Origin of the sequence: Pontibacter aquaedesilientis, from assembly GCF_014773225.1 — a bacterium.
GTDB lineage: Bacteria > Bacteroidota > Bacteroidia > Cytophagales > Hymenobacteraceae > Pontibacter > Pontibacter aquaedesilientis.
In genome coordinates, this window is record NZ_JACXAJ010000002.1 from 173,015 (window position 1) to 403,700 (window position 230,686).

Sequence of the window (230,686 nt, forward strand, 5' to 3'; positions counted from 1 at the left end):
CCCAGGCCTCTGTCCATCAGTTTGCGGAATGGGTATAGCTCGGTGGAGTCGAGGCGGATGCGGGAGAAGTTGATCAGCGGCAGCCCGTAGTGCGAGTCCACGTTTGTGTCGCCGTGGCCCGGGAAATGCTTGGCGCTCGCAATAATGTGGTTGTCCTGCATACCCTGCATATAGGCCAGTGATTTGCTGGCCACATTGTATTTGTTTTCGCCGAAAGAGCGGAAACCGATCACCGGGTTGTTGGCGTTGTTGTTGATGTCCACGGTCGGGGCGAAGTTTACGTGCACACCCAGTCGCTTGCACTGGCGGGCAATCTCGGCCCCCATTTCATAGATCAGCCTTTCGTTGTCGATACCGCCCAGCGCCATCTGGTATGGGAAACGAACCGTGCTGTCGAGGCGCATGGCCAATCCCCACTCGCCGTCAATGGATACCATCAGCGGCACTTTGCTTTCCTGCTGGTAGCGGTTGGTCATTTTGGCCTGGCGTACCGGGCCACCCTGGAAGAAAATAACACCCCCTACTTTATAAGTTTTAATGATGTTGCTGATCGAGTCGATGTGCGCCTGGTTCTTGTTGGAGTACACCGGAATCATGATGAGCTGCGCGATGCGCTCTTCCGGTGTCAGGGTTTTCATCACGGAATTGACCCAGCGTTGGTTGGTAAGTTGCAGGAAGTCAGCGTCGCGGCCGGGCATAAAAGTGGCTGCGCTGGCTTTTTTAGCAGCGGCTTTGCCGGAGTTTGCTTTGTTGGTCTGGCCCTGTAGGGTGTTTGCGCTGAAAATCAGCAACAGCACAAAGGCCAGCGAGAAGTAGTGATAAGGTTTCAAAGTGATTTAGGTTAATTTTATATCAGATACACTGCAATTTAACAGAATTCGGGGTAATGTATTTTTATTTGCGGTATTTTTTTAAATTCCTGCAAATAAAAGCAATATTAGGGGCGTCATCAGAATTTGATTTGAATTTATATATTTACTTCATAAGTAAAAAATACATGAAGCGTCTTTCCGTTCAGTTACTTAGTCTTTTGCTGTGCTGCGCCGCCTTTGCCAGCTGTACTACTAACCCGTATGCCGCCACCAACAAGTCGTATAAGAAGCAGGCCAAAGCCTATGCCAAATCGCTGCGTGCTATACCTGCCGCCCCGACCGGCGAGTATACCTATCCGCAAGGCGACCATTGGGTGGGAACCACCAACTTCAACCTACGCAAACCAAATTATGTGATCATTCACCACACGGCCCAAAACTCCACCGAGCAAACCCTGAAGACGTTCACCATGCCGTCCACCAAAGTGAGCTCGCACTACGTGATTGGCCGCGATGGCAAGGTATACCAGATGTTACACGACCACATGCGCGCCTGGCACGGCGGGGCAGCCAAGTGGGGCAACAACACCGATCTCAATTCTTCTTCCATCGGTATAGAACTCGACAACAACAGCTCCGAGCCTTTTCCGGAGGAGATGATCACCAGCCTGATCGCTGTATTGGGCAAGCTTAAAAAAGAACACGGTATACCTACTGAGAACTTCGTTGGCCACGCTGACATCGCCCCGGTGCGCAAAGTAGACCCGAGTCCGCTGTTCCCCTGGAAGACGCTGGCCGACAACGGCTTTGGGCTGTGGTATGACGAAGATGTGCTGGATAAGGAACAAGTGCTGCGCGAAGTGCCTGTTGGAGGAGAGAATGACACAACTCCTTTGCTCGTGATGGAGACAGTGCCGAAGTACACGCTGCCTGAGCACTTTAACCCACTCGACGCCCTGCGCATTATCGGCTACGATGTGCGTAATCCGGAGGCGGCCGTGCGTGCCTTCAAGATTCACTTCATCCAGACCGATGTTAATGCGCCACTGACGGAGGATGAGAAACTGATTCTGTATAACCTGTATCAGAAGTATTTGTAAATTGGGATATTAAACCGACGCACCTTGATTATGACCAAACCCCCACTCACCCGCTATACCTTGCGACTCATCCCTTACCTCAGCCTGCTCTTCCTATTCGGCTGTGGAGCGGCCAAACCTGTGGCGGAAGCGCCTGCGCCTTACGGACCGGCGGAGATTCAGCGACAGGTGATGGAGGTAGCGGCTTTGCAGCAAAGTTTTGTGGGCTTTGTGCTGTATGACCCGGAACTGGGCAAGGCAGTGGTGGAGCACAACGCCGATAAGTATTTTGTGCCGGCTTCCAACACGAAGCTGTTTACGTTTTATGCGGCTTCCAAAATGCTGGGCGACTCTATACCTGCGCTCAAGTACGTGGCCAAAGGCGACTCGCTGCTCTTCTGGGGTACCGGCGACCCGACCTTCACGCACATGGACCTGCAGAACAACATCGCCTACGACTTTCTGAAAAACCGCAAGGAGAAACTCTACTACATCGAGGCACCCATGACCAGCACGCCCTTCGCCACCAACTGGGGCTGGGATGACTACAATTACTACTACCAACCGGAGCGCAGCCCTTTCCCGGTTCACGGCAACATCGTGAAATTCAAAAAAGACAGCACCACGACCTATACCACCACGCCGTCTTTCTTCAAAAAGCACGTTAAGCCCGATACCTCCAAAAATGCGCACCGTGACACCTTCCGCAGGGCTTGGCGCACCAACGACATTGCTTACAACCCGAAGCGTGCTGCTGTTGCCTTCTCGCAGGAAGTGCCATTTATCACCTCCCCTGAGCTGACGGTGCAGCTACTCGCCGACACGCTGAAGCGCCCCGTGAAACTGGTGAAGCGGCCTATACCTGCCAATGCCAAAACACTTTATGGTCTGCCTGCCGATACCGTATTCAAACGCATGCTGCAGGTAAGCGACAACCTGATGGCCGAGCAATTGCTGGTTTTGAGCTCCGGCACTTTGTCTGACACGCTGTCGGTAGAACGGGCCATCAAACACGCTATGAAAACCTACCTGTCTGATTTGCCGGACGCACCGGTATGGATAGACGGCTCGGGCCTCTCGTCCATGAATATGTTCACGCCACGCAGCATTATTGCCCTTTTGCAGAAAATGCATGCCGAACGCCCACGGGGAAAATTACTTCCTATGCTGGCAGTAGGCGGCAGACCGGGTACTTTCCGGAACATTTACAAAGCCGATGTGCCGTTTGTCTTCGGTAAGTCTGGCACACTCTCGCACGTTCACAACCAAAGCGGGTACATCCTCACGAAGAGCGGGAAATTGTTGCTATACAGTTTTATGAACAACAACTTTAAAACATCCTCGTCTGAAATCAGAAGCGCCATGGAACGTATTATGACGGAGGTGCATGAGAAGTATTAATATAAACAGGAAGCCCTCGCTTGCGTGAGCAGAGTAAACAAAGAAATAACAACCAACAATTACAACCCATACCTGACCACACAAACAGATAGATACTATGGTGAAACTAACGATACGCTCCTTTGACCTGCCGCTGCGGCATACCTTTACCATTTCCTACGACTCGCGCGACGTGCAGCCGACCCTGATTGTCGAGCTGCAGCATGGCGAGCACAAGGGTTATGGCGAGGCCACCAGCAATCCGTACTATGGCTTCACCATCGAGAGTATGACCGAAGCGCTGGAGAACATCCGTGAGCAAATCGAGTCTGCCGATCTGACTTCGCCAGAGGAGTTCTGGGCACAGATGCAGCCTTTGCTGGCTGATAATCCGTTTGCCCTGTGTGCGCTGGATTTGGCAGCAAACGACCTGTTCGGCAAAATGAAAGGGCAGCCGCTCTACAAAATCTGGGGGCTCGAGGCAAAGAACATGCCGCTCACGAACTATACGATCGGCATCGACACGGTGGACAACATGGTGAAAAAGCTGCAGGAAATGCCCTGGCCGCTTTACAAAATCAAGCTGGGCACCAAAGAAGATGTAGCTATCATCAAAGAGCTGCGCAAGCATACCGACGCGATTTTCCGTGTAGACGCCAACTGCGCATGGGGTGTGGAGGAAACCATTGAGAACTCAAAGCAACTCAAAGAGTTAGGTGTGCAGTTTATCGAACAGCCCATGAAAGCCGATGATCTGAAAGGCATGAAACAGGTATACGAGCGCTCCGAACTGCCCCTGATTGCCGACGAAAGCTGCATCACCGAATCCGATGTAGCCAAGTGCCATGGTCTGTTCCACGGCGTCAATATCAAACTGGTGAAGTGCGGCGGCCTGACGCCTGCCCGCCGTATGATTGCTGAAGCGAAGAGTTTGGGTATGAAAGTGATGGTGGGTTGCATGACTGAATCCAGCATAGGTATATCGGCCATCGCACAGCTGCTGCCTATGCTCGACTACGTGGACATGGACGGTGCCCTGTTGCTGAGCAAGGACATCGCCACGGGGGTGACCATTGAGCAAGGAAAGGTGAGCTACAGTGAAAACGTAAACGGCACTGGTGCCACTCTGATAGGGTAATGGCGAATAAGGTATACACAGACCAACTGCCGGGTCGTACCTTGGTGGTAAATGGAGAGGAGTTCCTGTTTTTCAGCGGGACGTCCTACCTGGGTATACCTGTCAACGAACAATTCAGAAATTGCGTGCTGGAAGGGATGGCCCGCTACGGCACCAACTACTCCAGTTCACGCAACTCCAACCTGCAGCTGCGAGTGTTCGAGGAAGCAGAGGATTATCTGGCAACCTATACAGGATCTGAAGCCGCCTTCACCATGTCGTCAGGTTATCTGGCGGGTCAGGCGCTGGTGCAAACCTTGCAGGGAAGTGGATATTTTATCTATGCCCCCAACACGCACCCGGCCCTTTGGCGCAGCACCGCCGACGAAGTTATCGGCGACTACGATGCCTGGGTTGGACCCATGCTGGAGCAAGTGCAGGGTTCGAAGGAGGAGCATATCATACTTGTCTGCAACTCCCTCGATCCGCTCAAGGCCCGTAACCATGGGTTCAGCTGGCTAAGCGCTTTGCCAACCGACAAGCAAATTACCCTGGTTGTGGACGATTCGCATGGCTTTGGCGTGACGGGAGAAGACGGGGCTGGCATTTTCGCACAGCTAAAGGCTCGGCTGCAACCGAACGTGCGGTTGGTGGTGGCGAGCTCGATGGGCAAAGCTTTGGGTATACCTGCCGGCATGGTGCTGGGTGATAAAGCGTTAATAGATAAGCTGCGCCACAGTCATTATTTCGGCGGCGCTTCCCCGGCTATACCTGCCTATTTGTATGCTTTTCTGCGTTGTGAAACCGTTTTCAAAGAAGCCCGGCAAAAGCTGTTTTCGAATATTGAGTATTTTCTGAAGCATTTGGAGCACCCAGCGCAATTCAGTTACTTTGACAGATATCCGGTATTCGGGGTACACGAGCATCGCTTAGCGGCATACTTGCAGGAGCGTGGGGTCATCATTTCCAGTTTTCGGTATCCGACACCTGCGGATGACCCGATTACACGGGTTATTTTGAGTAGTGCGCATACGGAAGGGGATATTCAGCGAATAACGGGGTTGATTAATGAGTTTGTAAAGGTATAGCTGATACCTAATTGTAGCAATGGCAGTTTTGTCTGTCAACTAACCTTGTTTCATAGCTTCGCCTGTGCGGCGGGCACCTACTTTTTTTCTTGACAAAAAAAGTAAGCAAAAAAGTCAAGACGATTTTAAACTCGCTGACCGCTCAAACACAAAATCGTCGGTGGTGCAACTGGCTCAAGCTGTTCATTTCATAGCATGCGTGCAAGTTAGTCTTCTAATGTGTACTGTACCGGTGGTGTATGCTATAGAGCTTAAATCTGGTAACCGGTAACAGCGGAAAATTCCCCTATTGGGGTAGGGGCTCGCTAGAAAGAAAGGGGTAGGGGTATGTTAATTCAAGTTATATCCCACACAGATGCTATTGAATCTATACCCAGTCCTTGGGTGGGGGTAGGGGCCCTCGAAAAAGAGCGTCTTGTAGGTTTCCGGTATCGCGCAGCGATATTGCGACCGTCAGGGTAGCAAAGGAAAGATACACAGCGCGATGCCAAAGGACGATGCCCCGCGGCTTTGAGCGCATCAAATAAGAAATGAAATAATAGGTGTAATAGCACTGGATAGGCTGATACTAAAAGGAAAGACTTTATAGCTCAAGCAACAGTTAATTTAAACAAAAGATCCCTTTACAGGAAACCGTCTACTTTATGGAAGAAACCACTACCCCAGCACCCCTCATCACCAACGATGCCGTTGTGCTGGGCATCCTCGTCGTCATCCTCGCCATCATTTTCAAAACTGCCTCCAGCGATAGGGCCGTATTCCGGAAATTCTACTCGGTAGTGCCTGCGCTGTTGCTGTGCTACCTCATTCCGAGCTTACTCAACTCACTCAATATTATCTCCGGCGAAAAATCTGCGCTGTATGGTGTCGCGTCAAGGTATCTGTTGCCGGCGAGTTTGGTGCTGTTCACCATCAGCCTCGACTTAAAGGAGATCTGGAAGCTGCGTCACAAAGCAGGGCTCATGTTCATTACAGGTACGGTCGGCATTATGCTAGGCGGTCCGCTGGCGATACTCATCGTCTCCACTTTTGCTCCTGATATTGTGGGTGGGCAAGGACCTGATGCCGTGTGGCGGGGGCTAACCACCATAGCCGGCAGCTGGATCGGGGGCGGTGCCAACCAGTTGGCGATGTTTGAAGTGTTTAAGCCTAGCCCCAATCTGTTCTCTGCCGTAATCGCCGTAGATGTGATCGTGGCCAATGTCTGGATGGCAGTGTTGCTGTACGGAGCCGGTAAATCAGACCGGGTGGATAAATTCTTCAAAGCGGACAGCTCTGCCGTAGAGAACCTGAAAAATAAGATCGAGCGCTACCGTCAAAGCATTATGCGGGTTCCTTCGCTGCCCGACATCATGCTGATAGCGGGTATTGGGTTTGGCCTGACGGGCTTAGCGCATTTATTATCTGATATGATTGCACCCTGGATCCAAACAAACGCTCCGAATTTAGCCCGTTTCAGCCTCACGTCCGGCTTCTTCTGGCTGGTAGTGCTGGCCACAACTTTTGGCATGCTGCTGTCCACTACCAGGGCTCGCAACCTGGAAGGTGCCGGAGCCTCGCGTGTGGCAAGTGCCTTTCTATACATACTGGTGGCCACCATCGGTATGCAGATGGACGTGACAGCCATTGTTAGTCAGCCTGGCCTGTTCCTGGTGGGATTAATCTGGATTTCTATGCACATGCTGCTGCTCTTTATCGTGGGCAAGCTCATCAAAGCGCCGTTTTTCTTCTTGGCAGTGGGCAGTCAGGCCAATGTGGGCGGTGCTGCTTCGGCTCCAATTGTGGCTGCGGCGTTTCATCCGGCCCTGGCGCCGGTGGGCGTACTACTCTCGATCCTGGGATATGCAGTGGGAACCTACGGCGCTTACATATCAGGTATACTGATGCAGTTGGTTGCCCCCGAATAGCGAATTTTTATAACGCGATAAGTGTTTAGTGTATAATGTTTCATCAAGGGCCTTGTGCGAACGATGCTATTTAGAACCAATACTATGATTAAAAATAACCCGCTTGTGCTGTTGCTTTTACTGGTGCTGTCTTCCTGCGCCGGTATGCAAAGCACACCTTCCGAGTCTACTGTTGCGACCAACACAGCAGTTGCTGCCTCTCCTGCGCAAACATATATCGATGCCGTGCGCCAGCAGTTTGCTCCTGATAAGCGTGTGGCGCTGTTTGATGTTGAGACTAGTGGCAGTGTGCTGCGCGGCGAAACCAACATACCCGAAGCGAAAACCGATCTGCTGAAGCGACTGCAAGCAGCCAATGTGTCGTTTGTGGACAGCATTCAGGTATTGCCGGAAAGCGAACTGGAAGGCAAAAACTTTGCGATCGTGACGATCTCGGTAGCTAACCTGCGCTCACAGCCAAAGCACTCAGCCGAACTGGCCACACAGGCCACCATGGGTACGCCGCTACAGGTATGGAAAAAGCAGGACGGCTGGTACCTGGTGCAGACACCTGACCAGTACCTGGCCTGGGTTGATTATGGCGGTATTGCACTGATGGACCAAGCCGCTTTCACCAATTGGCAGCAAGGCAAAAAGCTCATCTACACCAAGACCTACGGCTTTGCCCATGCCACGCCCGACAGAAAGGCCACCACCGTTTCGGATATGGTGTATGGCGATGTGATGGTGCTGAAAAACAAGACGAAAGATTTTTATGAGGTCATGTTCCCGGATGGCCGCACAGGCTATGTGTCTGCTGCTGAAGCCATGGGCTTTAAAGAATGGGTAGCAAGCCGCAAGCCTAGCGAGGAGAATCTGGTAGCGTCGAGTAAGGAGCTTTTGGGTTTGCCATACCTGTGGGGTGGCACGTCCGTGAAAGGGATGGACTGCAGTGGTTTCACCAAAACCGTTTTCTTTATGAACGGGCTGGTACTGCCGCGAGACGCTTCGCAGCAAATACATATTGGCGAACTGGTAAATACTGATAATGGCTGGGATGACCTGCGTCCGGGTGATCTGCTGTTTTTCGGCGTGCCTGCCAAAGACGGTAAGTCAGAGCGCGTAGTGCACGTAGGTATGTGGATCGGCGGTGACCAGGAGTTTATCCATTCCGCCGGCCGGGTGCGCATCAACAGCATGAATCCTTCGGCAGCCAACCACGATGCCTATGAGCTGGGCCGCTTCCTGCGTGCTAAGCGTGTTTCTCCGGAAGCAACCTTAGTGGATTTGCGTGAAAAGCCGCTTTACGAATAAGGTATAGAATCAATGCATGTGAGAGGCAGTGGCGAAAGTCACTGCCTTTTTTTATGCGTCATTTCGTGCGTAACGAGAAAGCTGTTATTAGTAATAAATCAGAAATCCCTATAATAGCTAACATCGTAATTAATTATTTTTTGATAGAATTCGAAGATGATTCATAAAATATTTTTTCAATTAAATTATGCTTTTATAAAAAAATAGCAAAAGTATTTGGTTTTGTTTGTCGAATCGCCGTATTTTATGTTATCACACGGAACAATAAGGCATGAGCGCATTCCTGGCATTGGAAGAAGGATATCTGGAGAAGCTGAACCACGTGGAGCGGAAGAAGCATCTGCAGAAGATAAAGATCGTGCGCCACCTGTATGTGAAAGGTGCACGCTCCAATGCAGAGATCTGCAATCGGTTTAGTATCAGTTCGCCAACCTCCATGGCTTTGCTCAACGAACTGCTGGCCGAAGGCCTCGTTGAAAAGCAGGGAAGAGGCGAATCGGTGGGCGGGCGCAAGCCGGAACTGTATGGGTTGCGCAACAACTCGCTTTTCGTGCTGAGCATCGAAATGGAGAAGTTCAGTACCCGCATGGCCATTTTTGATGGCAACAACCACAACATCACAGGTTCCCATACCTTCCCGATACGGCTTTCCAAAAACCTGACTGCAGTGGACGAGCTGCACCACCACGCCAATAGCCTGATCCTCTCATCAGGTATAGATACCGACAAACTGATGGGGATTGGCTTGAGTCTGCCGGGGCTTGTATCTTCCAAGGAAGGGGCCAGCTATACCTACCTGTTGACCGGGCAAAATGAAATGCCTTTGCAGGATTTGCTGGCTCTGAAATTTAACAAACCGGTCTATATCCAGAATGACGTGAAAAGCGCCACACTGGCCGAGTACCGCTTTGGCGCAGCGCAGGGCAAGCGCGACGTGTTGGTGCTCACACTGGATTGGGGTATTGGCCTGGGCGTTATCACAGACGGAAAGCTGCGCATCGGCACCTCCGGTTTTGCAGGTGAGTTCGGTCACATTCCTTTCATAGACGACGGCGTGTTGTGCCATTGCGGTAAGCGGGGCTGTTTGGAAACAGTGGCTTCGGGCAGCGCTTTGGCTCGTATGGCCCGCGAAGGGATGCAGGCTGGGCAGGAAACCTTGCTGAAGGAACTTTCGGGGCAGGAATTGGAGAAAATAGAACCGCAGGCCATTATACAGGCTGCCAACGAAGGCGATCAGTTCGCGATCAACATGCTGGCCGAAACAGGGCGTAATCTGGGCAAGGGCATTGCTATGCTGATTCAGCTTTTCAACCCGGAGCTGATCATCATTGGCGGCAAAATAGCCGAAGCGCGACAGTACATCACCACCCCGATACAGCAATCCATCAACACCTACTGCATGACGCAGCTGCGGGAGCGCACCGAGGTCGCACTGTCCCAACTGGGGCAGGAGGCAGGTATACTGGGGCCGGTGGCCACGGTGATGGAGCGCATTTTTGAGCATCGCATTGAATCAACCAAATAACGAAACACAACATCACATTATAGCACACTAGAAACTATGGCTCGATTAAATCTTCTGGAAGAAACCCGATTTGAGAAGCTTCCGGTTACCATTTACCCCGATGAGTTTGTCGCCTCCGTGAAAGTCGCCCAGCGCATTGCGGAGCTGATCAGGTATAAGCAGGGACGAAACGAGAAAGCCGTGCTGGGTCTTGCCACCGGTGCCACGCCTGTTAAGGTATACGCCGAGCTGGTGCGCCTGCACCGCGAAGAGGGCCTTAGCTTCCGCAACGTCATCACGTTCAACCTGGACGAGTACTACCCGATGCAGCCAACGGCGGTGCAGAGCTACGTGACGTTCATGAACGAGAACCTGTTCGATCACATCGACATCGACAAAAATAACGTGCATATACCGGACGGTACGCTACCGCTCGAAAGAATACATGACTACTGCCTGGAGTATGAGCGCAAAATAGAATCGCTTGGTGGCCTGGATCTTCAGATTCTGGGTATCGGCCGTACCGGTCACATCGGTTTCAACGAGCCGGGTTCTGCACCAAACTCCGGTACGCGCCTGGTTACCCTCGACGACCTGACACGCCGCGATGCCTCCCGCGACTTCGGTGGCAAGGAGAACGTGCCGCGCAAAGCCATCACCATGGGCATCGGCACCATCTTCAAAGCCCGTGAGATCATCCTGATGGCTTGGAGCGGCAAGAAAGCGCCGATTATCAAAAAAGCAGTGGAAGGGGAGATATCGAGTGATGTGCCGGCTACCTACCTGCAGCTGTCGGACAACGTGGAGTTTGTGCTGGATGTGGACGCTGCTTCGGAGCTAACCCGCTTCAACACGCCATGGCTGGTGAAGGACTGCGTGTGGGATGAAGCCCTGATCAAGAAAGCGGTGATCTGGCTGTCGGAGGAGGTGCAAAAGCCGATCCTGAAGCTGACCGAAGAAGACTACAACAACCACGGGATGGCACAGCTGGCCACCGAAAAAGGTCCGGCTTACGACATCAACATAGATATTTTCAACAAACTGCAGCGCACGATCACCGGCTGGCCTGGTGGCAAGCCGGGAGCCGATGACAGGCAGCGCCCGGAACGCGCCGAGCCGGCCCGCAAGCGTGTGGTGATCTTCTCGCCGCACCCGGATGATGATGTGATTTCGATGGGCGGGACTTTTATCCGCCTGGTAGACCAAGGGCATGACGTGCACGTGGCGTACCAAACGTCGGGCAATACCGCCGTTTGGGACGATGACGTGCTGCGTTACATGGAGTTCGCGATTGACTTCAATAACAGCATCGGGCAGGAAACCGCTCATTTGGAAGAGATATACGAGAACATGCGCACCTTCCTGGAAGACAAGCAGCCAAATCAGCTCGATTCGCAGGAGATACGGGATGTGAAAGGCTTTATCCGGAAGAGCGAGGCTATTGCAGGCGCCCGCTACGCTGGTCTGGAAGACGATCACATCCATTTCATGGCGCTGCCTTTCTACGAGACCGGTAAAACTGTGAAGAAACCGGTAACGGATATCGACGTGGAGCTCACTATGGAGTTGCTACAGAAAGTGAAGCCGCACCAGGTGTTCGCCGCCGGCGACTTTGCTGACCCGCACGGCACGCACATTGTATGCTTCAACATTATACTGACTGCCCTGTCGCGACTGCGTGAAACCGAGGAGTGGGCCAAAGATTGCTGGCTGTGGATGTACCGCGGTGCCTGGCACGAGTTTGCGACGCACGAGATCGAGATGGCCGTGCCGTTGTCGCCGCAGGAAGTGGAACGCAAGCGCAACGCCATTTTTAAGCACCAGTCGCAGAAGGACCATCCGGTGTTCCCGGGCGACGACGAGCGTGAGTTCTGGGTGCGTGCTGAGGAGCGCAACCGCGAAACCGCCAAGAGTTATGACGACCTGGGCCTTGCCAACTACGAGGCCATGGAGGCCTTTGTAAGGTGGAAGTTCTAAATTGATTTGAAACAGCTAAATTGGGGCATTCGCTCTGATTTAGCTGTTTCGTTTAATACCGCCAGTTTAGCGGTAGCGCAACTGGTGGATGGGTATGAGGCCAGTTTGTAACTGGCGTAGTGACGGCTTTTAAGGTATAGCAACCAGTGTTGTTTCATAGCTTCGCCTGTGCGGCGGGCACTCACTTTTTTTCTTGATAAAAAAAGTAAGCAAAAAAATCAAGACGATTTTAAACTCGCTGACCGCTCAAACACAAAATCGTCATTAGCGCACCTGGCTAAGGTTGTCTATTTCATAGCTGTCGTGCGAGTTACTCTTTCAATGCGTGCCAGTGGTCTGTGCTACAGGGCTTATACCTTTTAATTGGCAGCTACACAAAAGTCCCCCTTTGAAGGGGGCAGGGGGATGACAATCAGCCTTTACCATTTTTCATGAGCAACTCGAAAGTACTGGGTATAGACATCGGAGCCACTAAAATGCACGCAGGCGTGGTGCAGAACGGCAGCATTTTACAGGAAGTGAAGTTCCATACCTCGGCGCAGGCATCGCAAGCGCAGATCGTTGCGGAGCTGATTCAAGGTATAGCCCCGCTGGTAGATGCCGAGGTGACAGGTATAGGTATCGGTGTACCGGGGCTGGTGGATGAAGCGAAGGGCATGGTGTGCGATGTGCAGAATATACCTGCCTGGAAAGAAGTACACCTGAAGCAGCACCTGGAGGAGCATTTTGGCATACCGGTATACCTGAGCAACGACGCGAACTCCTTTGCCGCCGGCGAGAAAATATACGGTCAGGGCAAAGCGTTTCGTAACCTGGTCGGCATAACACTGGGCAGCGGGCTGGGCGCTGGCATCATCATCGACCATAAACTTTACTCCGGAACGCTTTCTAGTGCCGGAGAACTGGGTGGTGTGCCATACCTCGACAAAACCATAGAAGACTATTGCAGCGGCAAGTTTTTTGTGGCGGAGTACGGCATGGCGGGTGACGAGCTCTATACCCTGGCGCAACAGGGTCACGCTCCGGCGCTGGAGGCTTACAAAGTATATGGGCAGCACCTGGGTAGCGCCATCAAAGTGGTGCTATACCTGCTGTCGCCGCAGGCCATTTTCCTGGGCGGCTCCATCAGCAAGTGCTATCCTTTATTTAAAGAGACGATGCAGCAAAGTCTCGCTGACTTCCCGTTTAAAGCGGTGGCCAGTCAGTTGCATATCGGTGTTTCCGAATTGGACAATGCGGCCGTATTGGGTGCTGCGGCGCTCTTCGAACTCAAAAACCAACAGAAGCATCAACTACAATCCGCCTAGGTATGGACTTCAGAAAAAAACTACTCACCCTTGCCTTCACATTTGCCAGCATGGCAGGTATAGCCGGGCTATCGCCAGCTCAGGCGCAAGTAAAACCGGAGTCGCTGGCGCTGATACCGCAGCCCGTAAAGCTCACCACCCAAAAAGGGAGCTTCCTGGTGCAGCCGGCTACCAAAATTTATGTAGACCCCAAGAACGAGGACCTGTTGCGGGTAGGCGAGTTCCTGGCGCAGCACATTGAGCAATCGATTGGCCACAAGCCGGAGTTGCTCCAGAAAAAGCCGAAGAAAAAGGACACGAACCTGATTTACCTGACTCTCGCTACAGAGAACGATACCCTGGGCTCCGAAGGCTATACCTTGAGCGTGAACCCAAGTCGCATCACACTGGCCGCCAAAAAGGCAAACGGGACTTTTGTAGGTATACAAACTGTTCGCCAGTTGCTTCCAGCCAAAAAAACTTCACAGTCGGCGCTTATACCTGCGCTCCAGATCGTGGACAAGCCCCGCTATACCTGGCGCGGCATGCACCTCGACGTGACCCGGCATTTCTTCCCAGTGGAGTTTGTGAAGCAGTACATCGACTACCTGGCCATGCACAAGATGAACACCTTTCATTGGCACCTGACCGATGACCAGGGTTGGCGCATCGAAATAAAGAAGCACCCGAAGCTGACCGAGGTTGGTGCCTGGCGCGACAGCACCCTGATCGGACATTACTGGGATCTGCCTCAGACCTACAAAAAGCAGCGCCACGGCGGTTACTATACCCAGGAGCAAATAAAAGAAGTGGTGGCGTATGCGCATGACCGGTTTATCAACGTGGTGCCTGAGATCGAAATGCCAGGCCATGCGCTGGCGGCCCTGACGGCTTATCCGGAGCTGTCGTGTAGCGGAGGACCTCACAAAGTTGAGTCGAAGTGGGGGATTTTTCCTGACATTTTCTGCGCTGGCAATGAGCAGAGCTTCACTTTTCTGGAAGATGTGCTGACCGAGGTGATGGATCTCTTCCCGAGCAAAATCATCCATATTGGCGGCGACGAGGCACCCAAAACCCGCTGGAAGCAATGCCCGAAATGCCAAAAGCGCATCGCCGACCAGGGCCTGAAAGACGAACACGAGCTGCAGAGTTATTTCATTCAGCGGATTGAGAAATTCATGAACAAGCATGGCCGTACCATCATCGGCTGGGATGAAATCCTGGAAGGCGGCCTGGCGCCCAATGCTTACGTCATGTCGTGGCGCGGCACCAAAGGCAGTATAGCCGCCGCCAAGCAAAAGCACTACGTGGTAATGTCTCCCGGTACCCACCTGTACTTCGACCATTACCAGGGCGAACGCGACCTGGAGCCAGTTGCCATACATGGTTACAGCACATTGGAAAAGGTATATGGCTTTGAACCAACGCCCGCTGAACTTTCTGCTGAGGAAAAGAAGTACATTCTGGGAGCACAGGCCAACGTCTGGACCGAGTACATCCCCACAACAGAGCATGTCGAGTACATGGTGTTTCCGCGTATAGCCGCCCTGTCGGAAGTGCTGTGGTTGCCAGCGAAGCAAAAGGACTGGAAGAGTTTTCAGAGCCGCATGCAGGAGCAGTACAAACGCTACGAAGCGATGGGTATCAACTACTCGAAAAGCGCCTTCAATGTGCGCCAACAACTACAGGTAGACACCGCGAGTGGCGTTGCCAGAGTGACTTTCGCCACCGAAGCGGCCAATGTGAAACTGCACTATACCCTGGACGGCTCTGAGCCAACGGTCAGGTCGCAGGTATACAACGGCACATTCGCACTGAGCAAGACGGCGACCATCAAGGCGGGTGCTTTTGTGGAGGGCAAGCTGGCCGGAAAGGTGAGCACCAAGACATACGAAGCGCACAAAGCTCTGGTGAAACCGGTCACACTGGTCACACCGCCTCACCAAAGCTTCGATAACAAGCCTAAGATGGTGAACGGCCTGAACGGTTCCACTGACCAGTACGACGGCCACTGGACAGGTTTCCTGGGCACGGATATGGAAGCGATTATAGACTTGCAGAAGGTACAGCCCATCACCAGGTTGAGCACCAGTTTTATGCAAAACATCGGGTACCGTATTTTCCTGCCAACGCAGGTAGAGTATGCCGTTTCGGGAGACGGCAAGAACTACACCACCGTGGATGTGATCACCAATCCGAACCCGTTGGATGCGGAGGGCATCATGACGCATGAGGTCGCCACTACTATACCGCTCACCAGAGCCCGCTATGTGAAAGTAACGGCTAAAAACGTGGGAGTGAGCCCGGAAAAGTACCCATCTGCCGGCCAGAAAACCTGGTTGATGGTGGATGAGATTGTAGTGGAGTAACCGAAATTAGTTTTATATTGTACCTTGATCCCGGCTTAAAAAACCGCAACCAGATCTTGCACCTTATTTATACCTTAAAACAAGAATGACAAAAGTAGCCCCTTCCACAAACGACAAGACCGGGCAGATGAATGCGTCGGGCGGATACATGCGCTCGATCATTATCATCGGTTCTCTATTCTTTATCTTCGGCTTCGTCACCTGGCTGAACTCCGTACTGATTCCATACCTGAAGATCGCGTGCGAGCTGAATGATTTCCAGTCTTACCTGGTGGCTTTCGCCTTTTACATTTCCTACCTGGTGATGGCTATACCTTCGGCCTGGGTGCTGAAGAAGACGGGTTTTAAGAAAGGCATGTCGGTTGGTTTGCTCATCATGGCAGTAGGTGCCGCTATTTTCGTTCCGGCAGCCATGAGCCGTATCTACGAACTTTTCTTGCTGGGGCTGTTTGTACAGGGCACGGGTCTGGCTGTGCTTCAGACGGCGTCTAACCCTTACGTTACTATTTTAGGCCCGCTGGAGAGTGCTGCCAAGCGCATCAGTATCATGGGTATCTTCAACAAAGTGGCCGGTTCGCTGGCGCCCATCGTGCTAGGTGCTATCGTACTGTCCAATGCCGATGCGCTGGTAGATAGCCTGGGCACGATGAGCGTTGCCGAGAAAGCCGCTGAACTGGATGCGCTGGCTGCGAAAGTGATCACACCATACCTGGTTATAGTTGCGGTGTTGATCGTGCTGGCCGTGCTTATTTACTTCTCTTCACTGCCTGAAGTGGACACGGACCAGGAAGACGAAACGGTGGCTGCTGCCAATACCAATAAAAAGAGCATTCTGCAGTTTCCGCACCTGCTCCTGGGTGCATTTGCCTTATTCCTATATGTGGGCGTCGAGGTAATGGCCGGCGATACCATCATCAGCTACGCGGCCTACGGACAGGGTATCCCTTTCACAGAAGCGAAGTTCTTCACCTCTGTAACCCTGATTGCCATGATCATTGGCTACCTGATTGGCATAGTGGCCATTCCGAGGTTCATACGTCAGGAAAAGGCCTTGCAGGTTTCGGCGGTGCTGGGGGTGCTGTTCTCTATTGCCGCCATCATGACGGATGGGTACGTGTCGGTATTATCCATTGCGCTGCTAGGCTTGGCCAACGCCCTGATGTGGCCAGCCATCTGGCCGTTGGCACTGGCGGATCTGGGCAGATTTACCAAAATCGGATCTTCTTTCCTGATCATGGGTATAGCCGGTGGCGCTATTCTGCCGCTCATTTACGGTGCCCTATCTGACTCGATCAACGCGCAGCAGGCCTACTGGATCATGGTGCCATGCTACCTTTTCATTCTGTACTACGCCATTGCGGGCCACAAAATCCGGACGAAGTAATCCTAAACGGAACAAATAAAAACAGGAGCCGCTGCAAAGGGGCTCCTGTTTTTATTTAAGGTATAGCCAAAACTCTTTACACGCCCAGAAGAGGACGTAACGAAAGGTATATCGCCAATTTAGACTTTCTATATAGTATTTGGCAAGATTGTTGAGTCTTGCATGGCAGCAGTGTTGGTCACTTCTGAGCCGTCTGTAGCGGATGTGTTGTCGTCACAGGACGAGAAGAGGGCAACTATGAGTAAGGTCAGCAACACAAACCCGTATATTCTGTTCAGCATGGCTTCGCAATTTAGGTTGCGCCAGTCGGCTGGCGTTTGGTTAATTACGCATATACCGTTATGTCGGATGCACCGGCTGACATATTAATTTATGCGAAAACAGGCAGGTATAGGATGGTGCCAATTCTTTTTTAAGCTTTAATCAGAATTGCATTGCGTATAGATCAAGACTGCTTTGGATATTCAGCTGATTGTATACTTTTGTGCGGAATAAATGCGTTATCACCCTTAAATTCAATATAAACTACCATGCAAAGCCTTCGACTTTTTCTCCTGATTGTATTGTCTGTTGCCACGATGGCTTCCTGTACAACGTCCCGCAAAAAGAACAGCAATACCGGGCAGGTAATTATCATCAAGGACAGCAAGTCTGCACGCCACGGCGGCTATAAGAAAGGCTGGACCAAGAACCCGAACAATCCCCATCACCCGCACACCACTAATCCGGGCCACACCAAGCACAAGAAAGGTAAGGATGGCGGTACGGTGATCATCGTAAACAACAACACATCCGTTAAGCAGGCATCGCCGAAAGGCAAACCCGGCAAAGGCGGTCATCACAAGGATGATCACGGCAAAGGCAAAAAAGGCGGAAAGGGTAAGAATTAATGCTCCCGGAATTCATGGGGTAACTTAAGGCAAAGGCAGGTCCGGAAGGGCTTGCCTTTTTTGTGCCCTTGCGCATGATGGTTTATCGTGGAAAAAGCAGGGTTTGTATACAGAAAAGCGGGACAGGTATAAACAATCTGTGTCATGAAACTACGCTTTTTAGATGGAGAACCGTTTCCAGTTTTTACTTGTGTTGGAGGCATTTGCGCAAGCCTTTTCTGGGCGATGAAATACAAACCTAAATCCTGTTATACCTTTTGTCAATTTGCTGCATACGGCAAGGCTTCGACCTGATATATGCAGCAAATTTGCGTCTATACCTTTATAAGGCTTGCTTGCGTATAGGCAGCTATGGCAACAGCAAACACACACTACACCCGCACACCACAGTCCGAGAACCTGAAATGGGTTGACCGGGTTACCAAACTCATGGACAACCAGTTTCGCCTGCCGGGAACCAACTGGCGGTTTGGCCTCGACCCAATTCTGGGCTTGTTCCCTGTGGTGGGCGATCTGGCTTCTTTTGGTGTGTCGGCTATGCTGATCCTGACCATGGCCCGTTATGGGGCTAGCGGTAAAATGGTGACGCTGATGCTGCTCAACATTGCGGTCGATGCGCTTTTTGGCAGTATCCCCATACTTGGCAATATCTTCGATCTCGCCTTTAAGGCAAATGAACGCAACGTGCGCATGCTGCGTGCCCACTACGAAGAAGGCAAATACCGGGGCAGCGGGAAGCACATTGTTATTGGTGTGATCATCGGTATCGTTGTTGTGCTGGGGCTGTTGTTGTGGGCAATCTGGGAGATGTTCACGTTGCTTTATGAACGTTTGGGAGATTTCCTTTAAGCCTTCCGAGTGCCTGTGCCACCGCTAGCGCTTTGTGTGCGCTGGCTTCCTTGTCTTTTATCTCCAGCATGATGTCCATGTTTATACCTTCAGTTTCTACCAGGAAGTCATGGAACAACTCTTCTCCGATGCTTTGCACATGTTTGCCTCTGCGCTCTCCGGGTGCCTGGGCGCTGTAATCTACCATCAGGATGCCGTCCCGCTCGGGGTGCCATGTCTGGGCAGCTAACATAGCCGCTTCCCGCATAGGCTCGCCGTTGTTCACGCACTCGTGGTGCAGGTTGTCGAAAATAATGGGCATGCCGGTGAGCTCGTGCAGCACCAAGCAATCGGCCAGGCTGTAGGTGCGGTCGTCGTTCTCGACGCAGAGCCGGGCTTTTACTTCCGCTGGCAGACTGGTATGGTATACCTCGGCAAATCGATTTATGGCTGATTCCTTATCGCCGTAGGCACCGCCCCCGTGTATCTGCAATTTGGCCGTTGAGTCAAGCCCCATCAGATCGAGAATACTGCCCTGGTATACAAGCTCTGCTATACTGTTTTGTACGGTGGTGGGGTTGGGGGAATTGAGCACCACAAACTGGTCCGGGTGCATGGAGATGCGCATGTTGTTGTTCTTGATGTAACTGCCCAGACGGCGCAGCGTCATCTTAAAATGTTCCTGCCATTTGTACGTGTTGATGGGGTGAGAGGCAAATGGTACCAGGTCGGAGGTCAGCCGGAAAAACAGTAGGCCATGGTTGACATTGAACTCCAGGATGCGACGCAGGCAAGCCAAGTTTTGTTCTACGGTCTCGATGAGTCGCTCTTCGGAGTAAGAGGCCAACCGAAAAGTACGGGACGAGGAGCAGTCCAGGGTCTGGTTGATGCAAGGGTATCCGATCTTCATAGCTTATAAGGGTATAGGTGTTTTCCTAACCTACGCAGAAGTGGATTGTTTGAGCTAAAATTGCTACTTAATCTCGTAGCCGGTATTATCCTTGAAAAACCGATTGTAGTTGTCCTTCTCCTGCTTGCGCCGCTTCAGTTCCTCGATCAGCAGGAGCTGCTGCAGTTTCTGGTTCTGTTTTCCTTCTTTCGAAAACATATCGTAGAGCAGCGAAATTGGGTTTAAGGGGGTAGGGGCCACTGGAGGCGGAGGTGGACCGGGTTCCATGTCAGGCTGGTAGCCGGGACGCTTCACATAGTCCGGTTCCTCGCGCTTCATGTTACGAAGGGCACGCTGTATCATCTCTTCGGAGGGGCGACTGGTCACTTCCACTTCCCCGAGCATCACGCTGTCCTGCTGCAGTACAATGTTCACCCGGAATTCCGAAACAGGAAGCTTTCGGGGCAGGTATAGGAGCGGCTTAAATCCTATGGCCCTTATCAGCAGCGTGTCGCTTTGGTCAACGTCAATCAGAAATTTGCCGTCTTCATCTGACACAACGCCAAACGTGGTGCCATAGCGGATAATGCCCGCTCCGGGCACGGGCGTGGTTTTGTCGGCCTGTAGGATAGTGCCGCTTATACGCACGGTGCGCTGCGCCAGGGTAGGCAAGGCGCATACTAATAGCAGGCAGGTCAGTAAAAAGAAAAGCAGTGGGTGTCGGAGCATGTTGCTGCATGGGGCCATTCCAGCGGTGGCCATAGATTAAAGTCAGTACGCCGAAAACGGTTAAATAGTATGCCAAGCCCAAATTATTTCTGCAAGCGTTGGCCCGGGCTTTAAAGGTACTAAATTTTGGATAACCCTGGAGGGACATAAATAGCGAAAGCCTGTAGCTACGGGCGCTACAGGCTTTCAATACTGCTTTACGAGATCAGAAATGCTTAGTTTTTCTTCTCTACCTTTATTTTCTCGGTCTCGGTTTTTATTTTCATCTCATCGCCGTCGCGCTTGATTTTGGTATCGCCGGACTTGTATTTCGTTTCATCGCCTTCCACCTTCAATTTGGTGTCCGTGGCGTCGTTCTTATACTTCATCTCGTCGTAGTTGGCGCGGTTCTGCTGATACATCGTATACTGCTCTGGTGTCAGGATGGCCTTCAGTTCACGGTCCGTATCGGCAATGATAATCTCACGCTCTGCGTTGATATCGGCTGTGTTTGTTCTCATGTTTGTGGTGCCACCGTTGTTTTCCGCGCGATCCTTGTTAACGGTCGCCATATTGTCCACATCTTCTGCGACGCCACCCATGCGATTTGTCTCGCTGTAGTTATAGTTGCCTTCCAGTTCGTTCAGGCGTTTCTCATGCTGATACAATACCTGCTGTACCTTGTTTTTGGTGTCAGGATCAAGCTTCATGTCAGTTGCCATTCGGCCAGACACACGCTCTGAGTTCTTAACCCAGATAGCTTCTGCATCCTGTTCTGTCAGGTCATCACCATACCCTCTGATGTGCGTCGGGTTTACATCCCCATCCAGATTGGCGTCTGCTACCTCATGTGTCGTGCCCCTGTCTTCAGAACACGAAGCAAACATCATTGCACTTACTATTGCTATAGAATAAAATACCTTTTTCATGATTCAAATTCTTTAAGTTAAACTTAAAATGTGCAGCTTGATTTAGTTGTAAATAGTATAAAACAAATTTTTGCACTCTAGGCATTTACGATTCCAGTTTAAATAAGTTGGTACTTTGTCCAAAACTGTAATGAGAGAATAGTATCGTGTGGTACATTAAATACTCTTTGAAGCCTTCCAATGAATTACTAAGTCAAAGAACATCGCAAAATTATTTTACATTGTTCCTGGGTTTAGTAATATAATAAAATGTATATGGCGGTATAGGTATAAAAAAAGAGCCGGCAAGGTATGCCGGCTCTTTAGGAATGCAGGGAAAAACTAGCTTAGCCTTTTTTGAGTTCGAATACAGTGATCTCAGGAAGGAAACCTACCCGTCCCGGATAGCCGATAAAGCCAAGGCCCGTGTTCACGTAGAGGTGTTGCTTGCCACGCTTGTACAGACCTGCCCACTGCTCATACACATACTGCACCGGGCTCCACTTCAGGCCAGGTACATTCACCCCGAACTGCATGCCATGGGTATGGCCCGACAGGGTTAGGTCAATATCCGGGAAGTTTTTATTGATTTCCCCGTCCCAGTGCGATGGGTCGTGCGAAAGCAGTACCTTAAACGGACTGTTCTCAGCGCCACTGTAGGCCTTGTTCAGGTCGCCGTACTTCGGGAAGCCGGCACGATTGCCCCAGTTTTCGACTCCCAATATGGCGATATGCTCGCCGTCCTTCTCGATACGGCGGTGCTCGTTCATCAGAATCTGCCAGCCCATTTTGCCGTGCGCATCCACCAAAGTTTGTAGGTTCTGGCTCTTGGCCTCACGACTCTCCCAGGATACATAGTCGCCATAATCATGGTTGCCAAGCACGGAAAAGACGCCCTGTTTGGCACGGATCTCTTTGAGCGTATCCATGTGCGGTACTAGTTCGGAGGCTACATTGTTTACCAGGTCGCCGGTGAAAAATACCAAGTCGGCTTCCTGCTTGTTAATGAGCTGCACAGCCTCTCTGAGCGGTTCGGTGGAGGTGAAACTGCCCGTGTGCAGGTCAGATATCTGCAGCATCTTAAAGCCATCAAAGGCCTCCGGCAGATCGGGGAATCGTAGCGTTATCCGCTTCACACGGTAATCGTAGGCGCCCTTCACCATGCCGTAGATAAAGGCTGTGAAAGGTATAGCCGCCACCATCAGGCCCATCTGGTTAAGGAACCTGCTGCGCGATGGGTCAAAGGTGTCTTCCCCGCTGTTGGCATTGTTGAGCACGATCTTGCCCAGTCGCAGCACATCGTCAACGAACAAGAAGAGCACCACTACCAGCTTGGAGGCAAATATGATGAAAAGCGTACTGGCCAGGTATGTCTTGAAAGCGTCGGGAGGCGTGCCCCTTGTGAAGGAGGCCATCGCAAAAGTACCGGCCGTGATGGCAAAAACTGCCCAGTAAAGGATGTAGATAATACGTTGCGTGGAAGCGGCCAATCCCTGGGTGACCGTACGGATAGCCTGAAATACATAATAATCCACCAGGAACAGTATGAAGATGACCACTCCTATTGTTAAGAATCGTTGCATGTTTTATGGTTGATGCCGACTAAGAACAGCTAAAGCCAGCGTAAGTTTAAAATTGGATAGAATTGAAAAAAAGTGCGCGGACGGTCCGCTTTCCATGAACTATTTTCAGATGAAACAGATTCACTTATCATCTTTTATCTAACAAATTCTGTACCGTAGTGGAAGAAAGACCGGCGACTGCACAATTGACATACGACACCGCCACACTCAACATCAAGACCTGGGCCGAAGAAGACCGTCCGCGCGAAAAACTGCTGCTGAAAGGCAAGGCCGCCCTGAGCGATGCTGAACTGATTGCCATCCTGATCGGCTCCGGTACCACCAAGCTGACGGCTGTGGATGTGGGCAAGATAATACTGGCTGCCGTGGGCAACGACCTGAATGAACTGGCAAGGCTGTCTGTAAAGGACCTGACAAAGCATCCGGGTATAGGCGAGGCCAAGGCTATTTCCATTGTGAGTGCGCTGGAACTGGGCCGTCGACGCAAAGAGACTGCCGCAGCCGCCAAGACCCGCATCACCTGCTCCACCGACATCTACAACTACATCAAACCGCAGCTGCTGGACCTGCCGCATGAGGAGTTTTGGGTGATTTTGCTCAATCGGGCCAATGTGGTCATGAAAAAGGAAAGCATCAGCAGCGGGGGAGTGGCTGGTACCGTGGCCGACCCGAAAATGATCTTCAAAAAAGCCATTGAGCAGCTGGCCAGTTCAGTCATTCTGGTGCACAACCACCCCAGCGGCAACACCAAACCCAGCGCCGCCGACATCTCCCTCACCAAAAAAATGAAGGAAGCGGGGGCTTTCCTGGATCTGCCGATCCTTGATCACATCATCTTTACCGACAACGACTACTACAGCTTTGCGGATGAAGGACTTCTTTAGTTAGAAAGTTGAGAAGTTTGGAAGTTAGAAAGTTAAGTGACATGGAAAGAGAATCTAATTTTGCTTTTGGAGAGGCTATGAAAAAGCGCTCCAAAGATTTCGCTTTAAGGACAGTCCGCTTGTTTCAGGCATTACCTAAAAGTGCAGAAGCATATATAATGGGGAAACAGGTGCTTCGCTCGGCAACTTCAGTTGCTGCAAACTACCGGGCTGCCTGTCGCGCTAGGTCTGGCGCCGAGTTCGTAGCTAAAATAGGCATTGCGCTTGAAGAAGCCGATGAAACCCAATTTTGGCTGGAACTACTCGAAGAGTCAGGAATAGTAGCAAGCAGTAAAATAATGCACCTAAAACAAGAAGCTGGCGAGCTAACTGCTATTCTTACCAGCATCAGGAAGTCAGCCTCAAAAAAGAAGAACTAATAACTTTTTAACTTCCAAACTTCCCAACTTTCTAACTTTCTAACTCTCCAATATTTCCTTCACCCGCCCGACTTCACCAGTCTCTAGCTTCACTTTGATGCCGTGCGGGTGGTTAGGAGACTTGGTGAGGATAGTCGCTACATAACCCTCGGTCAGGTCGCTGGTACGTTGGTCTTCCTTGAGCACGATGTTCACGTGCGATCCTATTTTGATATGGCTGCGTTTAGTGCCGTCCATGGTATTTATTGCTTGGGTTGCGGTTTAGGGATAATGTGCAGGAATGTCTCTTCGTCGTTTAGGCTCCAGCGCACAGGGGCTGTCGCGTCCTGCTTTACCACTTCTACTTTTTCTACCTGGTCGAGGTTGGCTAAAATCAGGCTGGTGTCTTTTATGAGTTGGTTGTTGATGACAACCCGCAGGATTTGCTGATCGGCAGGTATACGGAACCGGGTATAGATGCCTTGCAGGTTATCCAGCTTTACAGTCGGCTTTGATTTGATGAGTATTGCGCCGTCTTTCGCTTTGTCGCCGAATGTGTTTGTGGCATGCTCGTCTTTCAGCACTTTGATACTTTCGATGTTTTCGGGCGCAATCAATGCTACACTCGGTTGTGCGATCTGTTGGCCGTTAAGTTGGATATAAGGCTGCAGGCTCTTTACCATCATTTGGTTTTGCCGCGCCTTCGGGTGAATTAATTCTTGTTGCGCAAAAGACGGTAGACTGCAGCCTACTAATAGGAGAGAGAAGATAAGTTGTAGCATTTTGAAGATCCGCTTATTGAAGTATTAAATCCAAACGCATATTTCAGAAATGTTTTTTCTTGCAATATCTGGTACCCAACATTCATCTGCAGGATAACCAACTGGAATCAATAGGAACGGCTTTTCATTTGCGGGCCTATTCAATATTTTTGACAGAAAATTCATCGGACTTGGTGTATGGGTTAACGCCACCAATCCTGCGTTATGAATTGCAGCAAGCAGGAAGCCACATGCAATTCCACAACTCTCGGTCACGTAATAATTTTGATGTTTGCGATTATCCTTTTCGAATTCATAGCTTCTTTTAAAAACGACAATAAGATAAGGCGCAACTTCCAGAAAAGGCTTATGCCAATCTGTACCTAAGGGCAATAAATCACGGAGCCATTCATCTGTCATTCTGCTTTCATAGCTGTCTTTTTCTTCTTTTTCTGCAGCTAGACGTATTTGCTTTTTAATTTCAGGATCTTCAACGACACAAAATGTCCAAGGCTGTTTGTGCGCGCCTGATGGAGCTGTGGATGCTGTGAGTAGAATAGTTTCAATTATTTCTTTGTCAATTGGCTTGTCTGAAAATTCCCGAACAGACCTTCGGGTATCCATCCAGTCATAAAATTCCTGACTTCGATTAGCCATTTCATTATTAGTGTAAGTAGTCTTTGTATAGGAGACAAATGGAAACCCGTTGATATTTTTAGTAGGCATTTTCTCTTTGGGGATTTATAAGTAATTCGATTTTGTCAAGGTAATTAACGGATTGTGTAGCCGAAGCCCTAGCTGAACAAGGGTTAAGGCTGCACTGGGTTATATGCGGTTTTGCTTTTTTCTTCCAAGACTATAATTTGATTGAAAGCTCTAGATGTCCGCCTAAACCCAGCTCGATGATTTTTTTTAAGGTCGATAAACGCACTTCTTTGATATTATTTTCAATTTTGGAGATATAGGATTTAGAAGTTCCAACTTTTGCCGCTAACTCTTCTTGAGTTAAACCTTTCTCTATTCTGGCTTCATGAATTAAAGCGCCAATTTTGAAGTTTTCGTATCCTTCTTCCAATACGTCACGCTTCTTAGTTCCTACTTTACCGTAGTGCTTATCTTTGAACTGGTCGAGTGTCAGGATGTTATTATTTTTCGCTTTCATATTCTCTTTTGATTTTTAATGCTTTTCAATTTCTTTCTTCGGCGTCTTTTGGGTTTTCTTCTGGAAGCCATTAGCTAGAACCACTAATTTGCCTTCATCGAAAAAACAGAAAATCCGGAAGATATCACTTCCTTGTTGTAGCCGGACCTCAAAGAGTCCGTCAGTATTTTCTAAATGCTTGAGATAGGTTTCAGGCACCCTTTCAAGTTCTTCGATTAAGTCAAGAGTCCAGATAATTTTATCTTTCATCTTATCCCTTTGCTTTAAAAAGAACTCTTGAAAGTAGTCTTTGTAGAAAATTATACTCCGATGTTTTCTGTTATTATTCACGAAGCAAAGATACAGAAAGTTGTCCTAAAGTGAAACTTTGTTAAAATAGCAATACATAATTTGAAATCACATATAACTACTGTGCAAACGTCACTATGACGTTTATCCGCCGTATATGCTGATATGTTTTAAGCTATTACCGCTTATGCTTCCGAATATTCATCCACATGCTAAGAACCGCCAAAGCTAAGCCAGCCCAGATAAAAGCCCAGCCGACGTATTTGCTCTCGAAGAAATGACCGATGTTGATAACAGCACCGGCTACGGCCAGCACCACCGCTATAATTCCAATCAAATTGAAGGATTTCATATTCTTTGCACAGGTATAGGTATAAGTCAGGGATAAACCTTTGCCCCAAGAAAGATACATAGAACCCACTTAATATTCTCCCTCCCACCGAAACTTTTTAACTCCCCAATTCCCTGTCTTTTATCGCAGCCACCTTAACCACCTTGGCCGTGTATAGGCAACGGCCCCCATATCGGGCGAGGCAGTTGGGTTAAGTTTATGCCCGACAATGTCGTGCGTGGCGGATGTAAAGGGCATCGGTACAGGAACGGCTATGCCTTTTCTCAAGAGTGGCGATTTTCTCTGCAGGCTATACCTGTCACGCAATTTCTGCCAGTCAAGCGGATAGCCGATCGTGCCGAGAGTGCCGGGTGCTGTCAGGTGTGGGTTGGCTGTTATACCTGTCGGGTTACCACTTACTGTTTCCTGTCCGGTGCCTTGCCGAAAAGCCTCAAGTGAGGTATGGCTTTTTTTGCCCCAGATGAAGGTGTAGGCACCGTTTTCGCTGTAGTAGGCGTTTTGCTGAAAGGAGACATCCAGGGCAGTTGTATCAATAGTCTCAACCAAAGGCGCACCGTTGCGGCTGTAGAAGATGTTGTTGAAAAACTGCACACCGTGGTGCTCGCCACTTTTGAAAAGAACCCCTCCGCCCGAGGGTGCTATACCCTTGTCCGCGAAGATGGTGTTGTTATAGATGAGCAGGTCGCGGTTGCCGCCGTTGTTGTGTTGGTCGGCCACCCAAAGCGTGATGCCTTTGTAGCCGTTTTTGCGTCCGTCGTTTTCCGAGATGTTATACCGGATGACGTTGTTGAACATGGGCCGCGCCCACTCAAACTGTGCAATCAGAAAGCCGGCGCCGTCGTTGTCGTGCGAGTAGTTGTACTGCATCACCGAGTTGGTCACGCCGCCATCCAGGTCGAAGCCGCCGCCGTCGCAGCCGCCGCCCGCGCTCATGTTATAGACCTCGTTGTATTGGATGACAATGCGGTTGGCATCCCAGGCCCAAATGCCGACCGAACCGCCGCAGTGCGTATTGCCCAGACCGGAGCTATGCACCACGCTGTGCTCAATGGTGCCGCCCTCTACATCCGACAGCACAATGCCGCTGCCGCTGTGCTTCTCGGGAAGGGGCAGGCCGTATACCTGGTATACATGGCAGTGGCCGACGTAAACGTTGCTGTGTGCGTAGCCTTTCTTGTGCTGGTCAAACGCTCCCCAGGTGTTTATACCTTCCAGGCCGATGTCGTGCACGATGGCGTTTGTTATCCGCACGTCGCTGAAACCGCTGTTGCCGCTTCCGCCGCCTATCGTTATACCTGACTTCCCGAAACCGCTGATCTCTACCTGGTCGATTGTCACCTGAGGCAGTTTTATGTCGCCGGGGAGGTCGTTGTAGAAAAGGATACTGCTGTTGCTGTTGGTTTTATAGCTGCTGCCCTTAAAGTTCAGTTCCCGGACCTCCATACCCGCCACGTTATGTGCATACAAACCAAAGCTCGTGTCGGCGTCGATGGTGGCGCGGCCTTCCCCGAACGAACTGATGACAAGCGGTGCTTCTGAATTTTGCAAGTTGCCTTTGTGGAAGTACAGCTTTCCCCGGAACTCGTTTCCTCCCTCAAACAGAATAGTGTCGCCGGAGGTATAGCGGTGGCGGTTAACCTGCTCTATGCTGCGCCAGGCCGTTTGGGGCGAAGTGCCGGGGTTTGTGTCGTTGCCTTTGGGACTGATGTAGTAGGTATGCGCCAAGGTATAGGATGCTGGTGAAAACAAAAAGAGGAAGGTCAGTAAAGCGATCGCCTGTTTCATGAAGGGTTAGCGTTGGGTGAAGGTATAGCACGGGGCGACTATGTCCTAAGTCATAGCCTATTTCTTTTGTTTGGTTGTCGGCAGCTCCAATTCCGACACATGCAGCAGTCGCAGCATGGAGGTCTTCTTGTGTTGGTGCTCCTGCATGCGCTTCAGGATGTCGTCGAGCAGTTCGATGGCGCGCAGCACAAAGGCTCCTTTGTTGAGCATCACGCAGTCGGCGCGTTGCGACATGGCCGCATCGGTTATCTCGGCGCGGGAGGGTCTTCCTTTTTTGGAGAGCGACTCCAAAACCTGGGTTGCCCAGATCACAGGGATGTGCGCCGCTTCACAAAGCCAAAGGATCTCTTCCTGCACCTCGGCCAGACGCTCCCAGCCACACTCCACCGCCAGGTCGCCACGGGCGATCATCACACCGGCCGGATGGGTTTTCATGACGGTGAGCAGCAGGTGCGGCAGGTTTCGGAAGCCTTCTTTTGTCTCAATTTTCAGTACGATGCCCAACTTATGGGCCTTGAGCCGCTTCAGCTCTTGGTGCAGGTCCTCGATCATCTCCGGCTGGTTGACAAACGACAGGCTGACCGCATCGGCATGCTTCACCACAAACGACAGGTCTTCGCGGTCCTGTTGGGTTAGGCCTTCCAGTTGCAGCTTGCTCTCGGGCAGGTTAATGCCTTTGTCATACAGCAGCTTGCTTCCCGTTTCTTTGGCCTGTGTGATCTTCACGAGCAACGCATCCTCGCTCACGTCCATGATCACACCCTCTATCTTGCCATCGTCGAACAAGATAGGCTGGCCGTTTTTCACGTGGCTGAACACCTCAGGCAATGTGCAGGCAATGTGGGCTGGTTTGATAATGTGGCCTGCTGCATCATACAGGGCCGGTTCTCCGGGTACCTGCTCTTTCGTCAGGACCAGCAAATCGTCTTTTCGCAGCGTGATGGGCGCTATGCTGGCTGGCAAAGCGCCGACCAGGGTGGTCCGCTCCAGGGCAGTCTTTTTTTTGATGGTCAGGCTGGTGCCGGTGCCAATGTAGGAGGTCTTGAAAAGGTGGGCCACCACGCCGCTGCCTTTCCGCTGTATCACGGTGAAGGTTCGCTTGCGCCCGCGCGTGTCGCTGAACTTCAGCTTGTCCCCTTGCTGCAGCTGCGCGAGCCAGGCCGCGTCGACGGGCAAGGTAGCGTCCACGGGTACTTCGCTTGGCGTTCCGGGCGGGGCCAGCCATACCTTGGCCGGCGATACCAGCTGGCCCAAGGCATTCTGGATGGGGCGTATCGGCAACAGGGCAGGGCCGGGCTTCAGCGGACCGGTTCGAAGCTTAGGGCCCATCAGGTCCATTAGAATTTTGCAGTGCCTGCCAGTTTCCTTTTCGGCTTTTTGGATTGACTGCACCATGCTGCGCCACACTTTCTCGCTGTCGTGGGCGCAGTTGATGCGGGCGCAGTCCATGCCGGCCAGCAGCATGCGCTTCACCAGTTCGTGGTCGTAGGCAAGGTCAGTGGAGAAGGTGACCATGATGCGGGTGTTACGCTTTTCCGGGGCAGGGCCGAGCAGCTCCTTGGTATGGCTGTCCAGCAATTCGCTGCTCTCGGTGTACGAAACCGCTACTTGTTTTTTGATGGGCGTGCAATCCAGCAAATGGCAAAGCATGTCGCGCACGGCCTGCAAACTCGCCAGCACATGTCCTTCTGCCCGCCCCAGCGACGAAAGGCCCAGGCTTGCCAGACCCTCCTGCAGCTTTCGGATGTCGTGCTGGCGCAGCGAGAGGTAGTGTAGCAGGTTACGGGCGCTTTTGCTGAACGAAGGATGCACTTGCCGGATGGCGTCGCTGAATTTGGTTTCCAGTTCAAGTGCGTCCTGGTGCAGTTTGTCAAGCTGCGCAATCAGTTCTCTCAGGTATTTTTCGTCAGGTTGCATAGTGGGAATCGGGGCCATACTATCAAACTGGCGTGACAGGTATAGGGTTGCTTATACCTTAAAAACTGTTCTTCATGGCCTTGTTCAATGAGGTAGAGCTCCAGTAGCCGCTGGCGATGATGCGCCGGATCGAGTGCAGCGGGTCTTGCGGGTCGCGTTTGCCGGCCAGCTGAAAAGCTCCCTTTATGCCGCGCTGCTTCAGTTCAGGTATAGCCTCCGGGTTCCAGAGACCAAAAGGGTAGGCAAAGTATTCGGTTGGCTTGCCTGTTATCTCTGCCAGTTGGCGCGATGGTTTCTCGATCTGCGTGATCCAGTCCTTGCCTTCATACTTCTTCACGTTGTGGTGGTCCCAGGTATGCGAACCGATTATGTGGCCTCTGTCAGCCAGATCCTTCACCTGCGCCTTGCTCATGTAGTTGGGGCGGCCCAGCGATACGGTCATGATAAAGAACACGCCCTTGAAGCCATACTTTTCCAGTTCGGGCGCTGCTACGGTGTACTGGTCCAGGTTGGTGTCGTCGAATGTGAGCATCACCGGTTTGGCGGGCAGGGTTGCGCCAGTGGTCAGGTAGGCCATGAGTTGGTCGGGCAGCACGGTCTGGTAGCCGCTGTCGGCCAGCATTTTGATATGCTCCCGGAAGCGCTCTTCTGGTATAATGTAATCCTTGGCCGCTTTGGAGTCTTTTTCGCGCCAGTCGCGCACTTGGTGGTAGCACAGGATAGGTACCTGTTGGCGGGTAATAATGGTCTCGGCATCGGCGGTGGAACTGGCGATTACAGCTGCAGGCCGGACCGACTCGGCAGGTATAGCCGCCGGCGAATTCAGACTGTCGGGTTCTGGTATAGTGCTGTCTTTATTTTCTGAAGCAACAGGTATAGCTGTGGCGACAGGCGACTGCGATTCTGCTGATTTGTCTTCCTGCACACAGGACGTAAAACCGATGAACAAAGCCAGGAGCATGGTGTAAACGGGTGAGCGGAGCGGGGTGTACGGGTATTTCATGGTAAAATTGGTAAGCGGTATAATGTTAGCGATTATTTGGATGCCTTCACATCAACCGGATAGAAAAAATCAGGGTGAATTTGTAAGCAAAAAGCGCTACCTTAAGATTTGAATCCCAGACTACTCAATAACGCCTCCGTCTATACCTGAACCCGTCTATGGCAGCCATCCCTTTCAACCGTCCAGCCATGTTGCACCAGCTCTCCGAAGTGCCCAAGTGGGATGTCGTGGTGATTGGCGGTGGATCGACCGGTTTAGGAACAGCCCTGGATGCGGCTTCACGCGGGTATAGAACCCTTTTGCTGGAACAGTCCGACTTTGCCAAGGGCACCTCAAGCCGCAGCACCAAACTGGTGCACGGTGGGGTGCGCTACCTGGCGCAGGGCAAAATCAGGCTGGTGTTCGAGGCCCTCCGGGAGCGCGGCCTTTTGCTGCGCAATGCGCCGCACCTGGTGACAGTGCAGCCCTTCGTTATACCTTGTTACAGCTGGTGGCAGCTTCTTTTTTATGGCTTAGGTCTGACCTTTTATGATTTATTGTCCGGCAGGTATAGCCTGGGTAGAACCTCTTGGCTGAACAAAAAAGGCGTGCTCAGGCGAATACCCACTATCCAGTCTAATGGGCTCAGGGGAGGGATCATGTACTACGATGGGCAATTTGATGACGCCAGACTGGCCCTGAGCATCGCCCAGACCTGTGCCAAACAAGGCGGTACCTTGTTAAATTATGTTAAAGTCATTGGTTTGATAAAGCAGGCAGACGGAAAAGTAACTGGCGTAAAAGCTCAGGACGTAGAAAGCGGGCAGGTATACACGCTTCAAGCCAAAGCCGTTGTAAATGCTACGGGTGTGTATGTCGACGAGATCCTGCAACTGGATGAGCCCGCCCAAAAGCCACTCGTGCTGCCAAGCCAGGGCGTGCATGTAGTACTGCACAGTTCTTTTCTACAAAGCGATACGGCGCTCATGATCCCTGAAACGCCTGATGGCCGCGTGCTGTTCGCCATACCCTGGCAGGGGCATGTGATGGTGGGCACAACCGATACGCCCCTGCAAACACTCAGCCTGGAACCGGTTGCCTTAGAGGCCGAGTTGAATTTTATCCTGCAGACTGCTGGAAAGTACTTGCATAAAAAACCGACCCAACACGATGTGCTGAGTGTGTTCGCCGGTTTTCGTCCGCTGGCAGCACCAACCCATGAAACCGGTGCTACCAAAGAGATTTCCCGCAGCCATAAATTACTCACAGCTCCATCCGGACTTGTCACAGTTACAGGGGGCAAATGGACCACCTACCGCCAAATGGCCGAAGATACTGTCAATGCGGTTGTCAAAATAGTTGACTTGCCTGCCAGACCCTGTGTTACCCATACCTTGCCTTTGCACGGGTATACAACAAACCGGTATGCCAATGGCCTGGAAGGTTATGGAAGTGATGCCGCAACCCTTGAAACACTTGCCCAGACTGACCCTGCCCTCACGGAGAAACTGCACGAAGACTTTGATTGCACAGTCGCGCAGGTGGTGTGGGCGGTGCGGTTCGAAATGGCCCGAACAGTGGAAGACGTGCTGGCCAGGCGGCTACGTGTTTTGTTTCTCGATGCCGAAGCTGCCATGGCCATGGCGCCGCGGGTAGCATCTGTCATGGCGGCAGAACTGGGCTATGACAAGGTATGGCAAGAGCGGCAAGTAACGGGTTTTCTGGCTTTGGCCCGGCAGTATTTGTCAGTGAACATTGCCAGGGAACAATCGTTAGCCGGAATTTAGCAGTGCTTGGCATCAGCTATACCTGAAGTAATCTTTTCCTTTACTTCCTCCCCATAATTTTCCGAAATTGCAGCAAAATAAGCTATTCTAGCTATGCAACGACCTTTCAAGTTTATCATCATGGCCGGCATTGCGCTGGTGCTGTTCTATTTCGTGCGGGAGTCATTCCTGAGCGATGACAATTACCTGATTCCGCTACAGAAAGAGCGCGAGGACAAAGATCTGTCATTCCGAAGCCGCAGCAACAGCCCTTTTGAGGAAGCCGACCGTCGCAGCTTTTCCAACTTGGCATACTATGAGCCCAATCTGGATTACCGGGTAAAGGTGCAGCTGGAGGAACTGGAGCAGAAAGACACCCTGCACATGCCCATGACCAACGGCAGCACCGAGCCATACCTGCGCTATGCCATCGCCAGCTTTGAGCTCGAGGGGCAACCACAGCGGCTGACACTCTACAAAAAAGTGAGGGAACCGAAGGAAGAGCTTTTCGTGCCTTTCACGGACAAGACCAATGGCTTCGAAACCTATGGCGGTGGCCGCTACCTCGATGTGCCCTTCAAGGAAGGCGCCAAAACGGCAACTCTCGACTTTAACCGTGCCTACAGTCCCTTTTGCGCTTATAACGCGGAATATGTGTGCCCGGTGCCACCCAAAGACAACCGCCTGACGGTGGCTATACCTGCCGGGGAGAAGGTATATGAAAAGCCGCACGCGGGAATAGAGTAAAGCGGGACATAAGAGGCAGGACACAGGACACAAGATTCACATATTACCTCTATGGCTGTTCCAGATGTGCAATCCACCTGCCTGCCAATAGCTACTGTCTTTGCTAAGCGGATTGCAAATCCGCTGGTAAAAAAGCTTCCGGATTGCAAATCCGAAAGAGCGGCAGAAGGGTGATCGGGATCCATAATTTAAATGAAAAATTAAAATCTTGTGTCTTGGGTCCTATGTCTTGTGTCTGCACCCTGTGTGCACAACAAAATAATCCTTAATTTTGGGGAATTGGCTTCCTGCAACAGGCGGCTATACCTTAACAACACAAATAACCATGCTGATTTCATTCGACTGGCTGAAACAACTCATTCATATAGATAAAACCGCCGAAGAGACGGGTGCCTTACTGACGGGCGCAGGCCTGGAGGTGGAGGCGATCCACAACTTCGATCAGGTAAAAGGCGGCTTAGAGGGCATCGTGATAGGGGAGGTACTTACCTGTGAGCGTCACCCGGATGCTGACCGCCTGAGCGTAACAACTGTGGATATCGGTACGGGTGAGCCAAGCCAGATCGTGTGCGGCGCACCAAACGTGGCCGCCGGACAGAAAGTGGTGGTGGCGACGGTGAACAGCACGCTATACCCAACTGGTGGGGAGGCTTTCAAAATCAAGAAATCCAAGATTCGTGGAGCTGCTTCGGAAGGGATGATTTGTGCAGAAGACGAAATCGGCGTAGGCACCTCGCATGCCGGCATCATGGTGCTCGACACCGATTTGCCGAACGGTACGCCAGCCGCCGAGTACTTTGGTCTGGGCTCCGACAAAGTATTTGAGATCGGTCTGACACCTAACCGTGCCGACGCTGCCTCGCACCTGGGCGTGGCCCGCGACCTGAAAGCCCTGTTGCGTGTGCCCTATACCTTGCCTTCGGTAGAAGATTTCAAAGTAAACAACACATCCCGCCCAGTAGCGGTGGAGATTGAGAACATAGCCGCTTGTCCGCGCTATGCCGGCGTAACGGTGAGTGGTGTGAAAGTTGGTCCTTCGCCTGAGTGGTTGCAGAAACGCCTGCGTGCCATCGACCTGGCCCCGATCAACAACATCGTGGACGTGACCAACTATGTGCTGCATGAATTGGGACAGCCCCTGCACGCTTTCGACGCGGACAAGATCAAGGGAAATAAAATCTTCGTGAAGACGGCAGAGGCAGACAGCACGTTTGTGACGCTGGATGGGGTGGAACGCAAACTCAAAAGCAACGATCTGATGATCTGCAACGCCGAGGAGCCGATGGCGATCGGCGGGGTATTTGGTGGGAAAGAGTCGGGTGTGAGTGAGGAAACGACCAGTATTTTCATCGAAAGCGCCTATTTCTCGCCAGACTATATTCGCCGCACAGGTATGGCGCACGGCCTCAAAACCGACGCGTCTTTCCGTTTCGAGCGCGGCACTGACCCGAACATGGTGATTCTGGCACTGAAGCGTGCGACTTTGCTGGTGCAGGAAGTAGCGGGCGGTGAGATCAGCTCCGAAATTGTGGATGTATACCCGCAGCCTATCCAGCATCTGGAGTTAACGTTGGACATTGCGCGTGCCCATACCCTGATCGGCCAGCACATCGGGGCAGAGCGCATGAAGAACATTCTGACGGACCTTGGTATAGAAATCACAAGCGAAACAGAAGAAAAACTGCATGTGTCGGTGCCGCCATTCAAGGTGGACGTAACCCGTGAAGCTGACTTGGTGGAGGAGATTCTGCGCATCTACGGCTTCAACAACATTGAGGTGAGTGAGCACATGGCCACTGCGTACATGGCCAGCTTCCCGAAACCAGACCCAGAGCACATGACCGGCACTATTCTGGACTATATCTCTGCCAACGGTTTCCACGAGATCATCACCAACTCCATTGCCAATTCCAAATATTACGCCGCCGGCGGAGACGAGGAGATGGCGGGACTCGTGAAAGTGCTCAACTACAATAGCGAGGACCTGGATGTGCTGCGCAAGACGATGGTATTCTCGGGTCTGGAAGTATTGCGCTACAACATTAACCGCCGCCAGCGTGACCTCAAGGTATATGAACTGGGCAAGGTATACGAACAAGTGGAGGGCGGTTACAAAGAGAGCCGCAAACTGGCCCTGTTCATGGCCGGCAACACAACGGCCGAAAGCTGGAAGCAGCCTGCCATGAAAATCGCATTCCATGATCTGGCCGGTTTGGTGCAGAACGTGCTGCAGAAACTTAACGCCGCCGACTTCGAAGTGCAGGCATTGGAGCAAAGCCGTTACATGCGCCAGGGCATAGCCTATGTGAAGAACGGCACCGTGATTGCGCAGGTAGGTATGCTGGACGCTGCCGTAACCAAAGCCATGGACGTGAAGGAGCAGGTATGGTACGCCGAGTTGAACTGGGACTATCTGCTCAAAAAATACAAAGACAAACTGGTAGCCGAGGAACTACCGAAGTTCCCGGAGGTACGCCGCGACCTGTCGCTGGTGCTGGACAAAGCCGTTACGTTTGAGCAGGTGAAACAAATCGCCCTGCGCACCGAGCGCAAGCTGCTGCAGAACGTGAACGTGTTCGATGTGTACGAAGGTGACAAGATAGAGGCGGGCAAAAAGGCCTATGCCCTGAGCTTTACGCTGCTTGACAAACAGCAGACACTAACCGATAAAGTAATCGATGGAGTGATGAACCGCCTGATGCAGCAATTCGAGAAACAACTAGGAGCTATTATCCGCAAATAGTTATGGCAAAGGAAAAACAACTTCAGCAGCTGCAGTCCATCGAGGATAAAGTGCGCAAACTCCTGAGCAAACATGCCGACGTGCAGGAGAAGCTTGCAGCCGCCCAGGAAGAAATTAAGTTTATGGAGTCGCTGTTAGAGGAAAAGGAGCAGCAAATAAAAAATTTTCAAAATCAGGAGAATATTGTTAAAATTGTAGACACGATAGCAGGAAACACTGCAAATTCGACAGAGTTAAAGCTGAAGTTAAACGAATATATCAGGGAAATTGATAAGTGTATCGCTTACTTGCGTGATTAGCAGGTTGTTGTGAAAAAAGCAGGCTGACAGCAAACTTGGCGGCTGCCACAGCAAACACATGCACACGGAAGTAACCCTAAACTATAAGAACGCAACGGATGGGTGAATTAGCAATTAAGATTCGCATCGCAGAACGCGAGTATCCGATGCGGGTGAAGGAAGAAGAAGAAGAAAGGCTTCGGGTTGTAGGTAAACTTTTGAACGAGCGTCTGCGCTTTTTCAAAGACCAGTTTGGCATACAGGATAAGCAGGATCTGCTGGCGATGGTCGCCTTTGAGACCATGGTGGACAAGCTTAAAATGGAGGATGAGAAAAACGCTCATCAGACCAAAGTGGGAGAACAACTGAGCGTATTGGACGATCTCTTATCAAGTAAGTAAACATATTCCGAGGCGGCTTCCCAGGCGGCCTCTTTAACTACAGTGTGGCCCCAATGGCCGCTTCACTGTCCTGCTGCAGGTGCTGCTATAGTTTTTATCAACCATAAAAGCTTATAGTTATGCCCGATATTTTATCCATTTTAATCACAGCCCTTATTGCGCTCGGTGTGGGCGTGTACATAGGGCGTGTCCTGCTGCAAAAGGTATACAAGCAGCAGGAAGAAGCCGCACGCCAAAAGGCAAAAGGCATCATACGCGAAGCCGAACTGAACGCCGAGAGCATCAAGAAAGACCGCATGCTGGAGGCTAAGGAGAAGTTCCTGAAGCTGAAATCAGAGTTTGAGGAAGAATCGAACAAGAAGAAGAACATCATCATCCAGAACGAGAACAAGGTGAAGCAGCGCGAACAGCACGTTGCCAAGCAGATGGAGCAGACCAAGCGTCGCGAAGCCGAACTCGATAAGGAGAAAGAAGCGCTCGACCACCAGCTGGAAGTGCTCAAAAAGCGTAAGGAGGAAGTGGAGCAACAACACCACGAGGTGGTGGCTCAACTTGAGAAGATCGCCGGTCTGACTGCCGCTGAGGCACGTGAGCAGATGGTAGAGGCCCTCAAGAACGAAGCCCAGTCCCATGCCTCTTCCTATGTGAAGGACATTGTGGCCCAGGCGAAACTCACCGCTACCAAAGAAGCCAAGAAGATCGTGGTGGAGACCATCCAGCGTACCGCCGCCGAGCATGCCATCGAGAACTGCGTTTCTGTTTTCAACATCGAAAGCGACGACATCAAAGGCAAGATCATCGGTCGTGAAGGCCGTAACATCCGTGCTTTGGAAGCCGCCACTGGCGTGGAGATCATCGTGGACGATACCCCGGAGGCCATCATCATCTCTGGTTTTGATCCGGTTCGCCGCGAGATCGCACGTCTTTCGCTGCACCGTCTGGTGGCTGACGGTCGTATCCACCCGGCCCGCATTGAGGAGGTAGTAACCAAAACCCGCAAAAACATTGATGAGGAGATCGTCGAGATCGGTGAGCGTACTGCCATCGATCTAGGTATACACGGTCTGCACCCGGAACTTATCAAGATGGTGGGCCGCATGCGCTTCCGTTCATCTTACGGGCAGAACCTGCTGCAGCACTCACGCGAAGTAGCCAACCTGTGCGCCACCATGGCTGCTGAGCTTGGTCTGAACGTGAAACATGCGAAGCGTGCCGGTCTGTTGCACGACATTGGTAAAGTAACGCCGGACGAGCCGGAATTGCCACACGCGATCATCGGGATGGAGCTGGCCAAGAAATACAAGGAGCATCCAGACATCTGTAACGCCATCGGCGCTCACCACGACGAGATTGAGATGACGGCCATGATTTCTCCGCTGATTCAGGCCTGCGACGCCATTTCCGGTTCAAGACCGGGCGCACGCCGCGAGATCATGGAGTCGTACATCAAACGTCTGAAAGATTTGGAAGCAGCTGCCGTATCATTTGACGGGGTGAACCAGTGCTACGCCATTCAGGCCGGCCGTGAGCTCCGCATCATGGTAGACGCCGACAACGTGACTGACGAAAAAGCGGCACAGCTTTCTTTCGACATCTCACAGAAGATCGAAAAGGAAATGCAGTACCCGGGCCAGATCAAGATCACGGTTATCCGTGAGATGAGAGCTATCAGCTACGCAAAATAAGGTATAGCTGCTATACCTGAGTAAATAAAAAGCCGCCTGCTATACCTTAGCAGGCGGCTTTTTTTGTTGAAATCCGGGCTGTTCCCGATTAGCTTAGGAAGGCTTTGAGCATCCAAAGCGTCTTTTCATTCTCGTTGATGTCCTCGCTTACGAGTGCTACCGTACCTTCGTCATCGCGCTCGGCAGCCAGCGCTAGGATATCACGTTCCAAATTCACAATGACAGACAGGTTCTGGTGGGTCGCTTCCACAGTCTCACGATCGCCGCTCAGGTTCGATTTTTCCGCAATGCTGGACACCCGCAGGTAGTCCGAGAAGGTATGCAAGGGTTTCTGCCCAATGGTGAGGATGCGCTCTGCCAAAGCGTCAATGCGAGTGAGGGCATTATTATACAGCTCCTCGTACTTGGCATGCAGCTGGAAGAAGTGAATCCCTTTGATGTTCCAGTGAAAGCCTCTCAGATTCTGGTAGTAGATATGATAATTTGCCAACAGTTCGTTCAGTTTGTCGGCAATCTCCACAGCATCCTGTTTTTCTAATCCGATGTTGGTTAGTTTATTCATAGTCATGTCAGTTATTGTTCGATAGTGTTTACAAATGTCAGGTTTCCAATATTATCAATCAAATCAATTGTAATTATGAGTATATAGAAGCTTTCTATATATTAGCAGTAAGCGGATTAAGAGCTGGGCTGGAATTGAATCGTGATGCAATCCCTGCCATAAGCTCCTGTCATCTTACCCCTATACGTTTAAGAACATGACACTGGTACAACTGGAATACCTTTTGGCGGTCGACACGCACCGTCATTTTGCCACGGCGGCAGAGCACTGTTTTGTGACGCAACCTACTTTGAGCATGCAATTGCAAAAGCTGGAAGAAGAGCTGGGCGTGCAGCTGTTCGACAGGAGTCGGGTACCGGTACGGCCCACTGAATTAGGGAAAGAGGTGATAGCGCAGGCGCGGATTGTGGTTGCCGAGTCGAAGAAGATAGGAGAGATCGTGCAGAACCAGAGAAAGGAGCTGTCTGGTGAGCTCCGGATCGGCATTATCCCCACGCTGGCCCCTTACCTGATTCCCCTTTTCGTGACGAGCTTTATGGAGAAGTACCCGGAAGTGCGGCTGGTCGTGCAGGAACTGCTCACAGAAGAGATCGTGCAGAAGCTGGGGCATGAGTTATTAGATGTAGGACTGTTGGTGACTCCCCTGGAAGATAAAAGCATAAAGGAACTGCCGTTGTTTTATGAAACGTTTGTGGCCTACATCAACCCGGGCCATCCCTTGGCAAAGAACACATCCATTGCACCCGAGCAACTGGACATGGACGAGTTGTGGGTACTCCATGAAGGCCATTGTTTCAGAAGTCAGGTGCTCAATATCTGCAACCGGGGAGGAGGAAAGGCCTCGGCTTCTGCAGGCCACTTCGACTACAAGAGCGGTTCACTGGAAACACTCAAGCGCATTGTAGAGACTCAGCATGGACTTACGCTGTTGCCCGAACTATCGGTATTGGATATGCCCAAAGAGAAACAGGCACTGGTGCACACCTTTCAGGAACCGCAGCCGCAACGGGAGGTGAGCCTGGTGGTGCACCGCAGCTTTTTAAAGAAAAAGCTGATCGATGCGCTACAGCAGGAAATTGTGGCCGCTGTACCGCAGCATATCCGAAGCCGCCAAAAAGAGCAGGTTGTGAAAGTGAGGGGAGTTTAGAAGTTAGAAAGTTAGAAAGTTTAGGAGTTTGAGAGTTTAGGAGAGGTCGCGACTTGTCTGAATCGTGCACATGCTATCCCTATCCCTATCCCTATCCCTATCCATGCCTTGCTAGGGTCAAATGCAAAACGGGCTGCCTTTATGGGCAGCCCGTTTTTATAATTTATACCTGATGTAGGTATAGCAAATCAAATTAAGCGTTGATCATGCCAGCGTTTTTCAGCACCTCTACCATGGTAGCGCCGATCTCTGCCGGAGAATCTACTACATGGATACCGTTCTCACGCATGATCTTCATTTTAGCGGCAGCTGTGTCGTCAGCACCACCAACAATCGCACCGGCGTGACCCATACGACGGCCAGCAGGGGCAGTTTGGCCAGCGATGAAACCAACTACTGGCTTCTTGTTGCCCGTCTCGCTGATATACTGCGCAGCCATGGCTTCGTAGTTACCACCGATCTCACCGATCATCACGATCGCGTCTGTTTCTGGGTCTTCCATTAGCAACTGTACCGCATCTTTGGTAGGCGTTCCGATGATCGGGTCACCACCGATACCAATGGCAGTTGATACACCAAGACCAGCCTTCACGATCTGATCAGCGGCTTCGTAGGTCAACGTACCCGATTTAGACACGATACCGATACGACCTGGCTTGAATACGAAACCTGGCATAATGCCAACCTTCGCCTCACCTGGCGTGATCACACCCGGGCAGTTAGGGCCGATCAGGGTTACGTCTTTGCCTTTCAGGTAGTTTTTGGCCATCACCATGTCCTTCACAGGAATACCTTCAGTAATCGCAACGATTACTTTGATGCCCGCATCAGCTGCTTCCATAATCGCGTCGGCAGCGAAAGCCGGTGGCACGAAAATGATAGAAACATCGGCGCCTGTTCTATTTACAGCTTCTTCCACTGTGTTGAAAACCGGTAGGTCCAGGTGATTGTTGCCACCCTTGCCTGGCGTAACACCACCCACTACGTTGGTGCCGTACTCGATCATCTGAGAGGCGTGAAAAGAACCCTCAGAGCCTGTGAAGCCCTGTACGATCACTTTCGAATCTTTATTTACTAAAACACTCATGTGTATCTTATTAAGTTGATGAATGATGGTCTAAAATAAGGTAGTGCAAAAATAGGCTTTTTTGTGGCGCTTCCAAAAAATAGTTATACCTAATATAGGCCGCCAAAGCCGGTGTACGGAACGGTAGAAGCTATACCTGCTGTTATGGAGTAGGGATCATTCAGGCCGCTACTGGCTGGTCTCTCAACTATAATTTTAATTACTTACCTTTGCCCCCAAATCCTAAAAGCATTCCAATGAAGTATCTGAATCATATTACCGAAGCAATCGGTAACACACCACTAGTGAAGCTCAACAATGTGGCGAAAGGCCTGAAGCCGACCATTTTGGCGAAGGTGGAGTACATGAACCCTGGCAACTCCGTGAAAGACCGTATGGCGATCAGAATGATCGAGGACGCTGAGAAAGCGGGCATCCTGAAGCCGGGCGGCACGATCATCGAGGGTACATCCGGTAATACAGGTATGGGGCTGGCGCTGGCTGCCATCGCCAAAGGATACAAGTGCATTTTCACGCTTGCCGACAAGCAGAGCAAGGAGAAAATGGATATTCTGCGTGCTGTTGGTGCCGAAGTGCGCGTGTGCCCAACCAATGTGGCGCCGGATCATCCGGATTCTTACTACTCTGTGGCCAAGCGGCTGAACGAGGAGATCCCGAACTCTTTCTACCCGAACCAATACGACAACATGTCTAACTGGGCGGCACATTATGAATCAACTGGTCCTGAAATCTGGGAGCAGACCGAAGGCAAGGTAACCCATTTCATCACAGGTGTGGGTACAGGTGGTACCGTGACAGGCATTTCCCGATACCTCAAGGAGCAGAATCCGGGAGTTGTGACGGTTGGCATCGATACCTATGGCTCTGTGTTCAAAAAGTACAAGGAGACTGGCGTTTTTGATGAGAAGGAGATCTACTCCTACGCCACAGAAGGTATAGGGGAAGATATCCTGCCGAAGAATGTGGATTTCGACGTGATCGACGCGTTTGTGAAAGTAACCGATAAGGACGGGGCTTTGATGACACGCAGGCTGGCTAAGGAGGAAGGACTGTTTGTAGGCTGGTCTTGCGGCACAGCGGTACATGGCGCTATTGAATATGCCCGAGAAAACAACCTGACGGAAGACGACGTGATTGTGGTGCTACTGCCTGACCACGGTACCCGCTACCTGGGTAAGATTTACAACGACGATTGGATGAGAGCGCAAGGCTACATGGACTAGTCCTGAGGTTTTATAAATTACCCAAGAGCCTGAAACGCAAGTTTCAGGCTCTTTTATTACCTACTGTTCTACCCCTTTTGCATTCGTGCTGTCCTGTTGCCATGCTGCTTGTGGCCCGCCTACCCAAGCAAGTAACCCCCTCACTATCCTGAAGGTTGATGTTGCCCGGTAAGGCTTTCTGCCAAGTGCCTGTGATAATTAGGTGTCGCTCTGAGCTTATTAAGCCATGCCCTGTGTTTGCCTACCTAAAGTAATTTTCTGCATAAAAAGTGATCGCAGTACTGCGAAAATGCGTGTTCCGTTTCGGTACGAATAATTTGTAAGCTTATACCTTTTCATCTAAATAGCCTGAACGCATACCTCTTGAAAATTTTAGTACTAAAGTTAAAGAAGATTCTATAGTTTTGTATGTTGCCAACAGTGGCCTGGGCTTTGCGCTGCAACAACCACAAAGAAGCTAAGTGACTGCATGATTAAATGAGGGGAAGCCGTGCAGTTCTCTACAGTGTAAGGCGTATTCTGGATAACTATTCTGGCATAGATAAGTTAAACCCGGAGGTTGGTATGGCGCAGACTACACAATCCGCTTCCCGTGTCCAGGAATAAGAGCCGAAATTTAAGCATGAACATGAAAAAATTAACAGGTGTCCTCTTGATCGATGATGATGACACTACCAATTTTTTGAATCAGCGACTACTCGAACGCATGCAGGTGACAGACAATATCCGCACGTTTGTGAACGGTAAGCAGGCTTTCGACTATCTATACAATGTAAGCAACAACAATTACGAGAAGACCGACAGAAACTATTTTCAACCTGAGCTGATCTTCCTGGACATCAGCATGCCGGTGATGGACGGATTTGAGATGCTGGACCTGTATGAGCGGCTTAACCCCGAGTTCAGGGAAAAGATCGTGTTGGCCGTACTGACAACCTCTACCCACCCACAGGACACGTATGCCGTTCAGAAGTACTCGGCAGACTACCTGACAAAGCCTTTGACGGCCGATAAGGTAAAGGCGCTGCTGGACAAACATTTTGACGCGGACGGCAATAAACTGTAATCCTACTAAAAGTATAAAACAGGCCGGTATATAAGGTTGTCACAGACCTTATATACCGGTTTTTTGTGCCTGGCACAGACTCACTCCAAGTAAACTCAGCGCAGACTAAAAGGAGAAGCCAAAGTTAGACTTGATCAGTAGGTTCAGGACCACGCCCATGCCAGCCAATAACAGCCCAAGGCCAATTAGCTTTTCCAGATTCTGAGCCGGTGGTCTGTGCTTCTTCATCAGGTTGCCCGCTAATGCACCTAGTGCGAAGGCCGCCATCAGGGGGAGGCTACGGCTCCAGAGCACGTTGCCTAACAGGTAGTGGCTAATAAAACCAGTGAAGCTTGTGATTACCAGGATGAAGAGCGAAGTCGAGGTGGCAATCTGTGAAGGCATCCGGAACAGCTTGATCATCATAGGCGTTTGCAGGAAGCCACCCCCAATGCCGAAAAGCCCTGCAATGATGCCAGAGGCAAACCCGAACACAGACACGACCCCGCCATTGAGTCGGTAAGCCAGGTGCTTGGCCCTGTTCTTCCGGATAAAAGAAGTGGGTGCCCGGCGGATTCGGTACATCATACCTGAATGTCGCGCCAGTTTTTTCTTTTTAGGAATCACCATAAACCCGCCCACCACCAGCACAAAAAGCGCAAAGATGATCTGCAGTTCGGATACAGGCAAAAAGGCCACCATAAATGCGCCCAACACGGTGCCCATCACAGCCGGGAATTGTATGAGTGAGCCCACCAGGTAGTCGATACTGCGGTCGCGGAGGTTGAACACGGAGGCGATGATAGACGCCGGCACCAAAGCCGACATAGTGGCACCGATAGCGATCTCGATGTTGTAGCCGAAAAAGATAATCAGGATAGGGACCATGAAGACGCCCCCCCCGAATCCGATAATGGTACCAAACCCGCTGACGAGGGCGCCTACTATAAAAATGATAAATTCTTCCATTCGCAAAAGCCCCGCAGGGCTGGGGTCCTATACCTTAGATGGCAGGTATTCTATTCTGCTACAGGTACGAATTTAAAGTCATCTCCGTTAAATAATCCTTTGTCACTGAGTTTGAGCGACGGTATAACCAGTAATGCCATAAAGGAAAGCGTCATGAAAGGCGACGCCAGTTTGCTGCACATGTCCTTGCTCATGCGGTCGATGGCAGCATAAGCTTCGGCCACTTCGTACCCATCTGCCGCCGACATAATGCCAGCCACCGGCAACGGTAGAAGTCGCTCGTTCTCTCCATCCACAGCGACTACCCCGCCTTTAGCTTCAATGATCAGGTTCACAGCGCGGGCTAGGCTCTCATCATCCACTCCCACCGCGATGATGTTGTGGGAGTCGTGCCCCACCGACGAGGCAATGGCACCACGGTTTATACCTACGTTTTTGATAAAAGCAACGGCAGGCTCGGCGTTCTCATACCTGTTCACCACCGTGATTTTGAGAACATCCTGCGTTACATCCGATTCGATAAAACCATTTACGGTCTTTGGCTCAGCCCATACCTGGTGTGTGATCAATTGACCGTCAAACGCTTCGATCACCCGTATCTTCGAGGCATCGTCAGCCGCAAGCCGGAACTGCTCCGGTTTCTTTGGCGCTGTGTTGAAGTTATTGATCTCCTCGCTTGGCGTGAAAGCGATCTTGGATTTCCCATTGTCCGCTACCAGTTCACCGTTGATGTAAGTGGCCTCTATACCGAAGTTATCCAGGTCGTCAACCACGATAAAATCAGCCGGGTCGTTTTCACGCAGCAGACCGACTTCCAGTTTGTAGTGCGCTACCGGGTTCAGGCTGGCGGCACGCAGCACCTGGAACAGGTCATGGCCCTTGGCCAGCGCCCGTTTCACGAGCAGGTTCAGGTGACCCTCCACCAGGTTATCGGGGTGCTTGTCGTCGGAGCAGAACATGATGCTGTCCGGGTGGCTGGCGAGCAAAGGTATAAGCGCTTCGAAATTCTTGGCGGCGCTGCCTTCCCGTATGAGTATTTTCATGCCTACGGCCAGCTTGTCAATCGCCTCTTCGGCTGTGAAGCACTCGTGGTCGGTCGTGATGCCAGCCGATGCGTAACGAGCCGCCTGCTCGCCGCGCAGACCGGGCGCATGGCCATCCACGGCTTTGCCATACTTCTTTGCCAGTTCTATCTTCTTCATCACCACCGGGTCGCGGTGCAGCACGCCGGGCCAGTTCATCATCTCGGCCAGGTACTTTATTTCGTCCCGCTGAAACAATGTCTCAATGTCGGCAGCCGTTATCTCAGCACCAGCTGTTTCGAAAGGTGTGGCAGGTACGCAGGAGGGGGCTCCGAAATAGAATTTGAAAGGTACTTTCTTCCCGTTCTCCACCATGTATTCCACGCCTTTTATACCTAGCACATTGCCAATCTCGTGCGGGTCCGACACAGTGGCAACGGTGCCGTGTGGCACGGCCAGTCGGGCAAATTCGGAGGGTACCAGCATCGAGCTTTCCACGTGCACATGGGCATCGACAAAGCCCGGTAAAATATAACGAGTTGAGGCTGTGGCTTCACGAACTATTTTAGAAATATGGCCGTTTGACACATGGACCGTGCCTTCATAAATCTCTTGCTGGTGCAGGTCTATGATGCGTCCGCTAACGGTAAATGGAGTATGCATGGCAGGAATGGCTTAGTGATATAAATTGCCTTTGTAATAGGGTTTGAACCCTAAAATTACTTTATATTTGCATTAAATTCAGTCGTTTTGAGAAAGATAATTTCATATTTGGTGCTTGCTGCATTTCTGACCACTGGCACGCTGGCGGGCTGTACAGCTAAAACACCCCAGCAGAAAAAGACGGCTGCATACATGAAAAAAAGCAAACGTGGCAACACGCCATGCCCTTGCGATTCCAACTAATTCCGAATAGCTTGTCATGAAAAAAATCGTAATCGCCATTGATGGCTACTCTTCGTGTGGTAAAAGTACAACTGCGAAGCTGGTAGCCGCTGAACTCGGGTATGCCTATATCGACACGGGTGCGATGTACCGCGCGGTTACACTTTACTTCCTGACGCACCACGTGAGCCTGACCAACCCCAAAGAGGTGAACGACGCCCTGGATAAGATCGACATCACGTTTCACTACAACCCAAAAGTCAAAAGAAACGAAGTGTTTTTGAATGGCCTGAACGTGGAAGATGAGATACGCAAAATGTACATCTCCAACCAGGTGAGCGAGGTGAGCGTGGTAAAGGAGGTGCGCCATGCCATGGTTGCCCAGCAGCAAAAGATGGGCAAGAAAAGAGGCGTGGTAATGGACGGACGCGATATCGGAACTGCCGTGTTTCCGGATGCGGAGGTTAAGATTTTCATGACAGCCGATGTGGATACCCGCGCCAGGCGCCGCCAGGATGAGTTGCTGGAAAAAAAGCAGCTGATAAACCTCGACGAGATCAAGGAAAATCTGCTGAAGCGCGACCTGATCGACTCAACCCGCCAGGAGAGTCCTTTGCGTCGTGCGGATGACGCTTTTTTGCTGGACACCTCGCACATGACCATTGACGAGCAGGTAGAGTTTGTACTCAATAAAGTGACTTCCCGTATCTTTAACGGCGAGTATGCATTGCAGGAATAGAGGTATAAGGAAATGAACGTAACGATAGATAAGAATTCCGGTTATTGCTTCGGCGTGGAGTTCGCCATCCAGATGGCGGAGGACGAGATGGAGAACTGCGAGGAGCTCTATTGCCTCGGCGATATCGTGCACAACAGCATGGAAGTGAAGCGGCTTTACGAAAAAGGGCTCCGCATCATCGACCGTGACCAACTCAAAGAACTACGTGACTCCAAAGTGCTTATCAGGGCGCACGGCGAGCCGCCGGAAACTTATAAGATTGCATTAGAAAACAACATCGAGCTGATCGACGCTTCGTGCCCGGTCGTGCTCAAGTTGCAAAACCGCGTGAAGCACGCCTTCGACACAGATAAAACCAAGGGTGGACAGATCGTGATCTACGGTCAGGTGGGCCATGCAGAGGTCATCGGTCTGGCAGGGCAAACGGGCGACGAGGCCATCATCATCACCACCGAAGAAGATTTGGACAAGATAGATTTCTCACGTCCTGTCACACTCTTCAGCCAAACCACCAAAAGCACGAAAGGCTTTTACCATATCAAATCCCTGATCGAGGAGCGCATCAAGCAAGCCAATCAGGACAGCACGGCTTTTAATGCCAACGACAGTATTTGCCGTCAGGTATCAAACCGCGAACCGCAACTGACTAAGTTCTCAGCCGAGCACGATGTGATCATATTTGTAAGCGGCAAGAAAAGCTCCAATGGCAAAGCACTTTACAGTGTGTGCAAGCAGCACAACCCGAACAGTTACTTCGTCGAGAATGAGGAGGAACTGGAGAAGGCATGGTTCGAAAATGCGGAGAGCGTAGGTATATGTGGGGCGACGTCCACTCCCATGTGGCTCATGCAGCAAGTGGCCGATAGCATCGAAAAAATGACGCTGCAAGAGGTATAGCAGTAGACACATACTGAAAACCATTTTCATTTTTACTACTTTTGGGCCTTGCTTCTGCAAGGCCTTTTTTTAATGAATCATCCCGCATGAAACGTATTTTACGCTATTTTCTGAACGGACTCCTGATTGTGGCTCCTTTTACCATCACCGTTTGGATTGTGGTAGCCATTATCGACTGGCTGAACAGCATGTTCGACCTGGGTATACCTGGCTTGGGTATCTTGCTGATGTTCGTACTGCTGACTATTATTGGCTTTATCAGTTCATCCTTCTTTGTGAAGCCGTTTTTTGTCATTACGGGGCGTTGGTTCAATAAAGTACCTCTTGTCGGCATTGTTTATTCCAGTATCAAGGATTTGTTTGACGCCTTTGTGGGCGATAACCAGAAGTTCAACAAGCCCGTGATGGTGAAAATGTCGGAAGATTCGGACAACCTGAAGTTTGGGTTTGTAACGCAGGAGACGCTCAGCACCGTGAACGTGGAAGAAAAAGTGGCGGTGTACTTTCCGCACTCTTACAACTTTTCGGGTGAGCTCTTTGTAGTGCCCAAACGAAACGTGGTATACCTGGACGCGCCAAGCAGCGATGTGATGAAGTTTATTGTGTCAGGCGGGGTATCCAGGCTATAGTCAGGCTAAATAAATCTTCTGATCTGTTAAACCTTATTGGTATGCATGCCGAATAAGTTTAAAAGAATCTCTTTGCCAATTTAGAATGCCTTACATTGTTCACGAAGGAACCAAGCTGCACTATCGAGTGCTGGGCCACGGCAAACAGCCTTTGCTTGCTTTCCATGGCTATGGCCAAAGCAGTGGCTATTACCTGCCCATGCAGCAGGCGCTGGGCAGCGACTATACCATCTACGCCTTCGATTTGTTCTTCCATGGGCAAAGCACCCTGCACAAGGATAACATGCCGCTCGACAAGGATTTTCTGCAGGAGTTGATCAGCCTGTTTCTTCAAAAGGAAAAGGTAGAGAACTTCTCGTTGATGGGCTTCAGTATGGGAGGGAAGTTCGCGCTTACCCTCGTGGAGCGCTTCCCCGAGCGTATTGAGGAGCTTTTTCTGATCGCGCCGGATGGCATCAAGACCAGCTTCTGGTACAACATTGCCACCTACCCCGGTTGGCTGCAGCAACTCTTCAAACGCACGGTGCTCAAACCGGAGCCTTTTTTCAAGCTGCTTAACGTGCTCAATAGGTATAACATGATCCACAAAAGCCTGGTGCGCTTTGCCCGCTTCCAGATGGACAGCACCGAAAAACGCCTGCGGGTATACCGCAGCTGGATCGGTTTCCGTGAGCTCAACTTCGACATACGCCAGATCGTGCGCCTGCTCAACCAACGGCAAGTGCCTGTGACCATGTTCCTGGGTGAGTTTGATCAGATCATTTCTCCCAAGCGGGTAAGTATATTTGTGAAAGCTCTGCAGAAAGGGGAACTCATTGTACTTAAAACTGGGCACTCGCACCTGCTGCAGGAGGTGGCGGAGTTGCTGCATGCGAAGAAAACAGGGCATAGTCCGTCTTCATTCCCAGATACCTAAGGTATAGCGATTTGTAGGTATAAATTGTTTGTTCAACTTGCATTGTTTCATAGCTTCGCCTGTGCGGCGGCACTCACTTTTTTCCTTGATGAAAAAAGTAAGCAAAAAAATCAAGACGATTTTAAACTCGCTGACCGCTCAAACACAAAATCGTCGATTGTGCACTGTGCTGATGTCATCTGTTGCATAGCAATTTGTTCTATAGTTCTCATGCAAGTTACTCTTACAATGCGTGCCAGTGGTTTTTGATAATTACGACAAGGCTAATACTTGCAAAATTTCAATGGCAGGAATTCCCCGCCTTAGACAAGGAGGGGCTAGGGGTGGTTGGATACGCAATTACAGAAAGTCCCCCTTCGAAGTCGAAGATCCCGAACATGATTCGGGAGGGGCAGGGGGATGAAAATCATGCACAGGTATACAGCCAACTACAACGCTTATACCTACCAACTGGTGATAACAGATTCCCCCCTTAGACAAGGAGGGGCTAGGGGGGGACCCGGCACTTCGAAACAACTTCACTACAGGGGGTATACTTTAGATATAACAGGGTGCACAGCTCCCCTCCTGTTTTTAGGAGGGGCTGGGGGGAGGTAAAATCCTATGTATCCTTCCTAATCCTGAAAATCCTGATCCCGATTCGTTGAACGTAAAGCATTATGCTTAAATTGGCCTTCGATGAAAGAGGAGAACCTAAAAAAGCCCAAACCAGAGAAAAAAATCATCGGCAGGCGCGAGATGGTGGCCTTCCCCGAGTTGGATATCGACGAGATAGAGGCCAAGATAGATACCGGTGCTTATACTTCGGCAATACATTGTTCGGATATACATGAAGAAAACCGCCCCGACGGAACTAAAGTTATCTGCCTGGACTTATTAGACCCATCTCACCCGCAGTACAACCACAAAAAACTGACGTTTTCTGATTACTCGCTGCGCGATATACGAAACTCGTTCGGAGATGTGCAGGAGCGCTACGTTATCAAGACCAAGATCAAGTTTTTCGATGAATTGATTGAGGCGGAGTTTTCGCTCTCGGACCGCAGCGATATGAAATACCCCGTGCTGATCGGGAGAAAATTGCTCAAGGGTCGGTTTATTGTAGATGTTTCCCGTAAAAACATCTCACTCAAATTCAACAACAAACAAAAGAGAAATAAATAGTATTTATGAAAATAGCGATTCTCTCCCGCAACCCGAAGCTGTATTCTACCCGGCGCTTAGTGGAAGCAGCTCAACAGCGTGGGCACGAAACTGTCGTACTCGACCATTTGCGCTGTGACCTCGTGATCGAACAGGGCGACCCGCACATCCTCTACAAGGGAGAACGCTTGACTGATATCGACGCAATCATTCCGCGAATTGGAGCTTCTGTTACCTTTTATGGCACAGCCGTAGTACGCCAGTTTGAGATGATGAAAGTGCAAAGCGCCGTGGATTCCCAAAGCATCGTGCGCTCCCGCGACAAACTACGTAGCCTCCAGATCCTTTCAAGAGCAGGCTTAGGTATGCCCAAGACCGCTTTCACCAACTATTCCAAAGAAACCTCGGGACTGGTGAAGGAAGTAGGGGGCGCACCGCTGGTGATCAAGTTGCTGGAGGGCACTCAGGGACTCGGCGTCGTGCTGGCCGAGACCAAAAAGGCGGCCGAGTCAGTGATCGAGGCATTCCATAACCTGAAGGCCCGTATTATTGTGCAGGAGTTTATATCAGAGGCAGGTGGCGCCGACATTCGTGCCTTCGTGGTAAATGGTGAGGTGGTAGGTGCCATGAAGCGACAGGGCAAGGAGGGCGAGTTTCGCTCTAACCTGCACCGTGGCGGCAATGCCAGCCTGATCAAACTCACGCGCCAGGAAAAGGCTGCTGCCCTGCTGGCTGCAAAGTCATTGGGTCTGGGTGTGGCTGGTGTCGATATGCTGCAGTCCAAACGCGGACCATTGATTCTGGAAGTAAACTCATCGCCAGGTCTGCAAGGTATAGAGAAGGCCACCAACAAAGACATAGCCGCCAAAATAATAGAGTATGTAGAGGGGCTGGCCCAAAAGAAAAAACCGAAGAAAGTATCTGCCAAAAGAGTAAAGGAATAGCATGCCCGAAACCATTAAAATAAACGGGGTCTCCATTGACCGCGGTGAGAAAGTATTGACCCGACTGGTGATTTCCAAGCTGCCGAGCGGGACCGTAATTGATATTCCGGTGTATGTGTTCCGGTCGGTGCACGATGGGCCGGTGCTGCTACTGATGGCCGGTATGCACGGCGATGAGGTAAACGGTACTGAGATCATACGCCGCATGCTCACGCGCAAAATGCTGTACCCGCTGAAAGGCACCATCATTGCGGTGCCCATCCTGAACATATACGGCTTCCTGAACTTCTCGCGCGACGTGCCCGATGGCAAAGATGTGAACCGAAGTTTCCCGGGTAACAAGGAAGGGTCGCTGGCCAGCCGCGTGGCGCACCGCTTCATGAAAGAAGTGATGCCCTATATTGACTACGGCGTGGATTTCCATACAGGCGGCTCAAGTCGGGGCAACTATCCGCAGATACGCTGCGTGCTGGCCGAACCAAAAAACCAGGAACTGGCCGAGGCCTTTTCTGCGCCTTTTACCATGAATGCTACGTACCGACAGGGTTCGCTCCGAAAAGAAGCCGCCAAATTGGGCAAGCAGATTCTGGTATATGAAACCGGTGAGGCCCTGCGTTTTGATGAACGGGGTATAACGATGGGTATAGAAGGAACGCTGCGCCTGATGCAACACCTGGGTATGGCAACCAAAGCCCCTGCGGCGAACGAGCCGAGCATTATTTGTATGAAGGATACATGGGTGCGCGCCAAAAACGCAGGCCTGTTTCGCAGTCAGATAAAAGAGGGGGAATACGTGAAAAAGGGACAGATTGTAGGATCAATTACGGACCCTTATGGGGAGATGGAAGTGCGCTTGTACGCTCCGGCGGCAGGTTATATAATCGGGCTCAACAACATGCCAGTAGTGAACCAAGGTGACGCCTTAGTGCATATCGCTTTCTGAGAAATAGAGTAATCGTTTGCGGGTTTAACCGGTTTATCGTCCTAACAGAGAATTGTTAGGACGATAAACCGGAATAGATAAAAGAAGGGCCCGCTGCATCTGCAGCGGGCCCTTCTTTTATTTAGAATTTCAATAATTAGAATACGTAGCGTACGTGCAGGGCTGAATCCCAGTAGCCGCCACCGCGCGGTATGTTGAAATAAGGCTTGATGTCCGCCCCGATGGTGAAAGGAATGTCTCGGATGTAGTACTCCAGGCCCAAAACACCATCAACACCAAAACTCACCACATTGTCATCGTAATGCTCATCGTAGTGCTTATGATGGCGCACATAGTAATAGCGCCCCTCATGGAAGCCGACATGGCCACCCAAACCATAGTACCACTGCAGGCCTTTTGCATTAAAGGCTGGCGCGTGTTTTTCGTAGAGCACCGTGACAACACCGCCCCTATGTCTGAAGTTAGTGCTTAGGATACCCTCGATGGCAGCGTCGCTCTTGATGAAATGCTTAATGGTAAGACCGGAAGCAACGCCTCCTCTAAAGCCAATGCCAGTTTTGTACAGCTGTGCCTGAGCACCGAAAGCCAGCGCCATCACCAATGACAAGGTGAATCCAACGCGAAGAAGTGTTTTCATTGTTCTATAAAAAAGTTAAATATGCTGCTCGCCAGCTAGTAACATCCTGCCGGCAGGGTGCAAAATTATAACTTCTAACGTTGTTACAAACTAATATTATATCCAGGTGCAAAAATTTAGGTCGGTTGCTTGTAGGATTGCAGATAGGCCGTCTTGGAAGTGCGCTTGCCAATCAGCTTGAAGAAAGTTATAAACTCTTGTTTGTCAAGCTGCAAGGCTTTGGCGAAGGCGTCTTCTTCATCTGATTTCTCATAGTCTTTGATGTAATGCTCCCGCACCAAATGTGCCTCACTCAATTCCTGAGCCACCTCAATGTGTACAAGTCCCGTCTTCTCCCATAACTTGCGCCACCAATCTATGGTGTGAATAAAGTACCAATAGTTCTGATAATCCTCTTGCAGGAAATCCGGGGCCTGCTCAGGGGTTTCGATCTCGTTTCGGAAACACACATCCACAATGGCGATATGGCCCTGGGGTTTGATGAAGCGGGCAATGTAAGGCAAGTACTTCTCGTCGGTGCCGAAATAGGTATAGGAATCCACCACGATCACGGCATCGAAATACTCTTCAGGAAATGGCAGGGAACGGGCTTCCATCTCGAGCGGAAACACCTTGTCCTCGCAGCCCTCGCTGCGTATGCGCTCGTAGTTGTCGCTGGCTGACACGGCTTCGTCCACAGCCCAGACGGTAACCCCAAACTCCATGGCCAGGAAAATGGAACTGATGGCTTTGCCGCAACCCAGGTCCAACACCCGCATACCGGGCTTCAGGTCCAGGGACTTGGTGAGGCTCTCGAGGTTGAAGAGTACGTTCTCGCCCATGGAGTGCTTGCGCACCCACTCAGGGTCGTACTGCGAGGCTTTCGGGAAGGCGTGTCGTATGCTTTTCGGCGGCATAGGTATAGGCATAAGGTGCCTTGCAGCTTACGAGGAGAGGAAAGGTATAGTTAGCTACCCAATCGCTCTATTTCGTCCGAAAGGTATACTTTATCGCCTTTCTGGTTTTGGGCAGCAGCCTCCAGCATCGCTTTGGCAACTGTCTCGGCTTGGATAGGGCGGTACTTACGCAGCGGCCCGATCATGAGGGCAGAGAGAGGCCGCATGATCTTAGCGCTGATTTCCTCGCCTGTGCGGTGCTCCTCCCGCTCACCTAGCAGGAGCGAAGGCCGGAAGATGTGCACGGCGGTAAAACCCATCTGACGGATATCGCGCTCCATCTCACCTTTCACCTTGTTGTAGAATATGCGGGAATCAGCGTCGGCACCCATAGACGATACCACCAGGAATTGTGTGGCCTTTTTTTCGAGGGTTACTACTGCCAGCTTTGTCACATAGTCGTGGTCGACTTTATAAAAAGCCTCCTTGCTGCCCGCTTTTTTGATGGTAGTGCCCAGGCAGCAGAACACATCATCTGCCACCAGTTCAGACTTAGCCTTTTGCAGGTTGTCGAAGTCAACGATCTGTTGGTCGAGCTTGGGGTGGATAACAGGCAGTTCGCGGCGTCCGATAGAAATCACCTGGCTATACCTGTCCGTTAACAGAATAAGGCGTAGCAAGTGGCTGCCCACCAGGCCGCTGGCTCCGGCAATTAGTGCGGTTCGGGTTCTGTGCATGTGCGATTGATTACGCTGAAAGTACGTGATTCTTTGCTATATAGGCTGAAAAATATAATACTTTCCTGCAAATAACCCGATAACCCGCAGGGTTCGTGTGGCCAGACCTACAGGCTTCAACCTGTAAGGTATAGCGATGGATTTATTCGTCAGCTTTGAGGCGAATGCTGTCTTCGTCGATCTCGATCTTGCCGGCTTTGTACAGCCCTCCGATCGCTTTTTTGAATGTCTTCTTGCTCATGCCCATGATGCGGTAAATCTCGTCGGGGCTGCTGCTGTCCGACACGGGCAGGTAGCCTTTGGCCTTCTCAAGCACCTCCATGATCTTGTCGGCCGCCTCGCTGGACTCGCTCAGGCCGGTGGTGCCGGGCTTGCGCAGGGTGACGTCAATCTTGTTGTCAGGGCGGATGGTCTTGATATAGCCTCGGATCTTGTCGCCCATGTGTAGCTCTTTGAACACCTCGTTTTTGTAGAGCATACCCATATAGCGGTTATCGATGATCACCTTGATGCCGATCTCGGTAAAGCCGGCTACCAGCAGCTCCACTTCCTGGTTCTCGGTCAGTTCGGTGGCGGCCTCGTCGTTGTGCAGGTATTTGCCGAGTTTGGTAGTGCCTACTATGCGGTCGGAGGTTTCGTCGAGGTATACATACACGCAGTATCTGCGTCCGGGGCGCATTTTGTCCTTCTGGTTGTGCAGCGGTACGAGGAGGTCTTTTTCCAGGCCCCAGTCCAGGAAGGCACCGAAGTCGGTGCTGTCTTTGCAGGTAAGGCAGGCGAACTCGCGCACGGTGGCGTTTGGTATAAGATTGGTGGCAATCACACGGTCTTCGGAGTCGCGGTAGACAAATACTCTTACCTTGTCGCCTACTTGGGCACCCTCCGGAATGTACTTGCGGGGCAGTAGGATGTCGCCGTCTTCAGAGGTCAGGTATACGCCGAAGTCCACTTCACGCGCTATCTCCAGTTCGTTGTAATTGCCAAGATCTACCATGGTATTGCTTTGATAAGTATAGAATGCTGCAAATATAGTGAAACCATTTCAGGTATAGCCTTTCGGATTCAGTTGTACCTCTTATACCTGTAGGCAGGGGCAAAAGGATACACTGTGTCAGGCGAGTGATCAGTCTCCTGTGTGAGGCTCCTTCAAATTAGAACAGAACAGGCAGCCCGCGCGGGCTGCCTGTTCTGTTGCCAGTAAGATAAATGAAACTTAGGCTTTTGCCTTCTTAGTGGTTTTGGCCTTTCCGTTCTGCCCTTTGGCCTGCTTGTCTTCCTCCTCCATGATGTCATCCGGCGTGGCGATCAAGCCGATGGACAGGCCGTCTTCCCCCAGGAAGTGCTCAATGTGGTGGCAGCGATCCTCGGTCTTGATCAGTATGCCCTCTAGGAGCGCCTTGGTGGCGAAATCCTCGTGTTGAAAAGCCAGTTTGATGGACTTGCGCAGTTCCACTGCGATGGTCTTCTCATCCTCCATGTCTTTCTTGAGCATTTCCCGGATACGGAACACGCCTTCTTCCTCATGCGCAATGTAGGACAGTTCCATCTGCTTAGCCGGGTGGCAAGTAGGGCAGTAGCCCATCACCGTCAGGCGTTCGGCAATTGCATCGTATTGCTCATGTATCTGGGTATAGTGGTCTTCAAAAAACAAATGAAGGTCACGGAACTGTGGGCCTTCCACCATCCAGTGGTGCTTGTGGTATTGGTTGTACAGGGTGATGAATGACGACAAATGACGGTCCAGCTCTTTGGCCATAGCCGTTGCCGTGATCTTAGACAGCCCCACCGGGTTGCCTTCATATTCTGATTTTTCTCTTAGCTTTTCCATGTTCAGGGTTTGTGAATTTGTCTGTGTTTGTACAGGAATTAGCTCAAAAGGATACAGAAATTTACCTGAACTCGGCTATACCTGGCTGCGTGAAGCGAAAATCAGCGAAGTCGTAGTAGGGGCGCGAAGACTCATAGATGCGGAAATTGCTGAAGTCTTCGTTTTGCGGAATTTTAGGGTAGTAGCCCACCAAGATCTGTATCGTGCTGAACGAGAGGTACTCGTTGCGGAAGCGTATACCTGCCCCGAACCCGCGATACGGCGTGTTCCTGAAGGGCGAGCTCTTGTTGCCGTACGACAGCCAGGCCACATCTGCGAAAGCCACCGTCGCCAGTCGGAAGCCGAACAGCGAGAAAGGGGTATAGAGGTTGGCCTCGTAGTTGAGCACCACCCGGCGGTTGCCCCTCAAAAGCCCCGACCGAAAGCCCCGGAGCCCCTCTTCATTGTTGATGGAAAGCAGCTCCTCCGGGTTGCGGTTGATTCCGATCGTGCTTCGCCCAAGAATGAAGTGACGGAGCTTCCAGTTGCCGTTTTCGTACAGTCGCGTAAAATAAAGTGACTCTAACTCCAGCATGCCCTGTTCCCAACTGCTGCCCCTGATAAACGAACCATAACCGGCTCGGCTATAGAAGTAGCCAAAGTCCTTGTTATACCTGGCAAAGGAAACATCAAGTCCAAAGTATCGACGATCAAAAAGGTCGCCCCGCTCATAGCCGTACGCAGCAGAGATCAGGGTGCCGGCCGGAATATCCTCCGTTCGGCCAAAGCCATACAGGTAACGGTCTTTGTAATAGCGGCGCACACTGTAACCCACGCTGCCCATTACCAGCATGTTGTCCTGGAAGTTCTCGGTAGGTTTGGTGTAGTAGTTTGTGTTGATGAAGCGCAACGCCGTAATGAGCCTGCCGCGGGGCTCGAATCCCAGATTGTAGCTTTTGAACTTAAAAGAGCGGCCCAGCCAGAAGTCCTGACGGTGGTAACCCAGGTCCGCAAAGCGCTGCACGGTGTCCTCTGGTACAGGCGGTAGCAGCAGCAGCTCGTCTATCTGACTGGCCCCGGCGGCCCCGGCGTATCGGGTATTGGTGGCAAAGAAGTCGCGGCGCACAAAGGCGCTTTTCTCCTTGTAAAAGTTCTCGTTGATGTAGGTGAGGTCTGCCCTGACGTAGGTGTTGCCAATGTTTTCGACAGTATAGCCCCCTGTCGCTTCCCAGGGCCTGGGAGCGTTCATGTTGAAACGATAAGAGCCACGCACTTGATGGCCCAGCCCCAGAAAATTAAGCTCCCGCAAGGCAATGCGCCCCGCCCCCGACGAGGGGGTGTAAGACCCCGAACCGCCCAGGCTGAAGATGTCTTTGGTAATGACCAGCACATCCACACTGTCCTGGGTGGTGGTCCGTTCGTCCACGATAATGCGGGCGTCGAGCAGGTAGTCGGTCTGGCGCAGCAATCGTTCTGATTCGACGAGGGCAAGTGGCTCGAGTGGCTGCATACTGCGGAAAAGGAGCTTATTACGCACCAGGTGGCGACGTGTTTTGATGTGCAGCGAGTTGCCGGCTTTCTCCAGAAAGCTCTGCGGAATCCGTGTGGTGTCGTTGATAGAATAGCCAAGCGCATCCAGTGTCATAATGTTGACATTCCGGACAATCTTGTAGTTATGCCGCTCATATTCCCGCTGGATCAGCTCGGCGTCCAGCCCGATCAGTTCTTCCTCCCGACGGTCAAAGACAAGGATGGCCTTCAGGAGCTTGCCCATGATGGTCTTGCGATGAGAGATCTCACGCAGGTTGCTCATTACCCTTTCATCAAACTTCTGTTTCGTGGAGTCGATTGGGGTCGCTAGTGTGTCCTGCCGAGTCGGCACCTCTTGCGCAAAGGCCATACCCGATAGCAATAGCATGCCCAGAAGGCATATGGGTACATGGCGAAAAAAGGTCAGATGTGGAAAAGCCATGGAATATCAGGGCGCAAACTCAGGTATAATCAGCTATTGTACGGAAGAACCTACTAAGATAACGTTTTCTGCTGTCATCGGTAGGGTAAGTCCGAAAATATCAATTGCTAAGTTGTGCTAATTATTTTAGTTAATAGCGATGTGGATAGTTTGTTGATAAATATAAATGCTAAAAATATTGGGTTTTTTAAGAATATAGTCGTAATTTTAAAACCGTTAAGAGACTAGAAACCAGTATATGGATAGCAAAATAAGCGATAAACTAAAAATATTAGCAGACGCGGCAAAGTATGATGTTTCCTGCTCTTCCAGTGGTGGCAAACGTAAGAATGATAACAAAGGCCTGGGCAATGCAGAGGGTATGGGTATCTGTCACAGTTACACAGAGGATGGGCGCTGCGTCTCGCTGCTTAAGATCCTGCTGACCAACTTCTGTATTTTTGATTGCGCTTATTGCGTGACCCGCAAAAGCAACGATGTGCAACGCGCCGCCTTCACGGTGCAGGAAGTGGTGGACCTGACCATTAACTTTTACCGACGCAATTACATCGAAGGGCTATTCCTGAGCTCTGGCATTTTCAAGAACGCAGATTATACCATGGAGCGCTTGGTGCGGGTGGCCAAAAAGCTGCGCCAGGAGCACAAGTTTAATGGGTATATCCACCTGAAGACCATACCTGGTGCCAGTGACGAGCTCATCAAAGAAGCCGGCCTGTATGCTGACCGCCTGAGCGTGAACATTGAGTTGCCGTCGGAAAAGAGCCTGCAAAGCCTGGCACCGGAGAAGAACTACGGCGAGATACTGGTTCCGATGGGTTCCATCAAAGACCAACTGGTGCAGGCAAAGGAAGAGAGCAAACTGTTTAAATCGACGCCTAAGTTTGCGCCGGCTGGCCAAAGCACGCAACTGATTGTGGGCGCCACCGCCGAAAGCGACCAGCAGATACTGCAGCTCTCGGACCAGCTCTACAAAGGGTATAGCCTGAAGCGGGTATACTACTCGGGCTATGTGCCGATAAGCACCGACAGCAGGCTGTCAATTATCACGGAGCCGCCCATCATTCGGGAGAACCGCATCTATCAGGCCGATTGGCTCATGCGCTTCTATGGTTTCGACGTGAAGGAGATCGTGGATGAGCAGCACCCTAACCTGGACCTTGACATTGACCCGAAGTTGTCGTGGGCACTGCGCAATCGACACGCCTTCCCGGTAGAGATCAACACAGCCGATTACGAAATGATACTGCGGGTGCCAGGTATAGGCGTGAAGTCCGCCAAGAAAATTGTGTCGGCCCGCCGGTTTGCCCCTTTGCAGTTTGACCACCTGCGCCAAATGGGGGTGGTGCTGAAGCGTGCAAAGTATTTCATTACCTGCCAGACCCGCAGCCTGCAACGGCAGGACTTTGACTCAGAGCAGCTTCGCCGCAAAATCCTTTTTGGCGATGGCTCGGTTCGCAGCGCCCTGCTCACCCAGCAACTGGATCTGTTCCGGCAGGTAGGCTAATAATAAACTATTGATGATGGCAGAGGCGAAGGAGAGTAAGTTAAGTGACTTGTGTAATCAACCGAAGCATACACCTTTTCAACCTATTCAAAAAACGATGAGAAATTCAAACAAAGTTGCCCGTGTTTCCTGCTGCTGCAAACTCAATATGCTGGTGCCGCACCTCCAGAGCCTCGCTTCCAGAATGCAGGCCGACAGCAAGCGTGAGAAAAGCCGCGGGAACTACATTGCCCAACAATAACTGAAACTGTCTGCCTGTGTATTTCTATACCTACGACGGATCCTTTGAGGGATTGCTCACGGTTGTGTTTGAGGCCTACGAACGGAAGGCCTGGCCTACTGCCATCGAGCAGGAGCACTTGGCGCAGCCTTCCATGTTTGGGGAGAACATCCGGGTGGTGACCGATGAGCAGAAGGCAAGCCGCGTGTGGCAAGGGTTGCAGCGTAAACTGTCAGCGGCGGCACTGGAGTCGCTGTACTATACCTACCTGTGGGAGCAGGCAGGCTTCGAGCGTTTGATTTTTGACTATGCACGGCTCGTGTTCGACTCTGCAGAGAGCGTAGAGGGAAATTACACAGCCCCATTCATCTTGCAGGTCCAGCAGATTTACAAGCAAGTGCACCGTGAGAAACATCGCATGGAAGCATTCGTGCGGTTCCAGAAAACGGCTGATGGACTCTTTTATGCCTCCGTCTCCCCAGACTTCAACGTGCTCCCGCTTATTGTGCGCCACTTCGAGAAACGCTATGCTGACCAGCGCTGGGCCATTTATGATACCATCCGCCGGTACGGAGTATATTATGATTTGAAGAAGACAGACTTTGTGCAATTAGAGAACCCTGGCCTCACCCCGAAGCAACAAGGCGTTCTGAAAGCCAGTGAGTACGACGAGAACGAGACAAAGTACCAGTTGCTGTGGCAGGTGTACTTTGATAACGTGAACATACCGGAGCGCAAGAATCCCAAACTGCATTTGCGCCATATCCCTAAACGCTACTGGAAGTACCTTTCGGAAAAGCAACCGCGTTTACATTAAATTCTGACGGACGGTAAGGGGCTGTGGCTCAAGGCGTATTCATAACAGGGGATGCATTAAGTTCTATCAAGGCCCAAAAATTCGCAACACAAGACAACCTGCAAGGCCAATTTGGAGTATAAACCAATATATAGATATTTTTATTGATAAAATGAGCGGCAGTTTCCCCACTATCTGACAGTTGGTATGAATTACTTGCTGCCATTCACTTTTTGGAAGAACGATGAATACACGCGTACGAAAAAAACTCATTCAAGTAGCCCGTGGACGTGCTCACCTGATGTCATTTCAAAACCTGATCCAGGAGGCCGAGCTAGGTCTAAATCTGGAGAACTCCTACGAAAAATCACAGCTTAACGAAGTTATCGACGAGATATCGGAATCAGAGCATGCCGCCGGGAGGCCCCTTTTGAGTGCGCTGGTACGAGTGAAAGGGCGCCAGAACCAAGGCGACAGCTTCTTTAAACTTTGTGAGCGCCTGGGATATGGCGACTGGAAAAGCTTGAAAAAAGACCACGAGTTCCTGGAAGGACAACGGCAAACCTGCCGCGAGTTCTGGCAGGACAGTAAAAACTTCTCATCCTACCTTTAATACTGTGTAAAGAGGCAGGTCCGCCCGCATTCCCTGGGCCTGCTTCTTTACTTCCCTCTTACTTTTACATCTACTATTCTGCCCTCGGCCGACACCTCGCCGTTGGTGTATACCTGATATTCCATAGGTAAAATCAGGCCCTTTCCTATGGGGTTGTACTCCTTAAAGTCAGTGTATTGCAGCATGGGGTTTGGCTCATGCGCCTCGTGCCAAGCTAAGGCAAGTACTCTACCCGTTTGTTCAGACAGAAACAAACGGGCTTTCTGTGTTGGATTAAAAGGGTTGGACACAAGCAATTCGTTTGCCGTGCTGTTTTTGTATTGGCAATTGCGTTTAAACTCAAACATAGAATTTCCGTTTTGCAACAGCATTAAAAAATTAAGAAAGTAGTTACGCTCCAGCTGTTCTTTTTCATCTTCAGGCAGTGGTGTCCGTACGCCGTCGATTACCTGCCAGGCACCGGAACCGCTCAGGGTTTTGACAATTGAGATGCCTTCGGAAGAAGTTGTAGCCGTGAGCTGCCTGTTCTTAATATCCAGGTAATAATTTGTTCGGGTAGTGGCGGGTGGCACGTTCGTGTAATCCGTCTCCAATACACTGTACTCCAAAGTACCCAATCTGCTCAGGCTTCTTTCCCCTCCATGTGCCTTTAACATCTCTTCCCGGATGGATTCAGATCGGGCCTTCTCTCTGCCCGAAGGTTGAGCATACAGAAAACCTCCCGCCAACAGGGTTACTGCCAGTAGTATGGTTTTCTTTACTCTTGTAGGCCAAAAGCTAACAAGACCCGGGAACATCGATATTATATTATTCAATATGTTTAATTATTAATTTTATTGGTATTGTTATATTGAAGCAAACGTGAATAAAGCCAATAAGTAAAGGCAGAAGTGAAAAAAATTTTGGAAAAACTGTACAAACTTCAGTTCTGTGTTTGACTATATAGAAGAATATTGTTTCTTTTATATATCGGTTTGTTGCATGGCTCCCTCGGTAAAGGCTTGCTTATGCTGAAGATTTACAGCACTCCGAAAACTATAAATTGCCAACGTAATTCTATACCTTCATTAGCCTATGAAATCACAAACCTCTACTCTTTTTGTAGCTCTTGCTATGCTCTTTTGTGTGGGATTCACACAGGTGTTGGGTCAAAGTCAGCCAGCCAAGTTTGGCAAGCTCGATGACGCCGAGCTCCACATGCGTACCTATGACAAGGACACCAGCGCGGCCGCCGTCGTGCTTTCTGACTACGGCTTTTCGTATTTCACCTATAACAAGGGTTTCAAAGTCATATTTGAGCGCCATACCCGTATCAAGGTACTGAAGAAGTCCGGCTACGATGCAGCCAACGTGTCTGTGCCTTACTACCAGCGCAACTCCAACAAGGAAAACGTCTACAACATCAAAGGCTATACCTATAACCAGGAAGGAGACAAGGTAACAAAGGATAAACTGGAGTCGAAGGCCGTGTTTGACGAGCAGACCAGTGAAAACTGGTTTGCCAAGAAGTTTGCCATGCCCAATGTGAAAGAGGGTTCTGTGATCGAGTATTCCTATACCATCTCGTCAGATTTCCTGTACAACCTGCGCGAGTGGGAGTTCCAGAGCACCATACCTGTAGCGTACAGCGAGTACAATGTGCGCATACCCGAATACTTCTACTACAAGCAGGAGCAGCAAGGCTACCTGCGGTTCGACGTGTCGACCGTTGAGCGAGGCAGAGACCGCTTCACCGTCACCTGGTCGTCGGAGATTACGCCAGGTATGGGGGGCGGCCGCACCTCCGGTGGATCAAGCCAGGTGGAGGCAAACAACGAGACATTCCGCTGGGTGATAAAGGATGCGCCGGCGTTACGTCCTGAGAGGTACATCACCACGCTCAACGACTATAAGTCCAGAATCGATTTTGAACTGCAAACAGTGAAGTACCCAGGCAAACTGCCAGAGGTAATGACCGGCAACTGGAACCAGGTGACAAGCGATTTGTTGAATGCGGAGCGTTTCGGCAGCCAACTCAACCGAAAGGGATTCTTTAAGGCGGAGGTGGCCGCCATCACGGCCCAGCACAGTAAACCAGAGCAACAAATGGCTGCCATCCACAGCTTGGTGAAAAGCACCGTGAAATGGAACGGCAAAAACAGCTACTATACCACCGGGCCAATCCGCAAGGCGTTTGAGAGCCGCACGGGAAGCGCCGCCGACATCAACCTGATGCTGACCGCTATGCTGCAGGATGCCGGGCTGGATGCTGCCCCGGTGCTTCTCAGCACAAGAGAGCACGGACGCGTGCCGCAAGGCTCTCCAATGCTCAGCAAGTTCAATTATGTGGTAGCCCACGTCAACCTAGAGGGCAAAGACTACCTGCTCGATGCCACCGACCCGCTGTTGCCTGCCGGCATGCTGCCTGTGCGATGCCTCAACGGACAGGGGCGCTTGATCAAGAAGGAGGACCAACGCTGGGTAGCGCTCACTCCTGCAGGCAACAACACCAAGTTCTTCAATGGCGACCTGACCGTCAACCCGAACGGTGGCATGACCGGAAAGGTAACCGAATCGAGTGCTGGTTACAACGCCCTGAGCCTCCGTAAGTCCATTTTGGACGAAGGAGAGGAGAAGTATGCCGAAAAGCTAAGCAAAGAAGTAGGGAACTACAAGGTGGAGAAGCCGGTGTTCAGCAATGTGTTGGAGCTGGGCAAGGTGCTTAACATTGACTACCGTCTTTCGGCCAGCGGTAACGGCCAGCCCGTGGATGTGATCTACCTGAATCCGATGCTGGGCCAAGGGGAGACGGATAATCCGTTCAAGCTGGAGGACAGGGTATACCCGGTCGACCTGGCCGTTCCAATCGACTATACCTACATCTGCCGTTTTAATCTGCCAGCCGGATACGACCTGGACGAGGCCCCGAAAAGCACTGTGATCACGCTCCCGGAAGATGGGGGCAAGTTCATGTACATGATCCAGCGTGAGGGCAACATGGTGCAGGTCATGAGTAAGATCAACATCCTGAAGCCGGTATACTACGCCCCGGAGTACCCATACCTGAAGGAGTTCTACGCTCAGATTGTGGCCAAGCACGCCGAGCAGCTCGTGCTTAAACGGAAATAAGAATACAGCCAATGCAAGGCAAAAATTACAAGACCTAATATGAAACTGAACTTTTACACCTTGTTACTGGCGGTTTGCCTGCTTTTTGCCTCCCAGGCACAGGCCAGGCCTGACAACCCCGATCTTCTGAAAGGGGCCAACGCCATTGTGGAGCTGGAGGAAACCGTCTTTACTGTTAACTCCCTTAGCAAAGGCACCACCCGCGTCAAAACCGTCATCACGATCCTGAATGAGGGTGGAAAAGAGCATGCCAAGCTCTACGTTCCGCATGACAAGCTAAACAAGGTGGACTTTTTGAAAGGGACGAGCTATGATCGCAATGGAAAGAAGATCAAGAGTCTGAAGAACAGTGATATAAAGGATGTAAGTGCTAGTAGCGCGGACAATGAGGTGCTGCATAACCGCATCATGTACGCCGACCTTACCCATTCGATATACCCGTACAAAGTAGAGTTTGAGTACCAGACCACTTCCAGCAACATGCTTTTCTACCCGGCCTGGGTGCCGCTGGGGAGTAGTAAAACCTCAGTGGCAAAAGCTACCTTCCAGGTACTGATGCCCAAAGGTGTGAAGCTGCGCTACCGCGAAAGCAACCTGCCGCAAAAAGTGAAGCAGGAGGCCACGGCCACACACGATGTGTATAACTGGGAGATCAGCAACCTGGCACCCATAGAGAGCGAACCGTATGGCCCCAACATGTTGGAGATCCTCCCGATGGTGCGCACGGCGCCTTCTGATTTTGAGGTGCAGGGCTACAAAGGCAACATGGAAACCTGGGAGTCTTATGGCAAATGGGTGAGCAAACTGAACGAGGGCCGCGACGTCCTTCCGGAGGCAACCAAAAAGAAGCTGCAGACCATGGTGGCAGGTATAGACGACCCGATGGAGAAGATAGGCAAGGTATACAACTACCTGCAGTCCAACACCCGATACGTATCCATACAGTTGGGATTGGGTGGTTGGCAGCCTTTCGAGGCCAGCTTTGTGGATACCAAAGGCTATGGCGACTGTAAGGCGCTGACCAACTACACGCAATCCATGCTGCAGGCAGTGGGTATTCCTTCCATTTATGCGCTGGTGAACGGTGGCTCCAATGAGCGGGCTGTCCTGACCGACTTCCCGAGCAGCCAGTTTAACCACGTGATCCTCTGTGTGCCCATGAAGCAGGACACGCTTTGGCTGGAATGCACCAGCCAGTTCGAGTCGGCAGGTTTCTCGGGCAGCTTCACCGGCGACCGGCATGCCCTGCTTATCACCCCGGAAGGCGGCAAACTGGTGAAAACACAGACCTATACCGCCCAGGACAACCTGCAGAGCCGCGTTGCCACCGTGAAACTGGACGAAACCGGAAACGGTGTGGCCCAGGTGCAGACCCGCTATACCGGGGTGCAACACGAAGATCACCGTGACATTCTGCATCACATGTCCCCCGAAGAGCAACGCAAATGGCTCTACCGCAACATCGAGATACCCGCCTTCGACCTGAAGAGCTTTGCCTTCGATCTGAAAAAAGGGCGTATGCCAGAGGTAAGCGAAAAGTTGGAGCTGAGTCTGCGCCAATGCGTGACGATGAGCGGCAAACGCATGTTCCTGACCCCGAACCTGATGAACCGCTGGAGCACACTGCCACAGAATACCGGCAAGCGCCAGTGGGAAGTGGTGCGCACCACCGCCTATACCGACGTGGACACAGTGGTCTATGAAATGCCAGCAGGCTATACCCTGGAATTCAAGCCCAACGATACTTCTTATACCACGGCGTTCGGGAGTTACAAGGCGAGTGTGCAGGTGAAGGGCCGGGAGGTAAGGTATGTGCGCACGCTCCAAATGCACAAAGGCCGGTTCGATCCGGAGGTATACCCCACTATGGTAGAGTTTATGAACAACGTGTACAAAGCCGATATGCAGCAGCTGGTTTTTGTGAAAAACGTGCAGTAAACCAGTTAACCAAATCTCTTGACGCAGCCCCGTGAAATTTTTTTCATGGGGCTGCGTCTTTTCTGGGCTCCCACCGTCCTCAAGGTAAGACAAGATCAGAATCACCTTAAAAAAGACAAAGCCATGAAAAGATTTCACGTAAATGTTCGCGTTAAAAGCCTGCCGGAATCAGTGGGGTTTTACACGGCCCTCTTCGGAGCTGAACCAACTGTAGTTAAAGAAGACTATGCCAAATGGATGTTGGAAGACCCGCGCATCAACTTCGCCATTTCGCTTCACCCGGAAAACGCAGGTATAGAGCACTTGGGTATACAGGCCGAAAGCGAAGAGGAGCTGGCAGAGGTATACGGTCGCCTGAAAAATGCGAAAAGCGCCATCCGGGAAGAAGGTAAGTGCACCTGCTGCTACGCCAAGTCAGAGAAATCCTGGATCACAGACCCACAGGGTGTGGACTGGGAGGCCTTCTATACCTATGGAGAGTCTACTGTATACGGCGAGGGTATCAACGCTCGTTCCGCTGCCACAAACCAGGAACTGCCGTTTAGTACAAAATAAAACTACAAGGCCGTGCCGCGGTTGGTATACCTGTACCATACCCAGCACGGCCTGTTTTGTTCCCCCAAAGGGCAGAACGGAAGGTCTGCGGATTCCTGTTTTTATTCGTAAATTGAGTAGATTCGCCTGTTTACAGCCATTCAATTCTTCTTGCTATGGAAAATAAAAGCTGCTCTACCTGTTCGGATAACCAGGTTGCCAAACCAATAGACACCTGCGCCGCTGTAGCGCCTGTATACCTGGAATACGAGGCAAAACTCCGGAGCTTCGTGATAAAACGCGTGCACGACAAAGACGAAACCAACGACATCCTGCAACAGCTTTATGTGAAGCTCTACAAACACTGCGAACAGCTGCCGGGTGTGCGCAACCTGAACGCCTGGCTTCACCAGATCGCCCGGAACGCCGTGTACGATTACTACCGCGGGCAGGGCCGTCTCCTGCCGATGGAGGACGAAAGCAAGTTAGAGGAAGCGTTGCGCCAAGAGCCAGAGAGGGAAGAGACGGAAAACCTGATCTTACCTTTGCTCACTATGCTCCCTGCAGAATATGCCGAGCCATTGCGTCTGAGTGAAATCGAAGGTATCAGCCAGAAAGAGATCGCCGAACGGTTGGGGATGTCCTATTCGGGGGCTAAGTCCCGGGTGCAGCGCGGTCGTCAGAAACTGAAGGAGCTTTTTGTGGAGTGCTGCCATCTGGAGCTTGACAGGAACGGTGCGCTGATCAGCGCCACGGCAAAGGAGAGCTGCAAGCCTTTGCAAACACAGTTAAAGGGGAGTAGAAATTAGAATCTATACCTTGTCTGTACTTTAATGTCCGATCTCCTGGGTCCTTCAATCGTCTCCAAGCCGGAACCGACTGTTTTTTGATTTCGGTAGTGCGTCAGCCCGTACTTTACCCAAACATCCATTTTACGCATCGGCCTGAACTGCAGCAGGGCATACAGGCGGGTGCCTCTGCCACTAATAGCAGGTATAGAGAAAGCATAGAGCACATCCCGTTCAAAAGCATACTGGCGGGTCTCGTAATCGTCGGTGTCGAAGATGGCATAACGGGTGCTCAGCCGAACCTTGTTGAAGTTGAAGTTAAGGTCCTGGGAAATAAAGTACCCCTCTGTCTGCGGTGACTCCAGCTCGAAGCTGCTGAACTGCACCCTGGAGCGGAGGTTGATCACTGGTGTAGGCGAAAACTCATAATATAGCAGGTAGTTCTTGCGATTGGCCTGCCCCACATAATCCATGCTGGTGATATTGTCGGAGACGTTGCGGCCTTTGCTCTCGGCTCTAAACTGGGCGTAGAGCGAACTTTGGCGGTTAGGGCGGAAAAGGAGGCGCAGCAGGTACTCGTCGCCATGCGAAGGAGCGTCTACCCGGTAACGCAGCCATGGGAAGCGAAAGCGGTCATAATAGGCAGTGAGCTCCCACTTTGCAAAGGGTTTGATTTTGATACCTGTGTAGAAGCCCTGCTCGTTGATGTTGCGGGTACTTTCCCCAAAAGCACCGCCATACAAGGTATGGAAATCGCGGGCATAATAGCGGTAGAGCATGGCCAGTTCCACTTTGTTGGAGAGGTTGGCCGTCAGTCCGTTTACGGTGCCCAGACCACCGCTCCCGGAAATAGCCGTCTCACCGAACAGGTATAAGTTCTGCCAGGTATAGGCGTAGTTGGTGCCGACGTTGTAGTTGCTCTTGCCACTAAACTCGAAGCGCTGGTAAGGCAGACCGGCCTTCTGAATAGGAGAACTGTAATGGGTCGCCACCGCCGTTATTCCGGCCAGCAAAGTGCGGTTGCTGCTTTGGTAAGTCGCATTGCCGCCAACAATTTGTTCCCGCACCCGCCCTTTGTTGGCCAGTTCGGTGGGGGTTCGGTGAAAGCCCGAGGTCTGTATACCTGTAAAGAAATCGCCGGAATTGTCCAGCGTGTCGAGTTGCGCCCGCAGGTTGGCATCTACCGGCTTTCTCGACACAAAGCCCGTTACGTCAATCCGGCCCAGGGTATAGGTGACAGCCGCCCCACGGTAAAAGGCATGCTCCAGCACCGAACTGTAAGGCCGTATACCTATATTCGGACGGCTGACTGTGGTGATGGTCTCGCTGCCCTTGCCCACGGTATAGCCCGACGAAAACAGCAAGCCCTGCCCAAACTGCAACTGGTAATCGCCGAGTGCGATCGACTTGAACTTCCCCTTATTGTAGAGCTGCAAATGTGCTGAGTAAAAATCAAAACCGTATCGGCGAGTGTCAGGGTTCCAGGTAAATTGCTCACCTGCGTCTTTCTCAGCGGTAAAGCCCAGGCTGTAGTCGCGGGTATGGCTCACGCGGTAGCGCATCAATACTTTGTCAGGCGAGCCGAGGTATCGGGTTGTTGAGCGGCTGCTGGTATCCACCAAGGTATAACCTCGTCGCTCCTGAAGGGTGCGCTCGTAGCGGATAATCAGCGCGTTGTTATCTTCGCCCACAATGCGCTGCAACAGCGGGCGCTGGTCTGCATAGAGGCCAGTATCAGCCACCCTTACAAAATAGACCAGTTTGTAAATCGTGATCAGGTCGAAGTCAGGTATAGCCTGCAGTTCATAAATGCTAAGCAGAGGTCCGTTTTCCTGGATGTGGCGGAAGAAGGACGTGATTTGCGGACGGGACAGTATGTAGAGCGAGGCGAGTTCTTCGGGCGTGGTGCGGTTCAAGTCGATGGGGCGCTGGAAATATTGGAAAAGCGTTTCATAAAAGTCTTCGTAAGGCACATTGTCGTCTTCCTGCTGCGCAAAAAGCTCTTGCACAAACAGGTCAAAGTCAAAGGTTTGACGCGGATAGTCCTGTGCCTGCAGCGGCCCTGTCAGAAATAAAATCAACCAGCAAAGCAGTATACATCGTACCATAGGCATCAGCTTACCCAGAACAATTAAATCAGTACTTTAGGGCTACTTTAGCCTTGTCATTAAAGTTGTGCTCACCTAAAAAAAACTGCATGGAGCTCTTTCATATTTTCTCTGCCATTCTGGTTATATCGGCCATATTTGCTTACATCAACCAAAAATTCATCAAGCTGCCCGGGGCCATTGGCCTCTTGATGGCCGGCCTGCTGCTTTCGGTGCTGGTGCAGGTTTTGGGCGAGGTTTCGCCGGGGTTCGAGGCGCTTGTGGAGGGTCGCCTGCGCGAGATAGACTTTTCGGAGGTGCTGCTGGAGTTTATGCTGAGTTTCCTGCTGTTTGCCGGAGCGCTGCACACCGACCTCGAAAAGCTGGCCGCAGCCAAGTGGCCTATACTTGTTTTCGCAACCATCGGGGTAATGATCTCCACTTTCATGACGGGTACCGCCTTTTACTACCTGCTGCAGTTGTTTGGCCAGCCCATCGAGTACATTTACTGCCTGCTGTTTGGGGCGCTTATCTCTCCCACAGATCCTATTGCCGTGCTGGGCATCCTTAAAAAAGCCAAAATCCCTAAGTCGCTGGAGGTGAGCATAACCGGCGAGTCGCTCTTTAACGATGGGGTGGGCGTTGTGGTGTTCCTCACCATTTTTCAGATAGCGCAGCAGGGCATCACAAATATAGAAAGCTCTTTTGTGGTCGAACTCTTTGTGAAAGAAGTAGGTGGCGGCATCGGCCTGGGCTTGCTGATCGGTTACATCGCCTACCATTTCATGAAGCGCATAGACCATTACCAAACCGAGGTGCTGATCTCCCTGGCAGTCGTGATGGGTGGTTACAGCCTGGCACAGCAGTTTCACTTTTCGGGTCCGCTGGCCATGGTGGCGGCGGGTTTGTTGATCGGCAACCAAGGCACTCAGTTTGCCATGAGCAAGATCACGGCCGATTACCTTACCAAGTTCTGGGAAATGGTGGATGAAGTGCTGAATGCCGTACTGTTTGTGCTGATAGGGCTGGAACTGATGCTGATTCCTTTCCACACCGAATACGTCCTGATCGGTATCATTACGACGGTGGTGGTGCTGGTGGTGCGGTATATTGCTTTGGCGATTCCCTCGTATACCCTCCGCTTTAACAGGGCGTTCTCGCCTTACACTCTCCCCATCATGACCTGGGGCGGACTGCGGGGCGGTATTTCCATTGCGCTGGCCCTGGCGCTTACCCCTGTCATGCACCGTGAGCTTATTGTTGCCATCACGTATGCGGTGGTGTTGTTGTCGCTCACGATACAGGGACTGACCATAGAGCCCTTCATCAAGCGGCTATCCCGTGAAGTAAAGGCTTAGATTTTCTGGCTGCGGCTAAGCTGATATGCTACCGAGAGATGATGGCTGATTCCTAAAAGCGTGGTCGTGCCGAAGGCATAGTCGGCAAGCAGGTGCCATGCCCGAAACCCAAGCCCGAAAGTGGCGCGGTTGGTCAGTGTGCTGAAACCAGAGCGCAAGGCCACTTTCTCTTGCAGTAACTGATACTCTATACCTGCCTTGAAGTTGGCGGGGAAGTCAATGTGCTTTTCGGTTTCGGCGAGTAAGAGGATTTTCTGGTATGGCCGATAGCCTAATCCCGCTTTCATGATGGTGGGCAACCGCTCATCGTCAAAAGCAGCCAGCCTGGCCTGGTTGATGTTGTAGGCATACGCTCCGAAATACAAGCCCGGCACCACCTCAGCCTGTCCACCCACCGACAGTGCCACGGCTTTGCGACTGCCATAGCCTTCGGCGGCCACCTGCCACAGGTCGGCCTTTGCGCCTAAACTGAATTGTCCCAGCTTATGGCCTATACCTATGCCCACATGTTGCTGGCTAAAGAGCTCATCGCCAAAACGGCTCAGGCTCAACCCGTAATTGCCATACCTGGCAGTGGGGTATACCGCCTGCAGAGCCACCGTCGAAAAAGCCCTGACGCCAAAGCGGTTCTCCATATAAGCTCCTACCTGCACCTGTTCCAGATTGCCTATACCTGCCACATTGTTGTTGAGCGCCCAGAGGTCAGGCAGCGTGACAGAGGCATTGCCCAATGCGGCGGCACGCGCCCCGGCAGGCACATCGGCCTGGGCCTGCGCAAGGCAAGGCAGCAAAAGAAGCAACAGGAAGTTAAGTTTGTTTTGTAGACGTCGCATTATCTCATGCGGTGTAGTTTTATAGCTAAAGTGCTATGTACGAGGGGATAGGGGGTGGGTTGCTAGGATCCGGATTTTAAAGGATTTTAGAATTGATAATGTCGGAGGGGACCGTATAGACCTCACAGCGTCTCCCAGACCTGTGAGTGTCTTCACCAACTGTGGTGATTATCACAGTAATTATATCCATACCTATCCGCACACTGTACCTTAGCTATACCTGTCTTTAACTATCTTACTTAATAGCCCGCAAGACACCCCGAATCAAGTTCGGGATCTTCGACTCACAGGTCTGAAGACGCTGTGAGGTCCTTACGTTTCCCTCCGACATTATCAATCCTGAAAATCCCTAAATCCTTTAATCCTGATTCAGGCAAAGAAAAAGGCGCTGAGGAATATCCCCAGCGCCTTTGCTTTACTCGGTTAAGAGTAGCTCAGCTTAGTTTTTCACTTCAACTTTAGCTCTTTTCTTACCGTCTTTTTTCTTGATCTTCACTGATTTTTTACCAGCAGCCAGATCGGCTTTCGCTTCTTTCACGGCAGCGTTCAGCAGTTCGATGGAGCCATTGTCAGAAGCGCTTGCAGCCACACCAGCGTCGGCAGGGCCTGGGCTGTCTGTATTGACAATGGTCATCTCGTTGATCAGGTTAGATGCGCCAGCGTACTTATCCACCATGAAGAGAACATAGTTGGCGCTCACGTTGATGCAACGCTTGTAATCTGGGTCGTATACCAGGTCGCCGGTCATTGCTTCCCAGTTGCCGTCGAAGGCCAGACCGATCAGCTCACCTTTGCCGTTGATCACCGGAGAACCGGAGTTACCGCCCGTGATGTCGTTGTCGGTGATGAAGTTCACGATCAGTTCGCCATCCTTGTTGGCATAGCGGCCATAATCTTTGGCTTCGTACAGTTGCTTCAGTTTGGCAGGCACGATGAACTCCTCGTTGTTAGGATCTTCTTTCTGCATCACACCCTCCAGGGTTGTGAAAGTCTCATACGTCACGCCGTCGTAAGGCTGGTAGTTCTTCACAGATCCATAGCTCAGACGAATAGTTGAGTTGGCATCCGGGTAGTATACCTTGTCCGGGTTCATCTGGCGAAGACCCGCTACGTACAAACGGTTGGCTTTGGCCAGCTTGGCGCTACTAGCGGACAGTTTAGGCGCAATGTTCTGCTGGTAGTTCTCCATGATAGCGCTTACCAACTGGAAGGCCGGGTCGTTTGCCAGCTGCTTCTGCGTTGGGTTAGCCAGGAACTGGTCTACCTTCTGCTTGTTCACTACAAAAGAGTTGCTGTAGATATAGTCGGCCATTTTGTTGAAATCACCCTTATACTTGGCCACCATCTGCTTGAAAGCATCTGCTTGCTGGTCTTTCGGGATGTCTTCAGAGTAGTACTTCATCATGGCGGCAAATACCTTTTTGTCGGTGGCCATGTTGTAGTCTTTGAAGAAGGCGTCGGCTCTTGGCTTCAGGTCTTCAGCTGCTTTCTTGGCTGCCTCGGCGTTGCCAGACTTCAGGGCATTGTTCAAAGCGGACATGCGGTAAGCAAATAGGAGAGACTCTGTGCCCAGCACGGCTTCGTTCAGGTATACGTTGCCGAGGTTATACTTTTCGATTTCCTTGTAGGCCTCGTTCATGTCGTTCAGGGCGCTGCCATACATCGCTTTGCGCTCTGGGTTTGCATCAGCCCAGGCCTGGAATTTCTTCTCATCAGCCTGCTTGCCTTCCACAGTCTTCATGCGCTTGATGCCTTCGTTCTGACCGATAGAGTATTTGTAGTAGTTGGCAGTAGAAGCATACTTAGACGCGTATTGAATGCGTGTCGCGTCGCTCTTGTCCATGTCTTCTTTCCACAGACCTAGCTTCTTGTCACGCAACTTAATGCGCGATTTGTTCAGCTGGTTCACGTCCAGGATCAGACCTTCCGAAGTCATGAAACGCTTCGTGCGGCCCGGGAAACCGAACACCATCGCGAAGTCGTCTTGCTCCACACCACCAATGTTGATAGGCAAATGGTGCTTCGGCTTGTAAGGCACGTTTTTCTCTGAGTAGGCGGCTGGCTTGCCGTCAGGTGACATGTACACACGGAACATAGAGAAGTCGCCGGTGTGACGTGGCCACATCCAGTTGTCGGTGTCGCCACCAAACTTACCAACGGCAGATGGAGGCGTACCTACCAGGCGCACGTCGTTGAAGCGCTCGTACACAAACAGGTAGTACTCATTGCCGTTGAAGAAGTCGCGCACATAGGTCACATACTGACCGTTGTCGCTGGCCTCTTTGGCAATCGCCTGGGCACGCTGCGAAGCAAGCTTCATGCGCTCTTCCTCAGGCGTGTTGTTATCAATGCCTTCCAGCACTTTACCGGTCACGTCGTCCATGCGCACCAGGATGTCCACGAATAAGCCTTCGTTTGGAAGTTCCTGCTTGCGATCCATAGCCCAGAAGCCGTTGGTCAGGTAATCGTTCTCAGGCGTGGAGTGTGACTGGATCTGGCCGTAACCGCAGTGGTGGTTGGTTAGCAACAACCCTTCGGCGGAGATGAACTCGCCCGTACAGAAGCCACCGAACTGCACAATAGCGTCCTTAAGGCTGGAGTTGTTCACGTTGTAGATTTCTTCGGCAGTTAGCTGCAAGCCTTTTTTCTGCATGTCAGCGTGGTTCAGGCGCTTGATCAGCATCGGCAGCCACATACCTTCGTCTGCTTTGGCGAAGGGAACGCAAAGCGAAACTAAAAGAAGGAGTGAAAGGATTCTTTTTAACATGAATTTTTGTTTAGATTAGTTAAACTGTGACAAATTTATCTAAAAATTGCGTTACCTAACAGTTGTTCGGCAAATAAAACGCTCCAAATTCATCTCATGACCTGGCTTTTCAAGAAACTTTTGCTCGCACTCATCTGGGTGTACCGCCATATGATCTCCCCCCTAAAGCCAGCCACTTGCCGCTACAGCCCAACCTGTTCGGCTTATGCCTTGGGAGCCGTGAATAAGCATGGTCCTTTTAAGGGAGGTTGGATGGCGCTCAAACGCATTGGCCGCTGCCACCCTTGGGGCGGAAGTGGGTATGATCCGGTACCGTAAGCTTAATGAGGCAGGGAGGTTAGTATCCGGCGCAATCGGAGGCTGGCACGTTTACACCGCCGGCCTGTTCGTAAACAACCTGCGCACCCAGGTGGCTGGCGTAAATCAGGTAAGCGGAGCCGAGCAGCATGAGCAGGAGGGTGAGCAGGCGGAGTGCCCGTAGGTATACCCTGACGATGTGGAGGGAGAGGAGCAGTTGCAAGGCCACAGCCGCCGTAAAGAGCCAAGCCAGGTTAAGGGAAGCCGATTCATGGCGTTTAAGCAGGGTTGGGTCGCAGATTTTGCGGGCCACGATACCCTCGGCCATATCGCCAGTATAGACGGCGATCCAGACAGTGACGCCCCCCACAAAAAGTAATAAAGAACCAACCTTCTGCCAGAAAAGCTGCTGCTCACCTTTTATCACGGCTGCGACCACTTTGGCTACCGTGGCAAAAAGCAACAGCGCTATCGGGAAGTGCAGGGTGAGCGGGTGCCAGATTTCCGTTCGCCAGAAGGTTGGTTCCATGCTAAAGGCTATTCCAGTATTTTAACAGCAATAGGGTCTAGTCTATTGCCTACTTTCTCTACCTGCACTTCAACCCGGCTACCTTCTTTCAGGTGCTCGAATGGCGCTGTTTCCCCACCATGCGTCAGGGTCGTGTTTTCTGTGAAGTACAGCTCCAGCATTTTGTCGTCATCCGTCTTCACGTAGATCTCAGTTTTGTCCGCTTCTACTTCGTGTACTACGCCCTGGTAAGTGCCAGATTCTACTACATCCGTTTTCTCTTCGCAACCATAGAAGAAAGGCGCAACCGCCACGAGTGCGGGCAGGATCATTTTTTTGATGTTCATAATTTTTTCTGTTTTAAGGTTAATCAAATATAGTCGAAAATATAAAAGCCCGGCTGTCTATACCTACATTTATAGCTGAAATTGCAGGGTGACGTAGTAGTTGCGTGCATCCGAAGGGATAATGCCCGGCCCTGGGTAACCTGTGGCGCGGCGCGTGAAGTAGCGGTTGTCTGTCAGGTTGTTAACACCAGACTCCAGCGTGAAACGCTTATAGGTATAGCTGCCCGAGAGGTCCATCACCCAATAGGCAGGTATTTTGCCGACTACAGCTGTTACATCCATTTGGCCCTGCTTCTCGCCTGTGTTATCCGCGTCAGTGTATTGGCTCGAGGTATAGGCATACTGGTAGGACAACTTGAAATTGTTGCGCTTAAACGAAAGACCGGTTTTGGCAATAAGTGCTGGAGCCAACTCTACTTGATTCCCATCAATGGCTTTATCATCGCTTACATACTTGGTGTTCACCAACGTAATGTTTGAGAAAGCCGAGAGGCTGGAAGGATGCTCTTTGCCTAGGTATAGCTTCAGCAGGTCTGCTTCGATGAAGGTTTCCAGACCAACATTTCTGGAGAAGTCTTTGTTGGTGCGTAGGAGATAAATTTGATTGTTGATCACTTTGTTTCTGATACCAATCCGGTTATCATAAGCAAGGTAAAAGAGACTCGCGTCATAATTCAAAAGGCCGCTGATGTTGCCCCTAAACCCTAAGTCGACGTTGAAACCAGTTTCGTCCTGCAATTCCTGGTCTACGAGCTGGTTCGGATTGATCACCCGCATGTCGTTGAAGTTGATAGCCCGGTAGTTTTGGGACAAATTTCCATATACCTCCATTTGCTCAGAAGGTTTGTAGCTTAGTCCGAGACCCATCAGAAACACGTTGCGCGTATTACTGCGGTCTTCCGGCACTACATTGTCATAGATAATATTGCCCGCCTGGTCCGTTTTTACATCGCGATAGCTTCCTTCGGCATTGGTGTTGATCCACTCGTAACGTATACCTGGCGTTATGCTGAATTTCGGGGTGATGTTGAAAATGTTCTCTGCAAACAGGGCAGCATTGCGGCTCAGGTAATCGTAGTTGGAGGCGTTGGGAGCTCCTGTCTCCGAATAAAATCGGAAGTCAGCGTCTGAACCAGCGGAGCCATCACCCTGCTGCTGGTCGGTAAAGCCACGGTAGTAGCGGGCACCAACCAACAAGGTTGAGAAGGTCTTGCCCAGGTCATAGCGGTGAATCAGCCGCGTTTCGTTGCCGAAGTTGTTAAACTGATCCTGCAGCAGAAGACGTGGCTGTGTTGTGTCGTCCAGTCGATTGATCTTACCCATATAGCCTAAGGCATCGCGCTGGGCCAGTAGTCCAAAGTTGCGCACGTTGATCTTGGTGCGCTCACTTATGCGGTAGTCCATGGTCAGGGCCAGCAGGTTCCAGTTAACCTTAAACCAGTTGCGGTCTCGTACCGACTGGCGCGCATTCTGGTTGAAGGCCGCGTCTGTCAGGCCGCCCGGCTGCTGTGCCAGGTAGTCCATGTAGGTATAGTTGAACCCCAGTTCCAGTCTGTTGTTAGGCTTGTAATGTACAGAGCCGAAGGCGGTATGGGCGTCAAAGCCCGAGTTCTCGCGCCAGCCGTCGCCGCGCTTGTACTGGTAGAAACCATAGTAATGCACTTTGCCCTTGGCCCCGCCAATGCTGTTATAGGTGTTCAGGAAACCCCAGGAGCCTACCGTCTGGCGGCTTGTCAATTCAAAAGGTTTGTCTTCGGGCCCTTCTTTCATCACAAAGTTGATCATCCCGCCAAACTGGGTACCGTACTGCAGCGATGCCGCGCCGCGCACCACTTCGATGCGGTCCAATGCCTCGGTTGGTGGGGTATAATAACTTTCGGGATAGCCCAGAGCGTCAGCTGAGATATCATAGCCGTTCTGGCGGGTGTTGAAGTTGGAAGTGCGGTTCGGGCTCAGGCCACGCCCGCCTATACCTAGTTGCAGGCCGGCGCCGTCGCTCTCCCAGATGTTGAGGCCAGCCACTTTGGCAAACACCTGGCGGCTGTTGTTGGTGGCTTTGTTGGCGGTGATGTCGTCCAATACCACCACTTCGCTCTTTTTACCCTCATAGATAGCTGTTCCCTCCACTGAGTTCAGGCGGGTAATGCCGAAGGTCTTCTCGCGTTCCCCCTTCACGTTAACTTCCCGCAGGCTGCCTTCCAACGGCTTTAGCTCAAAGCGGACAGAAACGTGAGCGTCGCTGACAGTGACTTGCTGCGTCTGGCTGCCCAACCCAATGCTGTAGGCGGTAAGGGTATAGGTGCCGGGCGAAAGGTTTTTAATGAAGAATATACCTTTGGCATCGGCTTTCGTAATGCTGCCATTGTTTACCAGCAGCACTTCAGCCGCAGGGGCTGCTTCTTTGGTGCCAGCATTGGTTACTGAGCCGGAAATAGTAAAGGTCTGTGCAAACGTGAGTTGCAGGCTGCCTAAGAGGAATAATATAGAGAGCTTAATGCGCATTTTATTTCAGCTGCCCCACAGTTTTTGGCTGCAGTGCGTTTTGTTCAAAAGGTAAAATCCAGTGCTTGTGGCGGAAATTATCCGTTGCCGCTGCCAGATTGAAATTCGGATCAATCAGCAGGCGGCTGCCACGGCCGTTCATGGTAACATAAGCCTCGGCGCGTACCTCGGGGTCCGCTATACCTTTGGCCTTGAAATCATCGCGGAGAATGTGGGCAAATTGCAGCAGCATGTCGGGCTGCGTAGCCATCATCTTCTCCTGGTTCACGGTCAGGTAATCCAGATTATGAATCTCTGTCTCCTGACCAGTTTCCGGGTCGCGCACATAGAAAAAAGCTGTCCCGGCTTTCTCCATCAGCATCACACGCCACGAAAAGCGGTAACCCTGCTCCGTCCAGAACAACTTGTCGGGGTATAGCAAAAAGCGCCACGGCACCACCACCTGCACAAGAAAGTGCAGCGCAAGCAGGCCGAGCAGTATACCTTGTGCCGGTCTGGAAACGGGTGCAAATATCGTGGTTTCCGACGGCTTTACCTTAGCTATGCCCCGAAGTATTTTGAGTATCTTCTCGTGGAAGCCAGCGGAGAAGAAGATTAGCGTGCTTAGCATCATGATGTAAGGGAACATGCCGATCTGGAAAAGCACCGCGGTGAGCACGTGAAACACCACCACCGTGAAGTAAGCCAGCAGACGGCTTTTGCGCCAACTCAAGAAGAAAGGAATGGTGAGATCGTAAAAGGCACCGAACCAGCAAAACAGGAACGCCACCCATACCTCGTCGAACAGAGGGCCGATCAGGGGAAGATGCGCATGGGCAGGTAACCAGTGGCGCAGTGGCATCGCCTCAAACAGCCAGTCAGGGTTCAGCTTGGCCACGCCGGCATAAAAGTAAACGAGTCCCAGCTGCATCTGAAAGATCAGCACGGTCCAGCGTGGCACCTGGCTCACCCATAGTTGTGGCCTGCGCAGCACATCGAGGGAAAAATGGCGGTGCGCCGGCACGAGTACCATCAGTAGCGCCACCACGCTCACGAAGTAGTAGTGGTTCAGGTAATTGGTTTTGTCGATGAGCTCGACATAGGTAAAGCTGAGAAAGAAAATGACAGCTGACCAGCGGTAAAAGAGCCCCAGCAGAATACCCAAGGCTGAAAAAGCCATCAGGCCAAACAGCACATACATGCCTGTTTCGCCCAATGGCTTTACCCATTCAAATCCATAAAAAGGAAAGTATACTTTAGGCGCTACATAAAGTTCGTGCACCCACCCTTTCGCCACAAAGCGTACAATGCTGCCCAGCATCATCCCTCCAAAGATAATGCGGAAAACTGCCAACGGAGCGGCAGAAACCGGGGCTGTAAGCTGTGCTTTCAGGTTTTGAAGCATACCAGGTTGTTAACTAGTCTCCGTCGTTGTCTGTGTATGTAATGGTCACGCCCAAGGCGGCAGGCATATCGGTTTTAACCAGCACGATCAGCTTTTGCAGTTCGTCATATACCTTAGTAACGGCCTGCGGGCTGCTGGTGACAGCCTGTGAGAGCGGGACCGGAACAGCAGCTACTGCCGCAAGGGCGGCATCAAACTGCTGGATAATGGCCGTTGACAGATTTTTGTCGCCATACTTGGCGTCTACATGGTCCAGGTAGTCATCCAGTCCCGGGCCATTGGCACCTGCGGCTGACTGCCCCATAAAAGTTGCTTTCAGCGCTTTGAGGTTGCGCTCCAGCAGAGCAAGTGAGTTTTGGCTGTAGTAAGCCTCCACTCTGTCCGGCACCGGCGTGTTGGCCGAGAACCTACCCGATGGAATGCCCACCTTCGCACGTTTTGTCAGGTCTACCTCAAAGTTAAACTGGTTCACTAAGTTACCGATGGAGCTGCCCACGGCCGTTCCTCCAGTTTCTTTGAAGTTTTTGGCGGTGTTTCCTGTTGTCCAGGCGGTATGCGTGGCCTCTGCCGCGTCCTTGATCAGGTTGGTGATGTCCTGCAGGTACTTTCTGCGGTTGGCGGCGTTGGCAGCAGTGGTAAATCGGTCTACCGTGGCGGCATCGCTTGCCTGACCATACAGCAGGTAGTCCAGTGCCGGAAACCCCTTGGCAGACAGGTTGGCGGTGGTCTGCAGGTTGTAGTTGCCGCTGCTGATGTTGTTCTCCACCTGGCTGGTGGTAGTTGGGTAGATGTTCAGGTTACTGCGCAACAACTGCTCATCGGCCGGTCCGAATCCATAGGCGCTCACATCCTGCCAGGCCAGGTATGCTTCCTGGTACTCTTTGCGGGCATTGGTGAGTGTCGTGGTGCTTGGGCTGGCCGTGAACGCTGTAACGGCGGAAGCCATCTCGCCAGCCTCTGTCTTAAATTTCTGATATCCTGGAATGATCAGGTTATCGGCATAGTTTGTAAGCATGGCCTGGCGATCATACTCCGTTTTAGGGCCGGATTCTCCTTCGCTTGAGCCACAGCCAGCTAGTGCTCCCAGACAAGCCAGGGCGGCGGCGTAGGTATAGTTTTTTAGTGCTGTCATCGTAATTAAGCTGAAAAACAGCAGCCAAGACATAAAAAATGCCGTGGCTGCTGTCAGATTTAATGGTTATATGCGTTGCGGCAGTCCATGTATTATAACTGAGACTTGATGCTGTCCATACCGTAGGCTGCGCTAATGATGTCGATCGCAGCGTTTATATCAGCGGCTGTGGTGTCGTAGAAGTTGTTGCCGAGCTTGGCGATAGCCTCCTGGTGCTTGGCGTCAGTGATCTTACGGTCAGATTTAAACTTCAGGCTCACAATAAAGCCCATGGCCTCTGACAGGTAATGGCTTTTTTTGGCCTGGTCGGCTATATGGGTTTTGGCTAGGTTCAACTCTAGAATAGCAGAAGCAGCAACCAGTTTTTCCCACTCGGCACGGATAGTGGCCACGGCCTCATCCTTGCCTTTCATATCCTTCGCAGAAATGGCGGCACGTCCTTTTAGGAAAGCGTCCATCAGGGCTTTGTTACTGCCCAGGCTTGGGTTGACTTTGTTGCTGTAGTTGGCCCAGAATTTAAGATTGGTCAGGTTAGTAGGGAAGTCCACGGGAGCGCCAAAGTAACCGAAAGCTTCATCAAAGTGATGCTCCATTTTGGTGCCTTCACCGGTAGTTACAGTAGAGTTATCTACAGCAGCGCCTATTTTGGCTTCAGTCAGGTAAGACTCTACCGCCTGGAAATAGAACACCGCGCCCATCAGGCCTTTCTGGATGATCTGTGCTGGCTCTACCCCGTTGGCGTCCACCAGGTATTTGGTGCCCTCAGCAGTGGTCAACAGACCGGCTTTGCCCTTCAGGGCGGGAGTTCCGGCAGATAGGCTGGCGTTGGCGGCTGCATCGAAGTAGCTCTCAAACAAAGACTGGGCGGAAACAATCGTCTTATCTTTTAGCTGCTTGCCCGAAGTGTTCAACCTTGCCTCTGAGAAGGGGGCGTTCACGTTGGCATACATGTTTTTCATCTTATCGGCTTGAAGCAGTGCCCCGGTGTTGCCCGTCTTCACGTAGGCGTCAAGCTCTGACAGCATGCTCATGCGATCTGTCTGACCAGAGTAATTTACGTTTTCAAAGTTGTATGTCTGTGGAACAGTGTAAGATGGGGAATCATCTTTGTCCTTAGAACAGGATGAGAAAAGGGAGCAAGCCGCTAAACCAGCTATCGCAAGTGTCTTTGAGCTTAGATTGTGAAGCATAATATCAAGTATGTTTATTTAGACTGATTATAAATATGCTGCAAAACTAATAGAGCGGGCTTAACGTGGCAAGTATTATTTAGAATAATTTTAAATAAGTAAATTGATTTATTTATAATACCTTGATTTTTAATAATTTGTGTGTTTTTAAGGAGGTCTGATTCCTGAAGGGTAAAAAAGCAAAGAGCTATATGCACCTGAATTCCTATACCTGAATAAGTGAATGCCTCACTGCCAAGGCAGGCAATGAGGCCCAGTTGAGGTAGTTTGTGAGGGTGCTTAAAAGATGCTTTCTATACCTGAGTTTAGTTAATCTACCATAATTTCAATTTTTATACCTGATCCGGGAGGCCAATGCATACAGGGTTGGGTTGCTAGAGTAGGAGTATCTGCACTATGCGATAGGAAGTGGAAGGCCGTGCATGCGCAGGAAAGACAACTTATCCCAATACCCGCGTTGCAGCTTTATTTTATCATCCAGCACATGGAAGAAGCCACAACCTCTCAGCCCCAACGGGTCTTTCCACTCCAGTATCGCCCAGTCACCATCCTCAAACAAGTGCTCCACGATACAGGTCATGTCGGCAGTCGCAAATTCCTGGGCAAACATCTCCTTTATCGCTGCCTTGCCCACCACTGGCTCATTAGCCACCTGATGATTTATGGCGTCATCATGGTATAGCTCGGCCAGCGCTTCGGCATTACCTTGATTAAAAAGTGCTACCCATTGCTGTGTCAGTTCTTTTGGTCGCATATTCAGTGTAAATAAAAAAGATATGCCTGTATAGGAAAAGGGCTTCAGGTTATACCTTAGGTTTGCTGCACATATTTCATCAGCTGCTTTACCATGTTTTCTGCGGTGCTGGCATAGTCGTCCTGGTATTTTTTGAGGAGTTCCTCGCGGGTAGGTTTCTGATCTTTGGCCTGCTTTTCCCAAAGCACCGAAAGCGAGGCATATGGCGGCAGCACCATGCCCACGGCGTTGTAAAAGTTGCTGACATTGGCAATAATATGCTGTGCACCGTCCGAGTCACCCGTGATCACGATGCCACCCACCTTGCCCTCTAACCTGGATCTCTTGCCTTCTAGAATCTCGTCATGCAATTCGTCAAGGCGCTCGATCACCCGCTGAATTTCCGATGACTGGTTGTTCCACCAAATGGGCGTAGCGAAGATAATGATATCGGAACTGAGGATCTGTTTGAGAATGCCGGGCCAGTCATCACCCGTGCCCATATCGCTATAAGTGCCTGCCAGGATGTTATGCTCCACCAGTTTGATGATGATGGAGTCGATGTTCTGTTTTTTGAAATAGCCCGCCAGAAATTCGGAGAGAACCTCCGTGTTGGACAAGCCTTCTTTTTTGAGTGTACCGAGGAGTATGATTGCTTTCATAATCTATCTACTCCAATTGCTGGATTAGAGTTGGTTAGTTTCTAATCGCTATACCTGTCACTTCACCACCTCTTTCATCCATGCACTGATCGTCTCCATTGCCACCGGTGCCATCGTCTCCTCAATAGAGCCATACTCGGTATGGAGGCCGGTGACGGCAGTCTGGAAGAGGTGGTTGAGGCCCTGCAGTTCTTTTACGGTATAGCGTTTGTTGCCGCCTGTTTTCAGGGCTTTCTCGGTAGCGGCCAGGTTGGTTGCGGCAGGCACTTGCAGGTCTTTGCTGCCGTTGAGGGCGAGCACGGGCATACGCAGTTGACGTAGGGTAGGGGCCGGATCGTAGGCCAGGAAGTAGCGCATCCACGGCATGCTGAGCTGGGTCACCAATGCTTTCTCGCTTTCTGCTGTCAGTCCCAAAAGCTGCTTTACCTCTTCAGTCATGTTAATTTTTGCATCCTGCTCCAAGGTCATGATTTTCTTAGCGGCCTCGGCTATATCTGCCTCGGTAGCGGCAACCTCAAACTGGGCACGGCGCAGCTTGAGTAGTTGCTGCAAAGGTGCATCAGGTATGCCAGAGGCTTTGTAAAGGGCCTCGTTTTGCGACACCAATAGCTCGGCCCCGCGCACGCCGTTCCCAGCCATCAGCACAACGAAGGCCACCTCTTTATTAGCGGCAGCTACTTTAGAGGCTATCAGCGCACCTTCGCTCAGGCCCAGGAGTCCGATCTTTTTCGGGTTGATTTCTTTTCTGTCTTTCAGGAAGGTATAGGCTACCTGTGCGTCCAATGCAAAATCCTGTGTAGTTGCCGTGACAGCATTGCCTCCTGATTTGCCCACTCCACGGTCATCTAAGCGGAGCACGGCAAAACCCTGGCGGGTGAGGTGGTCGGCCAATACCAGAAAAGGTTTATGCCCCAGTACGCTCATGTCACGATCTTGCTGCCCGGAGCCGGTGAAAAGGATCACGGCGGGGTGCGGGCCTTTGCCCTGTGGCAGCGTCAGGGTGCCGGCAAGTGTTATACCTGCCGCTTTATTCGCCACGGTCACTTCCTGCTCCTGGTAAGGATATGGCCTCACAGGCTCCTGCGGCTTACGAACAATCTCTACAGCTCCTTTCTTGATTTGCATCGGAAAAGTCTGTCCATTCTGTTTCCAGTAACCATTTATAGTTTCCGGGCCAACCAGTTTGCCGGCGTATATTCCACCTATGGCACGAATGTTCAGGTATAGGCTGTCTTGCGATAGTTTTACCTCCTGCACCGGAATGCCTTTGGCGCCCTGTTGCGGGCTGTCCATAGTGGCAACGAGGGAGCCGTTTTCACTCATGCTGATATGTAAAACCAGCGGGAGTCTCATGCCGCTGACGCTGAGAGCTCCGTTCCAGGTGCCGGTCACTTGCTCAGGCTGGACAGGTTGTTGGGCCAGGGCTACTAAAGGAGCACTAAGAAGCAGAAGGAGGAGAAGAAGTCTGTTCATGGTGAGAATTGATTTTGAGTTAGGGTTATACCTGTTGAGTTACTTACAGCCGAAGAAGCAAGATTTATCCTAATCGTTGCTCTTTGCGGTACGCCACAAAAGAATAGGCAACCGGGATGAGCACGACGAGCGCCATAATGGCCACAAAGATGATGTGCTGCACCTCGGATAATGGAAGCACAGCCAGCAGCATGAGTAGAATGCCGCCTATGATCCAGAGAATGCCGCCGAGTCGGTGGGTTTTGCGCCATACCTGCTCGCTCTCCAGCGTCCAGGGAGTACGGATGCCGATAAAGTAATTGGGCTTGACGGCCTGAAAGTAATTACCCAACGCAATGATCAAGCCCCCAATCAGGAGGAACAGGATATTGGGCGTAAAGGCCTCCGGGTGCAGGGCATTGTAGATGATGAAGCTGGAGATCGCCGCCATGAAAAAGACCAGGATGAATCGTAGTTGGTGGTATTTACTGCCCATGTACTCCAGTTTGCGCTTCGGGTCGATGTGCGGCACCACCAGCAGGATGATATTGAGCAATGCCGTAGTGCCTATAACAATGAAAATCAGCATTGGTTTGTCGGCCCAACCGTCTGCCTCGCCTTTTAGGTTAAAATGCACCGGAACGCGCTCTGGCAGGTCGCTCCACACAAAGGCCAGGTATACCAATGGCACCAGCACAATCCCCCAGAGGATGAGTTCTTTTGTTCGATTAGTTGGTTTCATCTTAGTCAGCTCTTAAATTGATAATCCATTTCATGATGTCATCCAGCACGGTGGTGTTGAGGGAGTAAATCACAAACTGCCCCTTTTTTTCAGACGTCACCAGCTCGGCCTGGCTCAGGATGTCGAGGTGGTGCGAGATGCTAGGCTTGGTTATATGAAAAGCCTCTGCAATGTCACCGGCGGTCAGGTCCTTCTCCTTCAGCAGATGAAGAATTTCTCTGCGGGTAGGGTCGTTGAGGGCTTTGAAAACTTTGTTCACTGTTTTGTTAGGTATTTAGACAAATGTCTAAATATTATACTGAAATGCAACCAAACGGGTTAACAAATCTTTAGTTTAGGTTGATGACGGCTGTTTCACGAAATGCCTACCTTTGACCAGGGATGTGATCTAATGTGTTAACGCTCTGTATTATGCAAAAAAGTAAAGTTTATATCCATATTTATGGATAATTTTTATTATATTAGTACTCCCGAATATTATTAAAGGTACAAGCGTGTTCAGATTTCACTCACTTTCAAGTTTAGTTTTCCTCCCGGCATTATTGCTTATCTTAATAACAAGCTGCAGCCAACAGCGACAAGATGCCGTTACCTCCGAAAGCCAGGAACTGGCTTATGAGGAAAGTATAGACCAATGGCACCGGGAGCGGGAGGCTGAGCTAAAATCGGCTAACGGCTGGCTTACCCTGGCCGGGCTCTACTGGCTCGACGAAGGTGACAACACGTTTGGGAGCGGAAAAGGCAACGACCTGGAGTTTCCGTCAGGCAAAATTCCTGAAAGGGCAGGGGTTATCACACTCAGAGGAGATAAAGTAAAAGCCAAATTCGCGGCCGGAGTAGACATCCACGTTAATGGAAAACGGGTGCAGCAGGTCCTCATGTACGCGCCTGACCTGGACACCGTGCCCGAGCTTGCCCATGGTCCGCTCACCTGGTTTGTCATCAGGCGTGGCGATAAGTACGGTATACGCCTTCGCGACCTGCAAAACGATGCCCTGATCCACTTCAAAGGTATAAAACGCTACCCTGTTGACGCCAAGTGGCGAATTGAGGCGAAGTTCGAGCAGCACGCCACCCCCCGTAAAATCGCCATCACGAACATTGTCGGGCAAACGTCTATGCAGGACTCGCCGGGCACACTGGTGTTCACGCAAGACGGGAAGCAGCACCGGCTGGACGCTTTGCTGGATGGGGACCAGCTGTTCATCATCTTTGCAGACAAAACCAATGGCGTGGAAACCTACGGAGCCGGGCGCTACCTCTACACCGACAAACCCGGCCCGGATGGCATCACGGTGCTGGATTTCAATAAAGCCACCAACCCGCCCTGCGACTTCGTTTCCTACGCAACCTGTCCACTGCCCCCGCGGCAGAACTTCCTGTCCCTTAGCATTGAAGCAGGCGAGAAGTCTTACGGAGAGTATTGATCTAGACTTGTTTGATAGCTGACCAGCTTCCTTATGCTATGCGGATCAGGGGCGTGGTGTTACTGCCCGTTTGGCCCCTTCGCGTAGGGATGGCTTATGCTGCCCGTCACATCCATTAGCGGTAATTTGCCACAGTTCACTGGCGCGTATACAGTTGTAAATTACAGCAAAGTGACCGGGCGGAAATGTATAGGGAACGTTGACAACATCCGCAAAGAGTGTGACAGTCAACGCGAACCTATACCTGGATAACCGTGTAAAATAAGTTGCTGTTGTTTTGCGGAGACCAAAAAAAAGTGTTGGAACTATTCGAAACATATACCTGTTTATATATAGTTCTGGAAATATTAAAACGAGAAAAAACATATGATTACAGAGACAATGTCTAATTCAATTATCACGAGAGATCACCTGGCGAAAGCCATGACTTATACCCAATACAGAGAACTGATCGACACATTGCTGGCCAATAATAAAACCACGGGTTCTAACCACTCGGAGGCGATGGTGGAGTATACCCGCATGAATGCACAGCGTATGCGCCGCGTAGAGAAAACCACCGTGCTGGACAATGAGCTGGTAGACCTGATGCTGAGCGTGCAGAATAAAATGACCTGGGTGATTCTGACGGAAGCCTGGTGTGGCGACGCCGCCCAGAGTGTTCCTGCCCTGGTGAAGATAGCCGAAGCCTCTCCATTGATTGATGTGAAATTGCTGCTCCGTGACGAGAACCCGGCATTAATGGATGCTTACCTCACCAACGGGGGCCGTTCTATCCCTAAGCTGATCGTGCTGGACGCAGATACGCTGGAGGAAATCGGTACCTGGGGGCCACGACCGGAGCCTGCGCAGCAACTGTTCTTGGACATGAAAGCAAAGGATGTGCCTTATAAAGAGTTTGTGGAGCAACTGCACGGTTGGTACGGCAAAGACCGCAGCAAAACACTGCTACAAGAGTTCAAACAACTGATACGCAGCTGGGCCCGACTCCAAAGCCCGGAAGAACAACCGATGGAACGGTTATAAGATATATAGATAATGGAAGAGGCGACCCGAGGGTCGCCTCTTTTCGTTTATACCTGTAGTAGGCATCCAAACCAGTCGCCAGCCATCGGCAGTTCTTCGGGCTATTTTTCCACCATCACTTCTTTAGTACTGTCACGGAAACAATCTTATCGCCTACCTCCAACTGGTGCACCACGTCCATACCTTGCACCACTTTGGCGAAGATGGTATAGCGCCCGTCCAGGTGAGGGGTAGGGGAATGGGTGATAAACCACTGGTTGCTTTCGGTGTCCTTTCCGGCGGAGGCCATCCCTACATACCCTTCGCGATAGTGCAAGGGCGCAAACTCCGATCGGATAGAATAGTCGGAACTGCCCCAGCCATCGCCGCGTTTATCACCGCCTTGAGCCACAAAGTTGGGCACAACCCGGTGAAAGTACAGGCCATCGAAGAATTGCCCGCTGGTTAGTTCCACAAAGTTCGCTACCGAGCCCGGAGCATCTTCCACAAAAAGCTGTAGCGTAATGCCGCCTTTCTCTGTCTGGATGAGCACTTGCTGGTCTGGTGCGATAGACTGAACCAGTTTCCAGTCGATGGGGTGCGTAAACGGGTTTTTGGGCGCAGCGGACTGCTCCTTGCCGCTCAGGTAATCAATCGTTTTCTGGAGTTCGATGTTGGTTTCCATGTCGCGGGGCAGCACCAGTTTCTGCTGCGCCTGGGTCAGGAAGGCATAGTCCTGAAACAAGTCACGATAGTTGAGCTTGGGATCGCGGATGACGCCCGCCGCCAGTCCTACCAGAGCCACATCGCCGGAAGCTATACCTTGTTTAATGATAGCCGCAAAGTCTTGTTCCATTGCCTTCGGGAAGTCCGGCTGCTGACGCATGGAGGTTAGGGCCTCCATTCCATAGGTCGCGATAACCGGCGCAGGGGCGGCAAAAGTCTGTTCGGCTATAAATTTGTAATTGTTGTAATCGGCAGAAAGGGCTCTTAAAAGGTGGGCCTTGTCATAAGGATTTTGGTTATTCCGGTAGAGCTCCTGGTACTGCTTGCTCAGTGGGGCTTTTTGCTGACTGTTGCGCAGTATCACCCAGATCAATCCGGCTCTTACGCGTCCGTCCTCCACCTTTTCCAGGGCTTTCTGGAGGGTTGAGGTATTCACGCCACTGGGATTTGCCTGCAGAAACTCTGCGGTAGCTACAGCCGTGTTAATGTTCTTGTCCGTCAGCCCAGCCACGATCGCTTCCTGGACCTCCTCAAACTCCAACCCGGCCATCGCGCGTATGGCGCTTAGGCGCACGCGGTAGTCGGGGTCGCTCAAGGCTATACCTGAAAGCACAGGGGCTTTGTCGCGAGCCTTCACTTTGGCGAAAGCCTGTGCCACCGCCATACGCACCTCCGCCGATTCATCCGATGTGGCGGCTGTGGTCATCTGCTGCAGGTAAGGCGATAGGTCCAGTTTAGGGGTGCGGGCCAACATGTGCGCCGCCGCCAGGCGTGCCTCATAAGGGGCATTGCCAGCAGTCAGCCATTCCACTGCCTTTTCGATGCCCTGCGCATTGTATACCTGGCGCAGGCCGGCCCGGTACAGTCCCCAGGCCTGGCCCGCTAGGGCGGTCTCATGAGGCGCCTTGTAATTGGCCAGAAAAGCCACGGCAGTCGCATCGCCTATTTTCCCCAAAGCCTCCAGCAGTTCGGCCTGCACTTGGGGTTGCCGTTCCTGGTTTAGGTGCCGTATGATGGCGCTCTGTGCTTTTTTGTGCCCCGTCTGACCCAGGGCGTAAGCAACAGCCACCCGAATGCTGGTTGTTGTGTCCGAAAGCGAAGTGAGCAGCTGCGGAATGGCGAGCGTGTCCTGCACCGAAGCGAAAGCGATGGCAGCTTCCTGCCTGTACTGCGGTTTCGGATGATTCAGGAAGGGAAGCAGTTCCGCCGTTTTACGCTCGTCCTGCAAGGTATACAGTTGCTGCAGTGTGGTTTCAGCAAATTTGTTGAGCCCTTGTGGTGCGGGTTGAGGGCTCTGGTGTGGTGGCTGTTGGCAGCTGGCCAGAGCGGCTAAGGCTAACAAGCAGGTATAGCTTTTTCTCATGTATATCTATATTGAAGTTTCAATATACTAAAACCCCCGGATATGGCTCGCAGCGCAGCGTGATTTTTAAGATTCGAGCAATGCTTGCTTTCATAAGTATATATTATTTATTATATTGAATGCTTAACTAGAAAAAGTCTATGCAGGAAGTTCGCATACGCTTGTTTTCCAGATTCTATAGCGTGAGGTCGAGAGTCGAGCGTGCTTTGCTTTTACTGGCTTTGTTATCGGTCGCGCTGCACGGCTGGCTGCTCTTCCAGCTGATAGCCGTCCGGGACTTGCACTCTGCCATGACGTTCCTATACCTGTTTAGCCTGCTGCCATTCTCCCTTTTTTTGGGCTCGGTCTGGCTCGACCGCAACCCCGGATACCAGCGACACCTGACACTGCTTGCTACCGGAGTGCGCTATCGGCTGGGGTTTATGCAGCGGGAGCAGGAGTTTGACTGGGAAGAGATCGAACTGATCGAGCTGAATAATGCTGTGGTTGTGTTTGAACTGAAGAACGGGGAGCGGCACGAGGTAAAACTGGCGTCAGTGGATAAAGAAGCGATGTGGCAGAAGGTAAAGTCGAGACTGGAAGGTATAGCAGCCGACAAAGACATTGAGTATAGGTTGATTTAATAGAAATTCCATAGCCATGTATGTAAACCTCTATCCGAACCAGGCGCTTAAAAGGACTAAACGGGTACTGCTGTGGGGCGGTGCCTTTATGCTGTTAGGAGGCGTGGTCGCCTTGCTGAGCGAAATGGTATGGCAGGAGCAACCCCGCTGGGCTTGGGTCATGGCCACCTGCCTGTTAATCGCCTCTGCCGCATGGGCTATGGCTGTTGGCGCCGGAAAGCTGCACCTCAAAGACGCCTATTTCTCCATGACGCCAGAACGAATCAGCTACCGCCTGAACCTCTATAGTCCGGAGCGTGTGATCTACTGGAGCAGTATCGATAGTATACAGGCTTCCATCCACACCTTGGTTTTCGAACTCAAAGACAGCAAACAGGTAGTGATGCGCCTCGGAAATATCCAGTGTAACCAAACCGCTAACCATGTCAGTGTCAGTATACAGCTGGCCGCCGTTCAGCAGCAGGTGGAGGTGAACCAGGTTAAGCCTAAAGCGCAACAGGTGAACTGATTACACTTGGAGGCCGTTCCGTAAGAGGTGTCTCTCAGTGAATCAAACCTAGTTGATATTCACTTCCGCACCAAAACCGTGTTAAGTACAAACTTGCGTTTTCTTTGCAAATCGGTGTATGGTTAACCAGTCGTCTCGGCTATTTTACCATCACTTTAGTTGGATTCACAACAAAAAACAATTTGCACTTAATTAATTTATTTTTATATTAAACTCATTGTTATGCATGCCGTAAGGTTAGGCAACAATGCTATACCTGATTTGTATTTAAATTGGACAGCTTAAGTTCTGAGGTATGAATTTAAGTGGAGAATCATTACCGAGCTTGATATGTATATTAGTCTGTATTCGGCCAAGCAAATAAAGGAGATCAAAGAGTCAATGCTTTGGCTGGGTCTTTTTATGCTGAGCGGTGGTTTGGCGGCACTTCTTCATGACATAGCCATAAGGGATGAAACTCGCTGGTACTGGGCTGGAGCGGCATTCATAGTATTGCTCACTGGTGTGCTGCTGGTGGCTCTAGGTACTAACCGCCTTCATCTCAAAGAAGCATATTTTTCCATAACTCCGGCCAGCATCAGTTACAGGTTACACCACTTCAGTCAGCATCAGATGATCTGCTGGCGGCAAATAGCAGGTATACAGGTGTCGGAAAGGTACGTGTTATTCGACCTCCACGGTGGCAGGCAGGTGCTCCTGAGGCTCAAGGCTATCCACAGCAACAATGTCGCCAGCCAAGTGGCAGCAGGCGTACAGGTGGCGGCGCTCGAGCATCGGGTAACGCTGAACGGGGTGCGATTCAATGCCCACACTACCACCAGCGCCGGATTCTGACTTAAATGTTATAACGCAAGCCTCTTCTCATGCCGTCGGCATCTTTATTTTCACCTTTGCTTCAAACCCTAACGCCTGTCGTGGCCAGCGTCAAATCTGAAAGGCAGGCTTGTCACTTGCCCTTTTTGTGCGAACATACCGGTTGCTTTTAGGTACAGTTCTAGTATCACAACATTTGTTTTCTGAAATTTGCAGCTTGATTGATTTTATGGCTGAGCAGAAAACACGTGTGTATGGACTTCAATTTGGATTGCTGTGCTTAAGCTCCTTTCTCTTTTTTGCAAGTTTCAACATGATCATTCCGGAGCTGCCGAACTACATCACGAAGTTGGGCGGTGGCGAATACAAAGGACTCATCATTTCGCTTTTCACGCTGACTGCAGGTCTTTCGCGCCCTTTTAGCGGACAGCTGGCCGACAAAGTGGGCCGTGTGCCTGTTATGCTGGTTGGTGGGGCAGTTTGTATTTTTTGTGGATTTCTGTACCCCATCACAGGGACGGTGGCCGCTTTTCTGCTTCTGCGCCTGGTGCATGGCTTCTCCACCGGCTTTACGCCTACGGGCACTGCCGCTTATGTTGCCGATATCATCCCGATGGAGCGGCGGGGCGAGGCCACCGGACTGCTGGGACTTTCCGGAAGCTTGGGTATGGCAGCTGGCCCGGCCATGGGTGCCGCCATTGCCAATAGCTATTCGCTCGATGCCATGTTCTATGCCTCCTCAGCTGCGGCGTTCCTGTCAGTGGCAGTGGTGGCCCGTATGCACGAGACATTGGATAACCCCAACCGTTTCCGGATGGGCCTGCTGAAGATTTCGCGCAGCGAGATATTCGAGCCCCGCGTGCTGGATCCCTCCATCGTGATGCTGCTCACGGTTGTTTCCTATGGCGTTATCCTGACCATCATCCCCGATTTTAGCGAGCACTTGGGCATACAGAACAAAGGACTTTTCTTTACCAGTTTCACGCTTTCTTCGCTGGCGATCCGTTTTCTGGCTGGCCGGGCTTCCGATAAGTACGGCCGTATTCAGGTACTTAAAGTAAGCACCTTCCTGTTGGTGGTGGCAATGGGACTGATTGGCTGGTCCACCACTGCAACCGGGTTGTTGCTGGCCGCTGCGGTTTTCGGGGTGGCCGTTGGCATGAATTCTCCGACTGTTTTCGCCTGGACCATCGATCTGAGCCATCCTTCCCACCGCGGCAGGGCCATGGCTACAATGTATATAGCCCTGGAAGCAGGTATAGGCATAGGCGCCCTGGCCTCGGGCTGGCTCTATGCCAACGACACCAGTATGTTCCCGGTTGTTTTCTGGACAGGCGGAGCATGTGCGCTACTGGCGTTTTTGTACCTGATTTTCATTGTTAAAAATAAGGTATAACATTCAGGTAGGCTACTTCGGAATGGGCCCCAACAGTGGGTATTACATTGCACAGAGGTATAACAACACCAAGTCCCGAACAGGCAGGTTAAACGTTTAAACCCTTCCAACTAGGGTTTAACAACACAGTTCTCCGTCACCAGACGCGTGCGTATGCCTGTCGAACTGAAAGCGCCTCAGGCCTCGAGGAATTTTCTAAGGCATGCACCTCAAACAACTAAGGCATCGCTATAAATTCATGCTATACCTATACACGCCCTGTCAGCATACCGTATAGATTACTGTTGTATAAACCCTGGTGTGAAGCATGGCTTCAGCAGCCTGTTTTTGGCGCAAACTTCAGCCAGCACCATTTGTTCATTTAATCTTATGACAGCAATCAACCAAGCCTTTGTCGAGCATCTTACGAAAGTGCACCAGCAGTCGCGCCATGTAGTGCCTCACTCCATGAGCTGTGCTTTCCTGGACGGAGTGCTTCAGCTGCTTTTCCCCTCCCTGTCCGAACGGTCTTTCGGATCGCGCTCAGAAGTAGAGGCCTACCTGATGTTGCTACGCGCTGACCTGGAGCAAATACTTTTCAGGATAGAGGAGCGGCTGCCGGACAAGCCGAATGAGATTGCCGCTGCTTATTTCGAGGCCTTGCCACACCTGCAGCAGCAACTCAACGACGACGCCGCTGCAATTGAGGCAGGAGACCCCGCTGCTGTGAATGTGGATGAGGTTATCCGGACGTACCCTGGTTTCTTTGCCGTGGCCGTATACCGGTTGGCGCATGAGTTCTGCAGCATGGGTGTGCCTTTGCTGCCACGCGTGTTATCCGCGTATGCCCACACCAAAACAGGTATAGACATTCACCCCAAAGCCCACATCGGCGCTCGTTTCTGCATAGATCATGGTACTGGCGTTGTAATTGGCGAGACGACCTTGATTGGTGATGATGTGAAGGTATACCAGGGCGTAACTTTAGGAGCTCTAAGCGTGGAAAAGTCGATGGCCAATATCAAGCGCCATCCCACCATTGAGGACCAGGTGGTGATTTACGCCGGGGCAACCATACTGGGAGGCAACACGGTGGTCGGAAGAAACAGCATCATTGGGGGAAACGTGTGGCTGACCGAGAGCGTGCCCCCCTATGCCCGGGTGTACCACCGGCCTCAGATAAAAGTAAGTTATTACAACGACCCGGCCGAAATTCTGAATTACTCAATTTAAAGACATAGAACACAAATGAAAGCGAAAGATATTCTGGAGACGATAGGGAAAACACCCCACGTCCGCATAAACAGGCTGTTTGGAGACAAGGCTGAGGTATGGATGAAGCTGGAACGAGCCAATCCCAGTGGGAGTATAAAAGACCGCATAGCGCTGGCCATGATTGACGATGCTGAGACCAAAGGCCTATTGAAAAAGAACAGCGTGATCATAGAGCCTACCTCTGGCAACACGGGGGTCGGGTTGGCGATGGTGGCAGCTGTTAAAGGGTACCACCTGATACTGGTTATGCCCGAATCGATGTCGATAGAAAGGCGGCGGCTGATGGCGGCCTACGGGGCCAAGTTGGAGCTGACACCCCGTGAGAAAGGTATGAAGGGTGCTATTGAGCGGGCACGCGAAATGCTGGACGAACATGAAAACTCCTGGATGCCCATGCAGTTCGACAACGAGGCCAATACCCAAGTGCATATCGAAACCACAGCACAAGAGATTCTGGCTGATTTCCCGGAAGGCTTCGATTACCTGATCACCGGGGTCGGCACGGGCGGGCACATCACTGGGGTTGCGAAAGTGCTCAAACACCATTTTCCAAACCTGAAGGTATACGCTGTGGAACCGGCTGCCTCCCCCGTGCTCAGCGGCGGCCAGCCTGGGCCACACCCCATCCAAGGTATAGGGGCTGGTTTTGTGCCTGGCATTATGGACACCAGCCTGTTGGACGGTGTCGTGCCGATAGCAGCCGACGATGCCTTCGATTATGCCCGAAGGGCAGCCATGGAAGAAGGAATCTTTATCGGAGTTTCGTCGGGAGCCTCATTGGCGGCGGTGCAGAAAAAACTCGATGAGGAAATAAAAGAAGGGGCCCGGGTGCTTACCTTTTGCTACGATACCGGGGAACGCTATTTGTCGGTGGAGGGCTTATTCGTCTGATCGCAGTTTAGTCGCATGCAGCCTGCTGTCTATACCTAGTAGGCGGCAGGCTGCGTGCGTGCAGACTAGGCAGCCAGAAGCTCCTGTATGTCTTGTTGCAGAGACTCCTTTGCCTTTTGTAGCTGGCCATCGTTCATGTTTCTTTCCAGCACCTGGAATACCGACCTGAAGGCTGCCGTTATCTCTTCGTCCTGCTGAAAGTCGTTGTTGGCGGCGAAGGCATTTTTGCTCCGGATGTAATTGACCCACTCGTGCGCGTCCCGTATTCTGACAGGTACTTTATTGAGGTCATACTGGTCGAAGTATATACCTTTCCAAAAGACGGGGAGCTGGGAGGCAAAGTGAACAGCCTCGGGTACAGGTAACCTGTCGCGCATGGCATGGAGCACAGCCCTGAAAATCCGCCCTGCCTTGTTCATATCGTCGGTATCTAGTTCCGCTGCCACCTCTTGCAGCAGTACCGTTGCATTCTTGATGTTGTCTTCAAAGTTAAATGGCATAGTTCCCTCCTTCTTATGATGGTTGCATCCTATAAGGTACGTCCGAAAGCGGGGCATGGTCTAAAACCAAGGCTGGACTTGGCAGGGCATTGTGCTTATCAAACCCTGGCAACGAGCTGGCCCATAGTTTGGTATAGGCCGACTCATTGCAAAAGGAGGTTTGAGATTCTATTTATTGGTTTCTGGTGTTAGCAATTCGGTGCTCTGCCAATGCACTTTCTTTCATTGCCGTTACCATGGAGGAAGTAGTTTTCTCCAAAGCATTTTCAGGAGCGTAGGAGTTTGTGCTAACTTTCTTTTTGCCCTTTTTAGTTGATTTTAAGATGGCCTCGGCAGCCACAAGCTTCGTTTGCAATTCGCAGGCTACTGGTCTTGCCGGTATACAGTAACGCTGCATTCTGAAATCAGTCATTTCGTACCTGAGTTTTCCATCTTCCAGCTCAAGGGTCAGGGTATACCCAAGGCGTTGCTTTTCGGTCGTAGTGCCATCATCTACAATGATATCGGTAAAGGCTTTGCCACTCAGTCTGCCTGTATCATCCGTTACAAGCTGCATGGCATTTTCCCCAGCGCCATAGGTATTGTAAAAAGCCTTCATGCGCAGGTATAGTTCTGCTTGCGACACACCTTTGGCGTCGATCAGGCCGGTATAAATAATGTGTCCGGACTTCTTATCAATCGGGGTCGAATTTTGAGCAAAAGAAGAGAAAGAAACCAGGAAAATCAAAAAGGGTAGAAAGTGTTTCATAGGGCTTTATAGCTATATGGTTATAAAACACTTTACGAATATTTAATAATTAAAAAGTGGATATAAAGTATGCAATTTGTGGTTTTATGAACAAATTGTGTAAAAAACCCTTGGTTTTTGATTTTATACGCTTTGATTTTAAGGTAGTTAGGAAGAATTGTCTTGAGACTGCTTTGAGTGATTAAGTGTTGTGGGTTTTAGTTAGGTGTTTCTCCCGGCGTTATACTGTGCCAGCCTGATCTCCATGTCCTGGCAGCTGCCCACATAGTAGTGGTCGGTTTTCTTAGAGTAAAGTATATAGGTATAGTAGGCCATCAAACAAAAAAGGCAACCCGTATAGGTTGCCTTTGTGGAGAATATCGGAGTCGAACCGATGACCTTCCCGAAAGCCTTCGGGACGCTCTAGCCAGCTGAGCTGATCAGATACTCGATATACCTGCGGCTTTTTTTTCTTTTAATTTCTGTTTCCCTTGCTCTCGCCAACTGGCTTGTTGGGTAAGTTTCACTATACCTTAATACCCATGGAGCCCCTGCTTTGGTGGATGTGTTTCTGCCTGCGTTGTGCTGTGCCAGCCTGATCTCCATGTCCTGGCAGCTGCCCACATAGTAGCGGTCGGTTTTCTCAGAGTAAAGTATATAGGTATAGCAGGCCATCAAACAAAAAAGGCAACCCGTATAGGTTGCCTTTGTGGAGAATATCGGAGTCGAACCGATGACCTCTTGCATGCCATGCAGGAAAAGTACCTTTTCTGCTACTTTCATCTAATTTCATTCTGTTACAAAACCCTTAAGTGGAACGCTTAAGAGCCTATATCTGTTTCTTCTAATATCATCTGTTTTCATTTATTTTCTAACTCTGTGTGCAAATTGTGTGTGCAAATTTTACTGAAAGCTTATGTTTGATTACTCAGATAACGGAATCACAGTATCCGCAATGTTGGATACCAGGAGAGCTAACAAATTAGGGTTATTTCCTGCCAAAATACGTGTCACTTACCAACGGCAACGCCAATATTATTCAACAGGAAAGTGCTTGGCTGAAGATGACTGGGAAAAGTTGCTTAACAGTAGAAGCAGGGAGCTGAACGAGATAAGAAGCTCTATACAGGTTACAGCTGAAAAGGTACGAGACGCTATTAAGGAGCTTATTAAAAGTGATACGTTTTCATTTGAAGCATTGAATAAGCGACTGGGAAATGCAACGGGGGATACGCTGAATACAGCTTTTACAGCTAAAATTGAAAGCCTGAGAGCACAAGGCAAAGTAAGTACTGCAGACTGGTATAAGTATACGCTCCGTAGTATTAAGCTATTTGCTGGTAAGCAAGTTAAATACTCGCAGGTTACTATTGATTGGCTCCAGCGGTATGAAAAGAGTTTACTTAAAGAAAACAAGAGCTACACTACTATATCAATGTACATGCGTGCTCTGCAAGTAATCATAAATGAAGCAAAGTCTGCAGGTGTAATCAAACCCTCCCAGCATCCGTTTGGTAAGGGAAAGTATGAAATACCACAACACGAGGGGCGAAATATTGCCTTGACTATTGGAGAGATTGCTAAAATAGTGGACTACCAGTGTAAGACGGAAACAGAAGAAAGGTGCCGTGATTTGTGGTTTTTCTCTTACCTCTGCAACGGTGCCAACATTACAGATATATGTAAGCTCAAATTTTCAAACATCGACAATGGGGAGATTTCCTTTTACAGACAGAAGACAATAGCCAAAGCAAAGAAGAAAAAACAAATACATGCTGTAATCACACCCGAGATGCAGGCTATAATTGAGAAGTGGGGAAACAGCAACTCTGAGCCTAATAACTATATTTTCTCTTTTCTACTTGGTGATGAAACTCCTGAAGATGAAAGGCGCATCATAAAAAACATAACGAGCCTGATGAATAAGAAGATGAAAGACATTGGTAAGGAGTTAGGGATAGGTAGTATTAGCACTTACACAGCTCGGCACAGTTATGCTACCGTACTAAAGCGCTCGGGTGCCAATATGGCCTATATTTCTGAAACACTGGGGCATAGTGACTTGAAAACCACTGAAAACTATATGGCAAGGTTCGAGAAAGAAGAACGTTTGAAGAATGCTGCACTACTGACAAATTTCAAAAAAGCATCTTGATATGGCAGCCTCCATTACTTACAGGAATTACAATGTATTTATTCAGGAGTATGAAGAAGCTTTAATAGAGATAAGCAGTCAATTGAATGGCTTCGTAAGTGATTCCCGTAAAATTTATGCTTATCGTTCGAACAGCTATGAAAGGTTCTTGGAAGAATTTGAGGAGGTAATCATTAATAATTTGGAGCATGGTGCCTCAATTAAGTCATATATGGCTAAAGTGTACTATGAGGGTGTATGCCGTCTTTTGTTGCGATTTCAAATGCTGGAGGCAAGAATGCTGGCATCACTTAATGAAGATTGGGATAAGGCCCTTAAGAATGAAACATTTATTGTCATTCGAACCGCTTATATTGATAACCTATCTTTCTTAGCAGGTCACATCTTTTCTTTGAATCAAAAGCACGCTATAGCCCCTCTCAAATTATTTACCCAAGTAGAACTCAAAGATTTTAACATTTCGGGTGAGTATATAGGTGGGAATGTTGACAAGGTACCGCCTAAAGCGAAGCCAACCGTAAATCTGACCCTTAAAGATATATGGCGTCCTAACAGCTCGGGGAATAAGGATGAATATGATGCTCTGATTGAATATTTGAAGGAAGAAAACTTAGATATTGAGGGGCCATTCATCACTGAGCAAAGGGGCCAACTGCATTGGAATAAAAACCCTCAAAAAGGATGGATACAATACATTGCAGCTCTTGTTCATATTTGTATCAAGAAGAAGTGGATACTTGACCAATACTCAGCTCCGCAGTTAGCAAGCATACTAAGCAACACCTTTAATGTAAGATTCAACCATAAGCCGCTTCAGCAAGTCGCGGCTTCACCTACTGAAGCAAAATATCTAAAACCATTTAAGGATTTACCTGCTAATCTCTAATCTACCTGAATTACCTATTGTTACTGATGGGTATTTCAGGTAGGAAAAGCGCAAAAAAATGCTATATTATTGTAGGCAGAAACCAAAACTAATTCTGCCATGTACACGCATAATCCATTTCAAGAAATCGCTGTTAGATTAAGTAGAATTGAGAATTGCCTTAATACACTTAAGGAGAAAACCAATTCATTATTACCACCCTCCAACTCGGAATTACCCGATACTTGTAACTTTATTCAAGCGCTCCAATATTTGAATGAAAGAGGTTACATCATCAGCAAATCCAAATTCTATAAGCTCACAGCTTCCGAGAGCATTCCGCACAAGCGCTTTGGCAATCGGTTGGTTTTTTCCCATGCGGAACTACTGAAGTGGGTAGAGCTCCAAACTGTGCAGAAGAATACCTGCCGTGAAGCAACCCTCCAGTTATCCAAGAGTGCCAATAGAAAGAAAGGAGGTCGCAATGGCTAATTCCGAAATAGTTAGAATGATGAAAGCGTTTAATGTCAGCCAGGAGGAAATCGACCGACATGAGAAGTCTGTAAAATCAAAGGTGCTTCTTTTGCGAATGCTGGATGAAGCAATAATAAACTTGCATGAAGACCTGCCATATCCGAAGAAATGCCTTGAGATGGTAGAGGATGATGGCGAGTCCTTTACACTAGGGACGCTCGGTAATTTCTCGTTAATCATTGGCAAAGCTAAAAGCAGGAAGTCCTTTTTAGTAGGAGTGGTTTTGGCGGCAGCCTTAGGTAAGCAACTGGCAGAATTTAAGCTGACGAACCACTTGCCGCCTGATAAAAGAGTAGTACTGCACTTCGATACAGAACAGGGAGCGCACCATGTGCAACAAGCTGCTAAGCGAGTATTGAGCCTGATAGGAGTGAAGAGTGCAGCTAATCTGCGTCCCTATTGTCTACGGAAATATACTCCCAGGGAGCGGTTAGAGATGATTGAGCATGCTATTCGCAATACACCTAACGTAGGGTTTGTAGTCATAGATGGAATCCGTGACTTGGTCACTTCTATTAATGATGAAGAAGAAGCCACAATGCTGGCAAGTAAACTGCTTAAATGGACAGAGGAGCTAAACATACATATAGTATGTGTGCTGCATCAGAATAAAGGCGACAATAATGCAAGGGGGCACCTTGGTACCGAGCTTCAAAATAAAGCGGAAAGTGTAATTTCTGTTACTAAGGATTCTAACAATAGAGATGTATCCATAGTTGCTCCTGAATTTTGCCGTGACAAAGAGTTTACGCCTTTTGCTTTCGAAATTGATGATGCTGGGTTACCAAAACTTGTTAATAACTGGAAGCAGAAGCAGGAGAGTAGAAGTAGTAGGATTACCTCACCAGCAGAGGTGCCTTCAGATGTTCATGATAAGGTGTTGTCTGAAGTTTTTGCTGAACAGGACACTTATAACTATACTTCCCTTTTCAAGGCAATAAAAAGCGCTTTAAGAAATCAAAAGATAAATATTGGGGATAATACCGCAAAAGACTTTGTAGCTTACTATCAAGAAAAAGGGAGTGTAGTTAAAGAAGGTAAGAGCGGAAGCAGAGCATCATTTTACAAGTTGGTTAAGTCACCAGTTTAATAACCAGTTTAGTGCCTACTATATATAGGCACATAAACTGGTAAACTGGTTGAGTAACCGATTTAATAAACTTGTTTAAACTGGTAAATTGGTTTTGTAAGTTAATTACTGGAAGTAACTCTGTTATACAAGTGAGGTGTTTAGAGAATTACGTTTTCCATTCCGTTATTGCTAAGAAGTCGGAATTTTCCATGTGGTATTGTAATAACTTTTTAGCCGTTTTTTCATCGAATAAAAAAGGATACTAATGATACTGTAATAAACCCTTTTAAGTATCCTATAAAATGTGAGAGTTAAAGATCATTATACCCTTTTCCTGTTTAAACTTCTCTGCAGCTTCCTTGCTTTCAAACTTTAAAGCATGTTTTACCTTGTTGGTATTCGGGGTGTAAGTTTTTGAAATATGATGTGCATAGGCACCATGCAAATAAAACGGGTTGCCATCAACAATCGTCTGTAAAACCCACTTCCCGCTATACTTCTCCATATAGTCTTTGGAACCGATGTAACTATTGATCCTGTCTCTGTAGGTATTCCTGCTGTTCATGTTTCTGTAGAGTTTGGTGTAAATGGATATAACGCATCATTAAAGGTGAAGAGTTACTATAAGTACGTTGCCAACACCGCCTACTGCAATAAATAGGGGTACCCGTACCCCCTTGAAAATCGTTTTCCCACCCCCCCCCCCCCATTACATATACAGTCCAAGGCAAACAGCCTTTTATATTTTTTTTCTAAATTTTTTTCAAACATCAATTTATTGGTTTTTAAGATATTACTGTACAAATGTAAAAATAGTAGACTGATTACTGAAAAATAAAATTTGGCAGATATAGATTAATGCTATATGTTTGTAGAGTGATTACTGAATAAAATAATATGAAAGTGCTACTGAAAGAACTTGTCGCTATACAAACTGGGGTATATGCTAAGACAGCACCAAGTGGTAACGCTACTTACCTGCAAGCCAGTATGTTCGACGCCTTTGGGAAACTGCAGGTGGGTATAGTGCCTAATGTAGTGATTGAGGGTGGTCTAAGCAGGCACCTGTTATCAGAAAGTGATGTGCTATTTGTAGCTAAGGGTGCCAATAATTTTGCTGTAGAGTACGATGCTGTCATGGGGCAGGCTATCGCATCATCCATATTTTTAATCTTGAAGCCTATGAAGAAAAGCGTTCAACAAGTATTGCCAGCCTACCTGGCTTGGTACCTGAACCACCCAATTACCCAAACTCAATTGAAGCACCAAGCAAGGGGTTCTTCAATACCATCTATTTCTAAGAAGACGCTGGAAGAGCTGGAGATTCCCTTGCCAAGCTTAGAGCGGCAGCAGCAGGTGCTTAGGATTCAGCAATTAAGGAATAAGGAAAAGCAGATTATACAGCGGCTGGAAGTGCTGCGAGAGCAACAAATACAAAGTCAACTATTATTAGCGGTGCAACAATAATATTAATTTATATAATGGGAAAGAAAATTACACAGCAAGAGATAAATAACATTGTTTGGAAGGCATGCGACACCTTTAGGGGCGTGATTGACCCAAGCCAGTACAAAGATTACATCCTAACCATGCTTTTTCTGAAGTATGTGAGCGATGTGCATAAAGACAAGTTTAGCAAGTATTTAGAGAAATATGATGGGGATAAAGAGCGTGCCGAGCGTGCTATGCGCCACGAGCGCTTTGTGGTACCGGAGCATTGCACCTTCGACCACTTGTATGAGAATCGTAATGAGAGCAACATTGGTGAGCTGATAAACATTGCCCTAAATGACTTGGAAGAAGCCAACCGTGAGAAGCTGGGTGGTGAGGATGGTTCGGGCATATTCCGAAATATCGACTTTAACTCCAGCAACCTGGGTGATGCCAAAGATAAAAAAACACGCCTTAAAAACCTGCTAACCGACTTCAGCAATTCGAAGTTAGACCTGCGCCCTTCGCACCTTGCCGGTAACGATATTATCGGAGATGCATACGAGTTCCTTATCTCACATTTTGCCTCTGATGCTGGCAAGAAAGCTGGAGAGTTTTACACACCAAGCGAGGTTTCTACGCTACTTGCCAAGCTAACCAAATCGGCACCGGGGGCACGTATTGCTGATATTACCTGTGGCTCCGGCTCGCTGCTGATAAAGGCAGGCCGTGAGGTAGGCTCTGATAACTTCTCGCTTTATGGGCAGGAGGCCAACGGCAGCACTTGGGCTTTAGCTGTGATGAACATGTTCTTGCACGGTTTTGATAATGCTACGGTACGTTGGGGCGATTCTATCCGAAACCCAAAACTGAAGGAGGGTGATGCCTTGATGAAGTTTGATACAGTAGTAGGTAACCCACCTTTCTCGCTGGATAAGTGGGGTGCTGATGAAGCCGCTGCTGACCCGCATAACCGCTTTTGGCGTGGGGTGCCTCCGATAAGTAAAGGCGACTGGGCTTTTATCTCACACATGATCGAAACCACTTACGAGGGCAAGGGCAAGGTTGGTGTTGTAGTGCCGCATGGCGTGCTTTTCCGTGGCTCCTCTGAGGGGAAGATACGCCAAAAGGCCATTGAAGAGAATTTACTGGAAGTGGTGATTGGACTGCCTGCTAATCTCTTCTTCGGTACGGGCATACCGGCTGCCATACTCATCTTTAACCGTGGTAAGGGTGCTAACAAAAATGTGTTGTTTATAGATGCTAGCCAGCGCTACGAGGCAGGCAAAAACCAGAACAAACTGCGTGAGCAGGACATCAACGATATTGTGGATACTTACCGTCGCTTTAACGGTGGAGAATTAGAGGCCGGTGTAGTAGAGGAGAAGTTTGCCTATGTAGCCACCTTTGACGAGGTGAAAGAGAATGAATATAACTTGAACATCCCACGCTACGTGGACACCTTTGAAGAGGAGGATGCCATAGACATACAAGCCGTGCAGCAGGAGATTGATACGCTGGAAGACGAGCTGGCAGCGGTACAGCAAGAAATGAAAAGCTATTTGGAAGAATTAAGCCTATAAGCTATGCAGACAAGTTTAGAGTTAAATAAAGTTCAAGGGCATAATCAAGTTATGAAGCTTAATTCTCCAAGTGACTGGTGTGAAGAGGAGTTAGGTAAAGCTGTTAAGAAAAAGATTAGATATGGAATTGTGCAGACTGGTGAAAACTTAGAAGAGGGTGTTCCATGTCTAAGAGTAATTGATTTGGAATATGGTATTATAGATAAATCTAAACTAATTAAAACTTCGGTTAAAATAAGCCAACAATACAGAGACTGTATTCTAGAAGTCGGCGATATCGTATTTGCGCTTAGAGGTGAAATTGGTAAAGTAATACTTATAGATGAAAACCTTGCAGGTATAAATATTACTAGAGGCGTTGCTCGGATAAGTGCTAAGTCAGAAATTGATTCAAATTATCTTTATTACCAGCTTCAATCACCTAGTGTAAAAAGTAAAATAGCGCTACAGGTCAATGGTACTTCCCTTAAAGAGATTCCTATAAATGGATTGAAGAAAGTGGTTATATCTTCTCCTAAATTCCTCCAAGAGCAACGCGCCATAGCCGCTATACTTTCTACTTGGGACAAAGGCATTGAGAAACTGCAGCAGTTGATAACTGCCAAGCAAAAGCGCAAGAAATCCCTCATGCAACAGCTTCTTACTGGTAAAAAGCGGTTTAAGGAGTTCACAAGTGAATGGCAGGAAGTAAAGTATGGAGATATACTGAAGAAAGTTTCACGTCCTGTGATTTGGGATGACGAAGAGTTATTTAACCTTATTAGTGTAAGAAGAAGGTCAGGAGGGTTATTCCATCGCGAAAGTCTATATGGGTACCAAATTTTAACGAAAAGCCTTTTTACTGCTAAAGCAGGAGATTTTCTTATCTCCAAAATGCAGATTCTTCATGGTGCTTCAGGACTCACAACAGAAGAATTTGATGGAATGAAAATATCGGGTTCATATATCTCTGTTGTTGCGAAAAACCCTGAACAACTTGATATGGAGTTCTTTAGCTGGCTGTCCAAGTTGCCATACTTCTATCATCAGACTTATATAGCGAGTTGTGGTGTGCACATAGAGAAGATGACTTTTGACTTTAAGACATTCTTAAAGCTATCAACCCATTTGCCGTCTACTGAAGAGCAAAGGAAGATTGTAAACGTTCTAAATGCTTCCGATAAAGAAATAGAAACTCTGCAGCAAAAGCTTAGCGCCCTGAAGCAACAGAAGAAAGGTTTGATGCAAAAGCTCTTGACGGGCCAAGTGCGGGTAAAAAGGAAATTATAGAAGTATGAATATAGAGGTGTACTGTGATGAAAGTGGATTAGAGGCTTTGGCTAATAAGACTGCACATAAATATGTTGGCATAGGCGGTATATGGATTCCTGCGGATAAACGTGCAACTTTCAAGGAACAGCTAAATAGAATTAAAGCTGCACATAACATTCATAGTGAAATCAAATGGAAGAAGGTATCTCCAAAGTACATAGATTTTTACATAAACCTTATTGATTACTTTTTTGCATTAGATTTTCTGAGATTCAGAGTCATCTTAATTGAAGCTCAGAAGGTCGATAATTGCTCCTATAATGACTCTGATAATGAGCTAAGCTTTTACAAGTTTTATTATCAGCTCCTGCACCACTGGATATTCGACTATAACCAGTACGACATTTTTTTAGACCTCAAAGTAAATCGGAACAAGGGCAGGCTTAATGAACTTCATAGAGTGTTAAGTAATGCCAACCTTTTTTCCAAAATAAAGCAGGTGCAGGGCTTGCCGTCGGAGCAATCAGCAGGAATCCAATTGGCAGACTTTTTTACAGGGCTTGTGACTTCAAAGATGAACAATGAGGTAAGTGAATCAGCTAAGTTCAAGCTTATCAAGTATGTTGAAAAAGAGTATTTGAGAAAAGAGATAAACCACACTTCTTATACCGAAGAAAAGTTCAACATCTTCAAGATAAACTTAAGAGGGGAGTGGTGATGGCATACAAAAAGATCAAAGCCCATAAGATGTCGGAGGCACAGCTTCGACAATTATGGAAACAGACTTATTGCTGCGCCTCACTGCCTATTCATACCTTAGATGGTGTGCAAGTAAAATTCTACGAAGATATGTTCGACCACGCATTTTATGAAAGCGATAAATGGAAAGAGAAGGACAAAAGCATTTTGTCGCTAAATAGGTGTGAAAAAATGCTGTGGATAAAAGAAGCATTAGAGGATGCAACGGCAGCTTTAAAGCAAGGTTGGGACAAGAAGACGAAAAGCTATAGTAATAACCGAAGAGTCGCCTTAGTAAAAGGCAACTATGTTGTTATTATTATGTTCGTGAAAAGAAGGATTGCAAGGTTTGTTACAGCTTACGAAATTGATGTAGATGACAACCTTGGTAAGTTTAAAGATGGGCCAGACTGGGCAGGCCACAATGATTGGTTATAAATAAAAAAGAACGCTGTTTACTGGTACAGCGTTCGAAACCTTTGCAATTCCCATACTCAAGGTAAAGGCCAGTACAAAAGTACTACTTGTATTTGATTAACGCAAATTGTTTGCCAAAAGTTTATTATCCAATGGAAACTCCCTCTTTTCTCGAAGACCACATCAGTCAAATACCTGCGCTACAGTTTCTGCAGAAAGTAGGCTATACCTACCTGACACAGGAAGAAGCGTTGCAACTGCGAGGTGGCAAAACCACGGCGGTATTACTGGAGTGCGTGCTACGTGAGCATTTGGAGCGCATCAACAGCATTACCTACAAAGGTGAGAGCTATGATTTTGTAGACAGCAACCTCAAGGCAGGTATACAGGCCCTTAAAGATGTGCCAATGCAGGATGGGTATATGGCAGCCTGTGAGCATGTGTATAACCTGCTTACGCTGGGAAAGGCCTTGGAGCAAAGTATCGAGGGAAACAAAAAGAGCTATACTCTGCAGTACATCAATTGGCAGGACTGGAGTAAAAACGTGTTTCACGTTACAGAAGAGTACAGCGTCATGCGGGCTGCCAGTCAGGACCATTACCGTCCTGATGTTGTATTGTTTGTAAATGGTATACCGCTTTGTGTTATCGAGTGCAAGCGCTCCGATATGAAAGACCCGCTGGAGCAGGCTATTTCTCAGCACCTGCGCAATCAGCAGGAAGACGGCATACGCTCTCTTTATGTGTATGCACAGCTCTGCCTTAGTATTGCTACCAACCAAGCGGCCTATGCCACCAATGCCACACCGCCCAAGTTTTGGGCACAGTGGGAAGAGAAGCCAGCGGGTAGAACCAAACAGGAGAAAGAAACCTCTCTGTTAGCATACAAGCAAGAGCTGCAAGTTTTGAAGAATCAGCCGCTGCAGCCTGAACAGCACAAACACTTGTTTAGCGGGCGCTATGCCTATGTAAGACATCATTTCGAAGCGTTGGAGAAAGATGAGGTACGATTTACCAAACAGGATGAATTGTTATATGGGTTGTGCAGTCCGCAGCGGCTGTTAGACTTAATTTATAGCTTTATCGTGTTTGATGGGGGTATCAAGAAAGTTGCCCGATATCAGCAGTACTTTGCCATTAATAAAATCAGCAAGCGTGTGCACCACATTCAAGGCGGTAAGCGCCAAGGGGGTGTTATTTGGCACACACAGGGTAGCGGCAAATCCCTTACCATGGTGATGTTGGCGCAAGCCATCGCCATGGACAAGAGCATTACCAACCCTAAGATTGTACTTGTAACAGACCGTACTGACCTTGATGACCAAATCAGCACCACTTTTAAGAAGTGTGATATGCTGGTAGAGCGGGCCAAGACAGGAAAGGACCTGGCAGAGAAGCTACAGAGTAAGAGTGATGCTGTAGTTACGACCATCATCAACAAGTTTGAAAAGGCAGTCAACAACATAAAGCAGCCGCTCACTTCACCTAACATCTTTGTGCTGATCGATGAAGGCCACCGCACCCAGTACGGCACCTTTAACGTGAAAATGACGCAGGCCCTACCAAACGCCTGTTTCATTGCCTTTACCGGTACGCCTTTGATGAAAAAGGAAAAGAGCACCGCTTCCAAATTTGGCGGTATCATAGACGAGTACCCGGTAACCAAGGCAGTAGAAGATGGTGCTGTAGTGCCTATTCTGTATGAAGGCCGTCATGCTTTTCAGCAGGTAAGCGCCAACGCAATCGACAATTACTTCCAAATGGTATCGGAGTCCCTTACCGATTACCAAAAGGCTGACCTAAAGAAGAAATTCAGCCGTGCCGACCAGCTGAACCAGGCTGAGCAGAAAATGTACGCCATTGCCTGGGACATCAGCCGCCATTACCGCGACAACTGGCAGAGTAAAGGCGAAAAGGGGCAATTCAAAGCACAGATGGTTTGCCCTAATAAAGTCGCTGCCATCAAATACAAAGAATACCTGGATGAAATAGGCTTGGTAAGCTGTGAACTGGTTATATCAGGACCCGACGAAAGAGAGGGTGAAGACAGCGCTTTTGGCAAGTCAGAGGACAAGGTAAAGCAGTTTTGGGCCAAGATGATGAACGAGCACGGCACCAAGGAAAAGTACGAGCAAAACATCATCAGCCGCTACAAGCACCAGGAAGAGCCCGAGATTATCATAGTAGTCGATAAGCTCCTGACAGGCTTTGACGCGCCTAAAAATACGGTGCTCTACATCACACGAAACCTGAAAGAGCATAAGTTACTGCAGGCTATTGCAAGGGTAAACCGTCTATACCCAGGTAAAGATTTCGGCTATGTAATAGACTACTATGGCATATTGGGTCAATTAGACGAAGCGCTCAACACCTATTCAGGCTTAGAAGGCTTTGATGAAGATGAACTGGCAGGCACCCTTACCAACATCATTGAGGAGGTAAAGAAGTTGCCACAGCGCCACTCCGAGCTATGGGATATCTTTAAGGAAGTGCCGAATAAGCGAGATGCTGAAGCCTATGAAGAGTTGCTGCGAGATGAAGCCCTACGCTCTACTTTTTACGATAAGCTTTCCATTTACGCCCGTACCTTAAAAATAGCGCTTTCATCGCTGGAGTTTGTAACCAAAACAGACCCGAAAGAAGTTGACCGATACAAAGAAGACGCCGCTTTCTTCCTAAAGCTTCGAGCCTCCGTAACCCAGCGCTATTCTGATACAATCGATTTCAAGCAATACGAGGGGCAAATTCAGAAGCTTATCGATAAGCATATTCAAACAGATAGGGTTGAGACAGTAGTAGAACTGGTCAACATCTTTGACAAAGATAAATTTGAACTGGAAGTAGAAAAGGCCATCGGAGATGCCGCCAAAGCAGACCGCATTGCTTCACGTACAGCCAAGCACATTGCCGAGAAGATGGAAGAAGACCCCGCTTTCTACAAGAAATTCTCGGAGATGCTGAAAGAGACGATAAAGGAGTACGAAGAGAAGCGTATTTCAGAAGCCGAATACCTGAAGCGGGCCAAAGAGATGATGGACGCAGTGCTGTCCCATACTGATAATGAAATACCTGCACCGCTCCAGCACAAAGAAATTGCAAGAGCCTATTTTGGCCTCTGTCAGGAGTCTTTGTCTGAAAAGATAGAAGAGCAGGCGAAGCGGCAGGAAGTTTCTGTTGCCACCGCCCTTGCCATTGATGCCATCATGAATGAAACCATCCTGGACCAGGGGCACCCCAAAATTGACTGGCACAAGAACAAAGACTTGTTAGGCAAACTCAATATTGATATTGGGGATTACCTGATTGACGAGGTACGGGATAAACATAAGGTGCCCCTTTCATTTGGTGAGATGGACGCCATTGCAGAGAAGTGTATTGAGGTAGCAAAGATTAGGTATAAATGATTCAAGATAGCATACAGTTTGGCTCTAAAACTATTGATTTTAAGCTTGTTTACAGTGCCCGTAAAAGTTTAGGTATATCCGTTACCCCAAACATGGAAGTGCTTGTAAAAGCCCCCGCAGATGCCCCAATCGATAAGATAAAGCAAAAGCTACGGGACAAGGCACCTTGGATTTTAAAGCAGCAAAGCTTCTTCCTAACCTTTCACCCAAAGACGGCACCTAAGAAGTATATGAGCGGTGAAACACACCTATACTTAGGCAGGCAATACAGATTGAAAGTGATAGAGGGGACCTTAAATGTGGTAAAGCTGAAAGGCCGCTTTATTGAGGTAACCTGCACAGAAAAGGGTAGGGCAGAAGAGCTTCTGAAGAAGTGGTACCTGGAGCATGCCCGTGTACGGTTTAAGCAATATGCCGCTCCATGGATTGAGCGTTTCAAGCTTTATAATGTAGAGCCCTCCAGTATAGTTTTAAGGGAGATGCCCACCCGTTGGGGCAGCTGCACACCTAAAGGTAAAATTATTTTGAATCCCGAGCTTATCAAGGCGCCCAAAGGCTGTATTGAGTATGTGATAGTGCACGAGCTTTGCCACTTAGTGCACCATGACCATACGCAGAAATTCTTTGACCTGCAGGAAAAAGAAATGCCCGGCTGGGAGAAGTGGAAGATGCGGCTGGAGGTGTTGTTAGCGTAGGTGTTAAGGGGGCGAATAATAATGTTAAAGCCACATGTAACAGTGTGTTTTCATTATTACATGTGGCTATTTAAAAACTGACTCTGTTACTGAAAAAGTATTGAGATGGTTTGTGATGGATTATTTGCCGTTAGTACTCTTTATAATCTCAATGATTTTATTAGGGGATTCTGCTTCTGCATCAGCTCCCATATAACCTGTGTGCTGGCTTGAGAAAATTGAATGGGTTGCTTCTAACAAAATAGCATTCTTTGTTTGTTGGTCTGTGGCAGCATTCGTAAATGATTGGAAAGTAGCTAAAGCATTATGTCTATGTTTATTAACTACATGATTATGCCGATGTGCTTTATAGTTTCTTGCACAAATAGATAGTAAGTAAAATAGAGTGCTAATTATCAATATCTTATTAAAGATATATTGAGCTAATTCATATTTGAAAGCTTCTGATTTTGCAGCTTCAACATTAATTGAGTTTTCATTAGATATGACCTCTTTTAGTAGCAGGTTATAGTCAGGTTTAACAGCAAACTCCATTAAGTAAATTATATACCCAACTGCAGCTATAATTATTAGTAGTAAAGCTCCAAACCAAATCCATGATTGTTTATTATGGTGTTTAGCTTCTCTTTCGAATATGTCATAATGCTTAGCCACACCTGCCTCCAGTGCTGTTCTTCTTGCTGCATCTGTAGCTTGTTTAGCCTTAGTGACTTCTTCTTTCATTTCTGCTTGAAAAGTCTTTCTATCCTGCTCAAAGATTCTTTTAATACCTTCGGCCTCAGCATTAGCATTTTTGTGAAGCCCCTCTAAAAGAGCTTTAAGCTCTGATATCTGCTTCTTAAAATCAGGTGCATTAGCTAAGCTGGAGAGAGTTACAATCACTATGCTCTTTAGCTCTGACTCTATTGCTTCAAGCAATTTGAGTATATGACGAGTATTGTCATTGTTGCTCAAAATAACTCCATCAGTGGATAATTGCTGATAAGCGTCATTAACCGGAGGGCTCTCTAAAATAGAAAGCAGTTGTCTGATATTATCATCTAATTGAGTTCCTGAATCTTGTTCTATAAAATGTCTTATTTCATAGAAGGATGCATATACTTGGTTAAGTTTTAAGTTTAAGTTCTCTAAAACCTTTCGAGGTTGTAAAATGAGCGCTTGTTCATTTATAGAATCAGCTAATGTATGAATAGTATTAAACTGGTCTCTAACTTCTTGCTTTCTAAGGAAAGAAGCAGTGTGCCCAGCGTTTTTTATTTTATTAGATGTAGTCCTAATCTTTCCTAACGCTTGTAATTTTATTTGAATTTTAGAAGCGAGTTCTTCCTGCTGCAGTGTTTCTTCTAAATAGTCCTTTGTTTTTGACATATGATTAATTGTAAGTACAACAATAGCAATGGATGAATTTCTATCTATTCTATTAGCATAGATGTAATAAATATAGATGTAATAAATAAAGAGTTAAGCAAGAAAGTGTAAGGGCGTGTAATACTTTACTTGTGTGCAAATTGTGTGCACAAAAAAAGGCACTTACGAATTTTATTTCATAAGTGCCTGATTATCAGTGGAGAATATCGGAGTCGAACCGATGACCTCTTGCATGCCATGCAAGCGCTCTAGCCAGCTGAGCTAATCCCCCAAAATGTTTGAACGAACGGAGTAAAATTGCTGACCTTCCCGAAAGCCTTCGGGACGCTATAGCCAGCTGAGTTAATCCCCCGTTTGAGTGTCACAAAATTAGAACAAATTTTGAATATGCAAAAACTGAGACGCTATAATTTGCAAATAAAAAAGGCGGGACATTTGTCCCGCCTTTTTTTGTAATGAGAAATAAAGTCTACTAGAAGCTGTAGCGAAGACCAAGCTGAAGTCTCCATGTGCTGCTTGTAGTGATTACATCCTCGAAAGGTTCAGTTACCAGTTCGCCGTTACGGTTCTGGAAGTTGTAAACTGGAGTGTTCTCACCATCAAATCTCTTGAATGTTAATGGGTTTGCAGTTACAAAACGCTTCTCGATACCCCAATCCTTGTTGATCATGTTTGGCAGGTTCAGAACGTCAGCACTGAACTGTAGTGTGTGCTTCGTGTTGTTCTTGCCAGTAGTGATGTAGAAGTCCTGCAGGAAACGAGCATCCATTCTGTTGTACCATGGAAGCAGGGCACCACTACGCTCTGCATACTGGCCTCTGTTTTTGCTCAGGTATGGAGAGTTGTTGATGAACTGCTCGAAAGCTTCTTTCTGCTCATCTGAAGAGAAAGTTTTATCCTGGCCGTTGATCTTAACAGTGTAAGCGTCAAATCTCATCTCAGAACGATCGCTTGGGATGTACATCAGGTCAGAAGAGCTATTACCGTCAGCGTTCAGGTCACCGTTGATGATGAAGCTGTAATTGCCTTGGTTCGCACCTTCGAAGAATACTGAAAGAGTAGAAGCGAAGTAGTTCAGGTATGACTTCTTGTAAGATAGGTTAGCTACTACACGGTGAGGTATAGCAAAAGACTGGTAACCTAGTTCCTGATCATTGGCAGTACCAACATTAGGGTTTTGTGACCATACAGAACCAGCCTGTGAGCCTGGGTTTGCCGTGATACCTTTCGCCTGAGTATAGTTATAAGCAACAGAGCCATAGAAACCGTTAGCAAAAGACTTGCTCAACTGGGCAGTTAAAGCAGTAGAATAACCTTTGTTCGTGTTTTCTAACACAATAGCTGTGTTTACACCTGGGTTAAGTCTTCTGTCATCGTTATTCAACTTCTTGTCATTGTTTCTGTCAACATAACGATCTCTGATGTTACCACCTTCAGTGAAAGTACCGTTTGGCTCAAAGAGGTTAGCGTTACGCATTTTAATGCCGTTAAGCTCTTTAGTATACATACCTTCAACAGTTAAAGTGAAGCCGTTACCAAGATCTTTATCAGCAGCAAGATTTGATCTGAATACCTGTGGGAACTGGAAGTCTTCATTCATGAACACCAAGTTTGGTGGAACTGAAGTACCTGCTGTTCTAGGGAACAATGAAGCATAAGTGCTTGGGTCGGCATTCAATCTGATGTTGGCCAAAACGGCAGGGTCTGTTACACCGGCACCGAACTGGTACATACCAGAGTTTGTAGGCATGTTAGTCAACCAAACAAATGGGAAACGACCAGTAAACAGGCCAGTACCACCACGAACGATCAGTGAGTTGTCGTTGCTTACATCCCAACGGAAGCCTACTCTTGGAGAAAGCAAGATCTTGCTCTTTGCCCAAGAACCAGTAGTGTAATTTGTCAGGTTGCCGTCTTCGTCGAAGAACTGTAGCTTCTCTACAGCAGGGTTTGCGATTGGGTCTTCATGATAGATAGACTTGTCAGCACGAAGGCCTGCAGTGATCGTAAGACCATTGTTTACCTGAATTTCGTCCTGAACGTATAGGCCAAGCTGGCCAACTTTCAGTTCTGCAGAGTATACTGCGTCCTGACCTGGTACCAGTGAGTAGGTATAGGCATAGTAAGCAGGAGCTCTGTCATTGAGGAAGTCATCAAGGGAGTTGAATGCATAGTAGCCGTTAGAAGCTGCCATGAACATGTTACCTACCTTCTGGTACTCATAGTTAACACCAGCTGTGAATGTATGCTTGCCAGCGTAGTAAGAGAAGTTGTTGGTAATGCTGTACACATCGTTAATCACATCGTTATTGTATGTGAATGGGTCCATACCAGCGTGGATGTAGTTGTTGCCTTTGCCATCGAAGATATCGATAGTTGGGAACAAGCCACCAGGGTAGTCGCGTGTTGTCTGGATCTTACTTACTGTAGCCAGGAACTGGTTAGACATTCTGCCACCGAAGTTACTGTTCAATTCAGCAGTACCAGTCTTCACTACGTCTCTGAAGATATACTTAGAGTTTTCGTAACCCATGGCATTGTTGCCGAAACGGGAGAATGGCAAACGGCTCAAAGTACCTGTACGACCCGCTACCGAGAAACCACCACCATTAGGAATACTGGTTGAGTTTACAATCTGGTCGTTTGTGTTCGTGAAATCAGTGTACTTTATTGTCAGCTTGTGGATCTGGTTAATGTTCCAGTCGATTTTAGCAAGGAGCTTACGGTTATCATTCGCGAAGTTCGGGAAGTTGTCGTAACCACCTGTGTTATAACCAAATTTGGTTCTCAGGTAATCCGAAACAGCCTGCAGGTCAGCAACTGGCGTTGTAGAAACTGTGCCTAAGCCTGAACCGCCTGTAGGAGAGAAAGCGATACCTGGTCTGGATTCTTTCTCGATCTCACCGTTCACGAAGAAGAACAGTTTGTTTTTAAGGATTGGGCCACCAAGGCTAAAACCGTATGTGTTGCTCTGAGACTCCTGAATTGTTTCGCTGATGTCGTTGTCACCAACCTTAGAACCAATAAAGTTCTGGTCTCTGTAGAAGGTGTAGGCAGTTCCTTTGAAAGTGTTGGTACCGCTTTTTGTAACAGCATTGATACCAGCACCTGTAAAGCCAGACTGTCTTACATCGTAAGGCGCTATGTTTACAGAGATTTCGTCATAAGCGTCAAGGGAAATTGGCTGTGCACCACCGCCAGGCATTGGGCTGGTGTTAAGGCCAAAGTTGTTGTTAAGGTTAGCTCCGTCTACCTGGATGCTGTTGAAACGAGCATCACGACCACCAAAGCTGTTTCCGTTAGCCTGTGGTGTAGTACGGGTAAAGTCCTGAATACTTCTTGAGATAGTAGGAAGCGTTTCAATCTGACGGCTGCTGATGTTTGTAGCCGCACCAGTTTTGCTGGAGTTGAAAACTGATGTTCTGTCAGCGCTAACCACTACTTCTGAGAGCTCAGTACCTGACTCAGACATATCGGCATTCAACAGGTATGGCTGGCCCAGTTTCAGGTCAATGCCATTGTAAGTTTTGTTGGCGAAGCCCAGGTAGCTTACAACAATCTGGTATGGTCCACCAATACGTGCGTTTGCAATGCTGAAGCGCCCTTCAGTGTTTGTGGTAGCACCATAAGTAGTGCCAGAAGGTTGGTGTGTTGCTCTTACGGTTGCCCCGATTAAAGCTTCACCCTTTGAATCCTTAACAGATCCATTAATACTACTCGTGGTCACCTGCGCATGCATGGTAACCACGCACAGCAACATGAGAAGTGTTGATAGTAATAACTTTTTCATAAAAAGATTGATTGATTTTTGCCCGCAAAATTAGGCGCTAATAATGGAAATGCAACTACTTAGAGATTAAATTATTATTAATAATTGGTCTTATGTTATTTATTGCCAAGCCTTAAAAAAAAGTCGTAAATTGCGATTGCAGTATTAGTTTAAACACTAAGTGCAAAAAGAAAGGCGGGGCTTCGAAGCCCCGCCTTTCTTTTTGCTTTTGGAGTATGTGCTGTTAGTTAAAAATGTAGCGAACCCCAAACTGCGCCCTCCACCTGGATTGGAAGTCGTTTACGAAATAAGGGTTTCCGTCGGTGAGCCCTCTGCCGGTGTAGTTAAAGCGGGGCGTGGTAGTACCCGTTTCGTAGCCAGTAAAGTCGATTGCCTGGAAAGCGTTGAACGTGGCGCTGTACTGTCTGCCCCAGTCTTTGTTGATCAAGTTGGTGAAGTTGAAGATATCAAAGGTAAACTGTAGCCTGTGGTCGTTGTCGCCCTGACCTACCTTGAAATCCTGCATAATACGCAAATCTACCTGGTTCTGCCATGGCAGCCGGTCTCCATTTCGCTCTGCATACTGGCCTCTTCTGGAACTGAGGTAATCATTGTTGCTTATGAAGGCATCCAAAGCCGCCCACTGCTCCGCTGGGGTGGCCGACCCAGGTATAATGTTGCCGTCGCGGTCTGTGAAAGGTACCAAGTTGATCTCCGACTGGGTCCTTGGGATGTAGATCAGGTCGTTGGTTCTTCCCGCATCCCTGTTCACATCCCCGTTGTATATGTAAGATAGCGGCACACCTGTCTGCCCGTTGTAGAAAGCCGAGATTGTGGTACCAGCAAAACCCAGGTAATTCAGGTTATAGGAGAGACTGGCGACTACCCTGGAACGTATGTCGTTGTCGGCGAAAGCTTCTCCTACATTGTTGAGACCTTGCACTTGGTTCACGTTTATCCAGTTGGAGCGCGCCTGGCTGGAGTTGCCGGGGTTCACGTCTTTGGCCCGCGAGTAGGTATAGGCCAGCGACCCGGATACCCCGTTTTCTACAAAAGTCTTCTGCAACTGACCGGTCAGGCTGTAGCCAAAACCACGGCTGGTATTAGTCAGGTAGATGATGTCCTGGAAATTATTGCCCGAAATTCTGCTGAAAACCGGGCGGTTATCAGCCCCGGTCAAAGTGCCGGTTTGCTCCAGATTCAGGTTTTGATAGTAGATGTTATTCAGGTTTTTAGAGTATATACCCTCCAAAGTTGCTACCAGGTCAAAGGGCAACCGATGGTCGACAGCCGCATTCACTCTGAAAAGCTGTGGGAATTTAAAGTCGGGGTCTGTGATGTTGATCTCTGCCGTTCTGTCTGATAAGCCCACACTGCTAGCGGTTGGCTGCGTGTTTGGGTTAGGGTTAAAGCGAATTTGCCCCAGTAAGGGCCCGGAAGTCAGGGCTAGGCTGCCCAGTTGCTGACCGGTGTTGGTATACTGGTTCGATATCCACACGAATGGAGCTCTGCCCGTAAATACGCCTGCCCCGCCACGCACCTGCGTGTTGCCATCGTCAAACACATCCCAGTTTACACCTACCCTTGGTGAAAGCATGTATTGGGCCCCGGGCGTTTTATCAGTTGCCAGGCCTCTGGCGGCAAAGGCCTCGTTGAATTCCTGATTAACGGCCGGCTTGTCATTGAAGGTAGGAATATCCAGGCGTATACCTGCCGTCACTTTCAGGTTGTTCATCAGCGCGTATTCATCCTGTGCATAGAACCCTAGTTGGAAGGCGGAGAATTCGGCCCCCTGTTCCCGTATATTTGTGCGTGAATAGTTTCTGAAGAAAGCCCCGGGTGCTGCCTCGGCCGGCGTGCCGATGGCTTCAAAGGCCTCTAGCGAGTTGTATTCATAAGCCCCGAACTCCTGCCTGATGAACAGGTTAAAGGTTTTATAGAATTCGTTATGGGTACCCAGTGTGATGGTATGTTTGCCCATGAAGGCGTTGAAGTTATTGGTGATGGTCAGCACATCCTGATCCAGCTGGTTTTGAACGGAAAAAGGCTCACTGCCCAGCGCAATCGTTCTGCCGCCCGAGAGCCTGATCAACACATTGGGGAAGGGGGCGCCGGTGATGTCGCGGTCGTCTCGCACGGCCGTGAAGCCAATAAGGGCCTCGTTGGCATACTGACCGCCGAACTGGCTGCGCAGTTGGAGTACACTGGAATTGGTGGTGCTGGGAAAGTATTCCGCGTTGTTCGAGAAACGAAGAGCATTTGGTGTTCTTGAATTATCACGGTTTTCGCCATACACGTAGCTATGGCGGAGGGTTAGCTGGTGGTTGTCGGTAATGTTCCAATCAAGTCGGGCGAAGATTTTGTCACTCAGGGTTTCATCTTCAATGGACCTGAAACTGCCCGGGTCATAGCCCAATCGGTTGGCGGTGTTCAGTACGCGGGTGGCTTCATCTACCGTAATGTTGGAGCTGGCTGACCCCGGCTCGAATAGGAGTGGCGCTACCCGTTTGGTTTTTTCACCATTCACAAAAAAGAACAACTTGTCTTTGATGATCGGGCCGCCAATCCGGAGGCCCGTCTGATAGTCGGTGAAGTCCGGCAGCCTGGTTCTGGCATCATCCGGACTTTTGCCTACCAGCCCTTCGTTGTTGCCAAAATAATAGGCAGAGCCTGTAAACTTGTTGGAGCCGCTTCGGGTAATGGCATTAATGCCACCTCCTGTAAACCCGCTCTGGCGAACGTCAAAAGGCGCAATAACTACCTGGATTGCCTCAATAGCGTCTAGTGAGATGGGCTGTACGCCAGTTTGCCCGCCGTTGGTACCACTGGGCGATAGGCCGAACACATCGTTGTTGACAGTGCCATCTATAGAAAAGTTGTTGAAGCGGTTATTCTGGCCTGCAAACGAGATGCCTGAACCTGATGTAGAAGCCTGCGGCGTGATGCGGGTAAAGTCGTTCAGGCTTCGGGCAATGGTTGGCAACGATTCCAGTTGCTCAGTCGAAACGTTGGTGGCAGCGCCTGTTCTGTCTGAGTTGATGATCTTGTCCTGGGCGGCCGTTACCATTACTTCGCCGAGGGTTGTCGTGCTTTCTGAGAGGGTCAGGTCCAGCCTGAAGTTTTGACCCAGAGCCAAATTGATATTGTCGAATCGCTGCTCCTGGTAGCCTACATACGAGGTGCGAACCGTGTAGGGGCCGCCAACCCGCATGTTCTGTATGTTATATCGGCCCTCTGCGTTGGTGCCAGCTACATATTGCGTGTTGGTGGGTGTGTGTACAGCTATCACCGTTGCGCCAGGCAGAGGAACGCCACTTTGATCTTGTACCACACCGTTCATGGCAGCAGTAGTTGTACCCTGTGCCCCTGCAAACTGGCTGGTAAGCAGCAGTAGCAGGATCAGTAGTATTCTTTTGTAAAAAGTCCTCATAATACTTATAAGTTTGATTGAAAAAATCTAATTGCTTATAAGTACGTAGTTGTGAGACTTTTATGTGTTATTTTGATGTAAAAATTTGTATCGAATCAGAAACGGTATTTAGGACTAATTTGGTCTAATTCGAAAAAGGCCGTACAGCTTTGATGAATATTTTCTGGTAATGATCTGAAAACAGATTGTTCTCGATCACACCCAAACTGGTGGAGGCATGTATGAATTTCACTTCATTGTCACTGATCACCTCGGTTACCATGCCCACGTGGGTAATTTCGCGGCTGTTTTTATTGGCGCCAAAAAATACCAAATCACCTTCCTTCAGTTCTTTTACCCTTACTTCTTTGCCAAAGCGGCTCTGCTCATCCGAGGTGCGGGGTAGCGTTACATTTATACTTTGGAAGGAAGTGCATAACAGTCCGGAGCAATCCATGCCCACGCGTGAGGTGCCACCCCAGCGGTAAGGGGTGCCTGTGTAGGAACGGGCTGTCTCGATTACGGTGGCTACATTCTCATCTAACCGGTGTGCATTGGGAACCCGCGTGCGGCTGGTCCGGTCTTTCGAGGCTACTGTGCTCGATTTGGACTTGTTTTGTTTGGTGCCTTTACCGGCTCTGCGTGCTTGGCGTTTCTCCTCGGCTATCTCCCGGGCCGATTTGTAGGTTTCGCCGCGCTTGCTGAAGGTAGGCTGCGAGGACTGGCAGGAAGCCAAAAAGGCAATAAAAAAGATAAACAGAAGGGAATTGGTAAATAATGTTCTCAAAGCGTAACTTGGTAATGAATGACACAATTTGGTGACGTATTGGCTAAATTAAGCATTAGCTATCTAATATAAAATGAAATTTAACAAGATCACTCCAGAACTGGCCGAAGCCATGGCATCCATAGTCGGCCGGGAGTACATGGTGCTGCCGGTTGACCAGGAAGGTATGGCACGCTACACCCACGATGAGACCGAAGACCTGCGCTATCTGCCGGAAGTAGTGCTCAAACCTAAGAACGCCGATGAAATCAGCCGTATTGTGTGCTTATGCCACGAAAACTTTATTCCGGTGACACCGCGTGGTGCCGGTACCGGGTTGAGCGGTGGTGCTTTGGCCGTGCATGGCGGAGTGGTGCTGTCAATGGAGCGGCTCAACGCAATTATTGACATAGACGAACGCAACCTGCAGGCCACGGTCGAGCCAGGTGTAATTACGCAGGTATTTCAGGAAGCGGTGATGGCCCGCGGCCTCTTCTACCCCCCGGATCCCTCGAGCCGTGGCAGTTGCCAGCTGGGGGGCAACTTAAGCGAGTCCTCGGGCGGACCCAGAGCGGTGAAGTATGGCGTCACGAAAGATTATGTGCTGAACGTTGAAGTGGTGCTGCCAACCGGGGAAATAACCTGGACCGGCGCCAATGTGCTGAAAAACGCCACTGGCTATAACCTGACGCAGCTTATGGTCGGGAGCGAGGGCACGCTCGGCATCATCACCAAGATTGTGTTCAAGCTTATACCTTACCCTACCCAAAATCTGGTGATGCTGGTGCCTTTCCGTAAAGAAGAGGAGGCAGCCGCAGCCGTGTCTAATATCTTTATAGCAGGTATAGTGCCCTCCGCGCTTGAGTTTATGGAGCGTGAGGCAATTGTATGGGCAAGCCGTTACCTGGGGCTTGGCATGACGATGGCCGAAGACGAACGGGCGCACCTGTTGATTGAGCTGGATGGAAACGATATGGACCTGCTCTACAAAGATGCAGAACAGGTATACGGAGTGCTGGAAAAGTTTGACGTAGGCGATATTCTGGTAGCCGACACTGAAAAGCAGAAAGAAGACCTTTGGCGCATGCGCCGGAGTGTGGGACATGCTGTCAAGAGTAACTCTATCTATAAAGAAGAAGACACTGTAGTGCCTCGTGCAGAGCTGCCGGTGCTTCTGAGGGGGGTAAAGGAAATCGGGGAGAGGTATAGCTTCAAATCAGTTTGCTACGGCCATGCCGGAGACGGGAATTTGCATATCAACATCGTGAAGGGCGACATGTCGGACGATGACTGGAACAACAAACTGCCCGAAGGTATAAAGGAGATCTTTCGACTGTGCGTATCGCTGGGAGGTACGATCTCCGGTGAGCATGGTATCGGGTTAGTCCAAAGGCCCTACATTGGTATCGCCTTGAATGAAGTGCAGTTGCGGCTGATGCAGGGGATCAAGCAACTCTTCGATCCGCATGGAATTCTTAATCCGGGAAAGATATTTTGAAACAGCAAGCGGCAGCCATTGATTGGCTGCCGCTTGCTGTTTTATCATTTGGAGTATGTCGTTATACCTTTCCTCTGTTGTTATTCGTCTTGTTCGCTGCTTTTTTGTTAGCTAGTTCCTCGTCCAGCTGCCGAAGGGTGTCCCAGGACTGTATCAGGTTGCGTGGCGTCTCGTGCAGCTTGGGCTGATGCGCATTGGCCTGATCAGGGTTTGGGTTATCTGCACCAGTACCCATGTTATAAAGCATATGCTGTTCCTGATTTGCCTTTTCTGTCGCCTGATGACTGCGTAGCAGCGCTTCTTTCAGTGATTTATCGGGTTCCATGGTATCGTTTGTTTTGTTAGGGTTAATGATGGTGTTCAGCTTTGTCCTTTTTCTTGTCTTCCTCCTTAATAAAGTTGCTCACATACCCTGCCACATCGTCCGCATGTTCTTCCATCAGAAAGTGCCCGCTGTCCTCAAAATGCAGGACATAGCACTCGTGGAAGAAATTTTTCCAGCGCTGTAGGGCATCAATCTTCACCAGTTTGTCCTGTTCCCCCCAAAGGATGAGAGTCGGGATGTCCTGAATCTTTTTGCGCTCCTTCCAAAGTTCGTCATACCACTTACTTACCCCCACCAGTTCGCGGGCGCAGGCCAGTGAGCTGACACATTCATCCGGGTCGCCGAGTGCCCTGGTGTACTGCTCCTGCAGTTTTTCAGGTATCTTACTTTCTTTGCCAAACAACTCCTGCACCAGTTTTCCGGTAGTGACATTTAGCTTGGAATGCAGGAATTTGCCCAATGGACCGACCAGGTACTTGCTAGCCTTCGAGAACACCTGATGATTTGAAAGTGACCAAGTCCAGGTATTGAGCATGACAATATTCTTGACGTTCTCAGGATGATTGATGGCATAAGCCAATCCGATCGGGGCACCGAAGTCATGCACGATCAAGGTGATGTCTTTGAGTTGGAGGTGCTCCATAAGCTGCTCAAAGTTGGCAGCATGAGCCCTGGGTTTATAGCTCCAGTCCTTTGGCTTGTCCGACAGTCCAAAACCGATTAGGTCCAAGGCGATGCACCGATGCTTTTTACTCAGGAGTTTGATCAGGTTGCGATACACGAAAGACCAGGAAGGCGTGCCGTGTATCATGACAATCGGATGGCCTTCTCCCTCGTCGATGTAGTGCATCTTGCCAGCCTCTAGTTCCAGGAACCTGGATTTGAAGGGATATTCTTTGGTGTCCAGCCAGTCTGGTTTCATAGGAGCCTTAGGGTGTTTGCTATTCATCTATACTTGAGACAGAGGCACAGGTTGTTAAGAAAAAGAAAAATCTGGCTGATACAGGTTTTTTTGTTTCTTGCGTAACTCTTTTGCTACGAACAAAGTAAGACAACTGCGCCGTTTTGCGGAAGGTGCAGCTATGCCCTGCCGAGTCAGATACTGTTTAGGGGCAAATCATGCCACCGAGTCATAGGCGTTCGCAATGCCGGTACCGAAACAGGCAAATGGTGCCCAACAGGGGCCGTATCTGGCCCAAAAGCACGGTCTCCTGACTTAACTGGAAGTAAATAAACACAACATGAACAATGTACTTTCTGCCGGATCGTCCTCGTGTAAGCCAATGGTATGGTTTCGTAGAGAGAGGCAGCGATGCATGTATTCGAAACAGGAAACCCTATTCTTGACCATAAAATAGTTATTTTTGCGCCCGACGGGCTCCGACAGAAATATTGGCTAGGCGCTGGAAAATTCTGGTTACTTTAAAGGCTTGCTGTCAAAAGGATTCTGCACAGACCTGAAAAGGACTTTGTGATCTCGTTACCCGGATTGTCAAAAAAGGAATCCTTACTTCCGTCAGGAAGAACCTAACCAGTTGGGTTATGCAGCAGTGAATGGTTTTTGAGCCAGAACTAGACAAGGTATGGCTGACAGGTATAGCCGGGTGCTCATGACGGGCAGATATAGAGCCGGATCTTAACGACGTATGGACAAGGTTACCCATCTTGTCTCTGACTTGATAAAGTGATGTATTAGTGATGATAACATTATAAAAACCTTAAATTTGTACTTTCATTTATAAGATTTACCTATGAGAATTGCTGTAGTTGGTACTGGATATGTGGGTCTGGTGACGGGCACCTGCTTTGCCGAAGTGGGCATCGACGTGACCTGCATCGACATTGACCAGAAAAAGATAGATAACCTGAAGCAGGGCGTACTGCCCATCTACGAGCCGGGTCTGGAGGAGATGGTGCTCAGAAACTCCCAGAAAGAGCGTCTCTCGTTCAGCACCGACCTGGCGACCAGCGTGCAGGGCTGCGATGTGGCCTTCATCGCCGTGGGCACGCCTCCGGGCGAGGACGGCTCTGCCGACTTGAAATACGTTTTGGCCGTAGCCCGCGCCATCGGCCAGAGCATGACAGACTACACCGTGGTGGTGACCAAGAGCACTGTGCCGGTAGGTACGGCGGCCAAAGTGCGCAACGCCATTAAAGAGGAGCTGGAGGCGCGTGGCGCTGACATTCCGTTCGATGTGGCCTCCAACCCGGAGTTCCTGAAGGAGGGTGCCGCCATCGATGACTTCCTCAAGCCAGACCGCATCGTGGTGGGAGTGGACTCTCAGCGCGCCGAGGAGATGATGAGCAAACTCTACAAGCCTTTCCTGATGAACGGCCACCCGCTTATCTTCATGGACATCCCGTCTGCCGAAATGACCAAGTACGCGGCTAACGCCATGCTGGCCACCAAGATATCGTTCATGAACGACATTGCTAACCTGTGCGAGATCATGGGCGCGGACGTGAACATGGTGCGCCGCGGCATTGGCTCCGACGCCCGCATCGGCAACAAGTTTATTTACCCGGGCATCGGCTACGGTGGAAGCTGCTTCCCTAAGGACGTGAAGGCGCTTATCAAAACGGCCGACGAGAACGGCTACCAGATGGAGGTGCTCAAGTCCGTGGAGACGGTTAACGAGAAGCAGAAATCAGTGCTGTATAACAAGATCAGCAACTATTACAATGGTGAACTGTCCGGCAAGACCTTTGCCGTGTGGGGACTGTCCTTCAAACCGAAAACGGACGACATGCGCGAGGCACCATCGCTGGTAATCATTCAGAAGCTGCTGGAGCAGGGCGCCAAGGTAAAGGCCTACGACCCGGTGGCCATGAAAGAGGCGAGCCATACGCTCGGTGACTCCATCGAGTACGGCAAGGACGAGTACGAGACCCTGATCGACGCCGACGCGCTGCTGGTGGTGACGGAGTGGCCAGAGTTCCGTTCGCCTAATTTCGCCGTGGTAAGCAAGCTTCTCAAGGAGAAGGTGGTCTTTGATGGCCGCAACATTTACGACGCCAAGGAGATGGAGGCCAAGGGCTATACTTACTTCGGTATCGGTATCAAGCAGGCGACAGTGCCGCAGCAAACTAAAGCAACCGTATAGAGATGGCCAGAAAAAGAGTATTAGTGACGGGCGGCGCCGGGTTCCTCGGCTCCCACCTGTGCGACAGGCTGATAAAGGAAGGGTACCACGTGATCGCGATGGATAACCTGATCACGGGCAGCCTGGAGAACATAGAGCACCTGTTCAAGCTCGAGCAGTTTGAGTTTTACCACCACGACGTGTCCAAGTTCGTGCACGTGCCGGGCAAGCTGGACTATATCCTGCACTTCGCCTCGCCGGCCAGCCCGATCGACTATTTGAAGATCCCGATCCAGACGCTGAAAGTAGGTTCGCTGGGAACGCATAACCTGCTGGGCCTTGCCATGGCAAAGGGTGCCCGCATGCTGATCGCATCTACCTCTGAGGTATACGGCGACCCGCTGGTGCATCCACAGAATGAAAATTACTGGGGTAACGTGAACCCGGTAGGGCCGAGAGGCTGCTACGATGAGGCCAAGCGTTTCCAGGAGGCCATGACGATGGCTTATCACATGCACCACGGTCTGGAGACGCGCATTGTCCGCATCTTCAACACCTACGGTCCGCGCATGCGACTGGATGACGGCCGTGTGCTGCCTGCCTTCCTAAGCCAGGCGCTGCGTGGCGAGCCGCTGAGTATTTTCGGCGACGGCAGCCAGACACGCTCTTTCTGCTACGTGGACGACCTGGTGGAGGGAATCTACCGTCTGCTCCTGAGCGACTACCACTTGCCAGTGAACATCGGCAACCCATCGGAAATCACGATAAAGGAGTTTGCCGAGGAAATCTGCAAGCTGACAGGCGTGGAGCTGAAGGTGGAGTACCAGCCGTTGCCAACCGACGACCCGCAGAAGCGCCAGCCAGACATTGCGAAGGCAAGAGAAGTGCTGGGCTGGGAGCCGAAAGTGGACCGTGCCGAAGGCCTGAGAAGAACGCTCGAGTACTTCAAAGAGAAAGTGGAGATTCCGGCTGAGCGTATAGCTTAACTTGCGTATACTCCTGAAAAGACAAAGGCCCTGATTGCATCAGGGCCTTTGTCTTTTTATTTTTAGAAAGCTTTCAGGTATGCAGCTTTGCAAGGCTGTTTCTAAATTTTCTTATGTGCCTTTATAAAGTTCATTGCCTCTTTGTTTGCAGCGTTTTTCTTATCCGTTGCCTCTAATACAATGGAGTAATACTGCTTAGCTGCTTTGAGTTCACGCTCCTGTTTGGCAATCCGGGCCAGGTTGAGGTAGGAGTTAACAAAATAACCAGAGTCTCGCTCATTGCTCATTTCGGCAAACATAATGGAGTTCTGGTAATAAGCCTTCGCCTTTTGGAAATCCCTGTACTTGTTCTGATTGATGTAGGCTAGTATATAAGAGGCGTAACGTCCGCTCACCGCTTCATACCCGGGCATACGCTGGTCCAGTTTATTCATAATGTCCAGGCAAACCCGCTCGGCCAACGTAAAGTGCCCTTGCACAAAAAGAGCACGAGCATAGAAACGCTGAAAATAGGCGTTGTTAGGATACTTTTGAGCCAGTCCGCGGGAAATATCCAGCGCAGCCTCCATATTCCCTTCTTCGTTGGCATAGATCTTCATCAAGAAGAACTTGGCCTCGGTGCCGGTATAAAAACCATTGTTGGCCACGTATCGCAACTGTTTAATGCCTAAACGCTTGTCACCACTCGGGAAGAAGGCAAGCACGGGGCGCAGCATTTTGTAGTTTTCGTGAATCCAGATAGAATAATAGTTGAAGAGAGCCTCCCCAAACAAAAACTCAGGGCTGAGACCATTGCCGGCTTTGGCTTTTTCCAAGTACTCTAAGGAGCGCTTGCTGGCTACAGTGGCTTTTCGCCAGTTGCTGCGCTCAGAGTGCAGGCGGGCCGTGAATCCGTTGGCGGCGGATAGAAAAAAGGCTGCCTCGTAGTCTTTGTTATTTCTGTCGTATAGTTTCTCCGCTTTCTGGATCGTCGTGTCCATGTACGCAAAGAAAAGGTCGTCGTATTTAAGCGTCTGAATGTTGGTCGGGACGATTTTCCACCATTGGCTCAGACCCATCAGGAAATAGGGCAGCGGGTGATGGGGATAACGGCGGCGAAGGGACTTGAACTGTTTCTCAGCCAGCTCATACTTAAAGTTGTACATGTTGTCCACGGCGCCCTCCAGTTCGTACTGTATGTCCATGTCCATCAGCAACATGCCCTTTACGTTGCCGGCACTGGGAATAACTTCGACAGACTGCATTGTGATCTCGCGCATTGTCGTGTCAGGCTGTGCCTTTGAGCCCTGTGCAGAAGCATGGGTTGACAGAAATATGCTGAGGATTACAAGTACAATCTTACTGTTCATAGGTGAAAATATATTCGTAGTGTCGAGCTGTTTCGCCTGAATTGCTGCAAGCGAGTACTAAAAGTACAACAATTATACTAAATTTGAATTGATACAAAAGAAATATTGCATGAAACTCCTGAAACAACTCTGTCGCATACACGCGCCATCCGGCAACGAAAAAAAACTATCCAATTTTTTGCTTAACTACATTGAGGAACAGAAAGTTCAGTGGAAACAGCAACCGACTGTAGTTTATGGAGAAGGTTTTCAAGATTGTATTTTATTGATATTTGGTAGGCCCCGAACCGCTATATTCGCGCATATCGATTCTATCGGTTTCACGGTACGCTACGGCAAACAACTGGTGAAGATCGGAGGCCCGGATCTGGAAACCGGCTATACCCTGGTTGGTGAGGACTCGCAGGGGGAAATTGAATGCACACTGGAGTTTGACGAAGAGGAGCATGAAATAAGCTACAAATATGAACGGGAGATCGAGCGAGGCACGGAACTGGTCTTCAAATGCGACTTCCGGGAAACAGAAGAAACAGTGCAGTCTTGCTACCTGGACAACAGGCTGGGGGTGTGGAGCGCCCTGAAAGTGGCCGAGACCTTAGAGGATGGCATCATCGCTTTCAGTAGCTGGGAAGAGCACGGTGGTGGGTCGGTAGCATACCTGGCAAAGTACATTTCCGAAAGGTATGGGGTGCATCAGGCACTCATATCCGATATCACGTGGGTAACAGAAGGCGTGCAGCCGGGCCAGGGAGTGGTAATCTCGATGCGTGACAGCCTGATTCCGCGCAGGTCTTATGTAGAGAGGATCATAGGTATAGCCAAGGCCTCCGGTATTCCTTTCCAGCTGGAAGTAGAAGGTTCGGGAGGGAGCGATGCCAAAGAGTTGCAACACGGGCCGTACCCTTGGGACTGGTGCTTTGTGGGCGCACCCGAGGACAACGTGCATACACCAAATGAGATCGTGAACAAGAAAGATATCGAGAGCATGGTGGCCCTGTACCGGGAATTGATGGAAAAGCTTTAAATGTATTTGATTGCGATAATTAAGGAGGCCGTTCTATGCAGAACGGCCTTTTTTGTGCGCTCTGCAGGTATAGGAAGAGGTTTTGGGGGCGCCATGCTGCCTTCAGGCTCCGAATCGCCGCAAAAGTCTAGTTTTTAGGGGTATAAGCGATGGTGAATATTGGAAGCTTTGACAGTGAATATTTGGAAAAGTCAAACGAATAGGCTTTCTTTAATAGCTCTATATAGCAATTTCAGAATCTCAACCCTTATTAACAAAACTAACTCTTATTGAATGGAAACTATTCTCTACGTAATTCCTGGATTTGGTCTGGCGGCCCTCCTGTATACCTTTATCAGGTCGGCCTGGGTAACGAAGCAAGCAGCAGGAAATGAACGCATGACGGAGATCGCCCGTCATATTGCCGATGGTGCAATGGCATTTTTGAAAGCGGAGTACAAAGTGCTCTTCTATTTTGTCGTGATCGCCAGTATATTCCTGTTCTATCTGGGTTATACCGGAGAGAACTCGCACTGGACCATCGTATTGGCCTTTATAATGGGTGCCCTTTTCTCGGCTATCGCCGGGTTTATCGGGATGCGCATTGCCACAAAGGCCAACGTGCGCACGGCAGAGGCTGCCCGCACCAGCCTTTCGCGTGCCTTGAGCGTTTCGTTTGCAGGTGGCTCTGTCATGGGGATGGGCGTAGCTGGTCTGGCCGTGTTGGGACTGGGCTCGCTCTTTATTGTGCTCTACTACTTCTTTGTGTATAGCGTGAATGGCGATGTGAACGGCCATGAAATGGAAGTAGCTTTGGAAGTGCTCACGGGTTTCTCGCTGGGTGCTGAAAGTATAGCCTTGTTTGCACGAGTAGGCGGTGGTATCTATACCAAAGCCGCCGACGTGGGCGCTGACCTGGTAGGCAAGGTAGAAGCAGGTATACCGGAGGACGATCCACGTAACCCAGCCACTATTGCCGACAACGTGGGCGATAACGTGGGCGACGTGGCAGGTATGGGCGCCGACCTTTTCGGTTCGTATGTCGCCACTATTCTGGCTACCATGGTACTCGGTCGCGAAGTGGTTTCTCAGGATAATTTCGGTGGTATGGCCCCTGTTATACTTCCTATGCTGATAGCTGGTCTGGGTATCGTCTTCTCCCTGATCGGTATGCTTTTCATACGAGTGAAGGAAGGCGGCAACGTGCAGGCGGCCCTGAATTTGGGTAACTGGATCTCCGTTGCCCTGACGGCTGTTGGCGCTTATTTCGCTATTCACTGGCTCATGCCGGATAACTTGGTGCTGCGTAACTTTGAGTTCACGAACGATGGTGTTTTCTATGCCGTGATCATTGGCCTTGTGGTAGGTACACTCATGAGTATCATCACCGAGTACTACACAGCCATGGGCAAAGGCCCTGTTAATTCTATCGTGCAGCAGTCCTCTACGGGCCATGCGACCAATATTATCGCTGGTTTGGCGGTAGGTATGCAGTCCACGGTAATGCCAATGATCGTGCTGGCGGCCGGTATCGTACTCTCTTACGCGTCGGCAGGTTTGTATGGCGTGGCCATTGCGGCGGCAGGTATGATGGCAACGACGGCCATGCAATTGGCGATTGACGCCTTCGGCCCGATTGCCGACAATGCGGGCGGTATAGCCGAAATGAGTGAACTGCCAAAAGAAGTGCGCGGACGTACTGACATTCTAGACGCTGTGGGTAACACAACGGCTGCCACTGGAAAAGGCTTTGCGATCGCTTCTGCAGCTTTGACCTCCCTGGCCCTTTTTGCGGCATTCGTAGGTATAGCCGGTATTGATTCTATTGACCTTTACAAGGCGCCAGTACTGGCCGGTTTGTTCATCGGTGCCATGATTCCGTTTGTCTTCTCAGCGTTGTGTATAGCGGCGGTTGGCCGTGCGGCCATGGCGATGGTGCACGAAGTGCGCCGCCAGTTCCGCGAGATTCCGGGCATTATGGAAGGAACCGGTCAGCCGGAGTATGAAAAATGTGTAGCCATCTCTACCAAAGCGGCCATCCGCGAGATGATGTTGCCAGGTGCGATTGCTTTGATCGTTCCTGTTATCGTGGGTTTCGGCTTTAGAGGCGTGTTCCCGGATACTTCCTCGCCTGAGATTTTGGGTGGTCTGTTGGCCGGTGTGACCGTGTCGGGAGTGCTGATGGCCATGTTTCAGTCTAATGCCGGTGGCGCCTGGGACAATGCCAAGAAATCGTTTGAGAAAGGCGTGGAGATCAACGGCAAGATGGAATACAAAGGCTCTGAGCCGCACAAAGCGTCTGTAACCGGCGATACCGTAGGTGACCCGTTCAAAGACACATCTGGCCCATCCATGAATATTCTGATCAAACTGATGTCGATTGTGTCGCTGGTAATTGCGCCGCACATTGCGCTGGAGCAGGAGCCACCGTTGCCGGAAGCTCCTGTTGAGATCAACATGGAAGTAGTGCCGGTAATGCCGGAGACCGCCAGCGTGGATAGGGAAAAGACAGCTGACTTCGTAGCAGTTGCCTCAAAAAAATAGGTTTAGTTTGCTTTAGTTTTGAATAAGCCCAGCCATAGCGTTGGGCTTATTTTTTATTATCCGTACCTTTGTTTATCAACAACACCACTACACCTTATGGAGCCCCGTACTATTACGCTTCACGACTGCCAGTTCAGTACATACATGTACGAAGAGGAAATCATCGCCCGGATACACATGCTGGCCGAGCAGCTTGAGCAGGATTACGCCGGTAAAAACCCACTTTTTCTGGCTGTGCTCAACGGTTCGTTCATGTTCACGGCCGACCTGATGAAGCGCATTAACATGCCTTGCGAGATCTCCTTTATTCGGATGTCGTCTTACCAGGACATGCAGAGCACTGGCAACGTGAGAGAAGTGCTGGGACTGACCGAGAACATAGAAGGGCGTGATGTGGTGGTGATTGAGGACATCGTGGACACCGGCCATACCGTAAATGCTCTGTTGCAGCAGCTCAACGAGAAGCAGCCGGCTTCGATCGAGATCATCACCCTGCTCATGAAGCCAGAGTGCCTGCAGCACCAGCTGGACGTGAAGTATGTGGCCAAGTCTATACCCAACGATTTTGTGGTAGGCTACGGACTCGATTACAACGGGCTGGGGCGCAACCTGCGGGATATCTACAAGATCGTATCTTAGCGTAGGTTAAAAAATATTCAATAGTACATCGATTTTATCCCTAAATTTGTTTTTTATCATAACTCAAAGATATGCTCAACATCGTTTTGTTTGGCCCTCCCGGTGCTGGTAAAGGTACGCAAAGCCAAAAGCTGATAGACAAGTATAACCTGATACACCTTTCGACAGGTGATTTGCTTCGCTCAGAAATTGCCGCTGGTACTGAACTGGGTATGAAAGCTAAGTCACTAATGGATAACGGTATTTTAGTGCCAGACGAGGTCGTGATCGGCATGATTGAGAACAAAGTGAAAGAGCACAGCCACGCTGGCGGCTTTATCTTTGACGGATTCCCACGCACCGTGCCACAGGCGCAGGGACTGGATAAGCTCCTGATGGACCATGGCACGGAGATTTCCTGCATGATCGCCCTGAAGGTAGACGACGAGGAACTGACCAAGCGCCTTTTGCTGCGTGGTGAGACTTCCGGCCGGCCGGATGATCAGAACGAAGAGCTGATCCGCAAACGCATACAGGAGTACAATACCAAAACCGCCCCGGTGGCTGATTACTACTCCGGCCAGAACAAATTCTGCGCAGTGGAGGGTATTGGCGATATCGAAGAAATCTTCGGAAACCTGTGCAAGCAGATTGACTCCCTGAAAGAGAAGCAGCAGAAGTAATCTTCTTTTCAGCTTTATTTAGAATGAACACAGAAGGTATAAGCAAGCCGGAACTCAAACGCTCCGGGTTTGCTTATACCTTATAATTTATACCTATTAGCATTACCAACATTGGCCCAATCTAACTTTATTGATTACGTAAAAATCTGTTCACGCTCCGGCCACGGTGGCGCTGGTTCAGCACACCTGCACCGTGACAAACGCACCGCTATGGGTGGTCCAGACGGTGGCGACGGGGGTAGAGGAGGCCATATAATCCTGCGTGGCAATTCACAGCTATGGACTTTGCTGCACCTGCAGTACCGCAAGCACGTGATTGCCGAAAACGGCCAGAATGGTGGCCCAAGTCACTCTACCGGTGCACAGGGCAAAGACGATGTGCTGGAGGTTCCACTTGGAACAATCGCCCGTAATGCCGAAACCGGCGAGTTCATGTGCGAGATCACCGAAGACGGTCAGGAAATCATTCTGACGCCGGGTGGCCGTGGCGGACTGGGCAATGCGCACTTTAAGTCGCCAACCAACCAAACGCCGCGCTATGCACAGCCGGGTGAGGATGGAAGAGAAGAGTGGGTTATTCTGGAACTGAAGCTACTCGCCGACGTTGGCCTGGTTGGTTTCCCGAATGCGGGCAAGTCTACCTTGCTGTCGGTGGTGTCGGCGGCTAAGCCTAAGATCGCCAACTATGCCTTTACCACGCTGGAGCCTAACCTGGGAGTAGTAGCCTACCGCGACTACAGGTCCTTTGTTATGGCCGATATACCAGGGATCATCGAAGGTGCCTCAGAAGGAAAAGGCCTTGGTTTGCGTTTCCTGCGCCACATCGAGCGTAACTCCATGCTTTTGTTCATGATCTCGTGCGACAGCCCGGATATTGCAGAGGAATATAAGATTCTGGTGAATGAGCTTGAAACGTATAACCCGGAGTTACTGGACAAGAAGCGCATACTGGCCATCACGAAATCAGATATGATTGACGACGAATTGGAAGCCGAAATGCGGGAAACCTTGCCGAAGGATATCCCAACAGTATTCATCTCCAGCATGACGCAGAAGAATATTACGCAATTGAAAGATATGATCTGGTCAGCGCTAAACTCGTAGTTTCGGCAGCCAGTTTTTGAGTACATATCGGTAGCGGCTGCAGGGCTTGCTACCGATTTTTTTTGAGGCACCAGCCGGGTACTGATTGTTAAAATGTTGATTTGCTGTTGTAGCTACGGCTGTTGCAGGTAAAGCAAAACGAGTTGTTTTATTGCTACGCCTGTGCGGCGGGCACCCCGAAAGCTTTCGGGGCAAAAAAATCAAGACGATTTTAAACTCGCTGACCGCTCAAACACAAAATCGTCGCTTGTGCACCGGGCTAAGGCGATCTGTTTTATTGCTAGCGTGCGAGTTACCCTTTCAATGCGTGCCCGTGGTAGTTTGTTATAGAACTTATACCTATCAACTGGTATTGCCAGAAAAGCCCCCTTTGGAGGGGGGAGGGGGAGGATAATCTTCCAGAGGTATATAGCAACTACACCATCTATACCTTGTAGAGCTGCAGCGGCCGTAAATTCCCCGCCTTAGACAAGGAGGGGTTAGGGGTGGTTGGAATCGGTATGTGCGAAAATCCTGCAAATCCTAGAATCCTGTAAATCCTTGGGGTAGGGGCCCTATGTACTGATTCAGACAGATTTCAGGCATAACGCCAAAACGAAGCACTCAACAATTTAACAATTCAACAATCAGCAATTAATAAATGCCAATCTGACACAAAGCTAGAATTGGCAAGACAATTGAAAAGACAAAATAGACCGATCAACCTATAATTCTTAAGGCATTATGTCAGAGAAAGATATTAAGAAAGAGCAGGAAAACGCAGAACTACAGGATAACACTGCCAACACAGAAGAAAATAACACACAGGAGCAGGCTGAGGAGACAGCGGAAGAAATTGGCTCTGAAAACAAATCCGAGGCCGAACTGGCTGAGATGAAGGACAAGTACATTCGCCTGATGGCCGAGTTTGAGAACTTCAGACGCAGGACAGCCAAAGAGCGCATGGACTTGCTGAAGACAGCTAACGAAGACCTGATGAGTGAACTGCTGCCTGTGTTGGACGATATGGAGCGCGCCCGTCAGTCGATGGAGGCAACTAAAGACGTGGATGCGATGTTGCAGGGCTTGGAACTGGTATTCCACAAACTCAAGCACGTGACACAACTCAAAGGTTTGAAACCAATCAGCATTCAGGCTGGTGATGACTTTGACAGTGAATTGCATGAAGCGATCACGCAGATACCAGCACCATCAGAGGAACTGAAAGGCAAAATAGTAGACGTAATCGAGAAGGGCTATACCTTGAATGAAAAGGTGATCCGCTTCGCGAAAGTTATCATAGGAGCTTAAGCAATGGCTAAGAGAGATTATTACGAGGTTTTAGGAGTAAGCAAAGGAGCGAGTCAGGAGGAGATAAAGAAGGCTTACCGTAAGCTCGCCATTAAGTTTCACCCCGACAAGAACCCCGGCGACCACGCAGCGGAAGAGAATTTCAAGGAGGCGGCTGAGGCCTACGAAATATTGAGCGACCAGCAGAAACGCCAGCGCTATGACCAGTTCGGTCATCAGGGCATGAATGGCGGCTTCGGCGGCGGTGGCGGCATGAACATGGAGGATATTTTCTCACAGTTCGGCGATATTTTTGGCGGCGGTGGCGGCGGCTTCGAGAGCTTCTTTGGTGGCACTGGCCGTCAGGGTGGCCGACGAACCCGCAAAGGCAGCAACCTGCGCATCAAGCTGAAACTCAATCTGGAAGAAATCGCTAACGGCGTTGAGAAGAAGATCAAAGTAAAACGCTATGTGGCGTGTGGCACTTGCGGTGGTAACGGCGCCAAGAACGGTACCGAAATGCAGACGTGCGGCTCTTGTCAGGGCTCGGGTCAGGTACGCAAGGTGGTCAACACCATGTTGGGCCAGATGGTGAGCACAGCAACCTGTCCTACCTGTAATGGCGAAGGTCGCATTGTGACCAAGAACTGTGAAGCCTGCCACGGAAGTGGACGCGAACTGCAGGAAGAAGTGATCACGATTAATGTACCGGCTGGCGTAATGGATGGCATGCAGCTGTCCATGAGCGGCAAAGGTAATGTACCGGAGCGAGGCGGAGTGCCGGGTGACCTACTCATTCAGATTGAAGAAGAGGAGCACCCAAGCCTGAAGCGCGACGGCAACAATGTGATTTTCGACCAGTATATCAGTTTCATTGACGCTGCCTTAGGTGCCGATATAGAAGTGCCGACTATCGGTGGCCGCGTGAAGATCACGATTAAGCCGGGTACGCAGAGTGGCGAAATATTCAGGCTGCGTGGCAAAGGCGTGAAAGACATTAACGGTTACGGCAAAGGCGATCAGCTGATCCACATCAACGTATGGACACCGAAGTCGCTGAGCAGCGAGGAGCGTGACGCCTTGGAGCGCCTGCGTGACTCCAATAACTTTGCCCCGCACCCGGGTAAGAGCGACAAGGGCTTCTTCGAGAAAGTGAAAGACTACTTTCAGTAAGCCTGTCCAAAATTAAATTAACAAAAGCCTGCCTTTTCAGTAGAAGAGGGAGGCTTTTTTACGCTTCAGTACCGCTGAAATAAGTTTTGTAAATATATTAAGGTATAGCAAGTTGCGTGTGACAGGCCTTTGACGAATAGTTCCCTTGTCTATCTTTCCATACCTGAAAAGAGTCTAACGTCTGATATCTTGCGTCTTTAAAAAGTCTTTGTCCGTATTTGGTATAGCCTATACCTGCGTTCGTCGAATAAGTATAGTGCTTTATTGATATTGCTTGTCACTCAGTCCCAAAAAAGCTATTTTTGAATATACCAAAAGGTTAACAGCATTGAGCATTCTTAAAATTGATGGCGTAACCAAGCGATACGCCAACCACACTGCCCTCGACAACGTCAGTTTCGACATCCCGGCTGGCTGCATTTTTGGCTTACTGGGACCAAACGGAGCAGGCAAAACGTCTCTCATTCGCATCATCACCCAAATAACCGGTGCCGACTCGGGCAAGATATACTTTAAAGGCGAGAAGCTGCGGCCATCGCACATCAAGGACATGGGTTACCTGCCCGAGGAGCGCGGCCTGTATAAAAAAATGAAGGTAGGCGAGCAGTTGCTATACCTTGCCCAACTCAAAGGCCTGACCAAAGACGAAGCCATCGCCCGTATCAAAGAGTGGGTGGCCCGCTTTGAGATTAAGGAGTGGATGAACAAGCATATAGAGGATCTTTCCAAAGGGATGCAGCAGAAGGTGCAGTTTATGGCCACCGTCATGCATGAGCCCTCGTTGATCATTCTCGACGAGCCTTTTTCCGGTTTCGACCCGATCAACGCCAACCTGATCAAAGACGAGATCCTGCGCCTGCGCGACAACGGAGCCACGATCATTTTCTCGACGCATCGCATGGAATCGGTGGAGGAGCTTTGCGATAACATTGCGCTGATTAACCGTTCCCGCAAAGTGCTCGACGGCCCGGTGCGCGAAATCAAAGACACCTACAAGACAGATACTTTCCAGGTTATCGGCAACGGGCAACTGCTCATCACCTCGCCAGACTTTGAGGTGCTGGAACAACACGACAACCACGGGGTGTTCCGGGCATCTATCCGTTTGCTCGACGGTGCCTCGCCCAATGACTTGCTGCGCTACCTGATCCAGCGTGTGGAGGTACATTCCTTCGTGGAACTCGTGCCGAGTATCAATGACATATTCATCCGAAAAGTAAAAGAAACCTACCATGCATAAGATCTGGCTCATCATAAAGCGCGAATACCTGACACGCGTGCGCAAGAAAAGCTTCATTATCATGACTTTCCTGACGCCGCTGTTGCTGGCGGCCTTCATGCTGGTTCCTGCCTGGCTCGCTACCATCTCCGACAGTGAAGATGCCGTGATGGTATTTGATGAGTCTGGTATTTTTGCTGAGAAGCTGGAAAGCAAGCCAGACCTGAAAATCATACCGGTTGCCGCCGGTTCGCTGGAGCAGGCCAAAACGGCTTACCAGGAAACCGATTACACCGCTTTGCTCCACATCCCGAAACTCGACCTGGCAAACCCCGAGGGTTTCCGGCTATACTCCAAAAAGAACATCAGTTTCCAGGTGAAGTTCAGGTTGGAGAGTATGCTGGAGAAGGAAATTGAGAGTCAGCGTTTTATGGCCTCGGGTATAGACCGTGAAATGCTCAACAAAATGAAAGCCAATATCACCATGACCACCGTGAACCTGAGCGAAAGCGGTGAGCAGGACAGCAACGTGTGGGTAACTTCCGGGGCAGGTATAGTGGGAGCGGTAATCATTTACTTTTTCATTTTCATGTATGGCGTGCAGATTATGCGCGGTGTGATTGAGGAGAAAACAAGCCGGATTGTGGAAGTAATGATCTCGTCGGTGAAACCTTTTCAGCTGATGATGGGCAAGATCATAGGTATAGCAGGCGTGGGACTGACGCAGTTTTTGCTGTGGGTGGTGCTGTCGGCTATTGTGGTCAGCGGTGTGCAGGCGGCATTTGGCATTCAGCCGGCACCTACGCCAATCGAGCAAATGCAATCGGGACGAGCCATGGCAACTGGCGAAGAGGAACCGGAGCAGACCGAGGAAACTAGCCAAACGGACACGCTTTCGGAAGTGAGCGAAGCTATTTCCAACCTTAATTTCCCGCTGTTGCTGGGCAGTTTCCTGTTTTACTTCCTGGGCGGGTATTTGCTGTATGGTTCGCTCTTTGGAGCCATCGGTGCCGCCGTGGACAACGAAACGGATACGCAGCAGTTCATGTTCCCCATCACGATTCCGCTCATCATCTCCTTCATCATGTCATATACCGTTGTGATACAGAACCCGGACGGGCCAGTAGCTTTTTGGATGTCGATCATACCGTTCACGTCGCCGATCGTGATGATGGTGCGCATACCTTTCGGGGTTCCTGCCAGCGAACTGCTACTATCGATGGGCCTTCTTGTACTGGGCTTTATCTTCACCACCTGGATTGCCTCCAGAATTTACCGCGTAGGTATACTCATGTATGGCAAGAAAATCAACTACAAAGAACTGTCGAAGTGGTTGTTTTATAGGGTATAGCCTGCTGAAGTATAGGTGTAAATTTAAAATAGCTGGTTCTTCGGAGCCAGCTATTTTTTTGTAACTTGATAGGGGAAATTGAATATTATGAAAAGAGATATTGACTTAATTCGGCAAATATTGCTTCAAACTGAAGAGTTGGGGTCTTTGAGTAGGAGCTTTGAGCTATCTATTGAAGGTTATAATACTAATGAAACAAGCTACCATGTGAAAATTTTATTCCAAGCAGGTTATCTTGAAGCCGAACATATCTCATGTAGAGAATTTGAAGAATGGAATCCAATTAGCTTAACATGGAGTGGTCATGAATTTTTGGACGCAGCGAGAGACAACACTGTTTGGAATAAGGCGAAGTCACGAATAGGAGATAAGCTGCCTACTGTCGGATTTGATATGTTGAAGTCAATTCTGAATATCTATGTAAAACAACAATTCGGATTTGAAGCATGATTAAGGTTTTCTTGATAGCTTACTTAATTCTTTTAATGGGCATAGTCACTATGGCTCAAAAGAATGACAAACCTGCCTACCAACTCTTCAACAATAAAGGCAAGCAGGTAAAGTATGGAAAAATGCTAGTAGAGTTACAGAAGGCCGATGTGGTGCTGTTTGGTGAGCAGCACAATGATCCGATCGCGCACTGGTTACAACTGGAAGTAGCCAAAGACCTGCACAAGGCCCATCAGCAGCACTTTGCCATAGGTGCCGAAATGTTTGAGGCTGATGTGCAACTGGTGCTCAACGAATTCCTCTCGGGGCAGGTAGCAGAGAACAACTTTGAGCAGGAGTCAAGGCCGTGGAACAATTATAAAACCGACTACCGACCAGTGGTGCGCTTTGCCAAGGAGGTGTCTATACCTTTCATCGCGACCAACGTGCCGCGCCGCTATGCTTCCATGGTATCGGGTGGCGGCCTGAAGGCGTTGGAGCATGTGTCAGAAGACGCAAGACGCTACATTGCTCCATTGCCGTTGCAAGTAGACATGGACTTACCCGGGTATAAGAATATGCTGGCGATGTTCGGCAACAGCACCCATGGCAATACCAAAAGCCAGCATATTGTGCAGGCGCAGGCTCTGAAAGACGCGACCATGGCACACTTCATCCTGCAGCAGGTAAACAGCGGCAAAAAAATGCTGCACCTCAACGGCGCTTATCACTCCGATAATTATGAAGGGATAGGTTGGTATCTGAAGCAGGGAAATCCGCAACTCAAAACCCTCACTATCACGACTGTGCTACAAGAAGATCTGGATAAGCTGACAGAGGAGAATAAGCTGAAAGCTGATTTCATACTGGTTGTGCCAGCGAGTATGACAAGGACTTATTAATTACATAACGTTAAGGCTTAACGAATAGAGTGCATGGATGATATTATTGTGCCTTCCCGGTTTTCTAAAGAAGAAACGATCAAGAGATTGAGGCATCTCTTTAGAGAAGGGAATGATTTCAGCATAGAACTTAGCATGTTGCACGGAGAATATTATCTATCTCCTGCACCTATACACCAAATGGGACTTATACCCGGCAAGCATAAAAGCATTTCGCTTAATCCGTTTTACCTACAATTTAGAGTAAAAGAGCAAAAAACAGCAGGAGAGGTAAATTCATCAATTCATATAACACCGCAATCAAAGGCTGTCTTTATTGCCTTAAGTTCGATGTTTCTAACGTTGGCATGGATTATTATACTTGTTACCTCTCTTGCAGAGAAAAGGTGGCTTGATATAGAAGTGTATATAATTGGTATAGCGCTGACACTGATAATGATTCTCTTTTTAAAGTTAAGTGTGGGTAAGGAGAAGAAGGTGATTGAGCGAATTGTTAAGGAATTTGAGTAAAGAGCAGATGTGCTAAATAAAACAACAAAGCCCGACCAATTGGCCGGGCTTTGCCTTTCTACTAAAGAGAAAGAAAGGTATGCTTATGCAGAGAAAGAGCTTCCGCAACCGCAGGTGCTCTTGGCCTGTGGGTTGTTGAAAACGAAACCGCGAGCGTTCAGGCCGTCCTGGAAGTCAACCTCCATGCCAAGCACATACATCGCGTGCTTCTTATCCATGATCAGCTTCAAGCCTTCCAGGCTATAAATCTCATCAGAGTCTTTTGCCTTGTCAAAGCCCAGTAGGTACGACATACCAGAGCAGCCACCGCCTTGCACACCAATGCGCAGGCCGTATTCAGCTGGTACATTTTTCTCTTGCATTATATTCTTAACTTCAGCCAGTGCTTTTTCGGTAAGCGCTATCGGTGCAGTTTTTGTCTCAGTTGCCATAGTCTGTTCAATTTTGAAATGGAGTCGCAATTTACGCAATTACTCGCAAATATACTGCGGCTCCCGGTTGTAATAGCTAAACAGCTATACTCCGGAAATGATTCATGCGACGCTCAAGTAATTTTTTCCGATATTTAAGGTTCAAAACAAACGCAAATGGAAGAAGGCACCATCATTATACTCGATATTCTTAAAATCTCTATACCTGCCATATTGGTGGCAGCAGTGGCTTACTCGTTGGTGAAAAAGCATTTAGAGCGTGATTACAAACTGCGCCTATTGGAGCTGCGTCAGAAAAACGCTGAAATCGTGACACCCATCCGTCTGCAGGCCTACGAGCGCATTGTGCTGTTGCTGGAGCGTATTACGCCGAGTAATCTGTTGTTGCGCGTGAGTGGGGGAGGGCACTCAGCCGCCGAATATCACCGTGTGCTGCTAACCGAGATTCGTAACGAGTTCAACCACAACATGTCGCAGCAGGTATACATGACCGAGCCGGCCTGGCAGCAGGTAAGGCATGCCCGCGAGGAAGTCGTGAACCTGATCAATAAATCCTATCAAAGCCTTGACGAAAAGGCCAAAGGCACTGAGCTGGCCAAACGGATTCTGGAAAACGTGCTCAGCAACGAGATCGACCCTACTGCCAAAGCCATCAGTTACCTCAAACTTGAGATCGGGCAAATCTTTTAAGTTTAGAAGTTAGAAAGTGTCTAAAGCAGAATACCAGCAATTCTCTAACTCCTAAACTCCCAAACTCTCTAACTCATATAGGAGTGCTTCCACTTGGCTCACAGTGTGGGCCGGGAAATTAGCGATCCGGATCTGTGTGTCTTTGTAACTACCGTACCCGCTCCCGATGGCCATGTCGTAGGGGGCAAGCAGTTTGTTTAGCTCAGCGGCTGGGATGCGGGTGTTGGCCACAATGGTAGTGAGAGAACGGAAAGCCGTGTTCTGAACGGCTGGCTCAAAATTCTTGCTCTTTTCCAGAAAATCGTAAATGAGTCTGGCCTTGGTTTCTGTTTCCTGCCGGATAGTGGCTATACCTTTCTTGTTCATATCATCCACCACTTTGCCTAGCAGGTATAGGTTGAGCACATTAGGCGTTTCGGGCGTTTGGTGCGCACGGCCTTTTTCGACTAAGACAGGTATGGTGTGGTAAGAGCCCAGGCTTATACCTGATTTTTGGAGCGCATGTGCTTTGGCCAGGCAGCGCTCATTCAACAGCCAAACCCCTAAGCCAGCTGGTAGGCCGAAGCATTTCTGTACGGAGAAGTACACCGAGTCCATTTGATTGTAGTCAAATTCAGGGTGAGGAAGCGAAGAGACAGCGTCTACAAACAGCAAAGACTCTTTTGGTGCCGACTGTCGGTACTGCGCGATATCCGCCACAGGTATACTCACCCCCGAGCTGGTTTCGTTGTGTATGAGGGCCACCAATTCCGCCGTGTCAGGTATGGCCACCTCCTCTGGCCGGAAACCCTCTCCAAATGGCACCTCAAACTTGTTTGTCTTTTTGCCTAATTCAGCCGAAATCTCATAAAAGCGTTTTGAGAAAGAGCCATTTACCAAATGGAAACTCTCCTCCTGCACCAGATTCTGAATTGCGCGTTCCCAAATCTCATTGGCCGAGGATAGAAAGAGCACCTCATAATTGTCAGGTAATTGTAGCAGCCGCCGCAGACCTGCTACCGCATGGGCGTAAATATCTTTAAACTGCTGGCTGCGGTGCGAAATGCTGCCAATCTTGTTCTCCATCGCCGACTGCATGTGCGCTAGCACCGTAGGGTATAGCTCGGAAGGACCGGGTGTGAAGAAGACTTTATTCGTCATGGGTTGAGAAGTTAGAGAGTTGGTGAGTCAGAGAGTTTAGGCGTTAGTGAGTTTAGGAATTTGGGAGGTACAGAGCATTGGGTCGCGACCTGTCCGAACCGTATGCGAATAACGATTAACGGAAATAAAAACCTGACCATACAGTGAGGTATGCCTGTTCTTAACAATTCTGTTATACCTGGCTGATTCGTTGATATCGCACCCTATTGGTTATACCTGCACAGCTAATCCTAGTACAAAATCCTGAATTTGATCGTAGCCGGTACCTGCCTCATGTCTTCGATTACTTTCTTGTCATAAAGCTTATCGATATCCGTGATCACGTAGCCGATCTGTTCGTTGGTTTTGAGGTACTGACCCAGGATGTTCACTTGGTTGCTGGCCAGCACGCTGTTGATGTTGGCAAGCACGCCCGGCACGTTCTGGTGAATGTGGATCAGGCGGTGCGCATTTTTGAGCTCCGGCAGCTGGATGTTCGGGAAGTTAACGCTTTGGTAGCTGTTGCCCGAGTTGATGTACTCCATGATGCGGCTCGGAACAAACGTGCCGATGTTTTCCTGCGCCTCCTCTGTGCTGCCTCCTATGTGCGGGGTCAGGATGACATTGGGCAAACCACGCAGTTCACTCACAAACTCCTCATTATTCGATGCAGGCTCATAAGGATAAACATCCACCGCGGCGCCCCGTACCTTGCCCGACTTAATGGCTTCTACCAAGGCAGGTAAATCCACGATATGGCCACGGCTTAAGTTCAAAAATATAACCCCGTCCTTCATGGCGGCGAATTCTTCCGCTCCGAACATACTTTTATTGCTGGTGCGTCCGTCCACGTGCAGACTCACAATGTCCGATATTTCGAGTAGCTGTTTCAGTGTTTCGCATTTACGGGCATTGCCAAGCTGCAGGCGTTCTATCACATCATAATAGTACACATCCATACCCAGCGCCTCGGCCAGTACCGACAGCTGGGCCCCAATGCTACCGTAACCAATTATACCTAATTTCTTATCGCGAACCTCCACGCTGCCAGTAGCTGACTTATCCCAAATGCCCTGGTGCATTTTAGTGCTCTTGTCCACCACATTGCGGCAAAGCATGATAATCTCGCCGATGGCCAGTTCCACCACGCTGCGGGTATTGCTGTAAGGCGCATTAAAAACGGCCACACCCGCGTCGAGGCAGCTATTCAGGTCGATCTGGTTGGTGCCAATGCAGAAAGCGCCGATACACATCAGTTTGTTGGCATGCTCGAGCACCCGCTTGGTTACTTGGGTTTTGGAGCGTATACCTAGAACCGACACATTTTTAATCCGTTCACAAAGCTCGTCCTCACTTAAAGCACCCGACACCGTCTCGATCTGGTAGCCTTCCCGCTTGAATAACTCAATGGCTTTGGGGTGCACATTCTCCAGCAGCAGCACCCGAATGCGGTTTTTGGGGTAAGAAATGGCCATGGGCAGTTTGTGCTGGTACAGAAACTCATCCAGGCTCGGGGCCACATCGTCGGCTTTGGCTACCACACTGTCGCGCACGATGTTTTCGGTAAAGGCATAGAACTTATTGGCCAGTCCTGCTTCTTTTATTTCGTAGTCGGTATACCCATCACCCAACACATACACATCGCCTTCCAACGCGAGTTCTTCGAGCAGCTTTATCTTGCCCCGGTCCAGGCAAAGCAAATTCTCTTTATCAAAGCCGATGATGTTGCCTTGTTCATCGAACTTAAACGTGTTGGCATAAATGTTTTCTTCCTTAATGCCGTACTCGGTTACGATGGGGGTGATGAACTCTTTGAAACCGCTGGACACGATCAGAATATTGTCAGCATAGGCTTGAAAGAACTCCTTGTTACGTTTAATGGAATCCGAGACCCTGTTCTGCAAAAGCTGAATCAGCGGCTTCAGGTGGCGTCGGTTCGCTTTAAGGAGCGCCAAACGTTTGGACAAACCTTCTGTAAACGAACTTTTACCTTCCATGGCGCCGTTCGTCAAATCCCGGATCTGCTGCAATATAGCTGCTTTGTTCTCTTCTCCTTCGAGTGATATCTCGCCCAGTTCGTCAAGTGCCTCTACCTGTGTAAAAGTGCTGTCAAAGTCAATGATGTAGTACTTGTCTTTAGTCATAGTGGGTAGGGTAATGGGTTGAGTTCTGTTAAAATTTGCCCTCGCTCGCCTCTGGCGAGTATGGGCTATCTAGTGGCGTCCTGCCACTTTTGACGAAAGGCATTAACTGAAGCGGCCAGAGTCCGCACATCACTCACACTCGCCAGAGGCAAGCGAGAGCACTGTATTACGCTGGATGAAGATTCCCTCTTAAGAAGGTTATGCTAAAAATCTCCAGATATCTCCTTACGTCGAGATAGCAGTAGTGGGGTGATGGAATAACACACCAAAGTAAATATAAGGCATAAAAAAATCCGGCAACAGGTATAGCGGCCGGATTTTTCAATTATTTGTTTCTGAACTACAGTGAGTTGCCGGTTTCTGCCAGCTGTGTGTCTATGATGCGCTGGTAGAACTGCACGTACAGAGGCACAATCTTGTTAATATCGAAAACGTGGGCGCGGGCCAGAGCGTTTGCCTTAAAAGTTGGGAGGTTGGCATCGTCGAGGATGTACAGCGCGTTCTTTACCATATCATCCACATCGCCAACCTCACTCACGAAGCCAGTCACGCCATGCGTGTTCAACTCAGGTATACCGCCGGCATTGGTCGAGATAACCGGCACTTCACAGGCCATTGCCTCAAGGGCGGCCAGACCAAAGCTTTCTTTTTCCGACGGCATCAGGAACAGGTCGGCGATGGAGAGCACTTCCTCCACCGCTTCCAGCTTTCCTAAAAAGCGCACGTCGTTGCAGATCTTCATCTCGCGGCACAGCTTTTCCATCTTAGGGCGTTCCGGGCCATCGCCCACCAGCAGGAGCTTGGAAGATATTTTCTCGCGCACCTTGGCAAAGATCCGAATCACGTCCTCGACGCGCTTCACGCCCCGGAAATTGGAGGTATGCACCAGCAGCTTTTCATTGTTGGGGCTGATGGCGGCTCTGAAGTGCTCTTTCTTCTGGCGCTTGAACTTGTTCAGGTCAATAAAGTTCGGAATCACCTCAATCTCTTTCTCTATCTGGAAAAACTCGTAGGTCTCTGTGCGCAGGCTTTCCGATACGGCGGTTACACCATCCGATTGGTTAATGCTAAATGTCACTACCGGCTCGAACGATGCGTCTTTGCCTACCAATGTAATATCCGTGCCGTGGAGCGTTGTGATGACAGGTATATAGATGCCCTTGGTGCGCAGGATCTGTTTGGCCATGTAGGCTGCCGAAGCGTGCGGAATGGCATAATGCACATGCAGCACATCCAGCTTCTCGAAGCGGGCAATGTCTACCATCTTGCTGGCCAGCGCCAGTTCGTAAGGCGGATATTGAAAAAGCGGGTATGACGGGATATATACTTCGTGGTAAAACAGGTTCTCGTTGAAAAAATCGAGGCGGGCCGGCTGGCTGTAGGTGATAAAATGCACCTGGTGGCCTTTGAGTGCCAATTCCTTGCCAAGCTCTGTGGCGACCACACCGCTTCCCCCGAAGGTAGGGTAACAAACTATTCCGATTTTCATGGTTCTTTGGGATAGGAAACAACAAGTGCAGCCCTATGCGGAGCTGCACCTGTAACAATCCAGTTTATGTTAAGTTTTTGGAACAATCGATTTATAGATCACATCGTGTATACGGGTACGGATGTTATACTTCACCAGTTTGGAGTTGCTGGCATCCGGGTATACCCTGTTGGACAGGAAGATGTAAATAAGCTGGTTTTCGGGATCTACCCAGGCGCCTGTACCTGTAAAGCCCGTGTGACCAAAAGTTGACTGAGACGCCAGGTTGGAAGTCGGTCCGTTACCGTCCGGGTCAGGTTTGTCCCAGCCCAGACCGCGACGGCTGTTGCTGGACTGGCGCTTCGAAAACTCTGGCACCACCGGGGTGTTGAAATACTTGTGCCCGCCGTAGCTGCCATTCTGCAGGTTCATTTGCATCAGCACCGCCAGGTCGTTGGCATTAGAAAACAGACCCGCATGGCCACCCACGCCACCCATCATGGCAGCACCTTGGTCATGCACCGTGCCCCAGATCAGGTTCTTACGGAAGTAATTATCGTCCTCGGTCGGTACAATCACTTCGCGCTTGTGCTTCAGAAGTGGGTTGTAGGTCATTGTGCTCAAACCAAGCGGACCGTAGAAATTCTGATCCATGAACTCGTTCAGCGGCTGGTTAAGCAGACGTTCCGACATACGCTTGAGGATGTAGAAGCCCAGGTCACTGTATTGGTAATCGTAAGTTTTGGCAGTCTTCGGTTTTACCAATAGCGGTGAGCGCACAGTCCAGGCCCACAGGGAGTCTTCCATCGATTTGATGGAGTAGATGCCCGGCACCACTTCATTCGGGAATACATCAGTCTGGGCACTGGCGTAGAAGGTCTGGTTCAGTTGCAGCTTATCCAATGTTTTCTGCCAATGCGGTATACCTGCCCGCAAACCCGACTGGTGTGCCAGCACATCGCGGATTACCAGGTTGGCCTTGTTGGTGCCTTTCAACTCAGGGAGGTAGGTCGAAACCTTCTCGTCCAAGTTGATCTTGCCCTGGTCTTTCAGGAACATCACGGCCTGCAACGTAGCCGCCACTTTAGTGATGGACGCGATATCGTATACTGTGTTGTTGGTCACCGGCTTTTTCTTGTCGTAGGTATAGTGGCCGTACGATTTGTTGAAAATCACAGTGCCGTTCTTTACCACCAGTACCTGTGCACCCGGCGTGGCGGCATAGGCGATGGCCTCAGTCGCAATGTTGTCGATCTGAGCCAAGGTCTTTGAGTCCATACCCACGCTTTCCGGTGAACCGTACTTCAGGCGACCAATGGCGGGAGTGGCTATACCTGTGCCTGCCTTCAGCGTAGCCGATGCCGTAACTGGCAGCTTGCCTTTAGCCGCACGGGCACCAAACAGTACCTGAGGCACCAGCGATTGCGAAGTCGGATTATCTTCATAGCCCGCCACCAGCCAATCACTCTTGTCGAAGAACTTGAGGCTGTAAGCATTGCCAAAAACAGCTACTACCACTTTCTTATTGGTGCGCTCCCGCAGAAACTGGATGAAGGCACGTGTGCCTATGCCAATACCAAAATCTTTGAATGGTGTGCTATTCATGCCATGCACACTCACCACCACCACATCATGATCCTGTAGTTTAGGTATAAGCTTGGTGAAGGCAGAGTCTGGAGCGAAGCGGTCTTTAATGGTGAACTTGGTGACAGGGGCGTATTGGCCCATCGTTTGCTGAAAAACACTGTTAGGCCCTGTGCCAATGGCTATCGATACAATACTGAGTGTGTCCAGGTTGCGGAAGGGGATCAGGTTGCCCTTGTTGCGGGCTACCGTTACGGCATGCTCGTAGAGTTGCTCCTGTACCACACTACTCAGCGGACGATCCACCTCCTGCTGCAGGTTAACCAGCGATACCGGCTTGTAGTGGTTAAGCCCGGCCCAGTACTTGGCATGCAGGATTTTGCGCACACGCTGGTCTATGTCTTCCTGCTTGAGTTGCTTGGCAGCGATGGCTTCGTTGATCTTGCGCACAGCGGTTGGCACGTCTTCCGGAAACAGCAGCACGTCGTTACCGGCTATCAGAGCTTTCAGGTCCACCTCACCGGGCTTGTAGAAGCTGCTAACACCTTTCATGTTCAGGGCGTCGGTGAATACAAGTCCCTTGTACTTCATTTTCTCTTTGAGGATGCCCGTCACTATGGGCTTGGAGAGTGTTGCCGCCTGATTTCTTGTCGAGTCGATTTTGGGCATATGCAGGTGCGCGACCATTACGCCCATCACACCGGCCTCAAATGACTTATGGAAAGGGTATAGCTCCACCTCGGAGAGGCGCTTCATGTCATGGTTTACCACCGGCAGGGTCAGGTGCGAGTCGGTATCGGTGTCGCCATGGCCAGGGAAGTGCTTAGCAACGGCAATTACACCGTGGTCCTGCAGGCCTTTGATATAAGCTACACCGCGACGGGCCACTTCTTCTTTGGTTTCACCAAAGGAGCGGTTGCCAATTACCGGGTTGGCTGGGTTCACATTCACGTCCAGAACAGGCGAAAAACTCACATGCACACCCATACGCTTCATTTTAAGCGCTATTTCGCGGCCCATCAGGTAGATATACTTGTCATCATCCAAAGCACCCAGCGTCATTTGCTTGGCGAAGTGCATGCTGCTGTCCAGGCGCATGTTCAGGCCCCATTCGGCGTCCAGTGCCACCAGCATCGGTACACGCGCTTTGCTCTGGAAACGGTTGGTCAACTGTGCCTGCCGCACCGGGCCGCCCTGCATGAACATCACGCCGCCAATGCCATAACGAGCCACCAAAGTGTCGATCTGGCGGAAATGCTTTTCGTCCTTGTTGGAGTAGGCGGCCACCATAAACAGCTGACCAATACGCTGGTTAGGTGTCATGGATGTGAAGACACTATCTACCCAGCTTTGCTCTTTTGAGGCCACAATGATGCTGTCTGACGGGGTCAGCGACATCAGTGGTCCCATTCCGAGAAAGATAAGAATAAGTAACCCTAAGCTAAAACTCTTCAACATCCTGTACTGGTATTATTATATTGGAACAAGTCGAAATTAAGCCTATTTTTGCAGAAGGCGGTCCAAAAAACAGGAAAAATTATTTCTGGTCTTTTTGCCACTCTAGGCGGTATAGCAGACGGCTCTGTAGGTGCTAACGCCGCAAGAGCCTGGAGCTATATAGTTGTCTCTTGTTAAAATCAGAATCCAGACACACTCTAATTTTCGACCCATTTCGCAACCGGTCTGTAAATTAGTAATAAATTTCGTTCTGAATAAGTTCTGTTTTGACAAAATAGTATATTCAAAAACCTAGCCGTTTTAATATATAGGGTGGGTTGAGGAGAGAAGATACCACCAAATTGAATTAAAAATAGCGGATGTCCGATATCATACACTTATTGCCCGATTACCTTGCCAACCAGATTGCCGCCGGCGAAGTGGTGCAGCGGCCTTCGTCGGTGGTGAAGGAACTGCTGGAGAATGCCATTGATGCCCGTGCCACGAGTGTGCAACTGATTGTGAAGGAGGCCGGAAAGCAGCTGGTGCAGGTAGTGGACAACGGGATCGGTATGTCGGAGACCGACGCCCGCATGTGTTTCGAACGGCACGCCACTTCCAAAATCAAATCCACAGAAGATCTGTTTCGGATCCGGACCATGGGTTTCCGGGGCGAAGCTATGGCCTCGATCGGGGCGGTGGCGCAGGTAGAACTCAAAACCAAGCCGCATGGAGCCGAAACCGGTACCCGTTTGCTGATCGAAGGCTCTACTGTGGTTTCGCAAGAGCCGGCCGTTGTGCCTGCCGGTACCTCTATTGCTGTCAAGAACCTTTTTTATAACGTACCTGCCCGTCGCAACTTCCTGAAAACGAATGCGGTGGAAATGCGTCATATCTTGGACGAGTTTCAGCGGGTAGCGCTGGCTTACCCCGAAGTGGCTTTTACGCTGCACCACAATGAGGTGGAGATTTTCACTTTGCCCGCCGGAAAGCTGAGCCAGCGCATAGTGGGCGTGTTTGGCAACAACTACAAAGAGCAGATGGCCGGCTGCGAAGAAGAAACACCCTTTATGAGTGTGCGCGGTTACATCGGCAAGCCTGAGTTTGCCAAGAAGACCCGAGGCGAGCAATTCTTCTTCGTGAACAACCGTTTCATCAAGAGCGGCTATCTTAACCACGCCGTCATGACGGCTTATGAAGGACTCTTGCCAAAAGACAGTCATCCGTTCTATGTGCTTTTCATCGACATCGAGCCGGAGCGGATCGACATTAACGTGCACCCAACCAAGACCGAGATCAAGTTCGAGGACGAGAAAACGGTATACGCCATTGTGCATGCCGCCGTGAAGAAATCGCTGGGCACGCACAACATCGCGCCTTCACTCGATTTTCAGAGTGATGTGAATTTTGCACCACTGCAACCCATCCGCATGTCGCATGGGGGGGAGGGGTTTGAGAAAGAAGGCACCTTTCCGGGTTTTAAAGTGCCGAGCTCACCTAAGAAGGCCAGTGCCAACGGTTGGGAACAGCTTTACGAGCCGCTACGCGACGCAAAGCCAATGCAACAGGAAGAGCGGATCACATCGCCATCAGGTATGGGGCTGCTCGACGATACGTTTGCCACCCCGATGACCACGTCCAGCAAAACGTTGCAAGTGCATCAGAAGTACTTGCTGGTACAGGTAAAATCAGGGGTCATGATTATCGACCAACAGGCCGCGCAGGAGCGGATTCTGTATGAAAAGTACATGGCCTCGCTGCAGAAGAAGATGGTGACTTCGCAGGCGCTTCTTTTCCCGCAGACCATCGAGCTTTCGCCGGCCGATTCGGCTTTGGTGAAAGAGCTGCGAGCTGAGTTTCAGGAACTGGGCTTCCAGTTTGAGGACTTCGGCGGCAACACTATTATCCTGAACGCTATACCTGCCGATGTGCAGGCTGCCAACGAAAAAGAGCTGCTTGAAGAGCTGATTGAACAGTATAAAAACAATCTGGCCACGCTCAAGTTGGATAAGCGGGAGAACCTTGCGCGGGCCATGGCTAAGCGACTGGCCTCCAAGCTACAGCCACGCATGTCAGACCTGGAGATGAACTCCCTCGTAGACAAGCTGTTTGGATGCGAAGTGCCCAACTATACCCCCGGCGGACAGAAGACGCTGGTCATCATGGAGCTCAATCAGCTACATGAGCTTTTCCTGAAGGGGTGATTTTAATTGTTAAATGGTTGATTGTTAAATTGTTGTATTAATTTGAGCTTTTGACAAGCTCAGGTATAGGTATTTGCAACAGGTATAGCAACCGACTCGAGAAAAAGAAGATAAGATGTTCAACATAACCCCCATGGTCAGGAACCTCCTGATCATCAACGTGGTCGTATTTATTTTGCAGGGTAATGTGTTTGATTACCGGCAATTTGCCTTGCACCATTTCGGCTCCGACTACTTTCAGCCGATTCAGCTATTCACCCACATGTTTCTGCATGGCGGCTGGGCGCACCTTTTCAGCAACATGTTCAGCTTGTTTATCTTCGGTCCTTTATTGGAGCGGTTCTGGGGTTCGCAGCGCTTTCTGGCATTCTATCTGATTACGGGTTTGGGCGCCAGTATGCTCTACTCTGGTGTGCGGGCCTACGAATTGAATACGATTGAAAATGAGGCAGTGCAGTATATGGAGAATCCGACTCCTATTGGTTTCTACAACTTTATGGAATCGCACTATGCGGGCGGCTATGAGAAACGCTTTGCCATAGAATACCAGCGCAACCCAGATAGCGAAGAGTACATCGCAGAAAGCAAGAAAGCCGTTACAGCCATTTTCAATCAGGCCTATAACATGCCGATGCTGGGTGCTTCGGGGGCGGTATTTGGTATTTTGATGGCTTTTGGTATGCTCTTTCCGAATCTCGAGCTCTTCCTGTTATTCCTGCCCGTCCCCATCAAGGCCAAATATTTTGTGCTCCTGTACGGAGGGTATGAACTGTATTCGGGCTTCAACAGGGTGCCGGGCGACAACGTGGCGCACTTCGCGCACCTCGGTGGTATGCTGTTTGCGTATATTCTCATAAAAATGTGGCAACGCAACGATTATCAGGATACGTAATAGTAAAGACAATTTGTAATAAGATAGCAAGGCGCAAAAGCCTTCCCGGATAGCATCGCATTTCGCTAAAGCCAATTCCTGAAGCCTTTGTTCTGTCCTTTTTCAGCTAACAGGTATAATGAGCATTCTCCAAGACATAAAAGACTCTTTCCGGCAGCCAAACAACACCCTGAAGCAACTCATCCTCATCAACGTGATCGTTTTTGTGGCTCTGATCACGCTCCGCACGGTGCTGTACCTGACCAGTAGCAGCTGGGCCTACACCGGGCTGATGCGTTTTATCGCACTCCCCTCTGATCCGCTCGTTTTCATCACACGTCCCTGGACGATTGTTTCCTACTTCTTCACTCACGAAGGATTCCTGCACATCATCTTCAACATGCTTAACCTCTACTGGTTCGGGCAACTGATCAGGGAATACCTGGGTGAAAAAAAACTCCTGAGCCTCTACATATTAGGAGGTATAGCCGGTGGTTTGCTCTACATGCTGAGCTACAACCTGATTCCCTACTTTGCCGACCGCGCCGCTTATGCCGTGATGATCGGTGCTTCGGCCAGTGTACTGGCAGTGGTGGTAGCGGCCGCCACACTGATTCCGAACTTTACGTTCAACCTGATCATCATTGGTCCGGTTCGCATCAAGTACATCGCCGCTTTTCTGGTGATTCTTTCAATTTCAGGAGCCGTGGGCGATAATGCCGGCGGTAACATAGCGCACTTAGGCGGTGCTTTATTCGGGTGGCTTTTTGTAAAGCAACTGCAGCGAGGCCGCGACATGGGACGACCTTTGCACAGCACCATGGACTTCTTTACCAATCTGTTTAAGCGCCGCCCAAAACTGAAAGTAACGCACCGGCAGAAAGCCACGGTCGGGAATGGAGCTCGTAATAATTCCGGTTACCACACCGGGTACGCCGGCAAGCCCAGCCAAATGGAGATCGACCTGATCTTAGATAAGATCTCGGTCTCGGGTTACGAGAGTCTTTCGAAAGAGGAGAAACAAAAGCTGTTTCAGGCAAGTCAGAAAGATTAAGACTATCTTATCCCATCCTTAGTATTTAAACATTTAATGCAGCGCAGTCTGGTAGAATCTACTAAATTGCGCTGCATTTTTTAATTCTATCTTATGCGATATCTATACCTGGTTTCAATACTTATATTGTGTACTATGCAAGCCAGCTTGGCTCAAGATTACATTGTGTCGTTAGCAAATGAGGTGGAGCACGGCAAGGTAACGTATGCGCCCTCAGAAGGAAACAAAATTTTTTTCAAGGCTGATGGTGCCAAAAAGGCTAAAGAGTACAATGTCACGCAAATCAAAGGTTATTTTCAAGATGGCTTATTCTATATCCCCAAATTTTGGGCGCGGCACGATCGCCACATATTTATGCCTTCATTCAGAGAAGGGGATGATAGCGTAAAGTTTAAGAAGGTGACAAAGTTAGATATTGTGGTAACAGGCCAAATCAATTACTACCATACAATAGAGAAAGTGCATAGCAATTCGGCTTTTGGACCAGGCGCAGATCGGGTGGATATTCACGTAATAGATATAAAAAACAATCCGATTTATATTCAGGTAATTACTGCTTCAGAACTCGCGAACATTGTGAAAGACCACAAAGATTTGCATAGCAGAGTCCTTGCCATGAAGCGGGAGGCAGTTGAGGATGAGTCGCAAAACCTTTATAAGCAATTGGTAGCCATGAAAACCGAGTCTAACAGAAGGGAGGACGAACTTACCAAAAAGCAGATAGAGCAGGTTATAAAAGAGTACAATGCGTGGCATGAATTCAGATACTCAGCACGCGAAGAGTAATTGTTCCATTAATCAAAAAAGCGCCACTCCTTTGCAGAAGTGGCGCTTTTCGTATCAATAAGTAAGGTATAGCGATTAAGCTTTGGCGGCGTTGATGTTGTCAAGTGCTTCCATTACTTCTTTCACGTGACCGCGTGACGTCTCCAGCAGTTGCTTCTCGTCTTCGTTCAGTTGCAGTTCGATGATCTTCTCGATACCGTTCTTGCCCAGGATTACCGGAACACCCAGGTATACGCCATCGATGCCGTACTCGCCTTCCAGCTTCACGCAAACAGGGAACACACGACGCTGGTCGCGCACGATCGCCTCTACCATCTGAGCAGCCGCTGAACCCGGTGCATACCAGGCAGAAGTACCCATCAGTTTCACCAGCTCACCACCACCGTTCTTGGTGCGGTCAACAATAGCATTCAGTGTTTCTTCGTCGATCAATTCTGTTACCGGGATACCACCAACCGTTGTGTAACGTGGAAGCGGAACCATGGTGTCGCCGTGGCCACCCATTAATACTGCCTGAATGTCTTTTGGAGATACGTTCAGTGCCTCAGCCAAAAACGCTCTGTAACGAGCTGTGTCCAGGATACCAGCCATACCCATTACGCGGGTGCGTGGCAGCTTGGAAGTGATATGCGCTGCGTAGGTCATCACGTCAAGTGGGTTAGAAACCACGATGATGATCGCGTCAGGCGAGTGCTTCACAATGTTCTCAGTTACCGACTGCACGATACCGGCATTGGTAGAGATCAGGTCATCGCGCGTCATACCCGGCTTGCGAGGGAGGCCAGATGTGATTACTACCACGTCAGAACCAGCAGTTTTGCTGTAGTCGTTGGTTACGCCAACAGTGCGCGTGTCGTATAGGTTGATGGGGGCTTTCTGCCAGATATCAAGCGCTTTGCCCTCAGCAAAACCTTCTTTAATATCCACTAAAACTACTTCGTTCGCGATTTCGCGGTAAGCCAATACATCGGCGCATGTCGCCCCAACGTTTCCAGCTCCAACTACGGTTACTTTCATTGTAGGATATACTTTAATTATGGTTTGAGATTCGGTTTACTTCCGTAAAATTAGAAAAATCTATTGTTAAAGACAGACATTAGACACTAGATGTTAGATATTAGACCGTAAACTTTGTCAGAAGCATTTAAAATCTAGTGTCTGACGTCTAAAATCTAACGTCTCAAAGAAATCTCCAGCACCTGCTCTGTCTTCTCCGTTACTTTAAAGCGGTTGTCCAGCCGTTGGCCAGCAATCCAGGCAATGGACTGGTCCGATATCAATACCAGCGTTTTGGCTTTAAGGTTGGCTGGAACCTTCTTGTCGATCAAAAAATCACTGATCTTTTTCTTCCCGTTCATACCCAGCGGCACAAACCAGTCACCCTCCTGCCAAGGGCGGAGGCGAAGCGGGAATTTTAGAAGACCTGCATCCAGGGCAGCCACATGCGGTTTGGTGTTAAGCTTGTATTCGCTGGCCGGCACGTAGCGCAGGGTCAACTGTACATGCTCCTCGTTTACTTCCGTCTGGCCTTCCTGTATGGTCACGCTTCCGAAACGGTTCAGGTTGCGTGGAGTGATCACGAGCTGGTCGCGGTCTTTTACTAAGGTATGGCTCGGTGAGTCAAACTGTTTGCCCGAAAGGCCATCCAGCGCCTCCACCAGTTCCAGCACCACGGTATAGCTGAAGTTGAACGGGCGCAATAGTTCGTGCAGCACCACCGGTAGGCCTGTCGCATTTTGCAGCGGCACCAGCGACAGGTAGACGGCGTCTTCGGCCTCCTTCATGCTTTGCTGGCGTAGGTTGTCGATGTAGGCATGCACGATGGCCTCGGCCTGACTCACCCGCTCAGCCGTGTGTTGCATGGTCTCTTCCAGGTTGGGGTTTATCTCCTTGAGCACCGGAATTACCTCGTGCCTGATTTTGTTGCGCTGGTACTTGGTCGTCTCGTTGGAGCTGTCCTCGCGCCAGATCAAACGTTTCTCGGTTACAAAGTCGAAAATGTCGTCCTTGGTGACCGGGAGCATCGGGCGTATGATATGACCGTTTTTAGCAGGTATACCATGCAGGCCGGCTATACCAGTACCTTTGGTTAGGTGAAGCAATATGGTTTCTGTCAGGTCGTTGCTATGGTGGGCTGTGGCGATGTAATCGTAACCTTCCTGCTGGCGCACCTGTTCAAACCAGGTATAGCGCAGTGTGCGGGCAGCCATCTGAGTAGAGAGTTTCTCTTGTGTGGCAAAGGCGCGAGTGTCGAAATTTTCGGTGTAGAAGGGCACCTCGTACTTTTTGGCCAGCTTCTTGGCGAACAGTTGGTCGGCCTCTGCGTCCTCGGCACGCAGTCCGAAGTTGCAGTGCGCGATCGCAAACGTATACTTAAGCTGGTGCAGCACTTCGCACAGCACCGCCGAGTCTATGCCCCCGCTGACGGCCGCCAGTATTTTGCTGTCGGGCTCGCAAAGATTGTGTGATTGGATGAAACCGGAAACTTTCTGTAGCATAAGGCAGCGGCTGGTATATTTTTTATAATTTTGATTTTGGAAGTATATAGTGTTTAGAAGTTAGATGTTAGACTCTTTATGGCGTTTGTTTTTGTAAGCCTTTATGGTTTTTCAATTGATTGACAATCATCATGTGCAGACTATGCTGAATTAAAGCTAATATCTAATGTCTAATATCTATAATCTACTATCTAGCATCTAAATAGCAAATGAACAGCACAAAATTAGTTTATTCTATCCTCTTTACGCTATTGTCGCTGACAGTTTTAGCGCAGCAGCGGCCGCCAGTGCCCCGGCCTGTGCAGCAGCAATCACAAAACCAGCAGCAGCGTCCGCAACAACAGCCTCAGTCACAGGACCGGGTAGAGTTGCAGAGCGCGGACTCGCTAGAGGGCGGCACCTTCAACGGGCGCCGCATCAACAAGCTTTTGGGCAATGTGGTATTCAAGCAGAAGGAGACTTTCCTTTATGCAGATTCGGTTTACAAGTATACCGACAGTGAAATACTGGAGGCCTTCGGCAATGTGCGCATCAACCAGGCCGACACCGTAACCATGACAGGCACACGTGCTACCTATGATGGTGCCAAGCGCACGGCCAAAATGAGCGGTGGCGTGACCATGAAAGATCCGCGCATGACATTGACGACTCCGACTCTTGACTACAATCTGGAAAACCGTACGGCGGTTTATGCTGAAGGCGGCACTATTGTAGACCCCGAAAACCGTCTGCAGAGCCAACGAGGCACATACGATACCAACACCAAAGTCTTTACCTTTCAGCAGAATGTAAAAGTGTTCTCGACTGACTACGAGATCACGGCGCAGAACATGCGTTACAATACGGAGAGCAAAGTGGTGTACTTTCAGGGGCCTACCTACATCAAAGGGCAGAGTGGTGACCTTTATGCCGAACAGGGTACTTATAATACCATTACCAAGATCTCCCGCTTCGGTCGCAATGCCTATATCTTGACGCCGGAGTACCGTTTAGGTGGCGACGACCTTTATTATGATGAGGGTCGGGGTTACGGCGAAGCCAAAATCAACATGACCATGCGCTCCCTCAAAGATGATGTGACCATCAAAGGGCAACTGGGCCGCTACTGGCGTGATCAGGGGGTGGCTAAGGTATCGGGCAGTCCTGTTCTGGAAACCATCCTAGATGGCGACACGCTGTATATGTCTGCTGATTCCCTCATTTCCCGCGAAGCCAAGGTGAAGGGGCAGGCCAGCATGGTGTATGCGTTCAACAATGTGAAGATCTACAAGTCAGACCTGCAAGGCACCTGCGACTCACTCAGCTACAACCGCACCGACTCGCTGATGTATATGCACAAAAACCCAACGCTGTGGAGCGAGCAGAGCCAGATTGTGGGCGACACGATTCGGATGCACCTGCGCAACAAGATGCTTGACAGAATGTATGTTTTCAGCAACTCCTTTATCGCCTCAGAGGATTCACTCAAAAATTATAACCAAGTAAAAGGGCGTGACATGGTGGCTTATTTTAAGGAGGGTCGCATGCGCCGGGTTAATGTGAATGGCAATGGTGAGAGCATTTACTTTGCGTTGGAGGGCGATACTACCCTTACGGGTATGAATAAAGCTGTATGCAGTGACATGGTTTTGAACTTCGCAGAAAATAAATTGAAATCTATTTCGTTTCTCGTAAATCCAGACGCCAGTTTTATTCCGCCGCATGAGTTGCAGGCCAGTGACCGTCGTTTGGAGGGTTTTGCCTGGCTAAATGAGTTACGGCCAGATAAAAAAGCTGTGTTGGCCCCGAGGCAACCGGTAAAGGCTCCAGCTATACCTGCAAAGGGTAAGGCTTCACCGGCAAAGAAGAAGGCAAGCCCGGCGCCAAGCAAAAAAGCCACGGCAAAGCCAGTACAGCAAACGCCGGCCCGGCAGTAAACACCGTAATTTCACGCTTGTAAATCACAGGGATATTGTATAATTTTGCCCGTTCATGAACAGAGGAATCTTCCATACCGTCGTATTGTTGTGCCTGTTGGTTTTTGCGACCAGCTGCAGCAACTTCCAAAAGCTTTTGAAAAGCAACGATGTTGACAAAAAATACAAGGCTGCACTCGAATATTACGAAAAAGGCGACTACTACCGCGCGAACCAGCTGCTGGAGCAGGTCATGCCTCTGATGACGGGTAGGGAAGAGGCCGAGCAGGCCCGTTTCTATTATGCCAACACACACTACCAGCAACGCGAGTACATGTTGAGTGCTTTCCAGTTCCGCACGTTCTACGAAACATACCCACGAAGCGAAAAGGCGGAAGAGGCTATGTTCCTGCAGGCCAAGTCGCTTTATAACGATTCTCCTGATTTCGAGCAGGACCAGACCAGCACGATTACAGCCATGGAGTCTATCCAGGAGTTCCTGGTGCGCTACCCAAACAGCGAGTATGCAGCGGAGGCAAATACCATGTTCGAAACGCTGAGTGCCAAACTCGACCAAAAAGCCTTTGAAAGCGCGAGACTGTACTATAAGCTGCACTATTACAAATCAGCTGTGGTGGCGTTCACGAACTTCCTGCGCGAAAATCCGTCTTCCCCTTACAGCGAGCAAGCATCCTATCTGCGCATTGACGCCCAGTATCGTTTCGCACTGGAGAGTGTGCCCGATAAGCAGCAAGAGCGTTTCATGGAGGCCGTAGACTTCTACCAAAGCTTCATCGACCAGTATCCGGACAGCCGTTTTCTGCGTAGTGCCGAGCAGGTATACAGCAGCACGCAGTCGGAGCTCGAGAAATTAAAGAAAAACAACCCAAGCAATTCATAAAGCAAGTATATATGGCATCAGTTCCATCATCAATCGTTACCCGTAACATGGCCGACTTTGCGAAGCAAACCGGTAATGTGTACATGTCTGTTTCGGCTATCTCTAAAAGAGCCAACCAGATTTCTGTGAAGCTGAAAGAGGAGTTGAACTCTAAACTGGCTGAGTTTGCCACGACTGTGGACAACCTGGAGGAGGTGTTCGAAAACCGTGAGCAGATCGAGATATCTAAATACTACGAGCGCTTGCCAAAACCTACCAACCTGGCTATCGAGGAGTTTCTGGAAGGTAACGTATATGTGCGCACACCAGACGAAGAAGGCGAAGAACTGTCGCTGTAAGGCGCATGCTCCGAAACCGGAAAATAGTATTAGGAGTTTGCGGAAGTATAGCTGCGTATAAAGCAGCCTTGCTGGTCCGCTTACTCGTAAAGACAGAAGCAGAAGTACAGGTAATCCTGACCACTTCTGCTTCTGCTTTTATAACCCCGCTCACCTTGGCCACCCTCTCCAAGCGGCCGGTGCTCACCGAGTTTGTGCTGAATGAGCAGGGCGTTTGGAACAACCACGTGGAGCTGGGCCTGTGGGCCGACGCCGTTGTGGTGGCACCTGCCAGCGCCAATACCGTCGCCAAATTCGCAAACGGCTTTTGCGACAACCTTTTGTCGGCTACCTACCTATCGGCGCGCTGCCCGGTGTTTGTGGCCCCGGCCATGGACCTGGACATGTACCAGCACCCGGCTGTGCAGGCCAATTTCACGAAACTGCGCGGCTATGGCAATTTCATTATTGAGGCCGGATATGGCGAGTTGGCCAGCGGACTGGTGGGGCAGGGGCGCATGGCAGAGCCGGAGGAAATTATTCGCGTACTAGAAAACCATTTTACAGGCATTGGAAAAATCGTTTAACGGCAAGACAGTCCTGCTCACCGCCGGTCCTACCTATGAGCCCATCGATCCAGTGCGTTTTATCGGGAACCACTCGACCGGCAAAATGGGTTTTGCCATAGCGGAGTGTTTCGCTGCGCGTGGCGCTAAGGTGCAACTCGTGGCCGGTCCTACTAACATGAAGGCGCATCACGGAGGTATAACGGTTATACCTGTCACCACAGCCGACGAAATGTTTACCGCAGTAAAGCGACTGGCACCAACGGCCGATATCTGGGTATTTGCCGCTGCCGTGGCTGATTACAAGCCAAAGGTGGTGGCTGACCGTAAAATAAAAAAAGCCGGTGCCGAGTTCACGATCGAGCTTGTGAAGAACGTTGACATTGCAGCGGCCCTTGGCAAGGAGAAGCGGGAAGATCAGTTTGCGGTGGGTTTTGCTCTGGAGACTGACAATGAGGATAGCAACGCCCGCGAGAAACTGATAAAGAAGAACCTCAACATGATTGTGCTCAACTCGCTCAACGATCCGGGCGCTGGTTTTAAGCACGATACAAATAAAATCACTATAATTGAACACGATACCACCACAGCTTTCGAATTGAAGCAAAAAAGCGAAGTGGCACAGGATATCGTCAACCTTATTTGGGAAAGACTCTATGCTTAAAAGACTGTTTGTTTTGCTGTTTGTGATGAGCGTAGCCTTGGGAGCCCGTGCCCAGGAACTGCAGTGCGATGTCGTGGTCAACAGCGAACAGGTTGCCTTTGCCGACCGGCAGTTGTTCACCGAAATGCAAAGCCGCATCTTCGAGTTTATGAACAACCGCCGCTGGACAAACCAGTCTTACCGCGTGGAGGAGCGCATCAAGTGCCGTATCCTGATCAACCTGACCGAAATGCCGGAAGTAGGTACCTTCCGTGCCAACGTGCAGGTGGTGTCGGTGAGGCCAGCTTATGGAACCGGCTATGAATCTGCGCTTTTTTCTTTTATCGACCGTGACTGGCTGTTCCAGTTCAATGAGGCCCAGCCACTCGATTTTGCTGCCAATAATTTTACCTCCAACCTGTCGGCCATGCTGGCTTATTACGCCTACATGATCATCGGCATGGACAATGACAGCTTTGGCAAGCTGGGAGGCTCTCCGGCATTCGACCAGGCCCGCGGTATCCTGAACCTGGCGGCTTCGCAAAACTCTATCTTTCCGGGTTGGCGCCCGTTTGAGGGGAACCGCAATCGCTACTGGATGATCGATAACTTGCAGGACCCGGTATTCGTGCCTTTTCGGGAGGGTATTTATACCATGCACCGCCAAGGTATAGACCTTATGGTGCAGGATCCGGAAAAAGCCCGTAAGGCCACGCTAGAGGTATTGAGAAACATTCAGAAAATTTCGCAGCAGAAGCCCGGCGCGGCCATTATCCGTTCTTTTTTCGAGGCCAAGTCAGATGAATTGGTCAATATCTTCAAGACAGCTGCCCCGGCTGACAAGCAGGCCGCTTATACCTTGCTCACACAGGTGGACCCAACCAACAACACCAAATACGAAGTTCTACTTCAACGCTAAGCCTTTTCCAATTTTCACAGAAAGCGCGTATCTTCACGGTGCGTAGGGCTATACCTGCTCGCTATACCTATGGGCAAACGCCAGATCCGGATTTTCAGAAAAGATATACCGCAGCACTTGCCTGAGTTGCTACTGCAGGATTCGGTGCAGGTGATTTTGCGCAACCGCGTGGTCGTGCAAGGGAAACTCAAGACAGCCACAGCGGATAATTTTGAGATCCTGGATGGCCGCCGGAACCAGCACGCTATACCTGTGCGGGATGTGGAAGAAGTGATTTACGACGTAGAAGCGCCTTACTAAAATTTACAACAGAATTATCGAACTAAGCCCAGGCATTAAGTCTTATACCATGAGACAAATGTCTTGCAACATCACATATGCTGATTGACCTTAAAATAAAAAACTACGCACTGATAGAACAGTTGGAAATGAATCCATCGCCGGTGCTTAATATCATAACGGGCGAAACAGGTGCTGGTAAGTCCATTATGCTGGGAGCCATCGGGCTGCTGCTGGGTAACCGGGCTGACTCGAAACTACTTTTCAATCAGGAGCAGAAGTGCGTGATCGAAGGCGTGTTTGATATCTCACAGTATAATCTGAAGGAGGTTTTCACAGCCGAAGATCTCGACTTTGATGAGCAATGCATTTTGCGCCGCGAGATTAGCCCGAGCGGAAAGTCGCGTGCCTTCGTGAATGACATGCCGGTAACGCTGGACGTGTTGCGCAAGGTAGGGGAGAACCTGATGGACATCCACTCGCAGCACGACACGCTGCAGTTGGGCGACACCAGTTTTCAGCTTAACATCCTCGATATCTATGCCGGTAACACTTCGCTCGATATTTATGCCGGCAACCTGTCCTACCTGAAAGACTACAACGAGACCTACCGCGGGTATAAGAAGCTCGAAAGCGACTACAAAAAACTGACGGACCAACTGGCGCAGGCGCAGAAAGAGCTTGACTACAATACTTTCCTGCTGAACGAGCTGGAAGAAATTAACCTGCAGGAAGACGAACAGGAGCAGCTGGAGACAGAACTAAAGGAACTGGAGAATGCCGAAGATATTAAGCTAAAGCTGACCCAAGCCGTGCAGTCGCTCACAGAATCGGAGTTCAACATCACTTCTGCCCTGAAGGACACGGTACAACTGATTAGCCAGCTGGCGGCTTTCTCCCCAAAATATGAGGAGTTACGCACCCGCACCGAAAGCTGCATGATCGAGTTGAACGACGTGGCCGGCGAACTGGAGGACGCCGAACGAAGAACCGAGGCTAATCCGGCTCGCACAACCGAAGTACAGGAGCGACTCAACACAATCTATACCTTGCAGCGCAAGCACCAAGTACAGACCATTGCCGAGTTACTGGAGATACAGCGCGAACTGGAAAGTAAGGTAGGCAGCGTTCTGAATCTGGATAATGCACTTGCCAACACCGAAAAAGCGATGAAGGCCGCTGAAGCCAACATGCTGGAGAAAGCTGCCGTGCTGTCGGAGCGCCGCAAGGCTTCGTTCGGAAAATTTGAGCAGGAGCTTTACGTCTTGCTGGCCGAGCTTGGTATGCCAAACGCCCGCATTGTGATTCAGCACAAAGCCGCTGCGCCAACCGCAACAGGTACCGATGAGATCAGCATTTTGTTCAGTGCCAACAAAGGAGCGCAGCCGCAATCTTTGGTTAAAGCGGCTTCTGGAGGTGAATTCTCCCGGTTGATGCTCAGCATAAAGTACATGCTGGCTGACAAAACCGCTCTGCCAACTATCGTATTTGACGAGATTGACACCGGTATATCGGGTGAGGTGGCTGTGAAAGTGGGAAAAATGATGCAGCAGATGGCGCAGAAACACCAGATTATCGCCATTTCGCATTTGCCTCAGATAGCAGCACAGGGCAATTCGCATTACTTTGTGTATAAACATGACACCGAAGACCGCACGATCAGCCGTGTCAAAAAGCTGAGTGAGAAAGAGCGCATCGACGAGATAGCGCATATGATCGCTGGCGCTAACCCGAGTGCGAGTGCCTATAAGAGTGCCAAGGAGCTGCTTTCGCTGTAAAAAACCTCACCCCAGCCCTATCCTAATAACAGGAGAGGGCGCTAATTGAATAATGAGATAGCGAAGGTAAGCGATTGAATAGCGTGCTGGACTTGAGTTATACCCAGTTATTACTATATTGCCGCGTAATTTCTGCAGGCTATACCTGTCTGGCAGGAAACATAAAAATGTGAAACATTAACCTGACAAATACATGTCTTACAATCTGCTTAAAGGAAAGAAAGGAATCATTTTCGGAGCATTGGACGAGAAGTCTATCGCTTGGAAAGTTGCCATGCGTGCCAAGGAAGAGGGCGCTGAGTTTGTGTTGACCAATGCACCGCTGGCGATGCGTATGGGCGAGATCAACAAGCTGGCTGAGGCCTGCAACGCGCAGGTTATACCTGCCGATGCGACTTCGGTAGAAGATCTGGAAAACCTTTTCTCCAAAGCACAGGAAATACTGGGCGGTAAGATCGATTTTGTGCTGCATTCTATAGGTATGAGCCCGAACATCCGTAAAGGTAAGACCTACGGCGACCTGAACTACGATTGGTTCCAAAAGACGCTGGACATTTCTGCGCTTTCTTTCCACAAAGTAATGCACGTAGCCGAGAAGCAGGATGCCATGAATGAGTGGGGTTCTATCCTGGCGCTTTCTTACATAGCGGCGCAGCGTGTATTCCCTGATTATACCGACATGTCGCAGGCGAAGGCCGTACTGGAGTCGATTGCCCGTAATTACGGCTACCGTTTCGGTAAGCTGAAGAAAGTGCGTGTAAACACTATTTCACAGTCTCCTACCAAAACAACTGCAGGTACAGGCGTTGGCGGTTTCGATGCCTTCTACGACTATGCCGACAAGATGTCGCCGCTTGGCAACGCATCAGCCGAGACTTGCGCAGACTACTGCATTACCCTGTTCTCTGACCTGACCAAAATGGTGACTATGCAGAACCTGATGCACGACGGCGGTTTCTCTACAATGGGTGTTTCCGAAGATGTGGTAGAGATGATTAGTAAGCAGTCTTAATTAATTTGAAGATTTGGAGATGTGAAGATTTGTAAATGATCTTCCTGTAACCTGAAATAGCAAAGCCCTTGGCACTGATTGAGCCAAGGGCTTTTTCTTTCTTTATTTGGAAGAATATAAAAGAAGGTATAAGTAACTTGTTTAGTCAATAAAGTTTGGGGCCATCGCAAACCCAAAATCCCTTCATTTGCCAATCCCTCAATCTTCAAATTTCCAAATTTTCAAATCTTAAAATCAACCTTCCTCCCGGTGCACCGAGTTGATGTCGAAGGCAGGTATGCAAACCGACCAGTACTCTGTTTCTTCGTCGTACGGGTTGGAGTAGCGGATGCGGGCTCCGGCTTTGATCAGGATCGATTCACCTGCTTCTACCACCACCTCTTCCCCGTCAATCTCGATCAGTTTACGGCCACGCACCACAATCGTGATTTCGTCGAAATCGGGTGTTTGGTGCGGCTCGCCCCAAAGTGGCGGTGCCACCATGTGCGCCACGCTAAATGTATCGGTATGGGTGGAGGCCTTTCCGAAATGCTCTTCAATTAGCTTCCCGTCAGTGGTAGGTACCCGGAATGGTTTGGTCTGCTTCAGATATTTTTTCTCGCTCATCATATTATTAGGTATGGCTTCATGTTAGGTATGGCTCTATTATTTTTTGTCGGGGCACTCGCCTTTGGCATAGGCAGTTACGCCAGCGCGGTCCGCTTCGCAAACATTGCCGTACGTCTTGCCATTGCAGCCACAAACAGGGTCGTATTGCAAGGTGCACATCTGGTCTGGGTTGATCTTTGACTGGTCGATGCAGGGCACATCGCTGTTTTTGCAGGAGTATAGTCCGCTTAAGGCCAGGAGGGCGGAGGCCAGCACGATTTTGTTCATAGAGGTTTATTTAAGGTATAGGTTTTATACGTAGCAGGCTAATCTCATGCGCCTAGTTGTTTAATAGTAGCCTTGCAATGCAGGCAAAAGCAAAGCTTCGTCAACTTACTCATCTGCCAGTCGTATGTAAGTTGTAACGTAAAAATAGCTAAAACAAGGTATAGTGTATGCAAAGGCTGACATTTCAGAACGCTGCACGCTTGCCACAACCATTAGATAAAAATGTTAAATAACATGAACGACGAAAAAGGAAAAATTTTATTAGCAACTCTGGCTGGTATTGGTGCCGGTGTGGCAGCTGGTATGCTGCTGGCTCCTAACAATGGCCTCGATACCCGCGATAGCCTGAAAAGAACTCTGACCAAAGTGGGCGACGATCTGGAGCGCACTGTGAAGGGCTTTATGGATAAACTCGAGAACCGCAATGTGACGGACGATGGCAGCAGCCTGATCATGCGTGGCTCTTGGGATGATGTGAAAGGTCAGCTTAAGAAGAACTATGCTGAACTTACCGAAGATGACCTGACCTATATGGAAGGGCAGGAAGATGAATTGTTCGGCCGTTTGCAGCAGAAGCTTGGTAAGACAAAGCACGAGATCATGAAGCTGATCAAAGATTTGTAAGCCATCCTTACAACACTGAAAAGCTCAACAAAACACTTTGTTGAGCTTTTTTTCGTTAATTAGACGCTATATAGTGTAAAACTATTGTATAGCTATAACTTAATGCTGATCTTAATCGTTATTAGGTCAAAACGAATATTAAGAAAAACGAATCTAACAATTTATAATAAACACTACTATGAAAGATAATAGCGGAAAGATCATGCTTGCATTGTTAGCAGGCGCTAGCGCTGGCGTAATTGCAGGATTACTGATGGCTCCAGATACAGGTGAGCAGACCAGAACTGGTATTAAGAAATGGGCTAACAAGTTGAGCAAAGATCTTGAGAAAAACCTGCAGACTGGCCTGGACGAGATCAAGAACATGAGCAGCGATGCTATGAACAAAATGGGCGGCATGATGGATGACGCGAAGAAAGCTACCGCTGGTGCAGCTGGTAAAAGTTCTTCCACTGGCTCAACAGGATCATCAACCGGCTCTAACACTGGCACGTCGACTGGCGGATCTACAGTAACTAACGTTTAGTCTACGTAATAGGGCTTAGCCCTATTATCAGGTATAATCGAAATATGGTTTGCTTCCGGGGTATGTATACCTGCTGAGGCGGAAACAAACTATGTTCAGACGAAAGGCCTGTCCCTATGGGGGCAGGCCTTTATTTTTGCCTCAGACAGATCTTTTCGGGCTAACCTTCAGCTATCACTGCCGTTATTATTTTAAGGCCAATAAGTAGGCTTTGAAATCTTTACATACCAATAAGCATACGATACTATGAGAACGAAAATGGATTACAGCAGTCTAGGCGAGACAAAAAGCACATACAGTAACACTCCCAGATCAACATACGGCCAGGTTGGTGGCGAAACGAGCGGCCATATGACACATTCCTCTGTACGTGAGCAACAGCAGTCTATGCAAACAGGTACTTCACCGCGTCGTTTCTCGGGTTCTTCTTCCTCTGAGAACAGTGGTGCTTTGGGAGTAGCCATGGGCTTGCTTGCTGGAGCAAGTGTAGGGGTGCTGGCTGGCATTCTGATGGCACCAGACAGCGGTCGTATTACCCGCCGCCGTTTATCAGACTCCGCAGCATGGGTGGGCCGTGGCATTACGGAATCTTTTGGCAACAAACGCAGAGGGAGTTCATGGATCAACAAAACTGAAGAGACCCATAACCGAGCTACTGATAATGCCAGAAATATGATGTATGGGAATAACAGGGAGGTATAACAAGTCCTTTCGCAAAGACATTCCATATAGCAAAAGAGCCCGCTAAACATTAGCGGGCTCTTTTGCTATATGGAATGAAATAATTACTCCTCTCTTCTTTCCGGTTTCATCTGCGGGAAGAACAGCACATCCTGGATAGAGTGTGAGTTCGTCATGATCATGCTCAAACGGTCGATTCCTATACCCAATCCGGCTGTTGGTGGCATACCGTACTCCAGCGCACGCAGGAAGTCTTCGTCTAAAACCATGGCCTCGGTGTCACCACGTTTGCCAAGCTCCAGCTGCTCTTCAAAGCGGGCACGCTGATCGATTGGGTCGTTGAGTTCCGAGAAGGCGTTACAAATCTCCTTGCCGTTGCAGATCGCTTCGAAACGCTCTACCAGACCCGGCTTGTCGCGGTGCTTCTTGGCCAGTGGGCTCATCTCCACAGGATAGTCCGTTATAAAGGTAGGTTGGATCAGGTATGGCTCGCATGTCTCACCGAAAATCTCGTCGATAATCTTGCCTTTGCCCAGTTTCGGATCCACTTTTATACCTAGTTTTTCAGCAGTCTGGCGTAGCTCAGGCTCCTCCATCTCCGAGATATCGATCTTTGTGAAGTGCTCGATGGCCTCAAACATAGTGAAACGCTTCCAAGGGCGCTGGAAGTTGATGATGTTCTCGCCAACTTTCACTTCGGTGGTCCCGTGCAGGTCCATGGCTACTTTCTCCACCATTTCCTCTACCAGGTCCATCATCCAGTTGTAGTCTTTGTAGGCTACATACAGCTCCACCTGCGTGAACTCCGGGTTGTGGAAACGGCTCATGCCTTCGTTACGGAAGTCCTTGGCAAACTCAAACACGCCATCGAAACCACCCACGATGAGGCGCTTCAGGTATAGCTCGTTGGCAATGCGCAGGTATAGCGTCATGTCCAGCGTGTTGTGGTGCGTCTTGAACGGACGTGCCGCAGCGCCGCCGTACAATGGTTGCAGGATTGGCGTTTCTACTTCCAGATAACCCTGGTTGGTCAGGTACTGGCGCATAGAATTCACTAGTTGCGTACGCTTGCGGAATGTCTCACGCACATGCGGGTTCACGATCAGGTCGACGTAGCGCTGACGGTAACGCAGCTCAGGGTCAGTAAAACCGTCGTGCACGATTTCGTTGCCTTGCTCATCAATCTCACGTTTCACGATCGGCAGCGGGCGAAGCGATTTGGTTAAAACCTTCAGTTCAGTCACGTGCACCGATATTTCACCTACCTGCGTTACAAAGGCGTAACCTTTGATGCCGATAAAATCACCGATGTCGAGCATCTTCTTGAACACAGTGTTATACATGTCCTTGTTCTCGCCCGGAGCGATGTCGTCGCGGGAAACATAGATCTGAATGCGACCACTGCTGTCCATCAGCTCGGCGAACGAGGCTTTGCCCATTACGCGGCGGCTCATCAAACGGCCTGCCAGGGTTACTTCCTGGTAGTTGTTCTTCTCCTTATCGAAATTCTCCTTTATCTCCTTGGCCGTGGCCGTAACTTCAAATGTTTCAGAGGGATATGGGTTGATACCCATCTTTTCCAACTCTTCGCGCTCGTGGCGTCTGCGTAGTTCCTGTTCGCTTAGTTGCATGCGATTCTGTACTAAAAGTGATATTTTAAAATCAAGCTGCAAAATTGCTAAATTATCGGCAGCTTTTAAAGGGTTAATTAGTGATTGTTGATGGTTAAATTGTTAGAAATCATCGCAAACATAAAAGGCCCTTGCAAACCAGAGTCTGCAAGGGCACCCATATATGTAGTAGTATTGAATGGACTAAGCGGCGGTACGCAGTCGCTGGTTGTCGTCGTGCAACAGCGGCTTAACTTTGTCCTGCAGTCTGGCCGCTACGAAGGAGTCTTGTAAATAAACAGGCAACTCCTGCACGAAATCCTCATACTGCTGCAGTCCCATCGCCTGTGCGACATAGCACTCGTGTATGCCGTTAAGGTAGCTCACAATCTCCATGAGCGATTCGTGGAAAAGCTTGAAGTCAATGTCGGCCTGCACAAAGCGCTCGATCTCACGGTGAGAGTTGGAGATGCGCAACCTAGCCAGCAAATCGAACAACGTGGTATAGCCCATGCGCCACGTCAATTGCTGCCAATGCTGCGGACCAAATTTTTGCAGCACATCGCCCGTGCGGCTGCTGCGTATGGCCGTGGAAGCATTGGATTGCACCTGCTGCCGCACAGCTTTCGCTCTCAAACGGCGTGTCGTGCGCAAAAACTGTCCGATCTGCGCCTGCGCCTCGAGTTCTTTATTGGCTATCTGGAGACCGGGTTTGTAGTGTGCCAAAGGCAACCGGTTGATCCGGAAGTCGTCAAAATGTCCCGAAGCGTAAAAGCCCATCGCCTGCGGGTAGGCGTTCTTCACCACTAATCGGCCCGCTTCGCGCATTACCAGCGTCTCGTTGCTCGTTTTTATCTGGCGGGTATGCAAGAAAGCCTGTAAACTGGCAAACACGGCATAATAAGCTTGCGGGAAAGTCCAGTGCAAAGCGTTGCGGATATAGCTCTCGTCGCCCAATTCAGCGGTGGTGCGCAGCGCATACTCTGTGTTCCAGCTGTTGAGCAGCAAGCGTTTCACTTCTTCCACTTCCTGCTCGGTCAGTTCGGCAGGCACTTCCCTAAAGTAGGCCAGTTGTTGCAGACCCATCCCTTCGTAGTGGTTCAGGTGGTAATTTATCGCAAAAAAGTAATTCAGAAACACCTGTGCCGGTATAGATTTATACCATTCCTTGTCAAGCTGTTTCTGCTCTTCCGGATACATGGAAATAATGTTTTCTTCTTCTTTCTCTTTCATATAATTACAACATTTCAAGCGTGCCATCAGTTGCATTATAGCGGTATAATTTCAAATAATTTACTATTGTAAGTTATTGATTAACAGTTCTTTATATTTAAGTTTGAATTTTTTCAACAGTGCTTGAATATGCTTGTGACAGAGCCACTTACAGAGCGGTTTTTGCCATGAAATGATAATGCCCGCTGGTAGGGATAGCAGACTGCCCGAGGCAATAATTCGTATCAGAAAGTGAGACGAAAGAAGGCTTTGCAAAACCGAACGAATATGGACTTATCTTATATCCTGAACGAACTGGGGGAGGACCGGGAACTGTACTACTGTGCCGTGGCACCCCCCATTCTGCAGACAAGTAACTTTGCCTGCCGTACGGTAGACGAGATGCGGGAAATGCTGCGCAACGAGGCCGAGGCATACCTCTATACCCGTGGCAACAACCCGACCGTGACCATGCTCGAAAAGAAGCTGGCCGCGCTGGAAGGAGCGGAGCATGCCATAGCTTTCGGGAGCGGTATAGCGGCTGTGTCGGCGGCGGTGCTCTCGCAGGTAAATGCAGGCGACCACATTGTGTGCGTGGACAAACCCTATGGCTGGACGAATACCCTAATGAACCGTTTCTTGCCGCGATTCGGGGTTGAGGTAACCATGGTCGACGGGACTGATCCCGAAAACTACCGCCAAGCCATCAGGCCCAACACCAAGCTGCTTTACATGGAAAGCCCGAACTCCTTCACTTTCGAACTACAGGACATTGCCGCCATTGCCGCATTGGCGAAGGAGCAGGGCTGCAGCACCATCATCGACAACAGCTTCGCTTCGCCTCTTTTTCAGAATCCGATACAATTCGGTGTGGACCTGGTTGTGCACTCCTGCACCAAATACATTGGCGGCCACTCCGACACAATGGGCGGCATTGTTTGCGGCAGTCGGGAAAGGATAAACAAAATATTTGAGCGGGAATACATGACATTGGGGGCAGTGTTGTCGCCGCACGACGCCTGGCTGCTGCTGCGCGGACTGCGTACATTGCCGGTGCGTATGGAGCACGTGGCTGAGACCACACGCAAAGTGGTGGCCTGGCTCGAGAAGCAAGACAAAATAGCAAAGATCTTTTACCCGTTCTCCCCCTCGCACCCGCAGTATGAATTGGCCAGGCGGCAAATGCGCAATAATACCGGGCAGTTTACCATAGCACTGAAAACAGACGATATCAGGAAAATAGACCGCTTCTGTGACAGCCTGCAACATTTCCTGATGGCTGCTTCCTGGGGTGGGCATGAGTCGCTGATATACCCGGCTGCGGCGTACCATACCCCAGACGGCAAATACAAGAGTAAGCTTGCTGTTAACCTGGTGCGCTTTTACATTGGATTGGAGGAAGCAGACTACCTTATACAAGATATCGAACAGGCACTGAGGATGATATAAATTAAAATATATGGTTTGTATAATATGTGTATATACTATAATTAAATTATTTTAATGATTCGATAACACTACATTAAAACCATCTGCTTAACTTTGTTGCGATGGTTATATCCCCACTTAATAGTAGCCTCAAGCAAATGTGCGTCAGCATGTTGCGCTTATCTTGTCCAGAAAAATCAAATCAATCTCATACGTATGTTTAAACAATTACACAAGGTGTCTGCCTATGTGCTGGTTTGCTGTGGCCTTTTGGCCGGCAGTGAAGCGCTCGCACAGGCAAACCCACAGCCTCAGTCGCTGCCTTACTCGCAGGACTTTAACGATCTGCCACACAACGCCACTGCATACCCTGTAGGATGGCAGGGATGGGCATTGGGCAGCTCCGTGACAGCAAGCTTCCGTACTGTCGCACCTACAGGTGACAGAGCGCTGGTGGCCAACGTTACCGCCAGTTCAACAACGGGTGGTGTACTCAACTACAATGGCAAGTTAGGTATACTCATGAGTGGTTCCGTTGACCCAAGTATAGCCTTTGCCATTAATACCTCGCAGAAAACCGCTATTAAAGTAGCGTTCGATATGATGACCGTGCGCAACCCCTACAATGGCGGCGCTAACACCAGAATCAACGAAACCATTCTGCAATACCGCGTGGGAACAAGCGGTGCCTTTACTAATATCGAGGGCACCGAGTACCAGAATAACACCGAAGCGCAGACCGCAAGTGGTAACACAGAGCCTCAGAATGTAAAGCGTATAGTGGTTACCTTGCCAGAGGCTGCCGAAAACCAGGAAGTGGTGCAGCTACGTTGGGCCAATCGGGATGTGACCGGTGGCGGTTCCCGGCCGGGTTTTGCCGTTGACAACATTGAGGTGACCAGTCTAAGCGATAGCAAGACACCAATGCTCATCGCACCGGCTGCCTTGGCTTTCGGTGATGTGGCCATGAACCAGGCGAACACGCAATCCTATACCTTAACTAGCGCCAATATTGCCGGCAACGTGCAACTCACCGCGACAGGTGGTTTCACTGTATCTAAGCAGGCTACATCCGGTTTTGCTGCCAGCCTTACTTTCTCCGCCGAGGAAATAGCTGCTACCCCAACTGTTTTCGTGCGTGTGACGCCAACTGCTATAGGTGCTCTGTCAGGTACGATCACCCACACAAGCGAAGGATTAAAAACGGCTGTAACAGAACTGTCGGCTTATGCCACCAGCCCCTTTGTGCAGGACTTTAACAACTGCGGCACTACGCTGCCAGGTGGCTGGAAAGCGTATAGCGTGACTGGCGACCAGGTATGGTCTTGCTCCACTTTCGGTAGAGAGACTGCCGAGAGCCCGCGCAACAACGGCGTGCAGATTAACGGCTACAGCGGCAGCGCCCGCGAAAACGAAGACTGGCTGATCTCACCTTCTCTTAACCTGGCGGATTTCAATATCGCCGCCCTTTCTTTCTGGACCAGAACGGCTTTCAAGGGCCCGGGCATGAAACTGATGATCTCGACAAATTACGATGGCACCAGCGCACCAGCCACTGCCACCTGGACCGAGCTGAACGGCGACTTCCCAGCTGAGGCTTCTGACGTTTGGAAGCAGTCTGTCATCAATATCTCTGCCTACAAAGCCGCCTCGGTGCACGTAGCCTTTGTGTATACTTCCGTGGCTGAGTTCAATGGAGCTGCCCGCTGGACTTTTGATGACTTTGCGGTAGAAAACGTAGATCAGTTGCTGGTTGCCAGCGAATCAATGTTTGATTTTGGCCTGGTGGAAGTTCCTAACGCTTCTGCTCCACAGACTTTCAGCTTCTCGGCGGTCGGTTTCCCACAAGGTATGACGCTGTCGGTAGGCGCTGATTTTGAGCTTTCTAAAAATGGACAGACCTATGCAGCTGCGCTATCCTACACGGCTGGTGAGGCAAGTGCTTCTAACACAGTTTATGTGCGTTACAAGCCAGGCACTACCAAACTACGTTCTAACAGCACCATTACATACACGAGCGGCGATTTCAAGGCAGTGAAAGGTTTCCTAACGGGTTCTTCGCTTCCTAAATCGAGCACTTTGGATATTGTGTCCTGGAACCTGGCCTGGTTTGGCTCTACAAGCGGCGGCCCAAGCAACCTGGAGTTACAGTACAGCAACGCCAAAAAAGTAGTGCAGACACTGGACGCTGATATCATTGCTTTCCAGGAAATCTCAAACGATGCCCAAATGGAGCGACTGATGAGCGAACTGCCAGGGTATAGCTTCGTGAAGTCAGAGGCATACTCTTACTCCCAGAGACCAAGCTCAGGTGCTACACTTGACCCACAGAAGCTTTACATCGTTTACAAAAACGAGACAGTGAAGATCAAGAGCCAGAAAGTATTGCTGGATGGCCTGTATAAAGAAATTTTGAGCGGTAGAGTACTGGCCAACTACCCAGGATCGAGCGAGAGTTTCTGGGCCAGCGGACGTCTGCCATACCTGGTGGAGGTAGAGGCGACCATGAACGGTGTGGCACAGCAGCTATACCTGCTCAACCTGCATACCCGCGCCAACTCAGGCACTGATGTGAGCCGCTACAACATGCGTAAGTATGACGTGGAAGTGTTGAAGGATTCACTGACTGCCTACTATCCGAACATCAACCTGGTGATGCTGGGCGACATGAACGAGGATGTGGACGTATCGGTGGTGAATAATCTGCCATCTTCGCTGAATGCGTTCGTGCTGGACAATAACTACAAGACACTGACCTACGACCTGAGCACAACAGGTGCCTTTACCTATGCCGGCGGTTCTTTCCAGAGTTTCCTGGATCATATCATCGTTTCTAAATCCATGACAGATGAATATGTGGAGGAGTCTATCGCGATTGAGAACCAGTTCCTGAGCAGCATTCCGAGCTTTAGAACCTCGACCTCTGACCACGTGCCGGTATCAGCCCGTTTCAGTTTCAATACAACGCCAGCTGTATCGTTCAGCGAAGCAACGGTTACAAAGACAGAGGGTAATGCACCATTCGATGTGAACCTGTCCGTTTCGGTTGCGCAACCTAAGGCGCACACGGTATACCTGACCGTGAAAGACGGTGCCACTGCAACAGCTGTAGACTATACCATAGCTCCTGCCGCTGCTAACAATGTCATAGCCGTTACGGTACCTGCTTATACCTCTACTGCTACCTTTAACATGAGCATTGTAGACGATAAGCTGACAGAGCCAACTGAACAGGTAACATTCTACATCAACAGCGTGACTACCGATCTGGGTATGGCTACCGCTGCCCGTAGCTTCACCTTGGCTATCCGCGACAACGATTTCCCGGAAGGTAAGGCCAACGGCCAGGATCTGGCTTTCCGTCTGTACCCGAACCCGACACAAGGTGCGTTTGTGAACATCTCGTTGCCAGAGGAAGTAACGGTGATGGATGAAATGACCCTGGTGCTGCGTTCAGCGAACGGTACCCTGTTGCACGAGTTGAACGGCAACCTGAACAGCGTGCAGCAGCAACTGAACGCGAAGGTAGCTGATCTGCGCAACGGCATGTATTATGTGCAGGTGCAGGTACGTGGCAAGGTATACCAGACCAAACTTGTGAGAAATTAATCTCTACCCCATAATCAATTTAAAAGCGGCCTTCCACTATGTAGAAGGCCGCTTTTTTTATGGCTGTGAGTAGGACTGAGTTGTACTAAAAAGACGAACAGGTAGAGCCCGAAACTAATAGCCTACTGCCTTATCATCGCCCCGCGGGTCGGCGCCACCTTCGAGTTTACCATTGGGTAGCACCAGTATACCTTCCACAGCGCCATACCTGTTTCTTTGCTTCAGTTTATACCCTTTGCTTTCCAGTATTGCCCTTACCTCAGGAGAAATGGCATCCGGCTCATGCTGGATCTCATCGGGCAGCCATTGGTGGTGGAAGCGGGGAGCAGCCACGGCTTCCTGCATGGTCATACCGTGCTCCACCACATTCAGGATCGTCTGGAAAACGGAGGTAATGATGGTAGAGCCGCCCGGTGTGCCGACCACCATGTATAGTTTGGCGGCTTTTTCGATGATGGTTGGTGTCATGGCGCTGAGCATTCGCTTGCTAGGTTGCACGGCATTTGCCTCGCCCCCTATTAGGCCAAACATATTGGGTATGCCCGGCTTGGCACTGAAATCATCCATCTCATTGTTCAGCAGGAAACCAGCACCCTCCACCACGACCATCGAGCCATAGCCCCCGTTGATAGTCGTTGTAATGGATGCGGCATTGCCGAACTGGTCTACAATACTGAAATGCGTAGTCTGGTCAGACTCGTATATTGGCACTTCTCCAGCTTTGATCTCAGAAGAAGCTGTGGCTTGGTCGAGGCTTACGTTGCTCATGCGCGTTTTCAGGTAGTTTTGGTCCAGCAGTCCGCTCACAGGCACTTTGTAGAAATCAGGGTCTCCGAGGTAAGTGGCACGGTCTGCGTATACGCGGCGCTTGGCCTCCGTCATGAGCTGTATGGTAGGGGCTTGCTGCCAACCATAAGCTTTCAGGTCATAGGGCTCTACCATAGTGAGGAGTTGCAGCAGCGCTATACCTCCGCTCGATGGCGGTGACATCGAGATGATACGCAGGTCTTTGTACTGCCCCTTGATGGGCTCACGCCAGACGGCATTGTAGGCAAGCAGGTCTTTGTGCGAAATGAGTCCGCCGCCACGCTGCATTTCTTTCACAATCTGGTCAGCAGTTTCGCCGGTATAAAAGCCGTCTCGGCCTTTGTCACGGATGCGTTCGAGGGTACGGGCCAGGTCGAGGTGATAGAGCTTATCGCCGGGCTGCCAATCAGCTTGTCGGTTTACCAGATAAGGAGTATGCTTGTTATGAGCTAGCATTTGCGCCTTTGCATTGTTAAGCATGCGGGTTTCCCGCTCTGTCAGCACAACGCCGCGCCGGGCCAGGTCGATGGCTGGCTGCACTAACTCTGCGAAAGGGAGGGAGCCTAGTTTCTCGTGTATTTTGACCATGCCGTCCACAGATCCCGGCACACCGGCCGCCAGATGGCCCAGCAAGCTCAGGTCAGGAATAACATTGCCCAATGAGTCGAGGTACATGTCGCGCGAGGCAGCAGACGGGGCTTTTTCTCTGAAGTCGAGGGCGCCGGTTTCGCCGGTATGCTGGCGGTATACCAGGAAACCTCCACCACCGATATTGCCGGCCACAGGATAGCAAACAGCCAGGGCAAACTGTGTGGCAATGGCTGCATCATAGGCGTTACCCCCTTTGCGAAGTATCTCCAGGCCGATGTTGGATGCGTCGGGGTGGGCTGATACGACCATGGCCTTGTCGGCCACAACGCCCCGCCTGGCTGCCTGGGTTTGGGTTTTGGAGCCTGTTGCGCAACTCGAAAGGGTCAGGAGCACGGCAGCAAAACAGGTGAAGGTATAGCGTCTGGATTTGATTCTATGGTCAGGTATAGGCAGCATCATAAAGAGGAGATAGGAAATGGGTGAAGTGCAAAATAAAAAAAAGCCGGCTATCTGCATAACCGGCTTTTCAATTGTCTTATAAGAGCTTATTTGATATCATTTTTAATGATGGCCACCGCCTCTTCCACGTAAATATCTTTCTGGAGTGACTTCATAAAATCTTTGTTGCGGGCCAGTTTGGCTGTATCGCCGGCAATGGCCTGCAAGTCATTCTTCATTCTGGAAACGTTCAGCACAGGTACTTTCTTCTGGGCTTCTTCCAGTTGCTTGTTGGCTGCCTCACTTTTTTTCTCTTCTTCCATGTACTTTTTGAAGCTAAGTGAACGAGTTGTGTTGTCAGACTGCTTTTTCAAACGCTCACCACTTTCTTTGATAATCTGGAAGCTTTCGTTTCCAGAAACACGACTCTTACTGCTCGCCTGTATCGCCGGCATATTCAGCTTGTTCTGTGCCCAAGGCTTGTAACGGGCCGGAGTGATCTCATCAAACGGAAGCGGGTAATCCTGCTCTTTCTCACCAAACTCCAAGAAGCTGTAGGCATCAGGCAGTATCACATCTGGCATAACGCCGCGCAACTGCGTGGTACCCCCGTTGATGCGATAGAATTTCTGGATGGTCAGTTTCAACGCACCAAACGGTTTGTAAGGATCGAACTGAGAAGGCAGTGCCTCGTCGAGTTCAAAAAACTGCTGCACCGTGCCTTTGCCAAAAGTAGGAGTGCCCACAATTACCGCTCGCTTATAGTCCTGCATAGCCGCAGCCAGAATCTCAGAAGCCGAAGCGCTGTTAGAATTTACCATAATCACCAGTGGACCGCCATACTGCACCTGTGAGTCGCGGTCATCCAGTACAACTGTTTTGCCAGATGCAGTTTTCACTTGCACGATAGGGCCTTGCTCGATGAACAAGCCTGCCATTTCGACAGCATCAGCCAACGAGCCACCGCCGTTGTTACGAAGGTCCAGAATGAGGCCTTGCATACCTGCAGCTTTCAATTTAGCTACCTCTGCCTTTACATCGGCACCGCTGTTGCGGCCACCGTTTCGCTCAAAGTCAGCATAAAAACCAGGCAGTTTGATGTACCCGATCTTCTTGTTGTCGTCGATCATGGCAGACTGGGCATAGGTTTCTTCGAACACGATCACATCGCGGACAATCGGTATAATGCGAGTGCTGCCGTCTGGCTTGCGCACAGTCAGGCGCACTTCCGTTCCCTTTTTGCCTCTAATCAACTGGATAGCATCATCAATGCGCATACCTTCTATCAGGACGGCGTCACCGCTGCCCTGAGCCACTTTCTGGATGGCATCGCCAGGCTTCAGGTCGCCCTGCAGATACGATGGACTACCCGGCACGATTTCCATTACTTTAATCTGACCATCCTTCTCCTGCAAGGAAGCACCTATACCTTCCAGACGACCCGTAAACTCGATGTCGAAATCAGACTTGGCTTTAGGAGGAAGGTAACCGGTATGCGGGTCATAGACGTTTGCCACAGCGTTGATGTAAGTGGCACGACGATCATCACGCGTTACCTGAGCAAGGCGCTTGTAAAGTTCGTTATAGGCCGTCAGTACCTTTTCACGGGCTTCGGCCTCCAGCTGGTCAAATGTTTTTTTCTCTTTTTTCTCGGTATTGGCGGTCGCTTTTTCCTGCTGCGTCTGCATATCAGACAAGCGCACCAAAGTCTGGTACTTCAACTGCTTTCTCCAAGCCTCTTTCAACTCCGCCTTATCTTTGGCATACTTCAGTTTCTTGCCATCCAGCTCAATGTTTTCATCTTTGCTGAAATCAAATGGCTTGGACAGAATATCTTTATAATACGCTTCCGATTCCTTGGTGCGCTTTTCGATCAGGTCAGCCGACATGTCAAAAAACTCAAAGGAGCCGGCACGCAACTGGTCATCAAGCTGCGTCTCGTATTTGCGCAACATCGCCACATCCGACTCAAGCAAGAACTTTTTATTGAAATCCAACCGCTCCAGGTATAGCTTAAAAGCTTTCTTAGAGAAGTTATCATCAACCTTTTCGGGGCTGTAATGGGCAGAACTGAGTCCCTGCATCAGGGCTTTGATCAGTATTTCGTTTTTCCCCTCAGGCGAGCTGTTCTTGCTGTACAGGATAAAAGAACCTGTCAGCAGTATCACAGCCAATACAGAAAGGAATATTTTAAATCTGGTTGTCAAGGATAGCATCTAATTTAGTTAGTTGGACCACAAAAACTATACGCAAAAGTAGTGCCGCAGATGGTGAGCCTATGGTTTCTTTCGCGCCGAGTCCTAATGTAGTATAAATATATTTTATCACAAAAGGCAGCAGCCTGTAACTTGATACAAACTCGCGCAGCATCTTGTTTACGAGTCAGCTTGCTGTTTATTATAACTGTCGTATGATTTTTTTCGTTTCCCGAGCATACTAAAAACTGCAAGGCTGAAAACCATTTAACACACCTGTTTGGCCGTAACAGTTGCCTTTTAGGGGAGGTATAGTAGCAACAGACGGGATATAATGAAGACAATTCTATTTTTTGGGGACAGCCTTACGGCAGGCTACGGTCTACCTACTGCGCAGGCATATCCTTCGCTCATTCAGCAAAAACTGCAGGACGAAGGGCATGATTACACCGTGATCAACGCAGGTATAAGTGGCGACACAACAGCCAGTGGCCTCTATCGGTTGGATAAGTGGCTTTCGGGCCCAGTGGATATATTTGTGCTGGCGCTGGGTGCCAATGATGGCCTGAGAGGTATACCCGCCCGCGAAACCTCGCAAAACCTTCAGCAGATCATCGATAAGGTGAAGCATAAACATCCTGAGGCACAAATCATCTTGTCAGGCATGGAAATTCCGGATATCGTGCCGGGGCGCTACGCGGCTGAGTTCAGGGCCTTGTTCCGGGAGCTGGCGATTCGGAACAACGTGTCCTTCGTGCCTTTTTTGCTGGAGGGCGTAGCAGGTATGCGCCACCTAAACCTGCCTGATGGGGTGCATCCTAATGCAGAGGGACAAAAACTCCTCGCTCGCCATACCTGGGCTGTGTTGGAAGACCTCTTGAAAAAGGAGCTATAAATGCGCAAGGCGGAACTTTGGGTTCCGCCTTGCGTGAGTGTACACTTAATGAGCTTGTTAATTTTTTAGATCCAGTCTGAAACGCATGGCCTGCTCCATGTGCGCTCTAATCTCTTTTGCCGTGTTGCGTGCCCAGAAATTAAATGCGGTGTTATCAGTCTCAGCCACATCTTTTACATTGTCGTCGAACTCATCTGCGGCGTCTTTGTGCGCATCGATTACATTGTCCCAATAGGCGCGGTCGAACTTCCCGGTCTCGGTCTCGCGCAGTTCCTGTACTCTTCCGGCCTGGTCTTCAGTCATTGTCTCGGGAAGTGTGACCTGATACTGCCCGGACATTTCCCCGAGTTCCTCCAGTTTTTTGCCATACAGGTCTATCATGCGCTGCCCGTACTCCTTTACCTGGGGAGACAGACCTTTCTCGACAGCCAGTTTGCCAAGCTCAACCTGTTGGTTACTTATGTTGTAAGCATAGGCCATGAATTCGCGTTTCTCGTCCGTCAGGGAAACGTCGGCAACTGGGGTATCGCTAGCCGCTGTATCAACCGTAGTGTTGGAATCCGTCTCCTTTGTGCCGGAGTCACAGGACGTAAAGGCGACAGTGCCAAGCAAAAGGCCTGCAGCCATCCATAGATTTCTCATAGTTTTATGGTTTAGTGTATTGATTTAATTCCTAAAGCATACGCAACAATGTCAGTTTGTGTGCTATGTGTTCATACAGGTGGTTTGCGAGAGCAAATCCTAGGGCATCAAATTAGAGGTTTAGCATGCACACGGCCGCAGGCCAGAGATGAATAGTTGATCTTGATAAAGCACCGGTAGCTTATACGGAAAACCCGGAAATGCCAAAGGCTCGACTCCTCCAAATGGACAAGCCAAGCCTTTGCAATTACAATAAGCTAATTAAAGCTTAGTAATAGATATGCTCTCCGCGGTGTTTCTGAAAATGGGTTTCGAAGTAGCGTGCATCTTCAGGAGTGCGTGGATTGAAACCCAACACGATATTGCCTTCTTTCACGCCTTCTTCATATAACTTGGCGCGTTCCTCCGGAATACCTGCTCCAACCAATGCGCCAATCAGGCCACCTGTCAGGCCACCTGCACCTGCACCGGCCAGACCTGCTGCCAATGGGCCAGCTATTACCAGACCAAGTCCTGGGATAGCTACGGAAGTACCTATAGCTGCTACTGCACCTACAATGGCACCCAACGTGCCGCCGATGGCAGAACCCGCTCCGGCACCTTCAAGCGATTTGTTGCCCAGTTCAGTGTCTCCGTCTTTGTCCACGTCATCAGAAAAATGACGCTTACGTCCTTCGTCAGACATCACAACGTTGATATCATCCTTGTCATACCCTCTGGCACGAAGTTCTTCATATGCGCGCTCCGCACTATCACGGTCTTTGAACATGGCTGTCATCATGTTCGAGTTATCAATTTTGTTCATAGCTTTTTTAAGTTGTTTAAGATTTTATAATCTATCGCTGGCCTTTTAAAATGACCAGTTTATACTAACGGAACAAGGAAGGTATAGTTGCGGGAAGAAAAGTGCAGGACAATGAATTTTAGAGGTATATGATTACTGGTGAATCAATTAAGGTATGCCATGATTTTTCAGGTTCAGGGACAAACAAAAAGCCTTCCTATGGGAAGGAAGGCTTTTCAAGGTTTTTCAGTATGTGGTAAGTTATTTCTTATCCATTACCTGATCTGCTGTTACCAGCACTCTGTCTACCACGTGGATCACACCATTAGAAGCTTCGATGTTTGGCTCCACAATGTTAGCGCCTCCAATCGTGAAGGTGTTAGGGTTTGCACCCGCTGCCGCTCCCACTTCAATATAGTCAGTGTCACTGATCTGTATTCGCTGATTCGACTGCAATTGCGCAGTGGTTACCTTGTTAGCGATAACATGTGCCTGCAACACTTTAATCAGTTCATTTCTGTTTTCTGGTTTTTTAAGGTATTCTAATTGGCCGGCAGGCAATGCCTCGAATGCTTTGTTGGTGGGAGCAAACATGGTGAACTCGCCTTCACCTTCTAAAGCAGCCGTAATGTTGGCAGTTTGCAAAAGGCTCATAAAAGTGGATATATCGCTCCTTGTACCTGCAGCATCCAGAATAGTCATGGAACTGGTTTCCATATCAGCCTCCATATCCATATCAGTGCTTACTTCGGTCTCCACAGTCACGTCGTCACCAGCCATCGTTTGGGTTTCGCTCATTGTGGTTGTCTCCTCCATGGCTGTAGAGTCCATTGAGTCGTTGCTACTGGCACAACTGAATAAAAAGCCTGCGGCTAATACGGCGGCTGCTGGTTTTAACATTTTCATTTTCATAGTCTGTTGGGTTATATTGATAAATTAATTTTGTGCAATATTCAACAAAGAATAATGCATTGTTTATTTAACTTAAACCCCTAGAAAATGTTAGCAAAAAAAGGGATTTTCTGCAGTATTAAGGCAGAAAATCCCTTTTATTATTGTAATAAAACAATAAGGTGTGGCTTAATTATAGACTTTTACGACAAAGATATAATCCTGTAGTTTTTTGAGTTGCTGTGTTCTGGCAGTGCCATTCAGCGTATTCTGCTGTGGCATAGAAACCATAGTTGCCACGTTTTTCTCTTGCATTTCACGCACCATCTGGAGCAGGTAAGAGGATTTCACAGCAAAGGCAGCGCCTTCCTGTCCGGCTTGTTTGCCATTGATAACACCAATGACATTGCCTTTATCATCCAGCAAAGGTCCACCACTGTTACCTGGGTTAAGCGGTATGGAAATCTGGTAGGAGGTAGTGTCACCCTCAAAGCCTGAAGCCGAGCTCAGGGAGCCTTCTCCAAAAACAATATCCTCACGCGGGAAACCTAAGGTATAGACACGTTCCCCCAAATCAGATTCGGAAGTTCTAAAGGTATAGGGCAACTTACTGAAACCAGCAAAGGCATTATCCTCTACCTTCAAAATAGACAGGTCATAGTCGGTATTGCGGTATACCTCCGTCACTTTGTACCGAAGGCCGGCTTTATTCTCAATCAGGATAGAGTCAGCACCCTGTATAACGTGCGAACTGGTCACGACATACCCATCAGGGCTAATTACAAATCCTGTACCGCTGAATCGGGCTGAGCGTGGGGTAGGAACAGGGCTGTCGGCACCGGTGATGCCGTTGATAAGAGCACGTTGTTCTTTCTTGATTTTCTCGACTTCGCGGCGGAGCTCCACATAACGGGCGGTTTGCTGCTGTACGGGGGCTTTGAGCTGTTGCACGCTCCAAAGTGTTCCAAACACAGAGAGCAGCGAGACGCTGGCCGCTACGGCCATGGTCTGGGCGTGCTTTCTGAAGAAAACCTTCCAGGCTTGCAGTTCGCCAGTGGCAGTTACATGCTGCGACTGGGCTTCCATATCGCTATGGATGGTGTTTAGCTTTTGGCGCAGGCTTTGGCGCTGGCCATAGTGCTGCATCGCCTGCAGGACTTGCCTGTGCTCCTGTACCTGGTCGGCGAGCCGCAGGTCGGAGAGCAACAGCGCCTCGAAGGCAGCCTTCTCCTCGGCCGGCATGGAGCCGGCCAGGTAGCGCTCTATTTGCTCGTAAATGCGGTAGTCAAACATTTCTCTATAAACTATACCTATATTTCAAGGTGCTAAAATTCTATTTTGTGTAGCCTACAACTCTGGCTTGTAAGAAGTAAAGAATAGCTTCTTGAGTCGCTGCAGACACTTGTACTTCTGGTTTTTGGCCGTGTCGGAGTTGGTATAGCCAAACTTCTCGGTAATCTCCTGCATGCCCTGTGCGCGGATGTAGAAGTCCTCCAGCAGGGTACGGCAAGGCTCCCCTAATTGGCCCAGCGCTTCGGCCATTACGCCAAACTGCCGCTCGTTCTCATCGTGCTGCGGCACGTCTTCCTCCAGCGACAGATAATTATCGGTGTCTTCAATCCGGCTGGCAAAGCGTCCCTTTTCGGCCAGTCGCTTAAGCCATAGCCTGCGGCAAACAGAGTACAGATAGGTCTTAATCTGGCAACTAAGCTCCAGGCTATCGGCTTTTATTTTCTCATAGAAGACGATGACGCCTTCCTGATAAATGTCTTTGGCCTCATCATCGGTTCCACTGTTGTTGATGATGAAGTGAGATATCATAGGGAAATGCAGCTTGTACAGATGTGCGAGTGCCCTGTCATCGTCATTCCGGATTCCTTCCAAAATCGCCTCATCTGTCTCATACAAACTCTTCCTCATTCCGTTCCTTTTTTAATACGCCAGGCCGCTTTTTGTAACCCAACAAAAAAATATTTTAAAAAAATAAAAAATACCGGGTTACCTATCCGGCTTTCTGGTATGAAGTTCAAATTCGAAACCAAAACACTTAATCACAAACACAAAATGAAAAATTTATTCAAATTCGCTTTCGTAGCTTTCGCCCTGGTAGCTTTCACAGCTTGCAACACTGAAGAATCAACTACTGAAACTGAAGCTGTTGAGACTGAAGTAACTACTGAAGAAGAAGTTGTTACAGAAGAAGTTGAAGTTGACACTACTGTTGAAGTTGACTCTACTGTAACTGTACAGTAATCAATAGCAGAACTACGGATTATACCTTATAGTTCTAAACACATAAAAAGGCCCTGCAGCAATGCAGGGCCTTTTTATTTTTTGTACTGGTCAGGTTCAACGCAGATTTAAGTATAGTCGAAGGCTTCTGTGAAGCCATACTCTTTTAGTTAACGCTTCAGTTTTTTGCGGCGCTCCATTTCTTTGCTGATCAGGCCAAACTCGCGGCTGCTCTGGCCGGCAATGGCGGTGTTCTCATTGGCGCGGCGCAGCAGGTAGGGCATCACCGACTCCACCGGCCCGTAAGGCACATACTTAACCACATTATAGCCAGCATTAGCCAAATTGTAGGAGAGGTTGTCGCTCATGCCGAATAGCTGGGCAAAAAACACGCGCTTGTCATCCGGGACTATACCTTTCTCATCCATCAGTTCCATCAACAGGTAGCAACTGTCCTCGTTGTGCGTGCCGGCGCAAAGCGAAATGCGGTCGATGTGATCGATGCAGAAGCGGAGCCCGTCGTTGTAAAGCTGGTCAGAGGCCTCTTTGGTCGGATTGATCGGGCTGGGGTAACCCATCTCCTCGGCGCGTTTACGTTCTTTTTCCATGTAGGCACCCCGCACGGGTTTTGCTCCCAGTATGTAGTCTTTGGCTACGGCGTTCTCGTAATCGCGCATGAGGGCGTCGAGGCGGTCGTGGCGGTAGAGCTGGTAGGTGTTGTAAACGATGGCCTTCTCTTTGTTGTAAAGCTCCATCATCTCGTAGGCCATGTTGTCAATCGTTTCCTGAAACCAGCTTTCCTCGGCATCCACAAACACGCGCACGTCGGCTTCGTGGCAGCGTTGACAGATATCATTCACCCGCTGGCGGCCACGCGCAAGGGCACCCTGCGCTTCGGTCGTCAGTTTTTCGCCGGCCTGCACTTTCTCCAAAATGTCCGTACTCATCAAGCCGGTTACTTTGAACACCGAGAAAGGTATGTTTTTGTTGCCTCTCGCTTTCTCAACCGTTCGCAAAATCTCATCGCGCGTCTCGTCAAAGCTTCTGTCCACACCTTCGCCCTCCACGGAGTAATCGAGTATAGTGCCGATATTATACCTGGCCAATTCACGGATAGCACGCTCCGATTCCTCTATGGTTTCGCCGCCGCAAAAATGGTTGAAAATGGTCGGTTTGATGATAAACTTAACTGGCAAGTGCAGCTTAATGGCAGTGTTAAGTAAGTTGCCTCCCAGTTTCACAAACTTATTGTTGTTCATAGATTTGAACAACAGATACATTTTATAAAGCTCAGCGTCTGATTTGGATGAAAAAGCGACAGCTGTATCGTCGAAAGAAACGTTCGTAACTGGGTTCATGTAATAGTGTGTTAATCGGAGCAAAGATAAGGCATGCGAGATAGTTATACACTATGAAAGCCTTGCACTTATGTGATATTTTTGCACTGTTTTTTTGTGGTAAATACTCCTTTAAACCAGATACACGCATAACTGTTTTAATTGTCGTACCTTTGTAGGCACAATTGACCGTGATGATTTTCAAGAATAAAGACTCTTTTTTTGCAGACTTGTTGGCAGAACAGGGCAGGCCGTTGGTGATCGCAGGGCCTTGTAGTGCCGAGAGCGAACAGCAAGTGATGCAGACCGCCGAGGCGCTGAAAAAACTGCCTGTCCACCTGTTCCGGGCAGGTATATGGAAACCGCGTTCCAGACCGAATACCTTTGAAGGGATAGGTTTGCAAGGACTTGCCTGGCTGGGTCGCGTGAAGCAGGAACTGGGTATGCGTGTGACCACCGAAGTAGCCACCGGTCGCCACGTAGAAGAAGCCCTGAAGCAAGGTATAGACGTGCTTTGGATAGGTGCCCGTACCAGCGTAAATCCATTTGCGGTGCAGGAAATAGCCGATGCCCTGAGCGGCGTAAACGTGCCTGTGATGGTCAAAAATCCTGTCAACCCTGACCTGGCCCTTTGGATCGGAGCGATTGAACGCATGTACCAGGCGGGTATAACCGATTTGGCGGCCATTCACCGTGGTTTCTCATCGTACCAGCCTTCGAAGTACCGCAACGCTCCGCTTTGGCAAATCCCGATTGAGTTGAAGGCCCGCTTCCAGAACTTGCCTGTGATTGTGGACCCCAGCCATATCGGCGGCACCCGTGAACTGATACACCCGGTTTCGCAGCGGGCACTCGATTTGGGATACGACGGCGTGATGATCGAGACGCACCCGAACCCGTCCCAGGCCCTGAGCGACCCGGAGCAGCAGGTAACGCCAGCTGCCTTAGCCGATATTCTGAATAAGCTGCAAGTGCGTAAAACCAACTATGACGACGCCGAACTGGTGAACCGGGCAGAGGAACTGCGCCTGAAAATTGACGCGGCCGACCATGACCTGATCGGGGTGCTGGCTCAACGCATGGCTTTGGTGGAGCAGATAGGCGAGTATAAGAAACTGAACAACGTGCAGGTGCTGCAACTCGAGCGCTGGAAAGAGATTTTCAAGACCCGTGCAGACTGGGCCTCCGAGGCAGGTATAAACCCGGCTTTCGTGGAAGAGCTATACAAACTGATCCATGTGGAGTCTATCCGCAAGCAAACCATAATTATGCAAGCCGGCAGTCCAGAAGCCAAGCCTAACACCAAGTCGGGACAGATTCCGTAAGTATATACCTGAACGTCGGTCAAAAGCCGGCGTTTTTTCCTTAACTTATACCTGTCAAAAACAAATTCCGCGTGACCGAAAGCATATACATCGGGCGAACCATACTGCCGCAGCTACAACAGGTGCTGCAAAACCTCGCCTTTTCGAAAGTAGCCGTGCTGGTAGACGAAAACACCCTGCACCACTGTTACCCGCTTGTGAAGTCTCACTTGCCAGAGCATGATATCATCCAGATAAATAGCGGCGAAGAACATAAAACGCTCCAGACCTGCGAGTATATCTGGCAACGCATGACGGAGCTTAATCTGGACCGCTGGTCGGTGCTTGTGAACCTGGGCGGCGGTGTGATCGGGGACATGGGTGGTTTCTGCGCGGCCACCTTTAAGCGGGGAATGTATTTTGTGCAGGTACCCACCACGTTGCTAGCGCAGGTAGACGCCAGCGTGGGCGGCAAAACAGGTATAGACTTCCATGGACTCAAAAACCACATAGGAGTTTACAAAGAACCACATGCCGTCATCATCGATCCCACATTTCTGAACACGCTGCCACAGCGGCAGCTCAAGTCAGGCTACGCCGAAATCATCAAGCACTGGCTAATTGCCGATGCGACTGCCTTTGAAGAGCAGCGCCATATCGGTCTTTTCACTGAGAACTGGGAGGCTTTGATTCGTCACTCAGTAGGTATAAAGTCGGCTGTGGTGGAAGAAGACCCATTGGAAGCGGGCTACCGCAAAGTGCTCAATTTCGGCCATACCGTGGGGCATGCCATAGAAAGTTACCTGCTGGAACAACCCGGCCGCGAACTGCTGCATGGGGAGGCCATTGCTGTAGGTATGCTATGCGAGGCTTTCCTTTCTGTGAAAAAGGACTTGCTCAACAGGCGGGAGCTGGATCAGATCGAGACTTTTATGGTATCGATTTATGAGAAGGTGAAAATTACCGAAGAAGACATTCAGGCACTGAGCCAACTGGCTTTGCAGGACAAGAAGAATACCCGTTCTACTATTAATTGCACCCTGCTGCAAGGTATAGGCAAGGCTGTTTGGGACCAGCCTGTTACCTTAGCCGAAATACAGGAATCTTTGCGCTATTACCAATTACTATGACTAAAACCGTTACTGTTTCTCACCCATCGGGAATTCTGAAAGGCCAGGTGCAACTGCCTGCATCCAAAAGCGAAGCCAACCGTGCGCTGATCATCGCGGCGCTGGCAGGTGGAGAATCCGAACTGCAAAACCTCTCCGAAGCTAATGATACACAGCTCCTGCAAAGACTGCTCAGCAGCGATTCGGATACCATAGATGCCGAGGATGCCGGTACCGTCATGCGTTTCCTGACGGCCTATTATGCTGTAACAGGTCAGACAAAAACGCTTACCGGAACGGAGCGGATGTGCCAGCGACCGATTAAAGTGCTGGTAGAAGCCCTTCAGGAACTGGGCGCAGGTATAGAGTACCTTGGCGAGGAAGGTTACCCACCCTTGAAAATAAAAAGTTTTACCGGCAGCGACAAGAAGCGGCTGAAAGTGCGCAGCGATATCAGTAGTCAATACGTATCGGCCTTGCTGATGGTGGCGCCTTTGCTGCCCGAAGGCTTGGAGCTGGAGTTGGAAGGTAAAATCAGCTCAAAACCTTATATTGAGATGACCCTGGCGTTGATGAAGCAATTCGGGGTAGATGCCAGCTTTGAGGGAAATACGATCACGGTGCCGCACCAGCCTTATCAGCCAGCCACTTTCGCCGTGGAGTCGGACTGGTCGGCGGCCAGTTATTGGTACAGCATGGTGGCATTGGCCAAAGAGGCGGATGTCACTTTGCTGGGTTTGCGTGAGGCTTCCCACCAGGGCGACAAAGCCATTGTGGAAATCATGCGCAGATTGGGCGTCTATACCGAATTTATGCCGGATGGGACACGCCTCACAAAAAAACGCGCGGAGAAGCGAGTGGCGTTTGACTTCAGCAACTGTCCGGATCTGGCACAGACCATTGTGGCGCTTTGCGCCGCCTCTGGTACAGCAGTCGAAATGACCGGGTTGGAAAGCCTGCGCATCAAAGAGACAGACCGTATCCAGGCTTTGCAGATCGAAGTGTTAGGTATAGGGGCCTCCCTGGAAGAACGAACGCCTGGGGTGTTTCAGATGAACCCTTCTTTGATGATCGATCGGGAATTGAATTTCAGGACTTACCAGGACCACCGCATGGCCATGGCCTTCGCACCGATCGCCTTGTTACAGCCAATCCAGATTCAGGAGCCGGAAGTGGTGCGCAAATCCTACCCGCGTTTTTGGGAGGATCTGGAGAAAATGGGTTTTGAATTAAGGTATAGCGAGCAATAAACAAAGGCATAGAAAGACAAAATATGAAACAGAGATACCTATACGGTGATGCAGATCTGATCGAAGAGATGTTGTCCAGTTTCGAATTGATTGAGACAGCTGCTGGAGGCTTCGCGGCTGTCTACAAGGAGCCATCTGCCCGATCTTTTTGGTTGAAATACTATGCAACCGCTGCCACGCAGGGAGGGGGCTATCTCACCCTGATCAGGTTGCCGGCTCCGGGCACCGAAGAACTGATAGATATCGCAATTTCGACAGATTACGAAGATGAGGCTGTGGCGGCTTTACTCAGGTTGCTGGACGAGGAGGCGATAGAGCAGAAAAATTTCCGGCATACGCTGATTAAAAGGCTGGAGCAACTTATGCTGGGGCGGGAAGTGAATACAGAACGCCTTATCAAAGTTATCAAACTATCTAGCCTGGATGACCCGACTAACAGGCGTGAGTTGCTGGAGAAAAGCAATGAGCAGATCGAGGAGGATGCGCTTTATTTCAGTTCGATTGCTGAAAAAGCGAAAAACCTGCTCAGCAGGCTGCAGCGGTAATTAGCTATGCAGGGCCTTTATAATTTTCTGTAAATACTCGGGCGCTTGCAGTAGCCTGCTGCCGTACCAGCTGAACATCTCCCCATCTACAATCTTCACCTTCGCTTGCGGGCAGATGGCCTGAAACTCAGCGAAGTGTTTTTCCTGAAAAGGGTATGGCTCGGATGACAGAAGAATCAGCTGTGGGTTCGCAGCCTGCAGTTGCTTAGCTGATATTTCCGGGTAGCGGGGCTGATCGGCGAAGACGTTTCGAAAACCGCAGCGTTGTAGCATGTGGTCGATAAAGTTGTCGCTGCCCACCGCCATGTAAGGCTTGCGCCAGATGAAGTAAGCGGCAGGTATAGCAGGCTCTATAGGTTGCAGCTTGCAGAAGCCTGCAGCTATACCTTGCGAAAGTTCCTGTGCTTTAGCTTCCGTACCCGTCAACTGTCCTACCTGACTGATCATCGCCAGGGTATCTTCCAAGGTATAGATATCGCTCATCCACACCGGGTATTTCTCCTGCAATTGGGCTATACCTGCTTCGTAGTTTTCTTCCTTGTTTCCGATAATCAAATCGGGCTGCAGTTCATCGATCACCTCCAGCTTAAAGTTCTTGGTGCCGCCTACAATGGTTTTCTTCTTCACTTTATCGCTTGGGTGAATGCAGAATTTGGTCAGGCCAACAATACGGTCTTCCAGCCCCAGATCAAAAAGTAGTTCTGTTTGCGAGGGCACCAGCGAGACAATGCGCTGCGGCAATTGCGGCAGCGTGATCTGGTGGCCCATCTGGTCGGTGAAGGTCAAATCAGGAAGTTATGCGAAGAGGATCTTGTAGCGCTCCTTTGCACCATAGAAAGGTACAAAAGACTTCAAAACATCTGACCAGGCCATGCCTAGGTACTTTCTTCGAAGGTTAAAAATCAAGGGTAGGTATACCAGCAGTAGTAGGAACGGAACAGTCAGACTCGCGCTGTCTGCCTTGTTGATGTAAAGGGTGAGTAGGGCGAAAGGCATGACAGTTGCAAGCCAATAGAGGTAACGGTTCATATAGGGATAGGTATGTTTGTTAGGGTTTAGCAAAATATAGCCGGCGCCACTCGTGGTAGCCTATTCCAGGTATGACAGCTTTGAGCGTTTCTGTAAGGCGCATACCTACTTGCTTCCGACGGCTATTAATTACCAAAGCCTGTAGCACGGCAATATTCACGATAAAGACAATTGGAGACGATACGTCTTTCCAAACATACATGCTGAAAAAGAATGCGAGCCAAGGCAGCGACATCAAAGCCCAAAAGAGGTAACGGTTCATAGCTATCAGATTAATGATAGGTGAATATACACAAATTTCAACATAAAAAAACCACACAATGCACGCTGGCGCTGTGTGGTTTCTCTCGGGCTAAAAGTGATTTCTATTTCAGGTATCGGAAGTCCTGATTGTCCTCGATTTTTAGCAGTGTTTCGTAAATCAGTTTCGTTACGTTCTCTACGTCGTCTTTGTGCACGGTCTCCACTGTGGTGTGCATATACTTCAAGGGAAGCGAGATCAAGGCCGAAGCCACGCCGGCATTGGAGTAGGCAAATGCGTCGGTGTCGGTGCCGGTTGCACGTGAAACGGCTGAGCGCTGGAACGGAATCTCTTTCTCCTGAGCGGTATTGATGATCAGGTCGCGCAGGTTGTTCTGCACTGCCGGACCATAAGCAATCACAGGGCCTTTGCCGCAATGGATGTCGCCGCTGTTCTTCTTGTCATACATCGGTGACTGGGTATCGTGCGTCACGTCGGTAATGATGGCCACATCCGGTTTAATGCGGTGCGCGATCATTTCAGCACCACGGAGCCCGATCTCTTCCTGCACCGCATTGACGATGTACAGACCAAACGGCAGTTTGTGCTTGCGCTCGTGTATCATGCGGGCCACTTCGGCAATCATAAAACCACCTACGCGGTTGTCCAGCGCACGACCTACGTAGAACTTGTCGTTCATCACCGTAAACTCGTCTTCGAACGTCGCCACGCATCCTACGTGTATGCCCATTTTCTCTACTTCCTCCCGGTTGCTGGCACCGCAGTCTAGAAACACGGTCTCGATGGTAGGAGCTTTATCGTTCTCGACCTTGCGCACGTGGATGGCCGGCCAGCCGAAAACAGCTTTCACAATACCTTTGGAGGTATAGATGTTTACTCTTTTGGAAGGGGCGATGAGGGCGTCAGAACCACCGTTGCGTTTCAGGTAAATGTAGCCCTCCGGTGTAATGTAGTTCACAAACCAAGAGATTTCATCGGCGTGTGCCTCGATCACCACTTTATACTCAGCCTCCGGGTTGATCACACCCACCACAGTGCCGTAGGTGTCTACGAAGTAATCCTCAATATAGGGCTTTACATACTCCAGCCACAATTTCTGGCCTTCAGACTCAAAGCCGGTAGGGGAGGAGTTGTTCAGGTATTTCTCTAGAAACTCAAATGATTCTTTTCTCATCAGGGTCAGTTAACAATTATCAATAATCAGTTATCAGAAGATAACGGGTTAAAGCAAGGTTTGTTTAACAGCGCCTTGCTCACTGTTTAATGCTTACTGCTTACTGTAAATCTGTTTACTGTTAAAGCGGAATATTTCCGTGCTTTTTGCGTGGCAGGCTTACCGCTTTGTTTTCCAGCATTCTGAAAGCCTTGATCAGTTTGGCGCGTGTCTCGCTTGGCATGATCACCTCGTCGATGAAGCCACGGTGGGCGGCACGGTATGGCGTTGCGAACTTATCTTTATACTCCTGCACCTTCTCCGCCAGTTTCGCAGCTGGATCTTCGGCTTCAGCGATCTCACGTTTGAAGATGATCTCAGCGGCACCCTGCGCACCCATCACTGCAATTTCGGCAGTTGGCCATGCGTAGTTCATATCGGCTCCGATGTGTTTGGAGTTCATTACGTCGTAAGCACCACCATAAGCCTTGCGGGTAATCACCGTAATACGCGGCACTGTGGCCTCGCAGAAGGCATACAATAATTTTGCGCCATTGGTAATGATGCCACGCCACTCCTGATCGGTGCCTGGCAGGAAGCCCGGCACGTCTTCGAGTACCAGCAATGGCACATTGAAGCTGTCGCAGAAGCGAACAAAGCGAGCTGCCTTGGTGCTGGCGTTAATGTCGAGTACCCCGGCAAGCACGGATGGCTGGTTGCCCACAATACCGATGCTGCGGCCACCCAGACGGGCAAAACCCACCACAATGTTCTCACCGAAGTTTTTGTGTACTTCAAAGAAAGAGTCCGCATCGATAATGCCCTCGATCACCTCCCGCATGTCGTACGGCTGGTTTGGGTTTTCAGGTATAATCGTGTCGAGCACAGCACGCGTTTCGTCGGCTTGTTCCTCATAAGGTACAGACGGTGGCAGTTCTTCGCAGTTCTGCGGCACGTAGCTCAACAGTGTTTTGATGTAATTGATACACTCCACTTCGTTGGCGCAGGAGAAATGTGTGACGCCGCTCTTGGTGCTATGCGTGCTGGCGCCGCCCAGTTCTTCGGAAGTCACGTTCTCATGCGTTACCGTTTTCACCACGTTAGGGCCGGTCACGAACATGTAAGACGTGTCTTCCACCATCATGATAAAATCGGTAATGGCAGGGGAGTACACTGCGCCACCCGCACATGGTCCCATGATGGCTGAAATCTGAGGGATAACCCCAGAGGCCAGTGTGTTGCGGTAGAAGATGTCGGCATAGCCACCCAGCGAAACCACACCTTCCTGAATACGGGCACCGCCGGAGTCGTTGAGACCAATCACAGGCGCACCGTTTTTCATGGCCAGTTCCATAATCTTCACGATCTTCTCGGCATGGGTTTCAGAAAGCGAACCGCCCAAAACTGTGAAGTCCTGCGAGAAAACGTATACCAGGCGACCGTTGATGGTGCCGTAGCCGGTTACCACACCGTCGCCGAGGTAGTATTGCTTGTCCAGACCGAAGTCTTTGGAGCGGTGCATCACAAACTTGCCGATTTCTTCGAAAGAGTTTTCGTCCATCAAGAGGTGAATGCGCTCGCGGGCCGTCAGTTTGCCCTTCTTGTGCTGTGCTTCTATTCTGTCCTGTCCGCCGCCTAGCAAGGCCTCGGCGTTTTTGCGGTCCAGCGTTTCGATCTGGCTCTGTCTGATATCTCCTGCCATGAAATGGGGTATAGCTGTTTGATTGAAAATCGATTGATTAATTGTCAAATTTAAAAACTATCAGCCGAAATCAGCTACAATCATGGCAGAATTTGAATCTATACCTGTGCAGATCTTGTCAATAGGGAAAAAAATAAGGGCTGCCCTGTGAGGAGCAGCCCTTAAAATAGAAGTCTTATACCTTATTCGGTGGATTTTTCACCGTCGCCAGACGACTTAGTTGGTTCAGTCTCTTCTTCTCCATCGTTCAAAGCGCTTTTGTTCTTTTTACCATTGCTCTTCTTCGATGTGAAAATCAGTTTCTCTTCACCTTCCTTGTAATCTACCATCATGGTGTCGCCTTGTGCGATCTCGGCTTTAAGTATTTCCTCCGCAATCGGATCTTCGATATACTTCTGAATAGCGCGGTTTAGCGGACGGGCACCATACTTCGGATCATAGCCTTTTTCAGCCACAAAATCCTTGGCTTTATCGGTGAGTTCGATCTTGTAGCCAAGCGCATCAATACGCTTGAACAGCTTGCCGAGCGACAGTTCGATGATCTTGTGCATGTCCTCACGACCAAGTGAGTTGAACACAATCACATCATCCAGACGGTTCAGGAACTCAGGCGAGAAGGTTTTCTTCAGCGCACTGGCAATTGTGCCTTTCATGATGTCATCCACATTCTCCTGCTTGCTCTTCGACATGAAACCGATACCGGCACCAAAGTCCTGCAGATCGCGGGCACCTATATTAGAAGTCATGATGATGATCGTGTTACGGAAGTCAACCTTGCGGCCCAAGCCATCTGTCAGGATACCATCATCCAACACTTGCAACAACAGGTTGTATACATCCGGGTGCGCTTTCTCAATCTCGTCAAGGAGTACCACAGAGTATGGCTTGCGGCGGATCTTCTCCGTCAGTTGACCACCTTCTTCGTAGCCAACGTAGCCCGGAGGTGCTCCCACTAAGCGAGATACACTGAACTTTTCCATGTACTCACTCATGTCGATACGCACCAGCGCGTCGTCTTTGTCAAACAGGTAAGTAGCCAGTACTTTGGCAAGCTCCGTTTTACCTACACCAGTCGGACCCAGGAATACGAACGAGCCGATCGGCTTTTTCGGATCTTTCAGGCCAACGCGGGTACGCTGGATGGCTTTCACCAGTTGCTTGATAGCTTTCTCCTGACCGATTACTTTTCCGCTCAGTTCGTCGGCCATATTCAATAGCTTCTGGCCTTCGTTTTGGGCGATACGCTTTACGGGTATACCTGTCATCATGGCAATAACCTCTGCCACATTTTCCTCTTTTACCGTATAGCGCTTCTTCTTGGTCTCCTCTTCCCAGTTCTTTTTAGCTGACTCGAGCTGGTCTATCAGTTTTTTCTCTTTGTCACGCAGCTGGGCAGCCTCTTCGTATTTCTGGCTCTTCACCACACGGTTTTTCTCGCCTTTGATGTTCTCGATCTGCTCTTCAAGTTTCAGGATATCTTCAGGCACCACAATGTTGTTGATGTGCACACGTGCACCGGCTTCATCGAGTACGTCGATGGCCTTGTCTGGCAAAAAGCGGTCACTCATGTAACGATCACTGAACTTCACGCAGGCCTCAATCGCCTTGTCAGTGTAGTTCACGTGGTGGTGATCCTGGTATTTGTCCTTGATGTTATTCAGGATCTCAACCGTTTCTTCCGGCGTGGTAGGGTCTACCATCACAATCTGGAAACGACGGGCAAGCGCACCGTCTTTCTCGATGTACTGGCGGTACTCATCGAGCGTAGTTGCACCAATGCATTGGATCTCGCCACGGGCAAGTGCCGGCTTAAACATATTGGATGCATCCAGCGAGCCAGAGGCACCACCAGCACCCACAATCGTGTGTAACTCATCGATGAACAGGATCACGTCCGGAGACTTCTCCAGCTCGTTCATCACGGCTTTCATACGTTCCTCGAACTGACCACGGTACTTCGTGCCAGCCACCAGCGAGGCCAAATCAAGGGTTACCACGCGCTTGTTGAAGAGCACACGGCTTACCTTTTTCTGCACAATGCGCAAGGCAAGTCCCTCAGCGATAGCAGTTTTACCAACGCCAGGCTCACCAATCAGGATCGGGTTATTCTTTTTGCGGCGGCTCAGTACCTGTGCCACGCGTTCAATTTCTTTCTCACGGCCCACAATCGGGTCGAGTTTGTCATCTTCTGCCAATTTGGTCAGGTCGCGGCCAAAGTTATCGAGCACCGGGGTGCGTGATTTTTCGCCGGGTTTCTTGCTCGAGCTGCTGCCAGCCCGGGAAGAAGAGCCAAATAATTTGTCAGAATCATCACTATCGTCTGTGTCAGACGACGCCAGTGGATTATTGCTATGATAATCCAAAGAGTCTCTTATCGCTTCGTAGTTCACGTTGAATTTCGCTAAGATTTGTGAAGAAATATTGTCCTCATCCCGAAGGATGGATAATAAGAGGTGTTCAGTACCTATTATATCACTCTTGAAGATTTTGGCCTCCAGGTAAGTAATCTTAAGCACCTTCTCTGTTTGTTTGGTAAGCGGGATGCTGCCGGTGATGCTGCTGTTCTGAGAAGCGGTGTTTCGGGTAGCCTGCTCCAAAGCGTACTTCAGTTCATCTATCGAAACGCCCAGCTTCTTCAGCAAGGCAATGGCAGTACCTTCTCCTTCCCGGATCATGCCCAGCACCAAATGCTCGGTGCCAATGTAGTCATGCCCAAGTCGGATAGCTTCCTCACGGCTGAGTGAGATAACCTCTTTCACTCTGTTTGAGAATTTAGCTTCCATGTATACTTTATAAAAAAATGTAAAGGTCTAAAAATGTTGTAACTGGTTGAGGTTAACAGGATAAGCCTCTGTTTTTAACAAGTCCTGCAGTACAAAGGTTTAGTTTTGCAGTGGCATTATTGTAAGTAGGAGAGCGACTTCGGACCCTGTGTAAACAACAAGTCAATTATACTAAGGTCTTGTACAAATTGTTTGCCAAATACTTGCGTATAGGGTTGTACGTACAAGTTGTCAGGAATGATTTTAGGATGAATCCTATTTCTGAGGTCGAGCACCCCCGCTGGATGCTCTGATTGAAAGTTGTCTGTGAAGCCTATTGCCCGATCCAGTTTCAGAAATTTAAGATAAAGCCGCAATAAATCAACGTTCAGGTCAAACAAATATTTCGGCTGCCGCTCATATACCTCCCGGATATAGTCGCTGTAAAACTCGAAATAAGGCGCCCGGCCATAGGCGGCCTGTATGGTGCGCCAGTGCACGTTGTACCATTTCTGGCTATAGTCAATCTCTATTTCCGTAATAGGGGTCTTGTCTTTGCTGCTGCCACGCAGCACCGGCACGCTAAGCTGCACCATGCCCTGTGCCGTGAGCACATGGCAACGACTACGGTAGCTTTGTTTTACGTAGTTTTCGTTTTTCTCCAGCAGTAAACCATCCGACTTTAGTGCCTGCGTGAAGTACTGGATGGGAGGGTGGTACATGATTTCGGTAAGAAGAAGCAAGGGAGTATGGAAGTTAAAAAGTTAGAGAGTTTGGGAGTTAGAAAGTTTAGAGCTGCAAATTCTGAGTCTCAAGCTGAAGTGCAAATTGTCTGCTATTTCGGATTTGTAATCCGGAATCGTCTGTTTTGCGGATTTTCAATCCGCTTGCCTGCCGATAGCAACTGCATTTGCTAAGCGGATTACAAATCCGCTGGCCATGAACTTCCGGATTGCAAGTCCGAAAGAGCAGTTTTACAGCCCTCTTTATACCTGCAGTCCTGCGACCTGTGTCTTACAACCTATGTCCTTTCCCTGCTAAATAAGCATGATTTCTTTAATTTCATAATGCAAGTATAGGTCGTACCTTTGCAGGCGATTATACCCGTGAAAGAAACTCCGAACATACCTGCCCTGTATTTCCCGCTCTGGTGGTTGCTCAAAGGCCTGTCTTTGTTGCCGTTGTCAGTGCTATACCTGCTAGCCGACTTTTTGTTTGTGCTGGTATATTATATTATCGGCTACCGCAAAAAAGTCGTGTTTCAAAATTTGCGCAATTCCTTTCCTGAAAAGCCAGAGAAGGAAATACAAGGTATAGCCAAAGCCTTCTACCGACAGTTCCCCGACCTGATCATGGAGATTTTGAAACTAGCCTCGATGGACGCAGCCGAAATGAGACGTCGCATTGTGTTCTCCAACCAGGAGCTGCTGGATAATTTTGTGCGGCAAGGCAAGACCGTCATCACGATGGGGTCTCATTCCGGAAACTGGGAATGGGTGTTGCCAGCCGGAGCGGTGCAGTTTGGTTTCCCGGCCGAAGGGATCTACCGCCCCCTCAAGAGCAAGTTCTTTGAGGAGTTTATGCTATACCTGCGAGGTCGGCTTGGTGCCCGCCTCATCAAGATGAAGGACACCATGCGCGACTTTGTGCGGAACCGCAAAACAGCGCGGGTGGTTGCCATGCTGTCGGACCAAACGCCCCCTTACGGAGAGATACAGTTCTGGACAACATTTCTAAATCAGGATACCCCTTTCTTTGTCGGGGCCGAGAAGTTAGCCAATGCCTTTGGCTGCCCGGTGCTGTTTCTGGATGTGGAACGGGAAAAACGCGGTCATTACCGACTTACTTTCGAAGTGCTGTCCGACGGAAACTCTAAACCCGAAGAAGGCGCATTCCCCATCACGGAAGCCTTTGCTCAAAAACTGGAGTCCTCGATCCGCCGCAACCCCGCCAACTACCTCTGGACGCACAAGCGATGGAAACACCAGCGGCCGCAGGCCGCAAGTTCTGAGTAATGAGTTCTGAGTCCCGAGTTGATTTTCCAGGTTATTTGCACAAACTCATAACTCATAACTCGAGACTCAGAACTCCTAAAGATACTCCTCTACATCACCTGCGCCTTCTCTGAGCACCTCAAAATTATTGGCGGCATCGACTACAGTAGAGGCCACATTGTTGCCGGGGCCGCCATCGATTACGGCGTCCACTAGGTTGCGGTATTTATCATAGATCAGTTCTGGGTCGGTGCTGTACTCGATCACTTCGTCTTCGTCGTGGATGGACGTGGAGAGGATGGGGTTACCGAGCTCCTGCACCAGTGCCAGGGCAATTTTGTTGTCGGGCACGCGTATACCCACGGTTTTCTTTTTGCTGCCTGCGTAGCGGGGCACGCGACTGCTGGCGTCGAGAACGAAAGTGAAGGGGCCGGGCAGTGCCTTTTTCATCACTTTGTAAGTAGGCGTGTCTATCTTGGCATAATCGGAGATATGTGTCAGGTCAGAGCAGATAAAGGAAAGGTTTACCTTATCGGGTTTCACGCCTTTGATCTGACACACGCGCTCTACCGCCCTTGTGTTGTGGATGTCGCAGCCGAGGCCGTAGATCGTGTCGGTTGGGTAGATGACGATACCACCGTTGCGAAGAATCTCGACGGCTTCCTGTATCTTTTTGGGCTGTGGGTTATCCGGATGTATCTGGAGGAAAACAGCGTTGGGCATAGTTTTATCTTGATTTTAGTGCGTTACCTAAGGCATACTGTAGAAATGCCAACCGCGTTGCAGGTATGGCCTGCTGCCGGGGTTAACGCAGCATTCACACAGAAGCTCGCTCAAAATTAGTCAGATAAGCAAGATTAGTGTTATTTTTGTAGCCTAAACTATACAGGGCCGGAACCTAAATATTTTTCCGGACTTTTTATTTTCATTATGGCTAACGAAGTCACCCCACGCAGACGCGTCAAGAAAGAGAAAAGCATGTGGATACCAGGCATTGTCGTGCTGTTGCTGTTCCTGTTTGTGAGCTTTTCCTATTATGCCTACCAAATTGTGTATACCGCCAACGTAGACACCAAAGGTCAGGACACCTATGTATACATCCCAACCGGCGCCGACTACAAGCAGGCGCTCGACTCAGTAGAGGCTACCGGTGTGATCATCGACCGCCTGTCGCTGCGCTTCATGGCCAAGCTCATGGACTACGACGAACTGGTGAAGCCGGGCAGGTATAAGATCGAGAACGGCTGGGGCAACCGCCAGTTAATCGGAGTGCTGCGACTCGGGGAGCAGTCGCCACTTAAGCTTACCTTCAACAACATCCGCCTGCGCAGCCAACTGGCTGAGAAACTGGCTGCTGCTGTAGAGCCATCGGTAGAGGAAATCGACAGCCTGCTCAACGACCAGGTTTACCTGCAATCGCTCGGATTCGACACCACCACAGTGGTGAGCATGTTTATACCGAACACGTACGAGGTATACTGGACCATCACAGCACCAGAGCTTATGCAGCGCATGAAATCTGAGCACGACCGCTTCTGGACAGCTGAGCGCAAAGCTAAGGCCGAGAAAATGGGCCTGACTCCCAAAGAGGTATCCACGCTAGCCTCCATTGTGCAGGCCGAAACCATCAAAAATGACGAGAAACCGCGTGTGGCCGGCGTATACCTGAACCGACTGCAGAAAGGCATGAAGCTCGAGGCTGACCCAACGGTGGTGTATGCCGTGCGGGACTTTACGATTCGCCGCGTTCTCAACGTGCACCTGCAGCAGGACTCCCCTTACAACACGTACCGCTATGCAGGCTTGCCTCCGGGCCCGATCAACGTTCCAGATATCTCCAGTATCGACGCCGTACTGAATCCGGAAGAGCACAAGTACATTTATTTCTGCGCGAAAGAAGACTTCTCAGGCTACCACAGCTTCGCTGTGACGCACGCCGAGCACATCGCCAACGCCCGCCGCTACCAAAGAGCACTGACGCAGCGGAATATTTTAAAGTAAATTGTTTAATTGCTGCATTGTTAAATTGTTGATTCGCAGTTTTTATAAACTCCTTTAGTAGGTTAACCATTTAACAATTTAACCATTCAACCATTTAATCAATGTTCGAATCAGAAGTACAGATACGCGTGCGCTACGCCGAAACCGACCAGATGGGCTATGTCTATTATGGCAACTACGCGGCCTACTACGAAGTGGCCCGTACGGAGGTGTTTCGTCGCTTGGGTATACACTACAAAGAGATGGAGGCGACAGGCACCATGATGCCCGTGCTCGAGCTCAAGTGCAAGTATATCCGCCCGGCCAAGTACGACGATCTGCTCACGATCAAGCTCTTTCTGAAGCACAAGCCCCATGGCTCGCGTATAAAGTTTGAGTACGAGGTGTATAACGAGGAGCAAACCTTGCTGAACGTGGGCGAAACGACGATGGTGTTTGTGGATATGAAATCAGGACGCCCGACAGCTATACCTGCGCTTATACACCAGAAGTTGGACGGATACTATAGCGAATGAGGCTGAACCAGCAATATCTGAAACGCCGCAGAGCGTACCGCAAGTTCATCGTCTTTCTGAAGAGGTGGCGCTTTAATAACGGCCAGTCTTCGGTATACGAGGTAGCAGATGTGTTGCTGGGTGAGCTCAGACTGGACTCGATTACCAAGCGGGCATCCTACATGGCGTTTAACTTTACGCTGGCCATTTTCCCGACTATCATCTTTCTCTTTACGCTCATACCTTATGTGCCCAGCATTTTGTCGCTGGACTTGGGCGAGAGCATTCTCAACTTCTTGTCTGACTTCCTGCCCGAGGAGATGTATACCGTGGCGTATGGAACGATTGACGACATTGTGAACAAACCTCGAGGAGGACTGCTTTCCTTCGGCTTCCTCTTCGCCCTCATTCTGTCTACCAACGGCATTATGTCTCTGATGGACGCCTTTGACAAAAAGTACCACACCTTTTACAAGCGGCCATACCTGAAAAAACGGGTAATTGCCACGGTGCTTACTATTGCGCTTTCCTCTATTCTGTTTCTGGCTGTCGCGACGATCTTTTTTGGGCAATGGATATTGGATGTGCTGGTCTTTTATGAGGTTGTAACAGAAAGCTATACCTATACCTTGATCGTGATGCTGAAATATGTGGCCATTGTGCTGCTGTTCCTGCTGGCTACCTCGCTTATCTATTATTACGTGCCTGCCATACAGGACAAATGGCCTTTTTTCTCGGCTGGCGCGGTAGTCGCAACTATCCTGATCTTTCTGGTGTCGATGATCTTCTCGCTCTACATCAGCGCCTTCGATACTTATAACAAATTTTACGGGTCGATTGGGGCCCTCATCGGTCTGATGATCTGGCTCGATTTCGTGTCCATGATTTTGATCCTGGGCTTTGAGATTAACGTGAGCATTGATTCCGTGACCAAGCGACTGACTCGCAAGACGGCACAAAATGCAGCGCAAGCCGCTTCTGCAGCAGCATAAGCAACCTTAGGCCAGGTATAGCCAAAGTAGGAGAGGTATAAGTTGAAATCAGAGTAAATTTTTAAGCTTCAAAATCAGAGGCTTATGCTCGAAATGCTAAATCCGGCTAAAAATATTGCCGTATAGTTTTGATAATTCAACTCGGTACTATACTTTTGTGCTCGATTCAATTACAGAGAGTTGGCGGAGTGGTCGAACGCGGCGGTCTTGAAAACCGTTGACTGTAACAGGTCCGGGGGTTCGAATCCCTCACTCTCTGCTGGTAGCAATACCAAAGAGCAAAAAGCCCGTAAATCAGCGATTTACGGGCTTTTTCGTTTCTGATGTACCGTCCTGAAATAGGTTGACACCAACATCAACCTATTATGGAAAAAGCAGCGCAGAAAAAAAGCAAGCGCAGCCAGCGCGATTATACCCTGGGCTTTAAACTGGCCGTGGTGGCCGAGGTGGAGCAAGGAGATCTCACCTACAAACAGGCTCAGAAAAAGTACGGCATCCAGGGGCGAAGCACCGTTCTGGTTTGGCTCCGAAAGCACGGACGCTTAACTTGGGACTTCAACCAAGGCACCATGTCACAGACACCCAACCAACGCATCAAAGAGCTGGAGGCCCAGCTGGCCGCTTCCGAGAAAAGAGCCAAAGAGGCCGAGCTCAAAGCCAAACTCTTAGACACCATTATCGATGTGGCCGAGGGCCAGCTGGGGATTCAGATCCGAAAAAAGTCTTTACCCAAACAGCCGACAAACTCAGAGAAGGGAAAGCGATGAGTTTGTCAGAGGCCTGCCAACTGTTTGGGTATTCCAGGCAAGCCTATTACCGGCGCCAGGCAAGAGCGCTGGATCAAAAGCAGACGGCCGAGCAGGTCGTGGGGCTGGTGCGGCAGATCCGCCTGCGGATGCCGCGCCTGGGCACCCGCAAGCTCCACCACCTGCTCCAGGGCAGCTCCGGGGCCTGAAGGTGGGAAGGGACAAGTTCTTCTCCATCCTCCGCGACAGGGGGCTGCTGGTCAGGCCAAAGAAAAGCCACCGTAAAACCACTGACTCAAAGCACTGGATGAAAAAGCACAGGAACCTGGTGGAGGGTGTCAAGATAGCGCGCCCTGAGCAGGTATGGGTGGCGGACATCACCTATATCCCCACCAGGGAGGGCCACAGCTACCTCTCGCTGGTGACTGACGCCTACTCCAAGAAGATCGTGGGCTACCAGCTTTCAGAGGACCTGCGCGCGGAGGGGCCCGTCAAGGCGCTGAGGATGGCCGTTGGGGGAAAGAGGTACGGCCACGGGCTGATCCACCACTCGGACCGGGGGCTGCAGTACTGCTCCGAGGAGTACCAGCAGCTGCTGGAAGAGGCCCAGATAAAACCGAGCATGACCGAGAAATACGACCCTTACCAGAACGCGGTGGCCGAGCGCGTGAACGGCATTCTGAAGGGTGAGTTTGGCCTGGAGCGGGGCTTTGCCCACCACCTGGAGGCAGTGCGGGTGATCGCCGAGTCAGTGGGCATCTACAACAGCCTCAGGCCCCACCTCTAGTGCCATTACCTGACACCGGAGCAGATGCACCTCCAGCAGGAATTGGAGGTAAAACAGTGGAAAAAGAAAACCTCCAACACAAACGCATTGGAGGTCTCAAAATAAAAAGTAATTTCGTCTCAAAACCGTCAACTTATTTCAGGACGAGACACTTTACAATGGCCTAAAATACGGGGAAGCTTACACTGTTCCAGGCTTCCCTCGCTTCTGGGTAGTAGGTCCTGAGTTCTTCCCGAGTACTGGCATTGCTTGAGCTGACGCGGGCAATGTCCCTGATGTAGCGCTGTGTCAGCTGTTGGTTAAAGGTGTTGATGCCATCCTCACAATCCTGGCTCAGGCTTACTGCCTTAGGGGTAGAGGTGGGGGCTTCTGTTTGCGCAGCCGGGGAGCATGCCCCCAGCACGCTAAGTGACAGGCATAAAGTAAAGGCTATGCTAAAGTTTTTCATTTTGCAGGATGATAGAATGGTACTTTCTTTTTCAGGGAATCATGCAATGCGTACGCAGCCCAGGAGTTCCAAAGCTAAGGGGCGGTGGACGTGGCTATCCGTGGCTTTGTAAAATTATAGGTCAGACCGAAGAAATGGCCGAAAGAGAATTTCTCGTAAGTGGGAATTTGCCCTTCAGTGCCTAAGTCATAGGGCCTTTTGGTGTCCGCTTTGATGTTGTCGGAGATAGTTTGCACTGAACCCATGGAAAGGCCATAATGAAAAACCAAGCGCTCCTGCTTTCCAAGGATGAGTCCCAGGCCTGACAAAAGCTGAAACTTCTCGTCCGGGCTGAAGAGGGCACCCACGCTCAACGCAGGTCTCACCCAGGAACCGCCTCGCAGGGAGGCATTGATGGTAGACCCAAATCCAACCTGATAATTCCCCTTGTTGCGTGAGTGTACCAGCTTCTGCGTTTGCTGGGTATCGTTCACTGTGACAAGTGTGTCCGTGGTAAAGTACTCCTTGTTCACGAGTGAGGTGAGAAATATCCCTCCACTGACATCGATTTTGATACCGCCTTTCAACCAGATGTTATAAGAATATTTGTCAATGAGGCTGCTGACTGCCGCAGTGTTATCGAAACGCTCCAAAGTGATTTCCACAGCGTCGATATTTTTGCCGTTAACATCCAGGGGAAGCGTATAATTGTCGAAGCGCAGGCTGTATAGCTTATCCAAGCTCTTTTTGATGCTATCTGTGCTAGCAGTAAGTTCCTGAATCTGGGTCTTATATTTATTTTGGAAATCGTCATCCTGGTAGGCAGCTGCCTCCCCATTTAGGATGTCGTGATCATAGAGTAATACTACCAATTCCTCTGTTAAAGCGTCTCTTTGACTTTCAAAAGTGCTTCTATTTAAGTAATCAGCTGCAGAAATAGTCGCAGTATAGCTGTTTGCTCTAGAAAGCAGGTTTTTCCCCTTGAGCGCTAAGATGCGGGCCGCACTCAAGATAAGCTCTTTGTGCCCTTTTGCATCTGTAGGAGGGGTTGTAGCAGGAGCAATCTGCAGCTGGTTTTTCTCGGACGAATTAGTCGCTATAAGGTATTGGGCGTGAGCGGTATTTTTATTTACATGATTGATTGAGTCTTTCATTTTTTTTCCTTTCTCTACAACATCATTATTGGCTTTCCAGGATGCCAAAACCCTGTCCATCGGGGTTGCATCTTGCTGCTCGAAAAAATTGACGGAGCGGTGATTAAGGACATACCTGTATTTAAAAGGATTGGCATTGATGAGCTCGAAAACAATTAGTTCATCGGTTTGGGCAACTAGCCTTCTGCGAGCATTGTCTGATTGAAGTAATTTTGGATTGGGTTTACTTAAGTCAAGGGTAAAAACGGCTGTTTCTATATTCTTTTGGCCGTTATTCAGACTAGCTTGAACGGGGAGGGGATTACCACCTTTTTTAGATAGAGAGGCACAACCCATGAAAGAAAAGCACCCAAGTAGGAGTATTGTAACAGCCAGTGCAGTAGAGCGTATATTCTTCATGCGTATCATGGTTTAAATTTAAATTATTGTAATAATAGTTATAATTTATTGAAAAATTTCATAAGGTATTTAAAAACAAATAGTTAATATATTTATGCGGGATATAGCAATGAGGTCAGTGAGCTACCAGGGGTGTCTAGCTCAGCCTGCTTATGGTCCTAAAAACGGGCCCGGGTAGTGCACATGACAGCCTATAGCGGTGAACCTTACCGAGTGGTTGTATTCCATTGCTTGCAGGTAGGGGTAAGGGACAGCCTGACATGAAACGCTGATTTTTATAGGACGGCCCATAGGTTCTTCAACCGCATAGACGAAGTCAAACAGGTATAACTTTGCAGGCATTACGTATCCTAAAAGTATATCCTTTGCGAAGGTATGTGGTCGGCTGAAGGCTATATTAAATTTTACACAAACCCCCGTTTTTCCACGACAAACACTTTTTTGCCTTTGAGTACCAGGACTACAGACCTTGACTTTTGTTTGCCTGGACTGGCTGGATGGTTTGCGAAGTATAGAAGCCGTTACCTCTTTGAGGAGTCAGGGGAATACACTTGGTTTGTTTCCAGAATTTCCCCATGCATAAATTTATTCGATTGGTCAAACAACCGGCAAAAAGACTGTCGGAGCAGATTTTGCTTTCATAAGTAAGCCACCTGTAGGTATCAGCCTTGCTGGGAAATGGCAGTGGGTAAAATGACAGCATGAGCCTCTGCTCGTCTAAAAGGGCGTATTACTGTTGAACAGCCCCAATGTGAAACAGACAATGGAATTTTTAGGTAATATGGCTGCATAAAGTGATTAAAAGCTATTTGTCGAACAGTAGATAGGGGTTCGAGCCGATCCTGTCACGTTTAAAGTAAATGCTCAGAAGCCTTTGGTTTTTCCTCGACAGGGGGCTATCGAAAGGGAAGTACATGCGCATGTTTTCAAAATGGCCGTTGCGGGGCTTCCTGGACTTTCGGACAAAATAAATAGTACCTGTGAAGGAAGCGACATCACCTGTGTCTTTTCGTTCGGAAAAGGAGAGCGGTGGCTGGGTCGTATTGTCGAAGGTACTCTGGTATATGAGCGCGTATTGCTTAAACCCCTCAAAGTGCACCGGTTCCCTCAGTGCCTTGTCAGCCGGGATATACAGTTGAAATTCGTTTTTTATAAGCTCAGTGATTCCACTGATTTCCAAAAAATTACGATTTGCACCATACTTTAGGCTCCATACATCTACCGCCTCGCCGCGCTTGGCATCAAAAGCAATCTCACCGGAGTCGTTTAGCTTACCAAACAGGATAACTTTGAAATCATAGGCGTTGAGCTGATTCGGCGGTATATCCCGCTCAGCGTAACGGTTCCTGTAGTGATTAGAGATGGTAGAAATATAAATTACGTTTTGCTTTGTCTCCGATAGCAGCAGGTACTCTATTTCAACAAGGATACCCCCGGGGGCCGCCTCCTGATACCGGCGTGTGACCAAACGTTTTCGCTCCCCGTCGTTTTCCTCATACAGTCTGCGCACATAGAGTTGGTAACTACCGTCCAGGGTGATGCGACCTACCTGCTGCCTGTTTGTTGGCAGGCTCTCCTCGCTGTAGGAGCTATAGGTGAGGTGCTTGCCGCATCCAGTCAGGAGCAGGGCAACAGTCAGTAAATAGGGAATCGTGCGCATTATCTTAGACCTAATGTTGTGTTTCCCCTATTAAAGTGTCCGCTTAAGGAAAGATGCGGCTGGTATGGGACCAGGTGAAAACTGTCAAACAAGGTCCAGTGAATCCAATGCTGGGCATCAACCCGCACATAGTTATACCCTTTGATACTGGCTCCGTAATGCTGCGCCACATTGGTCACTGTCAGGCTCCATACACTTTTATTATAGTCCTCCTGCACCGGATCGCGGTAGTTCATATAGGCCAGGTACATCTTGTTCGACAGCTCGAAGGCGTTCAGCGTATATCCGGTATGCTTGTGGTAGCTCACCTCTACCAAGCTGGCTACCGTATGAGGCTGTCCGTGATAGCTTACTACAGCCCCCCCTGTATAGTACCTGTCTTTTCTGTCCCCGATGCGGGTGTGTGATATCCCTATGCCGCCGTCATTATAGTAGGATATCTGAAAGCGGTTCAGGTGCACGTTGACAAACCCGACCCGCTGGTTTTTCTTGGATTTATCAGATGTGAAAATAAAATTGGTCCCCACGCTGACGGAGTTTCGGAAAGGATTCTGCAGGGGAGGAATAACAAAATCACCGAAATAGTACAAGGGGACCATGCGTGTTTCCACGAACGGCTGGTTCCGGCTGTATAAAAAGTTCTTATCCCCGGCCGTTAGCATGACAGAAGTGATAAAGTCGAATGTAGGTTTGAACGTGAACCGCTGGTTCCTGCTGCCCAGCCCGCCATTGTAAAGCTGCAGCTCCGTGTTGAGAGAGGGGTGTAAACTTGATTTCAAAAAGTTGGAGGCCACCCCCGTGGAAGCGACCAGGCGGTAAACCGGTGCCGGTGCATGCTTCGAGATCCCCAGTTCAATACTGGCCTTCAGGGAAAACCCGTATTGGAAAGCATAGGGGTTAGCCCTGGTGTCAACAGGTGTTTGCGCCGCCAGTGGAGTAAGTGCGGCCAAAAATGCAAGCAGTAACAGGCACCTCTTTGTCTGAGCGGCGGCTTTAGCCGGGTAAATACTGGGAATATGGAACATTTGTCTCTTCATTACAGGATAATGGCACCGTTTAATCCAAAAACAAGCTGGTCGATATGCGAGAGGGACCCGTGCCGGAACCGCTGCCCATAATAGCTGCCGAATGCGCCGGCAGACATTGTTTTGGTTCTGTTCATGACCCTGCTCACCTGGAAATGCAGCGGAACAGAGAATCGGCTGACTTGCCTGCTGGATGAGAGCTGGCGGCGCCCTTGGTTTTCAGTGCGGTTGATCAGCACTCCCTCGATGTTATAATCCAGCGCAGGGCCTGCCATCAGGGTCCACTGGTCAAACCGGCCCAACTGCATAAAAGGCAATACAAGGACACCGATATAGCTGGCCCGAAGTGCGCTTTTGCCCATGCGGTTGTTTCGTGCCGGCTCCAGGACACCGTCACTGTTGGGGCTCCATGCCGTATCTTTCCAAACCAGCCGGTTGCGTCCGGCCCGCAATCCGGCAGTCATGTAAAGGGGCTCTTTCCCGATGCGGATATGTTTTTCCCTGAAAAAGGCGTACGGGTACACCACTTGAAAGCTCCACGAGGGTGCAAGGGCTTGGGGTCCAATCCGGCTGGTGCTGTAACCGTGTCCCACCGACAGCTGCAGGACATCAAAGTTCACATAGTCGTGTTTTGAGGTGGTGGCCTCTTCCAGCGGCAGCAGGGATTCCGGAGTTCCCCCCTTCACGTGGGGCTGGGAAAAGCCCTTGGCAGCAAGCAGCAGCAGTCCACCGAAAAAGAAATAGAAGCGCATCGCCATATCAGAAATAGTCAAGTATAAATTTCTTTCCATTCTCGTAAAACAACTTTTGCATTTTGACCCTGCTATCCTCCAGGCTGGTGATAAGGGGTTGCCCCGTTCGGTGTGGCTCATGAAAATCTTCCGCGTGCAGCTGGGCAAAAATGTAGGCGTACACGACCATCCTCCGATGTAACAGCGGGAGATAGGAGGCCGTGGGGGCAAAATCAATCGGGTCAATCAGGCCGTCATAGTCACTGCCCAGGGCAACAATATCCCAGGGGGCTTTTCGCAGCGTCACATCATCAGGCGTATATTGGAAAAAATAGTTGTTCAGCGCGTTCCTCTCTGTATCAGGCAGTCTTTCAGCTGCTTGCTGGTAGGAGGTAAGCCGAACAATATAAAAGATGTTCCGCAGCAGTGGCTCAACCTTCAGGTATTCTATGACTTTGAGGTTATCGGGCGTTAATTGTAATTCCTGCAGCTTTTCAGGAGGAAGCGAATCGCTGATTTCCTGGAAGCGACGCGCCATCTCCTTTTCGTAGTCCTCAGTGTAGTTGGGGGCAAAGGCCCCCAACTGGCGAGGGTCCAGCAGCAGGCCTATGATGCCGTCTGATTTATTTATTTCGATAATCTCCTCATCAAACAGGTTCAGGGACCAAGGGTAAAACCATCCGGCGGTCTTGTCTGCCGCCAAGTCATACCCGCTGAAAGGGTCATAGGTGGCGTCGCTGGTCAAAAGGGTGGGGTCCCGGAAATTTAATGGCTGATACATGGCTCTTTCAAATGAGTTCAGGTCCCTGGAGTATCCGCGCCCCTCCATAACGCCCTCGCGCCAGTACTTTGCCCGGGCTACCGGATCTTCCCCTTTCAAAATCGATTTCTTGTAAAAAGCCCTCGGGTCCTCCGATTCCTGGTACCGGTCAAAATTGGGCCGCAGGCCGGTGGCAGCGGCCATGGCCTGCTTTTCACCGCTGACGGCAAAATGCGAGGCTACAATGGGTATTGGAATACCCAGTTCCTTTTCCAGCCGCCTTCTCTGGTAGTAATACTGGATGCGGGCCTTCACATCCATGTGCTTCACATCAATATAGGTCGGCTTCCCGTATTTTGTCGTGGTAGGATCAACGAAAGCTTTTACGACATCAAGGCCCAGCTTCTGGCAGTGCAGGTCATTGAAGCCATCATACTCCTTGTTGACGATGCTGTTTCTGACAGTCGGGATTTTGGAAAGCAGGGCAGGCAGCCGGTGCTGGTAGCTCTCGGGGTCCCGGTCAATGGTTTTGGCAAAGCCCACGACATGGTTTTGCGCAAAGTGCCCTAGGGTAATGAAGAACAGCCGATGGGGTAAGTTTTTGAGCAATGAAACGTTGGACAACAGCTCTTCTCTGATCTCCTTTTCCTGTCCGTGCTCATTATCGTTTTGGGGCTTGCCGATGTAGCCTTTTCTACCGGACAAGGGGCCGTACAGCACCTGTGCACCCTCTATGGTCATCAGCATCGGACTGATGATGACCCTGTCGGGGTCGCTGCTGTCGAGCTGTGCATTATGCGCCAAAGCCGCGCGTAATTCCCCGTTGTCCCTGACCAGCTTTACCTGGCTATAGTATTGCTGCGGCTCCCCATGACCAACGGTTTCACCGTCTTTCTGGTATAGCGCTGTGGGAAAGGTGACGTGTACCGGGCGTACGGAGTCCTGCAGCTGCGAGAAGTAGTACTCAGCCAAGAAGTCGTGCAGCGGAGCATGGGCAGGTGTGCTGTAATACCGAAGCCGTCGCATGCCCATTTTGGATACCAGTTTACCGTTAATCAATCTCTTGATGAAGCTCAGGGCATACTGTTTCTCAAAAGGGTAGAAACTGTTGCAAAGGATGGAACCGGGGGTGTATTTCAATTCTGCGTAACTGGCTTGGTCATAATTGCGCAAATCTGACGTCAATCCTCTTTGCAGCGCCTTTCTTTGCCGGGGTTTGCGGGAGAGGAGATAGCTTTCCCAATTGTCAGCGCTCATGGCCTTCTGCTGCGGTGTAGCCGACTGGAAGTGCGCCAGCAGTTCCGGGGTGAAGCGCAGCTTTCCACCCGTAGTGTCAGAGCCGGCCAGGATCAGCTTCATGTCCTCTGCGGTCTTTGGTCTGTTGTAGTGCTTATAGGTAGGGTGAATGTGCAGGTCGGAGAAAGAGGAGAAGGCGTCCTGTGCCTCGCTTGCAGGGGAGAACTTTAAAAGCAGTACCAGCTGGACAATCAGGATCTTTCGCATAGTCTTGTTGTAATAGTATAATATATTACTTTTATATTTCAATAATGTTTTGGTTATTATAATAATTTTAATTTAAATTTGATTTTATATAATAAGACTTGTCTCCCTAAGTGGTATTTATTGAAACTGATTAGCTGATGCTACGCTCATGAAAATTCCAGTTTAACCTTGACTATTTTGTTTCCTATGAACTCTCTGCTGGTAGCGATACCAAACCAGCAAAAAGCCCGTAAATCAGCGATTTACGGGCTTTTTCGTTTCAAGAGCTAAGATCAATTCTTCAGGTTTGCCTCATAGTAGCATCAGAAGCGCTCATAGAAATCAGCTACTGGTTGTATTATGTTTAATTCCTGCTCCAGGCTCTGCCACTGAACATGTCATCTACCTCCGTGTGGAAAATATGGTTGGAGTAGTTACTCAGTGTTTTTACGGCTAGCGCAAGGATTATTTCGAGGATATGTTTCTCCTGATAACCTGCCTCTAAAAATGCTTCTACATCCTCATGCGAAGGGTTGCCACGCTTCTCAAACATTGCACGTGTAAATACCGATAGGGCATTTAATTTAGCATCTGGTATCTCCTGTTCTGCCCGAATGGCATTTGTTACCTCAACTGGCACCTTCGACACATTGTCGGCTAGAAAACTGTGCGCTGCAGCGCAATATTCGCAGCCATTAGCAATACTGATCGTAACGAAAACCACTTCCTGCTCCACCGGAGAGAAGCCGCTGTTCTTCCGGAAATGCTCATACCCTACGGCGTACGTTTCCATTAAGCCTGGTGAGTTCACCATGTTAGCATACATATTCGGAATCATCCCCATTTGCTTCTGAGATGTTTCCAGATGAGGCTTTTGTGCCTCATTTGCAGTGGCGGTGGTTACTGGTTCTAAAGTGGTTTTAAATCTTTTATTTTCTGTGTTGATTGTCATCGTTTAGAATTATGTGGAAAAATGTATGTGAAGCTATGGCTGCGTTTTTCTTAAATAAAGTTTTTCATCCCTGAATTAGTCAACTATACCTGATGAGGGCATAAGGTTGTAAACACTAGCTTTGATAGCTTCGGCACAAAGGTATAAGTAAGGGGAAAACTAATTTGTCAGGTATGCGACAAAACGGAATAAGAGGCTTGATCCATAGGGTAGCAAGACAACACAAGTCTTTAACTGTGTATTGCTCCCTGATCGATCAGGTACCTTCTGCCTCTCGGGAGGACATGCATAATCAGGTGTTCGAGGCAAAGGGGTTCTCCCGCCTGCAGTTGGTTGAAATTGTTCTCTTGCAGTTTTCTCCCATCCAGAATAACCACTAGGCCAGAGCCGATCGTCTCAATTTCGTTTCCTTTGGAAATCAGAACGCCCGTGTCTTCTCCCAGCCCGACACCAACCAGCTGAGGCTGCATGGCAATCGCCTCGATCATGCGAGGTATGCGACGACGGTTCACAAAATGGGTATCGATGATGACATTGTGAAGCAAGCCAAGACCGTGGCCCATGAAGACGATACCTTTTACAAGCGGTTTAATCTCGGTAGAGCCCTCGATCATGGTTTTGCAGAGCGCCATGGCTCCCGCACTAGTCCCGGCAACCAGAAACTTTACCTCACTCAGGTAACGGTTCCTGATGAGCTTTAGCGCTTCGGTGTCGTTGAATGCAGCAGCAATTCTAAGTTGGTCCCCACCCGTGAAGATGACGGCGTCGGCCTTTTGCAGGCGCTGCAGTGTGTTATTGCTGTCTGCCTGTTCACGGGACTGGATTTTCAGGTGACCTACATTGTCACAGCCCAAAAGCATAAACCCGTGCAGGTATACCTGGTACAGTTCGTCCGGGATGCTAGTAGCTGTCGTAACAACTTCAATCCGGGTGCCTATACCGTACAGCTCATCGTGTATACGCTTTAAAATGCCCTGCTCGAAAAACAAGATCTGCTGCTCCTTGTCAGCATCAGTATGGGGAGGGAAACTTCCTTTGTCCTCATTTCCGCCAATGGCGACAATCTTGCCTTTAGGTGTCACATTGCCTCCTTCTTAGAGCATGATTAAATTGATTTTGCCGTAGAATGACCGTTATAGGCCGAGTGCCGCAGCAGACCGAGGTACGCCCAGGCGGCGGCAATCCCAAAACTGACATGAGCAACAGCAGATACCCAGTTCCTGGCCATGGCAAACCAAGGGAAAAGACTGGTCATGATGTAGAAGTTCACAAAATAGATGATCAGGCCGATGACGGCACCTACTGCCAGCGCTTTTCCCAGGGCCATGTTATTGATGAGAAAGGCTATCGCCAAGGTATAGCTAATGGATAGCACCAGGTGAAGTACGAGTGCTGCCATCAGCACCCCAAAATCAAATGTAGCAGGTGGCGGTAACACGCCCTCTCCCAAAATGATGGCCGCAATCATACGAGGCGGAGCCCAGGGACTGCCACCCAGGAAGAGGGGCACCATGATCATTTCTAACATCAGGAAAATTAGCGCGGCAATGATACCGGCCCAGATCGCTGCTTTCCAATTGATAGTTCCCATAACAGTATATTTTTAGGTTAAACATCAAAATGGATTCTGGATGATAAAACAGTATGATGAAAATGTGTAATCACCAGTATATCTTATAGTTAGACGTATAAATGAGCGGCTACAGACATAAAATGGTACATTTATTCATAGAAATGTCAGGCAGCTTACATAACAGGGAAAGCACCTGGGTTCTCAACTTGAAAAATTCGGAGATCTACAATGATCTGTTGGCAAATGCAGAGAGATTCCTTTACCTATTTATTAGCTCTCTGTCTCGGCTTGTGCTGGTTTGTTAAATTGATCCTGAGCTGGTTGCTCTTCCTTGAGCTGCAGGCTATCAATGGACACGCTATAGCGCACATCACCTATTTTGCCGTTCTCATATTTGTAGCCGGTCAGTTTAGCGGGAAAAAGCAGGCCCCGTTGCTCTTGGTAATCCTCATATTTCAACGCATTGAACTTTTCGCTGGGCTGGCCATCAAAAAAGGTGACGGTATAAAGCAACCAATCCAGGCGGTTTGTCTCAGGGTCGATCAGTAAGCGGTATTCATCCTCCGGCGTGTCGCCTATACCTTCACCAAAAGAGACTCCGATCACATTATACCGCTTCCCTTCCAACTCCAATGGCTCCAGTTGCTGGTAGTTCACGCCTGGGTCTGCAAGCACAAAAGGGATGGCATAAAAGTAGAAATATAGATTGTGGTAAAATTTCGCTGATTTACCGGGATAAGCCTCCTTGCTAGGGCTTACCCATACCTGTTCTCCGTCATGTCCGATGGTGTAGTTATCTGCTTTCACCAGGTCTTTGCGGCTTTTCAGATCTATAAGGTGCGTTTCGGTAGTGCCATTGTTGGTGAGTTGGTACTGCATAGTGCCCAGTTGTTTCCATTGGGCTAGTCCGCCATGGGCTTCGAGCACCTCGCTAAAGTAGGCCGGGTAAGTCAGCTGTTCGGCGGCGGTATCCGTTTTGACTTCCAGGGCTTCTGCATTTTTATTTTCTGCCGGCTGGCAAAATTGGAGGGTAACTGCCCCGAGGGCGAAGAAAATCAGATTGTGTTTCATGAGTTAGGATAGATTAAACTTTACTTTACGTAAATACGGTATAGGTGTCCTGATAAACCCGTTCATCTAGGGCATACTGTAGTATAATATGCCAAGTGTCAGCTATACGACAGCGTATTTTCCTTTTTATATGCATCTTTGAACAAAACCAGAAACATGAGACGAGTACTGATAGCTTTTATGCTCTTAATCGCCAGTAGTTGCCAGGGTGGCTCTACCCTTGGGGCTGAAGGCACCACGCCTCCCTCGCACCAGGTATGGGATGAGTTGCTGCAACGGCATGTGAGCAAGACTGGCGAAGTAGATTACAAGGGATTCATAGCGGATAAAGCTAATTTGCAGCGCTACCTCAACAGTATCAGTAACAATCCACCGGATAAGAAGACATGGTCGGAGACTGAGCAGCTCGCTTATTGGATCAATGCCTACAACGCTTTCACCGTAAAGCTCATCATCGATAACTATCCGCTCAAAAGCATACAGGACCTGCACCCGACTTTGAAAGTGCCGGGTGTGAATACGGTGTGGCACAAGAAATTCTTCAAAATAGGGGGTAAGGAGGCCAGTCTGGACGAAATTGAGCACAAAATTCTGCGCAAGCAGTTTGACGAACCCCGTATACACTTTGCCATTAACTGCGCGTCCTTTTCCTGCCCGCCTTTGCGCAACGAGGCTTTCGTAGCGGCTAAACTGGAAAAGCAGTTGGACGAGCAGGCACGAGCTTTCATTAATGACCCGAGACAGAACAAGCTGGCGCCCGACAGGGTAGAGGTATCGCAAATATTCAACTGGTTTAAAGGTGACTTTACAAAAAAAGGCAGTCTGATCGATTACCTTAACAGGTATAGCAGTACCAGGATCAAACCAAATGCGACGGTGGATTACATGAAATACGATTGGAGCCTGAACGAGTAGCCATGCGAAAGGTCAGTGTGGTCATACCGGTTTACAACGACAAAGCACCGCTGCAGAAGCTACTGGAGCACCTGGGCAATGCGCTTGACAGGCAGTTAATGGAGCTTGTGGTGGTGGATGGCGGCAGTACCGATGGAGTGGATGCCATTATTCCTGCTCCTGTCAAGCTGTTGCGAACAGACAGGGCTTGCCGGGCAGTACAGCTGAATGCCGGAGCGGAAGTAGGCACTGGGGAGATTCTCTACTTCCTGCATGCGGATTGCCTGCCCCCCCTGACATTCGTGAAAGATATCAACCGCGCCATGGACGCAGGCTATATGGTGGGCTGCTTTAGACTAAAGCTTATGCCGGGAAACCTTTTGCTGAACATCAACTCTTTCTTATCGCGATTCAGAACCATGTTTAGCGGTGGTGGCGACCAGTCCCTATACCTGCCCAAAAGCGTTTTTGAAGAAATAGGCGGCTACAACGAGACATTTTGCGTGATGGAAGACTTTGAGCTGGTGCACCGTTTGATGCCACTGTATGGTTACCATATTCTACCCAAGGATATCCAGGCATCGGCCAGAAAATACAGCGAGAACAGTTACTTCAGAGTAAATAAGGCAAATTACCTGGCTTTTCAACTCTACAAAAAGAAGGTGCCACCACAAGTTATCAGAGAGCAATATAATAGCTTGCTAAGGAGAAATTAATCTATAAGAATGAAAGAGGGAAAACCCATAGAAGCGTTCTGTGTTCATTCAAAGGCACGCCACGTGGTGATAATTGGCAATGGCATCGCGGGCGTTACCTGCGCCCGCCATTTACGCAAACGCGACAGCACGTCCCGCATCACTATCATTTCCGGCGAAACCGAACACTTTTTCTCCCGCACGGCGCTGATGTATATCTACATGGGCCATATGAAGTTTGAGCACACCAAACCCTACGAAGACTGGTTTTGGGAGAAGAATCGCCTTAGCCTGGTGCATGATTGGGTAACGCACATAGATTTCGATAAAAAAGAATTGCAGCTGAAAACGCAGGACCCGTTGGCGTATGACATCCTGGTATTAGCCCTGGGCTCCCAATCGAACATGTTTGGCTGGCCAGGACAGGATTTAAAGGGTGTGCAAGGTCTCTATAGCTACCAGGATTTGGAAAACATGGAGGCCAGCACCAAGACCTGCCAAAAGGCTGTTGTGGTGGGCGGTGGCCTGATCGGGATAGAAATGGCTGAAATGCTGCGCAGCCGGAACATACCGGTTACTTTTCTGGTGCGCGAGCAAGCGTTCTGGGATAATGTGCTGCCACCGCAAGAAGCAGAACTGGTAGGCCGGCACATCCGTGAGCACCACTTCGACCTGCGGCTGGGAGCTGAATTGGACAAGATCATCGATGACGGAACGGGCCAAGTGAAAGCCGTTGTTACCAAGGACGGGGAAGAAATTGCCTGTCAGTTTGTGGGACTGACGGTAGGAGTCAGCCCGAATATTGGTTTGGTTCGAGATACGCAACTGGGAATAAATAAAGGGATACTGGTAGACGAGCATTTTGCCACTAACATCCCCAACGTATTCGCTATAGGCGATTGTGCGGAGTACCGCACGCCGCCGCCGCTGCGCCGCCCGGTGGAGCAGGTATGGTATACGGGCCGCATGCACGGCGAGACGCTGGCCCATAACCTGACGCAGGGTCCGGTGCCCTACCAGCCAGGACCCTGGTTCAATTCCGCCAAGTTTCTCGACATCGAATACCAGACCTATGGATTGGTGCCTAACAAGTGGGAAGAGCCGGTAGTGTCGTTCTATTGGGAGCATCCCGATGGGAAGAAGTGCCTACGGCTGCTTTTTGACAAAAATAGACGACAGCTACAAGGGGTAAATGTCTTCGGTATGCGCCTGCGCCATGCGTTTTTTGACAAGGCCCTTCGCCGTAATGTCACGGTGGAGGAGGTGATAGGAAAGCTTCAGGAGGCCAATTTCGACCCAGAGTTCTACGACAGGCACTATGCCGAAATCCTGCAGCGATTCAACCAACAGTTTGGGACTAGCCTGCAGCTACAGAAAGAAAAAAAGCGAAAGAGCCTGTGGGCTTTGCTAGGTTTGTAAAAAAGGAAGATGAAGATAATTCAGAAAGTTGGGTTAGGGTTGTTTTGGGGGGCGCTGCTTCTCTTCAATGCCTTGCTCTTTATGGGCGAGTTCAGGCTAACGGATGAGAAACTGCAGCAGGTGACCAGTGAGCCACACTACGAAATATTGAGGCATGAGCTAGCCCCCGTATTGAACAAAACCTACGGCAGCAGCTTCGCCTTCGTCAGTGCCTTTGATCGTTATGTCAGCGACTACAACCTGAAACAGCAGGAGAACGAGCAGTGGAACCGTGTCATCTGGGATGACTATACCTTTGCCGCCACCAAAGTAGCCAGCGAAGGCCTCGTAGCACAAAACAAACTGTTGCTCCTACTGCTGACGATAGGGCTGGGTGCAATTGGCGCATTGCTCAATTTGCTGCCTAAGTATAGGGGCGAACCTGCTGGCATCAAGCACAACGGGGTGATGTTCTCCTCCAACAAATCGCGTGGCATCATTGGCATTACGCTCGGGGTATACCTGATTGGCCTATACGTGTTACTGTACTGGTTTCCGGAGTATATCGTAAACTGGGCGCTGCTGGTAGACCCCTTGAGTCATATGCTGTCCGGGCAACCGGCAAGTCAGTGGTTCCTGTACGGTACCATCTATACCTTAGCCATTCTGGTGATGGGGGTGCGGATGTTCCGCAAGTATCGGGGCAATAAGTACCAGTTGCTGCGCACCTCTTCGGTCATGTTCTTCCAATTGAGTTTCGCCTTCCTGATACCTGAAATACTGGTGTTGATGAATAAACCCTGGCACGACTTTAAGAACATCTGGCCTTTGGATTATACCTTCTTCTACAACTACCGCGTGGAAGGAATGCTGAGCAGTGGCAGCATAGGACTTTTTATGTTCATATCGGGGATCCTGCTGATCATACTCGGAGTGCCTTTGCTGACATACTTCTATGGGAAACGCTGGTACTGCAGTTGGGTATGTGGCTGTGGTGGACTGGCCGAAACAGCCGGTGACCCCTATCGTCACCTTTCAGATAAATCCTTAAGCGCCTGGAAAATTGAGCGTTGGATGGTGCATAGTGTACTTGTTTTTGCCGTAGTGATGACCGGCGTCACGATTGCCAACTACTTTTCGGGTTTCGGGCTGTTGGGGCAGTGGACAGACACGCTGCATAAGTGGTATGGCTTTTTGATTGGGGCAGCCTTTGCGGGTGTGGTGGGAGTAGGTTTTTACCCGTTGATGGGCAACCGCGTTTGGTGCCGGTTTGGTTGTCCTTTGGCCGCTTACCTAGGTATAGTGCAGCGGTTTAAGTCCAGGTTCCGGATCACCACCAACGGGGGGCAATGTATTTCGTGTGGTAACTGCTCTACGTACTGTGAAATGGGCATTGATGTGCGCTGGTATGCGCAGCGAGGGCAAAACATTGTGCGTGCTTCCTGCGTGGGCTGTGGCGTTTGCGCTTCGGTTTGCCCACGTGGGGTACTTAAGTTGGAGAACGGGCCGCAACAGGGCCGCATCAATGATATACCTATCTTAACCGGAAACGAGTCTATCAATATGCTAAGTTAGGGGTTTTGCTATCGGCTAATCGCCTATTGATCTGTCAGGCGCACCAGCAAGGCCAGTTCTTTAACCGTGCCATTTCCTACAGTTCACTGTGCTTTCTGATGAAAATTCGGCTGCGGTCGTAGCTGATGAGGCCCTGCTTCTCCAAATCGTTCAGCACAGAGGTCACGGTTTGGCGACTGGTGGCTGATAGCTTGGCAATGTCTTCATGGGTGAGTTTCATTTTAACGACCCGCTCTTCGGGGTTATGGATGATCTGGCGCCCGTGCTCCTCGGCCAGTTCTTTCAGTAGGTAGCGCACGCGCTGTTCCGCGGTTTTGAAGATGAGACCCTCCAGTCGGGACTGTATCTTTTTTAATCTGAAGCCTATAAACTTAGTTACCTGCAGGTTGAATTTGGGGTTCATCTCCATCATTCTTTGGAAATCAGAAATACCCACAGAGCAGATAACGGCATCTTCTGTGGCCGCAGCTATCTCTTCACGCTTTGTCTGCCCTGTAATAGAAAGCTCCCCAAAAATCTCGCCCGGACCCAAAATAGCTAAGATCATCTCTTTGCCTGATTCTGATATGCGCGAAAGCTTCACCTTCCCTTTTTTTAGCAGGAATACTGTGTCAGAGCTGTCCTCGGGGAAATAAATCACCTGGTTACGGGGCATGTTACGCATCACCGCCATCCTGTCCATTTCCTCTATCTCGCTTTTAGAAAGGATATGGAGCATGCTAAAGTTTTCCAAATGCCAGAGTTTGGTGTGGGTCATATTGCTGCTATTGAAGAGACCAGTTATTTCTTGATCTTAAAGGTATAATCTTTATTACGCAGAAGCCACCCCGATGTACTGCAATGGCCTAAACAGGACTCAAGTTAGCCTTACCATGTTGGGTAAGGGAGAAAGATAGGGGCTAAATGATTGCTGCTGAAGATGGCGTCAAAACATTTTCTATTTCTTATTTGTCAGCCAAACGACAATAACTAATTTGTTGGCCACTTACCTTTAGTAAAGTTTGGCGGATATAGGTTTGTATTCAGGAAGCTTGATTGAGCGCTTGCCATACCTATACCTCAATGGGAACAGCTGTTAAAGGCTGATCATGTGCCCGATGGCTATACCTGTCAGGTCGGACATGGCGTATAGCAGTGGCTTAACCAGTATGGTTTCGGGTGCACCGCCGGGGCCTTTTGGGGTTTGTAAGCGTTGCAGACGCTTATGAAAGTCCAGTTCGGCAAAACAATAAGTTTTAATCACTAAACACATCCTGTTAGATGAGTAACTATTTAGAAGCAGCAAAACAAGTATACGAAGAGGCGGCAAACAATCCCCAGAAAGGGCTTTGCTGTACCACCACGCCGATTTGGCAATTGCCTGAGCTTACTGTGCCGTCCAAGATGCTGGAGATGAACTATGGCTGCGGCTCCACTGTCAACCCCCGGGACCTTGGTAACAACCCCACTGTGCTCTATGTGGGCGTTGGCGGTGGTATGGAATTGCTTCAGTTCGCTTATTTCTGCCGCAGACCCGGAGCTGTTATCGGTGTTGACCCGGTAGATAGAATGCTGGATGTATGCGCAGAAAACCTACGGGAAGCTGAAAACCAAAACACGTGGTTCAAAAATGAATTTGTTGAGTTACGGAATGGAGATGCCCTTGCGCTTCCTGTATCGGACGAGAGCATAGACGTTGCCGCGCAGAACTGCCTATTCAATATTTTTAAGGAAGAAGAACTGGAATTGGCGTTGGCAGAAATGTACCGGGTACTGAAGCCGCATGGCAGGCTGGTGCTTTCGGACCCCACTAGTGAAGATGACATGAGCGAAAGTCTGCGAAACGATAATCGTCTACGTGCTTTGTGTTTGAGCGGAGCTTTGCCGTTACAGCAGTATATTGACATGATCACCAAAGTGGGCTTTGGCACTGTGGAAGTGCGGGCCAGAAGACCTTACCGAGTGCTTGCCCCGGGGCAGTACAAAACTGATAAACTGGTGTTTATCGAGAGTGTGGAAATATGTGCGATAAAAGATCCCATGCCGGCTGATGGCCCCTGCGTATTTACAGGCAAACACGCCATCTACCATGGTACGAAAGAATTTTTTGACGATGGCCAAGGACACACGCTGCTGCAAAACCAGCCACTTGCCGTCTGCGATAAAACTGCCCGCGTCTTAAGTGAGTTGCTCCGAGACGACATTTATATTACGGATTCTACCTTTTTCTACGACGGTGGCGGGTGCTGCTAGGTATGTGGCGTCTTTTTTTGGCGTCAAGGCATCTTAGCGGTGGCGGATTGCTTTAATTAGCGATACTCTGGGTTCGGGTGGTCGAAGCGGCAGCCTGCATCCCATAGGGCACGTTGGTTCCCATGCACCGGTATGCCCTTGTTTTCTTTCAACAGGCGGGCCATATGCATGAGGTTCCAGGCCATAAAGGTAGTGTTTCGCTGGGTGAAATCGTTGTCCAGGCCGGTTCCATCATCCCCGTAAGAGGGGCCAGGGCCTGCTTCGCCTACCCAACCTGCATCCGCCTGAGGTGGAATGACGCAGCCCAGATGCTGCATCGAGTACAGGATATTCATGGCGCAATGCTTTATGCCGTCTTCATTGCCGGTTATGATGCAGCCTGCTACCTTTCCATAGTAAATGTACTGGCCGTGCTCGTTCAGCTGTCCTGATTGGCCGTAGAGACGCTCAATAACTTTTGTGCACTCAGAAGATTTGTCCCCCAGCCATATAGGAGAGGCCATTACCAGTATATCGGCTGCCTGTACCTTTTTCCATAATTCAGGCCATTGGTCCTCGTCCCAACCGTGGTCCCGCATATCTGGGTACACGCCAGGCGGAATTTTATAGTCTACCGGTCGGATTACTTCTGTGCTTACTCCATTTTTTTCCATAACAGCCACCGCAACATCAATCAGCGCACTGGTATGTGACGTTTCAGGAGATCTTTTCAGGGTGCAGTTTAAAAACAAAGCCTTCAGGTTGCTGAAATCCCATTGGCTGGTGGTGCATTCTTTACTTTGGTTTGTCATAGCAGGATTGTCTATTGAACAGGCAGGGGTACTATGTACGCAGGGCTTGCCTGTAAATGATTGCAAAAGCAGGTATAGTAACTCCTTACTATACCTGCTGACTTATAGTTTTATGGAATCCCGTTTTGTCTGCCATCCGACAAATGAAGCTCAGGTATAGAGGAGAAAAATTGTTTATGAAACTGAGAGATTCAGCCCGATTCTCTAAGTAATAAAATATAGCAGCTAGTCGCCTGAGGGGCTTTCTATTTTAGTGTGCACGGACGGACTGATGATTTACCTGAAGGAAAACAGAACCGGGAATAGAAAAATCACCACCGCTGCCCAAAGACAGTAAATCGGTAAAAATATAGCGATAGACCGCCCAACTGCAGCTATACCTGACTTCTTTGTAAATGATCGGAAAAGGCGAATGGTGATGAAAAGCAGGTTAAGCAACATGAGTAAATTGCCGCCCAGCACCGCCAGCCTGTTAGGTGTAATGCCCCATTCGGCTATTCTGAATACTATGGCTGAGAGTGCAATGCCGTTGACGAGGATGGTTACGGTGGAGAGGAGGAAGAGCATGCCGGTGGCGGTAGTGCTTGCCCTGGACATTTCTGCCGTTGAAAAGAAAATGATGGCCATCACTCCAATCAGCAGCAGGTTGAAAATAAGGAGGAACTCCCGGTCATTATAGGGATCCTTACCCGAGTAAAGAATGGCAAACAGGTATAGGACCAGCATGATTAGAACCAAGGGGCTGAATATTCTGGCGATTACCGGCGAGACTTTACTAACCAACTGTGGATTGGTTTGCGTCAGGTGCGTGCCCACGATTGGCGCGGCTGACAGGCCGGAAACAACAATGTATGCCACGTAAAACTGCTCAATCCGAAATCCAATCAAAGCAAACAGCCCGACCGTGACCCCTGACATGATGGCCCCGGCAATCAAGATGAGGGTGGTCATGATAATCAGGTCGCCGTTATACTTTAAGTAAGCAAGCCATTTGCTGTAGTCGGAGAGGTTGTTGCCTACAAAGGCTGGGCCCAGCAGCACCCACAGCAGCAATGGCAAATGAATGCAGGCTAGTAGGAGTGTGTCGCTTGTGGCAGACGCAGGAAGGGCGTTGATGTAGATAAGGGAAACCGTCATGATACCAAAAATCACACTGATCCATTTTGCCTGGAGTTTGTTTTTCCAGGCAAAATAGATCGTCAGAAGAGGCAGAAAAATGAAGACAATGTTTCTGGGATAGAAGAACTCCTCATCGATCTGGAACATGGCCGGTATCTTGGCAATGAAGCTGGCTACCAGCGCGGCAATGAGAACCATTAACAATTCCCTGCCGGTGCCCCAGCTAATGTCATCGGTATCATAGTGAAGTCTTTCGTTCCAGAAATCAGCAAGTGCATTGCCTTTTAACTCTGGGTATAGGGCACTGAACGCCTGTTTGAATGGGGTCTTATTGCCTCGATAGAGTTTTTCCAGCTCCCTCGGGTCATCCAGATAAGTTAGTATTTCATTTTTCATGGCTAATCAAGTAAGGCCGGTTAGAATCCCTTTTTGCTTTCAGTGCTTAGCTCCCTGCTAAGGGCGTCCCGAAGATGCCGACTGCGAGTTCTGCCCAGATAAGAAACAGGACCAGCAGGATGACAGCGATAAAACCAATCCGGTAATCCACGTTTTTCACCTTCCTGATAACCAGCTCACATAAAAAGCCAGTACCCAGCAGCAGTATGCCCATAATCACAAAGTCGAATAAACCCCAGTCTACCTCATTTGTGAACTGCATCGCTATAAGCGGAATAGAAAGAATAAACACTGCCGCGGACACGATACCGATAAGTCTTTTGTTTTGCGTAACCATAATTTTTGTTTTTAGAGTTATTGAATATTTATATAATTGATTATTAAGTGTTTGTAAAGCGTTGCTCATGAGATTAATCTGATCAAACAATTTACCCACCCCCAGTGACGCCCAGCTGATAAAGAACCTCAGCAGTATTTTTGGCAGGTATATTTTTTGTTAAAGTACTTTGAATTGCAAAGTATATGTTTAAAAAAATTAGTCGCTCTGGCGGTTACTTAAAATGAGCTGCTCCAAGGCATCCAGGTGGTCCGTAAAAGCTTTGCGACCGGCCTTGGTGGCATGGTAGGTCGTGTTAGGCTTGCGTCCTACAAACTGCTTCTCAACCCCAAGATACTCTGCTTCCTCTAACGCACGCAGGTGGCTGGCCAGGTTTCCGTCGGTCAACTGCAGGGTTTCCTTCAATGTGCTGAAATCCACCTTTTCCTCCACCATCAGCACCGACATAATCCCGAGCCGGGCTCTGCTCTCAAAAGCCCTGTTAATATTTTCCAGATATGCTTTCATGGGGCCTACCTTTCGTACTTATAATACATGAGCGTGCCGTACACAATGTGCAGCAGCCCAAAACCGACAGCCCATGCCAGCAGCCCATACCCTATAAATACCGCAGCAAATAGACCCAGCACGATTTCCGAAAGCCCGAGATAATAGATATCGCGCAAGGTATACTTGCTGCCATTAACCAAAGCCAATCCGTAAAAAACAAGCATGGCGGGAGCCACCAGGTATACTAAGCCATGGTAGAGCAGTATGGCACAGAAGAAACCACCCACAGCCAATGGAATTGCCAGGTTAACCAACAGTCGCTGCGATTTGCTGTCCCATATGCGGTGATTGTTTTTCTGCGCCTTTCGGTAGGTAAAGTAAATGGCAGACCCCAGGGCCAGCAAAAGAACCAGCCCTGCCACAGTGAGCAGGAAGACGGTGGTATTCCAGTCCAGGCTATTGCTGTAAATATCCCGGTAAAGCAAGTCATATTGGTTCAGGTACCATGTCACAAGAGCCACGCCAGCCAGTGCAAACAACCCGGCAAACACCCCCGACAAACCGCTCAGGGAGATAAAGCGGGAGGAGCGATCCATGATGTTGCGGATCTCATGCAAAGTGGCGAGTTGTTCTTGCTGTTGATTCATGATAAAGTACTTTGTGTTTCAAAGTTAATAATGCTTTACGTAAAGTCAAGCCAAGTGAATATATATTTTCGAAATATTTTAAGCGCCTGAGCTGTAGCTTTTAAGAGGAGTGGTTTTTAATTGGACTACTGAGTATAAATTAATAGCAAATTATAAAGCGCCTCGGAATGCTATACCTGTCCGAAGCACTTTACAGGGCTGTATACCGATAGAGTGTAACTTGTCAAGAATTGCTTTGTGCTGGCGTCGGCAAAATAGCGATGAGTAATCTCCTCATCAAAATCAGGACGGGTAGCCGTGCGGTATACCTGATCTGCTCGAAGTAGAGTGGCCAATACCCACTTTTCAAAAAATATTACGTGTTAATTTTCTGTTGAAAGTCGCTTCGGAGCAGGTAGCCAGAAAGGCCAGAAGAGGAAGGAGCCAAAGCGTTTGGAGTCCCATCATACAGTGTAGGTATAGGTTTAGCTATGATTTAAATCATGATAAAAAACAAGCCAAATTGCCAGCTAAATTAAACTAGCCCACTATACCTATACTGCAAAGGGAATGAAGTGAATTAGCAGAATGGCTCTGCTAATTCTTATGTAATCTAAGCAAGCTTTACGTTATAAGCGTTCAGTCCTTTTGGTCCGCGCTCTACTTCGAAAGTCACTTTATCGTTTTCTTTTATCTTATCTACTAGGCCGTTCTGGTGCACAAACACACGCTCCTGGCTCACATGGTCTTGTATAAAACCATAACCTTTGGAGTCGTTGAAGAAAGCCACGGTGCCTTTTCTGATCAGGTCAGCCGGATCAATATCCTCCTGCTTGGCAACGCCAATCTGGATATCTTCCTGCTTGATAACCTTTTTCTTCTTGGTGGGATCTGGAGGAGTAGAGGTAATGTTTCCATCTTCGTCCACGTAAGCCAGCATTTCATCTATACCTTTCCCCTTGTCGGAGTTGGCCTTACGCTCTTCTTTCTTCTGCTCCTTGTCTTGTCTTTTCTTAAGCTTCTTTTTTTCTTTTTCTTTTTTACTGAAGGTCTCTTGTGATCTACCCATATATGTTCTTAAATGTTCTTTTGTTATTTGGTATTCAATATGCTACGGCCCTGAACCAGGGCGGACGGCCTAGTATCTGAACAGGAAGTTAGTGCCGTTGCGTATCCACTTTTCGAAAAAAGTGTTGTCGTTGTACTCGCCTTCCACCAATTCGAAGTCAGGTTGGTTTTTATTTGAGCGGGAATCCATAAATTCAGGAAGTGAGTCCTGGTTGTTGGGGGTCCATTCTTGTCCTTTTTGCAGGGCTACGCAAAGGTACTCGCGAGTAGTGGTGTCTACGAGGTATTTTCTATTCATCTTGAGGTGGATTTAGGTGAAAAAATGCTGGCTAAAAGAGCCGGCTTTGTCTTGTAACGGGGGAGTAGCGCCTTCTCACACAAAAGTGAATGAAAAAAAAGCCTTACATGCAGTAAGGCTTTTTGAGATGGCTTATATGTGAAAACTAAGCACGTTTTACATTTACCGCGTTTAGTCCCTTTCTTCCTTCCTGCAGGTCAAAAGTTACTTTGTCGTTTTCCTGGATTTCATGCACCAGGCCAGACACGTGTACAAAGTACTCCTGATCTGAATTGTCTTCTTTGATAAACCCGAACCCTTTCAGGTCATTAAAGAATTTTACTGTTCCGTTATTCATTCTGTGATTTTTAAATATATACTAACTACAACCGCAGCAGCATATAGGTTCATTTATTTTTTTACAATTTACGATAAAATATTTACAAATGCGAACAGAAGCTCCCTATTGCGTAGAGATTTCCTGTTTTGGCAGGTATAAATAATGGTAAAACGTGTCCATCGGGATACATGAAAGTGGCTCTAAAGGCTTAGGAGGGGGTATTCATCAAGCCAGCCAATTTGTTTGATTTATTTTCAGAAATTACCAAAGCCTACCTGCTCTGCGAGGGTAATTACTCAAAAATAGAGGACAGCAGGCCTTCGGGCCACCACCACAAAACCAGTACGCCACCCAATAACACGATGCCAAAAAGCAAGGCTACCTTCGCAAGCAGGCTTTTGTTCCCCATGAAACCAACCAGCGCAGCCTTAAAAGCAATGTTGGAAAGGGCGGCTACCAGTATGATGCGCCATCCGGTGTCAGGCGCTATGTTGCCTACGTTCATCAGGCGGGAAGTAGACAGGGTAATGGCGTCAACGTCAGTCAGGCCCGAGATCACAGCCACAATATACAGGCCACTATCTCCGAAGTGGTCCTTGGCCGCTGCCGTGCCCAGGATGACGAGGGCATAAATAGCCCCGAATACCAATGCTGTTTTAAGATGAGCGGGGTTTTCCTGCTCGGGCATATGGTCTCCTGCCTCTTTATTCATAAAGTAGGCGACCAAGCCTGTGGCGCACATCAGCACGACAACGGCCAGGAGGGGAGGTGCCACTTCGGGCAGACTGGAAGGCGCCACGATCGCAATCTCGGTGAGGATACGGAAGAGGGCCACTGTCGAGGCGATAAATATCACGATTGCGGCCAACTGGCTGCTGCCTTTCGACTGGCTGGTGCGACGGGCGTAACTCACAGTGGTCGCGGTGCTCGAGATAAGTCCGCCCAGTACGCCGCCCAAAAAAGTGCCCGCCTTATTGCCGAAAATCTTGTAAATGAAATAGCCGAGCAAACCAATGCCAACGATCAGCACAACCATAAGCCAGATGTTGTGCGGGTTCAGTACCTGGTAAGGGCCGTACTCCCGATTCGGCAGGATAGGCAGGATGACCAGCGAGATAACCACAAACTGCATGATGGCCGTCAGATCTGTTTGGCCGATGCGGGCGACAAAGCGGTGAAGCGTTTCTTTGAGGTGCAGCAGCACGGCTACCGTGGCCCCGAGCGCCACCCCGACCGTTGTATCGCCCATTATCAAGTAGGCACCTACAGCATACATGACCAAGGCTGCCACTTCTGTGGTCTGGCCTACATCCGGCTGTTTTTCCTGACGCTTGAGTAAGTTAGCGACCACGACAATTCCGGCGGTGGCCAGCATACCCGCCCCCACAATCCAACCGCCAAAACCCTGAGCCAGCAATGCCGATAAAGAGCCGAAAAGGGTGATGAGCGGGAAAGTACGTATACCTGCGATCCGGGTGTTCTGGTGCTGACGCTGAAGACCAACCAATAGGCCAAGGCCCAGTGAAATGGCAAGTGTCTGGAAGAGGTCG

General features: G+C 49.7%; 208 protein-coding genes, 3 tRNA genes and 3 pseudogenes (2 of these 214 cut by a window edge). 111 read left to right on the top strand and 103 right to left on the bottom strand.

Annotated features, from left to right (window positions below):
• Positions 1-830 carry the 5' end (the start) of a glycoside hydrolase family 3 N-terminal domain-containing protein gene (locus tag H9Q13_RS05685; RefSeq protein ID WP_191182814.1) on the bottom strand. Its footprint begins 2,218 nt before the window's first position, so only the first 830 of its 3,048 coding nucleotides appear in the window; its start codon is at positions 828-830; the stop codon falls past the left edge of the window.
• Positions 831-997: 167 nt separating this feature from the next.
• Here H9Q13_RS05685 and H9Q13_RS05690 point away from each other — a divergent pair, with 167 nt between their 5' ends.
• From H9Q13_RS05690 to H9Q13_RS05740, 11 genes and pseudogenes are all read left to right on the top strand, one after another.
• A complete protein-coding gene (locus H9Q13_RS05690) occupies positions 998-1,912 on the top strand; it encodes an N-acetylmuramoyl-L-alanine amidase (protein WP_191182815.1) in 915 nt (304 codons plus the stop codon).
• Between the two features lie 30 nt (positions 1,913-1,942).
• Entirely contained in the window at positions 1,943-3,292 is a 1,350-nt protein-coding gene (locus H9Q13_RS05695; protein ID WP_191182816.1) for a D-alanyl-D-alanine carboxypeptidase/D-alanyl-D-alanine-endopeptidase, read from the top strand.
• A 97-nt stretch (positions 3,293-3,389) separates the two neighbouring features.
• Positions 3,390-4,409: a dipeptide epimerase gene (locus H9Q13_RS05700; RefSeq protein ID WP_191182817.1), complete on the top strand. Its 1,020-nt coding sequence runs from the start codon at positions 3,390-3,392 to the stop codon at positions 4,407-4,409.
• On the top strand, positions 4,409-5,476 hold the full coding sequence (locus H9Q13_RS05705) for an aminotransferase class I/II-fold pyridoxal phosphate-dependent enzyme (protein WP_191182818.1): 1,068 nt from the start codon (positions 4,409-4,411) through the stop codon (positions 5,474-5,476). Before H9Q13_RS05700 ends, H9Q13_RS05705 begins: the two co-directional genes overlap by 1 nt.
• 644 nt (positions 5,477-6,120) lie before the next feature.
• Positions 6,121-7,383: a DUF819 family protein gene (locus H9Q13_RS05710; protein WP_191182819.1), complete on the top strand. Its 1,263-nt coding sequence runs from the start codon at positions 6,121-6,123 to the stop codon at positions 7,381-7,383.
• Positions 7,384-7,467: 84 nt separating this feature from the next.
• Entirely contained in the window at positions 7,468-8,676 is a 1,209-nt protein-coding gene (locus H9Q13_RS05715) for a C40 family peptidase (RefSeq protein WP_191182820.1), read from the top strand.
• A gap of 271 nt (positions 8,677-8,947) precedes the next feature.
• Positions 8,948-10,201, top strand: a complete 1,254-nt coding sequence (locus tag H9Q13_RS05720) for an ROK family transcriptional regulator (protein ID WP_191182821.1) — start codon at positions 8,948-8,950, stop codon at positions 10,199-10,201.
• A gap of 27 nt (positions 10,202-10,228) precedes the next feature.
• Positions 10,229-12,157, top strand: a pseudogene (gene nagB, locus H9Q13_RS05725) (glucosamine-6-phosphate deaminase); the annotation flags it as partial.
• Between the two features lie 431 nt (positions 12,158-12,588).
• Positions 12,589-13,464 (top strand): ROK family protein, encoded by an 876-nt coding sequence (locus tag H9Q13_RS05730; protein WP_191182823.1) that lies wholly within the window; start codon positions 12,589-12,591, stop codon positions 13,462-13,464.
• A gap of 2 nt (positions 13,465-13,466) precedes the next feature.
• On the top strand, positions 13,467-15,812 hold the full coding sequence (locus H9Q13_RS05735; protein WP_191182824.1) for a glycoside hydrolase family 20 protein: 2,346 nt from the start codon (positions 13,467-13,469) through the stop codon (positions 15,810-15,812).
• A gap of 85 nt (positions 15,813-15,897) precedes the next feature.
• A complete protein-coding gene (locus H9Q13_RS05740; RefSeq protein ID WP_191182825.1) occupies positions 15,898-17,196 on the top strand; it encodes a sugar MFS transporter in 1,299 nt (432 codons plus the stop codon).
• Between the two features lie 128 nt (positions 17,197-17,324).
• On the opposite strand, the gene H9Q13_RS05745 is transcribed toward H9Q13_RS05740, so the two are convergent.
• Positions 17,325-17,477: a hypothetical protein gene (locus H9Q13_RS05745; protein ID WP_191182826.1), complete on the bottom strand. Its 153-nt coding sequence runs from the start codon at positions 17,475-17,477 to the stop codon at positions 17,325-17,327.
• A gap of 249 nt (positions 17,478-17,726) precedes the next feature.
• On the opposite strand from H9Q13_RS05745, the gene H9Q13_RS05750 reads away from it, so the two are divergent.
• Together H9Q13_RS05750 and H9Q13_RS05755 are read left to right on the top strand one after the other, a co-directional pair.
• Positions 17,727-18,086, top strand: coding sequence for a hypothetical protein (locus H9Q13_RS05750; RefSeq protein WP_191182827.1), 360 nt, complete (start codon positions 17,727-17,729; stop codon positions 18,084-18,086).
• Between the two features lie 351 nt (positions 18,087-18,437).
• Positions 18,438-18,935 (top strand): DUF4112 domain-containing protein, encoded by a 498-nt coding sequence (locus H9Q13_RS05755; protein WP_191182828.1) that lies wholly within the window; start codon positions 18,438-18,440, stop codon positions 18,933-18,935.
• Here the strand turns inward: H9Q13_RS05755 and uvsE are convergent.
• The 4 genes from uvsE to H9Q13_RS05775 form a co-directional block, all read right to left on the bottom strand.
• Positions 18,898-19,824 carry a UV DNA damage repair endonuclease UvsE gene (gene uvsE / locus H9Q13_RS05760; protein WP_191182829.1) on the bottom strand — a complete coding sequence of 309 codons (927 nt, stop codon included), beginning with the start codon at positions 19,822-19,824 and terminating at the stop codon, positions 18,898-18,900. The two genes, H9Q13_RS05755 and uvsE, sit on opposite strands and share 38 nt — an antisense overlap.
• 63 nt (positions 19,825-19,887) lie before the next feature.
• The gene (locus H9Q13_RS05765) at positions 19,888-20,532 is read right to left on the bottom strand and encodes a carboxypeptidase-like regulatory domain-containing protein (protein ID WP_191183333.1); all 645 of its coding nucleotides are present in this window, start codon (positions 20,530-20,532) and stop codon (positions 19,888-19,890) included.
• Between the two features lie 215 nt (positions 20,533-20,747).
• Positions 20,748-21,440: a hypothetical protein gene (locus H9Q13_RS05770; protein ID WP_191182830.1), complete on the bottom strand. Its 693-nt coding sequence runs from the start codon at positions 21,438-21,440 to the stop codon at positions 20,748-20,750.
• Positions 21,441-21,766: 326 nt separating this feature from the next.
• The gene (locus tag H9Q13_RS05775) at positions 21,767-23,002 is read right to left on the bottom strand and encodes a metallophosphoesterase (RefSeq protein WP_191182831.1); all 1,236 of its coding nucleotides are present in this window, start codon (positions 23,000-23,002) and stop codon (positions 21,767-21,769) included.
• A 158-nt stretch (positions 23,003-23,160) separates the two neighbouring features.
• Here H9Q13_RS05775 and radC point away from each other — a divergent pair, with 158 nt between their 5' ends.
• Positions 23,161-23,886, top strand: coding sequence for a RadC family protein (gene radC / locus H9Q13_RS05780; RefSeq protein ID WP_317173874.1), 726 nt, complete (start codon positions 23,161-23,163; stop codon positions 23,884-23,886).
• 41 nt (positions 23,887-23,927) lie between these two features.
• Entirely contained in the window at positions 23,928-24,305 is a 378-nt protein-coding gene (locus H9Q13_RS05785) for a four helix bundle protein (protein WP_191182832.1), read from the top strand.
• Positions 24,306-24,344: 39 nt separating this feature from the next.
• Here the strand turns inward: H9Q13_RS05785 and H9Q13_RS05790 are convergent, their stop codons facing one another.
• From H9Q13_RS05790 to H9Q13_RS05830, 9 genes are all read right to left on the bottom strand, one after another.
• Positions 24,345-24,542: a YwbE family protein gene (locus tag H9Q13_RS05790; RefSeq protein ID WP_191182833.1), complete on the bottom strand. Its 198-nt coding sequence runs from the start codon at positions 24,540-24,542 to the stop codon at positions 24,345-24,347.
• 5 nt (positions 24,543-24,547) lie between these two features.
• Positions 24,548-24,970: a hypothetical protein gene (locus H9Q13_RS05795; protein ID WP_224744105.1), complete on the bottom strand. Its 423-nt coding sequence runs from the start codon at positions 24,968-24,970 to the stop codon at positions 24,548-24,550.
• Positions 24,971-25,090: 120 nt separating this feature from the next.
• Positions 25,091-25,771, bottom strand: a complete 681-nt coding sequence (locus tag H9Q13_RS05800; RefSeq protein WP_191182835.1) for a nitroreductase family protein — start codon at positions 25,769-25,771, stop codon at positions 25,091-25,093.
• 130 nt (positions 25,772-25,901) lie between these two features.
• Entirely contained in the window at positions 25,902-26,207 is a 306-nt protein-coding gene (locus H9Q13_RS05805; RefSeq protein WP_191182836.1) for a helix-turn-helix domain-containing protein, read from the bottom strand.
• 15 nt (positions 26,208-26,222) lie between these two features.
• On the bottom strand, positions 26,223-26,456 hold the full coding sequence (locus H9Q13_RS05810; protein WP_232364846.1) for a type II toxin-antitoxin system RelE/ParE family toxin: 234 nt from the start codon (positions 26,454-26,456) through the stop codon (positions 26,223-26,225).
• 217 nt (positions 26,457-26,673) lie between these two features.
• On the bottom strand, positions 26,674-26,907 hold the full coding sequence (locus H9Q13_RS05815; RefSeq protein WP_191182838.1) for a hypothetical protein: 234 nt from the start codon (positions 26,905-26,907) through the stop codon (positions 26,674-26,676).
• 60 nt (positions 26,908-26,967) lie between these two features.
• Complete coding sequence (locus H9Q13_RS05820) at positions 26,968-28,632, bottom strand: right-handed parallel beta-helix repeat-containing protein (RefSeq protein WP_191182839.1); 1,665 nt, start codon at positions 28,630-28,632, stop codon at positions 26,968-26,970.
• A 57-nt stretch (positions 28,633-28,689) separates the two neighbouring features.
• On the bottom strand, positions 28,690-30,549 hold the full coding sequence (locus H9Q13_RS05825; protein ID WP_224744106.1) for a pyruvate kinase: 1,860 nt from the start codon (positions 30,547-30,549) through the stop codon (positions 28,690-28,692).
• 58 nt (positions 30,550-30,607) lie between these two features.
• A complete protein-coding gene (locus H9Q13_RS05830; RefSeq protein ID WP_191182841.1) occupies positions 30,608-31,552 on the bottom strand; it encodes a polysaccharide deacetylase family protein in 945 nt (314 codons plus the stop codon).
• Between the two features lie 158 nt (positions 31,553-31,710).
• Here H9Q13_RS05830 and H9Q13_RS05835 point away from each other — a divergent pair, with 158 nt between their 5' ends.
• From H9Q13_RS05835 to rny, 6 genes are all read left to right on the top strand, one after another.
• Entirely contained in the window at positions 31,711-33,318 is a 1,608-nt protein-coding gene (locus tag H9Q13_RS05835) for a glycerol-3-phosphate dehydrogenase/oxidase (protein WP_224744107.1), read from the top strand.
• A gap of 93 nt (positions 33,319-33,411) precedes the next feature.
• The gene (locus H9Q13_RS05840) at positions 33,412-34,044 is read left to right on the top strand and encodes a DUF1684 domain-containing protein (RefSeq protein ID WP_191182842.1); all 633 of its coding nucleotides are present in this window, start codon (positions 33,412-33,414) and stop codon (positions 34,042-34,044) included.
• Positions 34,045-34,369: 325 nt separating this feature from the next.
• The gene (pheT, locus tag H9Q13_RS05845; RefSeq protein WP_191182843.1) at positions 34,370-36,787 is read left to right on the top strand and encodes a phenylalanine--tRNA ligase subunit beta; all 2,418 of its coding nucleotides are present in this window, start codon (positions 34,370-34,372) and stop codon (positions 36,785-36,787) included.
• Between the two features lie 2 nt (positions 36,788-36,789).
• Positions 36,790-37,086: a hypothetical protein gene (locus H9Q13_RS05850; RefSeq protein WP_191182844.1), complete on the top strand. Its 297-nt coding sequence runs from the start codon at positions 36,790-36,792 to the stop codon at positions 37,084-37,086.
• Between the two features lie 98 nt (positions 37,087-37,184).
• Positions 37,185-37,466 (top strand): cell division protein ZapA, encoded by a 282-nt coding sequence (locus H9Q13_RS05855; protein ID WP_191182845.1) that lies wholly within the window; start codon positions 37,185-37,187, stop codon positions 37,464-37,466.
• Between the two features lie 119 nt (positions 37,467-37,585).
• Positions 37,586-39,151, top strand: a complete 1,566-nt coding sequence (gene rny / locus H9Q13_RS05860) for a ribonuclease Y (protein WP_191182846.1) — start codon at positions 37,586-37,588, stop codon at positions 39,149-39,151.
• Between the two features lie 88 nt (positions 39,152-39,239).
• Here rny and H9Q13_RS05865 read toward each other — a convergent pair whose 3' ends face one another.
• Complete coding sequence (locus H9Q13_RS05865; protein WP_191182847.1) at positions 39,240-39,713, bottom strand: Dps family protein; 474 nt, start codon at positions 39,711-39,713, stop codon at positions 39,240-39,242.
• 196 nt (positions 39,714-39,909) lie between these two features.
• Between H9Q13_RS05865 and H9Q13_RS05870 the strand changes: the two genes are divergently transcribed.
• Entirely contained in the window at positions 39,910-40,860 is a 951-nt protein-coding gene (locus H9Q13_RS05870) for a hydrogen peroxide-inducible genes activator (RefSeq protein WP_191182848.1), read from the top strand.
• Positions 40,861-41,053: 193 nt separating this feature from the next.
• Here H9Q13_RS05870 and sucD read toward each other — a convergent pair whose 3' ends face one another.
• Complete coding sequence (sucD, locus tag H9Q13_RS05875) at positions 41,054-41,947, bottom strand: succinate--CoA ligase subunit alpha (protein ID WP_191182849.1); 894 nt, start codon at positions 41,945-41,947, stop codon at positions 41,054-41,056.
• 236 nt (positions 41,948-42,183) lie between these two features.
• On the opposite strand from sucD, the pseudogene H9Q13_RS05880 reads away from it, so the two are divergent.
• Together H9Q13_RS05880 and H9Q13_RS05885 are read left to right on the top strand one after the other, a co-directional pair.
• A pseudogene (locus H9Q13_RS05880) lies at positions 42,184-43,167 on the top strand (PLP-dependent cysteine synthase family protein); the annotation flags it as partial.
• 631 nt (positions 43,168-43,798) lie between these two features.
• Entirely contained in the window at positions 43,799-44,236 is a 438-nt protein-coding gene (locus tag H9Q13_RS05885) for a response regulator (protein ID WP_191182851.1), read from the top strand.
• Positions 44,237-44,341: 105 nt separating this feature from the next.
• On the opposite strand, the gene H9Q13_RS05890 is transcribed toward H9Q13_RS05885, so the two are convergent.
• On the bottom strand, positions 44,342-45,184 hold the full coding sequence (locus tag H9Q13_RS05890) for a sulfite exporter TauE/SafE family protein (RefSeq protein ID WP_191182852.1): 843 nt from the start codon (positions 45,182-45,184) through the stop codon (positions 44,342-44,344).
• A gap of 50 nt (positions 45,185-45,234) precedes the next feature.
• On the bottom strand, positions 45,235-46,869 hold the full coding sequence (gene ade, locus H9Q13_RS05895; RefSeq protein ID WP_191182853.1) for an adenine deaminase: 1,635 nt from the start codon (positions 46,867-46,869) through the stop codon (positions 45,235-45,237).
• Positions 46,870-47,128: 259 nt separating this feature from the next.
• Between ade and cmk the strand changes: the two genes are divergently transcribed.
• The 7 genes from cmk to H9Q13_RS05930 all read left to right on the top strand — a co-directional run bounded on the left by cmk (position 47,129) and on the right by H9Q13_RS05930 (position 53,302).
• Entirely contained in the window at positions 47,129-47,830 is a 702-nt protein-coding gene (gene cmk / locus H9Q13_RS05900; protein WP_191182854.1) for a (d)CMP kinase, read from the top strand.
• Between the two features lie 12 nt (positions 47,831-47,842).
• On the top strand, positions 47,843-48,727 hold the full coding sequence (locus tag H9Q13_RS05905) for a 4-hydroxy-3-methylbut-2-enyl diphosphate reductase (RefSeq protein ID WP_191182855.1): 885 nt from the start codon (positions 47,843-47,845) through the stop codon (positions 48,725-48,727).
• A gap of 86 nt (positions 48,728-48,813) precedes the next feature.
• Positions 48,814-49,356 (top strand): DUF502 domain-containing protein, encoded by a 543-nt coding sequence (locus H9Q13_RS05910; protein ID WP_191182856.1) that lies wholly within the window; start codon positions 48,814-48,816, stop codon positions 49,354-49,356.
• Between the two features lie 85 nt (positions 49,357-49,441).
• Positions 49,442-50,272 (top strand): alpha/beta fold hydrolase, encoded by an 831-nt coding sequence (locus H9Q13_RS05915; protein ID WP_191182857.1) that lies wholly within the window; start codon positions 49,442-49,444, stop codon positions 50,270-50,272.
• Between the two features lie 678 nt (positions 50,273-50,950).
• The gene (locus H9Q13_RS05920) at positions 50,951-51,436 is read left to right on the top strand and encodes an ATP-dependent zinc protease family protein (protein ID WP_191182858.1); all 486 of its coding nucleotides are present in this window, start codon (positions 50,951-50,953) and stop codon (positions 51,434-51,436) included.
• A gap of 5 nt (positions 51,437-51,441) precedes the next feature.
• Positions 51,442-52,359 carry a 30S ribosomal protein S6--L-glutamate ligase gene (gene rimK, locus H9Q13_RS05925; protein ID WP_191182859.1) on the top strand — a complete coding sequence of 306 codons (918 nt, stop codon included), beginning with the start codon at positions 51,442-51,444 and terminating at the stop codon, positions 52,357-52,359.
• A gap of 1 nt (position 52,360) precedes the next feature.
• On the top strand, positions 52,361-53,302 hold the full coding sequence (locus tag H9Q13_RS05930; RefSeq protein WP_191182860.1) for a succinylglutamate desuccinylase/aspartoacylase family protein: 942 nt from the start codon (positions 52,361-52,363) through the stop codon (positions 53,300-53,302).
• A 136-nt stretch (positions 53,303-53,438) separates the two neighbouring features.
• Here H9Q13_RS05930 and H9Q13_RS05935 read toward each other — a convergent pair whose 3' ends face one another.
• The 6 genes from H9Q13_RS05935 to H9Q13_RS05960 all read right to left on the bottom strand — a co-directional run bounded on the left by H9Q13_RS05935 (position 53,439) and on the right by H9Q13_RS05960 (position 59,276).
• Positions 53,439-53,939, bottom strand: a complete 501-nt coding sequence (locus H9Q13_RS05935) for a hypothetical protein (RefSeq protein WP_191182861.1) — start codon at positions 53,937-53,939, stop codon at positions 53,439-53,441.
• 116 nt (positions 53,940-54,055) lie between these two features.
• Positions 54,056-54,835 carry an SAM-dependent methyltransferase gene (locus H9Q13_RS05940; protein ID WP_191182862.1) on the bottom strand — a complete coding sequence of 260 codons (780 nt, stop codon included), beginning with the start codon at positions 54,833-54,835 and terminating at the stop codon, positions 54,056-54,058.
• A 50-nt stretch (positions 54,836-54,885) separates the two neighbouring features.
• Positions 54,886-55,551, bottom strand: a complete 666-nt coding sequence (locus H9Q13_RS05945) for an oxidoreductase (protein WP_191182863.1) — start codon at positions 55,549-55,551, stop codon at positions 54,886-54,888.
• A gap of 142 nt (positions 55,552-55,693) precedes the next feature.
• On the bottom strand, positions 55,694-56,545 hold the full coding sequence (locus tag H9Q13_RS05950; RefSeq protein WP_191182864.1) for a CvfB family protein: 852 nt from the start codon (positions 56,543-56,545) through the stop codon (positions 55,694-55,696).
• A gap of 219 nt (positions 56,546-56,764) precedes the next feature.
• Entirely contained in the window at positions 56,765-57,379 is a 615-nt protein-coding gene (locus tag H9Q13_RS05955) for a Dps family protein (protein WP_191182865.1), read from the bottom strand.
• Positions 57,380-57,440: 61 nt separating this feature from the next.
• Entirely contained in the window at positions 57,441-59,276 is a 1,836-nt protein-coding gene (locus H9Q13_RS05960; protein WP_224744108.1) for a BamA/TamA family outer membrane protein, read from the bottom strand.
• Between the two features lie 292 nt (positions 59,277-59,568).
• Between H9Q13_RS05960 and H9Q13_RS05965 the strand changes: the two genes are divergently transcribed.
• The 4 genes from H9Q13_RS05965 (at position 59,569) to H9Q13_RS05980 (ending at position 62,463) form a co-directional block, all read left to right on the top strand.
• On the top strand, positions 59,569-60,834 hold the full coding sequence (locus H9Q13_RS05965; RefSeq protein ID WP_191182867.1) for a putative DNA modification/repair radical SAM protein: 1,266 nt from the start codon (positions 59,569-59,571) through the stop codon (positions 60,832-60,834).
• A gap of 97 nt (positions 60,835-60,931) precedes the next feature.
• Positions 60,932-61,075: a hypothetical protein gene (locus H9Q13_RS05970; RefSeq protein WP_191182868.1), complete on the top strand. Its 144-nt coding sequence runs from the start codon at positions 60,932-60,934 to the stop codon at positions 61,073-61,075.
• Between the two features lie 16 nt (positions 61,076-61,091).
• Complete coding sequence (locus tag H9Q13_RS05975; protein ID WP_191182869.1) at positions 61,092-61,871, top strand: TIGR03915 family putative DNA repair protein; 780 nt, start codon at positions 61,092-61,094, stop codon at positions 61,869-61,871.
• A 223-nt stretch (positions 61,872-62,094) separates the two neighbouring features.
• A complete protein-coding gene (locus H9Q13_RS05980) occupies positions 62,095-62,463 on the top strand; it encodes a hypothetical protein (RefSeq protein WP_224744109.1) in 369 nt (122 codons plus the stop codon).
• 47 nt (positions 62,464-62,510) lie between these two features.
• Here the strand turns inward: H9Q13_RS05980 and H9Q13_RS05985 are convergent, their stop codons facing one another.
• A complete protein-coding gene (locus tag H9Q13_RS05985; protein WP_191182870.1) occupies positions 62,511-63,278 on the bottom strand; it encodes a hypothetical protein in 768 nt (255 codons plus the stop codon).
• A 259-nt stretch (positions 63,279-63,537) separates the two neighbouring features.
• On the opposite strand from H9Q13_RS05985, the gene H9Q13_RS05990 reads away from it, so the two are divergent.
• The 4 genes from H9Q13_RS05990 to sigZ all read left to right on the top strand — a co-directional run bounded on the left by H9Q13_RS05990 (position 63,538) and on the right by sigZ (position 68,852).
• Positions 63,538-65,571 carry a DUF3857 domain-containing protein gene (locus H9Q13_RS05990; RefSeq protein WP_191182871.1) on the top strand — a complete coding sequence of 678 codons (2,034 nt, stop codon included), beginning with the start codon at positions 63,538-63,540 and terminating at the stop codon, positions 65,569-65,571.
• A gap of 39 nt (positions 65,572-65,610) precedes the next feature.
• Complete coding sequence (locus tag H9Q13_RS05995) at positions 65,611-67,509, top strand: DUF3857 domain-containing protein (RefSeq protein WP_191182872.1); 1,899 nt, start codon at positions 65,611-65,613, stop codon at positions 67,507-67,509.
• Positions 67,510-67,632: 123 nt separating this feature from the next.
• The gene (locus tag H9Q13_RS06000; RefSeq protein WP_191182873.1) at positions 67,633-68,064 is read left to right on the top strand and encodes an ArsI/CadI family heavy metal resistance metalloenzyme; all 432 of its coding nucleotides are present in this window, start codon (positions 67,633-67,635) and stop codon (positions 68,062-68,064) included.
• Between the two features lie 155 nt (positions 68,065-68,219).
• Positions 68,220-68,852, top strand: a complete 633-nt coding sequence (sigZ, locus tag H9Q13_RS06005; protein ID WP_191182874.1) for an RNA polymerase sigma factor SigZ — start codon at positions 68,220-68,222, stop codon at positions 68,850-68,852.
• Here the strand turns inward: sigZ and H9Q13_RS06010 are convergent.
• Positions 68,849-70,939 (bottom strand): hypothetical protein, encoded by a 2,091-nt coding sequence (locus H9Q13_RS06010; protein ID WP_191182875.1) that lies wholly within the window; start codon positions 70,937-70,939, stop codon positions 68,849-68,851. The two genes, sigZ and H9Q13_RS06010, sit on opposite strands and share 4 nt — an antisense overlap.
• Positions 70,940-71,028: 89 nt before the next feature.
• On the opposite strand from H9Q13_RS06010, the gene H9Q13_RS06015 reads away from it, so the two are divergent.
• A complete protein-coding gene (locus H9Q13_RS06015) occupies positions 71,029-72,276 on the top strand; it encodes a cation:proton antiporter (RefSeq protein ID WP_191182876.1) in 1,248 nt (415 codons plus the stop codon).
• Here H9Q13_RS06015 and H9Q13_RS06020 read toward each other — a convergent pair.
• Together H9Q13_RS06020 and H9Q13_RS06025 are read right to left on the bottom strand one after the other, a co-directional pair.
• On the bottom strand, positions 72,273-73,109 hold the full coding sequence (locus tag H9Q13_RS06020) for a PorV/PorQ family protein (protein WP_191182877.1): 837 nt from the start codon (positions 73,107-73,109) through the stop codon (positions 72,273-72,275). The genes H9Q13_RS06015 and H9Q13_RS06020 overlap by 4 nt on opposite strands.
• Positions 73,110-73,548: 439 nt before the next feature.
• Positions 73,549-75,876 (bottom strand): S46 family peptidase, encoded by a 2,328-nt coding sequence (locus H9Q13_RS06025; RefSeq protein WP_224744110.1) that lies wholly within the window; start codon positions 75,874-75,876, stop codon positions 73,549-73,551.
• A gap of 96 nt (positions 75,877-75,972) precedes the next feature.
• On the opposite strand from H9Q13_RS06025, the gene yidD reads away from it, so the two are divergent.
• The gene (yidD, locus tag H9Q13_RS06030; RefSeq protein ID WP_191182878.1) at positions 75,973-76,194 is read left to right on the top strand and encodes a membrane protein insertion efficiency factor YidD; all 222 of its coding nucleotides are present in this window, start codon (positions 75,973-75,975) and stop codon (positions 76,192-76,194) included.
• Positions 76,195-76,213: 19 nt separating this feature from the next.
• On the opposite strand, the gene H9Q13_RS06035 is transcribed toward yidD, so the two are convergent.
• The 11 genes from H9Q13_RS06035 to H9Q13_RS06085 all read right to left on the bottom strand — a co-directional run bounded on the left by H9Q13_RS06035 (position 76,214) and on the right by H9Q13_RS06085 (position 87,084).
• Entirely contained in the window at positions 76,214-76,702 is a 489-nt protein-coding gene (locus H9Q13_RS06035) for a DUF2231 domain-containing protein (RefSeq protein WP_191182879.1), read from the bottom strand.
• 8 nt (positions 76,703-76,710) lie between these two features.
• The gene (locus H9Q13_RS06040; protein ID WP_191182880.1) at positions 76,711-77,028 is read right to left on the bottom strand and encodes a hypothetical protein; all 318 of its coding nucleotides are present in this window, start codon (positions 77,026-77,028) and stop codon (positions 76,711-76,713) included.
• Between the two features lie 69 nt (positions 77,029-77,097).
• Positions 77,098-79,530, bottom strand: a complete 2,433-nt coding sequence (locus H9Q13_RS06045) for a TonB-dependent receptor (RefSeq protein WP_191182881.1) — start codon at positions 79,528-79,530, stop codon at positions 77,098-77,100.
• Between the two features lies 1 nt (position 79,531).
• On the bottom strand, positions 79,532-80,914 hold the full coding sequence (locus H9Q13_RS06050) for an HTTM domain-containing protein (RefSeq protein WP_191182882.1): 1,383 nt from the start codon (positions 80,912-80,914) through the stop codon (positions 79,532-79,534).
• Positions 80,915-80,927: 13 nt separating this feature from the next.
• Positions 80,928-82,046 carry an imelysin family protein gene (locus H9Q13_RS06055; protein ID WP_191182883.1) on the bottom strand — a complete coding sequence of 373 codons (1,119 nt, stop codon included), beginning with the start codon at positions 82,044-82,046 and terminating at the stop codon, positions 80,928-80,930.
• A gap of 92 nt (positions 82,047-82,138) precedes the next feature.
• Positions 82,139-83,236, bottom strand: coding sequence for a DUF4856 domain-containing protein (locus H9Q13_RS06060; RefSeq protein ID WP_191182884.1), 1,098 nt, complete (start codon positions 83,234-83,236; stop codon positions 82,139-82,141).
• A 394-nt stretch (positions 83,237-83,630) separates the two neighbouring features.
• Positions 83,631-83,990, bottom strand: coding sequence for a nuclear transport factor 2 family protein (locus H9Q13_RS06065; protein ID WP_191182885.1), 360 nt, complete (start codon positions 83,988-83,990; stop codon positions 83,631-83,633).
• 56 nt (positions 83,991-84,046) lie between these two features.
• The gene (locus H9Q13_RS06070) at positions 84,047-84,631 is read right to left on the bottom strand and encodes a flavodoxin family protein (RefSeq protein ID WP_191182886.1); all 585 of its coding nucleotides are present in this window, start codon (positions 84,629-84,631) and stop codon (positions 84,047-84,049) included.
• A gap of 57 nt (positions 84,632-84,688) precedes the next feature.
• Complete coding sequence (locus H9Q13_RS06075) at positions 84,689-86,104, bottom strand: alpha/beta hydrolase family protein (protein ID WP_191182887.1); 1,416 nt, start codon at positions 86,102-86,104, stop codon at positions 84,689-84,691.
• A 64-nt stretch (positions 86,105-86,168) separates the two neighbouring features.
• The gene (locus H9Q13_RS06080) at positions 86,169-86,825 is read right to left on the bottom strand and encodes an SdpI family protein (RefSeq protein WP_191182888.1); all 657 of its coding nucleotides are present in this window, start codon (positions 86,823-86,825) and stop codon (positions 86,169-86,171) included.
• A gap of 1 nt (position 86,826) precedes the next feature.
• On the bottom strand, positions 86,827-87,084 hold the full coding sequence (locus H9Q13_RS06085) for an autorepressor SdpR family transcription factor (protein WP_191182889.1): 258 nt from the start codon (positions 87,082-87,084) through the stop codon (positions 86,827-86,829).
• 283 nt (positions 87,085-87,367) lie between these two features.
• On the opposite strand from H9Q13_RS06085, the gene H9Q13_RS06090 reads away from it, so the two are divergent.
• Positions 87,368-88,252 carry a DUF1684 domain-containing protein gene (locus H9Q13_RS06090; protein ID WP_224744111.1) on the top strand — a complete coding sequence of 295 codons (885 nt, stop codon included), beginning with the start codon at positions 87,368-87,370 and terminating at the stop codon, positions 88,250-88,252.
• Between the two features lie 366 nt (positions 88,253-88,618).
• On the top strand, positions 88,619-89,278 hold the full coding sequence (locus H9Q13_RS06095; protein ID WP_317173875.1) for a thioredoxin family protein: 660 nt from the start codon (positions 88,619-88,621) through the stop codon (positions 89,276-89,278).
• Positions 89,279-89,393: 115 nt separating this feature from the next.
• Here the strand turns inward: H9Q13_RS06095 and H9Q13_RS06100 are convergent, their stop codons facing one another.
• The gene (locus tag H9Q13_RS06100) at positions 89,394-91,346 is read right to left on the bottom strand and encodes a peptidylprolyl isomerase (protein ID WP_191182891.1); all 1,953 of its coding nucleotides are present in this window, start codon (positions 91,344-91,346) and stop codon (positions 89,394-89,396) included.
• A 140-nt stretch (positions 91,347-91,486) separates the two neighbouring features.
• Here H9Q13_RS06100 and H9Q13_RS06105 point away from each other — a divergent pair, with 140 nt between their 5' ends.
• The 6 genes from H9Q13_RS06105 to cysK all read left to right on the top strand — a co-directional run bounded on the left by H9Q13_RS06105 (position 91,487) and on the right by cysK (position 96,831).
• Positions 91,487-91,969, top strand: coding sequence for a hypothetical protein (locus tag H9Q13_RS06105; RefSeq protein WP_191182892.1), 483 nt, complete (start codon positions 91,487-91,489; stop codon positions 91,967-91,969).
• Between the two features lie 16 nt (positions 91,970-91,985).
• Positions 91,986-92,477 carry a hypothetical protein gene (locus H9Q13_RS06110; protein ID WP_191182893.1) on the top strand — a complete coding sequence of 164 codons (492 nt, stop codon included), beginning with the start codon at positions 91,986-91,988 and terminating at the stop codon, positions 92,475-92,477.
• Positions 92,478-92,807: 330 nt separating this feature from the next.
• The gene (locus tag H9Q13_RS06115) at positions 92,808-93,311 is read left to right on the top strand and encodes a hypothetical protein (protein ID WP_191182894.1); all 504 of its coding nucleotides are present in this window, start codon (positions 92,808-92,810) and stop codon (positions 93,309-93,311) included.
• 208 nt (positions 93,312-93,519) lie between these two features.
• Complete coding sequence (locus H9Q13_RS06120; protein ID WP_191182895.1) at positions 93,520-94,686, top strand: MFS transporter; 1,167 nt, start codon at positions 93,520-93,522, stop codon at positions 94,684-94,686.
• A 369-nt stretch (positions 94,687-95,055) separates the two neighbouring features.
• Entirely contained in the window at positions 95,056-95,898 is an 843-nt protein-coding gene (locus H9Q13_RS06125; protein WP_191182896.1) for a serine O-acetyltransferase, read from the top strand.
• A 15-nt stretch (positions 95,899-95,913) separates the two neighbouring features.
• Positions 95,914-96,831 carry a cysteine synthase A gene (cysK, locus tag H9Q13_RS06130; RefSeq protein ID WP_191182897.1) on the top strand — a complete coding sequence of 306 codons (918 nt, stop codon included), beginning with the start codon at positions 95,914-95,916 and terminating at the stop codon, positions 96,829-96,831.
• Positions 96,832-96,896: 65 nt separating this feature from the next.
• Here the strand turns inward: cysK and H9Q13_RS06135 are convergent, their stop codons facing one another.
• From H9Q13_RS06135 to H9Q13_RS06155, 5 genes are all read right to left on the bottom strand, one after another.
• On the bottom strand, positions 96,897-97,331 hold the full coding sequence (locus H9Q13_RS06135; protein ID WP_191182898.1) for a DUF2267 domain-containing protein: 435 nt from the start codon (positions 97,329-97,331) through the stop codon (positions 96,897-96,899).
• Positions 97,332-97,503: 172 nt separating this feature from the next.
• Positions 97,504-98,079: a DUF4468 domain-containing protein gene (locus H9Q13_RS06140; protein WP_191182899.1), complete on the bottom strand. Its 576-nt coding sequence runs from the start codon at positions 98,077-98,079 to the stop codon at positions 97,504-97,506.
• A 201-nt stretch (positions 98,080-98,280) separates the two neighbouring features.
• A complete protein-coding gene (locus H9Q13_RS06145; RefSeq protein WP_191182900.1) occupies positions 98,281-98,394 on the bottom strand; it encodes a GIY-YIG nuclease family protein in 114 nt (37 codons plus the stop codon).
• Between the two features lie 35 nt (positions 98,395-98,429).
• Positions 98,430-98,496 (bottom strand) — tRNA-Pro (locus tag H9Q13_RS06150).
• Positions 98,482-98,841, bottom strand: coding sequence for a GIY-YIG nuclease family protein (locus H9Q13_RS06155; protein WP_224744112.1), 360 nt, complete (start codon positions 98,839-98,841; stop codon positions 98,482-98,484). The genes H9Q13_RS06150 and H9Q13_RS06155 overlap by 15 nt, the downstream gene beginning before the upstream one ends.
• A 133-nt stretch (positions 98,842-98,974) precedes the next feature.
• Between H9Q13_RS06155 and H9Q13_RS06160 the strand changes: the two genes are divergently transcribed.
• The 4 genes from H9Q13_RS06160 (at position 98,975) to H9Q13_RS06175 (ending at position 102,702) form a co-directional block, all read left to right on the top strand.
• On the top strand, positions 98,975-100,213 hold the full coding sequence (locus H9Q13_RS06160) for a site-specific integrase (RefSeq protein ID WP_191182901.1): 1,239 nt from the start codon (positions 98,975-98,977) through the stop codon (positions 100,211-100,213).
• A gap of 1 nt (position 100,214) precedes the next feature.
• Positions 100,215-101,099 carry a hypothetical protein gene (locus tag H9Q13_RS06165; RefSeq protein ID WP_191182902.1) on the top strand — a complete coding sequence of 295 codons (885 nt, stop codon included), beginning with the start codon at positions 100,215-100,217 and terminating at the stop codon, positions 101,097-101,099.
• Positions 101,100-101,351: 252 nt separating this feature from the next.
• The gene (locus H9Q13_RS06170; RefSeq protein WP_191182903.1) at positions 101,352-101,570 is read left to right on the top strand and encodes a MerR family transcriptional regulator; all 219 of its coding nucleotides are present in this window, start codon (positions 101,352-101,354) and stop codon (positions 101,568-101,570) included.
• A 16-nt stretch (positions 101,571-101,586) separates the two neighbouring features.
• A complete protein-coding gene (locus H9Q13_RS06175; RefSeq protein WP_191182904.1) occupies positions 101,587-102,702 on the top strand; it encodes an AAA family ATPase in 1,116 nt (371 codons plus the stop codon).
• Positions 102,703-102,979: 277 nt separating this feature from the next.
• On the opposite strand, the gene H9Q13_RS06180 is transcribed toward H9Q13_RS06175, so the two are convergent.
• Positions 102,980-103,189, bottom strand: coding sequence for a hypothetical protein (locus H9Q13_RS06180; RefSeq protein WP_191182905.1), 210 nt, complete (start codon positions 103,187-103,189; stop codon positions 102,980-102,982).
• Positions 103,190-103,581: 392 nt separating this feature from the next.
• On the opposite strand from H9Q13_RS06180, the gene H9Q13_RS06185 reads away from it, so the two are divergent.
• From H9Q13_RS06185 to H9Q13_RS06215, 7 genes are all read left to right on the top strand, one after another.
• Positions 103,582-104,151 carry a restriction endonuclease subunit S gene (locus H9Q13_RS06185; protein ID WP_191182906.1) on the top strand — a complete coding sequence of 190 codons (570 nt, stop codon included), beginning with the start codon at positions 103,582-103,584 and terminating at the stop codon, positions 104,149-104,151.
• 14 nt (positions 104,152-104,165) lie between these two features.
• Positions 104,166-105,698, top strand: a complete 1,533-nt coding sequence (locus tag H9Q13_RS06190; protein ID WP_191182907.1) for a type I restriction-modification system subunit M — start codon at positions 104,166-104,168, stop codon at positions 105,696-105,698.
• 3 nt (positions 105,699-105,701) lie between these two features.
• Positions 105,702-106,967 (top strand): restriction endonuclease subunit S, encoded by a 1,266-nt coding sequence (locus H9Q13_RS06195; RefSeq protein WP_191182908.1) that lies wholly within the window; start codon positions 105,702-105,704, stop codon positions 106,965-106,967.
• Between the two features lie 4 nt (positions 106,968-106,971).
• A complete protein-coding gene (locus H9Q13_RS06200; protein WP_191182909.1) occupies positions 106,972-107,667 on the top strand; it encodes a DUF3800 domain-containing protein in 696 nt (231 codons plus the stop codon).
• Positions 107,667-108,125 (top strand): hypothetical protein, encoded by a 459-nt coding sequence (locus H9Q13_RS06205; protein ID WP_191182910.1) that lies wholly within the window; start codon positions 107,667-107,669, stop codon positions 108,123-108,125. Before H9Q13_RS06200 ends, H9Q13_RS06205 begins: the two co-directional genes overlap by 1 nt.
• Positions 108,126-108,256: 131 nt before the next feature.
• Positions 108,257-111,508, top strand: coding sequence for a type I restriction endonuclease subunit R (locus H9Q13_RS06210; protein WP_191182911.1), 3,252 nt, complete (start codon positions 108,257-108,259; stop codon positions 111,506-111,508).
• Positions 111,505-112,203 carry a M48 family metallopeptidase gene (locus tag H9Q13_RS06215; RefSeq protein WP_224744113.1) on the top strand — a complete coding sequence of 233 codons (699 nt, stop codon included), beginning with the start codon at positions 111,505-111,507 and terminating at the stop codon, positions 112,201-112,203. Before H9Q13_RS06210 ends, H9Q13_RS06215 begins: the two co-directional genes overlap by 4 nt.
• A 120-nt stretch (positions 112,204-112,323) precedes the next feature.
• Here the strand turns inward: H9Q13_RS06215 and H9Q13_RS06220 are convergent, their stop codons facing one another.
• The 5 genes from H9Q13_RS06220 to H9Q13_RS06240 all read right to left on the bottom strand — a co-directional run bounded on the left by H9Q13_RS06220 (position 112,324) and on the right by H9Q13_RS06240 (position 121,536).
• On the bottom strand, positions 112,324-113,571 hold the full coding sequence (locus tag H9Q13_RS06220; RefSeq protein ID WP_191182912.1) for a hypothetical protein: 1,248 nt from the start codon (positions 113,569-113,571) through the stop codon (positions 112,324-112,326).
• Positions 113,572-113,768: 197 nt separating this feature from the next.
• Positions 113,769-113,842 (bottom strand) — tRNA-Ala (locus H9Q13_RS06225).
• Positions 113,843-114,043: 201 nt separating this feature from the next.
• Positions 114,044-117,361: a TonB-dependent receptor gene (locus H9Q13_RS06230; RefSeq protein ID WP_224744114.1), complete on the bottom strand. Its 3,318-nt coding sequence runs from the start codon at positions 117,359-117,361 to the stop codon at positions 114,044-114,046.
• A 223-nt stretch (positions 117,362-117,584) separates the two neighbouring features.
• Positions 117,585-120,770, bottom strand: a complete 3,186-nt coding sequence (locus H9Q13_RS06235; RefSeq protein ID WP_191182913.1) for a TonB-dependent receptor — start codon at positions 120,768-120,770, stop codon at positions 117,585-117,587.
• A 124-nt stretch (positions 120,771-120,894) separates the two neighbouring features.
• Complete coding sequence (locus H9Q13_RS06240; protein ID WP_224744115.1) at positions 120,895-121,536, bottom strand: C40 family peptidase; 642 nt, start codon at positions 121,534-121,536, stop codon at positions 120,895-120,897.
• Between the two features lie 73 nt (positions 121,537-121,609).
• Here H9Q13_RS06240 and H9Q13_RS06245 point away from each other — a divergent pair, with 73 nt between their 5' ends.
• Entirely contained in the window at positions 121,610-123,013 is a 1,404-nt protein-coding gene (locus H9Q13_RS06245; RefSeq protein WP_191182914.1) for an FAD-binding oxidoreductase, read from the top strand.
• Between the two features lie 61 nt (positions 123,014-123,074).
• On the opposite strand, the gene H9Q13_RS06250 is transcribed toward H9Q13_RS06245, so the two are convergent.
• Both H9Q13_RS06250 and H9Q13_RS06255 read right to left on the bottom strand, forming a co-directional pair.
• A complete protein-coding gene (locus H9Q13_RS06250) occupies positions 123,075-123,338 on the bottom strand; it encodes a hypothetical protein (protein ID WP_191182915.1) in 264 nt (87 codons plus the stop codon).
• Between the two features lie 22 nt (positions 123,339-123,360).
• Positions 123,361-124,260 carry an alpha/beta fold hydrolase gene (locus H9Q13_RS06255; protein ID WP_191182916.1) on the bottom strand — a complete coding sequence of 300 codons (900 nt, stop codon included), beginning with the start codon at positions 124,258-124,260 and terminating at the stop codon, positions 123,361-123,363.
• A gap of 829 nt (positions 124,261-125,089) precedes the next feature.
• Here H9Q13_RS06255 and H9Q13_RS06260 point away from each other — a divergent pair.
• Both H9Q13_RS06260 and H9Q13_RS06265 read left to right on the top strand, forming a co-directional pair.
• A complete protein-coding gene (locus tag H9Q13_RS06260) occupies positions 125,090-126,442 on the top strand; it encodes a UDP-glucose dehydrogenase family protein (RefSeq protein ID WP_191182917.1) in 1,353 nt (450 codons plus the stop codon).
• A 2-nt stretch (positions 126,443-126,444) separates the two neighbouring features.
• Positions 126,445-127,407 (top strand): UDP-glucuronic acid decarboxylase family protein, encoded by a 963-nt coding sequence (locus H9Q13_RS06265; protein ID WP_191182918.1) that lies wholly within the window; start codon positions 126,445-126,447, stop codon positions 127,405-127,407.
• Positions 127,408-127,508: 101 nt separating this feature from the next.
• Here H9Q13_RS06265 and H9Q13_RS06270 read toward each other — a convergent pair whose 3' ends face one another.
• The gene (locus H9Q13_RS06270; RefSeq protein WP_191182919.1) at positions 127,509-128,756 is read right to left on the bottom strand and encodes a tetratricopeptide repeat protein; all 1,248 of its coding nucleotides are present in this window, start codon (positions 128,754-128,756) and stop codon (positions 127,509-127,511) included.
• Positions 128,757-128,865: 109 nt separating this feature from the next.
• Between H9Q13_RS06270 and H9Q13_RS06275 the strand changes: the two genes are divergently transcribed.
• The 12 genes from H9Q13_RS06275 (at position 128,866) to H9Q13_RS06330 (ending at position 141,561) form a co-directional block, all read left to right on the top strand.
• The gene (locus tag H9Q13_RS06275) at positions 128,866-129,780 is read left to right on the top strand and encodes a M20/M25/M40 family metallo-hydrolase (protein ID WP_191182920.1); all 915 of its coding nucleotides are present in this window, start codon (positions 128,866-128,868) and stop codon (positions 129,778-129,780) included.
• A gap of 273 nt (positions 129,781-130,053) precedes the next feature.
• Positions 130,054-132,303, top strand: a complete 2,250-nt coding sequence (locus tag H9Q13_RS06280; RefSeq protein ID WP_191182921.1) for a sodium-translocating pyrophosphatase — start codon at positions 130,054-130,056, stop codon at positions 132,301-132,303.
• 96 nt (positions 132,304-132,399) lie between these two features.
• Positions 132,400-132,942, top strand: a complete 543-nt coding sequence (gene hpt / locus H9Q13_RS06285) for a hypoxanthine phosphoribosyltransferase (RefSeq protein ID WP_191182922.1) — start codon at positions 132,400-132,402, stop codon at positions 132,940-132,942.
• Between the two features lie 71 nt (positions 132,943-133,013).
• Positions 133,014-133,604, top strand: coding sequence for an adenylate kinase (locus H9Q13_RS06290; protein WP_191182923.1), 591 nt, complete (start codon positions 133,014-133,016; stop codon positions 133,602-133,604).
• 111 nt (positions 133,605-133,715) lie between these two features.
• Complete coding sequence (obgE, locus tag H9Q13_RS06295) at positions 133,716-134,708, top strand: GTPase ObgE (RefSeq protein WP_191182924.1); 993 nt, start codon at positions 133,716-133,718, stop codon at positions 134,706-134,708.
• Positions 134,709-135,431: 723 nt separating this feature from the next.
• Entirely contained in the window at positions 135,432-135,998 is a 567-nt protein-coding gene (locus tag H9Q13_RS06300; RefSeq protein WP_191182925.1) for a nucleotide exchange factor GrpE, read from the top strand.
• A 3-nt stretch (positions 135,999-136,001) separates the two neighbouring features.
• Positions 136,002-137,150 (top strand): molecular chaperone DnaJ, encoded by a 1,149-nt coding sequence (gene dnaJ, locus H9Q13_RS06305; protein ID WP_191182926.1) that lies wholly within the window; start codon positions 136,002-136,004, stop codon positions 137,148-137,150.
• A gap of 328 nt (positions 137,151-137,478) precedes the next feature.
• Positions 137,479-138,390 carry an ABC transporter ATP-binding protein gene (locus H9Q13_RS06310; RefSeq protein WP_191182927.1) on the top strand — a complete coding sequence of 304 codons (912 nt, stop codon included), beginning with the start codon at positions 137,479-137,481 and terminating at the stop codon, positions 138,388-138,390.
• Entirely contained in the window at positions 138,383-139,720 is a 1,338-nt protein-coding gene (locus H9Q13_RS06315) for an ABC transporter permease (RefSeq protein WP_191182928.1), read from the top strand. Before H9Q13_RS06310 ends, H9Q13_RS06315 begins: the two co-directional genes overlap by 8 nt.
• Before the next feature lie 87 nt (positions 139,721-139,807).
• Positions 139,808-140,170, top strand: a complete 363-nt coding sequence (locus H9Q13_RS06320; protein WP_191182929.1) for a DUF2513 domain-containing protein — start codon at positions 139,808-139,810, stop codon at positions 140,168-140,170.
• Positions 140,167-141,051 (top strand): ChaN family lipoprotein, encoded by an 885-nt coding sequence (locus H9Q13_RS06325; protein WP_191182930.1) that lies wholly within the window; start codon positions 140,167-140,169, stop codon positions 141,049-141,051. The genes H9Q13_RS06320 and H9Q13_RS06325 overlap by 4 nt, the downstream gene beginning before the upstream one ends.
• A gap of 33 nt (positions 141,052-141,084) precedes the next feature.
• The gene (locus H9Q13_RS06330) at positions 141,085-141,561 is read left to right on the top strand and encodes a hypothetical protein (RefSeq protein WP_191182931.1); all 477 of its coding nucleotides are present in this window, start codon (positions 141,085-141,087) and stop codon (positions 141,559-141,561) included.
• Positions 141,562-141,644: 83 nt separating this feature from the next.
• On the opposite strand, the gene H9Q13_RS06335 is transcribed toward H9Q13_RS06330, so the two are convergent.
• Positions 141,645-141,992, bottom strand: a complete 348-nt coding sequence (locus H9Q13_RS06335) for a HesB/IscA family protein (RefSeq protein WP_191182932.1) — start codon at positions 141,990-141,992, stop codon at positions 141,645-141,647.
• Between the two features lie 156 nt (positions 141,993-142,148).
• On the opposite strand from H9Q13_RS06335, the gene H9Q13_RS06340 reads away from it, so the two are divergent.
• Entirely contained in the window at positions 142,149-142,682 is a 534-nt protein-coding gene (locus tag H9Q13_RS06340; protein ID WP_191182933.1) for a DUF7935 family protein, read from the top strand.
• A 51-nt stretch (positions 142,683-142,733) separates the two neighbouring features.
• Here H9Q13_RS06340 and H9Q13_RS06345 read toward each other — a convergent pair whose 3' ends face one another.
• The 4 genes from H9Q13_RS06345 to H9Q13_RS06360 all read right to left on the bottom strand — a co-directional run bounded on the left by H9Q13_RS06345 (position 142,734) and on the right by H9Q13_RS06360 (position 150,407).
• Complete coding sequence (locus tag H9Q13_RS06345) at positions 142,734-143,822, bottom strand: aminotransferase class V-fold PLP-dependent enzyme (RefSeq protein ID WP_191182934.1); 1,089 nt, start codon at positions 143,820-143,822, stop codon at positions 142,734-142,736.
• 230 nt (positions 143,823-144,052) lie between these two features.
• Positions 144,053-145,945, bottom strand: coding sequence for a phosphoglycerate dehydrogenase (gene serA, locus H9Q13_RS06350; RefSeq protein ID WP_191182935.1), 1,893 nt, complete (start codon positions 145,943-145,945; stop codon positions 144,053-144,055).
• 340 nt (positions 145,946-146,285) lie between these two features.
• Entirely contained in the window at positions 146,286-147,434 is a 1,149-nt protein-coding gene (bshA, locus tag H9Q13_RS06355; RefSeq protein WP_191182936.1) for an N-acetyl-alpha-D-glucosaminyl L-malate synthase BshA, read from the bottom strand.
• Positions 147,435-147,503: 69 nt separating this feature from the next.
• A complete protein-coding gene (locus H9Q13_RS06360) occupies positions 147,504-150,407 on the bottom strand; it encodes a glycoside hydrolase family 3 N-terminal domain-containing protein (protein ID WP_191182937.1) in 2,904 nt (967 codons plus the stop codon).
• 407 nt (positions 150,408-150,814) lie between these two features.
• Between H9Q13_RS06360 and mutL the strand changes: the two genes are divergently transcribed.
• The 4 genes from mutL (at position 150,815) to H9Q13_RS06380 (ending at position 155,349) form a co-directional block, all read left to right on the top strand.
• A complete protein-coding gene (mutL, locus tag H9Q13_RS06365) occupies positions 150,815-152,638 on the top strand; it encodes a DNA mismatch repair endonuclease MutL (RefSeq protein ID WP_191182938.1) in 1,824 nt (607 codons plus the stop codon).
• Positions 152,639-152,753: 115 nt separating this feature from the next.
• Entirely contained in the window at positions 152,754-153,530 is a 777-nt protein-coding gene (locus H9Q13_RS06370; protein ID WP_191182939.1) for a rhomboid family intramembrane serine protease, read from the top strand.
• A gap of 118 nt (positions 153,531-153,648) precedes the next feature.
• Positions 153,649-154,563 carry a rhomboid family intramembrane serine protease gene (locus H9Q13_RS06375; protein ID WP_191182940.1) on the top strand — a complete coding sequence of 305 codons (915 nt, stop codon included), beginning with the start codon at positions 153,649-153,651 and terminating at the stop codon, positions 154,561-154,563.
• A 135-nt stretch (positions 154,564-154,698) separates the two neighbouring features.
• Entirely contained in the window at positions 154,699-155,349 is a 651-nt protein-coding gene (locus H9Q13_RS06380) for a hypothetical protein (RefSeq protein ID WP_191182941.1), read from the top strand.
• A gap of 75 nt (positions 155,350-155,424) precedes the next feature.
• Here H9Q13_RS06380 and mdh read toward each other — a convergent pair whose 3' ends face one another.
• Positions 155,425-156,366, bottom strand: coding sequence for a malate dehydrogenase (mdh, locus tag H9Q13_RS06385; protein WP_191182942.1), 942 nt, complete (start codon positions 156,364-156,366; stop codon positions 155,425-155,427).
• 155 nt (positions 156,367-156,521) lie between these two features.
• Positions 156,522-157,847 carry a tRNA lysidine(34) synthetase TilS gene (gene tilS / locus H9Q13_RS06390; RefSeq protein ID WP_191182943.1) on the bottom strand — a complete coding sequence of 442 codons (1,326 nt, stop codon included), beginning with the start codon at positions 157,845-157,847 and terminating at the stop codon, positions 156,522-156,524.
• A gap of 209 nt (positions 157,848-158,056) precedes the next feature.
• Here tilS and H9Q13_RS06395 point away from each other — a divergent pair, with 209 nt between their 5' ends.
• From H9Q13_RS06395 to H9Q13_RS06430, 9 genes are all read left to right on the top strand, one after another.
• On the top strand, positions 158,057-159,763 hold the full coding sequence (locus H9Q13_RS06395; RefSeq protein ID WP_191182944.1) for an OstA-like protein: 1,707 nt from the start codon (positions 158,057-158,059) through the stop codon (positions 159,761-159,763).
• 55 nt (positions 159,764-159,818) lie between these two features.
• Complete coding sequence (locus H9Q13_RS06400) at positions 159,819-160,643, top strand: outer membrane protein assembly factor BamD (RefSeq protein WP_224744116.1); 825 nt, start codon at positions 159,819-159,821, stop codon at positions 160,641-160,643.
• An 11-nt stretch (positions 160,644-160,654) separates the two neighbouring features.
• Positions 160,655-160,981 (top strand): DNA-directed RNA polymerase subunit omega, encoded by a 327-nt coding sequence (locus H9Q13_RS06405; protein WP_191182945.1) that lies wholly within the window; start codon positions 160,655-160,657, stop codon positions 160,979-160,981.
• 68 nt (positions 160,982-161,049) lie between these two features.
• On the top strand, positions 161,050-161,547 hold the full coding sequence (locus H9Q13_RS18175) for a flavoprotein (RefSeq protein WP_317173877.1): 498 nt from the start codon (positions 161,050-161,052) through the stop codon (positions 161,545-161,547).
• Positions 161,531-162,190, top strand: a complete 660-nt coding sequence (gene coaBC / locus H9Q13_RS18180) for a bifunctional phosphopantothenoylcysteine decarboxylase/phosphopantothenate--cysteine ligase CoaBC (protein ID WP_317173878.1) — start codon at positions 161,531-161,533, stop codon at positions 162,188-162,190. The genes H9Q13_RS18175 and coaBC overlap by 17 nt, the downstream gene beginning before the upstream one ends.
• Positions 162,183-163,088, top strand: a complete 906-nt coding sequence (gene porD / locus H9Q13_RS06415; protein WP_191182946.1) for a type IX secretion system protein PorD — start codon at positions 162,183-162,185, stop codon at positions 163,086-163,088. The genes coaBC and porD overlap by 8 nt, the downstream gene beginning before the upstream one ends.
• A 69-nt stretch (positions 163,089-163,157) precedes the next feature.
• Positions 163,158-163,388, top strand: a complete 231-nt coding sequence (locus H9Q13_RS06420; protein WP_191182947.1) for a hypothetical protein — start codon at positions 163,158-163,160, stop codon at positions 163,386-163,388.
• A gap of 77 nt (positions 163,389-163,465) precedes the next feature.
• Entirely contained in the window at positions 163,466-165,145 is a 1,680-nt protein-coding gene (gene recN, locus H9Q13_RS06425) for a DNA repair protein RecN (RefSeq protein WP_191182948.1), read from the top strand.
• A gap of 193 nt (positions 165,146-165,338) precedes the next feature.
• Positions 165,339-166,157, top strand: a complete 819-nt coding sequence (locus H9Q13_RS06430) for an enoyl-ACP reductase FabI (RefSeq protein ID WP_191182949.1) — start codon at positions 165,339-165,341, stop codon at positions 166,155-166,157.
• Between the two features lie 234 nt (positions 166,158-166,391).
• On the opposite strand, the gene H9Q13_RS06435 is transcribed toward H9Q13_RS06430, so the two are convergent.
• Together H9Q13_RS06435 and H9Q13_RS06440 are read right to left on the bottom strand one after the other, a co-directional pair.
• A complete protein-coding gene (locus H9Q13_RS06435; RefSeq protein ID WP_191183344.1) occupies positions 166,392-166,763 on the bottom strand; it encodes a cupin domain-containing protein in 372 nt (123 codons plus the stop codon).
• Positions 166,764-166,802: 39 nt separating this feature from the next.
• Positions 166,803-167,033 (bottom strand): Kazal-type serine protease inhibitor family protein, encoded by a 231-nt coding sequence (locus tag H9Q13_RS06440; RefSeq protein ID WP_191182950.1) that lies wholly within the window; start codon positions 167,031-167,033, stop codon positions 166,803-166,805.
• A gap of 234 nt (positions 167,034-167,267) precedes the next feature.
• Here H9Q13_RS06440 and H9Q13_RS06445 point away from each other — a divergent pair, with 234 nt between their 5' ends.
• The 3 genes from H9Q13_RS06445 to H9Q13_RS06455 all read left to right on the top strand — a co-directional run bounded on the left by H9Q13_RS06445 (position 167,268) and on the right by H9Q13_RS06455 (position 168,885).
• Positions 167,268-167,657 (top strand): CsbD family protein, encoded by a 390-nt coding sequence (locus tag H9Q13_RS06445; protein ID WP_224744117.1) that lies wholly within the window; start codon positions 167,268-167,270, stop codon positions 167,655-167,657.
• Between the two features lie 202 nt (positions 167,658-167,859).
• On the top strand, positions 167,860-168,183 hold the full coding sequence (locus H9Q13_RS06450) for a YtxH domain-containing protein (RefSeq protein WP_224744118.1): 324 nt from the start codon (positions 167,860-167,862) through the stop codon (positions 168,181-168,183).
• 246 nt (positions 168,184-168,429) lie between these two features.
• Entirely contained in the window at positions 168,430-168,885 is a 456-nt protein-coding gene (locus H9Q13_RS06455; RefSeq protein WP_191182953.1) for a YtxH domain-containing protein, read from the top strand.
• A gap of 83 nt (positions 168,886-168,968) precedes the next feature.
• Here H9Q13_RS06455 and lysS read toward each other — a convergent pair whose 3' ends face one another.
• Together lysS and H9Q13_RS06465 are read right to left on the bottom strand one after the other, a co-directional pair.
• The gene (lysS, locus tag H9Q13_RS06460; protein ID WP_191182954.1) at positions 168,969-170,495 is read right to left on the bottom strand and encodes a lysine--tRNA ligase; all 1,527 of its coding nucleotides are present in this window, start codon (positions 170,493-170,495) and stop codon (positions 168,969-168,971) included.
• A gap of 183 nt (positions 170,496-170,678) precedes the next feature.
• Complete coding sequence (locus tag H9Q13_RS06465) at positions 170,679-171,707, bottom strand: hypothetical protein (RefSeq protein WP_191182955.1); 1,029 nt, start codon at positions 171,705-171,707, stop codon at positions 170,679-170,681.
• Between the two features lie 267 nt (positions 171,708-171,974).
• On the opposite strand from H9Q13_RS06465, the gene H9Q13_RS06470 reads away from it, so the two are divergent.
• Both H9Q13_RS06470 and H9Q13_RS06475 read left to right on the top strand, forming a co-directional pair.
• Entirely contained in the window at positions 171,975-173,135 is a 1,161-nt protein-coding gene (locus H9Q13_RS06470; protein WP_191182956.1) for a trans-sulfuration enzyme family protein, read from the top strand.
• 195 nt (positions 173,136-173,330) lie between these two features.
• Positions 173,331-176,723, top strand: coding sequence for a T9SS-dependent choice-of-anchor J family protein (locus H9Q13_RS06475; protein ID WP_191182957.1), 3,393 nt, complete (start codon positions 173,331-173,333; stop codon positions 176,721-176,723).
• Between the two features lie 114 nt (positions 176,724-176,837).
• Here the strand turns inward: H9Q13_RS06475 and ggt are convergent, their stop codons facing one another.
• A complete protein-coding gene (ggt, locus tag H9Q13_RS06480; protein ID WP_224744119.1) occupies positions 176,838-178,580 on the bottom strand; it encodes a gamma-glutamyltransferase in 1,743 nt (580 codons plus the stop codon).
• An 86-nt stretch (positions 178,581-178,666) separates the two neighbouring features.
• Positions 178,667-180,727 carry a carboxy terminal-processing peptidase gene (locus H9Q13_RS06485; RefSeq protein WP_317173885.1) on the bottom strand — a complete coding sequence of 687 codons (2,061 nt, stop codon included), beginning with the start codon at positions 180,725-180,727 and terminating at the stop codon, positions 178,667-178,669.
• Between the two features lie 361 nt (positions 180,728-181,088).
• On the opposite strand from H9Q13_RS06485, the gene H9Q13_RS06490 reads away from it, so the two are divergent.
• Positions 181,089-181,649 carry an arylesterase gene (locus tag H9Q13_RS06490; RefSeq protein WP_191182959.1) on the top strand — a complete coding sequence of 187 codons (561 nt, stop codon included), beginning with the start codon at positions 181,089-181,091 and terminating at the stop codon, positions 181,647-181,649.
• Positions 181,650-181,706: 57 nt separating this feature from the next.
• Here H9Q13_RS06490 and H9Q13_RS06495 read toward each other — a convergent pair whose 3' ends face one another.
• The 5 genes from H9Q13_RS06495 to H9Q13_RS06515 form a co-directional block, all read right to left on the bottom strand.
• A complete protein-coding gene (locus tag H9Q13_RS06495; RefSeq protein WP_191182960.1) occupies positions 181,707-182,291 on the bottom strand; it encodes a DUF4142 domain-containing protein in 585 nt (194 codons plus the stop codon).
• 268 nt (positions 182,292-182,559) lie between these two features.
• A complete protein-coding gene (locus H9Q13_RS06500) occupies positions 182,560-183,096 on the bottom strand; it encodes a hypothetical protein (RefSeq protein WP_191182961.1) in 537 nt (178 codons plus the stop codon).
• Between the two features lie 240 nt (positions 183,097-183,336).
• Positions 183,337-183,987 carry a fasciclin domain-containing protein gene (locus H9Q13_RS06505; protein WP_224744121.1) on the bottom strand — a complete coding sequence of 217 codons (651 nt, stop codon included), beginning with the start codon at positions 183,985-183,987 and terminating at the stop codon, positions 183,337-183,339.
• Positions 183,988-184,155: 168 nt separating this feature from the next.
• Complete coding sequence (locus H9Q13_RS06510; RefSeq protein WP_191182962.1) at positions 184,156-185,259, bottom strand: S1 family peptidase; 1,104 nt, start codon at positions 185,257-185,259, stop codon at positions 184,156-184,158.
• A gap of 54 nt (positions 185,260-185,313) precedes the next feature.
• Positions 185,314-185,886: an RNA polymerase sigma factor gene (locus tag H9Q13_RS06515; protein ID WP_191182963.1), complete on the bottom strand. Its 573-nt coding sequence runs from the start codon at positions 185,884-185,886 to the stop codon at positions 185,314-185,316.
• A gap of 99 nt (positions 185,887-185,985) precedes the next feature.
• On the opposite strand from H9Q13_RS06515, the gene H9Q13_RS06520 reads away from it, so the two are divergent.
• The gene (locus H9Q13_RS06520) at positions 185,986-186,219 is read left to right on the top strand and encodes a hypothetical protein (RefSeq protein WP_224744122.1); all 234 of its coding nucleotides are present in this window, start codon (positions 185,986-185,988) and stop codon (positions 186,217-186,219) included.
• 149 nt (positions 186,220-186,368) lie between these two features.
• Here H9Q13_RS06520 and H9Q13_RS06525 read toward each other — a convergent pair whose 3' ends face one another.
• Positions 186,369-187,556 (bottom strand): proline dehydrogenase family protein, encoded by a 1,188-nt coding sequence (locus tag H9Q13_RS06525; RefSeq protein WP_191182964.1) that lies wholly within the window; start codon positions 187,554-187,556, stop codon positions 186,369-186,371.
• 173 nt (positions 187,557-187,729) lie between these two features.
• Here H9Q13_RS06525 and H9Q13_RS06530 point away from each other — a divergent pair, with 173 nt between their 5' ends.
• From H9Q13_RS06530 to H9Q13_RS06545, 4 genes are all read left to right on the top strand, one after another.
• Positions 187,730-188,860, top strand: a complete 1,131-nt coding sequence (locus H9Q13_RS06530) for a bifunctional 3-deoxy-7-phosphoheptulonate synthase/chorismate mutase type II (protein WP_191182965.1) — start codon at positions 187,730-187,732, stop codon at positions 188,858-188,860.
• 71 nt (positions 188,861-188,931) lie between these two features.
• On the top strand, positions 188,932-189,969 hold the full coding sequence (gene aroB / locus H9Q13_RS06535; RefSeq protein WP_191182966.1) for a 3-dehydroquinate synthase: 1,038 nt from the start codon (positions 188,932-188,934) through the stop codon (positions 189,967-189,969).
• Positions 189,966-191,198 carry a 3-phosphoshikimate 1-carboxyvinyltransferase gene (locus H9Q13_RS06540; RefSeq protein WP_191182967.1) on the top strand — a complete coding sequence of 411 codons (1,233 nt, stop codon included), beginning with the start codon at positions 189,966-189,968 and terminating at the stop codon, positions 191,196-191,198. The genes aroB and H9Q13_RS06540 overlap by 4 nt, the downstream gene beginning before the upstream one ends.
• Before the next feature lie 23 nt (positions 191,199-191,221).
• The gene (locus tag H9Q13_RS06545) at positions 191,222-191,743 is read left to right on the top strand and encodes a hypothetical protein (RefSeq protein ID WP_191182968.1); all 522 of its coding nucleotides are present in this window, start codon (positions 191,222-191,224) and stop codon (positions 191,741-191,743) included.
• Here H9Q13_RS06545 and H9Q13_RS06550 read toward each other — a convergent pair whose 3' ends face one another.
• The 7 genes from H9Q13_RS06550 to H9Q13_RS06580 form a co-directional block, all read right to left on the bottom strand.
• Complete coding sequence (locus tag H9Q13_RS06550) at positions 191,744-192,511, bottom strand: ABC transporter substrate-binding protein (protein WP_191183348.1); 768 nt, start codon at positions 192,509-192,511, stop codon at positions 191,744-191,746.
• Between the two features lie 27 nt (positions 192,512-192,538).
• A complete protein-coding gene (locus H9Q13_RS06555; protein ID WP_191182969.1) occupies positions 192,539-192,772 on the bottom strand; it encodes a hypothetical protein in 234 nt (77 codons plus the stop codon).
• Between the two features lie 19 nt (positions 192,773-192,791).
• Positions 192,792-193,034: a hypothetical protein gene (locus tag H9Q13_RS06560; protein WP_191182970.1), complete on the bottom strand. Its 243-nt coding sequence runs from the start codon at positions 193,032-193,034 to the stop codon at positions 192,792-192,794.
• 103 nt (positions 193,035-193,137) lie between these two features.
• Positions 193,138-194,208 (bottom strand): M42 family metallopeptidase, encoded by a 1,071-nt coding sequence (locus H9Q13_RS06565; protein ID WP_076422737.1) that lies wholly within the window; start codon positions 194,206-194,208, stop codon positions 193,138-193,140.
• A gap of 121 nt (positions 194,209-194,329) precedes the next feature.
• Complete coding sequence (locus H9Q13_RS06570; RefSeq protein WP_191182971.1) at positions 194,330-195,889, bottom strand: acyl-CoA carboxylase subunit beta; 1,560 nt, start codon at positions 195,887-195,889, stop codon at positions 194,330-194,332.
• 182 nt (positions 195,890-196,071) lie between these two features.
• Positions 196,072-198,672, bottom strand: coding sequence for an ATP-dependent Clp protease ATP-binding subunit (locus tag H9Q13_RS06575; RefSeq protein ID WP_191182972.1), 2,601 nt, complete (start codon positions 198,670-198,672; stop codon positions 196,072-196,074).
• A gap of 116 nt (positions 198,673-198,788) precedes the next feature.
• A complete protein-coding gene (locus tag H9Q13_RS06580; protein ID WP_224744123.1) occupies positions 198,789-199,394 on the bottom strand; it encodes a WbqC family protein in 606 nt (201 codons plus the stop codon).
• A gap of 363 nt (positions 199,395-199,757) precedes the next feature.
• Between H9Q13_RS06580 and H9Q13_RS06585 the strand changes: the two genes are divergently transcribed.
• Positions 199,758-200,666 carry a lysophospholipid acyltransferase family protein gene (locus H9Q13_RS06585; protein ID WP_317173880.1) on the top strand — a complete coding sequence of 303 codons (909 nt, stop codon included), beginning with the start codon at positions 199,758-199,760 and terminating at the stop codon, positions 200,664-200,666.
• 75 nt (positions 200,667-200,741) lie between these two features.
• On the opposite strand, the gene H9Q13_RS06590 is transcribed toward H9Q13_RS06585, so the two are convergent.
• Complete coding sequence (locus H9Q13_RS06590) at positions 200,742-201,368, bottom strand: L-threonylcarbamoyladenylate synthase (RefSeq protein WP_191182973.1); 627 nt, start codon at positions 201,366-201,368, stop codon at positions 200,742-200,744.
• Positions 201,369-201,575: 207 nt separating this feature from the next.
• Here H9Q13_RS06590 and mltG point away from each other — a divergent pair, with 207 nt between their 5' ends.
• From mltG to H9Q13_RS06615, 5 genes and pseudogenes are all read left to right on the top strand, one after another.
• Entirely contained in the window at positions 201,576-202,646 is a 1,071-nt protein-coding gene (gene mltG, locus H9Q13_RS06595; RefSeq protein ID WP_224744124.1) for an endolytic transglycosylase MltG, read from the top strand.
• A gap of 101 nt (positions 202,647-202,747) precedes the next feature.
• A complete protein-coding gene (locus H9Q13_RS06600) occupies positions 202,748-203,161 on the top strand; it encodes an acyl-CoA thioesterase (RefSeq protein ID WP_007653357.1) in 414 nt (137 codons plus the stop codon).
• Positions 203,158-204,132: a YihY/virulence factor BrkB family protein gene (locus H9Q13_RS06605; protein ID WP_191182974.1), complete on the top strand. Its 975-nt coding sequence runs from the start codon at positions 203,158-203,160 to the stop codon at positions 204,130-204,132. The genes H9Q13_RS06600 and H9Q13_RS06605 overlap by 4 nt, the downstream gene beginning before the upstream one ends.
• Positions 204,133-204,306: 174 nt before the next feature.
• A tRNA-Ser gene (locus H9Q13_RS06610) sits at positions 204,307-204,391 on the top strand.
• A 106-nt stretch (positions 204,392-204,497) separates the two neighbouring features.
• A pseudogene (locus tag H9Q13_RS06615) lies at positions 204,498-205,665 on the top strand (IS3 family transposase).
• A gap of 163 nt (positions 205,666-205,828) precedes the next feature.
• On the opposite strand, the gene H9Q13_RS06620 reads toward H9Q13_RS06615, so the two are convergent.
• The 10 genes from H9Q13_RS06620 to H9Q13_RS06665 form a co-directional block, all read right to left on the bottom strand.
• On the bottom strand, positions 205,829-206,113 hold the full coding sequence (locus tag H9Q13_RS06620) for a hypothetical protein (protein ID WP_191182975.1): 285 nt from the start codon (positions 206,111-206,113) through the stop codon (positions 205,829-205,831).
• Between the two features lie 74 nt (positions 206,114-206,187).
• Positions 206,188-207,645: a hypothetical protein gene (locus H9Q13_RS06625; RefSeq protein WP_191182976.1), complete on the bottom strand. Its 1,458-nt coding sequence runs from the start codon at positions 207,643-207,645 to the stop codon at positions 206,188-206,190.
• Between the two features lie 805 nt (positions 207,646-208,450).
• Positions 208,451-209,305 carry a hypothetical protein gene (locus tag H9Q13_RS06630; protein ID WP_191182977.1) on the bottom strand — a complete coding sequence of 285 codons (855 nt, stop codon included), beginning with the start codon at positions 209,303-209,305 and terminating at the stop codon, positions 208,451-208,453.
• Positions 209,305-210,342, bottom strand: coding sequence for a polymorphic toxin type 23 domain-containing protein (locus H9Q13_RS06635; RefSeq protein ID WP_224744125.1), 1,038 nt, complete (start codon positions 210,340-210,342; stop codon positions 209,305-209,307). The genes H9Q13_RS06630 and H9Q13_RS06635 overlap by 1 nt, the downstream gene beginning before the upstream one ends.
• Positions 210,342-211,121 carry a hypothetical protein gene (locus H9Q13_RS06640; RefSeq protein WP_191182979.1) on the bottom strand — a complete coding sequence of 260 codons (780 nt, stop codon included), beginning with the start codon at positions 211,119-211,121 and terminating at the stop codon, positions 210,342-210,344. Before H9Q13_RS06640 ends, H9Q13_RS06635 begins: the two co-directional genes overlap by 1 nt.
• On the bottom strand, positions 211,090-213,324 hold the full coding sequence (locus H9Q13_RS06645; protein WP_191182980.1) for a hypothetical protein: 2,235 nt from the start codon (positions 213,322-213,324) through the stop codon (positions 211,090-211,092). Before H9Q13_RS06645 ends, H9Q13_RS06640 begins: the two co-directional genes overlap by 32 nt.
• Positions 213,325-213,667: 343 nt before the next feature.
• Positions 213,668-214,255, bottom strand: coding sequence for a carboxymuconolactone decarboxylase family protein (locus tag H9Q13_RS06650; protein ID WP_191182981.1), 588 nt, complete (start codon positions 214,253-214,255; stop codon positions 213,668-213,670).
• 230 nt (positions 214,256-214,485) lie between these two features.
• Positions 214,486-215,337 (bottom strand): cyanophycinase, encoded by an 852-nt coding sequence (locus tag H9Q13_RS06655; protein ID WP_191182982.1) that lies wholly within the window; start codon positions 215,335-215,337, stop codon positions 214,486-214,488.
• Positions 215,338-215,360: 23 nt separating this feature from the next.
• Positions 215,361-215,846 (bottom strand): hypothetical protein, encoded by a 486-nt coding sequence (locus H9Q13_RS06660; RefSeq protein ID WP_191182983.1) that lies wholly within the window; start codon positions 215,844-215,846, stop codon positions 215,361-215,363.
• A gap of 252 nt (positions 215,847-216,098) precedes the next feature.
• A complete protein-coding gene (locus tag H9Q13_RS06665; RefSeq protein ID WP_191182984.1) occupies positions 216,099-216,899 on the bottom strand; it encodes a DUF6503 family protein in 801 nt (266 codons plus the stop codon).
• A 156-nt stretch (positions 216,900-217,055) separates the two neighbouring features.
• Between H9Q13_RS06665 and H9Q13_RS06670 the strand changes: the two genes are divergently transcribed.
• The 4 genes from H9Q13_RS06670 to H9Q13_RS06685 are packed head-to-tail and all read left to right on the top strand — an operon-like array spanning position 217,056 to position 221,461.
• A complete protein-coding gene (locus tag H9Q13_RS06670) occupies positions 217,056-217,814 on the top strand; it encodes a DUF547 domain-containing protein (RefSeq protein ID WP_191182985.1) in 759 nt (252 codons plus the stop codon).
• Between the two features lie 2 nt (positions 217,815-217,816).
• Entirely contained in the window at positions 217,817-218,509 is a 693-nt protein-coding gene (locus H9Q13_RS06675) for a TIGR04283 family arsenosugar biosynthesis glycosyltransferase (protein WP_191182986.1), read from the top strand.
• A gap of 9 nt (positions 218,510-218,518) precedes the next feature.
• On the top strand, positions 218,519-219,907 hold the full coding sequence (locus H9Q13_RS06680) for an NAD(P)/FAD-dependent oxidoreductase (protein WP_191182987.1): 1,389 nt from the start codon (positions 218,519-218,521) through the stop codon (positions 219,905-219,907).
• Positions 219,908-219,916: 9 nt separating this feature from the next.
• The gene (locus H9Q13_RS06685; RefSeq protein WP_191182988.1) at positions 219,917-221,461 is read left to right on the top strand and encodes a 4Fe-4S binding protein; all 1,545 of its coding nucleotides are present in this window, start codon (positions 219,917-219,919) and stop codon (positions 221,459-221,461) included.
• Positions 221,462-221,537: 76 nt separating this feature from the next.
• On the opposite strand, the gene H9Q13_RS06690 is transcribed toward H9Q13_RS06685, so the two are convergent.
• Together H9Q13_RS06690 and H9Q13_RS06695 are read right to left on the bottom strand one after the other, a co-directional pair.
• On the bottom strand, positions 221,538-222,218 hold the full coding sequence (locus H9Q13_RS06690) for a Crp/Fnr family transcriptional regulator (RefSeq protein ID WP_191182989.1): 681 nt from the start codon (positions 222,216-222,218) through the stop codon (positions 221,538-221,540).
• A 318-nt stretch (positions 222,219-222,536) separates the two neighbouring features.
• The gene (locus tag H9Q13_RS06695; RefSeq protein WP_191182990.1) at positions 222,537-222,704 is read right to left on the bottom strand and encodes a hypothetical protein; all 168 of its coding nucleotides are present in this window, start codon (positions 222,702-222,704) and stop codon (positions 222,537-222,539) included.
• Between the two features lie 17 nt (positions 222,705-222,721).
• On the opposite strand from H9Q13_RS06695, the gene arsM reads away from it, so the two are divergent.
• Positions 222,722-223,693, top strand: coding sequence for an arsenosugar biosynthesis arsenite methyltransferase ArsM (arsM, locus tag H9Q13_RS06700; RefSeq protein ID WP_191182991.1), 972 nt, complete (start codon positions 222,722-222,724; stop codon positions 223,691-223,693).
• Positions 223,694-223,749: 56 nt separating this feature from the next.
• Here arsM and H9Q13_RS06705 read toward each other — a convergent pair whose 3' ends face one another.
• The 9 genes from H9Q13_RS06705 to H9Q13_RS06745 form a co-directional block, all read right to left on the bottom strand.
• The gene (locus tag H9Q13_RS06705) at positions 223,750-224,484 is read right to left on the bottom strand and encodes a flavodoxin family protein (protein WP_224744126.1); all 735 of its coding nucleotides are present in this window, start codon (positions 224,482-224,484) and stop codon (positions 223,750-223,752) included.
• 276 nt (positions 224,485-224,760) lie between these two features.
• Positions 224,761-225,999, bottom strand: a complete 1,239-nt coding sequence (locus H9Q13_RS06710; protein WP_191182992.1) for a DUF4153 domain-containing protein — start codon at positions 225,997-225,999, stop codon at positions 224,761-224,763.
• A 46-nt stretch (positions 226,000-226,045) separates the two neighbouring features.
• Positions 226,046-226,336 carry a hypothetical protein gene (locus H9Q13_RS06715; protein WP_191182993.1) on the bottom strand — a complete coding sequence of 97 codons (291 nt, stop codon included), beginning with the start codon at positions 226,334-226,336 and terminating at the stop codon, positions 226,046-226,048.
• A gap of 198 nt (positions 226,337-226,534) precedes the next feature.
• Positions 226,535-226,843, bottom strand: a complete 309-nt coding sequence (locus H9Q13_RS06720) for a winged helix-turn-helix domain-containing protein (protein WP_191182994.1) — start codon at positions 226,841-226,843, stop codon at positions 226,535-226,537.
• Between the two features lie 5 nt (positions 226,844-226,848).
• Complete coding sequence (locus tag H9Q13_RS06725; protein WP_191182995.1) at positions 226,849-227,472, bottom strand: hypothetical protein; 624 nt, start codon at positions 227,470-227,472, stop codon at positions 226,849-226,851.
• Positions 227,473-228,064: 592 nt separating this feature from the next.
• Complete coding sequence (locus tag H9Q13_RS06730) at positions 228,065-228,520, bottom strand: cold-shock protein (RefSeq protein ID WP_191182996.1); 456 nt, start codon at positions 228,518-228,520, stop codon at positions 228,065-228,067.
• Between the two features lie 69 nt (positions 228,521-228,589).
• Positions 228,590-228,817 (bottom strand): hypothetical protein, encoded by a 228-nt coding sequence (locus H9Q13_RS06735; protein ID WP_191182997.1) that lies wholly within the window; start codon positions 228,815-228,817, stop codon positions 228,590-228,592.
• Between the two features lie 145 nt (positions 228,818-228,962).
• The gene (locus tag H9Q13_RS06740; protein WP_191182998.1) at positions 228,963-229,154 is read right to left on the bottom strand and encodes a cold-shock protein; all 192 of its coding nucleotides are present in this window, start codon (positions 229,152-229,154) and stop codon (positions 228,963-228,965) included.
• Positions 229,155-229,428: 274 nt separating this feature from the next.
• Positions 229,429-230,686, bottom strand: partial view of an MgtC/SapB family protein gene (locus H9Q13_RS06745; RefSeq protein ID WP_191182999.1) — the 3' portion only. The gene runs 8 nt beyond the window's last position; the window shows 1,258 of its 1,266 coding nt (coding positions 9-1,266); its start codon lies beyond the right edge, outside the window; its stop codon occupies positions 229,429-229,431.

Excerpts from the sequence above, each read along its gene's own strand:
- H9Q13_RS05690 (WP_191182815.1), top strand. The coding sequence starts at position 998 with ATGAAGCGTCTTTCCGTTCAGTTACTTAGTCTTTTGCTGTGCTGCGCC.
- H9Q13_RS05695 (WP_191182816.1), top strand. The coding sequence starts at position 1,943 with ATGACCAAACCCCCACTCACCCGCTATACCTTGCGACTCATCCCTTAC.
- H9Q13_RS05700 (WP_191182817.1), top strand. The coding sequence starts at position 3,390 with ATGGTGAAACTAACGATACGCTCCTTTGACCTGCCGCTGCGGCATACC.
- H9Q13_RS05705 (WP_191182818.1), top strand. The coding sequence starts at position 4,409 with ATGGCGAATAAGGTATACACAGACCAACTGCCGGGTCGTACCTTGGTG.
- H9Q13_RS05710 (WP_191182819.1), top strand. The coding sequence starts at position 6,121 with ATGGAAGAAACCACTACCCCAGCACCCCTCATCACCAACGATGCCGTT.
- H9Q13_RS05715 (WP_191182820.1), top strand. The coding sequence starts at position 7,468 with ATGATTAAAAATAACCCGCTTGTGCTGTTGCTTTTACTGGTGCTGTCT.
- H9Q13_RS05720 (WP_191182821.1), top strand. The coding sequence starts at position 8,948 with ATGAGCGCATTCCTGGCATTGGAAGAAGGATATCTGGAGAAGCTGAAC.
- H9Q13_RS05730 (WP_191182823.1), top strand. The coding sequence starts at position 12,589 with ATGAGCAACTCGAAAGTACTGGGTATAGACATCGGAGCCACTAAAATG.
- H9Q13_RS05735 (WP_191182824.1), top strand. The coding sequence starts at position 13,467 with ATGGACTTCAGAAAAAAACTACTCACCCTTGCCTTCACATTTGCCAGC.
- H9Q13_RS05740 (WP_191182825.1), top strand. The coding sequence starts at position 15,898 with ATGACAAAAGTAGCCCCTTCCACAAACGACAAGACCGGGCAGATGAAT.
- H9Q13_RS05745 (WP_191182826.1), bottom strand. The coding sequence starts at position 17,477 with ATGCTGAACAGAATATACGGGTTTGTGTTGCTGACCTTACTCATAGTT.
- H9Q13_RS05750 (WP_191182827.1), top strand. The coding sequence starts at position 17,727 with ATGCAAAGCCTTCGACTTTTTCTCCTGATTGTATTGTCTGTTGCCACG.
- H9Q13_RS05755 (WP_191182828.1), top strand. The coding sequence starts at position 18,438 with ATGGCAACAGCAAACACACACTACACCCGCACACCACAGTCCGAGAAC.
- uvsE (WP_191182829.1), bottom strand. The coding sequence starts at position 19,824 with ATGAAGATCGGATACCCTTGCATCAACCAGACCCTGGACTGCTCCTCG.
- H9Q13_RS05765 (WP_191183333.1), bottom strand. The coding sequence starts at position 20,532 with ATGCTCCGACACCCACTGCTTTTCTTTTTACTGACCTGCCTGCTATTA.
- H9Q13_RS05770 (WP_191182830.1), bottom strand. The coding sequence starts at position 21,440 with ATGAAAAAGGTATTTTATTCTATAGCAATAGTAAGTGCAATGATGTTT.
- H9Q13_RS05775 (WP_191182831.1), bottom strand. The coding sequence starts at position 23,002 with ATGCAACGATTCTTAACAATAGGAGTGGTCATCTTCATACTGTTCCTG.
- H9Q13_RS05785 (WP_191182832.1), top strand. The coding sequence starts at position 23,928 with ATGGAAAGAGAATCTAATTTTGCTTTTGGAGAGGCTATGAAAAAGCGC.
- H9Q13_RS05790 (WP_191182833.1), bottom strand. The coding sequence starts at position 24,542 with ATGGACGGCACTAAACGCAGCCATATCAAAATAGGATCGCACGTGAAC.
- H9Q13_RS05795 (WP_224744105.1), bottom strand. The coding sequence starts at position 24,970 with ATGATGGTAAAGAGCCTGCAGCCTTATATCCAACTTAACGGCCAACAG.
- H9Q13_RS05800 (WP_191182835.1), bottom strand. The coding sequence starts at position 25,771 with ATGCCTACTAAAAATATCAACGGGTTTCCATTTGTCTCCTATACAAAG.
- H9Q13_RS05805 (WP_191182836.1), bottom strand. The coding sequence starts at position 26,207 with ATGAAAGCGAAAAATAATAACATCCTGACACTCGACCAGTTCAAAGAT.
- H9Q13_RS05810 (WP_232364846.1), bottom strand. The coding sequence starts at position 26,456 with ATGAAAGATAAAATTATCTGGACTCTTGACTTAATCGAAGAACTTGAA.
- H9Q13_RS05815 (WP_191182838.1), bottom strand. The coding sequence starts at position 26,907 with ATGTATCTTTCTTGGGGCAAAGGTTTATCCCTGACTTATACCTATACC.
- H9Q13_RS05820 (WP_191182839.1), bottom strand. The coding sequence starts at position 28,632 with ATGAAACAGGCGATCGCTTTACTGACCTTCCTCTTTTTGTTTTCACCA.
- H9Q13_RS05825 (WP_224744106.1), bottom strand. The coding sequence starts at position 30,549 with ATGCAACCTGACGAAAAATACCTGAGAGAACTGATTGCGCAGCTTGAC.
- H9Q13_RS05830 (WP_191182841.1), bottom strand. The coding sequence starts at position 31,552 with ATGAAATACCCGTACACCCCGCTCCGCTCACCCGTTTACACCATGCTC.
- H9Q13_RS05835 (WP_224744107.1), top strand. The coding sequence starts at position 31,711 with ATGGCAGCCATCCCTTTCAACCGTCCAGCCATGTTGCACCAGCTCTCC.
- H9Q13_RS05840 (WP_191182842.1), top strand. The coding sequence starts at position 33,412 with ATGCAACGACCTTTCAAGTTTATCATCATGGCCGGCATTGCGCTGGTG.
- pheT (WP_191182843.1), top strand. The coding sequence starts at position 34,370 with ATGCTGATTTCATTCGACTGGCTGAAACAACTCATTCATATAGATAAA.
- H9Q13_RS05850 (WP_191182844.1), top strand. The coding sequence starts at position 36,790 with ATGGCAAAGGAAAAACAACTTCAGCAGCTGCAGTCCATCGAGGATAAA.
- H9Q13_RS05855 (WP_191182845.1), top strand. The coding sequence starts at position 37,185 with ATGGGTGAATTAGCAATTAAGATTCGCATCGCAGAACGCGAGTATCCG.
- rny (WP_191182846.1), top strand. The coding sequence starts at position 37,586 with ATGCCCGATATTTTATCCATTTTAATCACAGCCCTTATTGCGCTCGGT.
- H9Q13_RS05865 (WP_191182847.1), bottom strand. The coding sequence starts at position 39,713 with ATGAATAAACTAACCAACATCGGATTAGAAAAACAGGATGCTGTGGAG.
- H9Q13_RS05870 (WP_191182848.1), top strand. The coding sequence starts at position 39,910 with ATGACACTGGTACAACTGGAATACCTTTTGGCGGTCGACACGCACCGT.
- sucD (WP_191182849.1), bottom strand. The coding sequence starts at position 41,947 with ATGAGTGTTTTAGTAAATAAAGATTCGAAAGTGATCGTACAGGGCTTC.
- H9Q13_RS05885 (WP_191182851.1), top strand. The coding sequence starts at position 43,799 with ATGAAAAAATTAACAGGTGTCCTCTTGATCGATGATGATGACACTACC.
- H9Q13_RS05890 (WP_191182852.1), bottom strand. The coding sequence starts at position 45,184 with ATGGAAGAATTTATCATTTTTATAGTAGGCGCCCTCGTCAGCGGGTTT.
- ade (WP_191182853.1), bottom strand. The coding sequence starts at position 46,869 with ATGCATACTCCATTTACCGTTAGCGGACGCATCATAGACCTGCACCAG.
- cmk (WP_191182854.1), top strand. The coding sequence starts at position 47,129 with ATGAAAAAAATCGTAATCGCCATTGATGGCTACTCTTCGTGTGGTAAA.
- H9Q13_RS05905 (WP_191182855.1), top strand. The coding sequence starts at position 47,843 with ATGAACGTAACGATAGATAAGAATTCCGGTTATTGCTTCGGCGTGGAG.
- H9Q13_RS05910 (WP_191182856.1), top strand. The coding sequence starts at position 48,814 with ATGAAACGTATTTTACGCTATTTTCTGAACGGACTCCTGATTGTGGCT.
- H9Q13_RS05915 (WP_191182857.1), top strand. The coding sequence starts at position 49,442 with ATGCCTTACATTGTTCACGAAGGAACCAAGCTGCACTATCGAGTGCTG.
- H9Q13_RS05920 (WP_191182858.1), top strand. The coding sequence starts at position 50,951 with ATGAAAGAGGAGAACCTAAAAAAGCCCAAACCAGAGAAAAAAATCATC.
- rimK (WP_191182859.1), top strand. The coding sequence starts at position 51,442 with ATGAAAATAGCGATTCTCTCCCGCAACCCGAAGCTGTATTCTACCCGG.
- H9Q13_RS05930 (WP_191182860.1), top strand. The coding sequence starts at position 52,361 with ATGCCCGAAACCATTAAAATAAACGGGGTCTCCATTGACCGCGGTGAG.
- H9Q13_RS05935 (WP_191182861.1), bottom strand. The coding sequence starts at position 53,939 with ATGAAAACACTTCTTCGCGTTGGATTCACCTTGTCATTGGTGATGGCG.
- H9Q13_RS05940 (WP_191182862.1), bottom strand. The coding sequence starts at position 54,835 with ATGCCGCCGAAAAGCATACGACACGCCTTCCCGAAAGCCTCGCAGTAC.
- H9Q13_RS05945 (WP_191182863.1), bottom strand. The coding sequence starts at position 55,551 with ATGCACAGAACCCGAACCGCACTAATTGCCGGAGCCAGCGGCCTGGTG.
- H9Q13_RS05950 (WP_191182864.1), bottom strand. The coding sequence starts at position 56,545 with ATGGTAGATCTTGGCAATTACAACGAACTGGAGATAGCGCGTGAAGTG.
- H9Q13_RS05955 (WP_191182865.1), bottom strand. The coding sequence starts at position 57,379 with ATGGAAAAGCTAAGAGAAAAATCAGAATATGAAGGCAACCCGGTGGGG.
- H9Q13_RS05960 (WP_224744108.1), bottom strand. The coding sequence starts at position 59,276 with ATGCTATTGCTATCGGGTATGGCCTTTGCGCAAGAGGTGCCGACTCGG.
- H9Q13_RS05965 (WP_191182867.1), top strand. The coding sequence starts at position 59,569 with ATGGATAGCAAAATAAGCGATAAACTAAAAATATTAGCAGACGCGGCA.
- H9Q13_RS05970 (WP_191182868.1), top strand. The coding sequence starts at position 60,932 with ATGAGAAATTCAAACAAAGTTGCCCGTGTTTCCTGCTGCTGCAAACTC.
- H9Q13_RS05980 (WP_224744109.1), top strand. The coding sequence starts at position 62,095 with ATGAATACACGCGTACGAAAAAAACTCATTCAAGTAGCCCGTGGACGT.
- H9Q13_RS05990 (WP_191182871.1), top strand. The coding sequence starts at position 63,538 with ATGAAATCACAAACCTCTACTCTTTTTGTAGCTCTTGCTATGCTCTTT.
- H9Q13_RS05995 (WP_191182872.1), top strand. The coding sequence starts at position 65,611 with ATGAAACTGAACTTTTACACCTTGTTACTGGCGGTTTGCCTGCTTTTT.
- H9Q13_RS06000 (WP_191182873.1), top strand. The coding sequence starts at position 67,633 with ATGAAAAGATTTCACGTAAATGTTCGCGTTAAAAGCCTGCCGGAATCA.
- sigZ (WP_191182874.1), top strand. The coding sequence starts at position 68,220 with ATGGAAAATAAAAGCTGCTCTACCTGTTCGGATAACCAGGTTGCCAAA.
- H9Q13_RS06010 (WP_191182875.1), bottom strand. The coding sequence starts at position 70,939 with ATGGTACGATGTATACTGCTTTGCTGGTTGATTTTATTTCTGACAGGG.
- H9Q13_RS06015 (WP_191182876.1), top strand. The coding sequence starts at position 71,029 with ATGGAGCTCTTTCATATTTTCTCTGCCATTCTGGTTATATCGGCCATA.
- H9Q13_RS06020 (WP_191182877.1), bottom strand. The coding sequence starts at position 73,109 with ATGCGACGTCTACAAAACAAACTTAACTTCCTGTTGCTTCTTTTGCTG.
- H9Q13_RS06025 (WP_224744110.1), bottom strand. The coding sequence starts at position 75,876 with ATGTTAAAAAGAATCCTTTCACTCCTTCTTTTAGTTTCGCTTTGCGTT.
- yidD (WP_191182878.1), top strand. The coding sequence starts at position 75,973 with ATGACCTGGCTTTTCAAGAAACTTTTGCTCGCACTCATCTGGGTGTAC.
- H9Q13_RS06035 (WP_191182879.1), bottom strand. The coding sequence starts at position 76,702 with ATGGAACCAACCTTCTGGCGAACGGAAATCTGGCACCCGCTCACCCTG.
- H9Q13_RS06040 (WP_191182880.1), bottom strand. The coding sequence starts at position 77,028 with ATGAACATCAAAAAAATGATCCTGCCCGCACTCGTGGCGGTTGCGCCT.
- H9Q13_RS06045 (WP_191182881.1), bottom strand. The coding sequence starts at position 79,530 with ATGCGCATTAAGCTCTCTATATTATTCCTCTTAGGCAGCCTGCAACTC.
- H9Q13_RS06050 (WP_191182882.1), bottom strand. The coding sequence starts at position 80,914 with ATGCTTCAAAACCTGAAAGCACAGCTTACAGCCCCGGTTTCTGCCGCT.
- H9Q13_RS06055 (WP_191182883.1), bottom strand. The coding sequence starts at position 82,046 with ATGACAGCACTAAAAAACTATACCTACGCCGCCGCCCTGGCTTGTCTG.
- H9Q13_RS06060 (WP_191182884.1), bottom strand. The coding sequence starts at position 83,236 with ATGCTTCACAATCTAAGCTCAAAGACACTTGCGATAGCTGGTTTAGCG.
- H9Q13_RS06065 (WP_191182885.1), bottom strand. The coding sequence starts at position 83,990 with ATGCGACCAAAAGAACTGACACAGCAATGGGTAGCACTTTTTAATCAA.
- H9Q13_RS06070 (WP_191182886.1), bottom strand. The coding sequence starts at position 84,631 with ATGAAAGCAATCATACTCCTCGGTACACTCAAAAAAGAAGGCTTGTCC.
- H9Q13_RS06075 (WP_191182887.1), bottom strand. The coding sequence starts at position 86,104 with ATGAACAGACTTCTTCTCCTCCTTCTGCTTCTTAGTGCTCCTTTAGTA.
- H9Q13_RS06080 (WP_191182888.1), bottom strand. The coding sequence starts at position 86,825 with ATGAAACCAACTAATCGAACAAAAGAACTCATCCTCTGGGGGATTGTG.
- H9Q13_RS06095 (WP_317173875.1), top strand. The coding sequence starts at position 88,619 with ATGATTACAGAGACAATGTCTAATTCAATTATCACGAGAGATCACCTG.
- H9Q13_RS06100 (WP_191182891.1), bottom strand. The coding sequence starts at position 91,346 with ATGAGAAAAAGCTATACCTGCTTGTTAGCCTTAGCCGCTCTGGCCAGC.
- H9Q13_RS06105 (WP_191182892.1), top strand. The coding sequence starts at position 91,487 with ATGCAGGAAGTTCGCATACGCTTGTTTTCCAGATTCTATAGCGTGAGG.
- H9Q13_RS06110 (WP_191182893.1), top strand. The coding sequence starts at position 91,986 with ATGTATGTAAACCTCTATCCGAACCAGGCGCTTAAAAGGACTAAACGG.
- H9Q13_RS06115 (WP_191182894.1), top strand. The coding sequence starts at position 92,808 with ATGTATATTAGTCTGTATTCGGCCAAGCAAATAAAGGAGATCAAAGAG.
- H9Q13_RS06120 (WP_191182895.1), top strand. The coding sequence starts at position 93,520 with ATGGCTGAGCAGAAAACACGTGTGTATGGACTTCAATTTGGATTGCTG.
- H9Q13_RS06125 (WP_191182896.1), top strand. The coding sequence starts at position 95,056 with ATGACAGCAATCAACCAAGCCTTTGTCGAGCATCTTACGAAAGTGCAC.
- cysK (WP_191182897.1), top strand. The coding sequence starts at position 95,914 with ATGAAAGCGAAAGATATTCTGGAGACGATAGGGAAAACACCCCACGTC.
- H9Q13_RS06135 (WP_191182898.1), bottom strand. The coding sequence starts at position 97,331 with ATGCCATTTAACTTTGAAGACAACATCAAGAATGCAACGGTACTGCTG.
- H9Q13_RS06140 (WP_191182899.1), bottom strand. The coding sequence starts at position 98,079 with ATGAAACACTTTCTACCCTTTTTGATTTTCCTGGTTTCTTTCTCTTCT.
- H9Q13_RS06145 (WP_191182900.1), bottom strand. The coding sequence starts at position 98,394 with ATGGCCTACTATACCTATATACTTTACTCTAAGAAAACCGACCACTAC.
- H9Q13_RS06155 (WP_224744112.1), bottom strand. The coding sequence starts at position 98,841 with ATGAAAGTAGCAGAAAAGGTACTTTTCCTGCATGGCATGCAAGAGGTC.
- H9Q13_RS06160 (WP_191182901.1), top strand. The coding sequence starts at position 98,975 with ATGTTTGATTACTCAGATAACGGAATCACAGTATCCGCAATGTTGGAT.
- H9Q13_RS06165 (WP_191182902.1), top strand. The coding sequence starts at position 100,215 with ATGGCAGCCTCCATTACTTACAGGAATTACAATGTATTTATTCAGGAG.
- H9Q13_RS06175 (WP_191182904.1), top strand. The coding sequence starts at position 101,587 with ATGATGAAAGCGTTTAATGTCAGCCAGGAGGAAATCGACCGACATGAG.
- H9Q13_RS06180 (WP_191182905.1), bottom strand. The coding sequence starts at position 103,189 with ATGGAGAAGTATAGCGGGAAGTGGGTTTTACAGACGATTGTTGATGGC.
- H9Q13_RS06185 (WP_191182906.1), top strand. The coding sequence starts at position 103,582 with ATGAAAGTGCTACTGAAAGAACTTGTCGCTATACAAACTGGGGTATAT.
- H9Q13_RS06190 (WP_191182907.1), top strand. The coding sequence starts at position 104,166 with ATGGGAAAGAAAATTACACAGCAAGAGATAAATAACATTGTTTGGAAG.
- H9Q13_RS06195 (WP_191182908.1), top strand. The coding sequence starts at position 105,702 with ATGCAGACAAGTTTAGAGTTAAATAAAGTTCAAGGGCATAATCAAGTT.
- H9Q13_RS06200 (WP_191182909.1), top strand. The coding sequence starts at position 106,972 with ATGAATATAGAGGTGTACTGTGATGAAAGTGGATTAGAGGCTTTGGCT.
- H9Q13_RS06205 (WP_191182910.1), top strand. The coding sequence starts at position 107,667 with ATGGCATACAAAAAGATCAAAGCCCATAAGATGTCGGAGGCACAGCTT.
- H9Q13_RS06210 (WP_191182911.1), top strand. The coding sequence starts at position 108,257 with ATGGAAACTCCCTCTTTTCTCGAAGACCACATCAGTCAAATACCTGCG.
- H9Q13_RS06215 (WP_224744113.1), top strand. The coding sequence starts at position 111,505 with ATGATTCAAGATAGCATACAGTTTGGCTCTAAAACTATTGATTTTAAG.
- H9Q13_RS06220 (WP_191182912.1), bottom strand. The coding sequence starts at position 113,571 with ATGTCAAAAACAAAGGACTATTTAGAAGAAACACTGCAGCAGGAAGAA.
- H9Q13_RS06230 (WP_224744114.1), bottom strand. The coding sequence starts at position 117,361 with ATGAAAAAGTTATTACTATCAACACTTCTCATGTTGCTGTGCGTGGTT.
- H9Q13_RS06235 (WP_191182913.1), bottom strand. The coding sequence starts at position 120,770 with ATGAGGACTTTTTACAAAAGAATACTACTGATCCTGCTACTGCTGCTT.
- H9Q13_RS06245 (WP_191182914.1), top strand. The coding sequence starts at position 121,610 with ATGAAATTTAACAAGATCACTCCAGAACTGGCCGAAGCCATGGCATCC.
- H9Q13_RS06250 (WP_191182915.1), bottom strand. The coding sequence starts at position 123,338 with ATGGAACCCGATAAATCACTGAAAGAAGCGCTGCTACGCAGTCATCAG.
- H9Q13_RS06255 (WP_191182916.1), bottom strand. The coding sequence starts at position 124,260 with ATGAAACCAGACTGGCTGGACACCAAAGAATATCCCTTCAAATCCAGG.
- H9Q13_RS06260 (WP_191182917.1), top strand. The coding sequence starts at position 125,090 with ATGAGAATTGCTGTAGTTGGTACTGGATATGTGGGTCTGGTGACGGGC.
- H9Q13_RS06265 (WP_191182918.1), top strand. The coding sequence starts at position 126,445 with ATGGCCAGAAAAAGAGTATTAGTGACGGGCGGCGCCGGGTTCCTCGGC.
- H9Q13_RS06270 (WP_191182919.1), bottom strand. The coding sequence starts at position 128,756 with ATGAACAGTAAGATTGTACTTGTAATCCTCAGCATATTTCTGTCAACC.
- H9Q13_RS06275 (WP_191182920.1), top strand. The coding sequence starts at position 128,866 with ATGAAACTCCTGAAACAACTCTGTCGCATACACGCGCCATCCGGCAAC.
- H9Q13_RS06280 (WP_191182921.1), top strand. The coding sequence starts at position 130,054 with ATGGAAACTATTCTCTACGTAATTCCTGGATTTGGTCTGGCGGCCCTC.
- hpt (WP_191182922.1), top strand. The coding sequence starts at position 132,400 with ATGGAGCCCCGTACTATTACGCTTCACGACTGCCAGTTCAGTACATAC.
- H9Q13_RS06290 (WP_191182923.1), top strand. The coding sequence starts at position 133,014 with ATGCTCAACATCGTTTTGTTTGGCCCTCCCGGTGCTGGTAAAGGTACG.
- H9Q13_RS06300 (WP_191182925.1), top strand. The coding sequence starts at position 135,432 with ATGTCAGAGAAAGATATTAAGAAAGAGCAGGAAAACGCAGAACTACAG.
- dnaJ (WP_191182926.1), top strand. The coding sequence starts at position 136,002 with ATGGCTAAGAGAGATTATTACGAGGTTTTAGGAGTAAGCAAAGGAGCG.
- H9Q13_RS06315 (WP_191182928.1), top strand. The coding sequence starts at position 138,383 with ATGCATAAGATCTGGCTCATCATAAAGCGCGAATACCTGACACGCGTG.
- H9Q13_RS06320 (WP_191182929.1), top strand. The coding sequence starts at position 139,808 with ATGAAAAGAGATATTGACTTAATTCGGCAAATATTGCTTCAAACTGAA.
- H9Q13_RS06325 (WP_191182930.1), top strand. The coding sequence starts at position 140,167 with ATGATTAAGGTTTTCTTGATAGCTTACTTAATTCTTTTAATGGGCATA.
- H9Q13_RS06330 (WP_191182931.1), top strand. The coding sequence starts at position 141,085 with ATGGATGATATTATTGTGCCTTCCCGGTTTTCTAAAGAAGAAACGATC.
- H9Q13_RS06335 (WP_191182932.1), bottom strand. The coding sequence starts at position 141,992 with ATGGCAACTGAGACAAAAACTGCACCGATAGCGCTTACCGAAAAAGCA.
- H9Q13_RS06340 (WP_191182933.1), top strand. The coding sequence starts at position 142,149 with ATGGAAGAAGGCACCATCATTATACTCGATATTCTTAAAATCTCTATA.
- H9Q13_RS06345 (WP_191182934.1), bottom strand. The coding sequence starts at position 143,822 with ATGACGAATAAAGTCTTCTTCACACCCGGTCCTTCCGAGCTATACCCT.
- serA (WP_191182935.1), bottom strand. The coding sequence starts at position 145,945 with ATGACTAAAGACAAGTACTACATCATTGACTTTGACAGCACTTTTACA.
- bshA (WP_191182936.1), bottom strand. The coding sequence starts at position 147,434 with ATGAAAATCGGAATAGTTTGTTACCCTACCTTCGGGGGAAGCGGTGTG.
- H9Q13_RS06360 (WP_191182937.1), bottom strand. The coding sequence starts at position 150,407 with ATGGGACCACTGATGTCGCTGACCCCGTCAGACAGCATCATTGTGGCC.
- mutL (WP_191182938.1), top strand. The coding sequence starts at position 150,815 with ATGTCCGATATCATACACTTATTGCCCGATTACCTTGCCAACCAGATT.
- H9Q13_RS06370 (WP_191182939.1), top strand. The coding sequence starts at position 152,754 with ATGTTCAACATAACCCCCATGGTCAGGAACCTCCTGATCATCAACGTG.
- H9Q13_RS06375 (WP_191182940.1), top strand. The coding sequence starts at position 153,649 with ATGAGCATTCTCCAAGACATAAAAGACTCTTTCCGGCAGCCAAACAAC.
- H9Q13_RS06380 (WP_191182941.1), top strand. The coding sequence starts at position 154,699 with ATGCAAGCCAGCTTGGCTCAAGATTACATTGTGTCGTTAGCAAATGAG.
- mdh (WP_191182942.1), bottom strand. The coding sequence starts at position 156,366 with ATGAAAGTAACCGTAGTTGGAGCTGGAAACGTTGGGGCGACATGCGCC.
- tilS (WP_191182943.1), bottom strand. The coding sequence starts at position 157,847 with ATGCTACAGAAAGTTTCCGGTTTCATCCAATCACACAATCTTTGCGAG.
- H9Q13_RS06395 (WP_191182944.1), top strand. The coding sequence starts at position 158,057 with ATGAACAGCACAAAATTAGTTTATTCTATCCTCTTTACGCTATTGTCG.
- H9Q13_RS06400 (WP_224744116.1), top strand. The coding sequence starts at position 159,819 with ATGAACAGAGGAATCTTCCATACCGTCGTATTGTTGTGCCTGTTGGTT.
- H9Q13_RS06405 (WP_191182945.1), top strand. The coding sequence starts at position 160,655 with ATGGCATCAGTTCCATCATCAATCGTTACCCGTAACATGGCCGACTTT.
- porD (WP_191182946.1), top strand. The coding sequence starts at position 162,183 with ATGCTTAAAAGACTGTTTGTTTTGCTGTTTGTGATGAGCGTAGCCTTG.
- H9Q13_RS06420 (WP_191182947.1), top strand. The coding sequence starts at position 163,158 with ATGGGCAAACGCCAGATCCGGATTTTCAGAAAAGATATACCGCAGCAC.
- recN (WP_191182948.1), top strand. The coding sequence starts at position 163,466 with ATGCTGATTGACCTTAAAATAAAAAACTACGCACTGATAGAACAGTTG.
- H9Q13_RS06430 (WP_191182949.1), top strand. The coding sequence starts at position 165,339 with ATGTCTTACAATCTGCTTAAAGGAAAGAAAGGAATCATTTTCGGAGCA.
- H9Q13_RS06435 (WP_191183344.1), bottom strand. The coding sequence starts at position 166,763 with ATGAGCGAGAAAAAATATCTGAAGCAGACCAAACCATTCCGGGTACCT.
- H9Q13_RS06440 (WP_191182950.1), bottom strand. The coding sequence starts at position 167,033 with ATGAACAAAATCGTGCTGGCCTCCGCCCTCCTGGCCTTAAGCGGACTA.
- H9Q13_RS06445 (WP_224744117.1), top strand. The coding sequence starts at position 167,268 with ATGAACGACGAAAAAGGAAAAATTTTATTAGCAACTCTGGCTGGTATT.
- H9Q13_RS06450 (WP_224744118.1), top strand. The coding sequence starts at position 167,860 with ATGCTTGCATTGTTAGCAGGCGCTAGCGCTGGCGTAATTGCAGGATTA.
- H9Q13_RS06455 (WP_191182953.1), top strand. The coding sequence starts at position 168,430 with ATGAGAACGAAAATGGATTACAGCAGTCTAGGCGAGACAAAAAGCACA.
- lysS (WP_191182954.1), bottom strand. The coding sequence starts at position 170,495 with ATGCAACTAAGCGAACAGGAACTACGCAGACGCCACGAGCGCGAAGAG.
- H9Q13_RS06465 (WP_191182955.1), bottom strand. The coding sequence starts at position 171,707 with ATGAAAGAGAAAGAAGAAGAAAACATTATTTCCATGTATCCGGAAGAG.
- H9Q13_RS06470 (WP_191182956.1), top strand. The coding sequence starts at position 171,975 with ATGGACTTATCTTATATCCTGAACGAACTGGGGGAGGACCGGGAACTG.
- H9Q13_RS06475 (WP_191182957.1), top strand. The coding sequence starts at position 173,331 with ATGTTTAAACAATTACACAAGGTGTCTGCCTATGTGCTGGTTTGCTGT.
- ggt (WP_224744119.1), bottom strand. The coding sequence starts at position 178,580 with ATGATGCTGCCTATACCTGACCATAGAATCAAATCCAGACGCTATACC.
- H9Q13_RS06490 (WP_191182959.1), top strand. The coding sequence starts at position 181,089 with ATGAAGACAATTCTATTTTTTGGGGACAGCCTTACGGCAGGCTACGGT.
- H9Q13_RS06495 (WP_191182960.1), bottom strand. The coding sequence starts at position 182,291 with ATGAGAAATCTATGGATGGCTGCAGGCCTTTTGCTTGGCACTGTCGCC.
- H9Q13_RS06500 (WP_191182961.1), bottom strand. The coding sequence starts at position 183,096 with ATGAACAAAATTGATAACTCGAACATGATGACAGCCATGTTCAAAGAC.
- H9Q13_RS06505 (WP_224744121.1), bottom strand. The coding sequence starts at position 183,987 with ATGAAAATGAAAATGTTAAAACCAGCAGCCGCCGTATTAGCCGCAGGC.
- H9Q13_RS06510 (WP_191182962.1), bottom strand. The coding sequence starts at position 185,259 with ATGTTTGACTACCGCATTTACGAGCAAATAGAGCGCTACCTGGCCGGC.
- H9Q13_RS06515 (WP_191182963.1), bottom strand. The coding sequence starts at position 185,886 with ATGAGGAAGAGTTTGTATGAGACAGATGAGGCGATTTTGGAAGGAATC.
- H9Q13_RS06520 (WP_224744122.1), top strand. The coding sequence starts at position 185,986 with ATGAAGTTCAAATTCGAAACCAAAACACTTAATCACAAACACAAAATG.
- H9Q13_RS06525 (WP_191182964.1), bottom strand. The coding sequence starts at position 187,556 with ATGAACCCAGTTACGAACGTTTCTTTCGACGATACAGCTGTCGCTTTT.
- H9Q13_RS06530 (WP_191182965.1), top strand. The coding sequence starts at position 187,730 with ATGATTTTCAAGAATAAAGACTCTTTTTTTGCAGACTTGTTGGCAGAA.
- H9Q13_RS06540 (WP_191182967.1), top strand. The coding sequence starts at position 189,966 with ATGACTAAAACCGTTACTGTTTCTCACCCATCGGGAATTCTGAAAGGC.
- H9Q13_RS06545 (WP_191182968.1), top strand. The coding sequence starts at position 191,222 with ATGAAACAGAGATACCTATACGGTGATGCAGATCTGATCGAAGAGATG.
- H9Q13_RS06550 (WP_191183348.1), bottom strand. The coding sequence starts at position 192,511 with ATGGGCCACCAGATCACGCTGCCGCAATTGCCGCAGCGCATTGTCTCG.
- H9Q13_RS06555 (WP_191182969.1), bottom strand. The coding sequence starts at position 192,772 with ATGAACCGTTACCTCTATTGGCTTGCAACTGTCATGCCTTTCGCCCTA.
- H9Q13_RS06560 (WP_191182970.1), bottom strand. The coding sequence starts at position 193,034 with ATGAACCGTTACCTCTTTTGGGCTTTGATGTCGCTGCCTTGGCTCGCA.
- H9Q13_RS06565 (WP_076422737.1), bottom strand. The coding sequence starts at position 194,208 with ATGAGAAAAGAATCATTTGAGTTTCTAGAGAAATACCTGAACAACTCC.
- H9Q13_RS06570 (WP_191182971.1), bottom strand. The coding sequence starts at position 195,889 with ATGGCAGGAGATATCAGACAGAGCCAGATCGAAACGCTGGACCGCAAA.
- H9Q13_RS06575 (WP_191182972.1), bottom strand. The coding sequence starts at position 198,672 with ATGGAAGCTAAATTCTCAAACAGAGTGAAAGAGGTTATCTCACTCAGC.
- H9Q13_RS06590 (WP_191182973.1), bottom strand. The coding sequence starts at position 201,368 with ATGCCCAACGCTGTTTTCCTCCAGATACATCCGGATAACCCACAGCCC.
- mltG (WP_224744124.1), top strand. The coding sequence starts at position 201,576 with ATGGCTAACGAAGTCACCCCACGCAGACGCGTCAAGAAAGAGAAAAGC.
- H9Q13_RS06600 (WP_007653357.1), top strand. The coding sequence starts at position 202,748 with ATGTTCGAATCAGAAGTACAGATACGCGTGCGCTACGCCGAAACCGAC.
- H9Q13_RS06605 (WP_191182974.1), top strand. The coding sequence starts at position 203,158 with ATGAGGCTGAACCAGCAATATCTGAAACGCCGCAGAGCGTACCGCAAG.
- H9Q13_RS06620 (WP_191182975.1), bottom strand. The coding sequence starts at position 206,113 with ATGAAAAACTTTAGCATAGCCTTTACTTTATGCCTGTCACTTAGCGTG.
- H9Q13_RS06625 (WP_191182976.1), bottom strand. The coding sequence starts at position 207,645 with ATGAAGAATATACGCTCTACTGCACTGGCTGTTACAATACTCCTACTT.
- H9Q13_RS06630 (WP_191182977.1), bottom strand. The coding sequence starts at position 209,305 with ATGCGCACGATTCCCTATTTACTGACTGTTGCCCTGCTCCTGACTGGA.
- H9Q13_RS06635 (WP_224744125.1), bottom strand. The coding sequence starts at position 210,342 with ATGAAGAGACAAATGTTCCATATTCCCAGTATTTACCCGGCTAAAGCC.
- H9Q13_RS06640 (WP_191182979.1), bottom strand. The coding sequence starts at position 211,121 with ATGGAAAGAAATTTATACTTGACTATTTCTGATATGGCGATGCGCTTC.
- H9Q13_RS06645 (WP_191182980.1), bottom strand. The coding sequence starts at position 213,324 with ATGCGAAAGATCCTGATTGTCCAGCTGGTACTGCTTTTAAAGTTCTCC.
- H9Q13_RS06650 (WP_191182981.1), bottom strand. The coding sequence starts at position 214,255 with ATGACAATCAACACAGAAAATAAAAGATTTAAAACCACTTTAGAACCA.
- H9Q13_RS06660 (WP_191182983.1), bottom strand. The coding sequence starts at position 215,846 with ATGGGAACTATCAATTGGAAAGCAGCGATCTGGGCCGGTATCATTGCC.
- H9Q13_RS06665 (WP_191182984.1), bottom strand. The coding sequence starts at position 216,899 with ATGAAACACAATCTGATTTTCTTCGCCCTCGGGGCAGTTACCCTCCAA.
- H9Q13_RS06670 (WP_191182985.1), top strand. The coding sequence starts at position 217,056 with ATGAGACGAGTACTGATAGCTTTTATGCTCTTAATCGCCAGTAGTTGC.
- H9Q13_RS06675 (WP_191182986.1), top strand. The coding sequence starts at position 217,817 with ATGCGAAAGGTCAGTGTGGTCATACCGGTTTACAACGACAAAGCACCG.
- H9Q13_RS06680 (WP_191182987.1), top strand. The coding sequence starts at position 218,519 with ATGAAAGAGGGAAAACCCATAGAAGCGTTCTGTGTTCATTCAAAGGCA.
- H9Q13_RS06685 (WP_191182988.1), top strand. The coding sequence starts at position 219,917 with ATGAAGATAATTCAGAAAGTTGGGTTAGGGTTGTTTTGGGGGGCGCTG.
- H9Q13_RS06690 (WP_191182989.1), bottom strand. The coding sequence starts at position 222,218 with ATGACCCACACCAAACTCTGGCATTTGGAAAACTTTAGCATGCTCCAT.
- arsM (WP_191182991.1), top strand. The coding sequence starts at position 222,722 with ATGAGTAACTATTTAGAAGCAGCAAAACAAGTATACGAAGAGGCGGCA.
- H9Q13_RS06705 (WP_224744126.1), bottom strand. The coding sequence starts at position 224,484 with ATGACAAACCAAAGTAAAGAATGCACCACCAGCCAATGGGATTTCAGC.
- H9Q13_RS06710 (WP_191182992.1), bottom strand. The coding sequence starts at position 225,999 with ATGAAAAATGAAATACTAACTTATCTGGATGACCCGAGGGAGCTGGAA.
- H9Q13_RS06715 (WP_191182993.1), bottom strand. The coding sequence starts at position 226,336 with ATGGTTACGCAAAACAAAAGACTTATCGGTATCGTGTCCGCGGCAGTG.
- H9Q13_RS06720 (WP_191182994.1), bottom strand. The coding sequence starts at position 226,843 with ATGAAAGCATATCTGGAAAATATTAACAGGGCTTTTGAGAGCAGAGCC.
- H9Q13_RS06725 (WP_191182995.1), bottom strand. The coding sequence starts at position 227,472 with ATGAATCAACAGCAAGAACAACTCGCCACTTTGCATGAGATCCGCAAC.
- H9Q13_RS06730 (WP_191182996.1), bottom strand. The coding sequence starts at position 228,520 with ATGGGTAGATCACAAGAGACCTTCAGTAAAAAAGAAAAAGAAAAAAAG.
- H9Q13_RS06735 (WP_191182997.1), bottom strand. The coding sequence starts at position 228,817 with ATGAATAGAAAATACCTCGTAGACACCACTACTCGCGAGTACCTTTGC.
- H9Q13_RS06740 (WP_191182998.1), bottom strand. The coding sequence starts at position 229,154 with ATGAATAACGGAACAGTAAAATTCTTTAATGACCTGAAAGGGTTCGGG.